The sequence below is a fragment of the Paenibacillus sp. 2TAB26 genome (genome assembly GCF_052115145.1).
Classification (GTDB): Bacteria; Bacillota; Bacilli; order Paenibacillales; family Paenibacillaceae; genus Pristimantibacillus.
Map to the genome: position 1 here is coordinate 1 of NZ_JBFRGC010000012.1, position 230,686 is coordinate 230,686.

Annotated in this window: 164 protein-coding genes and 1 pseudogene (1 of these 165 cut by a window edge); 129 read left to right on the top strand and 36 right to left on the bottom strand. The window is 46.0% G+C overall.

Annotated features, from left to right (window positions below; translation table 11 throughout):
• Nucleotides 1-277 precede the first annotated feature (277 nt).
• The 10 genes from AB4Z50_RS15125 to AB4Z50_RS15170 all read left to right on the top strand — a co-directional run bounded on the left by AB4Z50_RS15125 (nucleotide 278) and on the right by AB4Z50_RS15170 (nucleotide 10,867).
• Nucleotides 278-814: an RNA polymerase sigma factor gene (locus tag AB4Z50_RS15125; protein WP_441880243.1), complete on the top strand. Its 537-nt coding sequence runs from the start codon at nucleotides 278-280 to the stop codon at nucleotides 812-814.
• Entirely contained in the window at nucleotides 811-1,773 is a 963-nt protein-coding gene (locus tag AB4Z50_RS15130) for a hypothetical protein (RefSeq protein WP_441880245.1), read from the top strand. Before AB4Z50_RS15125 ends, AB4Z50_RS15130 begins: the two co-directional genes overlap by 4 nt.
• A 413-nt stretch (nucleotides 1,774-2,186) precedes the next feature.
• Nucleotides 2,187-3,362: a family 16 glycosylhydrolase gene (locus AB4Z50_RS15135; protein WP_441880247.1), complete on the top strand. Its 1,176-nt coding sequence runs from the start codon at nucleotides 2,187-2,189 to the stop codon at nucleotides 3,360-3,362.
• Nucleotides 3,363-3,419: 57 nt separating this feature from the next.
• Nucleotides 3,420-4,310, top strand: coding sequence for a beta-glucanase (gene bglS, locus AB4Z50_RS15140; RefSeq protein ID WP_441880249.1), 891 nt, complete (start codon nucleotides 3,420-3,422; stop codon nucleotides 4,308-4,310).
• An 8-nt stretch (nucleotides 4,311-4,318) separates the two neighbouring features.
• Nucleotides 4,319-4,636, top strand: a complete 318-nt coding sequence (locus tag AB4Z50_RS15145) for a PA14 domain-containing protein (protein ID WP_441880251.1) — start codon at nucleotides 4,319-4,321, stop codon at nucleotides 4,634-4,636.
• An 81-nt stretch (nucleotides 4,637-4,717) separates the two neighbouring features.
• Nucleotides 4,718-6,049, top strand: coding sequence for an ABC transporter substrate-binding protein (locus AB4Z50_RS15150; protein ID WP_441880253.1), 1,332 nt, complete (start codon nucleotides 4,718-4,720; stop codon nucleotides 6,047-6,049).
• A gap of 42 nt (nucleotides 6,050-6,091) precedes the next feature.
• Nucleotides 6,092-6,985 (top strand): carbohydrate ABC transporter permease, encoded by an 894-nt coding sequence (locus AB4Z50_RS15155; RefSeq protein WP_441880255.1) that lies wholly within the window; start codon nucleotides 6,092-6,094, stop codon nucleotides 6,983-6,985.
• A gap of 13 nt (nucleotides 6,986-6,998) precedes the next feature.
• Entirely contained in the window at nucleotides 6,999-7,844 is an 846-nt protein-coding gene (locus tag AB4Z50_RS15160) for a carbohydrate ABC transporter permease (RefSeq protein WP_441880257.1), read from the top strand.
• 250 nt (nucleotides 7,845-8,094) lie between these two features.
• Complete coding sequence (locus AB4Z50_RS15165) at nucleotides 8,095-9,129, top strand: ABC transporter substrate-binding protein (RefSeq protein ID WP_441880258.1); 1,035 nt, start codon at nucleotides 8,095-8,097, stop codon at nucleotides 9,127-9,129.
• A gap of 124 nt (nucleotides 9,130-9,253) precedes the next feature.
• Nucleotides 9,254-10,867, top strand: coding sequence for a helix-turn-helix domain-containing protein (locus AB4Z50_RS15170; RefSeq protein ID WP_441880260.1), 1,614 nt, complete (start codon nucleotides 9,254-9,256; stop codon nucleotides 10,865-10,867).
• Between the two features lie 222 nt (nucleotides 10,868-11,089).
• Here the strand turns inward: AB4Z50_RS15170 and AB4Z50_RS15175 are convergent, their stop codons facing one another.
• The 4 genes from AB4Z50_RS15175 to AB4Z50_RS15190 form a co-directional block, all read right to left on the bottom strand.
• Nucleotides 11,090-14,239 carry an ATP-binding protein gene (locus AB4Z50_RS15175; protein ID WP_441880598.1) on the bottom strand — a complete coding sequence of 1,050 codons (3,150 nt, stop codon included), beginning with the start codon at nucleotides 14,237-14,239 and terminating at the stop codon, nucleotides 11,090-11,092.
• Nucleotides 14,240-14,523: 284 nt separating this feature from the next.
• On the bottom strand, nucleotides 14,524-15,528 hold the full coding sequence (locus AB4Z50_RS15180) for a FecCD family ABC transporter permease (RefSeq protein WP_441880262.1): 1,005 nt from the start codon (nucleotides 15,526-15,528) through the stop codon (nucleotides 14,524-14,526).
• Nucleotides 15,525-16,562, bottom strand: coding sequence for a FecCD family ABC transporter permease (locus AB4Z50_RS15185; RefSeq protein ID WP_441880264.1), 1,038 nt, complete (start codon nucleotides 16,560-16,562; stop codon nucleotides 15,525-15,527). Before AB4Z50_RS15185 ends, AB4Z50_RS15180 begins: the two co-directional genes overlap by 4 nt.
• Before the next feature lie 6 nt (nucleotides 16,563-16,568).
• The gene (locus AB4Z50_RS15190) at nucleotides 16,569-18,548 is read right to left on the bottom strand and encodes an AraC family transcriptional regulator (RefSeq protein ID WP_441880266.1); all 1,980 of its coding nucleotides are present in this window, start codon (nucleotides 18,546-18,548) and stop codon (nucleotides 16,569-16,571) included.
• Nucleotides 18,549-19,295: 747 nt separating this feature from the next.
• On the opposite strand from AB4Z50_RS15190, the gene AB4Z50_RS15195 reads away from it, so the two are divergent.
• On the top strand, nucleotides 19,296-23,933 hold the full coding sequence (locus AB4Z50_RS15195; RefSeq protein WP_441880268.1) for a glycoside hydrolase family 3 C-terminal domain-containing protein: 4,638 nt from the start codon (nucleotides 19,296-19,298) through the stop codon (nucleotides 23,931-23,933).
• A 60-nt stretch (nucleotides 23,934-23,993) separates the two neighbouring features.
• Here the strand turns inward: AB4Z50_RS15195 and AB4Z50_RS15200 are convergent, their stop codons facing one another.
• Entirely contained in the window at nucleotides 23,994-25,541 is a 1,548-nt protein-coding gene (locus AB4Z50_RS15200) for a response regulator transcription factor (RefSeq protein ID WP_441880270.1), read from the bottom strand.
• Nucleotides 25,542-25,548: 7 nt separating this feature from the next.
• Nucleotides 25,549-27,348 carry a cache domain-containing sensor histidine kinase gene (locus AB4Z50_RS15205; RefSeq protein WP_441880272.1) on the bottom strand — a complete coding sequence of 600 codons (1,800 nt, stop codon included), beginning with the start codon at nucleotides 27,346-27,348 and terminating at the stop codon, nucleotides 25,549-25,551.
• Between the two features lie 171 nt (nucleotides 27,349-27,519).
• Between AB4Z50_RS15205 and AB4Z50_RS15210 the strand changes: the two genes are divergently transcribed.
• From AB4Z50_RS15210 to AB4Z50_RS15225, 4 genes are all read left to right on the top strand, one after another.
• Complete coding sequence (locus tag AB4Z50_RS15210) at nucleotides 27,520-28,887, top strand: ABC transporter substrate-binding protein (RefSeq protein ID WP_441880274.1); 1,368 nt, start codon at nucleotides 27,520-27,522, stop codon at nucleotides 28,885-28,887.
• 87 nt (nucleotides 28,888-28,974) lie between these two features.
• On the top strand, nucleotides 28,975-29,856 hold the full coding sequence (locus AB4Z50_RS15215) for a carbohydrate ABC transporter permease (RefSeq protein WP_441880276.1): 882 nt from the start codon (nucleotides 28,975-28,977) through the stop codon (nucleotides 29,854-29,856).
• A complete protein-coding gene (locus AB4Z50_RS15220; RefSeq protein WP_441880278.1) occupies nucleotides 29,853-30,689 on the top strand; it encodes a carbohydrate ABC transporter permease in 837 nt (278 codons plus the stop codon). Before AB4Z50_RS15215 ends, AB4Z50_RS15220 begins: the two co-directional genes overlap by 4 nt.
• Before the next feature lie 94 nt (nucleotides 30,690-30,783).
• Nucleotides 30,784-32,349 carry an alpha-L-rhamnosidase-related protein gene (locus AB4Z50_RS15225; RefSeq protein WP_441880280.1) on the top strand — a complete coding sequence of 522 codons (1,566 nt, stop codon included), beginning with the start codon at nucleotides 30,784-30,786 and terminating at the stop codon, nucleotides 32,347-32,349.
• Nucleotides 32,350-32,550: 201 nt separating this feature from the next.
• On the opposite strand, the gene AB4Z50_RS15230 is transcribed toward AB4Z50_RS15225, so the two are convergent.
• Nucleotides 32,551-33,009, bottom strand: coding sequence for an Lrp/AsnC family transcriptional regulator (locus tag AB4Z50_RS15230; protein ID WP_441880282.1), 459 nt, complete (start codon nucleotides 33,007-33,009; stop codon nucleotides 32,551-32,553).
• Nucleotides 33,010-33,185: 176 nt separating this feature from the next.
• On the opposite strand from AB4Z50_RS15230, the gene AB4Z50_RS15235 reads away from it, so the two are divergent.
• A complete protein-coding gene (locus AB4Z50_RS15235) occupies nucleotides 33,186-34,355 on the top strand; it encodes a serine hydrolase domain-containing protein (protein WP_441880284.1) in 1,170 nt (389 codons plus the stop codon).
• Nucleotides 34,356-34,390: 35 nt separating this feature from the next.
• Entirely contained in the window at nucleotides 34,391-35,599 is a 1,209-nt protein-coding gene (locus tag AB4Z50_RS15240) for an MFS transporter (protein WP_441880286.1), read from the top strand.
• A 196-nt stretch (nucleotides 35,600-35,795) separates the two neighbouring features.
• Here the strand turns inward: AB4Z50_RS15240 and AB4Z50_RS15245 are convergent, their stop codons facing one another.
• Nucleotides 35,796-36,848, bottom strand: coding sequence for an oxidoreductase (locus tag AB4Z50_RS15245; protein WP_441880287.1), 1,053 nt, complete (start codon nucleotides 36,846-36,848; stop codon nucleotides 35,796-35,798).
• A 119-nt stretch (nucleotides 36,849-36,967) separates the two neighbouring features.
• On the opposite strand from AB4Z50_RS15245, the gene AB4Z50_RS15250 reads away from it, so the two are divergent.
• From AB4Z50_RS15250 to AB4Z50_RS15315, 14 genes are all read left to right on the top strand, one after another.
• On the top strand, nucleotides 36,968-37,447 hold the full coding sequence (locus AB4Z50_RS15250) for an Lrp/AsnC family transcriptional regulator (RefSeq protein WP_339209727.1): 480 nt from the start codon (nucleotides 36,968-36,970) through the stop codon (nucleotides 37,445-37,447).
• 281 nt (nucleotides 37,448-37,728) lie between these two features.
• Nucleotides 37,729-38,715, top strand: coding sequence for an aldo/keto reductase (locus AB4Z50_RS15255; RefSeq protein ID WP_441880289.1), 987 nt, complete (start codon nucleotides 37,729-37,731; stop codon nucleotides 38,713-38,715).
• 84 nt (nucleotides 38,716-38,799) lie between these two features.
• A complete protein-coding gene (locus tag AB4Z50_RS15260; RefSeq protein ID WP_339204343.1) occupies nucleotides 38,800-39,189 on the top strand; it encodes a MerR family transcriptional regulator in 390 nt (129 codons plus the stop codon).
• A gap of 137 nt (nucleotides 39,190-39,326) precedes the next feature.
• Nucleotides 39,327-39,842 (top strand): GNAT family N-acetyltransferase, encoded by a 516-nt coding sequence (locus tag AB4Z50_RS15265; RefSeq protein WP_441880291.1) that lies wholly within the window; start codon nucleotides 39,327-39,329, stop codon nucleotides 39,840-39,842.
• A 17-nt stretch (nucleotides 39,843-39,859) separates the two neighbouring features.
• Nucleotides 39,860-41,092: an aminopeptidase gene (locus tag AB4Z50_RS15270; RefSeq protein ID WP_441880293.1), complete on the top strand. Its 1,233-nt coding sequence runs from the start codon at nucleotides 39,860-39,862 to the stop codon at nucleotides 41,090-41,092.
• A gap of 409 nt (nucleotides 41,093-41,501) precedes the next feature.
• On the top strand, nucleotides 41,502-43,244 hold the full coding sequence (locus AB4Z50_RS15275) for a sensor histidine kinase (protein WP_441880295.1): 1,743 nt from the start codon (nucleotides 41,502-41,504) through the stop codon (nucleotides 43,242-43,244).
• Nucleotides 43,244-44,578 (top strand): response regulator transcription factor, encoded by a 1,335-nt coding sequence (locus AB4Z50_RS15280; RefSeq protein ID WP_441880297.1) that lies wholly within the window; start codon nucleotides 43,244-43,246, stop codon nucleotides 44,576-44,578. The genes AB4Z50_RS15275 and AB4Z50_RS15280 overlap by 1 nt, the downstream gene beginning before the upstream one ends.
• A gap of 116 nt (nucleotides 44,579-44,694) precedes the next feature.
• Entirely contained in the window at nucleotides 44,695-46,422 is a 1,728-nt protein-coding gene (locus AB4Z50_RS15285; protein WP_441880299.1) for an extracellular solute-binding protein, read from the top strand.
• Nucleotides 46,423-46,512: 90 nt separating this feature from the next.
• Nucleotides 46,513-47,403 (top strand): ABC transporter permease, encoded by an 891-nt coding sequence (locus AB4Z50_RS15290; protein WP_441880301.1) that lies wholly within the window; start codon nucleotides 46,513-46,515, stop codon nucleotides 47,401-47,403.
• An 18-nt stretch (nucleotides 47,404-47,421) separates the two neighbouring features.
• Nucleotides 47,422-48,309, top strand: a complete 888-nt coding sequence (locus AB4Z50_RS15295) for a carbohydrate ABC transporter permease (protein ID WP_430060443.1) — start codon at nucleotides 47,422-47,424, stop codon at nucleotides 48,307-48,309.
• Between the two features lie 31 nt (nucleotides 48,310-48,340).
• The gene (locus tag AB4Z50_RS15300) at nucleotides 48,341-49,603 is read left to right on the top strand and encodes a Gfo/Idh/MocA family protein (protein WP_441880303.1); all 1,263 of its coding nucleotides are present in this window, start codon (nucleotides 48,341-48,343) and stop codon (nucleotides 49,601-49,603) included.
• A 15-nt stretch (nucleotides 49,604-49,618) separates the two neighbouring features.
• Nucleotides 49,619-51,280 (top strand): DUF4091 domain-containing protein, encoded by a 1,662-nt coding sequence (locus AB4Z50_RS15305; protein WP_441880305.1) that lies wholly within the window; start codon nucleotides 49,619-49,621, stop codon nucleotides 51,278-51,280.
• Between the two features lie 35 nt (nucleotides 51,281-51,315).
• Nucleotides 51,316-53,067 (top strand): beta-galactosidase, encoded by a 1,752-nt coding sequence (locus AB4Z50_RS15310; protein ID WP_441880307.1) that lies wholly within the window; start codon nucleotides 51,316-51,318, stop codon nucleotides 53,065-53,067.
• Nucleotides 53,068-53,198: 131 nt separating this feature from the next.
• A complete protein-coding gene (locus AB4Z50_RS15315) occupies nucleotides 53,199-54,098 on the top strand; it encodes a polysaccharide deacetylase family protein (RefSeq protein ID WP_441880309.1) in 900 nt (299 codons plus the stop codon).
• A gap of 138 nt (nucleotides 54,099-54,236) precedes the next feature.
• Here AB4Z50_RS15315 and AB4Z50_RS15320 read toward each other — a convergent pair whose 3' ends face one another.
• A complete protein-coding gene (locus AB4Z50_RS15320; protein ID WP_441880311.1) occupies nucleotides 54,237-55,955 on the bottom strand; it encodes an alpha-keto acid decarboxylase family protein in 1,719 nt (572 codons plus the stop codon).
• Between the two features lie 297 nt (nucleotides 55,956-56,252).
• Here AB4Z50_RS15320 and AB4Z50_RS15325 point away from each other — a divergent pair, with 297 nt between their 5' ends.
• The gene (locus tag AB4Z50_RS15325; RefSeq protein ID WP_441880313.1) at nucleotides 56,253-57,125 is read left to right on the top strand and encodes a DMT family transporter; all 873 of its coding nucleotides are present in this window, start codon (nucleotides 56,253-56,255) and stop codon (nucleotides 57,123-57,125) included.
• Nucleotides 57,126-57,209: 84 nt separating this feature from the next.
• Here the strand turns inward: AB4Z50_RS15325 and AB4Z50_RS15330 are convergent, their stop codons facing one another.
• Nucleotides 57,210-57,692 carry a CcdC family protein gene (locus AB4Z50_RS15330; RefSeq protein WP_441880315.1) on the bottom strand — a complete coding sequence of 161 codons (483 nt, stop codon included), beginning with the start codon at nucleotides 57,690-57,692 and terminating at the stop codon, nucleotides 57,210-57,212.
• A gap of 691 nt (nucleotides 57,693-58,383) precedes the next feature.
• Here AB4Z50_RS15330 and AB4Z50_RS15335 point away from each other — a divergent pair.
• Nucleotides 58,384-63,759, top strand: a complete 5,376-nt coding sequence (locus AB4Z50_RS15335) for a glycosyl hydrolase family 8 (protein ID WP_441880317.1) — start codon at nucleotides 58,384-58,386, stop codon at nucleotides 63,757-63,759.
• A gap of 101 nt (nucleotides 63,760-63,860) precedes the next feature.
• On the opposite strand, the gene AB4Z50_RS15340 is transcribed toward AB4Z50_RS15335, so the two are convergent.
• The 4 genes from AB4Z50_RS15340 to AB4Z50_RS15355 are packed head-to-tail and all read right to left on the bottom strand — an operon-like array spanning nucleotide 63,861 to nucleotide 67,967.
• Complete coding sequence (locus tag AB4Z50_RS15340; RefSeq protein WP_441880319.1) at nucleotides 63,861-64,988, bottom strand: GerAB/ArcD/ProY family transporter; 1,128 nt, start codon at nucleotides 64,986-64,988, stop codon at nucleotides 63,861-63,863.
• 13 nt (nucleotides 64,989-65,001) lie between these two features.
• The gene (locus AB4Z50_RS15345) at nucleotides 65,002-65,235 is read right to left on the bottom strand and encodes a hypothetical protein (RefSeq protein WP_441880321.1); all 234 of its coding nucleotides are present in this window, start codon (nucleotides 65,233-65,235) and stop codon (nucleotides 65,002-65,004) included.
• A gap of 12 nt (nucleotides 65,236-65,247) precedes the next feature.
• Nucleotides 65,248-66,468, bottom strand: a complete 1,221-nt coding sequence (locus AB4Z50_RS15350) for a Ger(x)C family spore germination protein (protein WP_441880323.1) — start codon at nucleotides 66,466-66,468, stop codon at nucleotides 65,248-65,250.
• Nucleotides 66,465-67,967, bottom strand: coding sequence for a spore germination protein (locus AB4Z50_RS15355; protein ID WP_441880325.1), 1,503 nt, complete (start codon nucleotides 67,965-67,967; stop codon nucleotides 66,465-66,467). The genes AB4Z50_RS15350 and AB4Z50_RS15355 overlap by 4 nt, the downstream gene beginning before the upstream one ends.
• 257 nt (nucleotides 67,968-68,224) lie before the next feature.
• Here AB4Z50_RS15355 and AB4Z50_RS15360 point away from each other — a divergent pair, with 257 nt between their 5' ends.
• The 17 genes from AB4Z50_RS15360 (at nucleotide 68,225) to AB4Z50_RS15440 (ending at nucleotide 90,775) form a co-directional block, all read left to right on the top strand.
• The gene (locus AB4Z50_RS15360) at nucleotides 68,225-68,746 is read left to right on the top strand and encodes a GNAT family N-acetyltransferase (RefSeq protein ID WP_441880327.1); all 522 of its coding nucleotides are present in this window, start codon (nucleotides 68,225-68,227) and stop codon (nucleotides 68,744-68,746) included.
• 235 nt (nucleotides 68,747-68,981) lie between these two features.
• Nucleotides 68,982-69,785, top strand: a complete 804-nt coding sequence (locus AB4Z50_RS15365) for a carbonic anhydrase (RefSeq protein WP_441880329.1) — start codon at nucleotides 68,982-68,984, stop codon at nucleotides 69,783-69,785.
• A 544-nt stretch (nucleotides 69,786-70,329) separates the two neighbouring features.
• Nucleotides 70,330-71,682 (top strand): lytic polysaccharide monooxygenase, encoded by a 1,353-nt coding sequence (locus AB4Z50_RS15370; RefSeq protein WP_441880600.1) that lies wholly within the window; start codon nucleotides 70,330-70,332, stop codon nucleotides 71,680-71,682.
• Between the two features lie 442 nt (nucleotides 71,683-72,124).
• Complete coding sequence (locus AB4Z50_RS15375; RefSeq protein WP_339204325.1) at nucleotides 72,125-72,400, top strand: acyl carrier protein; 276 nt, start codon at nucleotides 72,125-72,127, stop codon at nucleotides 72,398-72,400.
• On the top strand, nucleotides 72,387-73,862 hold the full coding sequence (locus tag AB4Z50_RS15380) for a hypothetical protein (RefSeq protein ID WP_441880332.1): 1,476 nt from the start codon (nucleotides 72,387-72,389) through the stop codon (nucleotides 73,860-73,862). The genes AB4Z50_RS15375 and AB4Z50_RS15380 overlap by 14 nt, the downstream gene beginning before the upstream one ends.
• Nucleotides 73,863-73,884: 22 nt before the next feature.
• Nucleotides 73,885-74,991, top strand: a complete 1,107-nt coding sequence (locus AB4Z50_RS15385) for a hypothetical protein (protein WP_441880334.1) — start codon at nucleotides 73,885-73,887, stop codon at nucleotides 74,989-74,991.
• Entirely contained in the window at nucleotides 74,963-76,138 is a 1,176-nt protein-coding gene (locus AB4Z50_RS15390; protein WP_441880336.1) for a radical SAM protein, read from the top strand. The genes AB4Z50_RS15385 and AB4Z50_RS15390 overlap by 29 nt, the downstream gene beginning before the upstream one ends.
• A 16-nt stretch (nucleotides 76,139-76,154) precedes the next feature.
• The gene (locus AB4Z50_RS15395; RefSeq protein ID WP_441880338.1) at nucleotides 76,155-77,138 is read left to right on the top strand and encodes an ABC transporter ATP-binding protein; all 984 of its coding nucleotides are present in this window, start codon (nucleotides 76,155-76,157) and stop codon (nucleotides 77,136-77,138) included.
• The gene (locus AB4Z50_RS15400; RefSeq protein WP_441880340.1) at nucleotides 77,135-77,944 is read left to right on the top strand and encodes an ABC transporter permease; all 810 of its coding nucleotides are present in this window, start codon (nucleotides 77,135-77,137) and stop codon (nucleotides 77,942-77,944) included. Before AB4Z50_RS15395 ends, AB4Z50_RS15400 begins: the two co-directional genes overlap by 4 nt.
• A gap of 12 nt (nucleotides 77,945-77,956) precedes the next feature.
• A complete protein-coding gene (locus tag AB4Z50_RS15405; protein ID WP_441880342.1) occupies nucleotides 77,957-78,760 on the top strand; it encodes an ABC transporter permease in 804 nt (267 codons plus the stop codon).
• A 75-nt stretch (nucleotides 78,761-78,835) separates the two neighbouring features.
• Nucleotides 78,836-79,861: a zinc-binding dehydrogenase gene (locus AB4Z50_RS15410; RefSeq protein WP_441880344.1), complete on the top strand. Its 1,026-nt coding sequence runs from the start codon at nucleotides 78,836-78,838 to the stop codon at nucleotides 79,859-79,861.
• A gap of 19 nt (nucleotides 79,862-79,880) precedes the next feature.
• Entirely contained in the window at nucleotides 79,881-81,539 is a 1,659-nt protein-coding gene (locus AB4Z50_RS15415) for a glycoside hydrolase family 3 N-terminal domain-containing protein (protein WP_441880346.1), read from the top strand.
• Nucleotides 81,499-82,575 (top strand): hypothetical protein, encoded by a 1,077-nt coding sequence (locus tag AB4Z50_RS15420; RefSeq protein ID WP_441880348.1) that lies wholly within the window; start codon nucleotides 81,499-81,501, stop codon nucleotides 82,573-82,575. Before AB4Z50_RS15415 ends, AB4Z50_RS15420 begins: the two co-directional genes overlap by 41 nt.
• A gap of 173 nt (nucleotides 82,576-82,748) precedes the next feature.
• Nucleotides 82,749-83,183, top strand: coding sequence for a MarR family winged helix-turn-helix transcriptional regulator (locus AB4Z50_RS15425; RefSeq protein WP_441880350.1), 435 nt, complete (start codon nucleotides 82,749-82,751; stop codon nucleotides 83,181-83,183).
• A gap of 94 nt (nucleotides 83,184-83,277) precedes the next feature.
• On the top strand, nucleotides 83,278-85,041 hold the full coding sequence (locus AB4Z50_RS15430; protein WP_441880352.1) for an ABC transporter ATP-binding protein: 1,764 nt from the start codon (nucleotides 83,278-83,280) through the stop codon (nucleotides 85,039-85,041).
• A 43-nt stretch (nucleotides 85,042-85,084) separates the two neighbouring features.
• Complete coding sequence (locus AB4Z50_RS15435; RefSeq protein WP_441880602.1) at nucleotides 85,085-86,821, top strand: ABC transporter ATP-binding protein; 1,737 nt, start codon at nucleotides 85,085-85,087, stop codon at nucleotides 86,819-86,821.
• A 309-nt stretch (nucleotides 86,822-87,130) separates the two neighbouring features.
• Nucleotides 87,131-90,775 (top strand): S-layer homology domain-containing protein, encoded by a 3,645-nt coding sequence (locus AB4Z50_RS15440; RefSeq protein ID WP_441880354.1) that lies wholly within the window; start codon nucleotides 87,131-87,133, stop codon nucleotides 90,773-90,775.
• A gap of 154 nt (nucleotides 90,776-90,929) precedes the next feature.
• Here the strand turns inward: AB4Z50_RS15440 and AB4Z50_RS15445 are convergent, their stop codons facing one another.
• On the bottom strand, nucleotides 90,930-92,441 hold the full coding sequence (locus AB4Z50_RS15445) for an MFS transporter (protein WP_441880356.1): 1,512 nt from the start codon (nucleotides 92,439-92,441) through the stop codon (nucleotides 90,930-90,932).
• Between the two features lie 155 nt (nucleotides 92,442-92,596).
• Here AB4Z50_RS15445 and AB4Z50_RS15450 point away from each other — a divergent pair, with 155 nt between their 5' ends.
• Together AB4Z50_RS15450 and AB4Z50_RS15455 are read left to right on the top strand one after the other, a co-directional pair.
• Entirely contained in the window at nucleotides 92,597-93,415 is an 819-nt protein-coding gene (locus AB4Z50_RS15450) for a MerR family transcriptional regulator (protein ID WP_441880357.1), read from the top strand.
• 122 nt (nucleotides 93,416-93,537) lie between these two features.
• A complete protein-coding gene (locus AB4Z50_RS15455; RefSeq protein WP_076267682.1) occupies nucleotides 93,538-93,744 on the top strand; it encodes a hypothetical protein in 207 nt (68 codons plus the stop codon).
• Nucleotides 93,745-93,856: 112 nt separating this feature from the next.
• Here AB4Z50_RS15455 and AB4Z50_RS15460 read toward each other — a convergent pair whose 3' ends face one another.
• Nucleotides 93,857-94,213, bottom strand: a complete 357-nt coding sequence (locus tag AB4Z50_RS15460; protein WP_441880359.1) for a hypothetical protein — start codon at nucleotides 94,211-94,213, stop codon at nucleotides 93,857-93,859.
• A 283-nt stretch (nucleotides 94,214-94,496) separates the two neighbouring features.
• Here AB4Z50_RS15460 and AB4Z50_RS15465 point away from each other — a divergent pair, with 283 nt between their 5' ends.
• From AB4Z50_RS15465 to AB4Z50_RS15495, 7 genes are all read left to right on the top strand, one after another.
• Nucleotides 94,497-95,000, top strand: a complete 504-nt coding sequence (locus AB4Z50_RS15465) for a sigma-70 family RNA polymerase sigma factor (RefSeq protein ID WP_441880361.1) — start codon at nucleotides 94,497-94,499, stop codon at nucleotides 94,998-95,000.
• Nucleotides 94,997-96,235, top strand: a complete 1,239-nt coding sequence (locus AB4Z50_RS15470) for an anti sigma factor C-terminal domain-containing protein (RefSeq protein WP_441880363.1) — start codon at nucleotides 94,997-94,999, stop codon at nucleotides 96,233-96,235. Before AB4Z50_RS15465 ends, AB4Z50_RS15470 begins: the two co-directional genes overlap by 4 nt.
• Nucleotides 96,236-97,175: 940 nt before the next feature.
• Nucleotides 97,176-98,336: a mandelate racemase/muconate lactonizing enzyme family protein gene (locus AB4Z50_RS15475; RefSeq protein WP_441880365.1), complete on the top strand. Its 1,161-nt coding sequence runs from the start codon at nucleotides 97,176-97,178 to the stop codon at nucleotides 98,334-98,336.
• A gap of 152 nt (nucleotides 98,337-98,488) precedes the next feature.
• Complete coding sequence (locus AB4Z50_RS15480) at nucleotides 98,489-99,133, top strand: bifunctional 4-hydroxy-2-oxoglutarate aldolase/2-dehydro-3-deoxy-phosphogluconate aldolase (protein WP_441880367.1); 645 nt, start codon at nucleotides 98,489-98,491, stop codon at nucleotides 99,131-99,133.
• Between the two features lie 12 nt (nucleotides 99,134-99,145).
• On the top strand, nucleotides 99,146-99,928 hold the full coding sequence (locus tag AB4Z50_RS15485) for an SDR family NAD(P)-dependent oxidoreductase (protein WP_441880369.1): 783 nt from the start codon (nucleotides 99,146-99,148) through the stop codon (nucleotides 99,926-99,928).
• 48 nt (nucleotides 99,929-99,976) lie between these two features.
• Nucleotides 99,977-100,885 carry a dihydrodipicolinate synthase family protein gene (locus AB4Z50_RS15490; RefSeq protein ID WP_441880371.1) on the top strand — a complete coding sequence of 303 codons (909 nt, stop codon included), beginning with the start codon at nucleotides 99,977-99,979 and terminating at the stop codon, nucleotides 100,883-100,885.
• Nucleotides 100,886-100,978: 93 nt separating this feature from the next.
• Nucleotides 100,979-101,659 carry a FadR/GntR family transcriptional regulator gene (locus AB4Z50_RS15495; protein WP_441880373.1) on the top strand — a complete coding sequence of 227 codons (681 nt, stop codon included), beginning with the start codon at nucleotides 100,979-100,981 and terminating at the stop codon, nucleotides 101,657-101,659.
• Here the strand turns inward: AB4Z50_RS15495 and AB4Z50_RS15500 are convergent.
• Together AB4Z50_RS15500 and AB4Z50_RS15505 are read right to left on the bottom strand one after the other, a co-directional pair.
• On the bottom strand, nucleotides 101,656-102,444 hold the full coding sequence (locus AB4Z50_RS15500) for a response regulator transcription factor (RefSeq protein WP_441880375.1): 789 nt from the start codon (nucleotides 102,442-102,444) through the stop codon (nucleotides 101,656-101,658). The genes AB4Z50_RS15495 and AB4Z50_RS15500 overlap by 4 nt on opposite strands.
• Nucleotides 102,431-104,146 (bottom strand): histidine kinase, encoded by a 1,716-nt coding sequence (locus AB4Z50_RS15505; RefSeq protein WP_441880604.1) that lies wholly within the window; start codon nucleotides 104,144-104,146, stop codon nucleotides 102,431-102,433. Before AB4Z50_RS15505 ends, AB4Z50_RS15500 begins: the two co-directional genes overlap by 14 nt.
• A 331-nt stretch (nucleotides 104,147-104,477) precedes the next feature.
• Here AB4Z50_RS15505 and AB4Z50_RS15510 point away from each other — a divergent pair, with 331 nt between their 5' ends.
• The 6 genes from AB4Z50_RS15510 (at nucleotide 104,478) to AB4Z50_RS15535 (ending at nucleotide 115,868) form a co-directional block, all read left to right on the top strand.
• Nucleotides 104,478-105,776 carry an ABC transporter substrate-binding protein gene (locus AB4Z50_RS15510; protein ID WP_441880377.1) on the top strand — a complete coding sequence of 433 codons (1,299 nt, stop codon included), beginning with the start codon at nucleotides 104,478-104,480 and terminating at the stop codon, nucleotides 105,774-105,776.
• 67 nt (nucleotides 105,777-105,843) lie between these two features.
• Nucleotides 105,844-106,734 carry a carbohydrate ABC transporter permease gene (locus AB4Z50_RS15515; RefSeq protein WP_441880379.1) on the top strand — a complete coding sequence of 297 codons (891 nt, stop codon included), beginning with the start codon at nucleotides 105,844-105,846 and terminating at the stop codon, nucleotides 106,732-106,734.
• Nucleotides 106,735-106,746: 12 nt separating this feature from the next.
• Nucleotides 106,747-107,562 carry a carbohydrate ABC transporter permease gene (locus tag AB4Z50_RS15520; protein ID WP_441880381.1) on the top strand — a complete coding sequence of 272 codons (816 nt, stop codon included), beginning with the start codon at nucleotides 106,747-106,749 and terminating at the stop codon, nucleotides 107,560-107,562.
• Between the two features lie 399 nt (nucleotides 107,563-107,961).
• Complete coding sequence (locus tag AB4Z50_RS15525; protein ID WP_441880383.1) at nucleotides 107,962-111,810, top strand: glycoside hydrolase family 2 TIM barrel-domain containing protein; 3,849 nt, start codon at nucleotides 107,962-107,964, stop codon at nucleotides 111,808-111,810.
• Nucleotides 111,811-111,989: 179 nt separating this feature from the next.
• Nucleotides 111,990-113,006, top strand: coding sequence for an S-layer homology domain-containing protein (locus tag AB4Z50_RS15530; protein ID WP_441880385.1), 1,017 nt, complete (start codon nucleotides 111,990-111,992; stop codon nucleotides 113,004-113,006).
• A 105-nt stretch (nucleotides 113,007-113,111) separates the two neighbouring features.
• Complete coding sequence (locus tag AB4Z50_RS15535) at nucleotides 113,112-115,868, top strand: cohesin domain-containing protein (RefSeq protein ID WP_441880606.1); 2,757 nt, start codon at nucleotides 113,112-113,114, stop codon at nucleotides 115,866-115,868.
• 182 nt (nucleotides 115,869-116,050) lie between these two features.
• Here the strand turns inward: AB4Z50_RS15535 and AB4Z50_RS15540 are convergent, their stop codons facing one another.
• The 3 genes from AB4Z50_RS15540 to AB4Z50_RS15550 form a co-directional block, all read right to left on the bottom strand.
• Nucleotides 116,051-116,623 carry a TetR/AcrR family transcriptional regulator gene (locus AB4Z50_RS15540; protein WP_339204308.1) on the bottom strand — a complete coding sequence of 191 codons (573 nt, stop codon included), beginning with the start codon at nucleotides 116,621-116,623 and terminating at the stop codon, nucleotides 116,051-116,053.
• 60 nt (nucleotides 116,624-116,683) lie between these two features.
• Nucleotides 116,684-118,177, bottom strand: a complete 1,494-nt coding sequence (locus AB4Z50_RS15545) for a cellulase family glycosylhydrolase (RefSeq protein WP_441880387.1) — start codon at nucleotides 118,175-118,177, stop codon at nucleotides 116,684-116,686.
• 117 nt (nucleotides 118,178-118,294) lie between these two features.
• Nucleotides 118,295-120,223, bottom strand: a complete 1,929-nt coding sequence (locus AB4Z50_RS15550) for a DUF5696 domain-containing protein (protein ID WP_441880389.1) — start codon at nucleotides 120,221-120,223, stop codon at nucleotides 118,295-118,297.
• 262 nt (nucleotides 120,224-120,485) lie between these two features.
• On the opposite strand from AB4Z50_RS15550, the gene AB4Z50_RS15555 reads away from it, so the two are divergent.
• The 4 genes from AB4Z50_RS15555 to AB4Z50_RS15570 are packed head-to-tail and all read left to right on the top strand — an operon-like array spanning nucleotide 120,486 to nucleotide 125,401.
• Nucleotides 120,486-122,624 (top strand): hypothetical protein, encoded by a 2,139-nt coding sequence (locus AB4Z50_RS15555; RefSeq protein ID WP_441880391.1) that lies wholly within the window; start codon nucleotides 120,486-120,488, stop codon nucleotides 122,622-122,624.
• A 57-nt stretch (nucleotides 122,625-122,681) separates the two neighbouring features.
• Entirely contained in the window at nucleotides 122,682-123,536 is an 855-nt protein-coding gene (locus tag AB4Z50_RS15560) for an EamA family transporter (protein WP_441880393.1), read from the top strand.
• A 21-nt stretch (nucleotides 123,537-123,557) separates the two neighbouring features.
• Nucleotides 123,558-124,388 carry an alkaline phosphatase family protein gene (locus AB4Z50_RS15565; protein ID WP_441880395.1) on the top strand — a complete coding sequence of 277 codons (831 nt, stop codon included), beginning with the start codon at nucleotides 123,558-123,560 and terminating at the stop codon, nucleotides 124,386-124,388.
• Nucleotides 124,385-125,401: a metallophosphoesterase family protein gene (locus tag AB4Z50_RS15570; RefSeq protein WP_441880397.1), complete on the top strand. Its 1,017-nt coding sequence runs from the start codon at nucleotides 124,385-124,387 to the stop codon at nucleotides 125,399-125,401. Before AB4Z50_RS15565 ends, AB4Z50_RS15570 begins: the two co-directional genes overlap by 4 nt.
• An 82-nt stretch (nucleotides 125,402-125,483) precedes the next feature.
• On the opposite strand, the gene AB4Z50_RS15575 is transcribed toward AB4Z50_RS15570, so the two are convergent.
• Both AB4Z50_RS15575 and AB4Z50_RS15580 read right to left on the bottom strand, forming a co-directional pair.
• Entirely contained in the window at nucleotides 125,484-127,655 is a 2,172-nt protein-coding gene (locus AB4Z50_RS15575; RefSeq protein ID WP_441880399.1) for a helix-turn-helix domain-containing protein, read from the bottom strand.
• Between the two features lie 24 nt (nucleotides 127,656-127,679).
• Entirely contained in the window at nucleotides 127,680-127,817 is a 138-nt protein-coding gene (locus AB4Z50_RS15580; RefSeq protein WP_441880401.1) for a hypothetical protein, read from the bottom strand.
• A gap of 229 nt (nucleotides 127,818-128,046) precedes the next feature.
• Here AB4Z50_RS15580 and AB4Z50_RS15585 point away from each other — a divergent pair, with 229 nt between their 5' ends.
• From AB4Z50_RS15585 to AB4Z50_RS15610, 6 genes are all read left to right on the top strand, one after another.
• On the top strand, nucleotides 128,047-128,991 hold the full coding sequence (locus AB4Z50_RS15585; protein ID WP_441880403.1) for an ABC transporter permease: 945 nt from the start codon (nucleotides 128,047-128,049) through the stop codon (nucleotides 128,989-128,991).
• A gap of 13 nt (nucleotides 128,992-129,004) precedes the next feature.
• Nucleotides 129,005-129,892, top strand: a complete 888-nt coding sequence (locus tag AB4Z50_RS15590; protein WP_441880405.1) for a carbohydrate ABC transporter permease — start codon at nucleotides 129,005-129,007, stop codon at nucleotides 129,890-129,892.
• 60 nt (nucleotides 129,893-129,952) lie between these two features.
• Nucleotides 129,953-131,581 carry an extracellular solute-binding protein gene (locus AB4Z50_RS15595; RefSeq protein WP_441880407.1) on the top strand — a complete coding sequence of 543 codons (1,629 nt, stop codon included), beginning with the start codon at nucleotides 129,953-129,955 and terminating at the stop codon, nucleotides 131,579-131,581.
• Nucleotides 131,582-131,656: 75 nt separating this feature from the next.
• Nucleotides 131,657-133,072, top strand: coding sequence for an endo-alpha-N-acetylgalactosaminidase family protein (locus tag AB4Z50_RS15600; protein ID WP_441880409.1), 1,416 nt, complete (start codon nucleotides 131,657-131,659; stop codon nucleotides 133,070-133,072).
• A gap of 132 nt (nucleotides 133,073-133,204) precedes the next feature.
• Nucleotides 133,205-135,025 (top strand): alpha-1,3-galactosidase-related protein, encoded by a 1,821-nt coding sequence (locus AB4Z50_RS15605; RefSeq protein ID WP_441880411.1) that lies wholly within the window; start codon nucleotides 133,205-133,207, stop codon nucleotides 135,023-135,025.
• Nucleotides 135,015-136,208, top strand: a complete 1,194-nt coding sequence (locus AB4Z50_RS15610; protein WP_441880413.1) for a Gfo/Idh/MocA family protein — start codon at nucleotides 135,015-135,017, stop codon at nucleotides 136,206-136,208. The genes AB4Z50_RS15605 and AB4Z50_RS15610 overlap by 11 nt, the downstream gene beginning before the upstream one ends.
• 140 nt (nucleotides 136,209-136,348) lie before the next feature.
• Here AB4Z50_RS15610 and AB4Z50_RS15615 read toward each other — a convergent pair whose 3' ends face one another.
• Nucleotides 136,349-136,654, bottom strand: a complete 306-nt coding sequence (locus AB4Z50_RS15615; RefSeq protein WP_441880415.1) for a hypothetical protein — start codon at nucleotides 136,652-136,654, stop codon at nucleotides 136,349-136,351.
• A gap of 521 nt (nucleotides 136,655-137,175) precedes the next feature.
• Between AB4Z50_RS15615 and AB4Z50_RS15620 the strand changes: the two genes are divergently transcribed.
• The 12 genes from AB4Z50_RS15620 to AB4Z50_RS15675 all read left to right on the top strand — a co-directional run bounded on the left by AB4Z50_RS15620 (nucleotide 137,176) and on the right by AB4Z50_RS15675 (nucleotide 156,165).
• The gene (locus AB4Z50_RS15620) at nucleotides 137,176-139,545 is read left to right on the top strand and encodes a beta-galactosidase (RefSeq protein WP_441880417.1); all 2,370 of its coding nucleotides are present in this window, start codon (nucleotides 137,176-137,178) and stop codon (nucleotides 139,543-139,545) included.
• A gap of 505 nt (nucleotides 139,546-140,050) precedes the next feature.
• Nucleotides 140,051-142,447, top strand: coding sequence for a glycoside hydrolase family 95 protein (locus AB4Z50_RS15625; protein ID WP_441880419.1), 2,397 nt, complete (start codon nucleotides 140,051-140,053; stop codon nucleotides 142,445-142,447).
• Between the two features lie 618 nt (nucleotides 142,448-143,065).
• Nucleotides 143,066-143,776, top strand: a complete 711-nt coding sequence (locus AB4Z50_RS15630; RefSeq protein ID WP_441880421.1) for a metallophosphoesterase family protein — start codon at nucleotides 143,066-143,068, stop codon at nucleotides 143,774-143,776.
• 282 nt (nucleotides 143,777-144,058) lie between these two features.
• On the top strand, nucleotides 144,059-145,240 hold the full coding sequence (locus tag AB4Z50_RS15635; RefSeq protein ID WP_441880423.1) for a polysaccharide lyase 6 family protein: 1,182 nt from the start codon (nucleotides 144,059-144,061) through the stop codon (nucleotides 145,238-145,240).
• Between the two features lie 21 nt (nucleotides 145,241-145,261).
• A complete protein-coding gene (locus AB4Z50_RS15640) occupies nucleotides 145,262-147,616 on the top strand; it encodes an AraC family transcriptional regulator (RefSeq protein WP_441880425.1) in 2,355 nt (784 codons plus the stop codon).
• Nucleotides 147,617-147,788: 172 nt separating this feature from the next.
• Entirely contained in the window at nucleotides 147,789-149,459 is a 1,671-nt protein-coding gene (locus AB4Z50_RS15645; RefSeq protein ID WP_441880427.1) for an extracellular solute-binding protein, read from the top strand.
• A 103-nt stretch (nucleotides 149,460-149,562) separates the two neighbouring features.
• Complete coding sequence (locus AB4Z50_RS15650) at nucleotides 149,563-150,516, top strand: ABC transporter permease (RefSeq protein WP_441880429.1); 954 nt, start codon at nucleotides 149,563-149,565, stop codon at nucleotides 150,514-150,516.
• Between the two features lie 12 nt (nucleotides 150,517-150,528).
• Nucleotides 150,529-151,404, top strand: a complete 876-nt coding sequence (locus AB4Z50_RS15655) for a carbohydrate ABC transporter permease (RefSeq protein ID WP_441880431.1) — start codon at nucleotides 150,529-150,531, stop codon at nucleotides 151,402-151,404.
• A gap of 21 nt (nucleotides 151,405-151,425) precedes the next feature.
• The gene (locus AB4Z50_RS15660) at nucleotides 151,426-152,556 is read left to right on the top strand and encodes a glycoside hydrolase family 88 protein (protein WP_441880433.1); all 1,131 of its coding nucleotides are present in this window, start codon (nucleotides 151,426-151,428) and stop codon (nucleotides 152,554-152,556) included.
• Nucleotides 152,557-152,694: 138 nt separating this feature from the next.
• A complete protein-coding gene (locus AB4Z50_RS15665) occupies nucleotides 152,695-154,989 on the top strand; it encodes a chondroitinase-B domain-containing protein (protein WP_441880435.1) in 2,295 nt (764 codons plus the stop codon).
• 5 nt (nucleotides 154,990-154,994) lie between these two features.
• Entirely contained in the window at nucleotides 154,995-155,159 is a 165-nt protein-coding gene (locus AB4Z50_RS15670; RefSeq protein ID WP_441880437.1) for a hypothetical protein, read from the top strand.
• 535 nt (nucleotides 155,160-155,694) lie between these two features.
• The gene (locus tag AB4Z50_RS15675; RefSeq protein WP_441880439.1) at nucleotides 155,695-156,165 is read left to right on the top strand and encodes a hypothetical protein; all 471 of its coding nucleotides are present in this window, start codon (nucleotides 155,695-155,697) and stop codon (nucleotides 156,163-156,165) included.
• Between the two features lie 238 nt (nucleotides 156,166-156,403).
• On the opposite strand, the pseudogene AB4Z50_RS15680 reads toward AB4Z50_RS15675, so the two are convergent.
• A pseudogene (locus AB4Z50_RS15680) lies at nucleotides 156,404-156,626 on the bottom strand (stage V sporulation protein R); the annotation flags it as partial.
• A 106-nt stretch (nucleotides 156,627-156,732) separates the two neighbouring features.
• Nucleotides 156,733-158,439: an RICIN domain-containing protein gene (locus AB4Z50_RS15685; RefSeq protein ID WP_441880441.1), complete on the bottom strand. Its 1,707-nt coding sequence runs from the start codon at nucleotides 158,437-158,439 to the stop codon at nucleotides 156,733-156,735.
• A 375-nt stretch (nucleotides 158,440-158,814) separates the two neighbouring features.
• Here AB4Z50_RS15685 and AB4Z50_RS15690 point away from each other — a divergent pair, with 375 nt between their 5' ends.
• The 6 genes from AB4Z50_RS15690 (at nucleotide 158,815) to AB4Z50_RS15715 (ending at nucleotide 166,921) form a co-directional block, all read left to right on the top strand.
• On the top strand, nucleotides 158,815-159,609 hold the full coding sequence (locus tag AB4Z50_RS15690) for an alpha/beta hydrolase (RefSeq protein ID WP_441880443.1): 795 nt from the start codon (nucleotides 158,815-158,817) through the stop codon (nucleotides 159,607-159,609).
• A 366-nt stretch (nucleotides 159,610-159,975) separates the two neighbouring features.
• The gene (locus AB4Z50_RS15695) at nucleotides 159,976-160,884 is read left to right on the top strand and encodes an ABC transporter permease (RefSeq protein ID WP_238404291.1); all 909 of its coding nucleotides are present in this window, start codon (nucleotides 159,976-159,978) and stop codon (nucleotides 160,882-160,884) included.
• Nucleotides 160,885-160,898: 14 nt separating this feature from the next.
• Complete coding sequence (locus AB4Z50_RS15700) at nucleotides 160,899-161,813, top strand: carbohydrate ABC transporter permease (RefSeq protein ID WP_441880445.1); 915 nt, start codon at nucleotides 160,899-160,901, stop codon at nucleotides 161,811-161,813.
• A gap of 62 nt (nucleotides 161,814-161,875) precedes the next feature.
• Nucleotides 161,876-163,474 (top strand): ABC transporter substrate-binding protein, encoded by a 1,599-nt coding sequence (locus AB4Z50_RS15705; RefSeq protein WP_441880447.1) that lies wholly within the window; start codon nucleotides 161,876-161,878, stop codon nucleotides 163,472-163,474.
• 80 nt (nucleotides 163,475-163,554) lie between these two features.
• The gene (locus tag AB4Z50_RS15710; RefSeq protein ID WP_441880449.1) at nucleotides 163,555-165,291 is read left to right on the top strand and encodes a sensor histidine kinase; all 1,737 of its coding nucleotides are present in this window, start codon (nucleotides 163,555-163,557) and stop codon (nucleotides 165,289-165,291) included.
• 7 nt (nucleotides 165,292-165,298) lie between these two features.
• Entirely contained in the window at nucleotides 165,299-166,921 is a 1,623-nt protein-coding gene (locus tag AB4Z50_RS15715; protein ID WP_441880451.1) for a response regulator transcription factor, read from the top strand.
• A 45-nt stretch (nucleotides 166,922-166,966) separates the two neighbouring features.
• Here AB4Z50_RS15715 and AB4Z50_RS15720 read toward each other — a convergent pair whose 3' ends face one another.
• From AB4Z50_RS15720 to AB4Z50_RS15730, 3 genes are read right to left on the bottom strand one after another with little or no spacing between them, the layout of a single operon-like run.
• The gene (locus AB4Z50_RS15720; protein WP_441880453.1) at nucleotides 166,967-167,761 is read right to left on the bottom strand and encodes an ABC transporter permease; all 795 of its coding nucleotides are present in this window, start codon (nucleotides 167,759-167,761) and stop codon (nucleotides 166,967-166,969) included.
• 18 nt (nucleotides 167,762-167,779) lie between these two features.
• Entirely contained in the window at nucleotides 167,780-168,568 is a 789-nt protein-coding gene (locus tag AB4Z50_RS15725) for an ABC transporter permease (RefSeq protein WP_441880455.1), read from the bottom strand.
• Nucleotides 168,569-168,581: 13 nt separating this feature from the next.
• Nucleotides 168,582-169,592 carry an ABC transporter ATP-binding protein gene (locus tag AB4Z50_RS15730; protein WP_441880457.1) on the bottom strand — a complete coding sequence of 337 codons (1,011 nt, stop codon included), beginning with the start codon at nucleotides 169,590-169,592 and terminating at the stop codon, nucleotides 168,582-168,584.
• 198 nt (nucleotides 169,593-169,790) lie between these two features.
• Between AB4Z50_RS15730 and AB4Z50_RS15735 the strand changes: the two genes are divergently transcribed.
• The 13 genes from AB4Z50_RS15735 to AB4Z50_RS15795 all read left to right on the top strand — a co-directional run bounded on the left by AB4Z50_RS15735 (nucleotide 169,791) and on the right by AB4Z50_RS15795 (nucleotide 189,190).
• Nucleotides 169,791-171,650: an ABC transporter ATP-binding protein gene (locus AB4Z50_RS15735; protein ID WP_339204262.1), complete on the top strand. Its 1,860-nt coding sequence runs from the start codon at nucleotides 169,791-169,793 to the stop codon at nucleotides 171,648-171,650.
• Nucleotides 171,637-173,454: an ABC transporter ATP-binding protein gene (locus AB4Z50_RS15740; protein ID WP_441880460.1), complete on the top strand. Its 1,818-nt coding sequence runs from the start codon at nucleotides 171,637-171,639 to the stop codon at nucleotides 173,452-173,454. The genes AB4Z50_RS15735 and AB4Z50_RS15740 overlap by 14 nt, the downstream gene beginning before the upstream one ends.
• Before the next feature lie 29 nt (nucleotides 173,455-173,483).
• Entirely contained in the window at nucleotides 173,484-173,978 is a 495-nt protein-coding gene (locus tag AB4Z50_RS15745) for a GNAT family N-acetyltransferase (RefSeq protein ID WP_441880462.1), read from the top strand.
• A 386-nt stretch (nucleotides 173,979-174,364) separates the two neighbouring features.
• Entirely contained in the window at nucleotides 174,365-174,598 is a 234-nt protein-coding gene (locus tag AB4Z50_RS15750) for a hypothetical protein (protein ID WP_441880464.1), read from the top strand.
• Nucleotides 174,599-174,807: 209 nt separating this feature from the next.
• Nucleotides 174,808-176,124: an ABC transporter substrate-binding protein gene (locus tag AB4Z50_RS15755; protein ID WP_441880466.1), complete on the top strand. Its 1,317-nt coding sequence runs from the start codon at nucleotides 174,808-174,810 to the stop codon at nucleotides 176,122-176,124.
• A 382-nt stretch (nucleotides 176,125-176,506) separates the two neighbouring features.
• Nucleotides 176,507-177,025: a MauE/DoxX family redox-associated membrane protein gene (locus AB4Z50_RS15760; RefSeq protein WP_441880608.1), complete on the top strand. Its 519-nt coding sequence runs from the start codon at nucleotides 176,507-176,509 to the stop codon at nucleotides 177,023-177,025.
• 16 nt (nucleotides 177,026-177,041) lie between these two features.
• The gene (locus AB4Z50_RS15765; protein WP_441880467.1) at nucleotides 177,042-177,638 is read left to right on the top strand and encodes a hypothetical protein; all 597 of its coding nucleotides are present in this window, start codon (nucleotides 177,042-177,044) and stop codon (nucleotides 177,636-177,638) included.
• 43 nt (nucleotides 177,639-177,681) lie between these two features.
• Nucleotides 177,682-178,995, top strand: a complete 1,314-nt coding sequence (locus tag AB4Z50_RS15770) for an ABC transporter substrate-binding protein (RefSeq protein WP_441880469.1) — start codon at nucleotides 177,682-177,684, stop codon at nucleotides 178,993-178,995.
• A 205-nt stretch (nucleotides 178,996-179,200) separates the two neighbouring features.
• Entirely contained in the window at nucleotides 179,201-180,943 is a 1,743-nt protein-coding gene (locus tag AB4Z50_RS15775; protein ID WP_441880471.1) for an ABC transporter ATP-binding protein, read from the top strand.
• A gap of 55 nt (nucleotides 180,944-180,998) precedes the next feature.
• Nucleotides 180,999-183,851, top strand: a complete 2,853-nt coding sequence (locus AB4Z50_RS15780) for an FtsX-like permease family protein (RefSeq protein WP_441880473.1) — start codon at nucleotides 180,999-181,001, stop codon at nucleotides 183,849-183,851.
• Between the two features lie 165 nt (nucleotides 183,852-184,016).
• Entirely contained in the window at nucleotides 184,017-185,732 is a 1,716-nt protein-coding gene (locus AB4Z50_RS15785) for an extracellular solute-binding protein (protein WP_441880475.1), read from the top strand.
• Between the two features lie 85 nt (nucleotides 185,733-185,817).
• Nucleotides 185,818-187,587, top strand: a complete 1,770-nt coding sequence (locus AB4Z50_RS15790) for a sensor histidine kinase (protein WP_441880477.1) — start codon at nucleotides 185,818-185,820, stop codon at nucleotides 187,585-187,587.
• Nucleotides 187,562-189,190: a response regulator transcription factor gene (locus AB4Z50_RS15795; protein WP_441880479.1), complete on the top strand. Its 1,629-nt coding sequence runs from the start codon at nucleotides 187,562-187,564 to the stop codon at nucleotides 189,188-189,190. The genes AB4Z50_RS15790 and AB4Z50_RS15795 overlap by 26 nt, the downstream gene beginning before the upstream one ends.
• Nucleotides 189,191-189,462: 272 nt before the next feature.
• On the opposite strand, the gene AB4Z50_RS15800 is transcribed toward AB4Z50_RS15795, so the two are convergent.
• Complete coding sequence (locus tag AB4Z50_RS15800; protein WP_441880481.1) at nucleotides 189,463-190,605, bottom strand: glycosyl hydrolase family 8; 1,143 nt, start codon at nucleotides 190,603-190,605, stop codon at nucleotides 189,463-189,465.
• 122 nt (nucleotides 190,606-190,727) lie between these two features.
• On the opposite strand from AB4Z50_RS15800, the gene AB4Z50_RS15805 reads away from it, so the two are divergent.
• The 6 genes from AB4Z50_RS15805 to AB4Z50_RS15830 all read left to right on the top strand — a co-directional run bounded on the left by AB4Z50_RS15805 (nucleotide 190,728) and on the right by AB4Z50_RS15830 (nucleotide 200,519).
• A complete protein-coding gene (locus AB4Z50_RS15805; protein WP_441880483.1) occupies nucleotides 190,728-192,299 on the top strand; it encodes a response regulator transcription factor in 1,572 nt (523 codons plus the stop codon).
• Between the two features lie 624 nt (nucleotides 192,300-192,923).
• Nucleotides 192,924-194,462: a glycoside hydrolase family 43 protein gene (locus tag AB4Z50_RS15810; RefSeq protein WP_441880610.1), complete on the top strand. Its 1,539-nt coding sequence runs from the start codon at nucleotides 192,924-192,926 to the stop codon at nucleotides 194,460-194,462.
• Between the two features lie 538 nt (nucleotides 194,463-195,000).
• Nucleotides 195,001-195,684 carry an ABC transporter ATP-binding protein gene (locus tag AB4Z50_RS15815; protein ID WP_441880612.1) on the top strand — a complete coding sequence of 228 codons (684 nt, stop codon included), beginning with the start codon at nucleotides 195,001-195,003 and terminating at the stop codon, nucleotides 195,682-195,684.
• Nucleotides 195,632-196,717, top strand: coding sequence for an efflux RND transporter periplasmic adaptor subunit (locus tag AB4Z50_RS15820; protein WP_441880485.1), 1,086 nt, complete (start codon nucleotides 195,632-195,634; stop codon nucleotides 196,715-196,717). Before AB4Z50_RS15815 ends, AB4Z50_RS15820 begins: the two co-directional genes overlap by 53 nt.
• 70 nt (nucleotides 196,718-196,787) lie before the next feature.
• Nucleotides 196,788-199,640 carry an FtsX-like permease family protein gene (locus AB4Z50_RS15825; RefSeq protein WP_441880487.1) on the top strand — a complete coding sequence of 951 codons (2,853 nt, stop codon included), beginning with the start codon at nucleotides 196,788-196,790 and terminating at the stop codon, nucleotides 199,638-199,640.
• A gap of 3 nt (nucleotides 199,641-199,643) precedes the next feature.
• Nucleotides 199,644-200,519, top strand: a complete 876-nt coding sequence (locus AB4Z50_RS15830; protein WP_441880489.1) for an ABC transporter ATP-binding protein — start codon at nucleotides 199,644-199,646, stop codon at nucleotides 200,517-200,519.
• A 160-nt stretch (nucleotides 200,520-200,679) separates the two neighbouring features.
• On the opposite strand, the gene AB4Z50_RS15835 is transcribed toward AB4Z50_RS15830, so the two are convergent.
• On the bottom strand, nucleotides 200,680-201,441 hold the full coding sequence (locus tag AB4Z50_RS15835; RefSeq protein ID WP_441880491.1) for a response regulator transcription factor: 762 nt from the start codon (nucleotides 201,439-201,441) through the stop codon (nucleotides 200,680-200,682).
• A 381-nt stretch (nucleotides 201,442-201,822) separates the two neighbouring features.
• Between AB4Z50_RS15835 and AB4Z50_RS15840 the strand changes: the two genes are divergently transcribed.
• The 13 genes from AB4Z50_RS15840 to AB4Z50_RS15900 all read left to right on the top strand — a co-directional run bounded on the left by AB4Z50_RS15840 (nucleotide 201,823) and on the right by AB4Z50_RS15900 (nucleotide 220,336).
• Nucleotides 201,823-203,205 carry an ABC transporter substrate-binding protein gene (locus AB4Z50_RS15840; RefSeq protein WP_339204240.1) on the top strand — a complete coding sequence of 461 codons (1,383 nt, stop codon included), beginning with the start codon at nucleotides 201,823-201,825 and terminating at the stop codon, nucleotides 203,203-203,205.
• Nucleotides 203,206-203,300: 95 nt separating this feature from the next.
• Nucleotides 203,301-206,195 (top strand): extracellular solute-binding protein, encoded by a 2,895-nt coding sequence (locus AB4Z50_RS15845; protein ID WP_441880493.1) that lies wholly within the window; start codon nucleotides 203,301-203,303, stop codon nucleotides 206,193-206,195.
• A 20-nt stretch (nucleotides 206,196-206,215) separates the two neighbouring features.
• Nucleotides 206,216-207,172, top strand: coding sequence for a carbohydrate ABC transporter permease (locus tag AB4Z50_RS15850; protein WP_339204238.1), 957 nt, complete (start codon nucleotides 206,216-206,218; stop codon nucleotides 207,170-207,172).
• Between the two features lie 14 nt (nucleotides 207,173-207,186).
• Nucleotides 207,187-208,050 carry a carbohydrate ABC transporter permease gene (locus AB4Z50_RS15855; protein ID WP_441880614.1) on the top strand — a complete coding sequence of 288 codons (864 nt, stop codon included), beginning with the start codon at nucleotides 207,187-207,189 and terminating at the stop codon, nucleotides 208,048-208,050.
• Between the two features lie 16 nt (nucleotides 208,051-208,066).
• Nucleotides 208,067-209,524: a hypothetical protein gene (locus tag AB4Z50_RS15860; protein ID WP_441880495.1), complete on the top strand. Its 1,458-nt coding sequence runs from the start codon at nucleotides 208,067-208,069 to the stop codon at nucleotides 209,522-209,524.
• Nucleotides 209,517-210,143, top strand: coding sequence for a Yip1 family protein (locus AB4Z50_RS15865; RefSeq protein WP_339204235.1), 627 nt, complete (start codon nucleotides 209,517-209,519; stop codon nucleotides 210,141-210,143). Before AB4Z50_RS15860 ends, AB4Z50_RS15865 begins: the two co-directional genes overlap by 8 nt.
• 17 nt (nucleotides 210,144-210,160) lie before the next feature.
• A complete protein-coding gene (locus tag AB4Z50_RS15870; protein WP_441880497.1) occupies nucleotides 210,161-212,713 on the top strand; it encodes a DUF5696 domain-containing protein in 2,553 nt (850 codons plus the stop codon).
• Complete coding sequence (locus tag AB4Z50_RS15875; RefSeq protein ID WP_441880499.1) at nucleotides 212,710-213,618, top strand: carbohydrate ABC transporter permease; 909 nt, start codon at nucleotides 212,710-212,712, stop codon at nucleotides 213,616-213,618. Before AB4Z50_RS15870 ends, AB4Z50_RS15875 begins: the two co-directional genes overlap by 4 nt.
• 16 nt (nucleotides 213,619-213,634) lie before the next feature.
• On the top strand, nucleotides 213,635-214,585 hold the full coding sequence (locus AB4Z50_RS15880) for a carbohydrate ABC transporter permease (RefSeq protein ID WP_339209718.1): 951 nt from the start codon (nucleotides 213,635-213,637) through the stop codon (nucleotides 214,583-214,585).
• Between the two features lie 130 nt (nucleotides 214,586-214,715).
• Nucleotides 214,716-215,999 (top strand): endo-1,4-beta-xylanase, encoded by a 1,284-nt coding sequence (locus AB4Z50_RS15885; RefSeq protein WP_441880501.1) that lies wholly within the window; start codon nucleotides 214,716-214,718, stop codon nucleotides 215,997-215,999.
• A gap of 127 nt (nucleotides 216,000-216,126) precedes the next feature.
• On the top strand, nucleotides 216,127-217,656 hold the full coding sequence (locus AB4Z50_RS15890; protein ID WP_441880503.1) for a glycoside hydrolase family 43 protein: 1,530 nt from the start codon (nucleotides 216,127-216,129) through the stop codon (nucleotides 217,654-217,656).
• A 33-nt stretch (nucleotides 217,657-217,689) separates the two neighbouring features.
• Entirely contained in the window at nucleotides 217,690-219,204 is a 1,515-nt protein-coding gene (locus AB4Z50_RS15895) for a glycoside hydrolase family 43 protein (protein WP_441880505.1), read from the top strand.
• 124 nt (nucleotides 219,205-219,328) lie between these two features.
• A complete protein-coding gene (locus AB4Z50_RS15900; RefSeq protein ID WP_441880507.1) occupies nucleotides 219,329-220,336 on the top strand; it encodes an endo-1,4-beta-xylanase in 1,008 nt (335 codons plus the stop codon).
• Nucleotides 220,337-220,585: 249 nt separating this feature from the next.
• On the opposite strand, the gene AB4Z50_RS15905 is transcribed toward AB4Z50_RS15900, so the two are convergent.
• Entirely contained in the window at nucleotides 220,586-221,809 is a 1,224-nt protein-coding gene (locus AB4Z50_RS15905) for an SGNH/GDSL hydrolase family protein (RefSeq protein ID WP_441880509.1), read from the bottom strand.
• Nucleotides 221,810-222,323: 514 nt separating this feature from the next.
• On the opposite strand from AB4Z50_RS15905, the gene AB4Z50_RS15910 reads away from it, so the two are divergent.
• The 4 genes from AB4Z50_RS15910 (at nucleotide 222,324) to AB4Z50_RS15925 (ending at nucleotide 227,642) form a co-directional block, all read left to right on the top strand.
• On the top strand, nucleotides 222,324-223,247 hold the full coding sequence (locus tag AB4Z50_RS15910; protein WP_441880511.1) for an ABC transporter permease subunit: 924 nt from the start codon (nucleotides 222,324-222,326) through the stop codon (nucleotides 223,245-223,247).
• Complete coding sequence (locus AB4Z50_RS15915) at nucleotides 223,244-224,194, top strand: carbohydrate ABC transporter permease (RefSeq protein ID WP_441880513.1); 951 nt, start codon at nucleotides 223,244-223,246, stop codon at nucleotides 224,192-224,194. Before AB4Z50_RS15910 ends, AB4Z50_RS15915 begins: the two co-directional genes overlap by 4 nt.
• A 43-nt stretch (nucleotides 224,195-224,237) precedes the next feature.
• Nucleotides 224,238-225,995 carry a hypothetical protein gene (locus tag AB4Z50_RS15920; RefSeq protein WP_441880515.1) on the top strand — a complete coding sequence of 586 codons (1,758 nt, stop codon included), beginning with the start codon at nucleotides 224,238-224,240 and terminating at the stop codon, nucleotides 225,993-225,995.
• A 96-nt stretch (nucleotides 225,996-226,091) separates the two neighbouring features.
• A complete protein-coding gene (locus AB4Z50_RS15925) occupies nucleotides 226,092-227,642 on the top strand; it encodes a carboxylesterase/lipase family protein (protein ID WP_441880517.1) in 1,551 nt (516 codons plus the stop codon).
• A gap of 32 nt (nucleotides 227,643-227,674) precedes the next feature.
• On the opposite strand, the gene AB4Z50_RS15930 is transcribed toward AB4Z50_RS15925, so the two are convergent.
• The 4 genes from AB4Z50_RS15930 to AB4Z50_RS15945 form a co-directional block, all read right to left on the bottom strand.
• On the bottom strand, nucleotides 227,675-228,439 hold the full coding sequence (locus AB4Z50_RS15930; protein ID WP_441880519.1) for a helix-turn-helix transcriptional regulator: 765 nt from the start codon (nucleotides 228,437-228,439) through the stop codon (nucleotides 227,675-227,677).
• A gap of 198 nt (nucleotides 228,440-228,637) precedes the next feature.
• Nucleotides 228,638-229,558, bottom strand: coding sequence for a carbohydrate ABC transporter permease (locus AB4Z50_RS15935; protein WP_339204221.1), 921 nt, complete (start codon nucleotides 229,556-229,558; stop codon nucleotides 228,638-228,640).
• Nucleotides 229,559-229,577: 19 nt separating this feature from the next.
• A complete protein-coding gene (locus AB4Z50_RS15940; RefSeq protein WP_430060463.1) occupies nucleotides 229,578-230,486 on the bottom strand; it encodes an ABC transporter permease in 909 nt (302 codons plus the stop codon).
• A gap of 161 nt (nucleotides 230,487-230,647) precedes the next feature.
• A protein-coding gene (locus tag AB4Z50_RS15945) for an ABC transporter substrate-binding protein (protein ID WP_441880521.1) crosses the window boundary here: on the bottom strand, nucleotides 230,648-230,686 show its 3' end. 1,641 nt of this gene lie beyond the right edge of the window; 39 of the gene's 1,680 nt are visible here — the last part of the coding sequence; its start codon lies off the right edge, out of view; the stop codon is at nucleotides 230,648-230,650.

The window sequence follows — 230,686 nt, forward strand, 5'->3', positions numbered from 1 at the left end:
TTGATACGACCATCCCTCTTCAACATGTAAGCGGATTGCCTCCACTTTCGTTGTATCTTCATAATGCTTAAACTTTTGCCCTTTAACCGCCACAAAAATGCACCCCCTAGAATTTCATCGGAATAACCTAGGGGTTTTTCCAATGTCTACTCTAAGGGGTGCACTTCAGCGCAGGATGGGTGCTTTCTTATTTTGCTCGCAAGAGCAAATAAGTATTTTCCAAGCATTAGGGAACTTTACCCTAGTTATCGTTGTCTAATAGGTTGGAGGTGATGAAATGGAAACCGATTATTTGAAGCATATCGATGTTATCGACGCTACTGAAATGTATAATCTGATGACTCTATACGGAGATGATGTGTTTGGCTTTGCTTACGCGATAACCAAAAATCGAGAGCAAGCAAAAGATATCGCACAGGAAACATTTATTAAGGCGTATTATAAAATGCACACATTTCGAGGTCAGTCCTCGTTTAAAACATGGTTGTTAGCCATTGCAAGAAATCTTGCGCTGAATGAGTTAAAATCCAGTTATTTTCGCAAAATCCTTTTGTTTGAGAGTGTCAACCATTCGGAAGTTGCCCCTTCTGCAGAAGCAGCATTTTTACGCAATCAAAATTCAGTGGAAGTGTGGGAAATTATTTTAAGACTATCCGTTAAGCTCCGTGAGGTTCTGATACTAGATTTGGAGCATGAATTATCTATAAATGAAATGTCCAGCTTACTTGGACTGTCGGAAGGCACGGTAAAGTCTCGATTATTTCGAGCACGCAAAGCGGTTGAGAAAGAGTGGAGAGGGAGGAACCTTGAATGAGCAAAATGATCGAGGACAGGCCAGCTTGGTATGCAACAGCAAAAGGCGGCTTTAAAGGTAATTTCACGGCAGACATGAAGGAAAAGGTCATACAGAACGTTCAGCGGAAAGGGGAAGCCAGAAGTATGCAAGCTTATTTTAAAAGGTTCCTGGCCACTGCGGCTGGCATTTGTTTTCTGGCGGCATGCTTTATTTTCTTTGATGGAAGCTCCTTTTCTATGAGGTCTCTCCTTCACGCAGGCGGCAGCCCTGTTCAAAATAATGAGGGGATTGAATCAACATTTCCTTTAGAAGAGAAAAGCTTACATTACACGAGTGAACCTGTATACATATCAGGGACTAATATTCCATTAATGGATAGCAGCGACTACCAGTTTCCGATCGTAACAAAATCGTCGGTAAAGCTGAACACTGTCATTGATTTGGGCGGTGGTAACCATTATTTGACCTACACCAAGCCAAACGAGGCAGAGACTAACATCTATCAGGGGATTGAATTAAACGGATATTCCAAGGAAGGTGAAATATTTGAATGGGGTTATGGGTCCATATCTGAAGTGAAGTTAGGATTAAGCAAAGCTTTTGGTGGGGATTTTAACCGATTAAGCGGTAGATGTGGTCCGAACCTATTTTGCACATTATGGTTAACCGTCGACGAAAACAACGTCATCTTGAGCCATTTGCTCAGCTCAGACGGCTATGAAGTCGATTTGGATGGGGATGGAGCAGCGGAGATCATTGCCACAACGGGCAAAGAATTTAACAATCGGGTTTATATTATTAGAAAAAGAGATGGGATAACGGAGTGGGTTGACGTCGACGCTGCGCTGAACGCAGGAGGTGGAGGCTCGGTGTCTTACGATCCGAATAATCAAGTTTTTATACTCAGCTCCGAATCGGGCTTGCAATATTATCGTTATGCGCAGGGTGAGGATAAGCTCGTTGTTATAAAAGAATAAGTCATAATCGGTATAATCAATGATCTTTGGATAAACTTCCGATATATGGTAACCCCGGTAAATTCGCAATAAAGTCTATATGCATATTAAACCGTCGAGCTCAGCGCTCGAACGGTTTTTTTTATGCCTAAAAACTACGCTTCATCTGGTCGTATGCCAAATAACAGTTGGATAGTGCCATTTTATAATCGTTAAAGAGGAGAAAAGCATATTTTTTATTTGTAAAATTTAACCGTAAAGAACTTATTATTGCAAAATGCTAACTGTGGGAATGACACGAATGTAAAGAATGTTTTTCATCTACTTAACGAAGTATAACTAAGCTTTTACGTTGGGAGGTGGGGCCTCAGGTAACGGCAATTAAGATGGGTTAAAAATGGAGAAAAGCACAATTTATTATGGGAGGCTCATTTGTGAAACAAAATCTTAAATCCTTGCTGCTAACATTCATAATCGCTGTTATGCTCTGCGCAATGCCAGTTGCTGCTATGGCAGAGGAAGCTGAAGCACCAGAAGCTTTAGGTAAAACATTTATAGATTTGCTGGACCAGAAGGATTCTGATCGCTGGTATGCTTCCAACGGATGGTCCAATGGCGGAACCTTTCTGAGCGGCTGGAGAGATGATCATGTCATCTTTGAAGACGGGAAATTGAAATTGTTGATTGACGACAAGCCGTGTGCACAGGATAAAGCGCAATGCTCCGATAAACCGTATGCTTCAGGGGAATATTCTACAACACAGCGTTACGGATACGGTAAGTTTGAGGTTCGAATGAAAGCGGTTAAAGGCGATGGAGTCGTAACCGGTTTTTTCACCTATGGCGCTGATTCAGACGGTAAGGCTGACGAGATCGATATTGAGATTTTAGGTAAAAACACGACGCAGTTCGAAACGAATTATTTTACAAAAGGTGTTGGCATGCATTCGACGATCATTCCTCTAGGGTTTGATGCAGCGGATGATTTCCATGATTACGCCTTTGAATGGGCGCCGGATTCAATCAAGTGGTATGTAGACGGCAAGCTCGTTCATACGGAAACCGGCTCGCGAGGAGAGCTCCCTTCAGCACCTGGCTATATAATTGCGAACATGTGGCCGGCTACCAAAACCAATGGCTGGGCGAACGAGTATGTGTATCCAGGTAAAACCCAGATCGCTGAGGTGGATCGAATCGCTTATACGCTGCCAAAGCAGCAGCCTGAAACTAATGTAGATCCTTCAACACCTGTAAAACAAGGGAAATCAGTAGATCTGCTAGTTGAAGATGCACGAGAACTAAAAGTATTCAAAATCGGACAAACAGAAATGGCACCGCTTCGTTTTGTTATGGAAAGCTTATATGCAACGGTGAAATGGAATGCAGCTAAACAAGAAATCATCGTCAATGACAAATTGTCCAAATCCGAAATGATCTTTAAGGTGAATTCGAACGTTGCTTTTATTAATGGGATAAAAACGATGATGAAAAATCCAGTCATTCTGAATAATGGCCATGCTTACGTACCGCTGCTTGTTTTAACGGATGCGATTGGTGCTGACGTCATTCGGAAGGATGGAAAAGTAAGCATTAGCAGAGGAAACGAGTAAATTGAAAGCCTATTTACCACTTTTTTTCGCAATACCAATCTGAGAAAGAGGTGTGTAATGATGAACAAGGCAAGCAATAGCAAAAAAAGAATGATGGTATGGCTCTTATCCTGTATGCTGCTTCTCTCTTTAATGATGCCGACTGTTACATCTGCTGCTGATATTGCGTTTGATGAACCGTTGAATGGGATTAACAATAATTTGTTCTATACGTCGGATGGCTGGGGCAACGGAGTGGACTTTGGCGTTGGCTGGCGGGCAGCGAATCAAGAGTTTAGTAATGGAATAATGGCGCTTCGTTTGGACAATACGGGTTGCCCTACCAATTGCGCAGGCAAAAATTATGCTTCCGGCGAATATGCAACGAATGTGAAATATGGATACGGTCGTGTTGAAGCGCGCATTAAAGCGGCTAAGGGTACAGGGCTTGTGACAGCACTCTTTACGTATTCGGGCCAAGCGACAAACACGTCAAACGATGAAATTGACATTGAAATATTAGGCAAGGATACGACTAAGCTGGAAGCGAACTACTTCACAAACGGCGTAGGCCAGCATAGCACGATTATCGATCTTGGATTCGACTCTTCCTTGGCCTTCCATAACTATGCCTTCGAATGGTCTCCTACGTATATAAAGTGGTTCGTTGATGGTAATTTGGTGCATACGGAGAACGGCTCGCGTGGTACGCTTCCTACAAGTCCAGGTCATATTATGGCCAATTTATGGTCAGGCGCAGGGCCTGCTGAAGTCTGGACAGGGCCGTTCGTCTATCCAGGCACGCCGATTCGGGCGTATTACGATTGGGTCAAATTTACGCCAGCAAGCGATCTTCCTCCGGGAGAAGCAGAAGGCACGGGGCTTACTGCCAATTACTTCAACAACATGGATTTCACCTCGTTAAAAGCGACTAGAACCGATGCAACCGTAACTTCGATTGGGGTTTAGGGGCTCCTATGACCAGTATGGATGCAGATACCTTCTCCGTAAGATGGACGGGCAAAGTGAAGCCTCAATACACAGGAACCTATACTTTTTATACGAGTAGCGATGATGGGGTTCGGCTCTGGGTGAACAATCAGCTCATCATTAATAAGTGGGTGGATCAGGCTACGACGGAATGGTCTGGAACGATTCAATTAACAGCGGGGCAGAAGTACGATATTAAGCTTGAATATTACGACAATACGGAAGACGCCATCGCTAAGTTGTCTTGGTCGAGTCCGCTTCAAGCGAAACAAATCATCCCGCAAAATAGATTGTATTTGAATTAATGGCAGTATGATCCTCCGTGACGAAATCTGTTGCGGAGGATCATTTTCAAAAGGGAGTAATGACAAAAGGAGAGATGTATTATGAACATGAAAAGGCCGGTATTTGTAACACTGCTCATCATGATATTATTTATCGTTGCTGCTTGCGGTTCAAATAATGGGAGTGCTGAGGCGGAAAAGCCAGCAGCTTCTGACACGCCATCCGCTGTGGCTAATGGACTTAAGGGAGAGTTTGAAATCCAATATTTTGTCGGGGGTTATGGGGATGCTTGGTGGATTGATGTTATTGATCAATTCCAGAAGCTAAATCCTAATCTGAAAATCAAGCAATCGGCTGGCCCCAAAATTAACGATCAAATGAAACCAAGATGGATTCAAGGCAATCCCCCAGATCTTATTTACATAGATGGAGCTGGATCAAATCCGAGGCAGATGGTAGAAGACGACCAGCTTCTGGATCTATCGGATTGGATTCATGAAGCGAGCAACGTAGACGAAGAGAAAATTACTGATGTTATGATCGCAAGTCCTGAGCAATACGGCGGCAAAACCTATAATATTCCGCTTGTATTCGGCTCATATGGCACATTCTACGATGCAGCGTTGTTTGAGAAAAATGGATGGGCTGTTCCTACAGACTTTGATAGTTTCTTGGAGGTAAGTGAGAAAATAAAAGCTGCTGGTATTAGTCCCTATATTCATACAGGCGTATATCCGGATTACATTCTTGGCGGCTTCGTATATCCAGCGATTATATCGGCGAACGGTGATAATGGGCAAATTCTGAAAGACATGGGTGACATGAAAGAAGGTATTTTCAAAAGCGAGCCAGTTCTTAAAGCGCTTCGTCAATTAAGCGAGATTTCCGCTAAGGGTCTAATTGATAAAGGTGCTCCTGCGCTTAACCATACAGATTCGCAGATGCAATTTCTACAGCACAAGGCTGCTATGATTCCGAATGGGCTATGGCTGGAAAGCGAAATGAAAAATGATGCGCCGACAGATTTTAAGTATGGGTTCGTTCCTTCAATAACCCAAGCGAAGGGCGGGAAATTCATAGCGTTGCCGTACACAAGTACGATGGCGATTGCCAAAAAAGCGAAAAATCCTGAAGCTGCCAAAGCGTTCATCGAATTTATTTTCACCAAAAAAGCGTCGTTGAACTGGGCGGAGAAAACCGGTGCTCTCATGAACGTGAAAGTAGATTTGGAATCTTCCAATGCTGGGGATACGGCCAAAAATGCTATGAAATATTACAATAGCGACAATACGATTGTCGCACCTGTAGTTGTGTTTAATGCTGATGTATTCAAGGTGATGAGTGATGCAACGATAGCTTTGACGATCAACAAAATCACACCGGAAGAGTGGACGGAGCGGGTTGAGGCAGCAGCAGCCAAGGCTAGAAAGTAAGCCACTTGCAATCTAGTTATTTCAGGTAAAGGATGAGCGTCAATGTCGCGTCAAGCACAAAGAAAGCTATTCATTATTACATTCCTTATTCCAACGTTTCTCTTCTTCTGCCTTTTTACACTGTTTCCCATTTCCAAAGGCATATACATCTCTTTGTTTGACTGGTCTGGCAGCTCTGAGCACATGACTTATATTGGTTTGGACAACTTTAAGGCTCTGATTCAGGATCCGATCGTATGGAGAGCGATTGGCAACGATTATTTTCTAGTCATTGGGAAAGTAATTGGAATCATTCTGTTAGCTACTTTCTTCGCAGTTGCAGTTACTAGGCTCAGAGTGCGGGGGCAGCAGTTTTTTAGATTAGTCTTTTTTCTTCCGAATTTGATCTCAATTGTGGTTATAGGTGTGTTATGGCGATTTGTTTATAATCCGAGCATCGGCTTTCTGAATTCGTTTCTTGGGATATTCACGAATGCCCATAACAATAGGCCTTGGCTAGGGGAAGAAGGAACGGCATTGTGGTCGATCTTATGGCCCTCGATTTGGGCTGGGGTAGGATTTTATTTTCTCCTGCTCGTTGCCAGCATTCTTAGCATACCTGCTTCTTTGTACGAGGCGGCTGAAATGGATGGAGCCTCGCCTAATCGACAGTTTTGGAGGATTACGCTTCCCTTGATCTGGGAGCAGGTTAAGGTCAGCATTCTTCATATTGTGATGACGACTTTAAACGGCTCCTTCGTGATGGTTTTATTGATGACGGAAGGAGGACCAGATAATTCAACGCAAGTGCTAGGTTCCTATTTGTACCAAATGGGATTCCGTCAATTTCATATGGGTTACGCTGCAGCACTTGGTGTATTGATCTTGATCTTATCTCTAGCAACAACGCTAGTCTTGCAGCGAGTGCTTCGACGCGATAGCATTGAATTTTCATAGAGGAGATGCATGTATGAGCTTCAGTCAGCCTTCACGAATATTTAGGACAGCAGCCATCCTCGTTCTTCTTCTGTGGACCTCGGCTGTGCTTTATCCGCTGCTTTGGACATTGCTAAGCGCTTTAAAAAATAATACGCAATTTTTAACGAACAAACCTTGGTCACTGCCTGAATTTCCGCTTTACTGGAGCAACTTTTCTTATGTGTGGAAAACCTATCATTTTGGCGACTATTTTTTGAATTCCGTATACATTACTTTAATGAGCTCATGTTTATCCATTTTGTTATCGGCTACAACTGCCTATGTTATAGCACGTTTCAAGTTCAGCGGCAGCCAGTTGATGTATATGATCTATTTGTCCTCAATGATGATCCCTCTTATTTTGGGGCTGGTACCGTTGTTCTTTCTCCTAAACGATTTGTACTTAATTAATAAACTAAACGGATTAGTACTTGTATATACAGCGTGGTCATTGCCGTTTGGCGTTTTTGTGTTGGTCAGTTTTTTCAAATCGCTGCCGAAGGAATTGGAGGAAGCCTCCTATATTGACGGGGCGGGGTATTTTAGAACCTTTTTTCAAATTATGCTGCCGATGGCTCGATCCGGTATGATTCCCATTTTGATTATGAACGCTTTGAACAATTGGAATGAGTACATTATGGGGACGATCTTCGTGAATGAGCCTTCCAAGTACACACTGCCTGTTGGAATTGCGATCATGCAGGGGGAGATGCAGTACCGAACCGAATGGGGGCCATTGTTCGCTGGACTGTTAATTTCAATGGTGCCTGTTGTACTCGTCTATGCTTTTTTTCAAAGATATATTGTAGCTGGAATAACTGCTGGTGCGGTAAAATAATGATTATTTGCGACAAACAATCGGCTTTGGGCGAAACATTTTGCCTAGAGGCGGTTGTTTTTTTATATAAAGATGACATGTTTTTTAGGATTGAATCGTGTTCGTTATCTCATGTTTGGATAAAAAACTCGCATGAGAATGGACATTGTATCCCAAAACCATAATGATATAATTGCTCATGAACGAAATGAGAATGATAATCAATGAAAACATTTCGTTACGACAATACATATACAGGAGTGGGTAAAATATGTTTCGGCATACAGGTTCACGCAGCATTATCGTAAGGGGTCTCATTTCTCTACTGATTGTTTTCATCGCACTCACAGGATGCAGCACACCGCAAGAAGAGAAGGAAGAAGCAGCGAACAAAGGAAATGCTGTGAATACGCAAACAGACAAAGCCGCAGAGAATGATAAAGAAGTGAAAACGAATGAGAATGAAACACGCGTAGTGAAGGATTTTTTTGGTGACGTTGAAATTCCGGTTAAACCAAAGCGAATAGCTGCTATTTATTTGGAGGATTATTTAGTCACTCTTGGCGTGGAGCCTGTTGTACAGTGGTACCATCCGATGTGGGGCAAACAGGAATATTTGAATTTAGACGTTCCTCCATTTGATATAACAGGAAGCATTGAAGCACTGCTGGATGCGGAACCAGATCTTATTATTACAGATGGTTTTGTAGATGAAGCGATCTATGAAAAATACTCTAAGGTAGCACCAACCTTTCGGATGCCTGACGACATTTTGATGAGCAGCTCCTCCGATATTCTTCTTAAGATTGCTGATCTAATTGGTGAACAAGAGAAAGCCGAGAAGCTGGTGAAGGACTACGAGCAGCAAATCGCGGATACAAAAAGCAAGCTGAAAGCAGCAATTGGAGAAGAATCTGTTGCTGTGTTGCGACTTAATATCGGCGAGACTGACCTCAATCTTCTTGGAATTAAGAACAAATTTATTGGTTCTATCCTTTACAAAGAATTAGGCTTAACTCCGCCAAAGATGGTTGCGGATATGGAAGCCTTTATTGAAACGATCTCCATGGAGAAGCTTCCTGATCTTAATGCAGACCATATCATTATTTTAACTTCAAATGGATCTTGGTCATCGGCCGAAAATCAAGAATCCATTAAAAATCTATTCGATAGTCCGATTTGGCAAAGCGTCCCTGCTATAAAGAAAGGAAATGTTTATCAAGTGGATCGGACCTATTGGCAGACGGGTGCTTTCACGGCTAACCAACTCAAAATTAAAGATTTGGAAAAAGTGCTGCTGAAGTAACATTCGCGCTGCGATTACAATTTTATCGGAAGAGCATTTCAACGAACAGTTGAAGTGCTCTTCTTTATCGTTTATAGTGATTTTATTGATAATCATTCTCACGGAAAGGAGGGCTTATGAATCTATGCAAGAGACAAACGCCAATACGAATACATCTCCAAGCAAAATCTATCGCTTAACCGGAGTGAAATATAAGGAATCTGAACCTCATGAACAACAAAAAGCGAGAAAAAATGATTGCTATCGATTGTTTGTCATTATGGACGGAGGAGGGCGCCTCGTTCTTGATGGATGTGGTTATCAGCTCGAGCGCGGCAAATGTTTTATTTCCGAGCCAGGGGCAACCATTACAAATGAAGTTGGCAGCAGCGGACTCATTCATTATGAACTAAGCTTTGAGATTCTTTACATTGGAAAAGATGCTCGGGCCGCATCGGATAGCGATTGGAGTACTTCATTTCCATGTACAGGAGAAGTGGTGTGCCACCCATTTTCCCAATGCTTGGAGTGGGTTGAGAGGCTACATAGCTTTAGCTTATCAGACACTAGTGATGAGCTGGACGATTTGGATCAACAAATATGTTTTCAACAATTGCTCCGACATATTCTCAAGCACAATCTGACCATTTCTCATGCCCAGAGTAGTCGGAAAGCGGTTGAAGCTACAATTGATCGGCTATACCATGACTATCGCAACGAATGGTCGGTGGGCCAGCTGGCGAATTTGACCGATGTTGGCCGCACACACTATTCGCGTTTGTTCAAAGAGATAACGGGTCAGGTGCCGCTGCAGTACTTATCCGGCATTCGAATTAATCAAGCGAAGCACCTGCTGCAAGCAACCGATGATCGTTTGTCCGATATTGCACAGAACGCCGGATTTGGCGATGAGTTTTATTTTAACCGCCGCTTCAAGAAGACGGTCGGCATATCGCCAGGGCAATACCGAAGACATTACCGAGAGGAGATTCGTGTATTCGCACCGTTTCTTGAAGATTTTCTGGTAACGCTTGGCGTTACGCCTATCCTGCAGTGCTCCATAACGAATTGGGGAAAACAGTCGTACTTGGGGCTTGAGCATATTCCCGCAATTGAGATTTCTGATAAATATGCTGCTCAGCTGCCGATAAAGCCGGACTTTATTTTGGTAGACAATGGCTTTCCAGATAAATGGGACCATCATCTCTTGGAGGAACAGGCTCCGCTCTACAAAATGTCCAATGAGGGGGAAGATTGGCAGGAAACTTTGCGAATCATGGCAGATCTAATTGGGAGAGGAAAAAACGTAAAAGTCGTTGATATTATAGCGAAGTATGAAAAAAAAGCAGAAGCTGCTCGGAAAAAGCTTCGCCCGATTCATCATCAAACGACCGTTTTTCTACGAATTCAAGCTAATGGAATATTGCTGTATGGCGGTCCGGATAAGGGATACACGGGGCCCGTTCTCTATAGTGACCTGGGAATGACGCCTCATCCGCTTGTAAAGCAATTGACAAAGAGCACAAGGACAGCCATGCTAACACCAGAATTGCTCGCGCAGATTGATGCCGATAATGTGTTCGTCACTTTTGAAATTTCAGAACAAGAGAAAAGGAAGCTTTACGCGACGCCCCATTGGCAATCGCTTCCCGCAGTACGTCATAACCGTGTTTTCGAGGTTGATTTTTTGAGTTGGATGAATTACGGCGTCCTCGCCCATAGCTTGAAAATCGATGATGTCCTTCGTGCGCTTGGCTAGATAAGGAAGAGCGTGAAGGAGCCCCTCCTCTCCGATATCTTCAAGCTGCAACTTCAGTGCTTTCATGGCTAGCCTACCCCTACTTTTAACCGTTCCGAGCGGAATGTCGCAGTTCACGGACACTTCTTTCGAGTTTTTTTTCGAATAACAAAAAGACGGACAAATGAGAAACCATTTGTCCGTCTTTTTGTTATCGATGAAGTTGTTTAGCAGCTGCTAAAATCAATCGTTATCCATAGCCTGCTGATTGCTGTTGTTTGGAATGACAAACGACACGGTGGTTCCTTCCTTGGGCTTACTGATTATAGATAAGCCTTGACCATACATTTGAGTTAATCGTCGATTCGTATTGGCAATCCCTATTCCGCCTTTTCCTTTCATCGTTGGACTGAGCAGTTGAATGACCTGTTCTTCATTCATGCCTGTGCCATTATCAATGACTTCAACTCGTATGAAGCTGTCTTGGCGATTGATTCGAATATGCAGCGTGCCGCCATTGTTCTGACTAAGAAGCCCATGTTTGATCGCATTTTCAACCAGCGGCTGTATAGAAAGAGGCGGGATAAGCAAGCTGATGTTGGCATCAACTTCCCATAGGACAGTCAACCTGTCCTCAAAACGTTCTTTTTCAATATACAAATAGGCTTCGACAAGCTCCAGCTCGTGAGAAAGCTCAACAAGCTCCCCTGTATTTAAGAAGTCAAAGCTAATCCGTAAAAAGGATACAAAAGAATCGCCCAGATTACGCATCTTGTCTGTATCAATATCGCTTAGCGCCATTAAGGAGTTAAGTGTATTGAACAGAAAATGCGGATGGATTTGTGCCTGAAGATAGGCGGCTTCTAAACGCAAACGTTCATTAATAGACTGCTTCAGCATGGTCAACGCCCTGATTCGGTATTTGAGTTCCAGAGCATCTACAGGCTTGGTAACATAATCATTGGCTCCAGACGAGAATCCGGTATAGATGTCAGCAGGCTGACTACGTGCAGTCAACAGCAAAATGGGGAGCTCCGATACAGAGTATTGCTCCCGTACCTTCTTCGTTAACTCGTAGCCGGACATCTGTGGCATCATAACATCGGCAACTAATAGATCCCACTGCCCACTGCTGAGCAACACTAACGCTTCACGTGCTGAATTGGCTGTTGTAATGTTATACGGCTCGGAAGATAAAATGCCAACAAGCACATTCAGATTAACCGGGTCGTCATCCACTGCAAGAATATTCATTTTTCCATCATTCAGAAATGGCGGGTTGGTTGTAGAGGCTGCTATTTCGTCGATTGTGATGTCAGGAAAAATTAATCCACCATGGCTTTCTTCTGTTCCTTCCGTTGTATGGTGTATAGGAAGCAAGGGCTGTGCTGAAGGTAGGCTGTACATATTGGCAAGCGGTAATTGAAAGCTGAAAACAGAACCTTTGCCGAGTGTAGAGCGAACAGTTAGTGCTCCGCCATGCAATTCGACCAACTGCTTGCAAATGCTTAAACCAAGCCCGATTCCTCTTCCATCATTGATTCCGTAAATGCCTTGTTCGTAAGGGAGAAAGATGCGCGCCTGCGTTTCTTTATTCATGCCGACTCCGGTATCGGAGACATGAATGACGGCATTCCCATGCTGAATTTCGGTAGAGATGGAAATTGTTCCTTCTTCCGTGTATTTTAGAGCGTTGTGCAATAAGTTGTACAAAATTTGTACAAGCCTTTTCTCATCTGCCATGACCCAAGGCATCGATTCAGCTATATTCACATGCAGTTGAATAGGTTTGCCTTCGATCATAAATTTCAGCATGCTAACGATGCCAGGCACGACTGATTGAATTTGTAAAGGCTCCTGCTGCAGCACGATTCGGTGTTCCTTCAGCCTTGCTACATCTAGAAGATCACCGAGCATATGCGACATACGGCGGCTTATTCTTATAAGCAGCTCCATATCGTTAACGCTTTTTGTATTCATTTGCCCTTTCTCTTTCGTTACAACGGTTTGAGCAATATTCATAATACCGTGCAGCGGCGTTCGCAGTTCATGTGAAGTATTGGCAAGAAATTGGTCTTTCAGCTTGTCAGCCTTTTTTAACTGTTCGTTCAGCTCTTTGTTTTCCTTCGAGTTACGGAAAAATTGCTTTAACCAGTACGTAGAAAAACCAATGATAGCTGCTATGATATCTATTGGATAATATACAACCGAAACCTGGCTATTTGAGTTGATTAAGCTCCACAGAAAGCTGGACATAACGCCTGCAGCAGATAACAACAGGAAGACGACGTCGTTGTTGTCTGTTTGCTTCCTTAAGACCATCGTTCCTGTTATATAAACGAACCAAGCAAAGGGCAATAGATAAAAAAAAGAAAATATTTTTAATGCTACCGATTCATTTACAAGCGGTGCGTTTGCGACAATTAGAAACACAGAATAAAAAATGAGCGCTGCAGTGAATGCTCCCAGCCAGCGGTTCTTCGGAGGAGCCGAAGACAATCTTCTAAATAGTAGAAAAATAAAAAAGGAATGCCAAAGCAGAGAGAGCAGCCTGAGCTTCAGCGCCCATGTATAGTTGAGTGGCAGCCATAACAAGAGCAGGTTGTCATGGCCGACGACGATCGTAATACCGGTAGCGAGCGTTAATAAACCAACGATAAGCAAACTTTTTTCTTTAGGATTGAATAAGAAAAGGATAGTAGCATACAAGCCGTGAAGCAGCAAAACAACAAATATGACGAGCTGAAAGCCGATAGAGTACCATCGCACATAATCAATCGCTGCTTGTGAACCAAATTGAATGGAGTGTAAAATTCCCCCGTTGTAAGCATCGTCATAGTTAGCAACACGAATGAGCAGTTCAAGCTCTTTGGTGCCTTTTACAGAGTAAGAAGCGGTGTAGGAGATTTTCTTGGGCTTGTACTCCTCAGCATTTTCGGCAGGTTTTCCGAAGTCGTTCTCAACAAGTCCATTTAATTCTACGCCTGATGAGGCTTGTATTTTTTGCAGCCAAAATGCAACAGGCTGCTCTAGCGGATCGATCAGAATACGCAAACGGTACGTTCCGTACCCGATAGAGGTGTCTGCCTCTTTGGTCAGCACACTGCCCCAGTCACCTGGAACCTGAATATAGCGGAACTGGTTTTGCAGCGGCTGAACATCCTGTTGATGGATTAATTTTGCAGGGTAAAACTCCCATTGGCCATCCAAGGGAATGGTAGCTGAGTTGTTAAAGTCCCAGCCGCGCATGTCGAGTACGCCATTTACAGCACGAGGGTGCTCCGCTGYAGAAAATAGTTCAGACCATGTCCATCGCAGGGCAAGAAGAATGCTAAGAAACAATAGAATAATAGCTACATATTTGAAGGTGATTTTATTTTTCAGCTGTATCATCATACATTGAAATTCGACATAATACGCGTTTTTCCTTTAACATATTTTGGATATTTTATGATTGAAGCGAGTAATATATACGATTGGCAGCTTGGGAAAATATCAAAAAAACAGCGGCAAAGGTGCTTCTAGTTATGTTCATTAAGCTAATTAGTAGAATATGTTCTCATAGGTAGTTAGTTTTGATATACTGTATGAGTAAATGAGAATCATTATCGATTATTTTATCTTTCTTTACATCAGGGGGAAATGTATCTGATTACATTCAATTTTCTTTACCATGTTTATCGCATCAATAAATATAGGAAATAAGGGACACTTAGGATCGTAACGATAATACCTGCTGGAATATCAGCTCCAAAACTAACGGTGCGGGCAATCGTATCGGCCGCAACCATAATAATGCCGCCAATGAGCGCTGAAGCAGGAAGCAATAGCTTATGGTCTGGACCAACAAGTTTGCGTGCAATATGAGGACTGATCAGCCCGAGGAAGACGATTGAGCCTCCGAGTGCGACGCATCCCGATGCAATGGCGACCGCGGCTAGGACGAGCCCTAGAAATTCTTTTTTAACGTGAGCGCCTACGCCAGTAGCAATCTCAGTGCCAAGATTCAATGTATTGAGCACTAATGATTTGTACCAGATATACGACACAAGTATCAGCACCCATGGGGCAAGAAGCGCAATATATTGCCATTCCGTCCCCCATAAATAACCAGCCTGCCATTTCTGAGCGAAGACATACTGCTCATCATCGAGCTTGAGAGTTAGAAACAGGGTTAAGGCGCTGAGGCCGACATTTATTGCTGCTCCTGTCAGTACGAGACGAGTGGAGGAAGGAGCGCTTCGTGACCTATAGGCAAGAATATAAATCAACAGTGCAGCCAGCAATCCCCCAACAAACGCCATGACGGGAAGCAGGAAGGCAGATGATAATCCAGAAAGGCCGAATAGCGTAATGAACAGTAGAACCATGAGCCCTGAACCGGCGTTGATGCCGAGCATTCCTGGATCAGCGAGATCGTTGCGCAGAAGTCCTTGGAGGACAGCTCCAGAGATCGCCATCCCAATGCCTACAAGCGCAGCCAATACGATGCGCGGCAGCCGAAACTTGAACACGACAAGATTTTGTCTCTCCGTGCCTTGTCCAAATAAAGTGTTCAACACCTCTCCGGGGTGAAGCGCCATCTTCCCTGTATTCATGCTGATAAGAATACCAGCAATTAGCATCACCAGCAGCCCTGCTAGCAGCAGACTTCTTCTTCCGTGTAATAGTTGCTGCCTCATTCAAACGCTCTCCTTTCCCTGCGAGAAATCAACAAGAAGAAAGGAACGCCGACAATGGCGAAAATAATGCCAAGCGCCATTTCGTTCGGACGGTTGACCAAACGGCCGATTAGATCGGCGATTAGCATAAACAGTCCGCCATATACAGCCGAGGCAGGAATGATATACCGATAATCTACCCCAACCATGAACCGCATCATATGCGGAACAATAAGTCCTACGAATCCGACCGGGCCTACCAGCACAACAGAAACACCGGCCAATAGAAGAACAGCAAGGGAAGAGAGGAGCTTGACGACTACGGTTCGCTGACCCACGCCCCTTGCAATTTCCTCGCCTAAATTCAGGATGGTAATTGAGCGGGCGAGTCCCATCGATAGGGCTAACCCTAGCACAAACCAAGGGGCAGTCAGTGCGAGCTCCGCCCAAGTAGCCCCAGCAACGCTACCTGACGTCCAGTAGGAAAGAGCTTGGCCGATATTAAAATTAATAGAGATAAATGTACCAATTGCTCCAAAAAGCAGTGTGATTGACATTCCCGCAAGCACTAGCCGCTGCGGTGACATGCCCTTGCGGCTCAGAGAAGCGGTTAAATACGTTAACCCTGCGCCAAGACCGGCTCCGATAAAGCATACCAATAGCAGCACGCTGTACTGGCTCCCTGGCATAAATGCTAATGCAATCGCCATAGCTAAGGCGGCTCCTGCGTTTATTCCCATCAACCCTGAATCAGCCAGCGGATTGCGTGTGCTTCCTTGCATAATCGCTCCTGCGACCGCAAGGCTGGAACCAACGATGATATCTGCAATGGTTCGGGGGAACCGCAGGAAACGAATAATTTGGTGTTCAGTTAGCTTTTGATCAAAAGAAAAGACAGCGCTCCATGCCGTTGATAGGTTCATTCGAGCAGCTCCGAAGGAAATGGACGCTGTAGCAGTTAACAGCACTAACAGGCATCCAACGAGCATAATGGTAGCAAAATAAGTGTTTGTAGGCTGGCTTTTTGAAGCCAGCTGCTCTTTTACGTAGACCATGCCGGTTTAGTTTTTTGTTGCTGTGGCCAGCAATTGTTCGACGATAAAGTCAAGCTGTTCATCAAGGGAATAGATATCACTGTAATATGAGAGGTTAAAGCTGAGCTCGATCATTCTGCCTTCTTTGACAGCTGGAATGCTATTCCAAATAGGATTGCCAGTCAAATCATCCATTCCTTCATAGGAAGAACGGACAACATAATCGCCAATATACTCTGGAAGGACTTCCATAGAAACGGTATCACCTTCTTCATTCGTTGATCCATCAATTTTTTTCTGAATGATCTCTGGCGCTTTCATGCCTAAATATTCATAAATAATTTGGGAGCCGCGTCCAAATTGCTTGCCGGTTACGACCGACATTTCCTTTTTTCCGCCTTCAATAATGGTTACCGTTTTGTCCAGTACGTCAGCTGCTGCGAGCTTCTCTTTGCTTTCTTTTACCTTCGTATTAAAGTTGTCAAGGAGGGTTTGCGTTTCCTGCTCCTTACCGAAGGTTTTGCCCAGCAAAGCAAGTCTTTCATCCGTAGTCATTTTTTCATTTGGAACAAGAATGGTTGGTGCAATTTGGCTTAATTTCTTATACGTATCCTCAGAAGGGACAATAATGAGATCTGGCTCAAGCGCCATAATGGCTTCGGGGCTTGGCTCAAACCAACTGCCCAGCATTTTCACCCCTGCAAGATCCTTTTCAAAAGCAGCCCCTTCGAATACATCGGACACACCAACTGGCTTAATTCCCATAGCAACGACGTCACCTAGCAAATAAAGCACGACTACACGTTTAGGTTCAGCTGGAACCTCAACATCACCCATTACAGTAGACACGATACGTGTTGATTTACTTGCTTGATTGTTATCGCCAGCGGTACCATTCGTATTTTGAGCGGCATTGGATGCAGCTGCGGTATTTGTAGTAGTCGAAGAAGAATTGCCGGTATTCGTTCCGCCTGCTGAGCAAGCTCCTAGCAGTAGCATTAAACTGAGCAATATGCTCACAGCTAATCCAGGTTTTGTGTGTCTTTTCATTTGTATAGACCCTCCACGTTTATATTGATAATGATTATCATCATCGTTACCAATATAACGCCTCATCCCGCCTGATCCAATGGATAATCTGGTTAAATTAAATGGATAATCATCTATTTTTCGTCGCTGCCGCTCTGATGTCCGAAAGTGAAGCGGTGACAATCCCGTATATTTTTTGAAAATTCGGCTGAAATAATAGACATCTGAATAGCCGATTTCCCTTGCGATTTCCTGCATATCAGCATCTGTACCAAGCAGTAATTCGATGGCGTGAGCTACCCGAACCTGAATTAAATAATGGATCGGACCGGCCCCTTTTTCTTCCTTAAACCGCATGGATAGATGACGTGGGCTGTAATTCAGCGTATCAGCAATTGATTCCAGTGTTAGGCTCTTTTGATAATGTTCATCTATGTACCTTATGGCTTGTGATACAAGATCCGGTTTGCGCGCATCAATCCCTTGAGTATCCATTTGACGAAGAAGCTCATGCAGAAACTGATAAAAGAGTCCCTTAATATGAAGCTGATCCAAACTATGCGCACCTTGCCATATATTTCTCATAAGGGTGAGGCAGCGGAGCAGAGCGAGCGGCTCCTCTGGCCGAAAGGCATATTGGAGCGAAAAAGGATTATAGCGCTCCATTAATTGTGTAAGCTCTTTCCGGCCCGTGAATGCATACCCGGTTTTGTAAAACAGTTGATAATATTCAAATTCTTCCTTTGCCTCTATATCTAGGCGCATCCCTTTACCGCCATGCAGCATATGAAAGCGCCTTGCTTCATGCTTATTGCCGTCGAGCTGTAGAGTTGCTGAACCTCGAACACCATAAATAAAGCTGCTTGCCGGCAGCAGATAAGACTCAAGCAGCTCGCCTGGTTCCATAATAACGTGACGTATGTCCAATATTTTTACAGCTGCATGATTCCATAACAAAATATGTTCTTCCAGTTTCATAATGCTTTCATCTCCAATCCTTCTCCCTGTAAGATTGGATTCGTATAAACGGGGAGAAGTACGTTAGAGCTATACGATCTCACCATTATAATTGATAACCATTATCACTTACAATTTAAATATGCTGATTTGCTGTCGAATTGGCATTTAAGTGATGACTGTGTGCTTGCGATTCTAACGAACAGTATGACGCTTATTATGAAGAAAACTAATATTCTTACGTTTTAGCGAATCGTATTAGCGTTATTGCATGCTGTTTGGGGTGTTTTGCGTTGTTTTTCAACAAATAATGATTCTGGAGTTCGTTAAACTTCTAATCGTTAATAAATTGGCGAAATAAGAGCTGCTAGGTTCGTAAGCGAGGTACCTGGCACATAGAAAAACACAATGCACAACGAAAAGTGCAGAACATGCCTAGGACTAACTTTTCCACGAGACATTATGTTAATTGTAGAACACTGACAATGAGCTTTTTGCATAGTCGTATTATCATCAAATTTCATATCTTGTTTTCGAGTATTCGAATGAAAAAGCAACTTTTTCAGCATGTTGTAGAAAGATATGGTTATGAAACCCGGATGGAAGAGGTGGGGAGTGCCTCGGGGGTTGGTGGTTCTACTGAACTGAAAATCTAAAATTACTGCACCAAAAGGTAGAAACAAAGTGTACTCTTGGCAATTGTATAATGAGCTTGGGTCACTATTGAAAGCGATTGCAAAAAAATGAGAGAAGAGAGGGAGCGAAAAAATGAACTACAAAACCCAGCATAGAAGGGGTAAGAAAATGCTGTCTTTGGTGCTTGCAGGGGTTCTTGCCACAAGCATAACTGCAAACGCCGTCCAGCCAGTTCAAGCAGCAGCAAATGTTGTATTTAAAACGCAGAACGGAGGAGTCTTTGACGGGATGCCGTTATTTGATGGCAATCCGGAGCATTTGGATGCGTATGTGGATACGTATTTTGATTATACGGGGCTCGAGGGACCCGCTGTTTATGTAACAGGCTCACGCAATCATTATACGCTGACACAAGGGCGAAATGCCGGGAAAATCATTCCTGGCGCACTTGCGGCCGCGGATAATGTGCAAGGGGTGTCAACGGATTTCCCAGCGCTGGTAGGCATGGGACAATCCTGGAACAAGGAGCTGCTCTCCAATATAGGGAAGGTAGTGGGCAGTGAAAAAATCAGTTTACTTAAAGTAAAACAAGGAGAGTCCAATATTCATGGCGGTACGAATGCATCGGCTACTGTTGCTTTTACAGTGGTCAGCGACATGCGTATCAACCCTTTAAGCGGAAGATTCGACGAGGGCTATTCTGAAGATCCTTACATGGCAGGGACATTAATAGATAAGATGGCTTCGGGACTTAGCGGCATAGACCAAGCGGCAAGCGATGACGGATTCTGGATGCGTGCAGCTGTCGGTACCAAGCATTATTCTGTTTATAACGCGCAATGGTTCCGTGAGACTTCAAACAATAGCGCCGGGGCAAGAGCGATGTTCGAGTACCAGACACGCAGCCCACTTAAGGGTCTGGAATCGGGCTCAATTGCAGGTGTTATGACTTCATATGGCCGTACGAATGGGATACCGAATATTTTATCTCCCCTGCAGCTGCATGCGAATGATTTCTCGAAGTACGGCGTTTACAGCTCGCCAGACTTTAACGCGGATGCCCATGTATCGAGTTCAGGCAATTTAAGCAACGGCTATGATACTAATTATGCTGTCGACCGTACGCATGCAACGGTACTGATGGCGCTGGCTGAAGCGAATGCCGGAAGGCCGTCAGGTACGACGCCTGCCGATGTGCCGGATTTGGTTGCACTGGTAAATAAAGGGGAGTATGGCATTACCGCAGAGGATTTAATTAAGGCAGCAAGGCCTCATGTGAATCAAATGGTACGCGTTGGCATTTTTAATGAAGTCAATGAAAACGGAATACCGAAATTTTATCCGTTTGCACAGGATGCTAAGGATGTGCGTACGGCAGCGGCAGCAACTTACAGCTTGCCGGAGCATCAGCTAATTGCACTTCAAGCAGCGCAAGAGAGCATTGTTTTATTGAAAAATGACGGTATTCTGCCGCTGGCCAAAAATAAAAATGCAGCGGTATCCGGTATCTACGCAGATGCGAGATTTAAAACGACTTATTCAGTAGGAACAACTCCTGCGCTTCCTGAATCGGGCGTATCTCCGCTGCTCGCGATTATTAATGCGAATGGATCTAACCATGTTACTTACGATTCAGCGAGCAAGGTTATCGCACTTACTGCAATGAATAATAATCAGACCGTTACCGCTAATGTGTATGATCCTGCAGCTAATACGGGAGGAGCTCAGCTAGTAACGACAGCGGACCAGCTTAATGTTTCCGATCCTGCCCAGCTATTCCGGGTCTTCGATTGGGGACAAGAAGGGTACAGCTTGCTATCGCTCAAAAACAACCGCTGGGTGACATCTCCGGCCAGTAATAATGCAGCGGTAGGCAATACGGATGGAACAACGCTCAATTTAACCAACAATGATTGGGATCTTGCAGCGATGCTTGGGAATACGAGTGCGATCACGCCAAGAATTCGCATCGAGCAAAACGCTGACCAAACCATATCGCTTGTAGCGAATGGCTATAGAAGCGGCTTCTCCGGTGATTTTACAAATTGGTATTATTCAAATGGACGTTTTATTACAGCAGGTGCAGATGCCAAGCTGAAAACAGCAGCTGCGGTACTCGGAAATGAATCGAATGCAGCTATTCGCAGTGCAGATGTGAAATTTAAAGAAACGGTTGTGAAGGAAGTCGGACAGGATGCTGTTGCTAGGGCGGCGACTGCTGATTATGCCGTAGTATTCGTGGGAGCAGTCCCGCGCCATAGCGCAGGGGAAGGCAATGACCGCTCCAGCCTGTACATGGGCGATGCCGATTACGAGCTTGTAGACAAGGTGTCTGCTGCTTTCGCGGCGAAAGGCAAGAAGACGATCGTTGTTGTCAAAAGTAGCTTTCCAGTTGGGCTTGAGGAAATTCAGAACAATCCGAATGTCTCTGCTATCGTGTATCAGCCATATGGGGGGCAATACGATTCACGGGCACTGGCTCAGGTGCTTTATGGCGATTATGCGCCAACGGGCCGCCTGACGTCCACTTGGTATTCAGATATGTCCGCTTTCCCGGCAATAAATAAATATGTTATTCCAGAGGGTAACAAGACTGCATCAATGGCTACCATTGATCCGCGTTTTACATTGGACATGACGAATGCCGATCCTATGGAGTCAAAGCTTACTTATATGTACACGGATGCACCAATTACGTATCCGTTCGGATACGGCCTCTCTTACAGCAGCTTTATATACAGCGATTTGGCAGTGCCAATGAGTGCTAGCGGGAATGAGCCGTTTACCGTTTCTGTAAAAGTGAAAAATGCTGGCGTTGTCGATACTTCAGAAGTCGTTCAGCTTTATATTAAAAACAATCAATCAGGCTATGGCGGCTCTGCTCCGAAGAAGCAGCTCGTCGCGTTTGAGAAAATCGCTTTGGCAGCAGGCGAGAGTAAAGTGGTTACTCTGTCTGTTGACCCTGGTGACTTCGGCATCTGGGACGTGAATAAAAATAGCTTCATTGTAGAAAATGGTGCATACACGTTAATGGTTGGCGCATCCTCCAAGGACATTCGCGGTGAGAAGGTCCTTGCAATTAATGGAGATGCGATTGCACCGCTGCAGGTCTATAAACCGTTTAATGTGTTCGACCATGCTTATGCCTCCCATGAAGTCATCTATCATGAGGTTTCTAAAGAACGCACTGCGCAAAATCTGAAAGCGAAAAAGGTAGTCGGAGGTTATTATGCCGTCCGCTCAAAACAAAACGGTTCCTACGTAGCGCTGCCGAATGTGGATCTGACAAATGCAAAAAGCGTTAAAGCCTCGGTAGCTTCTGACGCAGCGGGAGGAATAATTACATTACACGCGGATTCCCCAAGCAGCGCCCCGCTCGCGATGATTGAGGTTCCGGCAACAAAGCCTAGATCCTATACGATTGCGAATGCATCTGTTCCGGTAACGGAGCTGGCTTATGTCGACGTAAAAGCAGAATTGAGCAACACGAGCTTGAAGGGCAAGCACAATCTCTACGTTGTGTTCAAAGCCGCCGATCTTCGTATTGACAGCTTGGCGTTTGAGAGTGAACCCGTAATCAGCAGCTCTAGTCAGCTTACTGCTGCCCAAATAAACCCTGCCGTTGTTGTGAAGAGCGACGGTGCTCCTTTTGGTGCAGATGCCTCCAATTTGGACAATTGGAATATTGTTTCTGCTGCCAGCGGCTTAACGTTAGCTTCGGTCACTCCAGCGGCATCTGGCTTAGAAGCCACGCTGCAGTTCAGCGGAACTGCGAAAGCTGCAACAATCGCCATCCAATCGAAGGCAGCTTCCTTCGACGGCAATTTGACAAACAGCAATACGTTGACACTAACGATTGCAAATTCTTCATCAGGAGGCGGTAACACATCTGGCACTGGTACGCCTAGCATAGAGCAGACGGTTACGATTACAGCAGCAACCGCGTCCGATACTGCTAAGGTGAAGAATATCAAGGCTGAGGGCGTTACTGTAGTTGGGGCGCCAGTAGGCATTAAAGTAAAGGATTTGAAAGGCTCTTATGTAACAGCAACGATTTCGATTCAGTCTGAAGCAGGCAAAAAGGTGACCGCACTGGCGATGGTTGCCGATGACGGCACGTTAACACCGGTGCCGAGCCGAATTACAACAGATACGAGCGGTAAGTCGATCATCAAAGCGCTTGTATCCTTAAGCGGCACTTATGTGACTGTATCATCGGAGCGTGTGTTTACTGACGTTCCAGTTAAAGCGTGGTACGCAGCAGAGATTGCCAAAGCAAGCAGTCAGCTTTTAATCAATGGTGTGACATCATCTACGATGCAACCGGGAGCTTCAACAACCAAGGCACAGACGCTGATGGCAGCACTTAACGTGCTTGGCATAACGCCGGTAAAAAACGCAGCGGATGTGAAATGGTATGATGAAGTGGTCAGAACTGCAAGTCAGCATAGATTAGTTAGCTACACAACACTAGCGATAGATACGCCAATGTCTCGTGAAGGCATGGCTGACGTACTCGTCAATGCCCTTCGGTATGCTGGTCTCGACATCACGCTGAGCGAAGGGGAAGTGAGCAAGCTGCTGCAAGGCTTCTCGGATACTGCGAGCATATCCAAGGAAAACCGAACAGCAATGGCGGTCGCTGTTAAATACGGTATTTTCAAAGGGAATTCGGCGCAGCAACTGCTGCCTTCAAGCACGATTACGCGTGCTGAGTTGGCTGCTGTCGCGATCCGTACCTACAGCGTAATTATCGATCTCATTTCCTAATATTAAGAGATAGGAGAATAGCCTGCACCTCGTGAGAGGRCAGGCTATTCTTACTTAGCTTTAGCTTTTGCGAAATTCTTCTGGCGTGTGGCCTGTCATTTTTTTAAATACCCGAAAAAAGTATTTGGGATTATCATAACCTAGCTGCTTCGCAACCTTGTATATTTTGTCATCGGTGCTTTTTAATAGTGTTTTGGCTTGCTCAATGCGCAGCTGGTTAATATAGTCGGTAAAATTTTGCGCAGTTTTTTCTTTGAACAGGAAACTTAAATAGCTTGGATTAAGATAAAAAAGAGATGATATTTTTTCCAGTGTTAAATCCTTGGTGTAATTTTTGTGTATATACGTTTTAATATTATCGATCATGTTTTCGGAGGAGTAAGCTGAGTTTTCCTTCAATAAATCGGCGGTACTCATTAAGACAGTGAGCAGGTACTCCTGAATGGAAATCAGATCAAAAGAAATATTAAGCACGGACTCCAGGCTTGAGGACGGCGAGCCGTCTTCATGCGTTTGGAGGTAGGCCGAAAGTATTTTTTTGACCTCTTGAATCATATCTCTGCTTTGCTCCTTTAGCTGAGCAAGGGAGACGGCAGGCTGTCGTATATAAAAGGCGAAAAAATCAAGTACCAGCTCTTTCACCTTCGCGGTTTGACCTGATTCAATCAGGAACAGCAGCTCATGAGTCCGTTCCCACAGCATAACATCCGGTAAAAGTCTTTGTTTGTTGTAAAGATAGCAGCGCCCAAAATCGGTAATCGACCGCTGATCCAATGCGGCAATCGTTTCATGGTGTGCTTGGCGCAGCATACTTAAATGGTGGACAACAGTACTTATGCCTACGCAGCCTTCGCTGCCCTTCCTTACACTAACGGTGTGGATAAGCTCCGCTGCCGTTCTTTCGGCATGCTTAAGCATCGTCGTGACTGATCGCTCCTCCGTAAACGATAGAAGGATGAATGCGAGCTTATCGCTTTGGGAATGCGGGATATAAATATAATCCTGCTGAAGCCCGATCATAGGCTGTTGAATCGAAGCTGGCGCATAGAGCGTCAGTAAAATATGTGCCGAAGCAGCAGACACTTCCTTTAGCCGCGCCGATTGGAAGATGGGCAGCTTATCTTTCTGCTGAATCCCAATTAGGAGATGCAGCAGCGATTGGATATCGGAATGATAACTGATGTGCTCCTTTTCAGCTGCTTTTAGTACTACCTCCTGCTTGACGTTCCGCTCCTTCTCAATAGCATCGATCGCTTGCTCCAGCGTGCGATGAATCTCTTCCCTGCTAAATGGTTTCAGCAAATAACTAACAACTTTAGCGGATATCGCTTCTTTCATATATTCAAAGTCCGAATGTCCGCTAATAACGATCATTTTTTTGTCGGGATATTGCTGATGCACGATTTTCATTAATGATTTTCCATCCATTTCAGGCATGCGCATATCCGTAAAGATAATATCCGGGTCTAGGTGCTGAATTAATTCCAGCCCATCGGCACCATTGTCGGCCTCTCCGGCGAATGTGAGCTTATGCTCGAAGGATTGAATTTTTTTGAGTAGTCCCTTTCGTATTAAGGGCTCATCATCTACGATAATGAATGAATACATCTGGCGTTCACCTCTTCTCCCAATTCGAAGGAATTTTGATTTGAATGGTTGTGCCTATGTTTTTTTCGCTTTCAATGGTAACGCCATCTTCGATTCCGTAATAAAGAGTGAGCCGAGAATGGACGTTCTTTATACCAATACTTTGCTTGGTACGCTGCCCAATAGACGAAAACTCAGGCGGCTGGGCGAGCAGATTGCGTAGCTCCGTGACCTGCTCTTGCGACATGCCTGCACCGTCATCGCAAATTTCGAAGATTATGAGTTCATTGTGCTGATAACCCTTGATCGTGATTCGACCTTTGCCACGCTTGTTCTCAAGGCCGTGATAAATCGCGTTTTCCACGAGTGGCTGCAGAATCAGCTTCAACATCTTGGTTTGCAGTACTTGTTCTTCAATTTCTTTTGTAAATGCAATTTTTTCGCTATAACGGATTTGCTGAATTGCCATATAATTGTCCACGTGCTGGATTTCCTCGGCAGCGGCAACCAGCTCGCTATCGGTTTTAATGCTGTACCTGAACATATCACCTAAAGCTTTGGTCATAACAACGATGCTTTCGACTTCTTCGATTTCTGCAATGCTATTGATTGATTCAAGCGTGTTGTACAAGAAATGTGAGTTGATTTGAGCTTCCAGCGCCTTCATTTGCGAATCCATGGTCAAAATGCGATTTTGGTAGCTCTCGCGAATATGGGTATCAATATCCTTCATCATCTTGCCGTACTCATAATACAGAATCCCAATTTCATCGACTCTTTTTTTGTCGGCTTCAATCATGACGAAGCGCTGCGATTTGTTTTTGCGCATCATCTTTGTTAATTGAATGATCGGCTTTGTAATTAAATTAGAGAGGAAGAAGGAAAGAAGTAGAAAGATAATGGCGCAGGAGGCCGATACATAAATGATCAGCTTTTGCGATATGCCGTATTGTTCATACACTTTGGCGACCGAAATATTGGCAATGACCTTCCAATTATTGCTCGGTACAGCTTGAATGACTGTTAAGCTTTTGGAATCTGTGAATTGCTGCTTAGAGCCCGTCATCGCCATAGACTTGCGGAGCAGTCCATCCGGCAAATATTGACCAATGTCACGATTAGTGCCGTCATATAATATTTTCCCCTGCTCATTTGCTAAATAAATATTTGATATGCTTGGGGCTGGATTCCTGTTTAAGCCTGCAAAAATGTCCATGCTGCAATCCAGCATAAAAACGCCTAAAAATTCATTGGAATTGGGATCAAAAAGCGACCTTGAAAAACCGATTGAAGATTTGGCATTAATGATATAGGGCTTTACACTAACATCGCCGATGTAAAGCTCTCCTTTGCTTGCAACGGTCTGCTTGTACCATTCGTCGTTGAAGGGAATGTAATCGACCATTAAGTCTGTTCCATTCCCGTAGCTGATGAATTTTCCGTCAGGCATGAAAAGGTAAATTCCATTAATGTAATTATAACCCAGTAAAATATTTTCGAAAATCAGCTTCAGCTTGGCTCTCGTAATGAAAATCTCGTATTGGTTGTTCGTATTTTGCAGCTTTCTCAGCTCATCGCTGACTGTGCTGTAAGCGGTTGCAGTGGATGACTGCTGCTGCACAGTAATTGAGATCCGGTCAATATTTTTCAAGATTTCCTCAATGCTTTTTAYCGAGTTGTTGATCGTTGTGGATGCGACAAGGGAGGTCTGTTCATTGACAAGCCGGGTATAGCTGCGATAAGAACTGACAGTAACGACAATAATAGGCACGATGGATACGAGAACAAGAACAAGAAACAGCTTAGTTTTAATATTAAAAAAGAGCATACACGTATCCTCCTTGTTTGTCTAATCTAAAAATAGTGCACCAAATGAGCTAAAGCATTTATACTGTTTCTCACATTATTATAAAAGTGTGCTTAAGGCAATAGCGTCTCATGAAATGGCAGGAGAGAGTAAGTCATTAACACAAACAATAAAAACAGGGGGAAATGCAAAATGAAATCAGTAAAAACAATGGGGCTCGCTATTTTAGTATTTTGCTTCGTTCTGCTCAGTGCTTGCAGCTCCAACAATGGTGCTTCGAACGCGACGAATACGCCGGCAACTAATGCAGGCACCAACGACGCAGGTGGTAAAAATGCAGGAACTGATTCTTCAGAGCCGATTACGTTGACGATGATGATGTCTGGCAACAAAGCGTCGGAAGGGGAAGATTTTGAGCTGGAGACGCTGCCGCGTCTCGTGAAGGAGAAATTCCCGAACATCACGCTTGAAGTACAGAAGCTTCCCGATGATCAATACAATACTTCGGTGCGTACAAAGCTTGCAGCGGGACAAGGGCCGGATATTTTCTGGATCTTCCCTAAAAATGCAGCAGGCGGAGTCATCGATTTCGCTAAAGCGGGTTTTGCTGCTGATCTGTCCGATTTAAAATTCTGGGACAATATCGGTGCTGGCGCTAAGGAGGATATGTCCTATGACGGCAAGCCTTACGGCGTCGCTGAAGGTCTTGATTACCTAGGCGTTTACTACAACAAGGAAATGCTGGAGCAAGTGGGTGTGACCGAATTCCCGAAAGACTGGACATCCTTCCTTGAAGCTTGCCAAAAGCTGAAGGATGCAGGCATTACGCCAATCGTGCTTGGCGATAAAGACCCTTGGGTCATTCAATTCGGTATGTACCCGATTGCAGCAAACGTGGTTTACCCGGATGAAATGGATTTTGATGTAAAAGTGCAAAATGGTGAAAAATCGCTGAACGACCCTAAATGGGTGAAAACTATTTCGATGTACAAAGAGCTGTATGACAAAGGTTATGTCGTGAAAAATTCACTTGGAGTAGGCAGCGCGCAGGCTTCCCAGTTGTTCATCGATGGCAAAGCGGCTATGACGTTTACAGGCACATGGGACTACGCTTCTATGACGTCGAAGGGCGCGGCGGAGTTTAATCGCGGATTTGCTTCTCTTCCAGGCAATGACGCTGGCAAACCAACGTTTGTATCAGCGGCAACCGCTGCTGGCTATGGGTTAAATGCAAAGTCCAAAAATCTTGATGCAGCTAAAGAAATTCTTAATTATCTGTTCGACGGTGAATCGGAATTGTTTAAAGCTTATGTTGCTTCCAACAGCTCCATCAGTGTATACAAGGATGTTCCTTTGACAAACGAGTTGTTCAAGGACGTCAACGATAACTATCAAACAAACGGCAATTCGGTATACTTTAGCAACCAAATGTGGCCTGCAGGTGTTTCTGATGTGATGCAAGCCAAATTCGCAGAAATCATTGGCGGACAAAAAACGACGCCGGAGGATGTTGCGAAGGCGATGGATGAGAAGTTCCAGGAGCTATGGAAAAATAAATAATCTTTAGAGTGAATGGGTAAGTAGTAGCGGAGGGAAGACGACTGTCTTCCCTGCCGTTATGAGGTTAGCTGGAGAGGATGGAGCAACATGAATTCGACCGTAATGAAAAAAACAATGTACTTTTTTGCAATACCGGCCCTCATTTTTTATTTAATTTTTTGGATATTTCCGATATTGAGATTGTTTCAATATAGTATCACTGATTACAACGGTTTCGCTCAAGCGTACAATTACATCGGACTAGATAACTACAAAGCACTATTTAAAGGAGATACACTAGGTATTTCCGTCAAGAATACGTTGATTTATACGCTAGTTACAGTGGTGCTCGGCAATATCATTGGTCTTGCACTTGCACTTCTCTTAAACATGAAAATTAGAGGGAAAGGGATTTATCGCTCCTTGTCTTACATTCCGACGTTATTCAGCGCAATCGTTGTCGGATTCATTTGGAGCTACGTATACATGCCGGATTACGGTATGATCTCAACCTTCCTGGATAAATTTGGCGTAAATGACGACAATCTAAATTTCCTAGGCAGCTACTCCTCAGCACTATATGCCATCATTTTTGTTGAGATATGGAAAAATATTGGAACGACAATGATTATTTTCCTTGCTGGCTTGCAAACCGTCCCTAATGATTTGCTCGAAGCAGGGAAAATGGACGGTTGTGGCCCTTGGCGGCTGTTGCAGCATGTGAAGCTGCCGCTGCTTGCGACTGCGATAACGATTAATGTAACGCTTAGTCTAATCAATGGATTGAAGGCCTTCGACTTCCCGTTTATTATGACAAACGGTGGTCCGGGCACTTCTACCAATACGTTGATTTATTCCATCTACAAGATGGCTTTTACGGAGCAGCTGTTCGGTAAGGCATCAGCGCTTGGCGTTATTTCCTTTGCCCTGATTATTGTGCTTACTGCAGCATTTGTTATCCGCATGAACAAACGGGAGGTGTCGGCATGACTATCGGTTCTTTGACGAAAAAGACACTGGTTCAACTGGGCGTCATCGTTGTGATGGCTGTTAATTTGATCCCGCTCATTATTGCATTGTCGACTTCGCTTCGTGATCCAAAAAATAATGCCAATCCGCTAAACTTGTTTAGTGAAATTTCTTTTGCAAGCTATCGTACTGCCTTTGAACGGATGCATTTTCCGCAAGCACTTATGAACAGCATTATACTTACAGGAATTTCTGTTATCTTCGTCGTACTGCTGGCAGCGATGGCGGCTTACCCAATGGCGAGGCTTAAAACCAAATGGAGCAAATTTTTATATTTGTTTTTTCTCTCGGGACTGGTTGTGCCCTCACAGATGGTGCTCATCCCGATCGTGCAGATGATCAATTCGCTTCATATACCGACTTCACAGTATACACCGATACTGATGTTTATTACATGCAGTCTTCCTTTTTCCACATTTTTGTATACAGGCTTCATTAGAAGCGGCGTACCGGAAGAGGTGGAGGAAGCGGCTCATATCGATGGAGCGGGGTTGTTCCGCAGGTTTTGGCTGGTGGTATTCCCTCTGCTTATCCCGGTTACGGTGTCGGTCATTATTACACAGGGTGTATGGATATGGAATGACTACTTCTTTAATATGATCTTCATCTCCCGAGCGGCTGAATCCCCATTGCCCCTAGCTATGCTGGGCTTTCTCGGTGATCAGCAAAACCCTACGCAGTGGAATGTGCTGTTTGCTGCCTGTTTCCTGTGCGCGCTGCCGCTCCTAGTTGCTTTTCTGTTTTTGCAAAAATACTTTGTGGGCGGGATGACGGTTGGAGCAGTCAAAGGCTGAGTAGCAAACCAAGTGGAGAGAAAAACTCCCCCCGATCTATTTTGACCGCAGGCCTTACGATTATTAGCCTTCAGGCAGAAGTGGAGATAAGGCAATGAAAACGAAACAAACGAACCAACCATTCGTGGACTTGGCGGAGACGCTGATTCCACATTTATATGAAGAAAAGGTTTTTCCTACAAGCCTGATTGACATTGTGAAAGACACAGACGCCTTTCAGGGCTGGCGGACAGTGCGTATCGATTCGATTGATGAGCTAGCCAATCGAGTATTATCCAAAGGAGACAGCGTAACGCTCGATTTTGGGGTTCATCAGGTTGGGTACCTTACGCTCTCAATTAACAATGTACACAGTAATGCGGATGCGCCGCTTCGGTTAAAGCTCATATTCGGTGAGATGCCTTGTGAGATCGGAGAGGACTTCGACAATTATGAAGGCTGGCTCAGCCGGTCTTGGCTGCAGGATGAGACGATCAATATCGACGTGCTGCCAGGGATGGTAACGCTGCCAAGGCGCTATACTTTCCGGTATTTGAAAATAATCGTACTGGCCACATCACAGCGGTACAGCGTTTCATTTTCTGAGATTTATTGCAAGACCGTAACCTCAGGTGATGTCTCGCAGGTCAAGCCGCTTCCGGACGGTATATCCAATGAGCTAAAGGTGATGGATCACATCGGTATTAAGACACTTCAGGACTGTATGCATACTGTCTTTGAGGACGGTCCGAAGCGGGATCGAAGGCTTTGGATCGGCGATCTGCGACTTCAAGCGCTAGTAAACTATGAAACGTTTAACAGCAATGACCTTGTCAAAAGATGTTTGTATCTCTTTGGCGGAATGCTGCTTGAGGACGGACAGGTAGGTGCTTGTTTATATGAGAAGCCTGCACCTTTTGTAGATGACATCTATTTATATGATTACTCGCTCTTTTTCGTTGCCACTTTATATGATTATTATGAAGCAACCAAGGATCGTATTACGCTAAATGAGCTGTGGCCGATTGCAGTGGAGCAGCTTCGAATTGGGTTGAAGCGACTGGATGAACGGGGAATCGTAACGGATGATGATACATGGTACTGCTTTCTTGATTGGCATGATGAGCTGAACAAGCAGGCAGGCGCGCAGGCCGTTCTAATTTATTGTCTTAAAAGAGGACTTGCACTAGCTGAGAAGCTGGGTGAAGGTGAAGCGCATGCTTTTATTTCGTCGGCAATCCAGCAAGCGACGGACGCGGCTATGACGTTTCTTTGGGATCAAGATCAAGGGTATTTCACAAGCGGGCCTGGTAGTCAGATATCTTGGGCCTCACAAATTTGGATGGTGCTGGCAGAGGTGATGGATGCGGAACAAAATGGCATGCTGCTTGATCGTTTATTCGATCGGCCTCCGGCAATTGCGATGTCGACGCCATACCTTTATCATCATCTGATTGAGGCACTGCTGTTGAGTGGAAGAAAAGAGAAGGCAATGTCCGAAATGCGCGCCTATTGGGGCGAGATGATCAAGGATGGAGCGGATACCTTCTGGGAGCTGTATAATCCTAGCGATAAGAAGCTGTCGCCGTACGGCAGCAATTTAATCAACAGCTACTGTCATGCATGGAGCTGTACTCCGACTTATTTTATACGGAAATACTTTGTAAATGACTACAGCTAGAAAGCTATTCTCTAGGAGGAGAGCCTCTCAACTCGATTATAAAAAAGAGAGGATATTGGAACTAATTTAAAGTGCATCCCTAAAAATGGACATTGAAACAAACCTCAGGTTTATTCGATGGAATTTTAGGGACGCATTTTTTTGTGCTGCTATCAAAGGGGCAAAAGCTAAGGACATATCTTCTATTTCGAAAGGGACGGATTAACTCAGCATATTGGAGTTGGCATCTTTAAGCGCGGGGATAAGAAATTTATGATCGATAGGCGATGACATGACAATTAGAATTGTATAGGTTCCGTATTTGTCACATTGATTTCCGAACTCTTCAAGAGCTTGTGTGGAGTCGGTTATTACTTTCAATAAGTAATTGTGTTCTCCGCTGATGCGGTAACATTCTACGACTTCAGGAGCAGAGCGGCAGAACGCAAGGAATGCATGACAATCTCTTGAATGAAACAACATGTAGGCTGATGCATGCTTACCAATTTTATCAGGAGAAATAACGGTGCGATACTCACTAATAATTCCTTTTTCCTCCATGCGCTTAACTCTTTCTGTTACTGCTGGCTGCGATAAACCGACACTTTTTCCAAGTTCAGTCATAGAAATTCTCGCTTGGCTTTGGAGATGATAAAGTATTTGCTTATCTACATGGTCCATACAAATCTACTCCTTTAAATTTAAGGTATCCGTTATAAACTAGCTTGGCTTTAACCGTAAAAAGGCGAATCTAACTTCGTTCCCTTATGTAAGCTCGATAACTTATTTTATATAATATACTTACAATAGTAAAGTGTATAAGGCTTTAACTATTTCGAAAGGATGAGCATCTAAGTATGTTGCATACAAACAAGTTTAGTACAGAACGATTAGCAGGTAGGATCGATGAGGTCATCGATCGAACGCTTGCTGATAAGCGGTTGGTCGGTGCTGTCATTAAAGTGGCGATAGACGGGGATGTGGTTTATAGCCGCGCTGCGGGTTATGCCGATCGTGAAATGAATCGGCTCATGCGTGAAGATGCATTATTCCGGCTAGCTTCTGTTACCAAACCTATCGTTACAACAGCTGCCTTAGCATTAGTTGGGCAAGGCCTACTCAAGCTGAATGACCGTGTTGATCACTGGCTGCCAAACTTTCAGCCACGTCTCCAAAATGGTGAGCTTGCCCTATTAACGGTTCGTCATTTGATGACGCACACTGCTGGGCTGACCTATCGGTTCTTTCAAGAAGAAAATGGTTCTTATCATCAAGCTGGTGTATCGGATGGTATGGATCAGCCTGGCATCAGTTTGGAAGAGAACCTGATTCGTTTAGCTTCTGTACCGCTCCTTTATACGCCAGGCACCAAGTGGAAATATTCGATCGCGACAGATGTGCTGGGCGCAGTAATTGAGAAGGTTACAGGAACACCGTTAAGCGAAGCAGTGCATTCACTTGTGACAAAGCCAATTGGTATGAGCGATACTAGCTTTATTGCAATCGACCCAGAACGTCTTACTACTGCTTATACTAATGAAGTTCCAGAACCACGGCCTTTGCTTGAGCACGATAGCATTCCCTTCTTAGAAGGAACAGCGGGCTTCCGTCTTTCCCCGCGCCGGGCACTTGATGATACGGCTTATCCTTCTGGGGGTGCTGGCATGATTGGAAGTGCAGACGATTTTTTGGTGCTGCTGGAAACATTACGGAATGGCGGAGCTCCTCTGCTGCCACAGTCTCTTGTTCATGAGATGTCCACAAACCAGATTGGTGATCTGCCAATGGATTTCTGGCCGGGGAGAGGCTTTGGCCTAGGCATTACGGTGCTTAAGGATCCAGTGTTAGCAAACACTTCTGAATCAACTGGTACATGGCGCATGGGTGGCACCTATGGTCATTCGTGGTTCGTTGATCCTGATCAGCGTCTAAGTGTGGTGGCGTTCACCAATACTGCACTCGAAGGCATGTCAGGTCAGTTTACCGTTGACCTTTGCGATGCTGTTTATGACGGGCTTAATAAATAGAGATCGAACATAAATAAAAGAGAGGTACTTTTATAATGAATTCAAACCCAGCTTCTGTTACACAGAGTGCTTCCAGCGCAGTTCCTTCAGAACGTCTCCCGTGGGCTGGATTACTCGCCCTTGCGATGACGGGGTTTATTTGTATCCTAACTGAAACGATTCCAGCAGGCTTGCTGCTGCAAATAGGTCATGGACTTGGAGTATCGGAAGCCTTTGCTGGTCAGCTTGTAACCTTGTACGCCCTTGGTTCACTGCTGGCTGCGATTCCCCTAACGACCATGACGCGCGGCTGGCGGAGAAGGCCGTTGCTGCTTATGTGCATTCTTGGTTTTCTCGTCTTTAACACAGTTACCACTTTTTCTTCCAACTATACACTGACGCTGATCGCTCGGTTTTTCGCGGGCGTTTCTGCGGGTGTCTTATGGGGCATGATAGCAGGTTATGCCCGCCGTATGGTGCCGGAATCACTCAAGGGAAGAGCTATGGCAGTGGCCATGGTGGGTACACCTCTAGCGCTGGCGCTTGGTGTCCCCGCAGGAACTTGGCTTGGTTCGCTCGTAGGCTGGCGCTTTGTCTTTGGGATTATGTCACTTATGGCTCTGATATTAGTCGTCTGGGTGGTTTGGAAATTACCGGACTATCCAGGAGAATCGCCAGGTAAAAGACTCTCGTTATATAAGGTATTTGGTATGTCAGGAGTACGTCCGGTACTGTTTGTTGTTCTTGCTTGGGTGCTTGCACATAACATCTTGTATACCTATATTGCACCGTATCTTGCTCATGCTCGACTCTCTCATCGTGTAGACTTGGTACTGCTTATTTTCGGCATAACAGCGCTTGTTGGAATTTGGATCATCGGTGTTTTGATCGACCGGAAACTGCGGCCACTCGTTTTGATTAGCCTGCTTGCTTTCGCCATCGCATCCATCGTATTAACCTTTAGTAATAACCAACCGATCGTGATCTACCTAGTGGTTGCTGTATGGGGGCTGACGTTCGGAGGCGCGGCGACATTGCTGCAGACAACCATGGCTGAAGCTGCTGGCGAGAGCGCAGATGTGGCCCAGTCTATGCTGGTGACGGCATGGAACCTAGCCATCGGCGTTGGTGGCGTGTTGGGCGCTATTCTTATAGAAACTGTAGGTGTCGGTTCTCTCCCGCTGTCATTGCTTATTCTTATCGTTCTTGCACTACTAGTCGCGTGGCGTGCTAAAGAATACGGATTCCCTTCAAAGAGGCATTAGGTGTTTATTATGAATTTAATCAGCTGAATGATTTATGCGAGTTTAAGTTGTTACTTGCTTCAGAGAAGAAAGCCGTCAGACATGAGCTGGCGGCTTCTGTTTTTTTATGGTGATTAAGGATGGGGGGATTGCTGTTTATCGCAAACGCATATTCTAGTCTGTATTTTTTAAGCTATCGTGATTTCTTAGTAACGTATTAAAGCAGATATTTTAGATGAAGTGCAGCATCATACGGTGTTAAGCTGGTTCCGGCCTTCAGACGTTGAACAAAATCAGGATTGGCAAGGAGCGGGCGCCCGAAAGCCGCTAGATCAATGGTTCCGGCTTTTATAGCAGATGCAGCAGATTCATAATCTAAATTTCCTACTCCGATTATTGTACCATTCCAATGTTCGCGCACAGCTTGATGAAATGTCATTCCTTTGGTGAATATCTTAGTAAACTGGTTGGTTGAGGGGTGAAGAATCTTAAGGCCTAATGCCTTGAAAATTTGTATATAAGCAGCCATTGTTTGTTCGGGATTATCCCAACTATAATTCGGAATATCATCTTTTATTTCTGAAAAACGAACGATAGTCCTTAGCGCCCCTATTTCTGTCACTACGGAAGTTAGCAGCTCTTTCATGAATGTTAAACGCTGTGATAAGTCCCCGCCATAGGTGTCCGTCCGAGTGTTTGTAACCTCTGAATTAAACTGATCGATTAAATACCCATGGGCTGCATGGATTTCAACCCCGTCAAAACCGGCAATTATCGCATTTCTCGCAGCAGCAGCATGCTGTTCAATCACTTCGGAAATTTCGTCCTGAGACATCGCCTCAGGCATCTCATAAGGTTTGCGTAACCGATGCACGAGTCCATTTGCTGCAATGCTAGATGGAGCTTGAGGAGGAAGGCCTCCCGTTAATTCATGATGGGTCAGCCTGCCAACATGCCAAAGCTGCGCCACGATCGTTCCACCTTCCAAATGAACAGCATCAGTCACCTTTTTCCATGCTTGGATCTGCTCGTTGGTGTATAGCCCTGATATACCATAGGTTCCTTTGGCTCTTGGGCTTGGATTTATCCCCTCCGTAATGATCAGACCAATACCATCAGCAGCCCGTTTACGGTAATATTCTACGACATCTGGACCAACCACACCTGACTTATTGTCGGCAAAGGAACGAGTCATAGGCGCCATGACTACACGTGATTGAAGCGTCCAATTTTCAATCGTAACTTGTTCAAGCAATTTATTAGATTCCATCTTTATGCCTCCTCAGTGCTTAACAGTTGATTATGCATTAATGTTATAATGGAATCGTTCTATTTTACATAATAAATTAAAGGTGTTGTATCATGATATCCTTTAAAATTATTTTATTAATGTTATTTGACATTGAAATTAAAGGAGTGACTAGTTTGGTCGATGAACTGGATAAAAACATTATTATGATTCTTCAAGATCAGGCAAGAATTTCAATGACGGAGTTAGGAAAAGCCGTTGCATTGTCGCAGCCAGCAGTAACAGAAAGAGTGCGGAGGTTGGAGGAAAAAGGCATTATTGATCATTACCGTGCTGTTGTTTCTCTTGAAAAATTGAACAAATCGATTGTTGCCTACTTATTATTTCATACGAAGAGCTGCGAAAGTTTTGTTGATCATTGCAAAAATTCGCTTGATGTACTTGAGATGCATCGTATAAGTGGTCAGTACAATTTTTTGGTTAAGGTGATTAGCGAATCATTGCATTCCATGGAAAATGTTATTAATGAAATGGGAAAGTTTGGAGACTCGACAACTTTAATCGTCCTCTCCTCACCTATTGAGCATAGTAAGGTTGTTCCTAATATTCAGGATAAATAGATAGAAACCCATATATTCATTTTGAATATATTCCTGACACTAGCTTTAAATATGCCAATATAAATTTGCGTTCACACTAAACATCAGATACGATTTTATTATTCATTACGGTTGCCAAACACAGTGAATTTAAGCTTTATAGGCTCCCGAAACTGCAGTATCTACTGATGTAGCCTGTCATATGGGCATTATTGTGCACAATCGCTTGACTTGGAGTTAACTCCAAGGAGTACACTACAACTGAAGGAAACAATATCTATTTGAAAGTGAGGAACGATTAAATGGAATATGTGAAACTCGGTAATACAGGCTTGGATGTGTCTCGGCTTTGTCTTGGCTGTATGAGCTTTGGTGTAGCGGAGCGGTGGGTGCATCCTTGGGTACTTGATGAAGCGAGCAGCCGTCCAATCATAAAAAAAGCATTGGATTTAGGCATCAACTTTTTTGATACTGCGAACGTATATTCAGATGGAACAAGCGAAGAAATTGTGGGTCAAGCGTTAAAGGATTATGCCAATCGAGATGAAATTGTTCTGGCGACAAAGGTTCATTTTCGGATGCAACAAGGCCCAAACGGTGCTGGTCTTTCTCGAAAGGCAATCATGAGTGAAATAGATAAGAGCCTTAAGCGACTCGGAACGGATTATGTAGACCTTTATCAAATTCATCGCTGGGATTACCATACACCCATTGAAGAAACGATGGAAGCATTACATGATGTTGTGAAGGCTGGAAAGGCAAGATACATTGGCGCTTCAGCCATGTACGCATGGCAGTTCCTAAAGGCATTGCATGTAGCTGAAAAAAATGGATGGACTCGGTTTGTATCGATGCAAAATCATTTAAACCTCATCTACCGTGAAGAAGAGAGAGAAATGCTGCCGCTTTGTAAGGAAGAAAAAATTGGCGTCATTCCTTACAGCCCGCTCGCATCAGGAAGATTGACACGTGATTGGTCAGAAACAACGCATCGTTTCGAAACCGATCAAGTTCAAAAATCTAAATACGATGCGACTGCAAATACTGACCGATTAATTGTAGAGCGGGTTGCAGCCATTGCCGAAAAACATGGCGTTCCCCGTGCTCAGATCGCGTTAGCCTGGGTACTACATAAAGAACCAGTAACCGCACCAATTATTGGCGCTACAAAAATGTCGCATCTCGAAGATGCAGCAGCTGCAGTTTCCATTAAGCTATCACCAGAAGAAATTGCATCGCTGGAAGAGCCGTATGTTCCACATCCAGTCGTTGGGCCTATTACGATGTAATGAGTGTTTAATATAAGGAACAACAAGAACGCCCGATTGATTTTTTCGGGCGTTCTTGATCTTAAATTAGGGAGTGAAATCTGCATGTTGATAGCTGAGGCAAGTGCGAAATTTGATTTATCACCGGACACGCTCCGCTATTATGAACGGGTCGGGCTTATTCCACGGGTGAATCGCAATAAAAGCGGAATCAGGGATTATACGGAGGAAGACTGCAGATGGGTTGAATATATCAAATGCATGCGTGGTGTAGGTCTTCCTATTGAGATTTTGATTGAATATGTTGCGTTGTATCAACAGGGTGATGAAACCATCGGGGCTAGGAAAGAGCTTTTAATCGAGCAGCATAAACTGCTAGCCAAAAAAATGGAAGAGATGAAAAAAGGATTAGAACGCATGGATGATAAAATTGCAAGATATGAACAGACAATATTAAAAAAAGAAAAAATGCTAAGTAGATCTAAGACGCAATAGTCCATCGAATCCCCCTCGTTTTATTGACATTGATTCATGTAGGGCTTCACATAAATATTCGGTTAATAGAAAAATTCAGATGAATGTGATAATTTATTAATTATGACTTGCATTTGAAAAGGTGGTTTGTAAACGTTATGGAGCTCGATTTTCCAAAAGTAGAGACAGTGGAAGAAGTCTCGGCTTTAGCGCAATTGGCATCGGAAATTTGGAATGAATATTTTGTAAGCATTATAACAAAAGAACAAATTGATTATATGGTGGATAAATTCCAATCGGATCATGCGATTACGAATCAAATTGAAAATCAAGGTTATGAATATTTTTTCATGAATATACATGGCCATAATATCGGCTACTTGGGGATAAAACAAGAAGAAGACAAGTTGTTTTTAAGCAAGTTTTATATACGCAAAGAGCATCGCGGAAAAGGTTATGCAAGTCAGGCTATGGCGTTCTTGGAAGAGATATGTAAAGATCGAGGGTTAGGTATGATATGGCTCACGGTAAATCGTTACAATGATACAACGATTGCTGTGTATGAGAAAAAAGGGTTTAAATCAGTTCGTACTCAGGTGGCTGATATAGGAAATGGTTTTGTAATGGATGATTTTATAATGGAAAAAGAAATTGGATTGGAAAAAGTCGAGTAACAAGGGGGTACTGATGAATGGAGAAGTTTGAGTTAATGTTGAACAAATATGCTGAATTAGTCGTTAAGGTTGGTGTGAACGTCCAAGTGGGGCAAGTGCTTATTGTACATGCCCCGATTGAAACGGCTGAACTAACGCGATTAATTGTAGCAAAAGCTTATGAGGCAGGAGCCAAATACGTCATTGTAGAGTGGGATGACGATGCCATTACTCGCGTTCGGTATGAGAAGGCATCAGATGATTCCTTCGATTATTATCCACAGTGGCTTGCTGACAGTATGGTGCATTTTGCTGAAGAAGGCGGAGCTATACTGCATATTAAAGTGCCTAATCCAGAGCTGTTTCGCGGCATCGATTCTGCAAAAGTATCGGCTGCGGTCAAGTCCGCGGCTGTCGCGCGAGAAGAATATTCAAAGTATACGCGCAACAGCAAAATTAGCTGGTCGCTGATCAAGGCGCCAACTCGCGCATGGGCGGATAAAGTGTATGCCGATCTTCCGGAGGAGCAGCGCGTGGATGCGATGTGGGAAGCAATTTTCCACATGGTGCGAGTAAATACAGATGATCCTATTGCCGCTTGGCGTGAGCATATTAATCATTTGAAAACAAGCCAGGATCTTCTTAATGCGAAACGCTATAAGAGTCTGCATTATCGCGCGCCGGGAACGGACCTGCGAGTACAACTGCCTGAAGGACATATTTGGCGTGGCGGCGGCGGGGAAAATGAGAAATGTGTTTATTTTGTTGCGAATATGCCAACTGAAGAAGTGTACACCATGCCTCATCGTACCGGTGTGAACGGCACGGTAAAAAGCACATTGCCTCTCAATTTGAACGGCAGGTTAGTTGAAGGAATCACGTTTACGTTCAAAGACGGCAAAGTGGTTGCTTATGATGCCGAATCGGGACTTGAACATTTAACTTCATTGCTCGAAACGGATGAAGGTGCATCCTATCTCGGAGAGATGGCATTAGTGCCACATGATTCCCCAATATCGAACTTGAATAGAGTATTTTATAATACAGGCATTGACGAGAATGCTTCCTGTCATTTTGCACTGGGAAGTGCTTATCCTGTCAACCTGGAAGGTGGAACGAAGCTCTCCAAAGAGGAACTACTGGAGCGAGGCGCTAACGTAAGTCTTACACATGTTGACTTCATGATTGGTTGCGCCGATCTCGATATTGATGGAGAACTGCCTGACGGCACAATCGAGCCTGTCTTTCGTCAAGGGAATTGGGCTTATTAAATGTAAATTATGGAAAAGTTACTGAGTCGTGTGCTCTTGAAGCGCTATAGAGAAAGGTTAGCATATCAATTGATGTGCTAACCTTTTTTTGTTAATTAGAGTGTTAATTTAGAATAAGGAGAACCAGCAGCCCGCGCCTCTACCATAGAAAAACCCGACCATAAGAGGTCGGGTTTTTATTTGTTGTACGCCAAAATTGGCGTGAACTCTAGGATTTAAATTCAAAGGTGACTGGCATGGTTGAACTATCTATTGCGTCTAAATAAAATCTTGGTATGATTCCTTTATGAATGTTAACGGCAAAAGCCCTCCGTTAAGAAGTTGAACAATCTGATCCGAGTCTCTGTTATTCTGGTTATATTAATTAGCATCGAGAAGTTTTCCTAGATGGTGAAGAAGGGGATATCCTATGAAATTGCAGGCTGCCGGCAAAGCGAAGTGGTTCGTCTATCAGAAAATTGTCATCGTATTTATCGTGTTTCTTGTTCCCCTCATTTCGATGAATATTTGGGTCAATTACAAGGGCATGTCGTTTTCGAAAAATACAATGCTGGATTCCGCCGAAGCGGGAGCTTCTTTTTATGCGAAGCAGCTGGACAAGGAAATGTATTTTATTCGCAATCAGCAATTAGGCTTTATTAACGGTGAAGATTTGCAAAAGCTAAGCTTCAGGGGAGGAAGCCTCGGGAAATATGATGAGGTTAGACTCATTGAGCAGGTGAAGGATCGATTGAGCTTTCTAATGAATTCGAGTGAATACGTACTTAATGCAGGCGTTTATATTGCTTCAGAGGGGAAAACCATCTCGATTTCGAATGGGGTTACCAACACGCCAAATGATGAATACGAGCTTATTTCTAAGCTTATAGGCGTTGCAATCAAGCCCTCTTTTTACCTGGATGGTGATCGGATCTTCTTTATTGAGACGGCAAATAATGATGGCATATGGTCGTATATCGAAATTTCTAAAGTGAAGCTGCTCGAAGAGCTGCATACCATTACTACCCTCTATCAGGAGTCAGAGGTTTTGCTTGGGAGCGAGGGTTTGGGGAGTGTGTTTGCGACTACGCAAGATGCGCAAGCTATTATTGTACAGCAACAGCTGGTTAAATTACCTAATGAGCAAGATGACAATATGTCCAAAATGGAGAAGGTAAACGGCATCCGTTATTTTGTTATCCATAATTTTGTAAGCTCTTTAAATCTGTCATTAATTATGTATGTGAATCAGAACGAGATCACTAGATCATTAAGCCAGTTTTATACGCTGTATTATCTGCTGTTCAGCATTACCATTATCATTCTTTTGCTTTATTCATTCTCTGTAAACGTCATGATCCATCGCCCATTGTCCAATCTAGGCAAGGCGTTTCGTATGATAGAAACAGATAATCTGAACTTAGTGATCGAATCCAAGACAAAGGATGAATTTCATTATTTATTTCAAAGCTTTAATCGGATGGCACATCGCTTGAAGGTTTCCATAAAGGAAAACTATGAACAAAAGATAGCGCTGCAGCACTCGGAATTAAAGCAGCTGCAATCTCAAATTAACCCTCATTTTTTATACAACAGCTTTTTTAACATTTATATGATGTGTAAGGTAGGCGATTCGGATAGTGCGGCGGAGCTCTCCCAAAAGCTGGGAAGCTATTATCAATACATTACAAGAAGCGGTTCTGATGAAGTGCTGCTTAACAAAGAATTTCAGCATGCGCTCGATTATTGTGAGATTCAATGTATTCGCTTTTCCAACCGCATTTCTTATGAATACACGGAGATTTCAGATCAATTGCATACCGTTTACGTTCCAAGACTTATCATTCAGCCGATCGTAGAGAATGTATTTGATCATGCCTTTGAAGATGGTACGATGAACGGAGTTGTCTATATTGGAGCCAGCTATCAGGATGATATCGTACGCATCACCGTAGAGGACAACGGCAGTTTATTAACAGATGATAAAATTGAGCAGTTGCAGGAGCAGCTTGCAGTCAAAACGAAACAGATTGAGAAAACGGGATTAATTAACGTCAGCAATCGGCTAAAATTAATTTATGGAGCGGACAGCGGCTTATTTGTCTCCCGAAGCCAATACGGCGGATTAAAAGTGGAGCTTATCATACATCTTGAGAATAAGGGGGCACAATAATGTACCGATTGTTAATCGTAGATGACGAGCCTGTCATTGTGAATGGGCTAGTGCAGCTTTTTCAGGGAAACAAAGACTTTGAGCTAGATATATGCAAAGCCTATTCCTCTGGTGAAGCGCTTGAAATAGCAAAAAAAACGAAACTGGATATTTTGATCAGCGACATTCGTATGCCTCAGAAGAATGGCCTGCAATTGGTGGATGAGATGGTATATTATTGGCCCGCATGCCGAGTCATTTTTCTTACAGGGTATAGCGAATTTGATTACGTATACGAAGCGTTAAAGAAAAACGTAGAAAACTATATTTTGAAAACAGAAGGCATTGAGCCTATTTTCCAAGCGGTAAAAGAGGTAATAGGTAAGCTGGAAGAAGAGAAAAGCGTTAAGCTGCAGCAGGAGAAGGCGCAAAGACATATTCAAATCGCCGAGCCTTATCTCAAAAAAGAAATGATGGACGCCATGCTTGGCGGAGAGCCGCTTCCTTCTCTATTGACCGAGTCCATTTATGCAGAAGTGGAATTTGGCATTGCTGCTGAGCGCCCCGCATTCTTCCTGGTAGGGCAAGTGGATCGGCTTGAGGTTGAAAATTTAAAGGTGCTGGAATCGGTGCAACGGATTTTTGACAATCATTTGCCGGCTTCCATAGCTAGAGAGAAAGCTATCTACAATGGCAGCTCACTTCTATGGATTCTTCAAGCGGATGAGGAATTATTGGGACGTTTTCGAGGGAATCAGCCAGATGAGAATACGAAGGAGCAAGGCATCGCATCCTATATGAAAGGCATTCTTGAGCTTGTACAAAATGAATGTGTTGAGGTTCTCTCGGCTTCGGTTTCATTTGGCATTTCTGGGAATTTGTTAGGAAAGTGGGATACGCTCCATCTCCAAGTGGAAGCTGTTCGTGCAATGATTCAGAAAAGAGCGGCATTTGGCCAAAAAATGGTTATTGTTGATTACGAGAAATCGAATGCTTGTGAATCCGATATGAGCGGAGAGATGAAGCAAGAAGAATTTAAACAATTGCTTATCGAACAAATTCATCAATATGTTCATAACAATCTGTCCAAGGATGTGTCTCTAACGGCTATTGCGGACGAGGTTCATTTTAATCCATCCTATTTGTCTCGCTATTACAAGCAGATCACAGGGCATAATCTATTAGAGTACATTCAATCTACAAAAATGACCGTTGCCATCGATCTGATGATGAATACTTCCTTGAAATTAAATGAAATTGCGAGTAAGGCGGGTTTTGACTCGGCTTCGTATTTTACGACTTTTTTCAAAAAAATGACGGGTCTTTCACCTCAAGAGTATCGAAATTCGCAATAAGTAAAAAATTCAAAAGCGATGTAAAAAAAGTGAAATTGAAACCGCTTTCCCTCTCGAAATATAATAAACACAGGGATCAGGGCTACTAACATTATCAAAAGGGGGAAGTGTTCCATATGAAAAATTATAAGACAATGAAGATGATTTTGTTGTTATCGCTGTCTGCTTCAGCCATTACAGCATGCTCCAGCCAAGGAAATGACAAAGGAAACACATCCACATCTAAACCGTCAACAGAGAACAACCAGACTGAAGCCACTCCGCCAGATCCATTCGGTAAATACGCTGAACCGGTTACGGTTACAGAAGTGCTTGGATTTAATCCACCTGAGGATTCAAGAACGCCAAAAGGAATTACTCCAGATCAAAATGCTTACTTTAAAGATTTAAAAGAGATGATGAACATCGAAGTGAAATATAAATGGACCGTGCCTTCCAGCCAATTTGAACAAAAGTTCTCACTTGCGATGGCATCGGGCGACCTGCCTGATATTTTGGAGCTGGACCCGAAAAACTTCGAAAAGCTGAAAAAGCAAGATATGCTCGCTGATCTGACAGAAGCATATGAGCAATATGCATCTCCTACACTTAAGAAATATATGGAGTCTGATGGCGGCTTTGCAATGAAGACTTATAACGCAGACGGCAAACAGCTGGCCATTCCAGCTTTTGAAGATCCATTCCTATCCACGCAGCTGCTTTGGATTCGGAAGGATTGGCTGGATAATTTGAACTTGCAAGCGCCTACGACAATCGATGAGCTGGAGAAGGTTGCAGAAGCATTTGTGAAAAACGATCCAGATCAAAACAAGCAAAATGATACTTATGGTATTTCATTGCAAAAAACATTGTTTTTCTGGGGCTTTGATGTAAGAGGATTGTTTAACGGATTCGGAGCTTACCCATCCATTGGTGATGCTCAGACGGCTTGGATCAAAAATGGTGAAGATAAACTAATACCGGGCCTTATTCAACCTGAGGTGAAGACGGCACTTAGCAAGCTGCAGTCTTGGTACCAAAATGGCATTCTCAATAAGGAGTTTGCGCTGAAGGATGAGAACAAAGCAGTAGAAGATCTTACTTCGGGCAAGGTAGGTATTTCCTACGGAGAATGGTGGTACCCGAACTGGCCGCTTAATTTAAATATTGACAAAGATCCGAAGGCTGAATGGATTGCTGTTCAAATTCCAGGGCTGGACGGTCCAGCAAAATCACTCGTTCCGAAAATTCGCGCTGGCAAGGTTTTCGCTGTAAACAAAAAAGCGAAAAATCCAGAAGCTGCTATTAAAATGATCAACTTCTATATCGAAATGGGTAACAAACAATATTTAGAGAAAAACAAAGCCGAGAATGGTTATGTATACAACTGGTTTAATCCACGTATCTACAACCCGGCTCAAATTGAAACCATCTATACAGAAGTAAACAAAGCACTCGACGCTAAACAAACTGAAATTACGCTGGATGATGAGAACTACAAGAACGTGGCGGACGTATTCAAAGCAGGAACCGATTTCCTCGCAGGCAATACAAAAGATGCTTCCAAAGGCGTCAATTGGGGTCAATATTACAGCCGTGCAGCAAAAGATGGCGGCTGGGGAACGACGCGTAAAATTAAAGAAAGCGGAGCGTTTGTAAACAATGAATTCTATGGCCTTCCTACAAAAACACAAGTAGAAAAAGGTGCTCAGCTTGATAAGCTTATGCAGGAATCCTTTACAAAGATCATTATGGGCRCTTCCATTGATGAATTTGATAAGTTCGTTGCAAGCTGGAAATCGCTAGGCGGCGATGATATTACAGCAGAAGTTAATGCATGGTACGGCGAGCAAGCGGAAAATTAAATCTTAAATCAATCAAAAGCGGGAGAGACGAGTCGAGGAGTCGACAACTCCTCCCGCTTTAAAATTAGCAGCTGGTTAGGAGGGTCATCTATGAGAACGCTGAAAAAAGAATATGTACTACATTTGATGTTACTGCCCGGTGTTATCGCTACTTTGATCTATGCATACGGTCCTATGGCTGGCCTTGTGATGGCTTTTCAACAATTTGAACCATTATCCGGTTTTTTTAAATCTGAATTCGTAGGCTTTGACAATTTCCGTTACGTATTTGCGCTGCCGGATTTTGGTCAAGTGCTTTGGAATACGATCATTATTGCGATTTTCAAAATGATCTTGTTTTTGCTTGTTCCTCTTATTCTTGCGTTATTGCTAAATGAAGTGACAAGAAAATGGTTCTCAGGTTTCATTCAATCTGCCATCTTCCTTCCGTTCTTTCTGTCATGGACCGTGCTTGGCGGAGTCGTCATTGAATTGTTCTCGCTGAGCGGACCTGTTAATGGCTTGTTATCCGAAATGGGATTTCAGCCGATTATGTTTATGCTCGACAATGACTGGTTCAGAGGCATTGTCATTGGATCAGATGTGTGGAAAGGCATGGGCTACAATATGATTGTTATGCTCGCTGCAATTGTAGGCATCAATGCAACGCTATATGAAGCAGCAGAGGTTGATGGAGCAGGCAAGTGGAAGCAAGTGATGTACATTACGCTTCCAGGCATTTCCCCCATACTCATTTTGCTAGGCGTATTAAGCTTAGGCGGAATTCTAAATGCTGGCTTCGAACAAATTCTAATTATGTATAACCCGACCGTTTATGAAGGTGCAGATATCATTGATACATTCGTTTATCGACTAGGGATGTTCAGCCAGCAATTCGGACCGGCAGCGGCAATCGGCCTCTTTAAATCGGTCATTTCATTAGGGTTAGTATCCATTACCTACTATGCGGCTTATAAACTTAACAACTACAGAATATTCTAGAACGGAGGTAATACAGTGATACACAAACCATCAATCAGTAGAAAGCTTTTTGTCGTCTTCAATACGTTGTTGTTAACAGCTATCACGCTGCTTGGTATTATCCCGTTTATTCATTTACTCTCCATCTCACTTAGCTCGAATACGGCTGCGATGGCAGGAGAAGTTAAGCTTTGGCCTGTCGGCTTCTCCTTGGATGCCTATCAATACTTGGGAGAGAAGGTTGAGTTCTTCCGATCATTATGGGTATCCGTACAGCGGGTCGTGCTTGGGACGGCTGTTAATATGCTGCTTGTATTTATTACGGCTTTTCCGCTTGCGAAATCTAATCATCAGTTTAAATTTAGAACCCCTTATGTATGGTTCTTTGCGATAACGATGTTTTTCGGCGGCGGATTGATTCCTACGTATATCATTGTCAAAGATACAGGCATCATCGATTCGATTTGGGCGCTCGTTTTGCCGGGTGCTTTGAATGTATGGAATATGGTGCTCATGTTGAATTTCTTCAGATCCATTCCGAGAGAACTGGATGAGGCAGCGACAATTGACGGTGCGGGACACTGGCGTGTGCTTTGGCAAATTTATTTGCCTGTATCGCTTCCATCGATCGCAACGATTGGCTTGTTCACGATTGTTGGGCATTGGAACTCTTGGTTTGATGGCATTCTTTACTTGAATTCACCAGAAAAGTATCCATTGCAAACGTATCTGTCTACATTAATTATGTCGATTAATGCCCAAATGTCTTCCATGTCTATTGAGCAGCTTAAAGTGATGGACAACTTAAGCGAGAAGACACTTCGAAATGCGCAAATCTTTATGGGTGCTTTGCCCATTATGCTCGTATATCCGTTTTTGCAAAAGTATTTTGTTAAAGGCATGACCGTAGGAAGCGTCAAGGAATAGATAGACTTACAACATCGAGGAGAGATTAATTATGAAAAAAGTAACGGTTGCCATAATTGGAGCGGGCTTGCGGGGTGTCAACTATTTGGAGTATGCTCTTGCTCATCCCAATGAGCTGCAAGTTGTAGCTGTTGCAGAGCCGGTTGCAGAGCGCAGGGAGAGCTTCCAAGCTAGACATAACATTGCAGATAATATGTGTTTTGAGAACTGGGATGATTTTTTCGCTATGCCAAAACTAGCCGATGCCGTACTCATCTGCACGCAAGATAAACAGCATTTTGATCCGACAATGAAAGCACTTGAGGCAGGTTATCATGTGCTGCTTGAGAAGCCGATGTCTCCCGATGCCAAAGAATGTTTGCTTATGGGAGAAAAGGCGTCTCAGTTAAATCGAGTGTTTTCGATATGTCATGTGCTTCGTTATACGAATTTCTTCTCTACCATTAAAGAATTATTAGAAAAAGAAACAATTGGTAAATTAATGTCTATCACGCATAATGAAAATGTAGGGTTCTGGCATCAAGCGCATAGCTTCGTAAGAGGAAATTGGAGCCGGAAAGAGGATTCTAGTCCAATGATTCTAGCGAAGTCCTGTCATGATCTGGACATTTTGCTCTGGTTGGCTGGTTCGGAATGTGTTCGTGTATCCTCCTTCGGATCACTCTCACATTTTACAGCCGATCAAGCGCCGGCAGGAGCGCCGTTACGCTGCTTAGACGGGTGTCCAGTGGCAGACGAATGTCTCTACTACGCGCCTAATTACTATTTAACAGAGGATACGAATTGGCCAACTTCGGCAATTAGTAATGATCTGAGCTATAGTGCGCGTTATAAGGCGCTTGAGGAAGGACCTTACGGCAGATGCGTCTATCATTGTGACAACGATGTTGTTGACCACCAGGTTGTGAATTTGGAGTTTGCGAATTCCGTCACAGCAGCATTTACGATGAGCGCATTTACTAGAGATGTTAGCCGCACAATCAAGCTTATGGGAACCAAAGGTGAAATCCGCGGCGCCATGGAGAAAAATGAAATTGAAGTGATCCATTTTGGCAGCGGCAAGATTGAGCGAATCTCATTTGAAGATATGGGAGGTCATGTTGGCCACGGCGGCGGTGATATGGGTTTACTCAAGGATTTCTTAAAGCTGGTAAGAGAAGATGGCAAGAGTGAGGGGATTACCTCGGCAAGTCAATCCGTTCAAAGCCATTTAATGGCCTTCGCGGCGGAGCAATCAAGAGTGGATGGAAACAGCATCAATCTCAAAGATTTTGCAGAAAGCATTCTAATTTAAAGAGGTGCAAGATGTATGAATAATCCAGTTCAATTTGAGTCGAAACTACTAAGCTCGTTGGCAAAAGTATTCGCAGATGAGACGCCAACCGAACAAGCCTTTCAAAGCGCTTCTGCGCTTTTCGGCGAAACCTATTCCTTCCAAGTCGCATACACCTCAGATACTCTCTTAAAAAATATAAATGTAAACATCGAATCCGACCTTGCAGACCGTATTTTAATTAGGTCTGTTGGGCTGGCTCCTTCGGAGATGCCTTGTTTCACAAATCCTGATGATAACGTCCTGCGCACGACACCGGGACTATATCCAGATCCATTATATGAGCTGAATCAACAATCCATTAATGCGGTACCTGAGCAGTGGCGTTCCATTTGGGTGAGCGTGGAGCTTGATGAATCTGTCGCTGCGGGTGTTCATTCCATTCAATTCTCCTTCCAATCAGAGGAAGGGGAGTCCTTAGCGGTATCCGATACATTTCAATTGACAGTCATCCCTGCTGCATTGCCCGCGCAGCAGTTAATTCACACGGAATGGTTTCATGTGGATTGTATTGCAACGCAGTACGGTGTCGAAGTCTTTAGTGAAGCGCATTGGACGCTTCTGGAACGTTATGTGGACGCGATGGTCAAGCACGGCATGAACATGGTATTGACGCCACTCTTTACGCCGCCGCTCGATACCCTTGTTGGAGGAGAACGTCCAACTGTCCAACTGGTGAAAGTTGATGTGGAGGGAGATACTTATACATTTGGCTTTGATCAGCTTACGCGGTGGGTAACGATGTGCAAGAAGCTGGACGTGAAGTACTTTGAGTTTTCACACTTGTTTACGCAATGGGGAGCAAAATGCGCTCCGAAAATTATGGGAACGGTACAAGGAGAAGAGAGAAAACTATTCGGCTGGGAGACGGATGCATCCTCTGAAGCTTATCGCAGCTTCTTGGATCAATTCCTGCCGAGTCTTGATCGCTACTTGAAAGAAAATGGACTGGATCAGCAAAGCTGGTTCCATATTTCGGATGAGCCGGACCTCAGTCAATTGGAATCCTATCAGGCTGCAAGCCAGATCGTGCGTAAGCATTTGTCTGATTATCCTATTATGGACGCGCTGTCTGATTTGGATATGTATGAGCGGGGTCTAGTGCAAAGACCGATTCCGGGGAACAATCATATCGAACCGTTTCTGGAGCATGGCGTTCCGGATTTATGGACCTATTATTGCTGTGCGCAGCATCAAGAAGTGTCCAATCGTTTTTTTAACATGCCTTCCTCTAGAAACCGGGTTATTGGGCTTCAGTTGTATAAGTTTGGATTGAAGGGCTTTCTGCATTGGGGTTTTAATTTCTGGTATTCGCAGTACTCCATCGATCAGAAGCTGGATCCCTATCGGTCAACGGATGCAAAGCTTGCGTTTCCTTCGGGAGATTCCTTCTTGGTTTATCCTGGCGAAGAGGGGCCAATCGAGTCTATTCGCTTGGAAGTTCTCTATGAGGCGATGCAAGACTTGCGCGCACTCGAGCTGCTAGAGCAGAAGATTGGCAAAGAACAGACGATAAAGCTGTTGGAAGAGGGTTTGCAAGAACCATTGACGTTCTCTGTTTATCCAAAGGGCAGTGGGGAATGGCTGTTAGCGACAAGAGAGAGAATCAATCAGGCTATAGCGAGTCATTATGCTTAATTAATGATTTAACTATTTTATAAGGCGGGAAATAAATGACTACATTTAATTATTCAGGATCTTCATTTTATTATAATGATCAGCCGATACGTCTTCTCTCAGGAGCTTTTCATTATTTCCGAACTGTACCTGAGCATTGGCAAGATCGACTTGCAAAATTAAAAGCCTGCGGGCTCAATACCGTGGAAACGTATGTCCCATGGAATCTTCATGAGCCGAAGAAAGGCCAATTTTATTTTGAAGGCATGGCGGATATCGTTCGTTTTATTGAGCTGGCTGGAGAAATCGGGCTGCATGTTATTGTTCGACCAGCGCCTTATATTTGTGCGGAATGGGAATTTGGCGGATTGCCATCTTGGCTGCTGGCGGACCCTGATATGCGCCTGCGCTGCTACCATAAGCCGTTTCTAGATCATGTAGATGCTTATTATGATGTGCTGCTTCCGAAATTAAAACCGCTTCTATGCACCAATGGCGGGCCGATCATCGCGATGCAGGTCGAGAATGAATATGGAAGCTATAGCAATGACAAACGCTACTTGATTCATCAAAAAGAAAGCATGATTGCACGTGGAATAGACGTTCTGCTATTCACCTCCGATGGACCTGAAGATGCAATGCTGCAAGGCGGTATGATCGATGGTGTTCTGGCAACGGTGAATTTTGGTTCTCGGCCAGCAGAAGCGTTCGAGAAGCTTAAACAATATCAACCGGATGCGCCATTTATGTGTATGGAATATTGGAACGGTTGGTTTGATCATTGGGGGGAGGAGCATCATACCCGTCCCGCTGAGGATGTCGCGAGTGTGCTTGATGAAATGCTTAGTCTGAACGGGTCCGTTAATTTCTATATGTTCCATGGCGGAACAAACTTTGGTTTCTACAACGGAGCGAACGGCCATACGGCGGATAGCTATGAACCTACGGTGACTAGCTATGATTATGATGCCTTGCTAAATGAATCCGGTGAACCGACCGCTAAATATTATGCGGTGCGCGATGTTATCTCCAAATATGTGGATGTACCTGCATGTGAATTGCCAGCTCCGATCGCTAGGAAAGCGTATGGACAAGTGAAAATGACCGAGCAAGCTTCATTAGCGGCTAATTTGGACAACATCTCTGCACCTATTTATACGGCATACCCTGAGACAATGGAAAAACTGGGGCAGGATTACGGATTTATTCATTATCGTACGTTTATTAGCGGACCACGTCCTAAAGATCAGTTTTTCTTGCAAGACGTGCATGACCGCGCACAAATTTTCATTAACGGACAGCCGGCTGGTGTTCTGGACCGCGTTCATACCGATGTGAAGATAGAATTTGAAGTGCCTGCTGAAGGAGTAGAGGTCTCTATCCTTGTTGAGAATTTAGGCCGAGTTAATTACGGACCTTATATGAAAGACCGGAAAGGGATTACCGAAGGGGTACGTTTTGGGCGCCAGTTCTTGTCGGATTGGACGACGTACAAGTTACCGCTAACGGACTTATCGGGTTTGCAATTCGGGAACATCACGGAACAAACAGGTCCGAGCTTCTTCCGAGGAACGTTAATTGTGGATGAGCCATGTGATACTTTCCTTAGTTTGGAAGGGTGGACCAAAGGTGTCGTGTTTATCAATGGTTTCAATCTGGGTCGTTATTGGGATATTGGACCGCAGAAGAGATTGTATGTGCCAGGTCCATTATTGAAGCAAGGTGATAATGAGATTATTATCTTTGAATTGCATGGAACGACGGATAACACAGTTAGCTTCTTGGACCAACCTGATTTAGGCTCTTAAAATAAGACAACTATAAATTGAATTGAATAACCAGTATATATTGAACGGAAATAAATGACTTGGGCAAGGGCGTAGGCACAAATGTGCTTACGCCCTTATTCATGTTTCAACTTGTATTAGGGAGAGAGTAAATGAATTCTAAATTTGGATATAAAGAATCAGATCGATTATTAATTATTAATGCGGATGATTATGGAATAACATGGGGAACCAATGAGGCTATTCATACATTATTTCAACAGGCTGCCATTACCTCAACTTCAATAATGATTCCCTGCCGAGCAGCCAAAGAAGCTTTAAGCAAGGGTGATATTCAGACTATCGAGCAGGCCGGAATTCATTTGACATTATCAAGTTCAGAGCATCAAGGATATAAGCCTGTGTATCATGAGAATCCGCTCTACAGCCTTGTTAATTCAGTTAATGAATTCTTTACAGATATCGCATTTTTAGAGTCCAATGCTGATCTGGATGAGGTTAGGCTTGAAATGCGAGCTCAAATTACATATGCGATTTCTCAAGGGATTGATCCCACTCATCTTGACAGTCATGCAGGGAGTATCTTTGGTCTAAACACAGGACGTGATTTTTTGGATATAGCATTAGATTTATGCCAAGAGTATCAACTGCCCTTTAATTTCCCTAGAAGAATTCTAATGCAGCCGTTTATAAACGAAGAGCAAAAGGAGAGGTTTTCCGAACGAATTTCTTCAGCGGACAGGCGCGGTATTTTCCTCATTGATGATATCATTTCTCTTCCCTATTGCCTTAGCACGAATGAAGAGCACGAGACGGTGAAGGCGCAGTTTGTATCCATGATCAAAAACCTAAAGTCTGGTATCACCCAGTTAACTGTTCATCCGTCTATCATTACTGATGAACTGAAGCAATTAACAAACTGTTATATGGAAAGGGAAATTGAATTCCGCTTACTCTGTGATTTGGATATAAAGCAGCTCTTCCTAAAGGAAAACATCAAGCTCATTTCGTGGAAGGACATTCGTGACCTACAACGTTCAATTAATGGGTAACAGCGTATTGTTTAACTCTGATCATTCCATAAATAAAGTTGAAGCCCGATAGCTTGGTTCTAGAGTTTATCGGGCCTCATAATCAGAATATTTACAGTGTTTATGAAGGAAGAAGAAGCAAACTAGATGCTGCTTTTTCTAGTTTTGGCTGCGTTGTTTCTCCTGCATTTCCAAATAATTGCGCATCCGGCGCATATTTTCTGGTGCGTCCATAGGGTCAGCGGCTATCATTTCGATGATACAGAGTCTTCCTGTACATTCCCTCTCCGCTTGAATTATAGCCTGATCAAGCTCTCCATAGGTTCGTACTGTCACGGCAAACGCATCGCCTCCAAACACTTCGGCAAGCTTAGTGTATGACCAGCGCGGAATTTTGTTATATTGCTGATTCTCTGTTTTGACATTTAAATATTTCTCGATTGTGTAGCCATCGTTGTTCAAGATGAAGATAATAGGCTTGCATTCATAATAGAGCATGGTGCTAATCTCTTGGGCTGTCAACTGCAAGGAGCCGTCACCTGTAAATAACAACACCCGCCGATCAGGTGCAGCGACGTTGGCACCGTATGCGGAAGGTGTGGCATAACCGATCGCCTCCCAGCCACCTTGCGCAATATATGTTGCATTGCGCGGCAGTCTCACCTGCGCCATCCCGTTGTAAAACGTGCCGGTCTCGGCGACCACAATATCCCCTTCCTTCAGCAACTTCTGAAAACGCGGGTAATAATTGGCCGCAGTTAGTGGGTCACCGGCACTGCCAGTTATTTGGTCGTATGGGAATGTCGTTTTTCCCGCTAAACCTTGGCCTATGTATCCAATATTCTGCACCGCAAGCAGCATGTCGGCTGCTAATACATTCGGATATTCCGCTTCTGCGACCTTGACCATGCCCGGTTGAATATTGATAGTCACGAGCGGGTTTAGCTTCGCAGTGAAGTTCGCGGTATTATTGTCCGCCCATACCATGCCTACTGCAATGACACAGTCTGCATTTTCTACTGCGGTTTGGACTTCAGAACTTCCGAATGAACCTTCGTACATCCCAATATAATTCGGATGGGTTTCGTCAAATGCCCCTTTGCCGAACATCATTGTTGCAACAGGTACGTTCATCGCATCGGCTAGATGCCGAACTGCGGTTACGAGGTCGAAACGCATGGTTTTGACATCAACCAAAATGATCGGCCGATGGGCACGCTCCAGCAGTTGGCGGGCATGTTCCGTTGCTGCCTGAAGAGTTTTCAGATTGGACATTGGACGCGGGGGTACCGGCTCACTTCGTGTCATGATCGGCATGGTCACTAGATCATCAGCCACAACGAGGTACACTGGCTTTTTCTTTTCCTTCGCAATACGAATGGCGGCAGGGATTTCAATCTCAGCGTTTTCCGGTGTCAGTACTTCAGTATAAGCCGTAATCTGCTCGTACACTTTGTGGAAGACGTCAAAGTTTCCATCCATTAGAGTGTGATGCATCAGCTTATGTTCCTTTTGATCCTTATCGGGAGGCGCACCTACTATATGAATTAGCGGCACATGCTCGCTGTTAGCTCCTGCTATCGCATTACAAGCACTAAGCTCTCCGACTCCAAAAGTCGTAATAAGAGCGGATATGCCTTTAACTCTTGCATAACCATCCGCCGCATAACCTGAGTTTAATTCGTTCCGTCCACTCATAAACCGGATGCCGTTATAGCGCTCCAGCGTATCCAATAGTGTAAAGTTGTAGTCTCCAGCAACGCCAAAAATTTCGGTAATGCCCTCCAGCTGTAGACAATCGAACAAGTACTGGCCTACTGTTTTTTGAGTCGTGCGAGTTTGCAGGTTAGCACTGCCAGCCGCTGTCATCGTTTTCATTTTCCGCTCACTCCCAATCCTTATCAGTCTGATCCTGTATAAGATTCCCATTTCATTGGACTGGTTATTCACTAAGGGTTTTTCTCATACGCTGGTACATCGTTATAATTAAAATAGGTAATAGCCTTATCAAAAAAAATCATATAAAATAAAATTACTCTTTTGAAAGTGAGCTGAAGACAGATGATGTGGTCACCACTCTTTGAAAACGATGTACCTGTAGTTATTCTTCCTTAACGGTAGAAAACTACAACTCCGTTAAGGACAGGAACTGTCTAGGAAAACGGAGGGTACAAAATGAAAAACACTTTATTAGGTTCTTTATATTTATCACTCGCAGCTAGCATTTGGGGCGGGATGTATGTTGTTGTAAAACATGTGGTAGACTTTGTTCCACCACTTGAATTAGTGTGGATTCGTTATGTAATTGCGATTTTATCATTGCTATTTATTGGCGTTGTAACGAAACAATCATGGCGGATTGAAAAGCGTGATTTATTATTAATTTTCTTCATTGGACTTATTGGAAATACAATTTCTATCATTACCCAAGAAGTAGGTACGATGCTTTCTACAGCACAAATGGGTGCTATTATTACTTCAACGACACCAGCATTCATAGTGCTATTTGCACGTATCATTTTAAAAGAAAAGATCACGTTTAAAAAAGCAATTTCAATTATTTTAGCAACAATAGGGGTAAGCATTATTGTCGGAAATGCCAATATCGATTCATCCCTACAGCTTGGTGGTGTATCACTGCTTATTGCCGCCCTTACTTGGGCGCTTATGTCTGTTCTTATTAAGCGGGTACCCAGGAACTATTCACAAATTGTTGTAACTTTTTATACAACCCTTGTAGCCATTGTTTTACTTACACCTTTCACCGTTACTCGATTGCCGGAGCTTGATTTTCAAGCCTTGATGCATCCATCTATATGGGGCGGACTATTGTACTTGGGAGTTATTTCGACAGCCTGTGCCTTTTTACTGTGGAATCGTGGGCTGCAAATGCTTAATGCTTCGAGTGGCGGATTATTTTTCTTTTTCCAACCTATAGTTGGTGCTTTTTTAGGCTGGCTATTGCTAGGTGAACAAATTGGCTTATCATTTTGGATAGGTACTATACTCATTTTTATTGGTGTGTTATTAGTCATTCGCGAAGAATGAATCGAAAAAGCTGATCAGCGCTATTGCCGATCAGCTTTTTTTTACTGTGAGAATTCCTTTTTTTTATCCGCAGGCAACCAAACTTTAGTTTATTTTAGACAATTGCAATTGGTTGGCCACACGCCGAAATTTGATAAACGAAAAAACTCTCCACGGAATGATATAACCGAAAGCTACTAGCATGAATAAAGCTGTTTTACCTTGAGGATCCAAGTCGGACAATTCTTGACGCAGAGCAAACCGTATGAACACAATACCTATGAAAGCTGCGATAAATCCCCAGTTTTTCTTAGAATAAATCAAATTGTCATCTCTCACTTCGTAATTAGTCGTCCAAATCAATGGGATGGAAAATATAACGCCAAGCCCGAAGGCTATTCCAAAAGCCCAAGCCGGTTCATTCACGTTAGGGTTAATAATTAAAGACAGGCCAGGGATTATGAATAACAGAGGAATCAGCAATCGAATCCCGTTCCCCCGTATTGGACGGTACATGCTTCTCGTCCTTCTCCACAAAACTAAAACGGCTATAAAAGCGATCATCATATAAAAAGTGTTTCCGTTCATTTTCTCGCTCACCTCATCGATTTGATACTTTTATCTTAATTGTTTTGGCATGCCTTATTTAGTGATAAAGGTAATTTTCTTAATATGACGATAGTCATTTTATGGGGTACTGGGAATCCTTGTGCTTGATCGCTCTTTCATAAAACTAAATAAACCTCTTACTCTTCTTATTTTCATCACAGCTAAACGCACCTTTTCTCGAAAACTCGAATACTAATTAATGTATATTTTAAGCATTTTAGGAAGTCTATGCATCTGAAAAGTCAACGCTATTCAAATTTACAAATAATTTAAGCGCTTATACTTAAAATAATTAATGAATTCGTTTTTCTTATAGGAACGGGGAGAAAAAGTGCGAAATAAGGAGAAAAATTTGAATTGGACAGGTAAATAGCTCTGAAATTCGTAGAAAAATCCTTGGAAGTGATTGACAGGGCTTTCCTTACAGGATAAACTCTTTTTTGAAGATTAAAGCGTTTAAACTTTTAGGTAATTTAAAATCGACCTGAAAGAGGGGGTGGAGCCAAGAGTGATTGTGAAAACCAAATATTTATGACAGCGCATTCAAAGAATTGGACTTTTTGATCATTCGTTTTCATTATGGAAAAGAAAAGAGGTTAAGTATATGCATAGTAGAAACAAACGGAAAAAATCATTTCAAGTAATGACTTGTATATTATTAACGTTCATCATGTTGACAACCACTTTCTCCAACTTTGTTGCTGCCGCGGATGAACCAGCTGCTGTGAGTAACGGAGCAGAGAAGGTTGCGGAATGGATATTTCCGAATGAAGGGGATAATGGCATCTCCATAGCAACAGGCGGTGCTTACGGAGCGGCTTCCTTGTTCCAAAATGTCGGTGGAACGTTTGAATACTATAGCGGGAGCAACAAGGATCTTAGTTATCAAGGCTGGAGCGGTGATTTTAGCCAAAAATATTGGCTTGCTACGATCTCGACTAAAGGCTATAAAAATTTAACCTTGTCATCGGAGCAAACTTCTTCCGGCTCCGGACCACGTGATTTTAAACTGCAGATGAGTACGGATCGGGCAACATGGACGGATGTGCCGAACGGTGCGGTTAAAATGACTAAAGGAGTATACAGTTGTCCGCCTAACGATGAATGCAAACTGAAGAACGTTGCGATTCCAAGTGAAGCGAATGATCAGGAGCTTCTGTATCTTCGCTGGGTCGTTAGCTCGGGACAGAACACAAATGGCAATAGTGATGGAATTGGAGGCGGAGGCTCCAGCAAAATCAGAAACATTCTGGTTCAAGGGGAGCGTATAGATAACTCGGCCATTCGTGTACCGACTATTGATCTGGTTAAGCTTCCAAAGGACAAGGCTGAAAATGTATCGGTGGATGCGCCGTTGACCGTGAAGTTTAATAAGGCTATTTCTTTAGACACCGCATCTGCTGTAAGCATTGTCGACAATGAGAATAAACCATTAGCCGGTGTTTCACTGGAAGTTGTAGGTGGAAACACGCTTAATATTAATCATCCTGAGTTTAGTTATGGCAAAACGTATACGATCTCAGTTCCGAAATCATTAATCAAAGGTACAGACGAAGTAACTCAGATTCGTGATTTGGTATGGAGCTTTAGCATACAACAATCGCCTTTCTTGCCGAAAATGATCAATATGACATTTAACGGTGATCCCAAGACGAGTATCGCTCTAGCATGGTATACCGATACGATGACAGACTCTGTCGTTCAAGTCGTTGAGGCTTCGAAAATGTCAGGGAATGTCTTCCCGGCAGATGGAGTAGTCAGCTATAAAGGAACGGCTGAGGAAATTCAAACCTTTATGACAGAAGCTGATCGTGATTCCAACACATTCACGAAATTCATTAGTCATAAAGCAATCGCAAGAGAGCTGAAACCAGGTACAGATTATAAATTCCGAGTTGGCAATGGAGAAGAAGGCAGCTGGAGCATTATTGGTTCATTTACAACGGATACAGCAGCTAACCAACCTTTCCGCTTTATTGCAGGATCGGATTCGCAGGCTTCTAATAAGTCTGATTTTGAACCGTGGGCAGATACGTTTAGGAAAGCAGTCGATTATACTCTCGATCCTAAATTTCTGATCAGTGCAGGCGATTTGGTCGACAATGGAGATTTGGAGGAGCAATGGCAGTGGATGCTGGGTTTAGCACAGGATTCTCTCACGAATGTTCCTTATGTGCCTGTACTTGGCGGTCATGAAGTGAATGATTATGACGGTGATGTAACGACGCCTAATAATAATTTCTATAATCACTTCAACTTGCCTAAGCAAACGGTAGCCGGTACGGATGAAGGTTCTGTTTATTCCTTCGAGTATGGCGACGCGCTCTTCATGGTATTCAATTCCCAATATGAAGGCGGACTTGCTGCGAATGGGAAAGATGTAGAATGGGCGGATAAAGAGTTCTGGGATCAAGTAAAATGGATGCAAAACACAGTAGCAAAAAGCGATAAGAAATGGAAGTTCGTCACTTTCCATAAAGGGCCTTACGGAGCTGGCGACAATTCAGCGCAATGGGAAGATGAGCGGGTTCAATTTTACAAAAAGTATCTCATTCCTGAATTTGACGAAATGGGAATCGATATGGTGTTCGAAGCCCATGATCATATGTATATGAGATCATTCCAAATGTTAAATGATGAGATCATTAAAGATTTTAAAATCGACGAAGAAGGCAATGCCATCGATCCTAAAGGGACAGTCTACCTGATGTCTAATGCGTTCGGAAATAAATTTTACGAAAAAAATAATCAGCATTATATTGATGAAAATGGGGATGCGCAAGAAGTAAAGGATGAGAACGGCAACCCCATTCCTTATGATGATTACTTTGCTGAGATTGACACTCAACCATTCAAGAAAATGTTTACGGATGTGTCTATTTCGGATAAAGTACTTGCTTTTACCGCATTCACAGCAGCTGTTGCAGACGAAAAAGCTGAAAATACAGTTGGCAAGGGATTGAAAGCTTATGATGACTACGGAATCAGAAGAACGGATACGAAGCCGGAGAAGGTAGAGAACGTCAAGGTGAAGGTGGAAGGGGATAAAGCGATTTTATCTTGGAAGAAGCCTTCCACAGGAACAGAGCCGGTTAGAGGATTTAGAATTTACGAGAAGAACGACAAAGTAGCAGCACACTGGAGCGAATATATTTCAGCAACTGGCAATCAAACAGATTACAGCTTAGAAATTAAAGACATCAATCCTAATAAGAAATATGATTTTATCGTTAAGGCCGTTGGAACGAGAGACAACTCCGCTCCGGTGGAAGTCACAACGATTGAAAATGGTGCCGAGAATGAGCCGCCTTCAGCACCAACAAACTTAACTGGAAAAGCCGTATCCCCGTATCAGAACGAATTGACTTGGGCGGCATCTTCAGGAAACATCATCGTGGCAGGTTATAATGTGTACCGTGATGGCGTGAAAGTTGGCGCAACATCAAGCTCGAAGCTATCCTATTCCGATACAGGTTTAGCTGCAAACAGCACTTATACGTATGAAGTGAAAGCAATTAATCAAGAGGGACTAGAATCGCTTGCAAGCCATTCGATAAGTTTGAAGACGAAGCCGGCTGCTGCGGGTGAAGGTCCATTTAAAGCTTTCCCTCAGCATACCGCTTATGCGGACGGCACAATTAAGCCAAATCATATTACGCAAGCTGATATGGATAATACCGTGTCAAGATTATATGACGAGTGGAAAACGAAATATTTGAAAGAGAATCCATATACCTCAGGCCAATATTATGTGTGGTATGCGGATGGAGACTGGTTTGAAGAGAATGAGATTACCGTTTCTGAAGCTCATGGCTACGGAATGCTGATCACCGCTCTAATGGCAGGCCATGATAAAGATGCGAAGAAGTATTTTGACGGCATGTATCGTTATTTCAGAGCACATCCAAGCGAAATTAATCCAGACCTCATGGCTTGGCAGCAAGCTGATAATGGTAAAGCGATTATTGATATTAACGGTGTGGATTCAGCTACAGATGGAGATATGGATATTGCCTATGCACTTCTTCTTGCGAGTGAGCAATGGGGAAATGATGGGGAAATTGATTATTTGGCTCAGGCTCGTAAAGTAATAAAAGCCATTATGGATAGTGAAGTCAACCAAAAGGATTGGGTATTAAGAATTGCCGATTGGGCAACTAGCGGCGAGTATGAAAATGCTACCCGTCCTTCGGATTTCATGCTGCAGCATATGAAGGATTTTGCTGTTGTTTCCGGCGATGACCGTTGGAATCAGGTAGTCGACAAAACCTATAACGTGATGGAAAGCCTTTATAAAAATTTCAGTCCGAACGCTGGTCTGCTCCCAGACTTTGTCGTGAAGGATACTGACAGCGGAAGCTTTGTACCTGCACCGCCTTCCTTCTTAGAATCAGATACGGACGGCGATTATAGCTACAACTCATCCCGCACACCATGGCGCATAGGCACAGACTATCTCATTACAGGGGAAAAACGTGCAAAAGATCAGTTAAGTACATTAAATGAGTGGATTCGTAAAAAGACGGATAACGATCCACAAAATATTTTGGCGGGCTATAAATTGGATGGCTCGGAAGCGATAGCTGATTATCAAGATATCACTTTCTCAGCTCCGCTAATGGTTAGTGCAATGATCGATTCATCCAATCAAGAATGGCTAAATAAGCTATGGGATCATAATACGGCTGTTAAAACGGAAGATGATTTATATTTTGGCAATAACCTCCGTTTGCTCAGCATGATCGTCGTATCCGGCAACTGGTGGACACCAACTATCGTTGATACGGATGCGCCTACTGATCCATCGAATTTGAAAGCAGAAGCGGGTTCCAGCACTCAAATTAATTTGACGTGGTCTGCTTCTACTGACAATTTGGGAGTAGCAGGCTACAAGGTTTTCCGCAATGGTATTGAGCTGGCAACAACAACAAGTACATCTTATAGTGATACAGGGTTAAGCTCGGAAACAGCTTACCAGTATTATGTCATCGCATTCGATCATGCGAATAATTTCTCCAAGGCAAGCAATGCGAGAAATATTACGACACCTAAAGCGCCAACCGGCGGTAATTCAGGCGGCGGCACTGGTATAACAGAGATTGTATCTACGAATGGAAAAGCAACAATACCGGCTGGTTACTCAGCAAAGGTGAGTTTAGGTGAGAAAATTAAAGTCACGATCCCAGCTGGAGCAACAGCTCAGGAAATTATTCTGACCATTGAAGAACTGCTGGATACGGCTAAGCTTTTCTCGAAAGACGATATTCCTCTAAGCTCAGTCTTTGAAGTGTTGAAAAATAGTTCGGGTAAATTCAGCAAAAATGTAACACTCGTCTTTGAATTTAATTCATCGCTGCTTAAAGAGAATCAAACGGCAGCTGTATTCTACTTCGATGAGACGAGCAAAAAATGGGTATCTATTGGAGGCAAGATAAACGGTAATAAAATTGAAGTTGAAGTGGATCACTTTACGAAATTTGCTGTCATGGCAATAAATAAAAATCAACTGAACTTCAAGGATATTGATGGTCACTGGGCACAGCTGAATATCCAAAAGGCAGTGGCAGAAGGCTTTGTAAATGGTTATTCAGACGGCACATTTAAGCCGAATATTTCGGTAACACGTGCGGAGTTTGCAGTGATGATGATGCAAATGCTGAAGCCGCAAACAAGCGGAAGCGAGCTGCAATTTAAAGATAAGTCTGCTATTGGCGCGTGGGCGGTTAAGGCAGTAGCTCAGGCTGTTGAGGCTGGTATTCTTACAGGTTATGAGGATGGCAGCTTCCGTCCAAATGCAAGCATATCAAGAGCCGAGATGGTTGCTATGATTGCAAAAGTTACTGGCCTTGATGCAGATGCAAGCGGTAAAACAGGCTTTGCTGATGACAGTGCTATACCTGCATGGGCTAAGAAGGCTGCAGAAACGGCGAAGAAGCAAGGAATTGTACAAGGACGCAGCGGTAATAAATTTGAGCCAACTGGCGTTGCTACCCGTGCTGAAGCGGTTACTGTGCTGCTGAAATTGAAAGAAGTTATAGGGAAATAATGTCTGAGCTTTACCGTCATTTATGCTTTGCAACGGAGCCGCCTTTTGAGGCGGCTCCGTTTTATTAAACAAACCTCCGATTTGTCTTCTCCCCATCACAGCTATACTTGCTCATTCTCAGTTGTATTTTCCTGCTTACTTTTACTCTCGCCCGGTGCACGAATCAGTAATATACCTAGAATGAACAAGGGTATAAATATCGTGAAAATCGTAGCAAAGGGTGTCCAGTTTTTGGTGAGGAAATCATTGACGGAAATCGTATTTGTGTAACATAACAGCGCYAGAGCGATCAAGCCAAATCCCATGGGTATGACATATGGTTTCGGATCCTTCAATTTGAATAGCTGGCAGAGCCCAATCAACGATGCATCAAACGTCAGCACAATCTTCATCACGATAGATAAAATCCAAATGAACATCATAATCCCTTCAATACGTTCAAGAAAATGGCCGATGTTAATATTTTTCGCCAGTACGTAGGCCGGAAATAATTGATTAGCGGTGACGGCAGCTCCCATTACGCCTATACATCCCACAGTAATGATGATCAGTACAATTCCACCGATTACAGTTCCCCATACAAAACCTCGTCCTCTTTTTGCTGATTTCGCTACGTAAGGATAAATCATGAGCAGCACAATCATTTCCTGAAAACCGGAAAAGGAGAAGCCTGCTTTTACAATGGGCTTAAAGCCATACTCCAGTATGGGTTCAAAGTCTAGAAATTCTATTTGAGGGAAGATAGGTATGATTAGAAAGCAGAGCATAAAAAATAGGATCGGAAAAAATATTTGTACCGCACGGGAATAAACGACCATGCCTGCTCGTACGGCAAATATAACGATAATGACAAAAATAATTAATAATATTTCAATCGGAGTTTCCGGCAAGGTTTGTGTGGTTAGAAAAAAACCGAGATCCCCAATCATTAGAGAGGTGAGCAAATAGAAAAAAGCGATAAAGCAAAGACCGAATACATTGCCGATCCACTTTCCAAAAGCAAGATGGCACATCTCGATAAGTGTTTTGTCCCCATAACGGTTACCGAGACTGACATAAATGAGGACGCTTAGAGAGTTGAGACCGATTCCTACTATGGCTGCGATCCAAGCATCCTGTTTCGCTACCAAAGTAAGTCCTGCAGGCGTAATGAGGATGGAGGTACCAATCATGAAAAAAATGACTAATATCGTGAAACTGCGAACACTTAAAGTATCTGGCTTCATCATCGGTCTTTTCCTTTCAGGACATCAAGGAGTAGATTGCACGAGCGTAAGGAGATATTATTTTTTCTGTCCATTCCAGAGGGTTAGGCGGTATGTTCATATACATGAAAGCCAGACTGCCAGAGGTTGCTGTTATCATAATGAATACAACCAGTAGAAGCTCTTTCATCCTGCGCTTGCCGAATAGGGGTGGGATTTCAACAATGGAAACCCACGTCCATGCACCGATTACACCTATCCATAACCACATAGCTGCCGCCACCTATTTTTTAATTGTGCTTCTAATAGACTGTACCGTAGTCCCAATTCGCCGAATAGTGCACTGAGATTGAACGGTGATATTCACATTTTCGAATATTTTATCCCAATCGTTAATGCCATGCCACATTTTCGGGTTGGAACGATGAAGTGCTGAACCAAATCCAAATATATCTGCTTTAACTTGCTTTTGAAATTTGTGAATCGTGCGGCTCAGTATATCTTCCAGTGTCTTATCGGCCAGCTTGTTTAATTTGGCTAACGTTTCCGGCTGAGTGATATCAAGCTCGCAGCTAATGTCTGTTATATCCTGCTCCGTTTTTAAAATGACTTCGAATGCAGGAGTTTCATTTTTCGTATTTACGCGTATATCCGTATGAGAGTGGACGACTTGAAGACTTACGTTCCCTTTGCTTTCCGGACATGCAATCGTGCCAGTTGTTTTGACAATATTATTTTGAATATAATTGAGCGCCTTTGTGTCGTTTTCATTCAGCCAGCCTACCATACGATCCCGTTTGAAAGCGGCCATACCGGTGTATTTGAGGATGACCTTTGGTTCAACATTTACAGCATCAGTTATTTTATCGCCTTTTGAAGGATTGCCTTCGATTTCGATAGCGGTTAAAGTCGCACCTTTTCCTTGCTGGGATAAATCTTGAATCAGCTTGTCCAATGTGATTTTTCCGGTTGCAGCCCATATTCGGTCAGAGGTCTCCAGCTTGGTGTACAAGTTATTCGCAGGAATCGGATCTATAGGGCTGTACATGTTTAAAATTTCACTAGCTGTTGTTTTTTTAGCTACAATGAGATAAAAATCTGTTCTCATCTCACGGTTTCTTGCGATAAAATCAAGCGGCTTGCTGATTCCGCTGCGTGCCACTTCCTCACCTATAATCAATATCCGCAGGTGTGGGTAATAGAGCTGTCGTGCTGCTTTAACTGTCATTCTGCTGAGGGCATCCGGTATTGAAACGCCTATTGCTTCATAGGCGACTACTGGACTGTAGTGGTTTGATCCTGCTTGTTTATTGCTTACCTGGCCTGGATTAACAATCTGTACGGTTACATTGTATTTATCGCCTTTCTTATCGATAGCAAGCCCTACCACGATGCTAAGCTCGTTTAACTCATGTCTGCTCCAGCAAGCAGTCATGAGAATGGCGGAGATTAGAAGAACGATGACGACGAGCGCCAGCCTGAAAAATGAAGTAGAACGTATCATGATTTTTTCTGCCTCATTAGATTTTTTGGTTTAAGGCTTTTGGGGCGTGTAATCATGGAGCGCAATGGCATACGAAAAAGAGTATCTTTCTGATCTGTTCGGTTGAAGGGAGCTAGCGGCGCCATATAAGGAACGCCAAATGACGTGAGGCTGCATAGATGAAAAATGATCCCAATGATACAGATAAATACGCCGTACAATCCAAAGGATGCTGCCATGATCATCAGCAAAAACCGGATAATCCGAGCCGCAATGCCTAGATTAAAAGCAGGGAGTACGAAATTCGAAATGGCCGTTATGGAAACCACAATCACCATGGCAGCGCTGACGAGGCCAGCTTCTACAGCGGCTTGTCCGACAACCAGTGTTCCTACGATGGAGATCGATTGTCCAATCGTTTTTGGCATTCGTACACTGGCCTCACGGAGAATCTCAAAGGTAATCTCCATGACCAGCGCTTCTATAAAGGCTGGGAAAGGAACGCCTTCTCGCTGGCTGGCTAGGTTATAGAGCAATGTCGTTGGAAGCAGCTCTTGGTGAAACGTTGTAATCGCAATATAGAAAGAGGGTGTAATGGTAGCTATAAGAAAACACAAAAAGCGGAGCAAACGAATCAGTGTGCTGAAATCCGTCCGTTCGTAATAATCCTCGCTTGATTGAAAAAACTGCGTAAACAGTGCAGGAACGAGCAGTGCAAATGGAGTTCCATCCACCATAATCGCGACTCTTCCCTCCAGCAAACCAGCAGCAACCACATCAGGTCTCTCCGAATTAAATATGGTTGGAAAAGGTGAATATTTCTTATCTTGAATATGTTCTTCTATATAGTTGCTTTCAAGAATGCCGTCGATATCGATTTTCTGCAATCGTTCTCTAACCATTTCAAGCACACTATCCGAAACAAGATTTTCGATAAAAATGATCGAAACGTCAGTCTGAGTGACACTTCCTATTTTATAGGTCTCAAACCATAGGTGCCGACTGTTGATTTTTCTGCGAATCATAGCGGTGTTCCAACTCAACACTTCAGTAAAACCTTCACGGGGACCGCGCACCACAGATTGAACATTAGGTTCTTCCACCGCGCGTGCTTTCAAATCTTTTGTGTCAACAGAAAGAGCTTGCGCACAATTATCTAGAAGAAGGATGCTGTTTCCAGCAAGCAGCATTTCAAATACTTCATTAAATAAAGTCAGATTAAATACGGCACCTTCAGGAATGACACGATCTCTATAGTAGTCCATCAATTCTGTAGGGGTAGAATACTGATTGCTCTCATGGTTTCCCATATAGACGGATTGAAGCATAGAGCTTGAGCTTGATAACCCATCAATATATACAATAGCTCCATGGATAGGCATATTATTTGCTAAATTCACTTGGAAATGGCGTGAAACCAGGTCAGGGCTATGACCGAGATTATCCTGCAGCATTTTTAAATTAGTGTTTAAATCTGTTTGCAACGGCTGGTCATCAATGTTGTCTGTTGGATTAATCATCTGAGTACCTCTGATCTGATGGTTAATATGGTATGGTTTAGTTAGGATATCCTCATTTTCCATATAGATACATATTTGTTGTGGCAACATCACGACATTGGAGTTTATAATTGCAGTAACTGCTAAAATGAATGACGGCACAGTTCAAACATTTGATTCTATGACTAGCTTTAGTGATAATGAGAAGGTCAAAGCGAAATTCATATTAACTTTGCCGCTATGGTGGGGGCATAATCTACTAAAAGAGGGTTGAACCAATGAATATTATAATTAGACAAGAAAACAATGAAGACGTTAACGAAATCTACCATGTCGTACAAAAAGCATTTGAAAATGCTGACTATTCAGATCATGATGAGCATAACTTGGTGAACAGGCTTAGGCTTTCAGCGAACTATATTCCGGAGTTATCTCTTGTAGCTGAATACGAGGACAAGATCGTGGGTCATATTCTTTTTACAGAAATAAAAGTAGGCAATCAGACGCTGATTGCTCTTGCACCTGTTGCTGTATTGCCAGAAATGCAAAGCAAGAGCATAGGGAAACAGCTGATAATAGAAGGCCACAAAATCGCTGCACGGCTTGGTTATAAAGGTTCCATTGTTTTGGGTCATGATAAGTATTATCCGAAGTATGGTTATAAAAAAGCCAGTCAATATGGTATCGAAGCACCATTCGAGGTTTCTGACGATAACTTTATGGCATTGGAGCTTATAGATGCTGGACTTTCAGATGTCCATGGGGTTGTAGAATATGCTAAAGAGTTTTTTGAAAAGTAGATGATAAACGGGAGAGTGGAGCAACTGCTGCGGCAGTTGCTCCATTATTTATGTTTGCCAGTAATCATCATGATGAAAATATGAGTTTTATGTTCAAAATATTCAATATGCGCAAAATATTTCTAATTATTTACAGTTAGCCAAGTTGTTGGTACTATACTGTAGGAGGTGTTCGAAGCAGCGTACCGCTTTTTGTATTATTCAATCATAACTTATTAAGGAGATGAATTAATTTATGAGCACACGTTTGACTAAATTTCTCACAAGCGCAGCTATGCTAGTTCTACTAGCTTCAACTGTCGCTTATGCAGCACCAGCATCAAAATCCGAGAGCGAAGCACCGCATTGGAGCTATGATGGCAGCACTGGACCAGAGCACTGGGCCCATCTTAATGCGGAATATGCTGCTTGCAGTGCTGGAGTGGAGCAATCACCAATCGATATACACAGCGACGAAGCAAATAAAAGTGGCAACAAAACGAAGGTGACCGTCCATTACAAACCAACCACCTTTACCTTTGGCAATAGCGGACATACCATTCAAGCCAATACATCTTCAGCTGCCAATCAGTTGACAATAGGCGATACTAAGTACACATTGGCTCAATTCCATTTCCATACACCGAGTGAGCATTTAATAGACGGAAAAGCATCCCCCTTGGAGCTGCACTTTGTACATAAGAGCAAGACTGGAAATCTAGCTGTGCTAGGCGTACTTATTAAGGAGGGTAAAGGAAACCCGGCCTTGACTGAAATTTGGTCCAAGCTGCCCAAAACAAAGACAGCTGCTGATTTTATTTTGAAAAACAAAATTGATCTCAGCAAGCTTCTTCCTAGTGATCTGGACGCTTATCGCTACCAAGGATCACTGACGACTCCACCTTGTTCCGAGGGAGTGAAGTGGACTGTTCTAGAGAAGCCTATCGAAATGTCGAAAGCTCAAATAAAAGCATTTCAAGTGATATTCCCTGATAATCATCGTCCTGTTCAACCCCAAAATAAACGTACCATTGCTGAAATAGAAGTAAAAGCAATTTAACATAGGAGAACAATGTAAGTATCCTAATATGCTGCAATGACGAAAACAAATTTAGGTCTTTAAACACAAAAAATGGTAATAAATACATCCTTGTATCATAAGCTTAGGTCGTTGGGGTTGGGTGCAAGACCTATTTTGAGTGTAAAAAATATTAGTTCTAAAATAGCAGTGCAAAATAATAACGTTTACATTATGATTGATTCATAGAACATTCCTCAGCTACAATCCGATTTTAGGGCCATTCATCTCCACCACACTTCGGTACAAACATCCGGAAAGTTTTGGCTTTTTACCAAACCTCACACCTTCCCATGAACCCAAACCATACCCATTTTGCTTTTACTGCTCATTTTTTAATGCGTGTATAAGCTCTTAGGAGTTTATATAAATTCGGATTTTAAAGGAGTTGGTTGCTTAAAAGTGAACCTATCTTTATAGACGTCGCAGCTATGATGAGAGGGGGGAAATGATACTGATATCCGCATGCTGTTAGGAAATGGATGGATTCTAAAACCAGACCAAAAACCTAGGAGGTAATGTGATGATGAATCAGATTCATAGGAGTTCGAGTTTGAAAAAGCGTGTGTTGGTAGCTTGTCTCGGTCTGCTGCTCCTATTAACCAGTATGATTGCTTTTGTTAAGCCTGTTTCTGCTCATGGTTATATCGATAATCCTGCAAGTCGGGCGATACAATGTAAAAATGGACTGAATACGAACTGTGGAGCAATTATTTATGAGCCGCAAAGCCTCGAAGGATTAAAAGGTTTTCCAGCAGCTGGACCTGCAGATGGTAAAATCGCGAGTGCCGGACTTGCTGCCTTCGCAAATCTTGACCAACAAACAGCTACTCGCTGGAATAAGGTCAATATTAGCAGCGGTACCAATACATTTACTTGGAAGTTCACAGCGCGTCATGCGACGACAAGTTATCGCTATTTTATTACCAAGCAAGATTGGAATCCGAATGCTCCGCTTTCACGTGCACAGCTTGATCTGACTCCGTTCTGTACGGTACAGGGGAACGGTCAACAGCCTCCTGCAACGTTGTCCCATACCTGTAGTGTACCAGAGAGAACTGGTTATCAAATCATCCTTGCCGTATGGGATATTTATGATACACCAAACGCTTGGTATAACGTAATTGATGTTCAGTTTGGCGCTTCAGACAACGTTGCCCCAACTACTCCAACGAACCTTACAGCAGGTACAGTCGGTACAACAACAGCTTCACTATCATGGGGAGCTTCAACGGACAATAATGGTGTCTCAGGTTATGAGATTTATTCCGGCTCTAACACCTCGCCAATAGCTACCGTTCCGGGAAATCAATTAAATGTCAACCTGACGAATTTGATTGCCGGAACCACCTATAACTTAACCGTCAAAGCATTTGATTCCTCCGGTAATCGATCTCCAGCCAGCAATAGCGTACAAATAACGACGGTTCAGATCCCGAACGACACGACTCCGCCAACTAACCCGTCTGGGCTTCATGTCATGGGAGCGGCTGGCTCAAACTCACTTACGCTGATGTGGAACGCCTCAACGGATGCTTCTGGCATCGCTGGTTACCGCATTTATGTCGGTTCAAATGTCGTTGCAACAGTAACGGGCACAGCTACCGAGAAGCTCGTTACGGGTCTTGCTCCAAATACTTCCTATACGTTCACGGTTCGTGCTATTGATCCATCTCAAAACGAATCCGGCAACAGCAACGCAGTTACCGCTACGACTGCTCAAGGACCAAGCGCTACACCATGGGCTGCTAACACGGCATATGCAGCGAATGCTCTAGTCTCATACAATGGTGCGACGTATAAATGTATCCAACCGCACACTTCGTTAGCAGGCTGGGAGCCTAGCAACGTTCCCGCGTTGTGGCAGCTGCAGCCATAAACTAATTAAGCCCTCGGAGTTGAATGGGAGCTCCGGGGGGCTTTTTTGTTTTAGATGAAAATAGTACAAAAAACTAAAACTAGTTGCAACAAAATAATGGTTAGATTAGTTTTTTGAATTTTAGGTTAAAAAGTCCTAAATAAGTGGTCAATTTTGAATGGAATCAATCAATGTTGATGTATGAATTTGTCGTATTCCAATGCCAAGGTTTGAAATTAGATGATTCTTGCTACCTATTCGAAGGGTGTTCACGAAATTATATAGAAAAATAGTGTAAATGATCTACTCTATTTTCGTTGACAGATTCTTGCTAGAGCATGATAATAATTGTAATTTATAGGAATTGGAGGGATAAACAAGAATTTACTTTTGTTTGGTTGGAATTTGTGAAAGTGAGGATTCGGATGCTCCTCATACATTAAACCTTTAAAGGAGTGTAGTAATGTTCGATAAAATCGCTGATATTTTGTGCATGATCAAAGAAGACCAGCCGGAACTCCGCCATTCCCTCTCCCCTGAAACGAATCTGAACAATGATATTGGCCTTGATTCTTTGCAAATGATCCAGTTTATGCTCCAAGTCGAGGATCAGTTGAATGTGGCCATTGACTATGACGAATTCGATTATGAGCATCTCCAGTCGATCGGAGCTTTTATTCAGTTTGTGAAAAGCTGCCAGCCGCAAGGCCAGCCGTTGTACGAAGATGCAAAGTCGTAAAGCCAACGTGATGGCGAAAATGGTTATGGGTACCTTCGACCCCGAAACGAGGTGGAGAGATCCTGATCTGGCCCGGCTGCCCGCTATGCCGGACAAGGATAGTGAGTCCATTGTCCTGTGCATGGATGAGCTGCTCTTTCCGTTTTGCGGGCCTAATGATATCCTCTACAGCCGTTGCAAAATCAACCCGGCACTGCATGAGTATCTAAATGGGCTAGGTTTTTCGTTTGGAACTCGTTATCACTATGATTTGTATGATGAGAAGGATCCCTTGCCCGAACCGGACATATTTAAATCTTGCATGTTCAGGCTTGCGGCCGATCAAGCAAGGCTCACCAAATCGGCAAACAAAGTGCTTCAGACGACCGGTTCCGGTTTCCCCGAGGGTGTGGTTTTGCAGCAGATGAAATCACAAGGCGAAGAGATGTTCTCCAGTGCTGCCAAAATGGTGTCCCCGTATGCCATAACATCGGATACGGAAGCGTACCTATACGCCGCCGAACCTAGCGGTTCCTTGCCAGATCTAGAGACGGTTGTACGTGTTAATTCAAAGCTGTATTCCAACAGGCTTTTGGTTAGAATAGGCGAGAAGTGCTGCGGCATGGAGGCGAACAGCGCAGCAGAAATAGAGACGGTCGGCAGTGCTCTATTGAAGCAAGGACATTATTTATTGAAAGATCCCTTCGGCGTTGCTGGCAAAGGCAATATGCTCATTGACAGCGAATCCATGCAGCGAAGAATAACGGATCACTTGCAGAAACAGGAGGAAAGAGGTTTGCGCTCTCAATTCCTGCTTGAACCGCTGCTAAAGAAAAAGACCGACTTCAGCTCTCACTGGTTCATCAAGGAGAGTGGCGAGGCGGAGTTCATTTCAGTTCAGCGGATGATTAATCACCAGCAAAACTACAGCGGGTCTATCAAAGCGGATGAAGTTTTTATCAGCATGTTGGAGAACGCTGGCTATTTCAACGTGATGGAGAAGGCGCTCCGGCTGCTGGCGGGAGACGGCTACCACGGCTTTGTCTGCTTTGACTCCATGATATTGGAGGACGGAAAAGTCGTATCGATTGTAGAGATTAACGCCCGCAAGTCCATGGGACTTATTAACGCGTATCTCGATAAATGTTGGGAAACGTACGGACATAGCGGCTGGCTTACGTTTTTATCCCTCGGATTACCGGAAGGCTTCGAGTTTGGCACTCTACTGCACGCACTGCACACATCTGAACTTCTGTTGACAACCCCCTCAGGGTACGGGGTTGTTCCTCTATCATCCAATACCGTAATGATAAACGAGATTCTGACTCGCCGCCGAATGGCGGAGGGAACGCAAAACAAACGAGGCATGCCGAAGGGACGGCTTTATGTCTCGGTCGTAGGCCGAGATGATGAACACCGCAGCGAACTGATTAACAGCTTGCGACAGGTGCTCGCCGACTTATCGGTTAAAGTGTACAACTAAATTTGGAACGCGGGAGCTGAGCATGAATTCATCTTCAGTTGTTTTGCTGGCGTCGGGTAATTCGCTCGGCGCGTACATTCCGGCTATGCATCTGCATACGTACCTGCAATGCATAGGAGTCGAAACGGATATTTACGTTCTGGAGAGCTTGTATGACGAGAAAGTGCGAAGCAAGATCAGATCCACCAAAAAAGCATTTCATGCGGATTTCGCCGTTGCTCTTATGGGGCATAAGCTGGCCAAACCCGTTGAAAATTCCTTGGACGAGGTAGAGGTTCAAAGGCTGCTGAACGCTTGGAAACAGGCCGATGTCACCCGTTTTGCGGTGTTTACGGGTTTCTGGCTGCCTATACTGGAGCGTTACAAGGCAGATTCTATCAAGCAATTGGACATTCGGCTGATCCGACTGGATGCGTGGGATACCCCGTCGTTTAAGGCACATAAGCAGTTGTACCCCATCTATAAGAACGTTTGGTTTTACGAGCTTCAAAAAAAGTCTCCGGGCAGTTACATCGCTTCAGACGAAGCGGAGCCTTTGCCTTTCTGGCAGCGCGCCGGACGCATTCTGATCCATGGCGGTGGCTGGGGAATCGGCACCTATGCCATGACGATCTCAGAACTTCGAATGCTCGGACATCGTCTGGATGTCATTGTTTACGATCCTTCAGAGGTGGAGGAGGACGACGGGATCACGCGATATTTTGGGACGGAGGTCTCCTGGGATCCGTGGAGCAGGGATAAACAAGGGAGACATTCTTTCCCGCCTATGATTCAGTATATCCGTGAAGACGGAATTCTCAGGGAGTATCCCCTCAAGGATTACTCAGCTTACACCGAGCTGATGCGCAATTGCTGGGCGATCATCAGTAAGCCGGGGGGAGCGACTTTGAACGATTCGTTGTCGCTTGGAATCCCTTTTGTCATGTTGGAGCCGTTCGGCGACCATGAGCTTCATAATTCAACCTATTGGGAATCTTGTGGACTCGGAATCCGCTTTACGGAGTGGAAAAACCAACGTTTTTCGGAGCATTTGCTCGAGGAGACTTGCAGACGATTGTTAGAGCAGCGGTCAAAAATTAACCATTTCGGGAGGATCACCTATGCAGCCGAAAACAGCAGTTACGTTTGACCAAATCACGTTTCGTAATATGAAAAGAACGCTGGTTCCGCTCGCGGAAACCGGAAGGAAGCGCAGAGATGATCCAACTTATGCAGCACCCGTGCCTTATGAGATAGGAATCAAGCTTAATAATGGCTGCAACCTACGCTGCACACATTGCTTTGAGTGGAATCCGGATGGCTTCCATCACGGTTTTGCCAAAGAAGTGAAGAAAGATGAAATCGATATTCCCGTCGTGGAGAAGATTTTGGCTGAAACAAGAGCACGCAAATCACGTGTTTTCCTGTGGGGCGGCGAACCGTTATTTTACTCCAAATTCGATGAGCTGGCAGAGCTGCTATCCAAAGAAGAGCGTTACACGACGATTTGCACGAATGCGATTCTCATTGAGCAGAAGCTGGATTCCATTCTGAAAATGTCAGAAAATCTGGTCATGCTGGTCAGCCTTGAAGGCTTCGAGAAGGAAAATGACGCGATCCGAGGTAAAGGCACGTTTAAAAAAGTAATCCATGCGATTCAGCTGCTGCTAGATCTGAAAAAGCAGGGTATATATAAAGGCAAGGTTTCTGTGGCCTTGACGGTTAACGACCAGATGGTCGGCAAGCTTTACAGCTTTATGGAATTTTTTGAAGAGATGGGCGTAGATTCTGTCTATTTCTGCTTCCCCTGGTATATCCCTTCTGATACGGCGGATAGAATGGACACCTACTTCGATGCTCATTTCCCGCACCTTGCCTCTCGCTTTGCAGACGATCACAAGAATAGTTGGCACTCCTTCACGTTTCACATCTCGCCAGACAATTTTGATATTTTGCTCGAAGAGCTTAAACGCGTGAATTCCCGAATTTGGAATGTGCGTGTCCGTTATCAGCCTGCGCTGGAGCCCGAAGAGGTGGAAGGATTTATTCGGGGCAGCGAGAAACCGGCTATGAATCGTACGAAGTGCTTTTCGATCTCGAATCGGATGGATGTGATGCCGGACGGCAAAGTGAATCCGTGCAAATTTTTCCCGGAATTCAGTGTTGGCAATTTGTACGAGGAAAGCGTAGCCGATGTTTTTCACGGTGAAGATCTTCGGAAACAGCGCGAAATTGTTGCTTGCGGTTTAATGCCGATATGCTCTAAGTGTGTGTTGCTGTACAACAATGGAGCTTAAGCCAGGAGGAACGGGGATGGACTATATCCGTGTGCGGGAGCTGCACAAATCGTTCATGTACTACCGAAAAGCAGCGGGGCTTAAAAATTCGCTGAAAAATTTATTTGCTCGCAAGTCGCTGGTGAAGGAAGCGGTCAAATCGCTTTCTTTTGACATAGGCCCCGGCGAATGCGTCGGATTTCTCGGACCTAACGGGGCGGGTAAAACAACAACGCTCAAAATGCTGTCTGGCATTCTTTATCCGACAGGCGGAGAAGCCGATGTATTTGGCTATGTGCCATGGGAGCGGAAGAATGAGTTCAAACGGCTTTTTTCCATTGTGATGGGGCAGAAAAATCAGCTCTGGTGGGACCTTCCAGCTAGTGAATCGATTTATTTGAACAAATGCATTTATGACGTCGAGGATGCTCTCTACCATCGGAGTCTTGCTGAGCTATCGGAAATGCTAGATGTGCAGGATCTTCTGAACGTGCAGGTGCGCAGGCTGTCGCTGGGCGAACGGATGAAAATGGAGCTGATCGCCGCGCTTATCCACCGCCCTAGGCTGCTTTATCTCGATGAACCGACGATCGGGCTTGATTTCCCCTCCCAGAAGAAGGTTAGAGAGTTTCTGAAATACTACAATGAGCAGTTTGGTGCGACGATTTTGCTTACGAGCCACTACATGAAGGATGTGGAGGACCTCTGCAAGCGGACGATCATTATTAATGAAGGAAGTCTTCTATATGATGGCGATCTTCACAAGATCAACGATCTGTTTGGCGAGCAGAAAATTATAAGGCTGCACTTCTCCGAACCTGTTGCCCAGCAGCGGCTGGCCAAATTCGGGAAAATTGTAAGCGGAGACGAATACAACGTTGTTCTAGAGCTGCCCAAGCATCGCTTGAAGGAAGTGTCGCGCGCCGTGCTCGATTCGTTTCCAATCATCGACTGGACGATAGAAGACGTACCGATCGAGGAGAGCATTTCCATGCTCTATCGCAAGGAAGCCGTAGGATGAACAGAAGCAGATTGTACATGGCCGTTTTTAGGGTGGGCGTCCAGCATTCAATGGAGTACCGATTTCACTTCTTTCTTGGTCTTCTTGGGGCTGCTTTTCCGATTCTTGTTCAATATTTTATTTGGACGGCGGTGTACGAACATTCCGGCAAGGCGGCGTTGTTCTCGTATTCGTATGGTCAAATTATTTTGTATACGATCTTGGCAGGGCTGGTATCCAAGCTGATTGCTACCCAGTTTGAGCATCAGATTGCTGACGATATTAAGAATGGCGGCCTTAACAAATATTTGATTAAGCCAGTCAGCTACTTCGGATACCGGCTGATATCTTTTATCGGTCAAAAGGCGATCTATTACGGTATTACTGCACTTTTTCTTATTTGTATTATCTGGATTTCAGCTGCTAGGGATGTGCTAGATATCCAGGTCGTTCGTATAATCTTGTTCGCTGTGACGCTGTGGGGTGCGCTTCTGCTCAACTTTTTGATCGCCTACTGCATTTGCGCCAGCGCGTTTTATTTGCATGAAATCTCATACTTTTTTGTGATTACAAGTTTGCTAGTCAATATTTTGAGCGGTGGCATGTTCCCCTTGGAAATTTTCGGGGAATCGGTTGTAAAGGCGCTTCAATATACTCCTTTTCCGTATACCATTTATTTTCCGGTGAATGTTCTGAGCGGTAAAACAGGGACGATGGCTATGTATCAGGGGCTGTTTATTCAAGGTGGATGGATATTGCTCTTCTTGCTCATTTCCCGTCTAACGTGGCGCGTATCCATAAAGAAATATTCGGCGGTCGGGGGGTAGCAGACGTTCCATATGTTTAAAATTGCGAGAAAATACTTGCGCCTGTACGGTATGTTTATCAAAAATTGTCTCATCGCTCAGATGGAGTTTCGGGGCAATTTTGTGATGAGCCTGCTTGTCGAATCTGTCTATCTGCTTGCCAAGCTTTTGTATGTGCTCGTCGTGTTCCGCACTGATCTACATGTAGAAGGCATACCGCCCGAAGGGCTGCTCCTATTTATAGGCATGCACACCGTCGTAACGGGAATTTATGTCGGGTTATTTTTTACAAATTTCATGAAAATTCCTGAGTATATTAAAGACGGCTCGCTTGATTTGATGATTACGAAGCCCGTTTCCCTGCAGTTCATGGCATCATTGCGATACGTCGATCTGGCGCTGCCAATTCCTGATATTTTGGTCGGTTTCACTATGGTCGGTATCGGCTGGCATGCGATGGATATTCCGTTGTCGTTCCTTCAACTTGCGGGATTTGCCTTAATGCTGTTGGTCTCCGTTGTCATCACGTATTGCCTAATGATTATCCCAGCGCTGCTTTCATTCTGGGTCGTCCAGACGGGGGCTATGTCGGATATCGCCCATTCCGCCTGGGATGCCAACAATTTCCCTATGGCTATTTATCCTGTTTGGGTTCGCAGAATCGGAACCTTCGTTATTCCGCTGTTTCTTATTACTAATTTCGGACCGATGTTCCTGCTTGGACAGCTCAGCTGGTTATATGCAGGAATGGCGCTGATCGGATCGCTTCTGCTCTTCGCAGCTGTACGGCTGCTTTGGAATCAGGCTGTGAAGGGATATAGCAGCGCGAGCAGTTAAGATGGTTTTGCGATCATAAGGAAACTACAAATATCAGCATCTATATCCCATGCCTAGAAAAGGAAGTGTCATCGCATGCCGGACATGGCGACAACGCAAGGCCGTACCTCGATAAATTGCGTTTTTCAGGAGCCAGATCGAATTGAGCTTATAGAGGAACAGGTGCCGAAGCCAGGACGAGGACAAATTTTATGTGCAGCCAAAAAATCACTAATAAGTACAGGAACGGAGCTGGCTTGTCTAAAGGGGCGTTTCGATGAAGGAACGGTCTGGTCATCTTGGGTTCGGTATCCATTCTATCCCGGTTACTCGATGGCGGCGCAAGTGCTGGAGACAGGCATTGGAGTGGAGGGAATAAAGCCCGGCGATCGGCTCATCTGCCCGGCTGGTCACCGACAATATTTCCTCGCAGACTATAAGGAAGCGGCAATTATACCAGATTCAATCCGTGACGAAGAGGCGGTTTTTACACAGATCGCGAAGGTTGCTCTTCTAGGGATTCTGCGCGCAGAACCCGCCTTTGGTGAAAGAGTGGGAGTTGTTGGACTCGGTCTTATCGGCCAGCTTGTCATTCAGTATCTGAATTCCAGTGGTGCAAGGCAGATTATTGCGATTGCTCCGGAAAGCACCCGCCTGAACCAAGCCCTTAGAAGCGGTGCGACCGATCTGCTGAATCTTACGGTAGCCGAAGCATTCGGAGCGGTAGAACAACTTACTGATGGCAAAATGCTGGACACGATATATGATGTGACGGGTTCTTATGCGGTACTGTCCTACTGTACGCAGTTAACACGAGACCTCGGAAAAGTCATTCTGCTAGGTGACTCGACAGAGCCTTCAAAACAGACGATCGGTCCCAAAGTCGTTTTCAATTCGGTCAGCATATTAGGCATTCACGGCCGAATGATGGAAGGTTTTAATGGCTGGACGGAGGAGGATATGAACATGTTCATATTTGAATCTATCCGTCGTGGGAAATTGGACGTCGCAAGTCTCATAACGGAAGAAGCAAGCCCGCTCGAAGCTGTATCGGTTTATTCCCGGCTCTCCGGGAGTAAGCCTGATTTGTTAGGCGTTTTATTCGATTGGACGCAATTGTAATGTCAGAGGAGGAATGCAGATGAGAGCTTGTAGCCAGCTTACGATGAAAGAGAAAATTGGGCAGCTGCTTATGGTAGGCTTCGAGGGACTTACGCCGGATGCGAATATTGGCGACCTCTTGCAAAACCATTTCATTGGGGGAGTCGTGTTCTTTTCCCGTAATTTGGACAACCCTGAGCAGGCATTTGCTTTAACGAAGAAACTCCAACAAATGGCTGCGGGTGCAACAGGCATACCGCTCTGGATCGGAACAGATCAGGAAGGTGGCATGGTCGTCCGATTAAGACAGGGACTTGCACAGCTGCCAGCGGCGATGGCTTTGGGAGCGGCACGTGATCCTTTGCTGCTCTATGAAGCTGCAAAGGGAACGGCAAAGGAGCTGAAGTTGCTAGGCATCAATATGAATTTCGCGCCGGTGGTCGATATTAACGTCAATCCGCGAAATCCGATTATTGATGTCCGGGCATACGGCGATGATGCTGAACTTGTTGCTGAGCTTGGGATCGCCGCAATGCTGGGCTTTCAGGATGGAGGCATCGTCTCTGTTATTAAGCATTTTCCTGGGCATGGCGATACGGAGGTAGATTCGCACGCAGAGCTGCCGGTCGTGAGGCATTCTCTTGAGCGTCTGCGGTCTGTCGAGCTCGTACCGTTTCGGCGCTGTGCGCGGGCAGGGGCCGAAGCCGTAATGACTGCCCATGTCGGGATTCCATTGCTAAGCGGCGGTTTGTCTGTTCCAGCCACACATTCTCATGAAGTATTGACGGGTCTGCTACGGGAAGAGCTGGATTTCAAGGGGCTTATCGTGACGGATTGCATGGAAATGAACGCTGTAACGCAAGGCATTGGCGTCGGGGAGGCAGTCGTAAGAGCCGTACTTGCTGGAGCAGATCTTCTTCTCGTCAGCCATACGTACGAAAGCCAGCTGGAGGCGGCAGCTGCACTGGAACATGCGGTAGCAGATGGGCGTCTGCCTGAAGATCGGATTGATGCATCCGTGGAGCGTATTCTTCTCCTTAAGGAGCTCCGCATCGGAAAGCTGCGAGAGCGCAGCTGGGAAGAAACGCAGACCTATCTCGATCATTCGCAAACACATCGGACGATTAAGCTGCTTCGCGAGAAAAGCATTACCTCGGTGAACCGTGAACCAAATTTTTGCCTGTTGTCTTCTGAAGTCGACACGCTAGTGCTTTGGCCGCAGATGGCGGCTGCTTGCAAGTCTGAGGATGAGCCGATATACGATGATACCCTCGGCAGCTTTCTAAATCCTTTAATGAAGGCAAAGTTCACGGAGCGTTTGTATAGGACTAGTCCGAGTACGGATGAGATTACGGATTTGGTCTCCGGAGCAGAAGGATATGGGCAGATCGTCGTGGGAATATTCCATACGGCTTCTAATCACGGGCAGACCGTTTTGGTTCGTAAGCTTCTGGTAGGAGGGAACAAAGTCATTCCGATCTCCCTTCGCAACCCCGTTGATCTCGCGGCATTTCCAGAAGCTAAAGGTTTCCTAGCCTGTTATGAGCATCATCCGCTAACATTGCAGGCCCTTTCTAGCGTTTTACTAGGCAGGCTTAAGCCTGAAGGAACTTTACCGGTTACGATTCCCGAATACTCATTAGAAGGAGGTGAATCATATGAACGCGGTACAGCTTCCCGTGTTGAATCCGCCACTTAAAGGATTTTTACGATGGGCCTACACCCTTTCAATCACCAGCGTCCACGAAGAAACGATTCCTTGGTATTACAGCAACTTTATCCAGTTATCCTGTACCACTAAATTTCTGGAGGACGGCAGGCAATATTTTATCGATTTTTTTCGGGGCAAGCCAAACGAGTTGAATTTCAATAACCCGTTTCTTCTAACATGCTCTGTGAATTATACGATTCTAGACAATTTGGCATTGGATGACTGGCCGAAATTTTTCACGGATCAGATCCGCAGCGGCTATTACTGCATTGTGTTTGTGGACGAAGCCAAGCTGTCACCGGCAGCTTCTTATCAGAAAGAGCCGTTCCCTCATCATCTTTTTCTGTACGGTTTTGACTGGGAGGAAAATATGTTCGATGCTTCCATGTTCGATCATACAGGGGTGTACCGTAATGTGAAGATCCCATTCCAAGAGTTTCAGGATGCTGCAGGTTCTATGCGAAAGCTTTTGAAGGAGAAACTCACGTCTGATCATCATACGTATTTTTACAAATACGCACCGCATTCTGCTTATCCTTTTGATAAAACGGCCGCGATCGACCAGCTGCTCGATTATGTTAATGGAGAGACTCATTTAAACCGAATTAATTATAATCCAGACGAGGAAGCTTTCGGAATCAAGGTGTATGACTATCTGCAAATGTACTTTGATGCTGTAGAGCAAAACGATTCTAGGCTGGGTGACCGCAACGATGCGAGACATCTTCACATTCTCTGGGAGCATAAAAAAATGATGAGCGAGCGAATCGGATATCTTGTAGAAGAGGGGATAATCCTTTATGACGAAGAGCTTGTGGAAGGCTACAAGGATATAACAAAACGGGCGATGAAGCTGAGAGATCAATACATTCGCCATGTTATTCGCGAAGATAAGGAAGTATTTAAACGGTTGAGGGTCCGCTTTGACCAATTCCGAGAAGAAGAGCCTGTTCTTTTGCTTAAATTAATTAAACTTCTAGAAGTGCCATCGAAATCGAATAAGACTTATGTAGAAAGTAGATAGCTATCTAAAATGTTATAAGGATGAGCTAGTAGGAGGGAGCTGCCGCGAGGTCAGCTCCTCTTTGATGTTCATTGTGGTAAAAAGCTTCTAATGTATAATTAATGTTAGTTGACTAACAATAATTGTGATAAAATGAGGAAAGAGCTGGAGATGATAGGTAAAGGGGGGCGAAAATGAACAAAGATCGATCAGTTGCGCTCGAACTTAGAACGCTAAGAAATATGCTGCATAGACAGGTTAGCGGGTTTATGAGTCAAAAATATGGCGATCAATTGACTGGCATGCATGGATGGGTGCTGAGGTACTTTGTTGAGAACCAGCACAAGGAGATTTTTCAACGCGATTTCGAGAGCCAGTTCACGATTCGGCGTTCGACCGCGAGTAAGATTTTGCAATTGATGGAGAAAAATAATCTTATAACGAGAGAGTCTGTTCCTTATGATGCAAGACTAAAGAGGATTATTCTTACGCCAAAAGCTATTGAATACCATGAAGCCATTATTTTAAAATACGTTGAATTGGAGCGTGAAATTAAGAAAGGTCTATCACAAGAGGAGATGGATATTTTTTTTAATGTGCTCGATAAAATCAAAAAGAATTTGGAGTAGTCGTCGAAGTTGTTAGAGCGGCTTTCATTATTGTAATATAGTTAGTAGGCTTACAGTTCTATGGCTAACAACATGGAGAAGGAGCGTTTGATAAATGCTTAAGATTTTGAAGTATTTCAATCCAAAAAATGTTTGGTTTATCGTCATCAGTACTGCATTTATCGTGTTCCAGGTATGGCTCGATCTCAAGCTTCCCGATTATTTGGCAGAAATCACAAAGCTGGTGCAGACGGAAGGCAGCTCCTTAAGCGAGGTATGGGAGCCAGGCGCCTACATGATGCTGTGTGCCATTGGAAGCTTAATTGCATCCTTCATCGTTGTTTATTTGGTCGCGAAGAGCGCTGCATCGCTCGCTAAGAGGCTTAGAAGCCTGCTCTTCGACAAGGTTGAATCATTCTCAATGGCCGAGATGAATCAATTTTCAACAGCAAGCCTCATTACGCGTTCCACGAACGATATTACGCAAGTACAAACGATTGTGGCGATGGGGCTGCAGGTCATGATTAAAGCGCCTATTCTGGCGGGCTGGGCAATTGTGAAAATCTCAAGCAAGAGCTGGCAATGGACGCTCTCGTCCGGTATTTCGGTTGCACTGCTTCTTCTCATGATCGCGATCGTTATTTTGTTCGCCATGCCGAAGTTCAGAATGATTCAAGGACTAACGGATCAACTGAACCGAGTAACGAGAGAAGGGCTTCATGGTCTGCGTGTTATTCGTGCTTATAATGCTGGACCGAGCCAAGAAGCGAAGTTCGAGTACGCAAATCGGGAGTTAACCGATGCGAATCTATTCACCAGCCGATTAATGGCATTAATGATGCCGGTCATGAGCCTAATCATGAGCGGATTAAGCTTGGCGATTTATTGGATCGGTGCGTATCTGATTAATGGAGCGGATACAGCAGCTAGATTAGGCTTGTTCAGCGACATGGTCATTTTCTCGTCCTATGCCATGCAGATCGTCATGGCCTTTATGATGCTGTCGATGGTTTTCTTCATGCTGCCGCGGGCTTCGGTTGCTGCCAAGCGTGTCATGGAAGTATTAAATACAGAACCTAGCATCAAGGATGGTAGTTCGAAATCGACTAATGCCGCGAAAGCAGGAGAAATTGAATTTCGGAATGTCAGCTTCAAGTATGCGGATTCGGATGAATATGTGCTTAGAGATATCAGCTTCGTTGCACGTAGGGGCGAGACGGTTGCGTTTATCGGCTCCACGGGCAGCGGTAAGAGTACAATGATGAACTTAATTCCGAGGTTTTACGATGTAACGGACGGCGAAGTGCTTGTTGCGGGAATGAACGTGAAGGATTACTCACTGAAAGATCTGCATAACAAGCTTGGTTATGTTCCTCAGAAAGCTGTATTGTTCAGCGGAACAGTGACGTCCAACGTCGCCTATGGCGATAATGGGCAAGTGGCTGGATCGGCGGACGATGTGAAGAAAGCGGTAGCGATCGCTAAGGGACAAGAGTTTGTCGAGAAGCTGGAAGGCGGGTATGAGGGAAGCATCTCGCAAGGCGGCTCGAATTTGTCCGGCGGACAGAAGCAGCGCTTATCCATCGCTAGGGCTATCTATCGTAAGCCGGACATTTACATTTTTGACGACTCCTTCTCTGCACTTGATTACAAGACCGACCGCGAGCTGCGTTCCATGCTGAATCAAGAAACAGCTGGAGCTACTAATCTAATTGTGGGGCAGAGAATCGGAACGATTAAGGAAGCCGATCTCATACTCGTTCTTGACGAAGGCAAGATAGTAGGAAGAGGCACACATCAAGAACTGCTTCAGACCTGCGAGGTATATCGTCAGATCGCGAACTCTCAGTTATCGAAGGAGGAGCTTGAAATTGGCTAAAGAACAGGTCGCAACTAAGCAAAACATCGATTTCAAAGGCACAATGGGCAAGCTCGTCGCGTATTGCAAGCCGTATCTTCCTCTTATTATCATGGCACTGCTGCTGTCCGTTGTGGGCACGATATTTACGATTGTTGGGCCAGGGAAGCTGAAAGACATGACGGATCACATTACTGAGGGGTTAATGGGTGAAATTGACATGGATGCGGTTAGCAGCATTGGTATACTGCTTGCCGTTCTATATGGATTAAGCGTCATCTTCTCGTTCTTCCAAGGTTATATTATGGCTACGGTAACGCAGAAGGTGTCGAGAAGCTTGCGTACCCGCATCTCCAAGAAGATTAACAAGCTTCCACTAAAGTATTTCGATTCCACCAGCAATGGCGACGTGCTGAGCCGCGTCACGAACGATATCGATACGATTGGACAAACGATGAATCAGAGCGTCGGGATGCTTGTCACTTCCGTCACCATGCTGGTCGGTTCATTGGTCATGATGTTCTATACCAACGTGTGGATGACGTTGACGGCGATCATTTCGACATTTCTAGGATTTGGCTTCATGACCGTGATGATCAAAAAGTCCCAAACGCATTTCGTTCACCAGCAGGCAAACCTTGGCGCGATGAATGGCCATGTCGAGGAAATATTCTCAGGCTACGATGTTGTTAAGGTCTATAATGGCGAGAGGAAAGCGAAGGAAACCTTTAATGAAATCAACGCTAAATTATATGAAAGCTCATGGAAGTCGCAATTTTTATCCGGCTTGACGATGCCGCTCATGATGTTTGTCGGAAACTTCGGTTATGTGTCGGTCTGTATTGTCGGCGGAGCATTAGCGATGAATGGTCAAATTTCGTTTGGTGTCATCGTTGCTTTCATGCTTTATGTTCGTTTGTTCACGCAGCCCTTGGGGCAAATTGCACAGGTCGCGACAAGTCTGCAATCGACTGCAGCCGCAGCCGCGCGCGTTTTTGAGTTTTTGGAAGAGAAAGAGCTCGAGGACGAGAACCATAAATCGAAAGTGCTTAAGGATGTTAAGGGGCAGGTAGAGTTCAGGAATGTTTCCTTCGGATATGATCCGAATAAGCTCATCATTAATGATTTCTCAGCCCGTGCATTGCCTGGTCAGAAGATCGCCATCGTAGGACCGACGGGTGCCGGGAAGACGACAATCGTCAATTTGTTGATGCGGTTCTATGAGCTGAATGGCGGGGAAATCGCCATCGATGGCGTTCCGATCCATGAGCTTCCTCGGGAAAATGTTCATGAACAGTTCTGTATGGTGCTTCAGGATACATGGCTGTTCGAGGGGACGATCAAAGAAAATATCGTCTTCAACAAGCAAGGGGTTACCGATGCCGACGTGAAGGAAGTTTGCAAGGCCGTCGGCATTGATCATTTTGTTCGAACCTTGACGCATGGCTACGACACGGTATTGAACGAGCAGGTGAATCTTTCTGCAGGCCAGAAACAGCTCATCACGATTGCAAGAGCGCTCATTGCGAACGCCCCGCTGCTCATCCTCGACGAGGCAACAAGTTCCGTCGATACGAGAACGGAGCTTCTCATTCAGGAAGCGATGGACCGGTTGATGGCAGGACGAACTTCTTTTGTTATCGCGCACAGGTTGTCTACGATCAAGAATGCCGATATTATTCTCGTCATGAAGGACGGCGATATTATCGAAAGCGGCAATCATTACGAGCTGCTTGCGGCAAACGGCTTCTATGCTGAATTGTACAATAGCCAGTTTGAGACTGCGGAAGCGGCTTTGTAAAGGGGCATGTACTTCAAAAAAACTAAAAATCGTGGAATAGTCGTCAATCCATAGTGTAGAAATTAGAGAGGYGCTGGGGCAAGTACGATGAATTAATTCCGCGGAAATAGAAAACCCGATCGAATGAGATCGGTTTTTTTTGTATTTCCTACTCGCTTTTTTCCCATCACAGCTAAACTCGAAAGGACGCTTAATTACAATTTTTGTGAATAAAAATAAAATTTCTTAATAGTTAAGGAGGTTTAATTTTACAATGCACTGTTATAGTTCTCATTGACTAACCATTTTATTAAGGGAGAAGGAAACGTAATGAGAGCAAAAGTATTACGCAAGACAATAGTAATTGCATCCATTATAACGCTGCTAGGAGGGGGACTACATAGCGGTTTTGGTCAAAAAAACCATGTCTTTGCAGTAGATGAAGCATCGCCAAATGTTATCGTTGAAGATTTTGAAGATGGAATCTCAGATGTGAAATTTAATCCTAAACGCATGTATGATGCTACGCTGCACTTGGAGAACAACAAAAAGCATGTAAGAAATGGACAATATTCAGCTAGAATTGATTACGATATGATTGGCATCGTAGATAACCCTTCTCAAATTGAAGTCGGGTATAAAACAGGAAATATTCCAGTAACAGGCTACCCTACTAAAGTAGGGATGTGGGTTTATGGGAACAATGAAGGACATTTGCTAACGACAAAATTTAGAGATAAAGGCGGATCTTCATTCCAGGCAGAATTTTATGATGAAAATCAAATGGGTGTAGACTGGTCTGGATGGAAATATATTGAGGCGGATGTGCCGCAGGGAAAACCAGGTCCGATCGTCCTTGAATTGTTTTTCCAATTGAAACAATCGAATATGAGCAAGAAAAATAAAGGCTCGATTTGGGTAGACGATATTACCTTTATCTATAAGGAACTTGATGAGGATAAAGAAGTTCCAACCATTAAACCTATAGCCCCTGTCCCAAATGAAGTATTAAACGCTCCGCTTGATACATTGAAGGTTGAACTGGACGATAACGGATCAGGCTTGGATTTGAATACATTATCTGTTCTTTTGGATGGTACGAATATAACGGATAAAGTGGACTATTCTGAAAATACAAAGGTATTAACCTATCCAGGAAAATATGTGGATGGCGGTTATCATGAGCTTGTGATTGAAGTGAAGGATAAGGTAGGTAACCCGGCAGGGAAAACATTCACCTTCACAGTGAATGCAGGAGAACGATTGTTCATGGCTGCTAACAAAGAAGCAATAAGCAACGAAATCTACTCTGTGCAGGTAGGTATCAAAGATTATTTGAATGCAGATCGTGCGGAATTTGCTTTAAATTATGATAAAGGTATCCTTCAAGTTGAAAGCATTACTCAGGCGACTGGAGTTGCCCTAACCTCAGAAATTGATAATGAGCACGGGATGGTTAAAGTAGCACTTAATAACGTAGCAGCAGCCCATAATTCCGTTACGGTTAATTTTAGAGTGAGCTCTCATGCCGCGCTGGAGCGTGGTGAAGCTTACAAGACCATAACCATGAGCAATACAAATCTTTCAGCTGGCGAAGTTCAGACTAGCTCACCACTCGCTGCTCCTATTCACTATACCATCGCATTTCCATATCAGCTGGAAATGACGGGAGTTGGTTTAGGCACACCTTCTACATTTACAGTATTAGACCATGTGGGCAAGCCGTATGAAGGTGCGGACATTGTTTTCATTGGATTATTAAAGCAAAGCTCAGTAGTTACCGTTAACACCGTAACGTCTAATGTATATGAGGATGACGATACGTCTTCTGAGGTATTAATGGTTGCAAAAGCTGGTGAACGTTACTATGCTTCTGCAAAAGCTGAAGATGGCTTATTCGAAATTATTTTCGCAGATGGCCAAACAACAGGTTATATTTCTGAATCGGATGTTAGCAGTCAGTTATTGAACAGCAGCCTTGGTAAAACAGATGCTAAAGGACAATTAACGACAGACCTAACTACATTGGCACTTGGAACCTATCAGGTTCAAGCGGTCAATGGTGATAAAAACAGCAAGGTTGTCAATTATGAAGTCGTGGAGCAATATGGTACAGATACACCTCAATATGTTCAAACCTATGTGGCAGAAGATATGTCTTCTGAGCTGAGCGCTGCTTGGCAAACAAAGCCAGACCAAACCGTTACTTATCTTGAATACATTGAAGCTAATGAATGGGGAACAGGAGAAAGTCCTGATATCAAACGTGTAAAACAACATCAAGCTGAGAGTGAGCTTCAAGTGCTTAGTATGAAGGAAAATGGAACGAAGGGTGAAATCCGGTTTCATAATGCTCTGATTGAAGGTTTGAAAGCAGATACCGCCTATAAATATCGTGTAGGTTATGAGGGCAATTGGTCGGCGTGGTATGAATATTCGACAGTTGATCAGAATAAATCAACACCGACCTCATTTTTGTTTATTACAGATTCTCATACGAATCAATCACAAGGCATACAAGCCTATCAAGAACTAATGACTAACGCTTTGAAACAACATCCATCAACACAGTTTATTATGCATGGTGGAGATATGGTTGATGTAGGCGGCGCATTTGAAGAATGGCAGAAATTCTGGCAAGCATCTGCAGTCTACGCAACAAAAATTCCAACTGCTCTAACATTGGGTAATCATGATGTGAAGAGTGAAGGGAAAGAAGTATTCACGAAAGGGGCGAATTTCCCAACGAACGGACCAGAATCTCAGCTTCAATATGCTTACTCTTATGAGGTTGATGATACTCATTTTGTCGTATTGAACTCAGAGGGTACAGAGGAACAAATGATAGATCAAGCAGCTTGGCTCGAAGAAGATTTAAATAAAAATGATAAAAAATGGACTATCGTGATGTTCCATCGTCCTGCTTACCATACAGAAAATGGTCGAGAAACTCTTGTTGAGTATACACAAACGTATTTTGCACCTATTTTAGAAGAGAAAAAAGTTGATTTGGTTCTAGTAGGTCATGATCATGTGTATGCGCGTACCTATCCAATGCAAGATGGTAAGCCCAATAAGGATACAAATGAAGGTACCGTTTATCTTGATGGTGGTGCATCGGGCTGGAAATTTTATGATGGTACGCAATATAATTATTTGAAACATATCTTTGATGAGGACGTGCCAGTATATTCCGCTATTGAAATTACTGAGGACGGGATTCATGTGGAAGCACGTACAAGTGCGGGGAATAAGATCGATGAGTTTACTGTCGTGAAAACAACGGGAGTTGAGCCGACTCCAACACCAACGCCAACACCAACACCAACACCAACACCAACACCAACACCAACACCAACACCAACACCAACACCAACACCAACACCAACACCAACACCAACACCAACACCAACACCAACACCAACACCAACACAGAAATCTGCTCCTGCTTTAAAATTTACGGACGTCCCAGCATCTTCGTGGAGTGCTTTAGCAGTGGAGCGTGCTGCTAAGATGGGGATTGTAAAAGGCTATAGTGATGGTTCTTACCATCCCAATGAAAATGTAACTCGCGCTGAGTTCGCCACGATGCTTGCAAAAGCTTTTGGTTTAACGAGTTCAAACGGTGCTTCTTTCTCTGACACCAAGGGGCATTGGGCCTCAGAAGCGATTGCAGCATTGCAGGCTAATGGGATAATTACAGGTTATAGTGATGGTTCTTTCCATCCTAATCAAAAAATTTCCCGTGCTGAAATCGTTGCAATGCTTGCTCGATTGACGAACTATGTTCCTAGCACAACCAATCCGTTCTCGGATGTAGTCACGAACTGGGCTTCTGAACCAATTAATGCTTTTGCTAATGCAGGTATCGTAAGCGGTAAAGGCAACGGATTGTTCAAACCAAATGAATCTGCTTCCCGTGCCGAGTCAGTTGCGATGATTATTCGCTTGTTGGATAAATTACTTGAACAATAAGTAAAGTTAAAATAATTGTAGTGTTGTATAACCAAGGCTCGCCATCAGCATGTGAAACCCCGACCTTAAGAGGTCGGGGTTTTTGCTTGTAGGAATGTAATGTATCTTGATTGCTCCGCATTATAATCTCTTCAAACTTCTTAATTCTGTACTTTTATGATTGTTCTGAACGTTGTTCTGAACTGCTTTGTTTTGATCTACTTCCTATCCATAATATAACTAAAGAGGTTATTGCAAAAAATACGGATAACCCCAGCAGTATGACGAAAAAAGATTGATCAAAAGCTAAGCGCCCAGCCGCTTTCAACGCTTCGGATGCCTGAACAGGCAACCCATCGGCAACCAACAGCGCTTCGTCCAGGCTGTCTTTTACATTGGCAGGAACCTGAAGTCCCTCGGGGATATTCATAGCGAGCGTATACACTAGACCAGAAATGCTTCCGATGATTGCAATCCCGGACGCCCCGCCGACTTCATAGGCCACTTCCTCAATTGAAGCCGCCATCCCCGCTTTTTCAGGTGGTGCATAACTCATGATCGAGTGAGAAGCTGCCGTCATTCCTGCTCCCAAGCCTGCTCCGAGGAGTGCTAGTCCAATCATTTGTCCAGCAAGGCCGGAATTAAATTGAAAGACATAAATCATCGTTCCCAAAGCGGCAGTCAGAAGTGCGAGGCCTTTGATATATATCACATTATAGCGATGCAATATCTTACCGATCAGCGGACCTGCAATAAGAGCCGTCGCCGGTACGCTTAGCGTGATCAGACCCGCTTGCAGCGGACTCATTTCTACCACTAGTTGAAGTCGCTGAGTCACAATATACTGAACTCCGAGCTGTCCAAATAGACCGACTAAAGCTGTAATACAGCCTGTCATAAAGGGAGATATTTTAAAGAGTGACAGGTCGAGCATCGGGTTTGGGCTTTTGAGCTGACGACGAATAAAAATAATCATTGCCACGATCCCGATAACGGCGGCAATAGCAGCAAGCATGGGAGACCCTTCGCGCTTTGCAAATTCTTTAATAGCAAAAACAATCGCCACCATGGAAATCATGATCTGAATGGAGCCGGTAAGATCCCACTTCGTATTCTTATTGCCTTCATGCTTCGGAACATATACCAGCGTCAAAACAAACGCTAAGATCGCGATTGGAACATTGATCAAAAAGGCGGCACCCCACCAAAAATGCTCCATAAGCAGTCCGCCTACAAGGGGACCAATTCCTGCCCCTCCAGAAGCAATGGAACCCCAAATGCCGATCGCAAGTCCGAGCTCACGCGGGTCGGTAAATGTGACTCTAATGATGGATAATGTAGCAGGCATCATCATGGATGCCCCAACAGCAAGGAGTACCCGTCCTACGACCAACACAGACGGAGTTGGAGCAAAAGCCGCTAAGAGAGAAGTTGCCGTAAAAACGAGCAATCCAAGGGCGAATATTTTTTTATGGCCGTAACGATCTCCCAGAGCACCCATCGCCGGGAGCAGACCTGCCATAACAAGCGAATAACCGTTCAGAATCCATAATTTTTCCGATGCCGAAGCACCCAGATCGTAAGTTAAGCTTGGCATAGCTGTATAAAGAATCGTCGCATCCATAACTATGAGCAAAAGAGCGCTTGAGACAACTGCCAGAACGATCCAACGATTGAAACGATACATCTTTCTTTCCCCTCCACGTCAAACTAATCTAACAACCTTCTGAATTAACTCTAAACTACAGGGTTACCCTATTGTCAAAGCCAATTTCATTAGGTAAAATTTAGCGGTAGTCCATGTATCGGTTTATGGGATTTTCAGACTCGGAGGAATACACAATGTCGGATATTAACGGTCGCTACCTCACGATCAGCAAACTGGCCAGCATAAGCGGGGTTACAAAGCATACCCTTCTTCACTATGACGAGATCGGGCTCTTAAAGCCTGAATTTATTCATGTAAATGGATATCGCTATTATTCTCATCGCCAATCCTATATTTTGGATATTATTAATGTGCTTAAGAAGGCTGGGAGCTCTCTTCAGGAAATCAAAGGTTTTATTCAGAACCGTAACGCTTCCAATCTCATTGAGCTGTTTAATCAAAAGCATCATGAATTGGAAGCAGAGCTGCTTCGAATTAAACGGATGCAAAATATTTTGCAAAATGCCATTCAAATGACGGAGACATCGATGGAGACGTTGCGGGACAATCCTTCTATAGAAGAATGTGAAATGGAGTATTTAATTGCGACGCCGCTCGAACAAGGGGACGAAGAGGAATTTGCTGTTAAGTTAAGTGAACATCGCAATTATTGTGAAAAACTTTTTATCAATCACGAATTTCCAATCTGGGCACTTATAAGCAAAGCAAGTTATGAATCCAGCACCTTTTCTTGGAGCCATGTAGGAAATAGGATTAAAGCGCCGATTTTGGGAGACAGAATGCTTATCAAGCCCAAGGGTTTTTATGTTGTTATGGACCATCAAGGCTCTTACGAGAGTATTTCAGAGGCTTGCTCCATTATTAAAAAATACATTGAGCGCAAAGGGTTGAAAGTATGCGGGAATGTGTACGTAATGGATTTGCTCAACTACTTCTCAGAGATGGATTCGGATAGTTATGTTGTTCGGGTCTCCGTTGAGGTTACTGATTAGAACATGCTTGCGAATTATGCGCCTAATGACTTCGGGATGATATATAGTAGAAAAATAAGCAACAATCTTTGAAGGATAGTATTTGATCTTGTCGAACTGCTTAAAATAAGGAGGGCGGCTTAATGCGGATCGATGATTTTATTGGACATGTAGTCGTTGTAGAGTTAGACTCAACAGTTACCTATGAGGGTGTTCTTCTTGATGTTAAAGATCCTGAATTCACAGATTATGTAAAAGTGATTAATGCACAAAGTACGGATTGGTTGCCGAGGCAAGAAATTTATAAAATTGTTCCGGTTTATCCCAAACGCTTTATATCTGAGGAATGAAATTAGAATGCAAATAATAAGCCATTTTAGCAATGTTAACAGGGCTAAGATGGCTTTTTTATATCCAGATTCATTAAAGTTTGAATAGTCGTTTGATTCCATAGTATTTGGACTATAGCTCGTCAATCGCTTGAACAACTAGTCTCAACGCCTTAAGTCTTCTTTCTAAGAGCGTTTTTTGTGGACTACCAGGCTTCGACTTCATGTAACTATTCTCAACGGAAGGGGTTAAACCCAAAAGAACATCGCGAGCTTCTACTAAATCTTTTTGTGTGTATAGATGAGGTTTTTGATTCCAAACATTCTCTAAAATAGCTAAGCCAATGTAAACAGCATTAAGTCGTTTCTTTACTAATGTAGTATTTGCGCCGCTTTGAGTCATCTGGGATAAGGCGTTCTCGAGTTTATTGATTGTAGATTGCAAAGATTTTAATGATTCGAACTTATCAGCTTCAGATATATTTTCCATAGTTACCGTCCCTTCCTCGCTTCTGAATTGATATATTTGGTCCTGTCTCTAATAGCTCCTCTAGTAACATACTCAACATTAATGCAATTTCTAAATTATGTCTATCCTAGCTCTTGATTGGAGGTATTCATGGGGAAAACGGAGTGCAACAACGGAATCAATCAGGACAATTTCTTAACATTTGATGATTGCACAAATATATTCTTCTGGACGACTTCCGTTTTTTTGACTGTAAACTGTAACTTTAGTTCGTCTGATTCGTGATTAGGGCAGGGGGGAGAAAATGAAGGGAAACCATCTGGATGATATTTACCAGCTTTATGTGCAGGATGTCTATCGCTACTTGCGCTCCCTCTGCTACGACCATCATACGGCAGAAGATTTGATGCAGGAGACCTTTTACCGGGCATATCTTTATTTGGAAAATTGTCAAGACGAGAAGATCAAGCCATGGTTATTCCGGGTTGCCTATAATGCTTATGTGGATTACAAGCGCAAGGAGAGCCGCACAACACTGCAGACCCCTGATTATTTTCAGCGTCTTGCAGATCACCATACCCCGGAGGATGAACTGTTGCGTCAGGAGCGTTGGAACGAAATCGGGCGGTCTGTATCCGGATTGCCGGAAAATCAGCAGCAGGCGATGCTGCTCATTGATTTTAACCAGCTTACGTATCAGGAGGCTGCAGACATTATGGATATCCGATTATCACATGTGAAGATTTTGCTGTTTCGAGCACGGCAAGCATTACGGGGACAGGGTAGAAAGGGGGAGGGATCAGAATGAGTGAGGATTTCAAACGGAAGTTACAGGATTATGCTGAAGGCAAGCTCACTGATGAAGAGCGTGAGGAAGTAGAGCGTGAAATGGAGAAGATGGAGGTTTATCAAGCTTATTTGGAGGAAGTTGTCACACAGTCAGACCAGAAGCATTCCCGTGAGGGGGAGGATAGACAGACGACGCGTAATCGCATACCTCCATTAAAAGAAGCCGTTATTATCCGACGTGGCAAATGGAAGGCTCGGGTGATGAATGTCTTTACGGTACTATCAGTCCTACTAGTGCTGACTGTGATTAGTATGATTATTACTGGTGTATTTTACGGGAGCGGCACGCCGGACCGGATGAAGGCTTACCGGGATGTTGTGGAGTCAGCGGTCGCTGTTTCCCATCCCAATCTGAAGGTCAATATGAATGGAACAGGCAATGCTTTTTTTACAATGGATTTTACAGGGAAGCTGAATAAGAGAGTTGGTGACGAAGAAATTGGTGTAGCAGATTTTTCGATGCGGTTTCTGTTGAATCTAGCCTCGGCTCCGCAGATTACTTGGCAGGGAAACATTATAGGGGGCAATAGTATTTTCTATCATCCCGATTATAAACCAGCAAATCAAAGCGAACAGCAGGAGACTAACCGCCGGGAAGAAGAGCGCTTTAACCATAATGAGTGGATAAAGCTCGAGAAGCTCCCAGAGGGAACTGTGGCAGAAGCTTATCTATCATTGGACCGGTTATTCTCGACAGATGAGCTATTAAAGCAATTCGAGCATAAGAACATGGATCCAGTCTGGTTCGCGGTGGATACCGGTCTTGATCCGAAGCAAGTTGATAGCGGCGGAGCGATTACAAATCCAGTGGGTTTTCCATATTTTCCGATCTGGCAATCTGATGATATGACGGTGGACTTTTACTCAGAAGAAAAGACAGGGTGGTTCGGAAAAGTGGTGTCCAGTGGAGGATCTTATCCATCACTCGAATCCTATGGAGACGGGGAAAAGAGGAATGGTTACTTCAAGAAAACCTTATACATGCTACAGAAAAATAAAGGTATTTCAACCAAAGTAGCTCCTTTTCTACAGTTAGATCACACAATCGATTATGTGGAAAAAAATGGTGTAAGGCTGTATGGAGCTGTTATTACCGGTCCGGTCAAAGAGCTGCTAAAGCTGCGTGAGGAGCCGTGGGTCAGAGATATAAGGGTTGGTGAAGTACAGCTATGGAACTGGCAATCGCGCGAGTAGTGTAGAAGATGTAAAAAAAGCAAGCAAGAAGAAGAACAATGAACATCATCCATTATCGTGAAGAAGATCACTACGGGCTTATTCAGACAGGACGATCTAGGCTGGTCGGCTCACTTTCACTAACATATGGGTGATATGAAGCCATAGGAATCTAACAAAAAGATTGAAGGCTCTGCCGGGAGTAATTACCTGTGGCAGAGCCTTTATGTATTATAAGCTTAGTTGACAGCTGTTAACGTTGTCTCATTGGCATAAAGAAGAGCGGCAAGCATTGGCTGAAGCTGGGCAAATCAAGATCGAAATCCTTTGGATAAACGAGGTGGCCGCTGGTTCAGCGGACGGGCAAATGAGGCTGTTCTGACTAACATTCGCTGAATATTGAATCAATTCTTCTTCTTTTTGAAAAAACCAAATAACACTGCAAAAATAATGACAACGATTAAGAAACCACTCAATGATATCACCCCTTTTTGGAATTATAGCACGATCTGCACGATGGATAGGAGTGAATAAAAGCCAGGATTGAATATTGAATGACTTGGGAGGAAGGGCTGCCTAATGGGAGGGCTGAGAATATTGCACTGTCCCGGCAGCAAGTGGAGCATGGAGTTATCCGTCCAGAACAGAAACTGGATAGCGGCTTCTTAGGGGCTTTGTGTTGTCATTTATTTGTTATCCATGAACATAGCAATGGTTAGAGTTGCATCTTTAACTAAATCGAAGAGGCTGTAAGGCAGTTTGAAACACTGCTTTATGGCCTCTTTGTGTATGCGGCTTTCTTAACTCATGTTTTAGCACTAATGCTAACAGAAGAACATTATAGGATATCGATAGGATCGATGATTTTATTGTGTAAAAAACAAGGATTGACACCAAGAAAAATACATCATATCATATCAACATAAAGATATGATCATTAAAAAAATTGGAGGTTTTCAAGGTGAAAATTACGGACGTAAAAGTATGGTTGGTTGAAGGCATCAAATACAATTGGACGATGATTAAAGTGTATACCGACGAAGGCCACACGGGGGTCGGGGAAGCGACGAACTGGCCGGGAAGCCCGATTGTCGAAGCTGCCGCTAGGCATGTAGGCGAACGAATCATCGGTCTTGATCCGATGAAAACCGATTTTATTTGGACGAAATTGTATCGCGATTTGAACTGGGTAGGACCATACGGAGCAAGCCTATGCGCGATTAGCGGAATTGACATGGCGCTGCTTGATTTAAAAGGAAAAGTACTTGGCGTTCCATGTTACGAACTGCTCGGCGGAGCGTTCCGCACGGAGATTCCGCTTTATGCAAATTACTGGTTTACGGGCGGCGGCCATAATGCGGATGATTATGCGGCACAAGCTCTCAAAGTGAAAGAAGCTGGCTTCGGAGGGCTGAAGTTCGATCCTTTCGCTCACACCAACTATTTATACGGAGAGGACTTGTCCAGCAATCTTTCTTTGACACCAGAGCTTCAGCAGAGAGCATATGAAGTCACGAAAGCCGTTCGCGAAGCGGTAGGATACGAAATGGATATGATGATCGAAACACATGCCATGTTGAACTTCAAAACGGCAATCACGATGGCAGACAAGCTTGCGGAATTGGATATTACGTGGTATGAAGAGCCTGTAGGACCCGAAAGCGCCGAAACATTAAAGGCCGTGCGTGAAAGGCTAAATCCTCGGGTTTCGATTTGCGTAGGGGAACGCCACTATACCAGATACGGAATACGTCCGATTCTCGAGAAGCAATTGGTCGATATTATAATGCCGGACATTACGCGATGCGGCGGCCCATCCGAGATGAAACGAATGGCGACGATGGCGGAAGCTTACAATGTGCAATTGGCACCGCATAACCCTAACGGTCCACTCTCTACGCTGGCGAGCGCTCATGTCTGCGCTTCGGTTCCGAACTTCTTCAGGCAGGAATTTATGTTCAATGATGTTCCATGGAGAGACGAAGTGATCGATCATCCGATTGAAGTAAGGCAAGGACATCTTGTGCTATCGCGCCGTCCGGGACTTGGCGTTGATTTGGTCGAAGAAGCTATGGAAGCGCATCCGGGTGTTCGGGAAGCAAGACAAGGGTTCTATGTTTAAACGGAAATTCGGCTTATGAAATCTATGGACCTCATTACGTTCAGCGTTCATGGAGATAACGAAGGATCGCCAATGAATGAGGAAGTTGTGCGTTATATGGATAGAAGCCTGTCCGAGCGAGATGTAAATAGGTAGAAAGCGAAGGTACCGCAATGATAAAATCGGTTCAATTGCAGAAGCTCAAAGAATCGGGGATTGTCGCCGTTATTCGCCGTCCTAAGCCCCAAGATGCTCTGCATATCGCAAATGCATTGGTTGAAGGCGGCGTAGGCGCTTTGGAAATTACGGTAGACACGCCGGGCGTTTTCGATTTGATTGCCCTTTTGAAGGGAAAATTAGGAGAGCGCGCATTGGTGGGGGCCGGCACTGTTTTAGACGCGGATACAGCGAAACAGGCTATTCTTGCCGGCTCCGATTTCATATTCTCTCCCATCTTGGATATTGACACTATCCGGTTAACGAACAAATATGGTAAGATCTCGATCCCGGGAGTGATGACCCCAACCGAAATCGTAATGGCCCATAAAGYGGGGGCTGACTTGATCAAAGTATTTCCTGGCAATGCGCTTGGGGTCGATTATATCAAAGAGCTTCAAGGGCCTTTGGGACATATCCCGATGATGCCGACTGGAGGGGTGACGATGGATAATGTGGCGCAGTTCATACGAAACGGGGCCGTTGCCGTCGGGGTTGGTGGCCATTTAGTGAAAAAAGATGCTATTAAAGCCGGGCGGTTCGAGGAGTTGAGAGATACGGCAAGAACGTTCGCGCAGCTTATTCAAGAAGCTAGAAGATAAGGAGATTACCAAATGACACTTAACATTGATTTGAGCGGCCAAGTCGCTATCATGACGGGCGTATCCGGAGGTATCGGGTTAGGGGCGGCACGCATGCTAGCCAAGGCAGGGGCTACAATCGCAGGCTGCGCACGCAAGAGCAGCCCGGCATGGGAGCACTTCCAAAAGGAGCAGCATGAATCGGGGAAGCCAAGCCTGTTTTTGGAGGTAGACATCACCGACGACGAGGCGGTTCGCCATTTCGTGAGGCAGACGGCTGAGGTGCTTGGAGGAATTGATATTCTCGTTTCGAATGCCGGGGCTAACGTGTTTGCTAATGCGACGGACTGCAATGCGGATTTATGGCAGCATAATATGGATCTCAATCTGAGATCCCATTGGTTTATTAGCCAATGCTGCAAATCAAATCTGGAGCAAAGCAAAAACGGTGTGATCATCATTATGACGTCGAATCATGCCATTTCGACAATAGCTGGCTGCTTCCCTTACAATGTAGCCAAAACTGCGCTCACGGGACTCGTTCGCAGCCTTGCGATCGAGTGGGGACCTTCTGTTCGGACGGTTGGCCTCGCTCCCGGATTTATTGACACGCCTGGCAATGATTCATGGTTCCAATCCTTTCCCGACCCGCAAGCGGAACGGGCGGAGACGAAACGACGGCATCCCGTCGGGCGCCTCGGAACGACTGAGGAGATCGGTGCTTTCTGTGCGTTTCTTGCCAGTTCTTATGCGGCGTTTGCCTCGGGTACCACTTATGTAGTGGATGGCGGCCGTACGGCGCTGTTGCAAGATTAAGCTCATTAGCGGGGCTGCTCCACACACATTGAAGGAGGAAAATGAGCAATGGGGAAATCGATTTCGGGCATTGTACCGATCGCAGCCGCGACCTTTACGCACAACGGTCTTCTAGATGAAGACAGCTTTCAGCATTTAGTGCGGCATTTGCTTGGCACTGGTATTTCTGGATTGACTTTGTTCGGCTTGGCAACGGAATTTTATAAGCTAACCGATGAAGAGAAAAAAACGATGCAACGGATTCTGCTAGCAGAAACGTCAGCGCATCCGACTGTGGCTAGCATGATCTCCGTGACAGATCACTCCGCTGAAGTTGCGGAATACAGGGCGAAGCTAGCAGAGCAGCAGGGGGCGGATGCGCTTATGCTGCTGCCGCCATTTTTCCTCCAACCATCGGAGCATGCAATCATGGAACATATTCGTAGAGTCGTTAGCGCCGTCTCGATTCCGGTTATCGTTCAATACGCGCCGAGTCAGACAGGTGTAAGGCTGTCGCCTGATGTGTTCGTTCGGCTAAAGGAGCAGCACGATAATTTGCAGGCAATCAAAGTCGAAACGCAACCTCCGGGCCGTTACGTAGGGCAATTGCTGGAAAGCTCGAATGGAAGGCTTGGTGCTTTGGTCGGGTACGCCGGCGTACAAATGCCTGATGTGCTTATGCGGGGGGCAAGCGGCATTCAACCCGGATGTTCGTTCTCTGAGGTGCATGTGGAGCTGCTGCAACTCTATCAAGTGGATCATAAGGCGTTTTTGAGCTTGTTTCATCGATTGCTACCGTACATTTCTTACTGGATGCAAGGGGTAGAATTAATTATTAAAGCTGAGAAAATCATTTTGTACAGACGAGGGTTAATTGCCTCCGACTACTGCAGAACACCGGCATATGGAATGGATAAACAGGAGCTAGAACAAATCGATAGTTTTATGAATGAGTTCGGAGCCTACTGGAAGGCTTAGAATAGATAAGGACTCTTGGATGCATTGATCTTTCCACTGCCCGTACGGTATGATGGGGACAAAGTCAAGATGAATGAGGAGAAGAGTGCCACTTTGAAGAAACTTGCACATGAATCGATTCTCGAGCAGATGAAAGCACATATCGAATCGGGAGTCTGGAAACCGGGGACTCGTTTGCCTACACTGAAGGAGCTCGCTGAAGAATTTTCGCTTAGTGTGACGGCCGTGAGGGAAGCGCTTCGCATTCTTGAGAGCCAGAGAATTATTAGCATCGAACATGGAAGAGGCATATTCGTCAGCAACGAACCGGGGCTGCTTGGGGATGCTGGGCATAAGCTGCGCGAGATGGGGAACAGCTCGTTGCTCCAACTGCTTGAAGCAAGATTAGTGTTGGAGCCCGAGCTCGCTTACTTCTGCGCGCATCGGGCGACTCCTTCGCAGGTGAAGCAGCTAAAGGAGCTTGCCGAGACAATGGAAGCGCAAATGATCGGAGGAGGAGACTTCTTTACAACCGATCTGCGATTTCATCAATTGATTGCAGAGGGTGCGGACAACCCGGTTCTTGCCCAAATGCTGGCAGCTGTCACCGATTTGTCTGCCGCCGGAAGGCGGGAGACGAACAAGCTTCCGAATATGAGAGGCAAGGCGGCGAGTTATCATAATCTAATTGCCATAGCCATGTTGGAACGTCAAGCTGAGCAGGCAAGAGAGATCATGAAGGCGCATATTGTGGATATGATGACGTCGGTGAAGGAACACGTGAAGATTCGTTAAATCGTGGAATGAGCCCCAAGTGTGCGCCGGTATTCGGATGGCGTCTGTCCGACCATGGTCTTGAAAATCTCGTTAAAGTGGCGAAACGTCTTGTAGCCTACTAGCTCAGCTACCTCATAACTTTTGTAGTGTAGTTCGGCGAGCAATCCCTTACTTCGTTCGATCCGAACTATGTGGATTAAATGACTTAGGCTGTGACCTGTTTCCTCCTTAAATAATGTGCTGAAATAAGAAGAACTCAAATGAACGCGGCTAGCGATGTCGCGGACGGTGAGTTCTTTTTCGTAGTTGGCTTCAACAAATTGCACCGCCGACATGACCCAGGGGTTCGTGGACTGGATGCCGTATTTGGCACTATGCACTTCGCCGCCTGCACCAACTTCGGCGGAACTACCAGCTGCGGATACATTGTCGATGGCCTTCGAAGCGCGAGTCAGCGTTTCAATAATAATCACGGGGTCGCATGGCTTTAAAATATAATCCATAACGCCTGCTTTGATCGCCGAATAGGCATAATCGAATTCCGCGTGTCCAGTAAGCAGAATGACCTTTACGTGCGGCCACTTGCTTGTTATTTCACCGCATACCGCAATGCCATCCATTCCCGGCATCCGTATGTCGGAGAGAACGATGTCCGTGCTATTGGCATTCAGCCATTCCAGTGCTTCGCTCCCGTCGGGAAAGTCGGCCACAATCCGGAACAACGGCGATCGGTCGATGATGCGGCGCAAGCCTTGGCGGATATTGATTTCGTCGTCAATGAGGACAACTCTAGCAACGTTCATTGGCATTGGCTCCTTTCAAAATCGTGCAAGGGAACGTAATTGTTATTTTTGTGCCAACACCGAGCTCGCTTTTGATTTCTGCTCCATACGCTTCGCCATAGTGAAGCCGGAGCCGGTCATGTACGTTAAGCAATCCAAGCCCCTTTTCTGTCTGACGATCGTGCGTAATCCGCTTCTTTTTGAGCAACGATCTCAGCTTCTCCTCCGGAATGCCCGCACCGTCATCGGAAATGACGATCGTCACGTTGTCCTGGCTTAGAAGGGCATCGATGCGAAGCTCCTTTGCCGATTTCTTCGGCTCAATGCCGTAAGTGATTGCATTCTCGATGAGAGGCTGAATGAGCAGCCGCGGAATAGTGCAGTCAAGCAACTCCTTCGGGACGTTGAAATAGGTATGGAAACGCCCGGGGTATCGGTATTGAATGATCGAAATATACCGCTTAATATGGCTTAATTCCTCATCCAGCGTGGTCATAGAGGTGTTGGGATTAAGCGCATACCGTAGCATCTGTGATAAATCCAAAATGACCTGCGAGGTTTTCGATTTGCCCTCCGATTCCAATCCCCAAAAAATGTTGTCGAGCGTGTTATAGAGAAAGTGGGGATTGACTTGTGCCTGCAGCGCCCGCAGCGTTGCTTTGCGCTCCAAGTCCTGCTTCTCGTACACCTCCTGCACTAAATATCGAAAGTTTTCAACCATGTATGTAAAGTTCTGGGCAAGCTGCTCGCTCTCTTGATTGAAAAAGCGTTGTTGCTCTACCTTTACTTTAAAATTACCGAATGCAACTAGCTTCATCTTGCTGATGATGTTTCTTATAGGACGCGTAAGAAACGAAGCAAACAGAGTCGAAAAGACGATTGTAGCCAAGATGAGCAAGGCCCCCACCCAAAGGCTCGTATAATAAACCTTGCCCAAGCCTCGCGTCAATTCACTTTGCGGGGTAATTGCGACAAGAAGCCAACGTGTATTCGGAACTTCATAAGACGTGAACAAGTAGCCGTGATCCAAGTATCCGCTATGCTGTCGGAGGATATCTGGAAGGGTAGGCTGGCTTGCGAACAATGTTTTTATTTGTTCGCGATTTTTTTCGTGTAAATGATTTATGATAGCTTCGCCGCTGTCGCTAACCAATATCATCGACGTCAACTGCGATTCATTACCGCTTTGCAATATATCTATAATATCTTTCGAATCGATCGTGTAGGTTAGGTAGCCTAATACTTCGTTAGGCCTTTGCAGGTTCATCACTTCACGCGTTCCGCTAAGCGTAAACGGTGTACTGGCTTGACAAAGCGGTGTTTCGGTGACTGACCAATACGAGGCGCCGTCTAACGCTTCCGCGCCGAGTTTCAAGGTATCCGTAGTAATGGTTTGAAAACAAATGCCGGAGGCTACGGTTTCGTTCTGCAAGGAATGAAGCTCCATATACGAGATGACATTTGTATCCACGAACGCTACGTTAAGCGAATCTCGTATTGAGCTGAATTTAAGAGGATTGACTGAACCGGTACGCTTGGCATCAATTAATGCTTTCTGCAGCAGCTTATTTCCGACGGCGTTGTTCGTCGTATCATGGGCAAGCTGAAGGAACCGATTGAGATTTGAGCCGGTTTGATCAAGCGCAAGATTAATGTATTTATAGGAGTTGTGTTGAATCGTGCGGGTCGATTGCTGAATGGTTGCGTAGGTTAGGACAACCATGGACACGATTACGAGCGCGATGCCTCCCAACGATAGTTGGTGCTTCAATTGTTTCCATGGCAGACCTGATGATAACGACCTGGCTATGATACATCACCTGCTCTGCATTCGGATTGTGAAAGCGCCCTCATTATACCACTATCAACAAAATACGAGCAATACCTATACGCAAGAGCGTAAATTCAAGGATTTTTTCGAATATTTACGTCTCTTGTAGGAAATATACATCCATATTACGATGATAATAGACTTGACAACCTACCTGATTAAGTAACAAATGCTATTTTCAGGTTATTGTAGGGGTCGACCAAAATAGGGGAGTGAACAAGGAATGAGAACTAGAAAATGGGTGAAAGCAAACATTGTCTTCCTTCTTAGTTTAATGATCTTAGCAGGCTGCAGCAGCAACTCCAACCTTGTTACGGAATCAGAGGGTAATAAAGGAGCAAGCAAAGGGAATCCGGTCGTCATCAAAGCTTGGTATCACCAATACGGAGAGAAGGAGGCCGTCGATTTTCTCAACAGCTGGACGGAGGAATTTAATCAGAGCCAAAGCGGGATCAAGCTAGAGACGACGATCGTTGCGGGCGGCGTACAGGATTACTATTCCAAGCTGAGCACCGCGTTCGCGAGCGGAGACGGCCCGGATCTCTTCGAAATGGATGCCGCAGACTTTACCAAATACGTAACCTCGGGTATCGCCGCTCCGCTGGATGACCTGATCTCAGGAGAGGTACGCAAAGATTTCAACGAAAAGGCTTTGGCCGGTAATACCATCGACGGAAAACTGTACGGGGTGCCATTTGTCATCGATGCAATAGGATTGTATTACGATAAAGACGTATTGTCTGAGGCGAATATTCAGCCGCCAACGACATGGGCCGAACTTCGCGACGCTGCCCAAAAATTGACGACGCCGGAACGAAAAGGCTTAACAATCAGCCCGGTTCGCGGCGGTTATCAAAATTACGAGTTCTGGCCGTTCTTGTGGGCGGCAGGTGGCGATGTTCTTGATGAAAGCGGAACCAAGTCAGCTTATGACAGCGATGCTACCCGCAAAGCACTTCAATTATATCGTGATTTGGCGACTGACGGTTCCATCTATACAACGCTTCAAACCGATAGCTGGGATATCAACTATTTGCTCAGCGGCAAAACGGCTATGCAGCTTTGCGGCATTTGGGCGACTCCATCGATTGAAAAGTCGGGTAAAAACATTGGCTTGCTGCCATACCCCGCAGTAGACGCGCAAGGAAAACAGACGGCTACGTTAGGGGGTTGGAACATGATGGTCAATTCCAAAGGAAAGCTGGCAGAGGCTAAGGAAGTTATTAGCTGGTTCTGGCTCGAGGGGACGGACCGTATGGGTCAATTCAATACGGTTGGAGGCTTTCATCTTGCACCGCGCACAACGGTGCTGGAAGCGAAAAAGGACATTTACGAAAAACCGCTATACAAGGATTGGGTAGATTCGGTTGTACCGCTTGGACGAAAGGATCTGTCTTTACCGCCTGAAGTGGTGACAGCAACGAATGACGCTGTGCAGGAAGCGTTATTCTCTATGGACCGTGATATCGATTCGATCGTGAAAGACGCAAATAAAAAAGTTGAAGAAGCACTTGTCAAATAAATTTACAAAAAGGGCAAGCAAGCGCGGCAGCATGCCGCCGCGCTTGCACACAGAATAGAGGGATAGCATGAACAAACTCAAGAGATTCGGCAAGGAGCAATGGACGGCTTATTTATTTTTATTCCCTGCGATGCTTCTGCTGCTTGCGTTCGTCTTTTTACCGTCCATGTATGCATTTTTTGTTAGCTTGCACGATTGGAATCTGCTTGGCGGCAAGAAGTTTATCGGTCTCGGCAACTACATTCGGCTAGCGGAAGATGATTATTTCTGGAACTCGCTGAGGCGCTCGGTTTTTTATGCTTCCATCGCCGTGCCGCTCGTCTTTGTTTTTTCGTTCTGTCTCGCGCTGATCGTTCGCCATCTAGGCAGATGGAGCAACTTTTTCCGTACAGTGTTTTTTTTTCCGAACCTAATCTCGACGGTTATTAGCGTGCTTCTGTTCCGTTTCATTCTCGAATCGGCTCCGTCAGGGCTGATGAATTATGTTATTGGCTTCTTCGGCTTTGACCCCGTATCTTGGCTGGGGACGACGGAAGGTTCGTGGTTCGGTCTCATCAATGTTTTTTTCTGGACGTCGGTCGGTTTCTACATGCTTATTATGCTGTCTGGGCTGCTTGATATACCGGTCGATTACTACGAGGCGGCGTATATAGACGGGGCCAACCGCTGGCATTCGTTCTGGCGGATTACCGTGCCACAGATGAAAAATGCAATGGTTTTCGTTTTTATCGTCAATATCATTAATGCGTTCCAATTTTTTGACCTGTTCCTTCTGATGACGAAGGGCGGACCGGCAAGGTCGACCGAAATCACGGTGCTGTACATCTACAATCTTGGCTTTGGCGAATTGAGACTCGGATACGCTTCGGCAATATCGTTCCTACTGTTCCTGCTTGTTTTCTTGCTCACGATCTTGCAAGTCAAACTATTTCGGGTTAATCAATCAGTCAATCAATAGGAGAAGATAGATATGAGAACTAAACGACCTTTCTTGCTTCTGATAGCAATTGTATTTTCGATAGTTTCGCTTGTGCCTACTCTATGGATGGTGTCAGGATCGCTCAAGTCGCTTGACGACTTTAATCAGTATCCGCCTAGTATTCTTCCACAACAGCTCCACTTTGATAATTTCGCGAGGTTGTTCAACTCTTTTAACTTCGACGTGTACTTGGTCAATACTTTATATGTAACTGTCGCTATTGTTTTCTTGTCCGTGCTCGTTAACGCGATGGCCGCCTACGCACTGGCAAGGCTGTACTTTCCGGGACGCAATATGATTTTTTTATTCGTCTTAGGTTCCATGATGATTCCGTTCGCGACGTTCATGATACCGTTGTTCATGATTATTCGGGAGCTTGGGCTCATTAACAATCTTTGGGGCATCATCGTCATCGCGATTGCCCATCCGTTTTCGATTTTCCTGCTGCGTCAATTTTATATGAATTTTCCGAAAGAGCTGGAAGAAGCCGGGAGAATCGACGGGCTTGGTTTAATCGGCATATTTTTCAGACTGATTGTGCCTACTTCGAAGCCGATTTTTACTACGGTTGGAATTCTCGTTTTTATCTGGAACTGGAACAATTACGTGTGGCCGCTTATCGTAACGAACGATAAATCGCTTTGGGTGCTGCAGCTCGGCATTACGAGTTTTATGAGCGAGCATTCTGCTGAATTCCAAATGGTAATGGCCGGTTCCGTCGTGGCGATCATGCCGGTTGTTATTTTGTTCTTTGCTTTGCAGCGTTACATCATCGAGGGGATATTATCATCGGGTATCAAAGGTTGATAAGCGAGCGATACTTGATTCGCATTGGAGGTAGGTGGAGACTTCAATTGCAAAGAGCTGAATCATTATAAACGGCCGACAGGGTGGTGGTTACCCCTTAAGGGGAGCTTAACCGCTTATCATGGATGAATATGTAATCGGCCTGTGATCTGTTTTGTTCCATAGAAGAACAAAACAGATCACAGGCCGAACTTTTTTGAAAAATGAATCTATTAAATCCCATTTTTGTACCGTATATTCAAGAACTTATTTCAATAATTACGGGATGCCTTTCATCATGGAGAGAGGTATTTTGATTCGTTCGGAAGGGAGGTGAAAGCTCGCATTTGAAGTTTACATCAAGGGGAGAATCAAAATGAAGCTATTCTGAGGTCATTCAATAACCAAAGGAGAATCGTCATGAAAATAAAAAAAAGATTGAGTATTTCATTAATCGCTATCATGCTCTCTACATTCATCTTGCAACTTGCTCCTCAATCCGCAGAAGCCAACACAGTATGGCCGAGGTCGCAGATCGTTCCGATTCCGTCTTCGGTGACCGGTACCCAGAATCCAGTCATTAGTTTGAACGGAACCTGGAAATTCACTATGTCGAAACCGGCTAATTTTTGGGAAAAATCGGTTGATTCATCCTCGTGGGATGACATTCAGGTACCAGGCGAAGCTTATATGCAAAACTTTGATGTTGAACTGAATCATGAATACCCTTACAAAAAGGTGATTGACGTTCCTGCAGATTACGAAGGCAAAACGGTCATCCTTCGATTCGAAGGGGTATACAGCTATGCGAGAGTATGGGTTAATGGGGAACTTGTCAGAGAACATACCGGCGGCTTTACAGCCTGGGATGCGGATATTACCAAGTATGTGAAGGCGGGGGAAGCGAACACGATTACGGTGGGCGTCACGAGCAAGTCGGATGATATCTCCAATGAAAATCAATATGCCAAACATAATGTTTTGGGCATATTGCGAAATGTTAAGCTTATCGCTTTGCCTCAAAACTATGCAACCCGTCTTCATGCATCTACGGATTTTGATGCGACCTATACAGACGCGACGCTGAAGGTTACGGGGGCGGTGAACTTTGGCGGCGCAAGCAGCGCCAAGCTCAATCTTAGCTTGAAGGATCCTCAAGGGAATGCCGTTGCGCTAAGCCCTAGTACAATCGACCTTACAACTTCTAATGCCGAGGGTACCGTAGAAATTCCCGTGGCCGCCCCTAAGAAATGGGATGCGGAGCATCCCAATCTTTATATCCTGACGGCTGAGCTGGAGGTTGAGGGATCTACCGTTCAGACCATGACGAAAAATATTGGATTCAGGGAAGTAGTTAAGAACGGAAATCAGGTATTCGTAAACGGCAAGGAGATCAAGCTGAGAGGCGTCAATGCGCATGATGTGCATCCATTATTGGGACGCGCTACAAACGATGAAATTGATGAAGCAACGGTAGCCAAATTTGCTGAAGCCAACATTAATCACATCAGAACCTCTCATTATCCAAAATCGGATGCTTTCCTTGATGCAACCGACAAGTATGGCATTTACGTGGAATCGGAAACCGCCGTCGTATGGCAGGGCGGAGAATGGGACGTGAATCCGAATTCAGTATCCGATCCGAACTACACGGATGAATATATGAACCAATTTTCCGAGATGATTGAAAAGGATAAGTCCCATCCGTCCATTATCATTTGGTCATTGGGCAATGAAACGAGTTGGGGAATCAATTTTTCAAAAGAACTTGAATATGTGAAAGCGGAAGATCCTACAAGACTGACCATCGTAAGCTGGGCGAACGGGGCTACTGATATTAGCAGCTTGCATTATCCTGCTTATAATGGCAATTTGGGGCCATCGACCACGCAACCTACATTGCACGACGAATTTGCCCATGTAAATAACTATAATACGGGTACCCAGCAACGAGATCCGAATGTCAGAAACTTCTGGGGAGAAAGCATCAAGCTATTCTGGGAAAACATGTTCACGAAGAAGGGGGCACTTGGAGGAGCGATATGGGCGTCTCCCGACGAAGTATTTATGTCGCCGGTTAAAAACTGGAGCGGTGGTTACGGAGGATGGGGAATCATTGACGGCTGGAGAAGGGAAAAGCCTGAATTCTGGCTGACCAAAAAAGCATACTCTCCAATACGCATAACGGATGCGGCTGTAGACAATCCGGGCAGCGGTCAAATGCTCAATATCCCAATAAAAAACTGGTTTGACCATACCAACTTGAATGAAGTTGCCTTTCATTGGCGTGTAGGCGAGGATTCAGGCAAAATTGCCGACCTAAACATAGAGCCGCATGGAAACGGTACGCTCGTCATACCGGCGCGCAACTGGAAAGTCGGCGAAATTTTGAATATTCAAGTCTATAATCAGTCATCGAAATTGATAGATGAATACAATTTGCCAATCGGGGGGTTGGATAAAACCTTCTCTACCGCTCAGGGCGCTGCTCCATCCGTATCCGAAGACGATTCAAACATTACTGTAATCGGCTCCAACTTCAGCATCGTATTCAACAAAACAACGGGTCAAATAAACAGCGGCTCTTACAACGAAGAAACCGTCATCGTAGGCGGACCAAGAATCAACCTGGCTCCAGTAGCTCTACCGAATTGGACTCTTTCGGACATCACCCATGCGGTACAAGGAAATGAGGCGGTTATCGGGATTTCCGGAGCATACGGCTCCATGGGCGTTACATTTTCGATCAAGATAGATGGTGCGGGACTTGTGACGACCGGGTACAAAATTACAAATCCGATTGCGGGGGCCAAAGAAACTGGTGTTATCTATGACGTATCGAGTTCAGTCGATCGATTGAGCTGGGATCGGAAGGGCTTATGGTCCGCTTATCCGTCCGACCATATCGGAAGAGCGACGGGAATCGCGAACAAAGTAAGCGGGAACGACGACACTTACAGGGTCAAGCCAACCTGGTCCTGGTCGCAGGATATGAAGGACTTCTTCCTCTACGGAAGCGACGATTTAGGCGATCGCGGAACAAATGATTTCAGAAGCCAGAAGGAATATATTTATTACGCTTCCGCTATTCTATCTGACTCTACTAGCCGAATAAGGGCAGAATCTGACGGTACGGCTGCCGTGAGGATGGAAATCAACAAAAAAATGGTTGACGATAGGGATACTTCCATCACATATAGCGGAACATGGTCAAATTATGATGATGGTGGAGATTACGGAGGAACGGAAACATTCAGCAATTCGGCAGGCGCATACGCTGAATACAAGTTTACAGGAACGGGCATAAGCTTCATTGGACCTAAGAACAAAAATTTGGGTACGATCGATATCTATCTTGACGGAGATTTGGTTGAAGAAAATTTGAACCTGAATACGGCAAGCAAAAATTACCAGCAACTGCTGTATACAAAAACAGGGCTTTCAAACGGCGAGCATACGATCAAAGTCGTTGTGAAAAGCGATTATGTAGTCGTGGATGCGTTTATGCCTATTAGTGATGATACAAAAAGTATCGCGATGATGATTAATAACCAGTGGGCCTACGATGACGTGGATTGGGGCAATTATGAAACCTATATTACCGTTCCTTCGGGTTACAGCAATACAGTTAAGATGAGACTTACCGACAACGACAGCTACAAGGAGGATATCGTTGTCGAGGGTGAAAGAGCAGTGCTGAACGGACCGGAAAAAGTGGAAAAAGGTCAATCATTTAAGATAGGGCTTGGCATGGAGAACATAGAGAAAGCAACTTACGCGCAAGACATCGTTATTGAATTCGACGCCGACGCGTTCGAGTTTGTGAAGGCTGAATCGCTTCTCTCTGGCTTAAACATTGTGAAAACAGTCAGCGACGTTCCGGGACAGGTACGTATTTTGGCGGCTGCTGAAGGGGCTCAGCATGGCATTCAAGGCGATGCAACCGTAATTGAACTTCAATTCGTCGCTAAGGATGTGGAGAAGAGCGGCAAGATTGGGGTCAAATCGTTTACGTTCGCTGACGCCGAAGGGACAGAGTATGCCGCAGAGACGGATTCCTTAGAGGTTAAAGTAGAAGCGGGTATAGTCGTTACACATGGCGACTTGAACGGAGATGGCAAAGTTAGCATCGGCGACTTGTCTATCGTAGCGGCGAATTACGGTAAAGTCTCGACTGATCCAAATTGGAACGAGAAAGCGGATGTTAATAAGGACGGCAAAATCGATGTTGAAGATCTTGCAGAAATCGCACGACTTATTACAGGTTAAGTTCGGATTATGTTGTAGATAGGAAGTCTGTTTTTTGAGAGGATCGTTCTCCCCTTTGATATCTAAAAGCGGGGAACGATCTTATCAAGTTTGGAGCAGCCCCTTTAATATTGTGTTACAAATTGTATCTTTTTGTATGGAGAAAGGGCCATGGCAATTGGACTAACTCGAAAAGGACGATGACGATGATACGAAAATTTATGATGTATGGATTTGCGGTTTCCATCTGCTCGATGATCTGGTTAACTCCTGCCTCCGCGCAAAATGCCTTGGATTTTAAGCTGAAGGCATCGATGGTGGAGTCGGCAAATAGTCAGTTTACGATCACATTGTCCGGAGAGCAAATCGAAGATTTGTACGCGTACGAGGCAAAGTTGGCCTTTGACCCTGAGAGATTGGAGCTGGTCAAAGCGGAGACCGACATCGAAGGATTCTCTGTGTCACCAATCGTGAAAAATGGGGAAATAACGTTCGCGCATACCAAAATTGGTAAGGTCAAAGGGGAAAAAGGGAAGCTGGATATTACGACGATGACTTTCAAGGCCAAAAAGGCCGGCACTTCCCAGGTGAAGTGGACGGCCATGAAAATCGTCGATCAGAATTTAAAGAGTCAGACGCTCTCCCCAAATATCGCGACAAGGTTTATGAAGCTGTTCGCAGATATTTCTGGACATTGGGCGAAGGCCGACATCATGGAGATGGTGGATCGTGGCGTCGTTTCCGGCATGAGCATGGATAGGTTCGCGCCGAACGACAAGGTGACTAGAGCGCAATTCGCGATGATGCTAGCGGGTGCGCTTAAACTCAAGGAGGGCTCTGGCAATCCATTCAAGGATGTGAAAAAAGGAGCATGGTACGAGGATTCGGTAAAAAAAGCTTACGCAGCCGGTATCGTTAAGGGAGCTTCCGCCGAATCATTTGAACCGGAGAAGGAAATCACCCGTGAGGAGATGGCGGTTATGCTTGTCCGTGCAAAAGCTTACGCTCTTGGCGTGAAGCCGGAAACGTTGAAAGAAGGAAAGCTGCCTTCATACTCCGATGACGGTTCCATCAGTGGATGGGCGAGGTCGTCCTTATCCGTAGCCGTGCAAGCGAAGTTAATGAAAGGCAGATCGGCTTCCTTGCTTGCGCCCAAGGGACATACGACACGCGCCGAATCGGCTGTCGTGCTCAAGCGGCTGCTTGCAAGTTTGTAATATAGCCGAGCAGGGTCTGGAGGAAAAGAACGTTTTCTTCATAACGGTGGCGGATGGAAATGTATTCTATGAACGACACACGAGGAGGAAATAAATGTGTTAAGGATGAAAGTGATGATGCTTGGCTTCGTTTTGCTTTTGCTGCTGTCTGGCATTCCGATTGTAGCGGCAGATGCCGAGAATAGTGAGACTGCCTATTACATCGATGACCTAAAGGGCTCAGATGAAAATGACGGCCGGAGTGAAAGCCAAGCGTGGCAGTCACTGGGCAAAGTGAATGCGACGACCTTTAAACCGGGCGACCGGATCTTGTTCAAAGCTGGAGGCAAATGGACGGGATCGCTAAGTCCCAAAGGATCGGGATTGGAAGGGAAATATATCGTCATCGGCAAATACGGCGTAGGCGACAGGCCATTAATCGAAGGCAAAGGCTTAGTAGAGAATGCTGTTTTCTTATATAACCAGCAGTATTGGGAAATCGGTCATTTGGAAATTACGAATAAAGGAGCCGCGCCTGCCGCTTCATCTCGGCGAGGCGTGCTCGTGTCGGGAGAAGACTTCGAGAAAGGCAGCGTAACGAATATCGCAGAAACGAAAACGCTGCGTGGCATCTTTATCCATGATCTGTACGTCCATGACGTGAACGGCGAGGATAAGAAAGACGTAAACGGTAGCTCCGGCATTCAAGTAAGCGTTAAAATTTCCGGTTTGGTGAATGGCGTTCCTGCAGCGGGTTCGGTTCATCAGCGCACTACGTTCGACGATGTCCGAATTATTAACAATGAGGTAAGAGATGTCTCGCGCTCTGGCATTATGATCTGGAACGACTGGAAGAACAGGCCGTTGCTTGGGGACGGCTTGGATTATGGGGAAAGCTCGCTGACGCCTTGGACACCGGTCACGAATGTCGTCATTCAAGGCAACAAGCTTTACAACATCGGTGGCGACGGCATCGTGCCGCATATGACCGATGGCGCTTTAGTCGAATACAACTTCCTGGATGGGTATAACCGTACTTCGACAGGTTACAACGCCGGCATGTGGACATGGGACGGCGATAATACGCTGTACCAGTTCAACGAAGTGACTGGCGGTTATTCGACGAGAGATGGACAGCCATTCGACTTCGATCATGCCACCCAAGGCATTATTTATCAATACAACTATACGTACAACAACGACGGCGGCACGTTGCTCGTCTGCGCGGACGGCAGGGGTGGCGGAGTGAAGGGCGGAATTTACCGTTACAACATCAGCCAGAACGATAAGTACCAAACCTTCACGATTTGCGGCGGCAGCAATGTTGAGAATGTCCAAGTTTACAACAACGTGTTCTATGTGAAAGAAGGCATGAATACGAACATGCTCGTCGGCCAAGGCGGAGGGGTCGACGTGTCCCTATTCAACAATATTTTCATTAATCACGGAACGGGTAGATATACGGCCAAGCCGACCTGGACCTATCACAATAACGCGTTCATTGGCAATAATGTGCCGTCGAAGGAGCAAATTCCCGATCCGTTTATGTTGACGGGAGATCCTAAGCTGGCTGATCCGGGCAAAGCCGGCACGGTACTGAACAAAATCGGTCCGATCATTCCCGAGCAAGTCAGCTGGGCCGAGCTGAACGGCTATAAGCTGTCCGACGGCTCCCCGATGATTAACGCGGGACGATTCATCGGCGTTATGCATAATCCGGGAACTCGTGATTACTATAACAACCTGATTTATAACGGCATGCCCGACGTAGGCGTACATGAATTCGAAGCAGTAAAGTATCCTCATGTTGATCCGTACGAGCCAGTCATTCCCAAACCGCAAGCCGTCGTTAAAAATGGGGATTTCGAGAATACGGCCGAGCATGGAAATTCGAATCCGTGGCAGTGGCAATGGAATGCAGGCATTCTCAATGATGGCAACGCGCATGGAGGCAGCTATGCCGGATATTTAAAGGAAGTGGCAGGCGGCGCTTCGATTGAGCAGCAAATTGCCGTATCGCCAGATACGAAGTACCGCATCGGCGCATATGCCAAATCGGGAGGCACGGACCAAAAGCTATATTTGGGAGTGAAATGGACAGATTCGGCGACCGGCGATAAAAGCGTGCAAATTCCGGTAGAGTCGGCCGAATATGCCTTATACGAACTGGAGTTTACGACGGGAAGTCAAACGTCGGGCGTAACGATGTACTTCTGGAAGGAATCCGGTTCCGCGAAGAAAAGCTACATCGATGACGTGAGCATTGCAGAGGCCATGCTAGAAGAGTCGCCGTACACTTCGCTTAGCGGTCCAGCCACTGTTGAGGCGGGAAAACCGTTTACGGTTAAGCTCGGATTAAAGAACATCTCGGTGGAGGCATACGCACAAGATATTAGGATGAGCTACGATGCGAATGCAATGGAATTTTTGTCGGCTCAATCTGTGCAGGATGGGCTGAGCATCGTCGAGGCAAAGAATAGCGATGGTACGCTGCGTCTCATTATCGCCAGCGAAGGCGCAGCTCATGGCATAAAGGGAACGTTGGATGTTGCCGAACTGATCTTCAAGGCCAAATCCGTTTCGCAAGAAACTGTAGGCAAGATTACGGTAACGGATGCGACGCTTGGAGATGTCGCAGGTAATGAAACGAAAGCGGAAGCTTCGTCTATCAGCATTAAAATAACGGCTTCTCCGGTAGGCATCCCAGGCGACGCCAATAACGACGGCAAGATCAGTGTCGGCGATTTGGCGATTGCGGCGGTGAACTACGGAAAAACGTCGCAAAGCTCCGATTGGGACCAAATCAAAATCGTGGATATGGATGCCAACGGCATTATCGACATTTCCGACCTTGCCTCAATCGCGAATAAAATAGTGAGCTAAGTAAGGAAGGGAAAGAGGCGCAGGCTTCTTTCCCTATACTAAGTTAGAGGTTACTTCTGGGCAAAGAGCAGTAGCATATAAGATAGGGGAAATTGGACTCATTTAACCTGCATACAAATAGTGGACGAGGAAGGTGTAACAACCTATTGCTTCTCCTCGAGACCAGCAAAAATAAGCGAAGCTTAATATTTTCTCAATAGCGCCGGAAGCACGAAAGCATTGATCGTCTCATGCAAATGCTCGCTTGTGACAGCTTCCGAGTGCTTGACCACATAGATACTCGCACTTTCTAGCATACCGAGTAAGCAGGCAGCTGCGAGCTCGAAGTTCAGTTTGTTTAATTCCCCGTCATTATGCCCCTGGCGGAGGACTTCAGATAAGAAGACGATATAATTCTGCTTAATTACACCGATCCGCTCTAATATATCTGGCTCGATTCCGTTCGTAATCTCGTTAGAGATAATATGAATGAGCTCACCGTATTGTAAGAACAACTCGATATGCTTGCTAACGATTTTTCGGATTTGCTTATCGGCGGTCTCGTCTTCCTGCAGCACGTCCTCGATTTTCTCCATAAGCATTTGAAGTCCGTCAGTCACGATTCTCTCGAACAGCTCACCTTTGCCCGAGAAATGATAGTAAAGCGTGCCCTTAGCTACGTTGGCTTCTTTGGCGATATCGTCCATGCTCGTCTTGTGATAACCGAATTCGGAAAAAAGTTTGATTGCGGCATCGATAATTTTATTTCTGCTCACCTTACTATCGGTCCCTTCCTAGGTATTGATTTTCCCTAGAGTATACCATATGTCGGGGAATTAACCGATTCTCAGCGTCCTTCTTCCTCCACCTGAATGCTGCAAGCAAAGATAACCTGCTGACGATCCTTCTAAGCCAGACCATTCATATCCACTCTCAGCGGAGGTTAGCATCAAGTCTGCGGACTGCATGGCTTTGATATCCGGAAAATAGATTCTCGTCGGTACGTCGACGCCGGCATCCTCATCCCACTCCATCTCGAAACGGTTGTGATTGCGATCATAGGAGTAGCTCAAGATTTTCCCTGCGACGGCTGCAGGAAAGCCGCGGCACACGCCGTTAAAGGAGCTGAACTGATCCATCTCGGGGTACAAATAACACCAGTAAATATCACCGCATATCATTCGTTCAAAGTTTTTCTGAACATCAAGACACGCTTGTTCCGCCTGGTGGGATTCGCCATAAGCTCCCCATTCCCCGATGACCATCGGCATGTTCAGCCTGTTCTGGGTTTGTGCGTGATTGTCGAAAATAAAGTCTATACGACGGCTATTAGCAACGTGCACGTAATCGGAATCTGTAACCAAATCGTAGCCATGCGGCGCATACGCCTGCTGATCATCTGGTTGGCCGTTTGGCCCGACGACTGGTTGGATCGAACTGGTCACTCCCAGATTAGAAAAGTAATTCGTTTCAAGAAACAGAATTCGGTCAGGATCGGCTTCGCGAATGGCTTGGCCCGTCTTCTGGAAAAAGGGAGAGAGCACATCCCGTTCGAAAACGACCTGCGCGGGTGCTGTCGCATGCATGACTTGGCGGTAAACATCGATGGAATCCAGCAAACTTAGTGCCTGCAGCTTCTTCTCGGGATCGAGCCATACGCTCAGTAGCTCTTCCATGTTAGGAGGGAGCTGTCCCGTTAGTTTTGCTGCTTGTTCACCGTATGCAGCAAACATGCCTTGAACCATTTCCCCGACTTTGGAGCCGATGAAGGGTTCGTTCATCATATCGTATCCGATGAGATTAGGCTCGTCGCGAAGCCTTTCGACGACGAAACGCCAAGAAGATACGTAGTGGTCCTGTAAGCCGACGCCATCGGAAGCTGGGGTGTTGTTCCAGAAGTGGTCGAATGCGGTTTGAACCGCCCGGTCGAACAGATAGGCATCGCTCCAGAGATCGGTTCGGGCATACTTATGGCTGTCGGTCAATGTAGCCCATGCAGGGGCGCCGTCCGCGTATAGCGAGCTATACAAATCTTGGTGCATATCGAGAATGACGTACAGGCCGTATTGATCGGCGAGCTGTATCATCTCCCTGACGTTATCTACGTATTGGCCATTGAATTGTCCAGGCGACGGTTCGATTCCGTCCCAAATAATTCCCAGCCGGATGACGTTGAATCCCCATTGCTTTAATTTTAGAAAATCCGTCTGTGTCCAATCATCGATATATCCTTTTTCTTTTTCCTTACAAACCATGCTTATGCCGTGAAGAATGACTTGGCGTCCTTGAGCATCAATGAAACGAGAGCCTTTTGTTGTCATGCTTTTCATATGAATTCCTCCCTTATTAAGAATTGTACTGACTAGTCAGTTTAATCTTAAAGGGTGGATACCGGGAATGTCAATCTGAAATTCAAAGAGAGGTTATTAGCTAGGCTTGGCTTGGCGTTAATCGGCCGATTGAAGTTCTACTGATGAGAACGGCTCCTCGTTAGCCGGAATGATCGTATAGCAGTCATTGTCTAGATCAATCTCGACGATTGTACCGTCTGCGTACGTGCTGCGTTGTTTGCGCCAATTACTTCCTTCAATAAATTCGTGACTCATCATCTCAAGAACCCCTACAAGCTGATGAAGCCGAGCTAGCGTCCGAACGATCGGAATCTCTTTGTCTGAAGGTTGGATCGACAGATAAGGGACGCCGGCATTCAACAAACCATGAAGTGATCCGAGATCGGTCTCTGGGATTCCCCAGTCTCCTCTATTCAAAGACCAAGGCACAATGATCGCATCATGATAGACAAGGGAAAATAAAGGGGTTGAAACGCCGATGCTTTTACCGCCTCCAGGGTCCGGATCAAGCGCATAGGGAGCATGATGGACGAGATCCAGCGCAGGCATTGCCCAATCTGCGGGCTCCTCCGAGCTGACCAGCATCCCTCTAGAGCGGATTTCCTCAAAACAGGAGGCACGGTAAGCCAAGCATTCTGTTCTGGTCATCCGATGCCCCGGATCATAGCATTCATCCCCAGGCACTACGGCGAAGACATCGATGTAAACGCCATCCGGGTGGATACCGTTTTCTTGCAGCAGATCGTGATTGCGCTCAACATAGCCTTTGGACAAACTTGTACAAAGCCAGCTGTGGGCGCCTCCTGCCCAGTAGTCGGAAAATTCCTGCTTTCCTTTCCTATCCTTAATCGTCAGATTAGGGTCGTAGGAAGCGGCATCGTGATAGAAGTCGCGGTAATTGTCGTGCAGCGCAAGTAGAATCTGTTCCGCTCGGCAAACCTCTTGAAGCTTACGGAATCCTTCCCATCCACCACCTTTAGGGGTTGGCGGGAGGACGTCAGGATGAAGATTGTCGTAGCCATTAAGCCCCCACCCATCCACGTGAACATAGAGCTTGCCGGCATATTTTTCTTTGAGCGCTGTGAGCTGTCGAGCCCGCTCTTCGAAGGATACGGCATAGTCGTTCAGCTCGGGATTTTCCTTATCGAAATAATAAGAGTTTGGTGCAATGCGAGTATGCACGCTCGTGTGTACGATGGCAGAGCCGATTAAAGCAGATAGTTGCGGATTCTGCACTTGCTTCTCTGTCAATGTGTGTAATTTTCCTAGGCTGCGTACATATTGGCGATACATCTTAGCCATAACGACATAGCTCATATCTTTCGCGAAGCGGATGCGCAGTCTCCGCGCAGCGCTGAAGCGCTCAAGCGAATGAAGCCATACGACTTCTGCATGCGTGTGCACAAGTGGAATATGCTCGATGGACAATCGGGCGTCTGCCGGCGTATCGATGATGGATAGATAGCCACTCCCATCTTTAACCTGCCCCCACCACGGCATATAGGCATCCCTACTGAACATCATTCCTTGATGATATCTACGGATAGGCTGCGGCCAATTTCCCGGAATTAAGTAGCCTTGCATGGCCGGCACGACCGTATAATCACTCTCGCGAGCACTGGCGTAATGGAAAGTACCGGGCCAGACGACTTCGCATACGTCTTTACCTTCGCTAACTTCAAGCACTTCAAACACGAGTTCGCCGTGATGTGTGTTCATCAGAACGGTAACAACCGTTTGAATCCCGCTGGCAATCCCGTCCTCGGAAGAATGATTAAGCTGAATGCGGACGCCTTGGAAGTAGCCCGACACGATCGGTGTGAAGCTTTTGTTCTCAGCCTGACTAAGAGGGATTTGAACTCGACCAGTATCCTCGAATCCTAATGCCATACTCGCGGCTTCGGGAACGGTTTCCCACGTGGTGTCTCCCGTATCCACGCGCACAATTAGACTTCTCTTGTCTAGTGAAACCTTCATGCCGTTGTTTTCCATCATGAATAACTGCTCCGTATTTTGGATGGTCATATCACTGTTCCTTTCTAAAATAGATGGTGATGTCCCTTAATCTATCACTTAAAGGGGGAATCAACTATATCGCTTTATTAAGATCATTACGAAAAAATGGTGCTATAGGGTTGTTCGGTTAAAAATTTGAAAGGAATATGAATAATTGAATATCGTGCTTATGCATTTTCGAGTGCCAGATTAAATTATGAATGTTGTGTCTGAATATGCTCTTGATTAGCATGACAGTATGGGGAAATCAATCGTATATGGAGGTCGTTGGATGAGCGTGATATCAGGCAAGGAACCCCCCGTTTCACATGCATCGCAAAGCTGGGATGCCAGCACTCGGTCACTGAATTACGATTATAACGGCAGTCGCTTACTGTCGATGAGCATTCCAGAGGGGATAAAGCCTTATTATCGGGAAGTATCAAACGGCAATATCCAAAGCAGCCCATTGATCCAGCAGCTCTACTTGGCATTGGATAAACCAGCTGCGGTCAAAGTCATCGTTTATTTGAGTAAAGAAGCGATAAACATGAGGCCGAATCGTGCTGTAAGAGGGCAAGCCATACTTGGACAGGTCGGCAAACCGCTGCTCTCTGGGGTTAATGGCTTGTACGATGTTCTACAGGATTTGTTGATCGATTGGCACGGAGCAGGATGGAGGTGGACAAAATCGCGCTTAGAGCAGAACGAAGATGGGAACTGGCAAGCTGAACTCGAAATAGAAGGGGGCTTACGGCCTTGGATCGTCAATTTACGAATGCATTATTATCGGATGCATCTTCACTACGAGTACCATAAGCCTTGGCAATGGCGTCCGCAATTGCAGCCGATTACCGGCTGGAGTTCATGGGAGGCATTCGCACAACAGGTAACCGGGGAGGATATTGAACGTACGGCTTCATTTTTGGAAACGCACTTCAAGCCTTATGGTCTGACTCACATGCAGATTGATGACGGGTTTCAGCGTGAGGCTATTCCGCCAGAGAGAGATGGCATCGTTGCTGACGCTTGGCTATCGACGAACGCACGCTTTCCTGATGGACACAAGGGTATAATTTCCAGCATCGTGGGGAGAGATTTTCAGGCGGGCATATGGACGAGCGCGATGGTCACGAATCCTGAGTTCGTCGCTGCACATCGCGACCGTTTCGAGCGGGATATCAACGGCGATCCGCTATATGGACAATGGATTGAATACGTGATCAAGGCAGTGCCAGAAACGCTTGCAGAGCAGGTTGCGCCACTCTACAAGGGATTGAAGGAAATAGGCTACAGCTATTTCAAAACAGATCAAATTCGTCACTATCTATACGAAGGTTTGCACAAGGCTGTCCATGAAGGATGTATTACGAGCGAAGAGGCATCTCGCAGCTTGCGAGCTTATCTCCAATGTGCGCGAGAGCAGCTCGGGGAGGATGCATATTTTCTAGCATGCTGGGGCGTGTTAACAGAAGCGGTCGGAATCGTCGATGCTTGTAGAATTGCAGGGGATTCCAATGCGAGCTGGACAGCGATTTGCAAGCAAATGGTGGAGACAGCAAGGTGGTATCACACGCAGCGAATTTTGTTCTTGAACGATCCTGATTACGTTTGCGTGCGAACAGAGAAAGACTGGGGGCAAACGCTTCTATCGCTCGTATCGCTAACAGGCGGCTTGATGATTATTAGCGATGATACAGACCTGTACGATAGCGAAAGGATTCGCTCCATTCAGCGCTGCATCCCTTCGCTGCCGACGATGACAGGTGAAACCGGCCCACTTGATATGACTTTTCCATTGGACTTAACTTTTCCGCAGCAAAATGCTAGTCAGACGAGGGAAGAGTATGCGTATGCGATATTGGGTTTGAACGACGAGATGCGGGAATCGTATGTGACGGCATCGCTCTGGGCCATTCATTTCGACCTTCCATTTCGCCGCTGGTGCGTAGCTGGCCGATTCGCGATTGTTCCGCTAACTGAGGTTAAACTGGAGCTTGAAGCATTGGCCTTGGATCCGAGTGACGCATATCATGCATTCGATTTCTGGAAGCAAAGCTATATGGGCAAGTTTTCTGTAGCGATCGCGTTAGATCCATTAGAGCTTGGGGCTTGCCAAATTGTCGGGTTATGTAAAGCCGAAAACCGACCACAATTAATCGGTTCTTCCCGCCACGTTAGCATGGATGCGGTTAGCGTGCTCGACGAATGCTGGGACAATAACTGCTTGCGGCTCGAGCTGTGCGGAGCGAGAGGCATGACAGAGCACTACTGGATAAAGGTACCGGCTTCGTACACGCTTGAGGAGCATTCCGGGATCGGACTCGCGATTGCGATAGATGACAGCGCTTGCGAAGAAGGCTGGTTGTTGACATTGTGCATCCGTTTCGAGGCAGAGAGTGGAAAAGTTTTTCTTAGCTTCAAAACATGATGCGGATTAGACCATCGTTGTCCTGTTAAGGCAATCAATTGCAAAGAAGGTTTGGGTATGTTGTGGATCGCTGTATCGTTGGTTCTCGTGTCAGGCACAATGAATGCTCTATGGAATCTATTCACTAAGAAAAGTAAGCATAAGCAAGCTTATCTCTCCCTCATTGTCATTGCGGCGAACGTGCTGCTTATTCCCTTATTACTGACACAATTGGTGAGCAGGAGCTATCCGCCGGAGGTTTATGTTTTATTGTTGCTGTCCATGACAGCACAAGCGACCTATGCATGGATGTTATCCAAAGTGTACGCGTTAGGTGATTTGTCGCAGGTTTATCCGATTCAGCGTGGTACGGGAGTGCTGCTTATTCCTTTGATTAGCGTCATATTTATGGGCGAGCGATTATCTTTATGGGGATGGATTGGAGTCAGTATTATATTTATCGGCATATTGGGACTAAGTGAATGGAAGAGGGTCCCCTCAGCAGGTCAGGCTTTCCAGATGAAGCCTATATTGACCGCTGTGGGAGTAGGGTTATGTATTACTTCTTATGTGCTCATTGATAAAATGACTTTGCAATACGTATCTCCTTTGATTCTGATTTCGGTTTCCAACTTTGGTTTTATGCTAGGAAATAGTCGAACGATGCTGAACGTACAAGTGTTAACGGGCGAGTGGCGAAGAAATAAACGAATGATCCTGCTCGGATCAATCCTGATGCCGGGCTCATATTTCTTGTTTCTCGTTGCGATGGAATTAGCACCGGTGTCCCACCTGGCTCCGATTAGGGAAGTGGGTACGGTCATGGCTACTTTGCTGGGAATATGGATACTAAAAGAAAAAAGCGGGTTCAGAAGACTTGTGACAGCTTCTGCGATAACAGCCGGTATTATTGTAGTTGGAATGAGCGGATAACAAATAAAGGAGATGATTAACGTGAAGGAATTAACGAAGAGAGTAATTGTTATCGGCTTGGATGGCGCCGGAAATATGATCGATCAAGCACGTACTCCGAATATCGATCAAGCATTGGACGGCGGATTTATTACTTACGCTGCCCAAACAGTGATTCCGACCATTAGCGGGGAGTGTTGGGGATCTATGTTTCATGGGGTAAAGCCTGAGCTGCATGGCTTGACGAACGAAAGAGCCGAGAAGAGCAAGTATCCAGCCGATTCGCCTTATCCTTCTTTTATGAGACTCGTCAAGGAAGCCGATCCGTCTGCTGTAATCGCCTCGTTCAGCGCATGGAAGCCGATTAATGACGGAATTATTGAAGAGGGGGTTGCTACGTATATTGCAAACGTCCATGCTGATAAGCATCTGGTTCGAGAAGTAGCCGGCTTTACCGAAAAGCATTCGGACTTCAAGGTCATGTTCATCCAATTCGACGGAATCGATGGGGCGGGACATAACTTCGGTTATGGGTCGCCGCTATACTTGGAAGTCATTGAAGAGACGGACGAATTGGTGGGTAACATTCTTTATCTTCTTCGGAATAAGGACTTGTTGGAGGAATGCCTAATTATATTTCTCGCGGATCATGGCGGGGGCGGCGAGGATCCGTTGAATCACGGCAGCGATCATCCGAAGGATGTGACAATTTTCTGGGGCTGCGCAGGCCCGAACGTATCCACCCCTACCGAGGCGAGGCCGATTCGCATAGAAGATACTGCTGCTGTCGTCGTTAAAGCGCTCGGTTTAGAGGCACCGAACACCTGGTCAGGCCAAGTTCCCGCAGGCTTGTTCAAGGAGGCAGTCGAGTGAACCGCCTTAATCAGGACATAGAAATTCCAGTGTATTTCCGTTCAGAGCTTTCGGCAGTGGCCCAAAAGGCAACAAAAGATCAGGGAGATGCGATCGTACGATTGCTCTTCTATACGGATCCGCATCATATGTCGGGAGGCAATCAGCTTCAAGCGGCCGCGGCCATCAGGGGATTGGCGCAATTGCTTCCACTGGATGCGATCGTGTGCGGCGGAGATTTCAGTGAGAACGGCCCGAAAGAGGAGGTCGTGCAATCGCAAAGAGAAATTCTTAATACGCTTCGTGTACCGGAGTGTCCCACGTTACCGGTCAAAGGCAACCATGACGATAATTCCATACATGATTTCTATCGAAAAACCGGAAGTGTAGAGCATGTGATCTGTCCTATTGAATCTTACGAGAATTGGCTTAAACCGTTGGAAGGCACGGTAACATTCGATAAAGGGAACGAATGCGGCCTCTATTACTACTATGATATCCCGGACAAAAAAACGAGGATCGCAATGTTGAACAGCATCGATATTGTCTACAAAATAAAAGCGGACGGGATGCTGCAGCAAAACGGGCAATGGGAATACGCCTTCTCGGACAGGCAGGTCGATTGGTTCGAACATAGGGTGTTCGATTTTACCAGTGTACCGGAAAGCGAAAACTGGAAAGTTGTCATTTTCTCGCATCTGCCTATTATTCAACGTGGGGTTAAAGGGTACGTCGACGGAGAAGTTGAGAACGGTGAGAAGATTTGGAAAATCATCAAAACAAACCGTAAACACGTCGTCGCTTGCCTGTTCGGACACGTTCATATCGATCAGGTGCTGTATCATGACGGTATCCCGATGATATCTACGCTTAACGCGGTCAGCTACAGAAATTATGACGAAAGCCCCGAAAGGACGGTCGGTACGGTGACTGAGACGGCGTTCGATCTCATCAGCATTGATTACGCGAAGGGCGAATTGCGCCTTACCCGGTTCGGAGCGGGAGTAGACAGGATCATAACCTTCGAAACATAAAAGCTCGGCAGTGCCGGAGCAAAGCAGCAGGGAGGCCGTTCAAAGCAGCGGCCTCCTTACTAGTATCGTGTTCTGTTTATTTCTATTCCTGCTGTAACCTGACATGCTGCGTGGGCGTCGTCCCGGATATTTTCTTGAAATGCCGGATGAACGTTCCAGCATTCGAGTATCCGACTTGTTCCGCGATATCCTTCATGGTCATATTCGGATGAGATTGGATAAGCCGGATTGCAGCTTGGATGCGAACAAGGTGCATGTAGTAGTTTAAGTTATAGCCGGAGTGCTTCTTAAAGTATGTCGATAAATACACGTGAGTGATAGCCAGATGATCGGCAATTAGCGTTAACGATAAGTCCGGATTAGCATAATGCTTGTCAATATATTGGTTGATCTGCTCCAGAAGAGGCGTAATCGGCAGGGCGGATCGCTTAGCCACGAGAAAATATCCCTCTTGGATCTGCCGGAATAAATACTGGAGATGGTACGTATGCGAAAATGCCGGCGGAACGTCCCACACCTCTTCGACGCTGATCTTCTTACTGTTCATGATGACAAGCAGCAGGTCGTGGAGGTAACGAAGCATGTTCCGGAACTGTTCAAATGTTAAATTTTTGAACGTCTTTTGTATCGTTTTATCGAAAAATTGCTGTAGCGTTTCTGTATTTCCTTTGAGGGTATAGTTGACAAGTTCTTGCTCCTTATCGATGGACAAGTGGATGACCGCCGCTTGATCGCTGTTCCGATCTTGATAGAGAATGACGCTCTTTAAATGGGCTAGATTGGGGACATGCTTGTCAATTGCGTCAGTCGATTCACGAAGCGCTTTGCCGATGTCCTCTAGTCGCGTATGAACGGAGCTGATACCGCAAAATACAAGCATATTGTCTACCGGATCAGGACAGCTATCAAAGACGCGGGAAACAAGAGCTTCCAATGCGTTCGTGTCGGAGCAGCTTGTGATAAATATAGATTTATCGCTATGGGCATGCAGTCGAATGTACGGTCGGGATTGACTTAACGCCGCTTCCAGTAAGGGAGCATACAAGGTAACGGATTGGCCTTGGCTGTTTTCTTCAATGACGGTGAGTATGGCGTAGGAATCATACTTCACGGACAGCATTCGGTTTATGTGAGGCTTCATCGTATAATTCTCGTCCGTTGACAGCCGAAGCAGCGCGTTATGCTCCAAGATGTCGGCTTGCTCCGTGATCTCCTGTTTCATGGAGACTGTGGCGGAATTTAGTTCCTTGAACGTATCCGAGAGAATCGCAAATTCATTTYTCGTAGCAGGGCCCGTCGTCCATTGATTGAATGTTCTCGCCATGAGCCTTAGCGGCCTGAACATGGACCAGTTGACGAACAGAAATCCCAAATTAACGGCGAAGAAAAGGGCAAACAAGACGAAGGTGTACCCGTTGGCCTTTTTAAGCTTTTCCTGCATCTGGCTTTCCGAGAACAAAACGGTGTAAGTGAATAATGGATCTGTTTGAGAAATAGGCGTATATTTATTTCCATTAATGATAAGCGGACCTTTTAGCACAGGAAGCCGTTGCTCGGCGATTGCTGGATCAAGTGTCGCTGTACTTACAAAAAGTTGATTTTCCCTATCGCTTATCACGATAACATTATCAAGCAACATAGTCTGATTGTTCAGATAAGCGAGCAGCTCGGCTTTGGCGATTTGTACGAATATATAGCCTTCCGGGAATAGCCGATATGAGAACACGATAGTATTGCGGAAATTATACAGTTGCTCCAATTCGTTTTGCAGCAGACAACGGCAGGTTTCACCACCGTTTTTAACATCCAGATTCTTATAGAAGACGCTCAAACTACGGGTTCCGTCACTGCTGATCACCAAGTCCTGATTCGGGAAGTAAGTGGAGATTTGCGCCCGGAACGGAAGCTGCAGATTCGATTGCGTTATTTTGTTTTTGTATGCCATTAACGTGGGGTAATAAGACCGTGAATTTTTGGGATTGTTGGACAGGAGCTTCGTATCCAAGCTAACGCTGAAATTATAAATCATGTTGCGAATCTCCAACCATTCACCAGACAAGTCCCCGGACAATTGCTTCAGGAAGCCTTCATTCGTTCGCACAACTTGTTCCTTGACGTTTGTTTTCAAATACGAGTAGTTGAACCCAAGCAGCGTTGTGAGCAGAATGATAAAAATCATGTTGACGATGAGCAGCTTAAACAGAACGCTGCTTCTGTGATATCGAGTGGAAACAGTTCGGAATAATCTGTTCAAGTTGTAAACCTCCCTTTTTTCTGTCTATAAGGTAGATCGGTTTCTAATCTTTATTTTGTAACCGCTTGCATAAAGCGGGTTGCGCTTTCCATCATTATAAGGGGATAATTCTTGGCTGTCATGCGCAGCTGAAATATTGAACAGCACATTAATAAATGACATTCCCATATTTCGTATGCAGGAGCGATTTTCGTTCTTTCACATACAATCGATTTTCGATCGAAATGAAATTATTCAAACGATATTAATAGTTGATAATTGCTTAAAATTCATCATCTCCCGTATGCTGAGGTCACCAAGAACGATGTGGGCTTGGTGAGATGATCAGCTGCATTTCGAAAGGGCTTACATTTTATTGACATTATGTATATGTGTACTGGAGGGGTGAAATTTGCAGAATCAACAGCTTGCGCATAATCTGCAACTCAGAAAAAAACAAAGCTTTCTGCGAAAATGTTGGAAGCAGCGCTACTTGATCCTAATGGTGCTGCCTGGATTTCTGGTTATTCTAGTTTTCAAGTATTTACCCATGTATGGAATTACAATCGCCTTCAAAAGTTATGACGCATCGTTGGGCTTTTTGAGAAGTCCTTGGGTCGGCTTCGACCATTTTAAGGCGTTTTTTGATAGTCCAATGAGTTGGAGGATTACTAAAAACTCGCTATTGCTTGCTTTTTATTCTTTGATTTTCGGTTTTCCGGCTCCAATCCTATTCGCTTTATTATTGAATGAACTTCGCAATAAATTTTTTAAGCGGGCTGTGCAAACGATTACTTATTTCCCGCATTTTCTATCCGCGGTAATCGTTGTCGGCTTCGTTCATGAATTTACTTCAGTAGAGGGGATCGTCAATAAAATTCTGTTTTGGTTTGGGGCGGAACCAAAGACGCTGCTGTATATATCGGAAGCTTTCCGGCCGATTTACATTAGTGCGGGTATATGGCAGGAATTGGGTTATGGAGCCATCATCTATTTGGCAGCGCTTACTGGTGTCGATCCGGCGCAACACGAAGCAGCGGTCATAGACGGCGCGAATCGTTGGCAGAGACTGAGATACGTCACATGGCCGGCAATTATTCCCGCGACAGCGGTCATGCTCATTCTGAAGCTAGGAAGTATTCTAAGCACGGATTTTCAAAAAGTGCTTCTCATGTACAATCCGAAAATTTACGAAACGGCGGACGTTATCGAAACTTACGTCTATCGGGTAGGCGTGCAAGGCGGACAGTTTGAATATGGCACCGCGGTCGGTTTGATGCTCTCCGTGATYAGTCTTGTTTTAATTGTATTTGCGAATTACTTTTCCAAGAAAGTATCTGAAAACAGTTTATGGTAAGGGGGGGGATACATTGAAAGTATATAATGAAGGGCTTGGGTCTAAAGCTTTCGATATTATTAATTACACGATTATGATCGTGCTATGTATTGTTATGCTTTATCCGCTATTAAATACGTTTGCTGTTTCGATTAGCGATCCCACCTTAGTTGCTCAGGGCAAGATTACTTGGTATCCGCGAGGATTTGACTTTAACAGCTACAAATTCATTTTACAGGATAAAAACATCTTGAATGCTTATATGAATACGATTGAGTTCTTAGTCATCGGCACTTTTCTTCAATTGCTGCTGACCTCCTTATTCGCCTACCCGTTAGCAATCAACGAATTCGTATTTCGTAAACCGTTGGTCTTTTACGTGATCATAACGATGGTATTTAGTGGGGGACTTATTCCGCACTTCCTTCTTATCAGGGATTTACATTTGTTCAATACGATATGGGCGATCGTGCTGCCAGTTGCAATGAGCGCATTCAATATCATCATTTTCCGTACTTTCTTCCAAGATATCCCCAAGGAGTTGCGGGAATCCGCTTACCTTGATGGAGCGAATGATCTCGGCATTCTGTTTCGCATATATATGCCATTATCCAAGCCGCTGCTGGCGACATTTGCGCTATTCGGTGCAGTCATGTTCTGGAACATGTGGTTTGAACCAATGATCTTTCTCAATGACGAAAGCAGTCATCCCATCCAGTTGCTCTTGCGCAGGATGGTAATCGAACTGAAGGATGATACGAGTTCAGGCGGGTTGCAACGATTCCTCGAGACGTACAATCTGAATACCAAAAACATTAGGATGGCGTCTATCATCGTCACGATATTACCGATTCTGTTCGTCTACCCGCTATTGCAGAAGCATTTTGTGTCCGGAATGATGATCGGTTCGGTGAAAGGCTAACAGCGGTTGATCTGAAATTAAACATAGATTAACAAATACTATTCATGGAGGGGTTATGCTTTGAAGAAAAAAATGGTTCTAGTGCTTAGTTTTCTGCTCGTTGCGACACTCGTGTTTGCTGGCTGCAGCAAAGGAGACAACAAACCGTCAGAGCAAACAAACAACAGCAATTCCGGTGAGACATCCAAGCCATCCGAACCGGCTGAGGAAACGATCAAGATTAACGCTTACATGTCCAGCTTCGGGGACGATCCGAAGGATACCGAGCTCTATAAGCTCTGGAAGGAAAAGATGGAAGCACATATCGGCAAAAAGCTTGATATTAAATGGATCTATGTGAACAGTGACGACTATCCGGAGAAAATAAAATTGACGCTGGCCAGCGGCGATACACCGGACATTATGTCGGGTGTGAAGGATGCCGAGGTCATGTTCCAATTCGGCAACCAAGGGTCCCTCTTGGACATTGCGCCTTACCTGGACGAGTACGCTCCAAACTATAAAGCTTATTTGGAGTCTACAAAGTTCTCGGACAAGAGTATGTATACACCGGAAGGCAAAATGTTTTTCTTCGGGGATGGATTCCGGAACGATACGGGGTTAGCGGGTTCCGCATACCCAGCGTTATACCGGTTCGATGTTTTCCAAAAACATAATATCAAAGTTCCGGAAAACTGGGATGAATTCTACGATGCGGCCGTTAAGCTAAAAGAGCTGTATCCGGATTCCTATCCGGTCAATTCGCAGGAATGGCCAAAATTCATAGACGCGTTAGCTCTCTCGAACCATACGAAAAGCGATATTTACTGGAACGGCGAGAAATACGTATACGGACCGACTGAGGAGTCTTTCAAAGAAGGTTTAATGTATATTCGCAAATTGTACGACGAGAAGCTGCTCGATCCCGAGTTCCTGAGCCAGTCTCAAGATCAATTGAAGGCGAAAGTAACGACCGGCAAGTCCTTCATGCTTCCGTTGGCGTGGGCAGGTTGGTGGGAGCAATATTCCGTTCCGGACCAAGGCGTCTCATGGGGAGCAGCGGTCAATCCGAAAAACGAAAAGTACGGCGATCAGTGGGTGTTGGGGCCGGCCCTCTTGGGTCATACCATCTATGCCAACTACGGCGTCATGGTCTCCAAAAACACGAAATATCCGGAACTTATCGTCAAGATGCTCGATTATCAGTATTCGGATGAAATGATTGATTTGATGCATTGGGGCGTTGAAGGGAAAACCTACCAAGTGGTCGAAGGTAAAAAGGAATTCATCAACAAAAACGGAGACTGGCAAGAGAAGAAAGACTTAAATGGTGATGGTACAACGCGTCAAGGTTTCGTCTTCGCCCCGCAAAATTATTCTACTGACTATATCGCTTATAAAAAAGTGCAATTTTTCGCCAAGGGTCAGTTCGAGGAGATGCGTCCTCAAGAGGGAATGGGCAAATTCACAAGTTCGGAAACGGCCATTGCTCCGTATGAACAAGCACCGGTCGTTCGTCTGAGCAAAGATGACGAAGCGAAGAAAGCACAAATCATGACCGCGGTACAAACGTATTTGGACGAAAATATTTATAAATTCCTGCTTGGCGAGAGAAATCTCTCCGAATGGGATGCATTTAAGAAGGAGCTTTCGGATATTGGCGATTATCAATCGATCGTGGATATGATGAACGCTCAAGTATCCAAGTAAAAAGAAATGCGAAGCCTGACAGCGTCGATGTGTGGCGCTGTCAGGTTTCTTCATTACAGAAAGGAAGAGGCCAGGATGACTAACTCAATAGATACTAATGAAGCGTGGAGAACCATTCCGGGGGATTATTACGATTGGCAAGCAACGATGCAGCCGGAGAGCCCTTACAATTTCGATTATAGTCAGACGCTGACGATGAAGCTGGGCATGGCGATTCCGGACGGTAAAGGCGGGTCGAAGGTGTTTTGTACGTTTGAACAGGCACTTCGATATATTGTGGACATCGATCGACTTACCAGAGGCATTCCGAAAATCATTTATTTGGTCGGATGGCAGTATAATGGTCACGATGACAGATACCCTGCCTGGGATGAGGTGAATGTCCATTTGAAGAGGCCGCAGGATTCGACTGCAAGGGACAGCTATTTGTGGTTGGCGGAAGCAGCCAAACGTTATAACACAACAGTTAGCGTTCATGTCAATATGACGGACGCCTACGATAATAGCCCGCATTGGGATCTTTACATGGAGCATGATCTGATTTCGCGTAACGAAGATGGTTCTTTGCTGCAAATCGGTAACTATAATAATATGGCTGCCTATCAAATTTTTTATAAGAAGGAATGGGAGAGCGGGATAATCGTCCAGCGAATCGAGAAGTTGATCTCGCTGTTGGAGCTTGATAAGGCCGGCACGGTACACCTGGACGCTTATTTTCCGAGAGCGAATGTTTTCCGAGGCGTCTCCCAGGAGGAGGAGTCCTCCTACATGCGCCGGACGATCCGCTATTTCCGAAGTCGCGGGATTGATGTGACAAGCGAAAACTTCGCCCATCATCGCAACGATCCGTTCATCGGATTGCAACCGTGGTGCTGGTGGTTTGATCAGAACCAGGAGAAGCATTTTCTGGAGAGACCCGCCAAGCTGCTGAGCGGAGCTGCTATTCGAGATTACTCTATACCGGGCATTCCGCGCAGACATGATCTGGAGTTCTTGTTCGGCGCGGGCGTGCATGGCGAGGATATATTCTGGGATCAAGGCAACGAAGTTTCACGCGAGGATTGGCACGATATCTTCATGGAGCAGATCTGTACAAGAATGCTTCAATACCAGTATTTGAACTCGCTTGATCGCATTCGGATAGAGGGCGAGGGCGATAACAGGGTCGTTCATTATTCGGAAGGGCATTCCGTTCATCTAGCGGATCACTCCGTTCGTCGAGACAGCAAGCCGCTGCGTGTAGGAGATGACGTGCTGTTCCCTGCTTTATGGCAAGGGGGGCCGGAGTTAATCGCATTCAGCAAGAGTGGTTACTCGAAGAAGGCTTGGTCGCTTCCGCCTGATTGGAACGAAGTAGCTGCCGTTGATATCTACCGAATTACGGCTGAAGGATTATCGGAAGCGCAACTTGGTCAACGAATTGTGGGAGGATTGCTGGAGCTTTCTCTAGCGCCGGGAATGGCGATATCAATCATTCCATCGCAGCAATAAATAGAGAATGAGCGGACGAAGGAGACGAGGGGGCGCTCATTGCAGCTTCGACAATTGATTCGTTGGCGTTCAAGCGCTGTTTGTCGTAGGAAATCGGTGTAGTGAAAAGTCGATCATACTGGGAGATGAAGCATGCGAGGACAAGCAAATAAGATAGAAAACGATCCAGCGCCCCGTCTGTTTCGGGCAACTGATTATGGAGCGATACCGGATTCTGGCGAGGATGCGACTAGGGACATACAAGCTATGATCGATGCCGCTTCGGCCGAGGATGGGCCGACAGTGATCGAATTTCCGCCAGGACGATATGATTTGTATGCTAATAACGCTAGCAAAGAACCTTACTACGTCTCAAATACGGCTAGCGAAAAGGAGCATCCAAATCCCATCAAAACGATAGGCCTCTGGTTCAAAGGGGCAAAACGAATTCATGTGGAAGGGAACGGCTCGCGACTGCTGTTTCACGGGAAGATGACGCCGATCGTCATGGACGGCTGCGTCGACGTGGAAATACGGAACCTGACGATCGATTTCGCCCGGCCGACTATATCTGAAATGCGAATCGTCGCGATCTTCGAAAACTATTGGGAGGTGGAGGTTCATCCGGATTCTTATTATTTGTTGATGGATGATAAGCTTTATTGGACTGATGAAGATTGGTCTTACCGCGGGGGCCCTGCCCAGGAATTTGACCCGGTGAGCAACCGGACCTGGAGAGTTTCCAACCCGATCACGTTGGCTAGCCATGTCGAACAGATGGAGCTCGGCAAGCTTCGGATTTGGTTTGTATCGCCTGCTCCAATCACGAAGGTTGGTCATGTATTTCAAATGCGCGACGGCATTCGGGATCAGGTTGGTGCTCTGATCGTTGGCTGCCGGAATATTACCTGGCGTCATGTCTGGATGCAATATATGCATGGGCTTGGGATCGTCGGGCAATTCAGCGAAAACTTGACTTTGGAGGGCTTGCGATTGGCGCCGGATCCTTCCCATGGACGAACAGCGGCGGCGTTCGCCGATTTTGTTCATCTTTCCGGGATGAAAGGAAAAATATCGATCAACGATTGCTTATTCGAGGGTGCGCACGATGATGCCATCAATATTCACGGTACCCATCTAAGAATCATTGGCGCAGAGGACGAGAGACGCATTCGCGTGCGGTTTATGCATCCGCAAAGCTACGGTTTCCGTGCGTTCCATCCGGGCGATGAGATTGATATTATTTCCGCTAGCACGTTGATACCTTATGCTACCCGTCATGTCGTCGACATCAAGCAGCATAGTCTGCGTGAAGCCGAACTGACGCTGGATGCACCGGTACCGAGAATGATCGGGGACGAGGATGTCATCGAGAATGTCACATGGACGCCCGAAGTATCCATATGCGGAAATGTCTTCAAGAGAATACCGACTCGTGGAATTCTAGTGACAACGCGCCGTAAAGTGACCATCGAGAATAATTTGTTCGAGAAGCTGCATATGAGCGCGATTCTCATCGCCGACGATGCGATAAGCTGGTATGAGTCGGGGATGGTTCACGATGTCCAGATAAGGGGAAATCAGTTTGTCGCTTGTGGTAACGGTAATCAGCCGGTCATTCTGATACAACCGGAGAATACGGTTGTATCAGTGGATGCACCCGTGCACAGCAACGTTGTGATTAGTAATAACCGCTTTGAATTGGACGGTTCCCCATTATTGGATGCGAAGAGCACAAACGACTTAATTGTTGCGGATAACCAGATCTCAAGGAACGGCGATATGGGCGGAGAATACGCTGATTCGCAAGAAATCATCCGCTTAAGGGCATGCAGCGGAGTTGAAATTCGCGGGAATACAATAGCAGACAAGGCAGTCGCAATCGTAAAGACGATATCAATGAAGGCAGAGCACCTTGCGATCGATGAGGGGCAAGCAGCTATTATTCGGAGGGATCACGAGGATGAAATCTAAAGTGAAAATCGGCTTAATCGGGCTTAGTGGACGGGGAACGGGGCTTTTGGAAATCATATTGCTGAAAATGGAGGACGTGGAAGTCGTCGCCGTCTGTGACTTGCACGAGGATCGTAGCGAACAGGCAGCTGATCTTATTGAAAAGGCAGGCTGCAGTCGACCTTTTGAAACTGCTGACTATAAGGAAGTTCTGAATAAAGAGGCAGTTGACGTCATCATGATCTGCACACCTTGGTCCACCCATATCCCTATCGCAATTGAAGCGATGGAGAAAGGGAAGTATGTCGCTTGCGAGGTCGGAGGAGCTTATTCCATGCAGGAATGCTGGAAGCTGGTAGAAGCTTATGAGCGAACGAGAGTTCCATGCATGATGCTGGAGAATTGCTGCTATGGCCGCGATGAGCTCATGGTATTAAATATGGTAAAGCGAGGCATTCTCGGAGAAATCGTCCATTGCTCAGGAGGTTATCTTCACGACCTGCGTTATGAAATCGCTAATGGCAAAGAAAACCGTCATTATCGACTGAACGAATATATTCATAGAAACTGCGATAATTATCCCACTCACGAGCTAGGTCCCATCGCCAGAATACTAGATATCAATAGAGGAAATCGTATGGTATCGCTTGTGTCTCTCGCCTCAAAGGCGGAAGGCATGCAGGAATACATCACAAGCAAGAGGAAGGATAGCGAGCTTGCTCGTACCCGGTTTAAGCAAGGCGATATCGTAACGACTATCATCCAGTGCGCTCGCGGAGAAACGATTACACTCACATTGGATACTACATTGCCTAGATATTATTCAAGAGGTTTTACGGTAAGGGGAACAAAAGGAATGTATATGGAGGAGAACCATTCTTTATTCATAGATGGACAGCATAACCAATATGAATCGAATTGGAAGACGCAATGGGGGAACGTCGAGCACCTTCGCGAGCAATATGAACATCCGCTGTGGGAGAGTTATTTGCAGGAAGGAGTTAAAGGAGGCCATGACGGTATGGATTGGCTTGTCTTCCGGGATTTCATCGAGAGTTTCAGGAACAAGGCGCAAACGCCGATTGATGTATATGATATGGCTTCGTGGATGAGTATATCCTCATTAACCGAGGATTCGATTGCCATGGGCGGGCAGCCGGTAGCGATCCCAGACTTCACGAACGGGAAATGGATCGGCAAGTGACAAGTTCTCGATAGACTATCGCTTTGATGACAACGCGTCGCTGGATGAAGAGATTAACCGAAGAGGACAAAAGGTAGATTAGGAGGAACAACCGACGGCAGACATTCGAGCTGCCGTCGGTTTCATGTGAAAGGGAATTTTTAGCTGGTAACAGTGAAGATAACCGTTTGCTTAGGTCCCTTGTTTCCTATCTTGTCTATCGCATACACTTCGATCTCGTAGGTTTGGATCGGTGCCTCATACGGAATTGGATAAGACCATGTGAACGATCCATCTTCTTCGCGTTTCATTGCATCGTAAATCCCGTAATCGGAAATTCTTACGATCGATTTGTCGATCTTGACGCTATCCCCGAGATTGCCGTACTCCACTTTAAGTTTTGCCCAATCTCCGCGTTTTCCTTCATTCGGCGTAAAGATAGCTTTCAATTCGTACATTTCATGCATGAATATCAACTCCTTTTAATTTGTGCTGACTAGTCAGTATTATCATATTCCCAACAATAGGCTTTGTCAAACGATTATATCCATCATTGCTTCGAATATTAAGAAATGAGAACGACCTAAAAATCTAACTATATCTCTCCATATTGAACTGGAATCTAAAGAATCGGAGGAGGAGCGTGACGCTTGTCTCGAACGTCGATCAGACAGTCGATTTTGAGTAAGAGGCGGAGAAGTGAGTAAGTTGAAGTTGCTTGCAGGTGAACGCTGGAAGATGGACAACAAGCCATGTTCGGAACTCTATTGGCCTTCTGGTCAGCAACCGGTTTCGATTTCTAAATATCTGACTACGAGATTAATATTTGAATAAGGCAGTTCGACGGATTTGGACAATGATCTTAAAAAATGCCCGTTGTTCAGGTAGGATTCCAAAATTATGATGGAAGTGAAAATTAATTCAAGCGCTCGAATCCAGTGCAACAGCTCGGATGGGTTGGAAAGACGCATACTCGGGGAGTGAAACAATGAAATACTTACTAGATGTCGGCAATCAACGAAAGCCAGTATTGATCGAAGGTCATCTAAAAATGGGAGGCACCAATCCGGCGGGAGAGGAAATCAACGTGAATAGCTTGCATCTCACCCGCGGAGGAAAGCCGTGGCTGCCGGTTATGGGGGAGTTTCATTTCTCCAGGTTTCCTCATGGACAGTGGGAGGAAGAGCTGCTTAAGATGAAAGCGGGTGGCATCCAGATCGTCGCTACTTATATATTCTGGATCTATCATGAAGAAACAGAAGGTCGCTTCGATTGGTCGGGAGACAAGGATCTTAGGACATTCGTGCAGCTCTGTCAGAAGAACGAATTGGAGGTTCTTGTTCGCATAGGCCCATGGGCGCATGGCGAATGCCGTAATGGAGGCTTTCCGGATTGGATCTATGGAAGATGCGCGTTACGGACAAACGATGATGACTATTTGTGGTATGTTAGAAGGTTTTACGGGGAAATTGCTAAGCAGATCGAAGGGCTGTCCTTCCAAGATGGCGGCTCGATCGTCGGTATGCAATTCGACAACGAGTTGACGGATAACCCCGAGCATTTGCGAACCTTAAAGAGTATCGCGCGAGAATTGGGCATGAAAGCTCCTTTATATACGGTTACAGGTTGGGGAGGCCCAGGTGGAGCACGGATTCCGAAGGACGAAATGCTGCCGCTATTCGGAGGTTATCCGGATCATCCTTGGGAAAAGCATACAAACCAACTGCCTCCAGGACCGCATTATTTCTTCCATTCAGTACGCAACGATCCGAGCATCGGCAGCGATCTGTTCGGCGAGAAAGCCGTTGATATTAAAGATTTGGAAGACATCGAACGTTATCCCGATGGCTCTTGCGAGCTTGGGGGCGGCGTGCAAATTACCTATCATCGGCGTCCTATCATACAGGCGGACGACGTTGGCGCGATGGCGATGATTAAGATAGCTAACGGGTGCAATCTGCTGGGCTATTATATGTATCATGGAGGAACCCAGCCGCTCGGAGAACTTTCAACGATGCAAGAATCCAATTCACAAGGCAATCAGTTGCCCGTACGGAGCTACGATTTCCAGGCGCCGCTCGGAGAGTTTGGCGGAATCAGGGATTCTTATAGAAAACTAAAGCGGCTTCATTTATTTCTACACGATTTCGGAGATAGGCTTGCGCCCATGGCTGTGGTTTTTCCGCAAGTTCGGCCTTCGTCCTTGGAGGATAACGAGACGGTACGCGTCGTAGCGCGAGCGCAAGGAGATAGCGGCTTCCTGTTCTTCAACAACTACCAGAGACTGACGGAGATGAAAGACAAGGATGACGTACAGGTTGAATTGCGGTTGCCCGGAGGTGAGCTGAACGTTCCTGCAAATGGATTTACGCTTAAGAAGGACGGTTACTTCTTCTGGCCATTCCATATGGATATGGACGGTGTACGTTTGAAATATGCGACCGCACAGTTGTTATGTAGGCTTCGCGGAGATGGGGAGACGCTGTATGTATTCTTCGAGGTTTCTGGCGTGCGCCCCGAATTCGCCTTCGAATCGGATACCGTTTCCGATGTCGAATTGAAAGAGGGAACTTTGGTTCGGCAGGATGGTACGCTCGCCATTTCCGATCTGAAACCGGGATCTGGCTGCGAATTCGCTGTTCGCTCTGTTGCCAGTCATGTCGTTAAGGTGCTGACAATAACCGAAGAGCAGTCGCTGCATTTGTGGAAGGGCCGGGCATTTGGAGGTGAACGGTTAATTCTATGCGAAGGAAACGTCGTGTTTAAGGAGAAAGGATTGCGCATTAGCGGTACTGAAGCCGACCGGATGGCATTTGCTGTTTATCCTCCTGTTAAACATAGCATCACTTGTCAGGGCGTACCGTTGGAGTCCTCACAAGACAAAGAGGGGATATTCCAGGTGTTCAAGCCGATCCTGCAAACTCGTGAAGTCGAATTCTCATGGAAGCGGATCCGTGATTCTTCGCTAAACGGAGATTTCTTCAAATATTTATTCGAAGATAAGGGGCAAGAAGGAACAGCTCCTGAATGGGAGATTCGTATAGATGCTTCGGCATTCAATGAAGCGAGCGAAATCACGTTGATCGTCGATTTCGTAGGAGACGTAGCACAAGCCTATATTGCCGGACAATGCGTCGCAGATCAGTTCTATAACGGCGTCCCTTGGAAAATAGGCTTAAAGAGATTTCGTGATCAATTGGCGAGCCATTCGATTGTTCTGAAAATTTCTCCTCTATTAAAGGAGAGAGACATCTACATGCCATCCAGACAACTGGAAGATCGCCAGCCAGAGATTTTGGCGCTTTCTGCGGAAGCGGAGTATGCAATTAGCTTAGACAATGACAATCGGAGGGTTTAAAGGATCTGAATGATACGAATGTGGGTCAGCTTATAAAGAATGTGCAGATAACTTAGCTCCATACGTTTCGGTAAGTCAAGCAAGCGCAGGCTAATAAGGGAAGCTTTGAACATGGGATGCTGCTTGTCCGATACGGCGAACCAAACGAATAGCCCAACTGAAGCAAATTCCAAATCCCCTAATAACTTAGGGGTTTGGGATTTTTATGTTGTATTTACAGCACCTTAATATCGGATACCTAAGTGCTTATAAATGATCCGTATTCATTTAATGAAAACGTTTTATAATTAAGACTATAGAAAGGAGGCAAACATGAAAACGAGTTCACATGCTGTTACATGAACCTCTCTGACCAGTCCTTTACCAGACATACTCAGCAGACGTTTCAGAAAGCAGATCAGGTTTCAAATGTTTGTGTGGCTAGGGCATTTTATAAAGTATTTAAACAATATGTTGGCGTAACCCCCGGCAGTTATCGGGAAACAACGAAGAGGAGTGAACGTGAATGAACATGTATTTTGACAAGCCGGCAGATGTATGGACAGAGGCGCTGCCTGTTGGGAATGGGCATCTAGGGGCGATGATTTTCGGCGGTGTGGAAAGAGAACGATTACAACTAAATGAGGACACGCTTTGGTCAGGTCCTCCTAAGGGAGATAATAATCCGAATTCATTAGCGGTGTTGCCCGAAGTTAGGAAGCTGCTGCAAGAAGAGCGATATGAAGAAGCAGACGAGTTAGCGAAGTCTATGTTGGGCCCCTATACACAATCCTACTTGCCATTAGGAGATCTCATACTCGATTTTTATCATGGAGATCTAGCCACCGAATACAAACGAAGCCTTGATTTGGCGACTGCTATTGCCCGTGTTGAGTTTAAGGTGGGAAATAACCGTATCATTCGTGAGACGTTCTGTTCTTACCCAGATAAAATACTTGTAATGAGATTAACTGCCAGCGAAGCTTCGTCGCTTAACTTCTCTGCTAGGATGCAGAGTCCGCTAAAATATCGAATTTCTGTGCGTGATGATAGTCTCGTCATGAATGGCCGCTGTCCGAATCATGTGGATCCAAGCTATTATTGTACCGATAACCCAATCGTATATAAAGAAGAAGCGGAAAGTGAGGCTATTCGCTTTGAGGCGGGGTTAACCGCAACAGCGGATGGAGGATTAATAGAGCTGGATGATAGCGGTCTGCATGTCAGTAAAGCTTCTTCGGTTATGCTTATATGGACTGCTGCATCTAGCTTTAACGGTTATGATAAGTCGCCTACTCATGAGGGGAAGAATCCGTCCGAGGAGGTAACAAGACGATTATCGCTAGCGGCAGATCAGTCCTACGATGTGCTGAAGGATAAACATCTTGCCGACTACAAGCCTTTGTTTGATCGTGTCCAATTGCAATTAGCTCCGGCTTCATCGGCACATGAATCAGAGATACCAATAAATGATCGGATTAGGATGCACGGGGCTGATGATCATGGACTCATAGAGCTATTGTTCCAATATGGACGATATTTGCTTATTGCCAGCTCTCGGAAAGGAAGTCAGCCGGCTAATCTTCAAGGTATATGGAACCGAGAAACGAGGGCGCCGTGGAGCAGCAATTGGACGCTGAATATTAATGCGCAAATGAATTATTGGCTTGCAGAGTCCTGCGGATTGCCCGATTGTCACGACCCATTATTCGATTTGATTGACAGTTTGAAAATTAAAGGAAGTGAGACAGCCAAGGTGCATTACGGCATAAGAGGCTGGACAGCTCATCAAAATACTGATATTTGGGCACAAACAGCTCCTGTAGGCGACTATGGGCATGGCGATCCAGTCTGGGCACTATGGCCGATGGCGGGAGCATGGCTATGCAGTCATTTATGGGAGCATTATTTATTTGGCGGTAGTCTCCTATTTCTTAAAGAGCGTGCATATCCGATTATGAAGCAGGCGGCTCTGTTCATAAGTGATTATTTAACGGAGGATCATCAAGGCTCGTTAGTTACATCTCCTTCCACTTCTCCCGAGCATAAATTCAAAAATCCTGCGAATGGCAGCTTGGTTGGTGTGTCGACGGCAAGCGCTATGGATATGGAACTTATTTGGGAGCTGTTTACAAACTGCGTTGAAGCTGCAGAAGTGCTGCAGGTGGATGAGGAGTGGCAGAAGGAGCTGCTCAGCAAGAGAGATAAGTTAGCTCCGCTTCGAATCGGAAGAGGAGGCAGACTCCAAGAATGGTCTGTTGATTTCGATGAAGAGGATCCCCATCACCGCCATGTTTCACATTTATATGGCGTTTATCCGGGCAGTCAATTTACGAAAGATCACGATAGTGACTTGTTCAAGGCAGCTCGCCGCTCTTTAGAAATTCGGGGTGATGAAGGAACAGGTTGGAGTCTCGCATGGAAAGTTGGACTATGGGCACGCTTTGGCGAAGGCAACCGTTCTCGTAAATTAATTAGTCATTTGCTGCGAATTGTTGATGAGAGGGACCCAGATAGAGGGCATGCTGGAGGAGTTTACCCGAATCTTTTTGATGCTCACCCTCCATTTCAGATTGATGGAAACTTTGGGGTAACGGCTGGCATTGCTGAAATGCTGCTGCAGTCACATGCAGGGAAGCTGCAACTGCTGCCGGCTTTGCCGGATACTTGGCAGACGGGAAGCGTAACAGGCTTGCGTGCGCGCGGCGGATTCGAGATAGGGATCGAATGGGCAAGCGGTAGGCTTTCGCAGGCCAAGCTTGTTTCAAAGCTAGGACGCAATTGTACGATAGATGCTGAAGTAGAAGTTGAAGCTATCAATAATGGAGTAGTTATAGCTAAGTCGGATCAGCATATTAAGGAAATTTCTTTTCCTACAGTTGCAGGTGAGCAGTATATAATTAGACCAATTTCTGCTTTGTGATATCAAGCTTAATGATCAGACAATTTCCGGACTTTTTATGTAAAAGGATTTCGCAAGAAAATGGATAGGAATAGCAAGTTAATCATTTAATCTTCTAAATAGGATGAAAAACATCCCGCCCCCTTGCATTTGAGGGTTGCCGAGCACAAACGAGTCACGATTTGAATAAAAAACATTGATGAGCAGGTGCTACGGTAACCTGCTCTATTTATTGAGATAATGGAAGCTAATATGAGGCAGCGTACGTGCCTTTTTCACGAAAATGTACGATCTCATGAGTGACTTTTTTAACATTTGATGCCCATTCCAGAAATTGCAGATAGGAAGTAGAAATATACGAGGGCGGTTTTAGCTTTTGACGATTTATTAAAGTTCCATTTTTTTATATAAAGGAGGGAGAGTGTGCTCGGCAAATGGGAGAACACTTAGATCTGAATGCTGGAGTGGGTTCGTGCCGGGTGACGAGGGGGAGTAAAGCTGGTTTCGCCGAGATGAATGATACGCTACTAAGGGATTATCTGCTGGAGCGCAACCGTTTCATGCCAGGGGATACATTGCGCGGACGGAAGCGGTGACGGTACTGCTGGGAATATTGAACTTTTGGGAGTTGAACTGAATATGAAAGCTTTAATTATTTCGGATATTCACAGCAACGTCTATGCATTGGAATCGATCCGCAAAGCAGAACCCGACTGTGACTTAATCTATTGCGCGGGAGATCTCGTAGACTACGGTCCTTTCCCGCGGGAAGTTATCGAATGGGTGCATAAGAACGATGCAATTTGCGTTCGCGGCAACCACGACGACATTATTATTGACCTATACCGAAACGGCAATAGAGGTCATGATGTGGCGGAGGATAGTATCAAGTGGGCACATTGCAATGCAAGGCTGCTCGGTGAAGCGGAAATTTCCTTCCTAGAAAGCATACCAGTCTACCGCACATTCGAAATGGATGGCTATCGTTATACGATGCAGCATCTGTACGACAACTATTTGACGATTGACAGCTTGCCCAAGTACGACGCTTTCTGGGAGGAACGCAGTGGCGAGACAACAGAGGACACAGGAGATCGCCGCATTATTTTCGGACATACACATCGCAGATGCATTCATTATTTGAGCGACGCCAGATTGTGGCTGAATCCGGGAAGCGTGTCCTACCGCCGTCGCGACGATCCGTCGAAAGAAGCGCACTATTTCACGATTACCGATGGCAATATTGCAATGAGAAGTCTTGTCTATGACCGCACGCCTCTGCTTGAAGCAGCACAAAAGTTGCTGTTGAAGGAAGAAGAGATGAAGGTTGCCTACTTTTTTTTCGGTTAAGCGGGCTGGTAAACAGGCAACTGCAAAGGGGACGTATCCACGATTTGATATCGGGATACGTCCTTTCTCATGTTTTGTCCACCGGCAGGTTGCGATTTACAGGTTGCAAGGCGATTATTTTCGCTATTTTTGAGCCTCAGTTTACTTTTTTATGATTGTTTCATTTTTTTACACTATGGCATGGGAAACGTATCTTTCATAATAGAAGTTGTGAAGTTGCTGATATGATCCTGCAGAGGCTGCGGATCATATCAGCCTATTTAATAGGAAGCAGGTGGGAAGATGACTACTATTTATTGGGTATCGAGCAGCGACGAGTTGGCGGCAGCCATGGGCCGGGCAGAACCTGGTTCCACGATCTTGTTGGCAGACGGCGTTTATGAGCGGAATGAAGACTATATCATTGAAGGCAAAGTGGGATCGGACACCGCCATATTAAGCATTCGCGCTGTCAATAAAGGAAAAGCGACGATAGCTGGCGAATCAAGTATACGCATCTTGAACTCTGCTTATGTAGAGGTATGGGGGCTGCTATTCCAGGTCGAGCAGCGCGAATCTATCATTTTGGACGGTTCGCGGCATGTGAGGATTGCGCGGAATAGATTTGAGCCGCGACAGGTTGGGGCGGAGTATAGCCTGTTGTCTGTGGTGGGAAGCGGCAGTGGCTGGAACCGGATCGAACGCAACGAGTTCGGGCCAAAGGCCGACCTTGGACCGCTCGTCATTTTTGATGGCGACGGGGAACAAATTTCACAGCATGATGTTATCGAATATAATTATTTTCATCATATAGGCCCACGAGTCGTCAACGGGCTTGAAGCGATCCGGCTCGGCTTGTCCGGAATCTCTCTCTCGAACGGTTATATTACGATTCAACACAATCTGTTTGAAAATTGCGACGGAGAGCCCGAGATCATTTCGGTCAAAAGCTGCTATAATACAATTCGGTACAACACATTCCAAAGCTCCGCCGGCCAAGTGACTGCGCGGCACGGACATGGAAACCGTTTTCATCACAATGTGTTTATCGGTGATGGCATGAAGGAAGAGATGGGCGGGTTTCGCATTTACGGCAACGACCATCACATTTTTGATAATTATATGGAAAACTTAACGTTGGATGCGCTGCTCATTGACGGCGGTAACTACGATGGGGGTCCGGATGGCTATCCGGAGGCGCTGACGCAGCAGGAACTGAGGAAACATTGGCGAGTTTATCGCGCGCATGTCGTGAATAATACGATTGTTAATTGTCGTCATGGCATTACGCTGGGCAAGCGGATTCCTTATGCGCCTGAGAATTGTGTAATCGCTTACAACCGTGTATGCGGCAAGGAGCAACCGACCATATATGAATACCGGCCGTCTCCGGCGGTATGTATCAACAATCAGAAAGCGGAAGTCGAGGATATTCGTTGTCCGGCCATTCTAACAAGAATTGACGTCGGTCCCGACTCCGACTAAAGCTAACATGGAGGAGAACCTATGGCCCAAACTCGAAACCGGTGGACGATCTATCTAAAGCAGCTCCGGCACAAAAATCGCAGCGTATTTCTGACCTGGATGCTTTCATACATTTCGGTGCTGCTCGTGCCCATTCTGATCAGCGGCGTTATATACGGCGCGACGCTGAACGTTGTAAAGGCCGAAATTAACCGTGCCAACCAATCCATTCTTGTTCAGATGGAGCAAGCCATAGATAGCCAGTTCAAAGGAATCGAGAGCCTAAGCCTCGAGGTGAGCCTCAACAGGCGAATCGCATCATTTATTTCTGCCGATCCCATTTTGTCTGATTCAGATCACTACGAAATATACCAAATCGCCAATGATTTGCGGGTATATGAAATTGCTAACGATTTTCTTGAAGGCATTTATATTTATTACAAAAATAGCGATACGGTCATCGCCCGTAACAACCGTATGAACATCGAAGCGTTATACGACCATATCCGCCTTGAAGAGCAGATGCCGTTCCAGTCGTTTCAAGATTATTTTGACCAATGGTACATTAAAGGCTACCACTCGGTTGTTGTATCTGAAGAGAATGAGTGGAGGCCTACGGTCATGTATGCCCAAAATGCGACATCAACGATCATGAATCAGCCGGGAGCTGTCTTGCTATTTATGATTGACCGCAGCAAGCTGCTGGAGCAAGCGTCGGTGCCGGAGGAAGGCACAATCTTTATTTTGGATGAAGACAATCGGTTCATTGCGTCTACGGGCGAGTCGCTGGCGGAACCTGCTCTAAACTACAGCGATATGCCGGAAGAATCAGGGCAACTGGAGATCGAGGCTTCCGGTCGCAGGCTTGTTGCATCCTATACAACCTCCTCCATTACGGGATGGAAATATGTGATGACGCTTCCGGCGGGCGTATACCACCAGAAGATGAACGTAGTAGAGCAATTGACGATCGCAAGCATCTTGCTTTGCCTTATTATTGGCGGTGGCGTGACGTATTGGTTGCTCAAGCGGAACTACCTGCCGATTCATGCGCTCATTCAGAGCTTGTCGTTCAAGGCTGGTGTTACATTCGATCGCGGCTCTAATGAATACTCCTTTCTGGAGCAGGCGCTGAGCAGCACCTTCCATGAGAAGGAGGAGCTTCATAACAAGCTGAATCAGCATAACAATACACTCAGATCGCATTTCCTGCAGCGGTTGCTGAAGGGGCAGCTCGACAGCCATATCCCGCTGCACGAATCGTTCTCAGCCTATGATCTGCGCTTCCCGCTGGGCGGATTTTCTGTTATCTTGCTGCGCATCGAGCATTTCGGCAAGTTCCATCGGAAGGATGAGGATCAGGTACATAACAAGCGGTTGCTGCACTTCCTGATCGCCAATGTGGTCGAGGAGGTTGCGCGAAAGTCCGTCAACGCCTATGCGGTAGAGCTGGACCAGGAGCTGCTCGCCTGCATTGTCAACCATCAGCTTGTTTCGCCGGAGGAGCAGCGGGGGGAGCTGGAGCACATCGCGGAAGAAACGATGTCGTTCATCGCAAGTCATGCCGATGTCCAGTTGACCGCAGCCATCAGTGCACAGCAGGAGGGCGAATATGGCATCTTCCAGGCGTTTCAGGAAGCGGTCGAGGCGATGGAATACCGTATCATTGCAGGCAGCGGGGGCATTATTCATTATGCTGACCTGAGTGGCAACGACAACCAGGGGGCTGCTCCGGGTGGTTATTTTTATCCTCTCAAGGCCGAGCAGCAATTGATCGTTATGGTTCGCGAAGGCCAGCTCGATAAGGCGAAAACGTTCGTCGGGGAGATTATTCAGAAAAATGTTACGACAGAGCCGTATCCTTTCCATACAGCGAAATGTCTCATGTTCGATCTGATGGCAACGCTGCAAAAAGTAATCGGAGAAATCCGCATCGCGGGCAAGCCGGATATGCCTGACGGAGTGCGCGCCATCGAACGCCTGATGCAATGCCAGACGGTTGGGGAGATGCGCAGCCAGCTATACGATATGCTGGAGCTTTTGTGCGGCTACGTTAATAATAACCGCGAATACTGCAGCAATCCGCTAATCGATAAGGTCATGAAATATGTTAACGAGTATTACCAAGACGAGAACCTGAACATTTCGATGATCGGGGAAGCCTTTTCCATGACGCCGTCGTATGTTTCCAAACTGTTTAAGGATCTTGCGGGCGAATCTCTGCTCGACTACATTAACAAGACGCGGCTGGCGCAGGCCAAATTGCTGCTTACCAGTGAGAAATATAATGTCAGCGAAATATCGCTGATGGTCGGTTACAACGATGTGAATACCTTCCACCGCATATTTAAAAAATTCGAAGGCATTACGCCCGGGCGCTACAGGGAAGTCAAGTAGCTCTCGGGCTTTTTTTCAAGAAAAAGCGGTTAACTTACAGTTTTGCTACCCTCATTTTTGAGAAATTGCAGTATATTTGAGGTTTTGACAATGGTTTGTGGCACTGAATTAGCGTTACGATGAAAGCGTATTCACATCAACATATTCGATACGAAAAGAACGGAGGGGCACAATGGCGAAAAATCGTAACGGCAAGATGCACAAAGGGCTGCAGCTTACACTGGGGATCACAATGGTACTCTCATTGTTGTTAACCGCATGCACTAGTAATGGGGGCTCCGGCAACAAGGACAAGACAGAGCCAACTCAAAGCGCCGTCAGCAATACGGGCGGCAATGACGAAAGCAAAGGCAACGAGGGAGCGAATAAGCCGGTTTATCCGCTGGATGCCAAAGATACGTTCTCGTACTGGGCTCCAATCAACGGAAACCTGATTACATTTACAACGAATCTGGCGGAAGCGCCAATCGGGAAGGCGATTGCAGAAGCTACCGGCGTGAAAGTAACCTACATCCACCCGACCGACGGTCAAGCGGAAGAGCAGTTTAATTTGTTGCTGGCTTCCAGCAAGCTGCCGGATGTGCTGGAGTACGACTGGAGCATCTATCCAGGTGGACCAGAAAAGGCGATTGCAGACGGGGTTATCGTACCGCTCAACGATTTGATCGATAAATATGCGCCTAATCTAAAGAAGATGCTGGAAGCTGATCCGGATCTGGATAAAATGGTGAAAACCGACAGCGGCCAATATTACGCCTTCCCGATGGTACGCAACTCGGAAGGCGTAGTCTTCCGCGGACCAATGCTGCGCAAAGACTGGCTGGATGAGCTGGGGCTGCAATTGCCTGTAACGATAGATGATTGGCATAAGGTCCTGACAGCGTTCAAAGAGAAAAAAGGCGCCGCAGCACCGCTGACGGCACTATACGCGAACAAAATGAATTTACAGGATGCGTTTTTCGGCGCATACAAAACGTCGCACGGCTTCTATATTGACGATCAGGGCAAAGTGAAATACGGTCCGTTAGATCCGCAATACAAAGATGTTTTGACGTTGTTCCGCCAGTGGTATTCCGAAGGACTGATTGATAAAGACTTCCCAATTGTCGAGCGCAACACGCTGGATAAGCGGTTTCTGAACGGCGAGTCCGGCGCAACTGTTTACCTGCTGGGCGGCGGGATGGGCAAATGGCTGGAGTCCGGCAAAGCACAAAATCCGGATTTTAATCTCGCAGCGGCTCCTTATCCGGTATTGAAAGCAGGCGAAAAACCATTCACCGGACAGCGCGATTTCAAATATAACCCGAAAGCAAGCGCGGCCGTGACGACATCAGCGAAAGACCTGGAAACGATAGTAAAATGGCTGGATTTCGCATTTAGCGAGCAAGGAACCATAATGTACAACTTCGGCGTTGAAGGCGAAAGCTACACGATGGACAACGGCGTCCCGAAATTTACCGATATGATCGTGAAAAACGAAAAGTACACTTCGCAGCAGATGCTGGCGCAATATACAGTTCCGAATGGCCCGTTCCCGATGCATGAGCAAAAAACGACCAACACGTTTCCGCAACAGGATGAGGCGGTCAAGGTTTGGTCGGAGACCGATGCGGAGAAACATATCTTGCCCGCGTTCATTACGCCTACTGTAGATGAGAGCAAGAAGGTAGCGCAGACGATGACGGCAATCAACACGTATTTGGAAGAAATGTTCATCAAATTTTTAATGGGCAACGAACCGCTCGACAAGTTCGACAGCTTCGTGAAGCAGCTGGAAGATATGGGCATTCGCGATGTAATCGACATCTATCAAGGTGCCTTGGAACGCTACAACAAAAGATAACTCCATGTATCGTCTTGCGGTAGGCTGCAGGCCGCCGTGGGGACAGGGGGTGGTGCAACCATCCCCTGCCGATGATGCTGCATGTGGACAGGAGGAGTAGGAGATGGCTCAGTTGAAGCTGGGACGCAGCAAAGTCGCGCATGCCGGGCGTCTGCCGCTTAATCTCGCGAAAGACATAGTTAAGAACAAGTATTTGTACATCATGCTTACTCCTGTTTTGGCATATTTCATTATTTTTCAATATTTTCCGATGTACGGTGCGATTATTGCGTTCAAGGATTTTAATCCCAGGCTTGGAATTGGGGGCAGCGCGTGGGCAGGGCTGGAGCATTTCAGAGACTTTTTTGGCGGAATGTATTTTTGGCGGGTGTTTAAAAACACTCTGATGATAAGCTTGTACGATCTCGTTTTCGGTTTTCCCGCTCCGCTTATTCTCGCCTTGCTGCTTAATGAGGTGAAAAATGCGCTGTTCAAGCGTTCGGTTCAGACGATCACTTATTTGCCGCATTTTATTTCGCTTGTCATTATTTGCGGCATGATCAAGGATTTTACGAGCAGTGACGGCGTCATTAACGATATTATCGCATTTTTCGGCGGCGAGCGGATCACGATGCTGCTGGAGCCGTCTTTTTTCCGGACGATCTTCGTTTCCTCGAATATTTGGCAGCATGTAGGCTGGGGTACAATTATTTATTTGGCCGCGCTGTCTGCGATCGATCCCGAGCAATATGAAGCTTGCAAGATCGACGGCGGTGGACGCTGGAAGCAGATGCTTAATGTTACTCTACCGGGGCTGCTGCCCGTCTTCGTTATATTGCTCATCCTGGACATTGGCCGAATTATGAGCGTTGGCTTCGAGAAAGTTATTCTGCTGTACAACCCGACCACTTATGTGACAGCGGATGTCATTTCCTCGTATGTGTACCGAGTCGGGCTTCAAGATTTTCAATTCAGTTTCAGCTCAGCAGTCGGATTGTTCAACTCCGTGATTAACTTCGCGCTCGTTATCGGCTCCAACTGGATAAGCCGGAAGTTGAACAATACGGGCTTGTGGTAGAGGAGGGTTCGCATGCGAGTAAGCTTGGGTGAACATATATTCCGGGTTTGCAATACGCTGTTTTTGTCCGTGCTCATGATTGCAACAATGTACCCAATTCTGTACGTGGCATTTGCTTCATTCAGCGAACCGGCGCTGATGATGGCGCATAAGGGTATTCTTTGGAAGCCGCTGGGCTTCTCGCTTGAAACATACGAGGCGGTATTCAGCAACCCGATGATCCTGCTCGGCTATCGCAACACGTTATTTATTGTCATTGTAGGCGTGGCTCTCAATTTGCTGCTCACTTCCTTCGCCGCATACGCCTTGTCCAGAAAAACGTTGCAATATCGCAAGCAGCTTACGCTCTTTATCGTGTTTACGATGTTTTTCAGTGGTGGATTAATTCCGTTCTACTTGCTGGTTAGAGGGCTGGGCATTACGGACTCACTGTGGGCGCTAATCCTGCCTACAGCAATAAGCGCGTTTAACCTCATTATTATGCGGACTTCGTTCGAGGCGGTGCCGGATGCGCTGGAAGAGTCGGCCAAGATCGATGGCGCCAACGACTTTGTCATTCTGTTCCGCATCTTCCTGCCGTTATGCAAGCCCGTGCTTGCAGTGGTAGGCCTGTATTACGGAGTAAGCCACTGGAACTCGTGGTTTAATGCCATGATCTTCCTTCAGGATCGGTCGATGTATCCGTTGCAGTTGATCCTGCGAGAAATATTGATTATCGGCGAGGCGAGCTCCATGGCGGAGGGAGCATCCCAGGATGAGATCATCATACTCGGCGAGACATTGAAATACGCCACGATTATGGTAGCTACCCTTCCGATTTTTTTGGTATACCCGTTATTGCAAAAATATTTCGTGAAAGGCGCCTTGATCGGTGCCATCAAAGGTTAGGATAAGGAGTGGAATTTTGAGATGAGCCATGAAAATGTGAAGCTGAAACCATCCGAGCTGTCGGATTGGTGGGATAAAGTGAAGATTAAAGTTGATCATATGATCGAAGCGGGCTGGACAGAAGCGCCGCATGTTTCGGCAGCAGGCAAATATGACCAGATCAAAGTGGATCAGTGGATTTCGGGCTTTTGGCCGGGCATTCTGTGGATTCTGTACGATATGACCGGAGAGCGGCGTTATCGGGAGGAGGCAGAGCCTTGGGATGTACGCATGGAGCAATGTTACTTGCGAGACAACCATTTCCACCACGATGTTGGCTTTCAGTTTCTGCCGACATCGGTTATTCGCTACAAGCTGACCGGCGACGAGGACGCACGGCGGCGCGGGCTGTTTGCCGCCAACTATTTGGCAGGCAGGTACAACCCGGTCGGACAGTTCATTAGAGCGTGGCCCCGCAACCAGACGGGATGGTCGATCATCGATTCGATGATGAATTTGCCACTGCTGTTCTGGGCGAGCGAAGAAAGCGATGATCCGCGCTTCAAGCATATTGCGGTTGCTCATGCAGATATGGTGCTCCGCTCGTTTATAAGAGACGACGGCTCGGTGCATCATATCGTAATCTTCGATCCGGAGACGGGCGAAGTGGAGCGTTATGACGGTGGACAGGGCTTCGCGCCGCAATCGTCCTGGTCGCGTGGCCAAGCTTGGGCGCTCTACGGGATGAGCTGCGCTTACCGTTATACGGGGGAAGCGCGTTACTTGAATGCGGCGAAGCGGGTGGCGCATTATTTCATTAGCGCGTTGGCGGAAGACGATGTGCCGCATTGGGATTTCCGTGCGGCGGCCGACTTGACAGACGAGCCGCGCGACACCTCGGCGGCAAGCTGCGCGGCATCCGGACTGATCGATATCGCGTCGCAGGTGCCTCCTGAGGAAGCCGCTTTATATCAGCTCGCGGCCACGCGCATTCTGCGCTCGTTGTCGAACAACTACAGTACGTTCGATCAGCCGAAGTATGAAGGCATTCTGCTCGGAGCAACCGGGCATAAGCCAGTCAATAGCAACATCAACGTATCGCTGATTTACGGCGATTACTATTATATTGAAGCTTTGGCGAAGAGCAAAGGCTGGAGCCAGCATATTTTTTGAGCGGGATCATGGGCCGTATTAACGAAGCCGGGAGGACTGGAAGCACCTCCCGGCTTCCGTATTCTTGAGAGGAGGTGCGGACGGAACGAAGGGAATGATTCAATAACCATCAATTCATAACGGAAAGGATGAAGAATTATGGGAACCAAAAGTATGACATGCATGATTTTGCTCTGTATGCTAGTTGCGTTAATGCCAGGAGCGGCGCGGGCGGCCGATACGAAGTTCACAATTGGCAGCTCCAGCGTGACGGCGAGTGGACATGACGGCAATGTTCCGGCCAACACGGTGGACGGCGATTTCGCCACACGTTGGTCAGCGAATGGCGACGGGCAATGGATTCAGTACGATTTGGGCGTAAACCGCAAAGTGTCTTCCATTAAAATTGCTTTTTTGAATGGGGCAAGCCGCACTTCTACTTTTGATATTTTGACGTCTACGGACGGTTCCGCCTTCACGACCGTCAGCAGCGGAATTGTGAGCAGCCTTGTGGAAGGCCTGCAAACGTTCGATTTTCCGGATGTCGATTCTGCCCGCTATGTGCGGGTCGTTGGGCACGGCAATTCCTCCAACCTGTGGAACAGCTATACCGAAGTTGAACTGTACGGCACCGCGAGCGGCCCTTCGCCGGGTGTAAGCAAGCTGGCGGTTACTGTACCGCAGCTAATGGCTAGTGGAGATGACGGCAACATCGTCGCGAATACGATCGACGGCGATCTCGGCACGCGCTGGGCGGCGAGTGGCGACGGGGAGTGGGTCCAATACGGCCTTGGATCGAGCAAACGAGTGGAATATGTGAAGATCGCCTTCACCAACGGGGCGGAGCGAACTTTCAGCTTTGATATCCAGACTTCCTATGATGGCTACAACTTCAGCACAGCACTTTCGGGAGCGGTCAGCAGTCTGAGCAACAGCTTGCAGACATTTGATTTTGCCGATGTGGCCCCTGTACGCTACGTTCGTATTGTTGGCCACGGCAACTCGGTGAACGCATGGAACAGCTTCGCAGAGGTCGAAATTTATGGCAGCGATTCAAGCGGCAGCGGTAGCGAAGGGACGGTTGTCGAAGTTAGCACTTCCACGCAGCTCACTGCCGAGCTTGCAACCGCTGCGGCGGGTAAAACGATTGTGCTGGCAAACGGCACGTATTCGCGTACAAGCCCGTTTGCTGTTCAGAACAAAAACGGCACCGCCAACGCTCCAATCGTCATTAAGGCGAAAAACCGCGGCCAAGCTATCATCTCGGGAGCATCGGGCTTCCGCGTCGAGAACTCCTCGCATGTGGTGTTGGACGGATTAAAGTTTACGAACACAAGCAATGGCGCGGTGGTGCTCGAAGGCTCGCACCATGTGCGACTGACCCGTAATACATTTGCGCTGCCAAGCTCAGGCGGCGGCCTGATGTGGTTGCAAGTGCGGGGCACGAACAGTCATCATAACCGCATCGACCGGAACGACTTCGGAATGAAGAGCGACACCGAACCGCTGATCGCTTACGAAGGACAGGATGGCTCAGGGCAAATTTCGCAATACGATATTATTGAATACAACTATTTCCATGATGTAGGCCCATGGGTAGCCAACGGCAAAGAGACGATCCGTCTCGGCTTGTCCGGTCTAACGCTCTCCCACGGCTATAATACGATACAATATAATGTATTTCAGAATTGCGACGGCGAGCCGGAAATTGTTTCGGTCAAGAGCAGCAGCAATTCAGTGCGCTTCAATACATTCCTCACGTCCAAGGGCAGCCTAACGCTGCGGCACGGCCATAACAACAGCGTATACGGCAACTTCTTCCTCGGGGACGGTGTCGAGTCGGATCAGGAAGGCATCCGGATGTTCGGCAATGACCATAAGATTTATAACAACTACTTCGAGAATTTGACAGGCGAAGCAATCTACTTGCCAAACGGCGATTTCGACGGAGGTACTGGAGGCTCTCCTCCAAGCCCGACGGTCGAACAATTACGCAAACAGTGGAAAGTTTACCGGGCGCTTATCGTCAACAATACGATTGTAAACAGCACAACCGGCATCGTCATTGGATCGGGCAAAGCGTATGCTCCGCAGGATTCCGTCGTGGCGAACAATATCGTGCGCAACAGCACCGGCACGCTTTATTACGAGGCGGCGACAACGAATACGCTGTTTCAGGGCAACATCGGGTATGGCAGCACCATTAGCAACATATCGCGCAGCTCGGGGCAGATCCGAAATATCAATCCGCTGCTCACTACGGTGAGCGGCATCCAGAAGTTGTCCGCAAGCAGCCAAGCGATTGACGCCGCTGTAGGGACATACGCGTTCGTGCAGGCGGATATGGACGGCCAAATGCGGGCGACAACGGATGTGGGGGCGGATGAATATTCCGGAGCGCCTCTGCTGAATCGCCCGCTTGCGGCAGGCGATGTGGGGCTGAATACGCCTTAGGGTAATTGATGATCAAGCATGCCGGCGGTCGGTCCGACGGCATGGCTATGTCGTTCCATAGCTGTGCGGAGCATGCCGGTTATTTACTTTATTTGAAAGGATGGGAGACCATGGTTCGCAGAAGCTATGGAGCAGAGGGAAAAGGCGAGGTGACGTTACATGCATACTAACACGATGCTGCCGGCTCCGCGTGGCGGCGGCTTCCGAATGGAAGGTTATTGGATATGGTGTGGTTCCGTCGTGCAGGGCGAGGACGGCAAATTCCATATGTTTGCCTCGCGCTGGCCGAAGACTCTGCCGATGCACCCCGGCTGGATGACGGCTTCAGAGATTGTCAGGGCGGACTCGGATACGCCCGAGGGACCGTACGAATTCCGCGAGGTGGCGCTTCCGGCGAGGGGAGCGCAATATTGGGACGGACGCTGCACGCACAACCCCCATATCGTTAAGCACAACAACAAATATCTACTTTATTATACGGGCTCGACCCATCCGTTGGGCGATCCGGAGCCACCCGAAAATTTCGGGTTAACCGATCCGCAATGCATCGTGGCGCGGGCGAACAAACGGGTAGGCCTGGCTGTCGCGGACAGCGTATTCGGCCCTTGGCGCAGAGCAGATGAGCCGATATTGCCAACACGTCCCGGCCGATTCGATAGCTTTCTGACCTCCAATCCGGCTCCGTGTGTCCGGGAGGACGGTTCCGTGCTGCTGATCTACAAGGCACGAAGCTACGAAAGCAACCTGCATGGCGGCATGACTATTGGCGTCGCGTATGCGGATCACTACGAGGGACCATACCGGGCGCTGAGCGGCGAGCCAGTGTTTCCCCCGGAGTCGTTCCATATCGAAGATCCGTTCATCTGGCAAACAGCGAAAGGATACCATTTGATCGCCAAAGATATGGAAGGGCGTCTATGTGGTGAAAAATACGGCGGCATCTACGCGGAGTCTCCAGACGGGTTGAAATGGAGCTTGCATGGACAGCCGCAAAGCTACTCCCGGACGGTACGCTATGATGATGGCACGGTGCAGACGCTGGGAAATCTAGAGCGGCCATTCCTACTTTTCCAGAACGGAAAGCCGACACATTTGTTCGCTGCCGTCTCGGACGGCATCGACGGTTTTATGGATGCTTCCGATACATGGAACATGGTTATACCTTTAAAGCAATGATACATGGGGGAGTTTGCGATGAGCAGCTGCGTGGCGTCAAGCGAGCGCTATGCGGCTATGACGTATAACTGCTGCACTGAATTGATCGAAATGTAGTATGCTATCCATATTTGTATATGACAAAATTGCATAAAAGAGTGTTACAGAAAACCCGATCCAATGAGATCGGGTTTTCTGTAACATCTTTAAATATGATAGCGCTCTTCAAAACAGAATTATGAATCACTATCCACTTGTCTCAAACAAACCTCGGACTCGTTTTCATCCCATCACAGCGAAACACAATCTTTTTATCCTCAATAAACGTCTCTAGATGAACGTTCTTCCCCCAAAGCTAAACGACATGGAGAAGCGTGCGCTCCACATACTTCAGATCCTTAACCATCAATCTAGGGAAACCCGCCGTTTACTTTTGAATAAACAAGTTGATCGCGAATTTTCTCCCACGATTTATCGGATATAAGCGAGCACATGGGCGGCGATAAGTACATATTGAATTAGAGATTCATAACCGGGGGTCATTCCCGTCACTCCTCCTTTAGGTCACCTTTTTTGTACTTCTTCCTATTAGTTGATTTGTACCAGCTGCCATTGCTGATTGAGATTGCCGCTGTATAAGTTTTGCTGAATATTCGCGCCATCAGCCGTGGAGGAGCCGGCGACTTCTACCGCTTTGTTGCTATTCACATTCAAGATGCTCCAGTAACCGTTGCTGAGCTTAATCAATCTGAACTGCTGCGCGGTATTGGAGAGATCCTGCATAAGCTGAATCGCTTCCCCGTTGTTTTTTGTCCCGTTACGAACATCCATGACTTTGTTGTCAGTTGAGCTTACGCTTCGCAATTCGTAATAGTTATTGTAGGTGCCTTGATCCGTGACGATCCAGCGCTGAGCTGTCGTATTATTGTCTGCTCGCTGTTGAAGCTGCAACGCGTTAGTATTCTGGCCGCCTGGAACCTCGAGTATTTTACCCGAAGCACGGTTGACGAGCTTGTAAGTTGCGCCATTCGTGACTCCATTCCATATACCATTCCAAGGATTGAACTGCGCACGTTCATAGTACCATTCGAATATAAATCGAGCCATGCCGTCCCGGGCAGTGTTGCCATCATACATCAATCCGCCTGTTGGGTCTGCAAATGAGCTTCTCGTGCCGGGATTCAACAAAAATCCATTCATATGGACAGCGATGCTCACATTGCCCGCTGCCGTGAAGATCGCTTTGGTATTTTTGCCGAAGCCCGCGTTCGAGCCGTTGAACAGATCCCAGTAGGAAGAGTCTCCCGGTTGGGTCTTGAACCAGGTTGTCTCCGTAATATTAATTGGATAATTATCAGCGCAAGGCTTAATATTGGTATCCCATTGCTGTTGCAAAGGAGTGTAGTCATCATAAGCGCCATAGCCCGGATACCAATGTACGGAATAACCTATATTGTTCAGTGAATCCGTCAATGGATAGGCTGCGCATAGCTGATAGTATTGATCCCAACCAAGTCCCGATGCCCAGATGACGTTATCCGCGCCTTTGCTGCGAATTGTGGAGATCATGGAATTTTGGAAATTTTTGAGCGAGTTCCAGTACGCAATGAAATTGGATTGGGAAGGATGACCGCCCCAGACGCCATTGACATCAGACAGCACGGGCTCGTTAATGAGCTCGAACATAACATTGTCAGCGCTCTTGATTCCTGGCTGATCAGCGAGGTAACCCCAAATCTGATTAAACTTTGCGAGATTGGCAGGGGTTGTTGCTTGGTTGTTGCTTAAAGTGAAATCTAGGCCGAGGGTGACATATAGGCCCTTGGTCTTGGCATAGTTGATATAAGGAATGATGACGTTCTGAGTAACGGCTTGCAGGCCGGCAAAATTGTACGTGCCCGCCGCTACGTCGCCCATGTCTTCCCGGTCAATGAATAGACGTACCTGATTCATATACCATCCATGGTTGTTGCCGTATTTGGCCGAGGTGCTTGTAAAGGTGTCGGTGATATCTTTCAAATACGCTAAGATCGCTGCATGTCGATTCCCGCCATTCTGATTCAGGTAGTAATTGCTGTTCTGGTACGTCCAGTAAGCGCCCGAAGGCTGATGCCACCCGCTTAGCAAAACAGGCTGTCCACTGCTGTTCACCAATTGGTTGCCGCTTACATGGAGCTTGGACATCGGCATGCCAACCCACGCATCTGCCTTCTTGCCGCTCAGCAATAATGGCGACATCACTAGCGCCACAAGCAGCAGAAGCTTCATTGCCAAACTGACTTTCTTTTTAATCATTAATACTCATCTCCTTTTTTTGTTTTACATATGTTAATTCATGGTAGTACAAGGGTGTGGTGAAGCATACGGTGGATGAGGTACCCAGAGCTGATTCAGAAGTGAAGAATAACGATTCATAACCATTTAGACTTCAGGAGAGGAGAAGATGAAAGAGGTGAATTATTTGTAAAATTAATATGTATGCGCTTACAAAATTGAGTTTACTATTCGTTTGACACTATCAACAACCTGTCTAATTATGGTTCTGAAACCCTTCTAACTCTATCTTTAACGTACAAGTGATAGTAACAATTGACAGGTTGTTTGTTCATTATGGAAAGTTTATACTTTTCGCAGTTAAGTAGGTGTAAACAGGAAGGGGAAGGAAAAAGGATGAGTTCAATTAACTATGATTTGCTAAGACGTGCCGTTCCGACGAGTTATGACCAGTACAGGGAAGATATTTCCCACGGCAAAATTGAAACGGTTGAATATTTCTCTAAGACAATAGGATGCAAGCGTAGAGCGATGATTTACATCCCTCCAGGTTACCCGGATGGTCAAGGGGAATATAACGTTCTTTATTTATTGCATGGTATCGGCGGAGACGAAGAGGAATGGTACAATCATGCGGGTCCGCAAGTGATTCTTGATAATTTGTATGCAGACAATAAACTTGCGCGCATGATTGTGGTTCTACCTAACGGCCGTGCCATGCAGAACGACCGAGCGGAGGGCAATTTATTCGACGCGGACAAATTAAAGGCGTTTGAGGATTTCGAATTCGATTTGCTTTATGATCTCATTCCTTATGTGGAATCGAACTATACGGTTCTGACGAGGAGAGAGAACCGTGCTCTAGCCGGTTTATCGATGGGAGGAGGACAATCGCTCAATATCGGATTAGGCAATCTAGATCATTTTGCTTGGATTGGAGGTTTTTCCTCTGCGCCAAACACAAAGGAACCCGAGTTGCTTGTCCCGAATCCGGAAGATGCGGCGGCTAAGCTGAGTTTGCTCTGGTTGTCATGCGGACTTCTGGACAATCTTAAGCATGTCAGCGACCGGACACATGCCTATTTGGAGAGGAACGATGTACCCCATATTTGGTACGAGGAGAGCGGCGGCCACGATTGGCCGGTTTGGAAAAACGATTTATACCATTTTTCCCAACTCATTTTTAGATAGCCTGTCTAGCGTCTGATCCCTTAGAGGTACACGAGTGAAATAATAACCATGGTATCATGACAATTTGGATTCTCAACAATCGGAGCATCACCTTATTAAGGTGATGCTTTTGTGATGTTTTGTTCCACTTTTGATTGTAAGACGAAACACGAAGAATAGACAACGAGGATGATATTTGGAAATCAGGTTAAGAGGTAACTTTCTAATAAATGAGATCACCTGAGATAGAGAATTCCAATTTCCAACTTCATTATAATAAATCTATCCTATTGAAATAGAGTGAGGTTAAATGCTATGTCAATTCCTTCATCTGTAAATTTTTCTGCTAAGCAAGCTCATTCACTGCGACAGAGGGGCTATGCCCGTTTGCTGCGAAACATTGTGAAATACCGCGTGCTGCTGCTTATGCTGCTGCCAACAAGCATCGTTTTTTTCATTAATTGTTATATCCCCATGTTTGGCGTTTTCATTGCTTTCAAGAACATTAACTACGTCGACGGAATTTTGGGCAGTCCGTGGGCGGGGCTCGACAATTTCCGTTTTCTCTTCGCTACTTCCGATGCGTGGCGAGTAACAATTAATACGGTTGCCTACAATGTTGTCTTTATTGTGACCGGTCTTCTTCTCTCCGTTGCGATTGCCATTGCCGTAAACGAGGTTCGTGCCAAGCTGGCATCGCGACTCTATCAGACGGTGATGATCATGCCGAATTTTTTGTCCATGGTTGTCGTCAGCTATATCGTATACGCCTTTTTACACCCTGAATACGGTTTTCTGGTCAAATACGTGTTGCCGTTGTTCGGACACTCTTCGGTTAATGCTTATATGCACCCGGAGGCTTGGCCTTATATTCTGTGGTTGACGAAAATGTGGCACTCCGTTGGCATTGGCAGCGTCATTTACTTGGCGGCAATAACTGGAATCAGCGAAGAGCTGTACGAAGCAGCGGTCATGGACGGAGCCAGCAAATGGCAGCAGATCATCCGAATTACGATTCCGCTCCTGACTCCTGTGATGGTCATTCTGACGATATTAAATTTGGGGGGCTTATTCCGCTCTGACTTCGGGTTATTTTATCATGTTACGCTCGATTCCGGCGCGTTGCGCTCTACGACGGATGTCATCGATACGTATGTTTATAGAGGCCTGATTCAGCTCAATGACTTGGGAATGGCCTCCGCAGCGAATTTCTACCAATCGGTAGTTGGATTTTTCCTTGTCATTGGAGCAAATAGTCTGGCTCGCAAGCTTAATCGCGACACGGCACTTTTCTAGAATGGAGAATCAATATGAACAAAGCAACGAACGTTAAACCGTATCAGAAGGTATCTAAGCTGGCCGCACTATTGCTTCATACTATTTTTATCGCTTTCAGTCTCGCCTGCATTTTGCCGATCTTGCTGATCGTCGCCATCTCATTTTCAAATGAAAAGCTCCTAACGCTAAAAGGCTACAAGTTCTGGCCTGACGAAATCGATGGATCTGCATACCACCATCTATTTGCCAATTCGTCGACTCTTATGAAAGCCTATGGGGTTAGCTTATCTGTAACCTTTATTGGGACCTTGCTGGCGGTATTGTTAATTGCGTTATATGCGTACCCGATCTTTCGCAAGGATTTTCCGTTTAAGAAAATATTTAATATCTATCTTCTGATTACGATGCTGTTCTCTGGAGGGCTGGTCCCTTTCTATCTGTTGTACGTCAACTATTTGGATCTGAAGGACACTTATGTCGCGCTTATCCTTCCAGGCCTTTCGAACGCGTTTTATATCTTCATTGCCCGTACATTCTTCCAGCAAACCATACCGGAAGAGATGATTGAATCGGGTAAGCTCGACGGAGCATCGGAGTGGCGAATTTTTTTTCAGCTCGTTCTTCCTATTTCGCTTCCGGTACTGGCAACAATCGGATTGTTTACGACGCTAATGTATTGGAACGATTGGTTCAATTCCTTGTTGTTCATTAATGACAGCGAAAAGTTCTCGTTGCAGTACGTCATGATTCAAATGATTCGCCAAGCGGAGTTTTTCAAAAATCAATTAGCGGGCAGCGGAGTAGCTCTGCTAGTGCAGCAATCAGTACCGACAGAAAGCTTACGGATGGCGATGGTAGTCGTCTCCATTGGTCCCATTCTGTTTGTCTATCCTTTCTTTCAGAAGTACTTTACCAAGGGACTTACCATTGGAGCCATCAAAGGTTAATTCGTCTAGCTCTGGCTTAACGGCCGGTTAGAATATATGAAAATTTATAGGGGGTTAAAGAAATGAAGGTAACGAAAGGTTTGGGCAAAACGCTTGTTGGGCTAACGGCGGCCATGCTTGTCATGTCAGGCTGCAGCACAAATTCAGGATCATCCGGTTCACCTAATGCAGAACCGCTGTCAACAAGCAAGCCATCCGAGGAAATCGGATCAAGCACAAGCAATCCCGATACATCGACCTACCGCAAGCTCAAAGTCTATACGGTAGGGAATTTTCCACAAAACGACTCCAAGGCAGTTGTTGCAGAAATCAATAAATACTTGAAAGAGAAAATTAATGCGGAGATCGACTTCCAAGGACTGCCCTGGTCCTCCTGGTCTGAGAAGATGGCGCTGGCCTATCAGTCCGGAGAGCAAGTAGACTTGACTTTTGCTCCGAACTGGGCAGATTTTTCCAACAATGTAACCAAAGGGGCGTTTCTCCCGCTAGATGATTTGTTAACCGAATACGGGCAAGGAATAATGGAGACTTTAGATCCTCGTTTTCTCGATGGGGGCAGAGTAAATGGGAAAATTTACGCGATCCCAACTAACAAAGAAATCGGCGAGAGCCACACGATTATGTTCAGGAAAGATCTTATTGATAAATACGGATYTGATATCAACTCTATCCAAACACTGGAAGACCTAGAGCCGTGGCTTCAAACCATTAAGGATAAGGAACCCGGCCTTGCACCTATCTGGCTCTCAGGCAGTGGTTCTGATACGCTGAGCTACTTCGACAAAACAAAGCCGAGCATGGAAGAAAACTTCCGTTACGAGCTGGTGGCCGGAGCGCCTGCCGGTATTGTATTGGATACTAAGACAGATAAGATGATCATCAGCACGTTGGAATCCGATGCGACTATTTATAGGTTGAGGCTCTACAGCGAATGGTTCAAAAAGGGATTCATCAATCAGGATGCCGCGACGACCAAAACGAGCGCCGAAGATGCATTTAAGGCCGGCAAAACGTGGATGAAATTCGGTTCCGATAAACCGGATTCTGACAAGGAAGATTCCAGCGCGACGGGTATCGAACTAGTCAAGCTGAAGGGGAATGATCCTGAAATCAGTACAGCAAGCGTCAGCAACTCCATGATGGCAATCGGCCGCACATCTGTCGATCCGGAGCGCACAATGATGCTTCTAAACCTTCTTCATACCGACAAAAATCTGGTCAACCTGATCGATTTCGGTGTGGAAGGACGGCAATATGTCAAGGTAGAGGGCAAGGATAATTTCATTAAGCTGCAAGATGGCGTCTCTACCCGTGCGGATACGGGGTGGGCTCCGGGTATTGAGTGGATGTTTGGGAATCAGACGCTCACTTATTTGTGGGAAGGCGAAAGCCCTGACAAATGGGAGAAGTTCAAAGCCTATAACGAAAAAGCTCATAAAGTAAAATCGTTTGGCTTCAGCTTCAACACGGACGCTGTCAAAACAGAGGTGTCCGTCGTCAGCAATATTATTAAGGAGTATCGTCCGCTGCTTGAAACGGGAAGTTTGGATGCCGACAAGGTACTGGCAGAATACAATGAAAAGCTAAAGGCCAACGGTATTGAGAAGATCCGAACCGAAGCTCAGAAACAGTACGATGATTGGAAGGCGAAGCAGTCATAAGCAGGCAGGGGAAAGACCGAAATGGTCTTTCCCCTTTCGTGCCGCATGGGCGTTCATATACTAGACAAAGGAGTGGAACTGTGGGACTTTCATTGCAATTTAAAGTAAGCGCACTCGTCCTGCTATTAGTGGCGCCACTTTTTTTCTTTCTTTACTACACCAATATCTACTCCACAAATATTGTTCGTGAGAAAGTAGCGAAATCCGCATCGGACACGTTGACCCTTCATTTAGGCGCTCTTGATGAGCTGCTGGAGCAGACCAGTACTTATTTGCTGCGAACGGCAAATGAAAGCATGCTGCTCGAGCTATACTCGGAGAGCGACCCAGACAGTGTAAACTATTATTTATCTATCAGAAAATTAATGGATCAATGGTATAGCGATGTTAGCTACTACTCTATTATTCGCAGTGTATTCGTGTATCATCTTGACCGGGAGGAGCTATTCCTCAGCAGTCAAAAGGAGTATTACGAGGAGAAGAAGGCTATCCGTGCCGGTCTGTCCGCTCGGCTGAAGAAGTTCAAGCTTCCGACGTCCTTGAAGTGGGAAATCATTAACGTCGGCGGCGAGCCGGTCTTATTTAAGGCACTTCCGGATAAAAGTGGAAGGCTGCTCATCGGTGTACTTGTCAGCATTGATTCCTTAGCTCAGCCTCTAATCCGGTTGGAGTCCGTAGAGAGCGATGAGAAAATCGGCATTATATCCAAAGAGGGGCATCTGTTGTGGGGGCAGTTCGGCAATGAGGATCTTGTCCGCATCCGTAGCCATCTGAACGATCAATCGAATCGCTCTAGCGCTTCTATTCGACTTAGTGACGGCAGCAGCTATTTGTTCGTAGGCAAACCGTCTCTTTTTTCGGATCTCAACGTTTTCATTTTATTGGACGAAGAATTGCTGCTGGACGAGCTGCCTCTGTTCCAACGCGTAATTAAGGTCATTCCCATAGCGGTAGTTGTCATTCTAGTTGTATTGTTCTTTCTATTAAGCCGGCTTGTATTTAAACCCATTCAGCAGTTGGCAAGCGGGATGCGCATACTTGGCAAGGGACAGCTGGATTACCGTTTAAAGGAAGAGAAATCCAAGGAGTTCCAACTGATTACACAACAGTTCAATCGGATGGCTGAACAAATTGGGAATTTAAAAATCTTCGTATATGAAGAGCAAATGAAAGTGCAGCAAGCCGAACTTAAGCATCTTCAGGCCCAGATCAATCCCCATTTTTTCATGAATTCCTTAAATATCGTCTTCCATCTTGTAGAGCTTCAGAAGTATTCACTGATTAAAAAGATGATCAGCCACCTCGTCTCCTATTTCCGGTTCATCATGAGCACCAACGATGCGTGGATTACGCTTGTTAGCGAATTTAATCATATCCGAAACTACCTTGAAATCCAAATGGTTATGTACCCGAACAAGCTGAGTTTTCACGAACGGGTGCCCAAGGAACTTGAGAACGTCCTTGTGCCGCCATTGCTTGTACAACCGTTCGTGGAGAATGCTATGAAGCATGGATTTATTAATAATGCCAAGCATTTTGAAGTCAACGTCACGGTAAGTAAAGAAACTAGTAAAGAAGGGGATTCATGCATGGCCATCGAAATCCGCGACTCTGGACCTGGATTCTCCGAGCAGCAATTGGTCATGCTTAACCTTGGCTTATATGAAAAGGAGCCCACAGACCGTCAACTGGGGATATGGAATGTGCGCAGACGCTTGATTATGTTCTATGATGGACGCGCGAATATAGCCTTCAGCAATGATCCACAGGGCGGCGGAATAGTGAATATCAAATTGCCTATGCAAAGGAGGCTTTGATCATCGTATGTATAGAATCTTAATTGTTGATGACCAATATTTTGCCTTGCTCGGTTTGCAGCAAGGCGTGAACTGGAGCGTGCTGGGCGTTACGCACATTAGTTTGGCGGAGAACGTGGATCAAGCGTTGAAGATACTAAGGAACACTACTATTGACTTGCTAATTTGCGATATCGAAATGCCGGGGAGCAGCGGTTTGGATTTGTTGGCCTGGGTGGAGCAGCATTCGCCGTACACTTTGACGATTATGCTTACTTGTCATGCGGACTTTGAGTACGCGCAGCGCGCCATCCATCATGGAGCGTTCCATTATTTGCTGAAGCCCGTCGATTATGAGCAATTGAAGAAAGTGGCCAGCGATGCTTTTGCAGAGGTCGGTAGGCAAAAAGAACAAAAAAAGTTTGAAGCTCTGATGCAGGACTATCGAAGAAAATGGGAACATCAGCTGCCTATATTGGTGGAACGCTTCTGGCAGGACATCCTTAGTCAGCGGGCATCTCTGCTCCCGGACTCGCTACAAAGATCCGCACAAACTTGTGGCTTGTCGATCAAGCCTGATGATCGTTATATCCTGGTTCTGTTTGGACTTGAGCAATGGAAAGATAATCTGAGCGCGCGGGATGAAGCCATTATGGAATACGCGCTTCGCAATTTGGCTGGAGAACTGCTTCTGCTAGAGCTGGAAGGTGTTGTATTTCAGGATCATACAGGGCTTAATCTGGCGATCGTATATGTGAGAAGTGAAGAAACCTCTATTAGCAGCGTGCTTAATCACAATTGCCGTCAGTTTCTGAACGAATGCGAACGGCTTCTTCATTGCTCCTTATCTATTTATATTAGCCCGACGGTAGTATTACCGGAAATCGTTAGCGCCTACACGTATGTGACAGAGAGAGAGCAGCACAATTTAACTCGATCCCGGCAAGTATTCATGCCTGCCTCTACTCCTATGGAAAAAAGCATGAAACAATTGCAGGCTGTAGCTCCACTAAGCTTATTTGCGGAGTGGTCCACTATTATGGAGCTTGGTGAGTTAGAAGAGCTGGATCGCCGCGTGAAGCAATGGTTCTGGAGCAGTGAAGGAAATACATGGACAAAGGAATCTCATCATCAGTTTATCCACGGTATTCTCTTCATTATTCACACCATATTGGCCCAAAAAGGTTTATCTATTCACAAGTCGGCCGAATTAAAGAGCTTGACAGATAAGGAAAGCTATCCCAAGCACTCGGATGCCCTGCAACAATGGACGAGATGCTGCCTGAAGGCAACCGTACGACTTCTCACGGTAAGCAACAAAGTATCTTCTGCTGTGGTTACCAAGATTAGACATTACATTCGTTCACGATTGAACCAGGAGATTACCCGGGAGGAAATGGCTGCCCATGTCTATCTGAACCCGGCGTATTTATCCAGATTGTTCAAGAAGGAGACCGGGTTATCTTTGTCGGATGCCATCATTCAGGAACGAATCCAAGAGGCCAAACGATTGCTGGAAGAAACCGAATACAAGATTACAGACATTGCAGAGCGTATAGGTTATACCAGCTTAGGAAGCTTTTCGAACTTGTTCAAAAGAATTGTCAGCGTAACGCCACAGCAATATCGAGCACGGAAAAAACGGGATTAATTAATCATTTTACACAACGATACGGACTTTAAGAACGGCAAATATTTATCCGCCTGCTCCCTGATACTTGTTTGCGCCGTACATCCAAAAGCGGTAGCCTAGTCCATAAATCAGCGGACCCGCGAGCGGGACCAGCCACTTGGCCCAATGCGGTATTAGCGATGTCTCGTACGACAAAAGAAAGGCTGCAGGATAGAAATTGACAAAAGCGAGTGGAATGCCAACGGTCAAGAGCAGCTGAACCACTGTTCCGAATATGGGAAGAGGATAGGATATGAACTCCTTCAAATGGAAAAACAATGAAAACAAATATCCCGTCCTCACCCACACGAAGGTTGTAGCGCCAATAGCAGTGAGCAATCCAGCATGAATCATTGCACCGCTGATTAAAGCAAGCAGTAAATAGACATACTCTGTCCACGCCCACTGTAAATTTAATTGAGCGATGGCCCAAATCAATACTGTTCCGGAAATACTGATATGAGCGACGTATGCCAGGTTAAAACCGCGACTAATCAGGTATAAGTAGGGGTTGACAGGTTTAATGAGCAGCGTATCGAATGTGCCTTCCCGAACTTGACCTTCTAGACCCGACATTTGCACGAAAGAAAAGGATGCGCCAAGTGCATATGTAAATAATCCGATGCTATAAAGCAAAGCAATTTCAGGCCAGTTCCAGCCAGCAATCGAGTTGAATTGCTTCATAAACAGCCAAATGACAATATAGTCTCCTGCATAGGAAATGATTTGCGCGCAGGCAGAAAGTACAAAATCAGCTCGGTATTCCATTTTCTCTTTCAACAATAATCGAACCAGCTTACTGAAGAGTAATAAAGTCATAGTACGCCTCCTTTCTTATTAGCCTCCTTGAACGATTAATCGCCGTACGGCTTTGCCCCAAAGCCAATAGGCAACAACAAGCAACAAGATGATCCATACACATCCCAACGCGACGGTTCTCCATAATTCTGCCTCGTTCAGATTACCGAGATAAATCGCCGCAGGTACATAGCCTAGATATTGGAATGGCAACAACTTGGCGACCGCTGCCCAAGAAGGGGAATAGAACCACAAGGGCAGAAACGAACCGCTGAAAATGGTAGTTAGGCCGCCAAGCGTCCAACTGAGCGCAAAATGGCTTAAGAACCAAAAGGCCAGAAGAGAAACAAGATAACCAAGAAGAAAAGAAAGTATTAAAGCCATTAGCAGAGCCACTAGGAAAGCAATGAAATGTATCGTGGAAGCAGGAGGAAGCATCCCGAACAAAATCCATGCAAGAATCAGAGAGGGGATAACTGTGAAAATGAACTGATAAAGCGATTGTCCAAGCCCGTCAAAAAGCAGATATAAAGGATAGGAGAGCGGCTTGACGAGCTCTGATGCGATACTGCCGGACTTAAGACTGCCGTCAACTTTACTGCTGACCCGGTTTAGCAAAAGAGCAAAAAGGAGGGTGTTTAGTATACTATATGTAATCATTTGTTCGACTGTCGTACTGGCTGAACCGCCATTTCCGATAACGGCCCTCCAAATCTCCACTTGGATGAGTATTGCAAAATAGTTGCCCAGCAGACGAAGCCATACTTCGGAACGATATGCTAACTGGTTAACAAAGGCCTTTAACGTAAACATAAAATAGGTCGACATTGTCTGCTCCTTCTCATCCGATTTTGCTGATCGTTTGTTCCTCGCTAGCTAGTTGAAGATACAACTTGCGTATTACAGATTCGATATCCAGGCTTTCAATAGAGGCGTCTTCTACAGGATATTGGGAGGCAATCCGGCTGACGTGTTCAAATACGGTTGATTCACCTCGCGGTACTAGAAATGTTTTGCGTATTCCCTCGTCCTGAAGCATCGTAATGCCAGGGATATCGATCAGCCCGGGATCGACTCGGAAATCGATGATAACTTTCCTTTCACTTCCTAGCTTAGCTCGCAAATCTTCAACAGAGCCATCGTAGACCAGGCTTCCTTTGTTAACGACAAGCATACGTGGGCAAATTTCTTCAATATCTTTCATGTCATGGGTAGTTAATACGATCGTTACTTTACGGTCCCGATTTACAGTGCGAAGAAAGCGCCGAATTTGATCCTTGGCCATGACATCTAGACCGATCGTTGGTTCATCGAGAAATAGAATTTTGGGCTCATGAAGCAGCGCCATGGCGATCTCAACTCGCATACGTTGCCCTAGGCTGAGCTGTCTTACAGGCTTCTGCACAAATTCATGGATGGAGAGCAGACTCATGCAAAGCTCCAGATTTTTACGAAAAGCAGAATCCGGTATTTTATAGATGTATTTGTGAAGATCAAAGGAATCAGTGACGGGAAGGTCCCACCATAATTGACTTCGTTGTCCGAAAACGACCCCGATTTGCTGTGCATTCGCTTTTCTTGCTTCATGCGGTACTGCGCCGAGTACTTTAATGTCTCCGTGCGTTGGGACCAGGATGCCTGTCATCATTTTAATCATTGTAGATTTACCCGCACCATTTGGTCCCAGATAACCAATGGCTTCTCCTTCATTGATCGTAAAGGACATATTGTTAACAGCATCTTCTTCCGTATATTGCCTTGTAAATAGACTTCTAACGGACCCAATCAGTCCAGGAAATCTTCGATATTGCCGATACGTCTTAGTAATTCGGTTAACAGCTATTATACTCACATCGTCACCTGCCTTTAGAATTTATCGCTACTTCGATTATTTACAGCTTAACAATCTTAAGGGATATTGGCGGTAAATTCAATAAAATGTAAAATAAACTATGATTTGACGGGTGAATGATCAGCTAATTGACAGGTTGTTTCCAATTCCACTATGTAGTAAATTTTGAATTACTAATTATTGGAGGAAGAAACGGCCTTGGAGAAAATTAAACTTACAATTCAACATATTAAAGTGATTATTGCCAATAACTTATTTGTGTTCAGATTAGCTTGGAGTATGCATCCACAGAGAGTGCTGGCGGATTTTGCAGTTCAAGCCGGTAGAATGATTGGCAATGTGTTTTTTTCTGTATATTTCATGAAGTACCTCATTGAGTCTATTTCAATCGAAAGGGACTTTCAGCAAATTATCCATTTCATAATTATGACGTTAGTGTTGATACTTGCTTTAATTTTACTGGATAATTGGTATGAAATTCGCTTCAAACCCTTAAGTGATCTCAAGTTATATGAGAAGCTGTATCTCATTCTCTTTCGGAAGGCAGCATCCGTAGAATTGAAATGTTTTGAGGATTATGAGTTTTATAACAAGTATACAAAAGCCATTCAAGAAGCCGATCAAAGAGTCAGCGCTGTTCTTGAAAATCTCTCAAGGGTGATATTCGTATCGCTCGCAACGATTAGCATATTTGCCGTGATGTACGCCATTGACCCATGGGTGGTATGGTTTGCTTTATTGCCTATTTTCGGAAATTTTTATTTTGGAAAAAAGCTTAACCGAATTCAGTTTCAGCAAAATAATGAACGGGTACCCTACCAACGAAAAATGGATTATGTCAACCGTGTCATCTATTTATCCCACTTTGCCAAGGAAATCCGTCTGTCCCGCATATTTTCAGTTCTGAGAAACACCTATATAGAAGGGTATGACGGTGCCATTTCGGTCGTTCATAAGTATCGAGTCAAAGCAGGAGTTGTTTCCTTTTTCAAGATATTTACAACCTTTACACTAATATTCCAAGGGGTTCTGTTGTATGGAGCTTATTTGGCTATTGTCAAGCAGTCGATTTCTATCAGTTCCTTTATCGTTCTGGGAAGCGCAATGGTCGGCGGTGCGTGGTCGCTCATCCGATTGTCTGATAGTTTTGTAGAAATTAATAAAAACGGCATTTACATTGAAAATTTAAAAACCTTTTTAAGCTACGTTTCCGAAATCGAGGAGCATGCCGGTCCAGTTAAAGCAATTGCGCCGCCAATTCAGAAATTAACATTTAGGCATATTAACTTTACTTATGATGGGGCAGCTGAGGCTGCTATTCGCGATATTACGATAGAAGTTAATAAGAACGAGAAAATTGCTTTAGTCGGCCATAATGGCGCCGGCAAATCAACGCTAATCAAGCTCATGATGCGATTGTACGATCCTACTGACGGCGAAATATTATGGAATGGCCAAAATATTAAAGAGTTTGATCTCCTGTCATACCGCTCAATGTATGGAACCATATTTCAGGATTTCAAGATTTTTTCGATGACGATTGCAGAGAATGTGCTTATGCGTGATTTGGTTTCCGAAGCAGACCGCAAGCTCGTCATAGATGCACTCAAGAAAAGCAGAGTTTATGATAAGGTAGCCTCGTTGCCGGAGGGAATAAATACGATGCTCACGAAGGAGTTTGATGAACACGGGGTTGTTTTATCAGGCGGCGAGTTTCAAAAGATTGCGATAGCTAGAATCTTTGCGCAACAGGCTGAAATCCTCGTGCTTGATGAGCCTACGAGCGCGTTGGATCCGATTGCGGAATATGAAATTTTTGAAAGTATGATGGAAGCCTGCAAGGATAAAGCTGTTGTTATTATTTCTCATCGTATGTCATCAGCTATGCTTGCGGATCGTATTTATTTCATGGAGGATGGCGAAATCAGAGAGTCTGGTTCACATATGGAATTGATGCAGCTGCAGGGGAAATATGCGGAGCTATTCTTAAAGCAAGCGGAAAAGTATGTTGATCAAGAAGAGTTGGCAGGGGTGGTGAATCTGCATGAAGCCCAATAAGCATAGCTTTACTAGGGTCCTTAAAAATAATTGGTTTATTATGAAATACGGGCTGCGCCATTCCCGCAACTATATCATCTTTAYATGCTTGTATGCATGCTTGCAGGAAATCGAAATTTTTATTGAGCATGTCATTTTGATTAAGTTTGTATTCGACAGCGTTCAATATGGAACTTCCTTCTCTACCGTTGCTTTATATATCGGACTTACAATTTTGTTTATCGCAATTTGTTTTGTGCTGGACAGCATCTATTTTCAAAGCGTTGAACCGAAAGGAAAAGAATTGCTGTATCAAAAAATAAGGATGGATCTCTACGAAAAAGCGATTAGCACCGATTTGGCCAACTATGATGATCCTGTTTATTATAATGATTATGTGTGGAGCGCCAATGATGCCCATAATCGAATTGATGCTACGATAAACAACATTAGAAAATTGTGCCGATCCGTCACGGTTATTATAACCTCTATAAGCTTTTTCTTGTTTGTTGACAAGCTTGGTTTGCTATTTGTGCTCGCGTCCTTCATTCTAACTCTGATTGTCAGCATGATCTCCAATAAAATCAGGTACAAAATGAGAATGGAGCTTAACGAAAAGGATCGTAAACGAATCTATCTGAAACGATTGTTTTACTTGGCTGATTACGCGAAGGAATTAAGACTTTATTCCATCAAGGAGAAATTTTTTAGAGATTTCTCCGATACGCATAAAGAAATGCACGGGATTGTTAAAAAACGTTCAAAAAAGCAGTTTTGGTTAAACTTCACCTCAGAGTATTTCTTCAATGAGTTGATTTTGAGCGGCCTGTACGTGACTTATGTTGTCTTTATGACGTTAGTGAAAGGAACGTTAAGCTTTGGCAGCGCGGTTACACTGTTGAATTCATCATGGCGTCTAAAAGGCAACATGCAATATATGACGACGCTCATCAGTGAAATGCAAGAAAACAGCTTGTACATCGAGAAGTTAAGAAGTTTCCTGGAGCAAAAGAACGCTCTGAAGGAAGTTGAAGATCCACTGCCTGTGCCGGATAAGTTTACTGGATTAATGCTAAAAGAGTTATCGTTCCAATATGGTCCATCCGGGCCGCGTATTCTTCATAATGTTAATTTCAGCATTAGGCCAGGTGAGAAAATTGCAATCGTTGGTTACAATGGTGCCGGAAAAACGACATTGACGAAGCTGATCATGCGTCTATACGATCCAAGCTCGGGAGAAATTCGTTTAAATGGGATACAAATCGATCAGTTCAAGCTGGATGATTACCGTATGAAGATTAGCTCAGTGTTTCAGGATCATCAATTGTTCGCTGCTACGCTTTCCCAAAATGTCGTCATGAATCAGTTTTCATCCGGCGATTCATTTCTGGTAAGAGAAGCGCTGGAGAAAAGTGATTTTGGCAATAAGCTGCAGACCTTGCGATTGGGGACCGATACCTCCATTACCAAGGAGTTTGACGACGCCGGGATAGAGCTATCTGGTGGAGAGGCGCAGAAGGTAGCGATTGCAAGAGTGTTCGCCAAGCCGACTCTTCTCATCCTATTAGACGAGCCTTCCAGCGCCTTGGATCCAATGAGCGAATATCATTTGAATCAAGTGATGCTGGAGAAGGCAGAAGATCGACCCATCATTTTTATTTCACACCGCTTATCGACGACCAGAATGGCGGATCGCATACTCATGATGGAAAATGGTCAAATCATTGAGCAAGGCTCACACGAAGAACTTATGAGAATGGACGGGAAGTATGCTCAAATGTTTAACCTTCAGGCTTCACGTTACCGCGTGGTTGTAGGAGCTTGAAAAATAATGATTGTGGGGTGGCTTGGATAGTGGAATTTAAAGAAATAACGTGGGACAACTTTATTGAATGTATTGAGCTGAAAGTTGCAGAGGAACAGAAACGCTTTATCTCCTCTAATCAACATGCACTCGCAGAAGCATATATCGCATCAAAAGAGGGGCAGGTCATTATTACATTTGCTATTTATAAAGATGAGACTATGGTCGGCTTTATCATGATGTATTATGACGATGGAAATGGGAATTTCGAATACAGCAGCTATGGCGTTTTTAAAATCATGATTGATGGGCGATATCAAGGCAAAGGGTATGGGAAGGAAGCCATGGAAAAAGCTGTAGAATTGTCTAAGACATCTCCTCATGGTGAAGCGAGGGTCGTTGAAGTTACCTATAACCCCGAAAACATAATTGCGAAAAATTTATATGCCTCATTAGGATTTGTTGAAACAGGAAATACCCACCCTTCTGGTGAGGTATATGCTGAGTTTGTTCTACCTAAAACACCATATTTACGGAGTTTTTAATGCAAGAATGTTATCTGAAGGAACCTGAAATAATTGAAAATACGAGGAGGAGAGATGGATGACCCATAAGGAGCAGGTCTTGAACAAAGTGGGTTCGCTACGTGGGAGAATCAATTTGCAGAACGCACGATTAGAAAGTCATATTCGTAACCGAATAGTGGCAATGTATAGACCAAACAAGCAGTCGACCATGTCGGCTGCTTGTTTGTTTTTTAGTGCGATGAAATGAGTATCTGACCCATGCTCTTGTGTGGAAAATCCCATCATCTAACAGGTATAGAAACCATTGAACAAAAGGTTGTTTACAAAAGATGTAAACGTTACACTTTTTTATGAAGAAAATATTTCGTATACATTGACGAACAAGCAAAAGGAGGATGAGCGTCATGAAATTCAAAAGGTTATTTGCAATCTTACTGCTAAAAACGGTCTTCATATCCGGCTGTACGACAATTGTAACAGAAGAGGCAGTGCCAGTTGAGATTGAGAAAAGTCAATCATTGATCATACAGCTTGTTTCCTGGGCCCCGATGGCTTCGTCAAACGAGGATAATCCGTTGAAGCAAAAAATCGACCGTTTCCGCGAAAAGTATCCGAATGTACAAATTACGATCAATTAGATGAACCCGTGAATGTTGGAGGAAAGTCGAATATTGAGCAAGAAATATGGTTTAGCAGCACCTAGTCTCTTCAAGTGATTGTGAATGGATAGAATGGGAGAGAGGCGTTAGCAATATGCGAAAGAATTAGATATTGAATTTGGCTCTCGAGATTAGCATCTGGCATTACATTGTCATGTGAAGTAAAGGCGTAGAGGAGAAATATGTTCATGTCAAACATCAGAAAACTGGGGATACTGCTAATGTTCGTTATGATGTTATCGAGTTGTATGTCGTCATCGCATACACTCAAGAATAACGATACGTCTGCTCGAGTCGGGGAGAAACAGCAGCTAACAATTAAGCTGGTTGGTCGTTATAGCGGGGATTCGCTCCCTCAGAAGATCCAGCGTTTTGCCGATATGCATTCGAATGTGGAAATTAAGATCGAGTGGGTTCAGTCTTATAATAATCCGTATAGCAAATCTCCAGTTTTGTTTGCACCTTGGACTCCAATTGAGGTACCTTCTGAGCTGTATGAGGACTCTAATAACGTTCCGGATATCGTTGAACTGGTGCCCTACCAGATGCGAGAATTGTATCGGATGGGAGTTATCGAGCCATTAAATTTGAACGAATCGGATCTAGACGATTATGCGATTGCGACTAATGACGGATATGTTCTGGGTATGAAAAGCAAGATTAACCCGATGATTCTTTACTACAATAAAGATATTTTTTCTACCTTGGGGATTGAAGTTCCTTCGGAAAAATGGGATATCGATATGTTGAACGATGCGATCGTCAAGCTGAAGGCTGCGGGAGAGACGCTCTATATTCCTTTATCGCCATTTACACTGGAGTGGGCAACGGGACTGTACGGTGGACGTGTTGTCGGAGTAGACGGCAGGTCATTCACCGGTTATATCGATAGTGATAATGCAATTAAAGCTGCCAAGTGGATTAGGACTATCGGAACGAAAATGGAATATGCCTCGATGTCCTTAACTGATTTACGTCCCCCTATGCCTTACGATTTGGTCGATGGTAAAATCGCGCTAGCGATAGAATATGCGTATGGGTTTAATATATCTATGAAAAACAGMTATGAGGAGATTGCTCAAGAGAATAACCAAATCGGAGTGGCAGCGTTACCTGTGGGAACGAACGGTCATAATCCGGCTTTAATATCGGGATTATCCCTAACCTCGAAATCTGAACATAAAGAATTGGCTATGCAGTTAATTCGGTATCTATCAGAAGACCGAGATTCATTGTATACGGACATTGCTTCGCAAACACTTCAGACCGCTACAAGAACCTTGAAGGAGCCAGTGGACGCTGCACGGAAATTGATAATTATAAAGGCTATGAAAAGGTCCGTTCCAGCAATACTTAATACGCATGAGGTAGCCGAAATCGGTTTTTATGACGCGATACAATTATTTTTGCCAAAACCACTGCTTGCGATCAGGGACGGGCAGTCAATTAGAGATATGCTAAAACAGTATGCGGATCAACTGGATAGCGATGCGAGAGACAAATAATGTTTTTAAGTAAAAAACCAATAATTAGACATGTATTATAAATTATTCCATAAATGTTAAAATGATTGTGAGTCCGAGAGTTTTGTCGATTCTGTAGTCTGTACTCTCCAAGGACTGGTCTTGGTAAAAAAATAGAAACGGAGGTGATTATATGTGTGGATATCAATCAGGGGGCTGTCTGGCGAGTTCCTGCGGAGGTTCTTCTAAACTGGGGGTTCAACTGGTGAATTACGTATGTGATGGTGTCATTCTATCCCAGACTTCGTCGGGTTGCTGCAACCTTTAAAATCAGTGGACTACATGCTTACAATAATGAGAAAACACGGCTTTATGCCGTGTTTTCTCATTATATTTCATGTTGGAATAGGAGGATCATAAAGTGATGGGTCCCTTTTTGCAGTTCCTGTTATTGATTACCTTTTTGTTGTCTGGATTCGGAAAACTAATCAGTTTCGCAGATTTTAAGAAGACGATTGAACAATTAGAAATCAGCCGTCGACTTGTTTTACCGAGTGCAGCTGTTGTTGTACTGCTAGAATTATCTGTTTCGATCCTTCTTATATTTTCAGGGACTCAGTATCTCGCGTATTTAATAATCTTGTTTTTACTAGGCTGCTTTGTGTGGTCTATCTACCGGGCATATAAACGCCAGCTGAAAGTGGCCTGTAATTGCTTCGGCAATATTAATCCAGAGTCGTTCGGTTGGAATACGGTACTACGGGTTGTCCTGTTACTTGTCATTACCCTATATCTCTTATCAACCGGAACAACAACTGTATGGGCCGAGTATCCAATCGAAGATATCTATTATGCTGGAGTTGGTTCGATCGGTGTGCTTCTGGTTTACAGCTTAATGCCGTACGCGGCATTCGGTACTTTAGCAAGTGACGGTTCCAAGTAAGGGGGAGTTGGATAACATGCAATCCATTGCGAATGCTGTTCTATGGTTATTAGTCATAATGTTAGCGGTCAGTGTGCTGCGGTTGCGCAATAAGGTCTATATGCCTTTCAAGCTAAAAGAACTGTTGTACTCCGATTTCGGTGCGCCGCTAGGGGAGAAATTTCCAGTAACACACTTTCAGACGATCACTGGCGGACAAGCTGCGGTTCATAATGATTCAGGAAAAAAGAAAATTATATTGGTCACCTCTCCGACCTGCAGCACATGCACGACGTTATATCCACTGATCAATCCTTTCATGCAGAACAAAAACGATCAATATGAGTTTATCTCAATGATGTATGGTGATTTGCAAGAGGTTAAGGCAATCGGTCATAACTACAGCCTGATGGTGCCGATTGTTCAATTGGAGAACGAGGAAAGTTTGAAAGCAATTAACACCGATCGTTTCCCATTCGGCTATTTGCTATCTCCGGATGGTAAAGTCACATCCAAAGGATTGATTACGAATGAAGAGCAATTTGACCTTCTCCTTACGTGGGCTCCAAAGCAGTCGAAGAAAAGCAGACTAGCCTTCTATCGGCAAAGATCTAATGCAGAGCAGCAAGTCTAATCGGTTATCTGACAGATTACTTTTACATCGTGGGAGCCCTGTCGTGAAATACACAATGATGATAAATGTAGCATTGCTCTTCATCACTTTATTATCCAGCTGCGTGTCGACAACAACAGCTGAAGAAGCAGCACGGAACAGTGAGGAACCCAAGTCGAAAGACACGCTGACCATCCAGCTTGTCTCCATTAACGGCTCGTTTTACGGAGTGGAGCACCATCGGCTAGCGCGGAAAATCGAACGATTTGGAGATCTCAATCCCAATACGAACATTACGATACGTTGGATAAATGATTATAATTTGACACAAGGCTCTAATTCTGTGCCGATTTGGATAAAAACTACAAAGCCAGCCGACTTGTATACAGTAACGCAGAGGGCACAGGATGTACCGGATATCTTCGAACTTGCGCCTAATCAGATGCTAGAGTTGTATCGGCGCGGCGCAATTGAACCGCTGAATATGAATGAAACAGGCGTTAGCGAATATGTGATCTCCTCCAATGACGGCTACGTGCTGGGCATTAAGAGCAAGATCAATCCAATGGTTGTCTACTATAATAAGCAAGCTTTTGAATCGCTTGGATTGGATCCGCCTTCGAATCAATGGGACTGGGAAAAGCTGAACGATACGATTGTCAAACTGAGAGCACCAGGAGAGAACGTTTATATTCCACTTAACCCGTATACGCTGGAGTGGGCGACAAGTTTGAACGGCGGGCGTATCGCAGCGGCAGATGGTGTCACATACCGTGGATTTCTCGATAGTGAAGAGGCGATCAAAGGTGCCGAGTGGCTCGTCGGCATCGGAACAAAGTATAGAGAGAAAGTTGTCAATGGCACTATTCCGCCGGCAATGCCCTTTGATTTATTAGACGGCGAGATTGCGCTTGCAGTCGAATATGCGACTGTTGGCGACCCGAATAATTACGAGGCAATATCCCAGCGCAATGATCTGATTGGCATTGCTGGGCTTCCTACGGGAGATGGGGGCATTAATCCCGCTCATGTATCGGGCCTATCTCTTGCCTCACGGTCGAAGAATAAGGAGCTGGCATTAAAGCTGCTGCGTTATTTAATGGAGGATAAAGACACCATTTATTCGGACATATCGGATTATACGCTGCAAGCGAATATGAGGCCCTTAGCAGTAACAGCCAGCGCTGAGAGGAAAACGTTAATTATACATGAAATGAAACGTTCCGTTCCGGCAGCGCTCTTCATGCATGAGGCATTTTCCACGCCATACTTTGAGCAATGGAGCAGTCCTAATCGGTTAGCTGCCATTCATAATGGCCTGCCGATTCGTGAATCCCTGCACCATTATGCTTTAGAGTTAGAGCTGGAGTTGAAATGAAATTGCATACGCGAAACAACTTTTCGAAGTGTTATGAAACTGTGAAAGATAAAAAGGAGGCGTCTCATGCTTGAACTGACTTTATGGCATCACCTTGAGCAGCCGGAATCCTATGCGTGCAATGGAGAAGATGAATATGACAAATCAAACTCAGAGACCGAACATCGGGATTCGTAGCATAATAGCCATACTGGGGCGTTCATTGATGCTCGTGTGGCGTTTATCGGCGCCACTCGTGCTGCTGCTTCTCGTTATGCGAGTTGTGAGCGCATTCATTCCGGCTATGCAGGTATTGGTCGTGAAGGAATTAACAGATGCGGTCGCCGGACTGCTCACGCGTGATGGCGAGATGTCGGAGCCCGTCAAGTGGCTGGCGGCAAGCGGCGGTCTGCTGCTGATTGGCGCGCTTTTGGATGCCGCAGCCCAATACATGACGATGCTGATGAAACAGAAGACGCAATTCAAAATGGAAACGATGCTGGCGGGGAAATCAATGAGTATTCCGCTGTCTCGATTCGAGCAGCCACAATACTATGATCAACTGCAAAGGGCTAAGATGAACGTCTCTTTTCGAGGTTTTCAACTGATAGAGCAGTTTTTTTCCATTGGCCAATCGCTGCTCACGGTCGCTTCATTCTTCGCCCTGCTGTGGCATTTCAGCTTTGTATTGTCGCTGGGAATGGTGCTTGTTGTCGTTCCGACGCTTGTTGTACATATGAGAATCGGTGAATGGAAGTATTGGCTGATGCGTGTGCAGACGCCGTTCTCGCGGCGCCTGTTCTACTTCTTCGATCTGATGACCAACCGTCAGTCCGCTAAGGAGGTCAGATTGTATCGACACGCTAATAAGCTGCTACACTATTGGGGCGGATATTTCTGGAAAAATGCTGGCGAGCAGAAGAAGGTCGAGCTTCGATCGCAAAAGATGCGAATAGGAATTGAAGGTCTGAACGGAGTGCTTGCCTTTTTATTCTCCTGTTATGCGGTCTGGGTATGTTATTCACAGCAGCTATCGCTTGGGGCTTATGTCGCAATCGCGCAAGTGCTGGCCACGACTCAAGCTTCAATGCGCATGATTGCTCAGAACTTGTCGTCCATCTACGAGGAAACGCTCGTCATGAACGAGTATTACGACTTTTTGGATTCGGAGGAGGAAGAGAACGGGCAGGGACGGCATGTGCTAAACAGCCCCATTGCGGAAGGCATTACCGTTGATCATTTGACTTTTGCCTATCCAACCAGCCTGAAGCCCGTGCTTAACGATATTTCGTTCCGAATCAAACCGAATCAGACAGTAGCGATTGTAGGGGAGAATGGCGCAGGCAAGAGCACGCTCGTTAATTGTCTGATTGGACTTTACCCTGAATATTCGGGCTCTATAAAATACGACGGCGTTGACTTGATGGAGCTGGACGTTAACACATTTCGCGACCGTACTGGAGCGGTATTCCAGGATTTTCTAAGGTACCAAGTATCCGTGAAGGAGAATATTGGGTTCGGCGATGTAGGCCGGATGGAAGACTTGGCCGCAATTGAGGCGGCTGCCGCGCGGTCCGGTGCCGCGGACGTTGTACGAGGGCTTCCGGACGGTATGGATACGTTGCTCGGCCCGATTTTTGATGGGGGGCACGAGCTGTCCGTCGGCCAGTGGCAGAAGCTTGCCCTCGCAAGGTCGTTTATGCGAGATTCTGCAATTATGGTACTTGACGAGCCTACAGCATCCATGGACCCGATGGCTGAAGCGGAGTTGTTCAAGCGATTCACGGAGCTGGCCGAAGGCCGCATTACGCTGCTCATCTCTCATCGACTCGGAAGCTGCCGAATGGCGGATCATATTCTAGTAATGAAGAATGGCACACTAGTCGAGCAAGGCTCACATGAACAATTGCTAAGCTTACAAGGGGAATATTGCCGAATGTTCGAATTGCAGTCATTGGCTTACCGATAATCTAGGTTTCAAACCAACCTGCTATGAACTTCATATCAAGGACGGGGGTGTATATATGGCATTATGGACGATGATTCTCCGCAAGATGGTGAATAATAAGTGGCTGCAGCTGAACTTGTGGTTCGGTCTGACTGTATGTGTGGCTCTATTCTGCTCGATGCCCCTTTATTCTGATGCCATCCTGCAGCGGACGTTGCTGAGGGAGCTCCAGCAGCTTCAAGAGAGGGAAGCTGTATTTCCTGGATATGTAGGAATTAGTACGACCGTCTCCTCCAAGACGACGGACGAGAAGACGAGAAGCCAGATCGCTGAGGCCGATCAATTCGTACAATCGATACCCGAGCGATTGGGAATGGAAGCAAGAGCGTTCTACCAACAAAGATTTACATCAAAAATGAAAATATACGGGGCGGACGCGTCGGAGCAAGAGAAGAAAGTGCTGAATGCGACAGGCGGCTTTAGGACGCTGACGGACATGGAACATCGGGTTCTTCTTATTGAGGGACGGATGCCCGTCGATCGAACGGACGGCGTCTACGAGGCGCTCGTTACAGAACGCTTCTTGCTGTCGACGAAGAGGGAGCTCGGAGAAGAACTGATCGCCGAAGTGATGACAGGGGATCATGCACGCTTCCGTGTAATCCCTGTTGGACTTATTGTAACCGATCCGAATGCGGAGCCATATTTGCCTTTTGTTGCAGAAGAGGTCGTTGACGGATTCATGATTCCATTCGAGACGTTCGAGCGCGAGTTTGTACAAGGAGGTAAAGCGGCAATCGCTTTCCTTGAATGGCGTTATGCTATGGAATATGAGCAGTTGAACGTTGAGTTTATCGATCAGCTCGTTAAGGCGGATACCGAGATTCGACGTTTTTTCCAAGGTTATATCGGCATTGCCGAGGTCGAAATTCCGGCAACGCCGACAGCGGCATCATATCATGCGACGGAGAGTCAACTGACCGTTATGATGTTGGCGTTGTATACGCCCGTCATGCTAATGCTCTCCTTCTATTTATATATGGTTGCAAACCTGATTATTAATCAGCAGAAGACGGAGATATCCGTGCTGCGCAGCCGAGGAGCAAGCCGTACGCAGCTGATGACGGCTTATACCGTAGAAGGCTTGCTTCTTGGCCTCAGTGCACTTGCGATCGGACCGTTTCTTGGCGTGAAATTTACACAATTGCTGGGCGCTTCCAGCGGCTTTCTGGAGTTCGTCCAGCGTTCGGCGCTTGAGATCAGCTTGAGCAGCAAGTCTTACAAGATTGGAGCGGTTGCCGTTGGTGCGGCGCTTGTGCTGATCCTGATTCCGGCATTTATGGCTACTCGCGTCAGCATCGTTAGCCACAAGCAGGAGATGGCTCGAGGAGCTAAGCTCTCGTTCTGGTACAAGAGCGGAATTGATATTATTTTGGTCGGATTGGCCATCTATTTACTGATTAACTTCAATAAACGAATGGACGATTTGCAGCGGCTTGCGCTCGATGCCAATGCCTTGCAGGTTGATCCTCTGCTGTTCTTCATGCCCGCAATGTTCGCGCTTGGCGGGGGGCTATTGGCGCTTCGCGTCTATCCATGGTTCATTCGGTTCTTATATTGGGCTGGTCGCAGATGGTGGCCGCCGTCGCTTTACCATTCGCTTGTGCAGATCAGTCGCTCATCCGGCCAATATTTGACGATCAAGGTGTTTCTAATTATGACTGTATCGACAGGGTTGTTCAGTGCCAATGCAGCGCGGACAATTAACGATAATATGGAAAGTAAAATCCAATATGCTATCGGCGCGGATATCACGGTGAAGGCCAAGTGGGAAACCTACGAGTCCGATTCCGGAGGTCAAGCAAGTCTGGCACCGAATTCGAAGCAAATGAAGTACATTGAGCCGCCCATCCAGCCGATGAGAGAGCTGGATGGCGTGGAATCGGAAGCCAAAGTGTTCAGGAAGGAAGACGCGTTTTTCGTAGAAACGAAAAACAAGAGCTCAGGCGTTATGACGATAATCGGCATCGACACGTTGGATTACGGCAAGACGGTCTGGATGAAAGACGGATTGCTTGATTCTCACATTAACAACTATCTTAATCTTATTGCGCCAGACCCGATGGCGGTGCTCGTCTCTCGTTCCATTGCCGAGGAGCACGGCGTAAAGCCGGGCGATAATATTCGGGTTTATTGGCAGGGACAAACCCAAGCCCTGTTCACTGTATATGGCATTATCGACTACTGGCCGACATGGAATCCTCTGCCTTCCGAAAGGTCGTTCGGAGACAAGGAGACGGAGAAACCTCATCTGATCGTTGGACATCTGGGTACAATTCAGAATCGGATTGGATTCGAGCCATACGAGGTATGGTATAAGCTGAAGGCCGGCATTTCCAGCTCGCATATCTACGATCAGCTTGCGGAGAAAGGAATTCCGCTTGAGAGTGTCCGTGACGCAAAGCAGGAATTGATACAGTCCGCGAACGCTCCGCTGCGGATGGCAATGAACGGCGTTATGACGCTTGGTTTTGCCGTTGCGATGCTCATCTGCTTCTTCGGCTTCTTGATCTTCTGGGTACTGACCTTATCCGGACGCACGCTTCAATACGGAGTGCTGCAGGCAATGGGCATTCCGTTCTACCAGGTATTCGGCATGCTTGTCAGCGAGCAGGCGCTCACCTCGGGAGCCGCAATCATTATCGGCGTCTATATCGGCAACTTGACGAGTGATCTATACGTTCCGCTGTTCGAAATGTCTTTCGCAACAACGGAGCAAGTGCCGCCGTTCCAAATCGTGCGCAAGCTTGGAGATTATGTGCAGCTCTATGGCATCGTTGGGCTTACGATTGGTATAGGCTTGTCGATTCTCGTCTACCGGTTGTCGCGTACGCGAATTAGCCAAGCGCTTAAGCTGGGAGAGGAATAATAGGCCTACATGAAAACACGCCAGAACCGGCGTGTTTTTTGCATGCTATCGGCAATCGGGTTCCGATTTGTGCCTCGTTTTTTTCATCAAGTAAAGATTGGGTAACATTATAAAGGATTGGCTCTTGATTTTTTGGTGATCAATCATGGAGAATAATAAACATGCATGATTAATTCGTTGTCGAGAAATGGGGTTGTCATCTTGCGGAAGCGAATATGGAATAAGGCTGCGCTCATGCTCGCCGTATTCATGTTTATGCAGACGCTTACGGCGTGCGAAGAAAATAAGGATGCAGCAGAGAAGCCTGATACCGAAGTTACGGAACAATCGATGTATTCGGATTTAGGCTTAACCAAATATAATCCTCCGATCGAAATTTCGCTCGTACGGGAAATAGACGAAGACTTTACGGATTTGATAGCCAATTTTCCGGGGGAGACACTCGATAACAATCGGTGGAGCCAGCTATACGAGGATGTGCTTGGCATTCGGGTTAAGTACGAATGGACTGCCAAAAGGGATCTCTATCAACAAAAATTAGGATCTGCGTTAGCATCGGGCAACATACCCGATATCGTCAGAGTGAATGCGCAGCAGTTGCGGCAATTGGCAAACGAAGGACTCATGCAGGATTTAACCAGCGTGTACGAGCAGTATGCAGCGCCGTTCACCAAGGATGTGCTGAACCAGGAAGGGACGGGGCCGTTTGAGGCGGCAACGATTGACGGGAAGCTGATGGCGATACCAGAAACGTCGGCATCGATCGAAGGAGCCCAATACTTATGGATACGGACCGATTGGCTGAAGCGGCTCGATTTAAAGCCGCCAGAGACGTTGAATGATTTGCTCGCAATTTCGAAAGCGTTTACAGAAAACGATCCCGACGGAAACGGCAAAAACGACACGTACGGGCTGGCGCTCACGCAATATTTGTGGGATCCCGTTATGGGGGCTTTGGATTTTATGGCCGGTTACGGCGCTTACCCAAACATTTGGCTGGAGGATGATACGGGCAAGCTTATGAATGGAGCCGTTCAGCCGGAAGTGAAAAAGGCGCTAGCCGTTCTTCAGCAGATGTACCGCGATGGACAAATTGATCCGGAATTTGCGTTAAAGGACGGCCGTAAAGAGAAGGCGATGATCTCGGAAGGGAAAATCGGCATGATGTTCGGAGAGCAATGGGGTTCATTCTTGGTTCAAGCAAGCTACGAGAAGGATGCCGATGCGGACTGGCAGCCATTCCCTATTGTGTCGGATAGCGGCCAGAAGCCCAAAGTACCGCTTCGCTTTGCGACTACGCAGTTTCTAGCCGTCAAAAAAGGGGTAGAGCACCCCGAAGCGATCGTGAAAATGATCAATTTGCATCTAGAGAAAAATTGGGGCGTTACAGCGGAATACGAAACCTACTACAGCACTCCGTATCCAGCATGGCAGCTCTCGCCCTTTACTCCCGCCCCATTGCTCAAAAATTACGAGGCTTTTCTGCAGCTGGATGAATTCCGGACCACGGGAGACGAAGCGGTGCTGCATGATGAGGCTAAAGCGATCAAAAAAAATATCGATGCGTATTTGACTAAAAACAACGTAACCGGCTGGGGGTGGGAACGTACTTACGGGCCCAAGGGGGCGTTCTCCATCTTCAGGGATTATGAAAAAAACAATCAGCTGCTCTACGAGAAGTTCGTCGGCGTTCCGACGCAAGCGATTATCGAGAAGCAATCCATATTGGACGATTTGAAGCATAAAACATATATGAACATTATTCTCGGACGGCCTATCGAGGAATTTGACCGCTTCGTCGAAGAATGGCATCGATTAGGCGGATCGCAGATGACGGCTGAGGTAAACGAGTGGTATACCAAGAAAGACGGTACATCCTAGATAAGAAGTAGGTTCTCTCATGGCGTTCCTTTAGTATTACTTGTTCCCTCCATAGATAAAGCTGCTTGCGAGGAGTTGTGTAAGATTGCTTAAGATACCCGTCAATTCCATGCGCCATGCTTTGTTTTTAAGGCTTGTTATCATGCATCTCGTCGTTATTTTGCCTATTATCTTACTTGGCGTTTATTTATATAACTGGAGCTACACCAACGCGAGCCAGGACATTTCCAGAAACACCTTGGCGCAGCTGTCATCGTATCTTGAGGACATGAACCGCGAGGTGGAATGGCTGGAGGTTCAGCAATTCGATATGCTGCAGGAAGGAGAGCTTACGAAAGTCGCGGTAACGTGGGATATGATGGACAGCGTCGAGAAGAAGGAGAGCATGGACTACTTGGTTCATCGGCTGACCTCCATTAAGAACAGCAGCGCTTATATGAAGGATATATATGTTCATATCCCCTCCATCGGCAAAACGCTCTCATTCGGCAATGCCGTTCACGATCTCGAGCAAGGAAGGTATGATCAAATCCGTGCCGTGTCGGAACGAAACGGGGCGAAGCGTCTCATCAGGCAGGGAGATTCACTTCACCTAAGCGCCTCCAAGTTCGGGGGAAGGAAGGGGGAAGAGCCGCTTTATATCGTGCAGATCGAGCTCGATACGGCGAAGCTGAAGGAATCGTTAAATCAACTGAGCGTTTATGCTGAGAGCGGTTCTTTTTTGATCGCCGATGAGGTGGATTTTACGCTGCTTGGCAACGACAATTCTAGCGTTATTTTGGACAAATATTTGCAAACAACTCGTCTTTCGAAAGAAAGTTCCCTGCTATTGAAAGTAAATGGACAAACGTATCATGTCGACAAAGCCAATTCACCGGAATTAGGGCTTTCGGTCGTCACGTATTTGCCGGAGGAGACGGTCAAAAGGCCGCTTAATAAGTTTAATCTATGGGCTTGGCTGTTCACGGGCACGTCGATTCTCGCTATAGTTGTTTATTCCCTCTCGACATACAGGCTCGTTCATCGGCCGCTGCTGCTGCTTGTTCAGAGCTTCCGCAGAATGGAAGGCGGCACGCTGGATATTCAGATCGATCACGAGAAGAAGGACGAGTTCGGTTATTTATATGATCGTTTTAATCACATGCTGAACAAATTGCAGACGCTGATCGATCAGGATTTTAAGCAGAAGCTGATGATGCAGAAGGCTGAGCTGAAGCAGCTGCAGTCACAGATTAACCCGCATTTCCTGTACAATAGCTTCTTTATCCTTAATTCGCTTGCCAAAACGGGCGATACGGATCGTATCGAGCTTTTTACAAATATGCTGGGCGAATATTTCAGATTCATTACGCGCAACGGGGAGGATAATGTTTACCTTTCGGAGGAAATCAAGCATGCAAGGATGTATACCGAGATCCAGAAGCTTAGGTTTTCTAGACGCATAAGCGTACAGTTCGACGAGCTGCCGAAGGAAATGGAGCGCATACGTGTACCAAGGCTTATCGTTCAGCCGATTATCGAGAACGCGTATGAACATAGTCTTGAGAAAATGTCGGAGGAGGGCTTTCTGCGCATCTTCTTTGTACGGAATGAGCAGGAGTCCATGATTGTCGTCGAAGACAACGGAAGCCGGATCGACGACGCTCTAGTCGACGCTTTGAACGGTCAAATGGCAAATAACGGGGAAGCGCATGAAATGACAGGGATCATTAATATCCACCGTCGGATTATACTGACCTATGGCGAAGGCAGCGGCTTGTTTCTATCAAGAAGTGAGTTAGGTGGCTTGCGAGTCGAAATACGCATAAATTCAAAGGAGGCGGATGGGGATGCACCGGCTGCTAATCGTCGATGACGAGGAAATTATAACCGACGGACTTTATGAGGTGTTGAGCAAGCTCATTCCGGATCAATTGGACGTTTGCAAGGCGTATTCGGCTAAGGAAGCTTTGGAATGGATGTCGCGAACGCGCATCGATATTGTAATGACTGATATCGCCATGCCGGGCAAGAACGGACTGGAGTTGTCGGAAGAAATATTGACGTATTGGCCGAGATGCAAGGTCATTTTTCTTACGGGACATAGCGAATTCGGTTTTGCTTACCGGGCATTTCAAATGCCGGATGTCCGTTATTTGCTGAAGACAGAAGGGTATGCGAAAGTGACGGAAGCCGTCCGGGGCGCCTTGCTCGATATTCAGCGAAGCACGGTCGAGAACATGTTGCTTGAGCAATCACGTGAGCAGAAGTATGCATACGAGTTCATGGCGCAAGGCGATTATATGAGGCAACTGCTGCATGAGAGCGATTCGCTCTGTTCGGAGCAGAAGGAGCTCATGGAGGAATTCGGCCATTTGAATATCGGACTGGACCCAACGAAAACTGTCATGCTCGTGCTTGCTAGGTTGTCGTACCCGTCCGGCATGACGTATACGGAGAGGAGCAAGCTGCTTGCTTCGGCCAGGACGATATGGGATTCCTTGCTGAAGGACCATGTGAAGAGCATCGGAATTGTCGATCGGCATGGTGACCTTATGTGGTTCATACAGTCTGGAAGTGAAAGCGGTGGGAAACCAGCCGTCGACTTCGCATGTTATATCGAGGGGGTACTCGAGCTTATCCAAGAAGCCTGCCTCTCCTCTCTTAAACTGGAAATCACGTTGACAATAAGCGGAACAAGCTGCGATTGGACGGCCGTCACCCAGCAATATGAGAGACTGCGCCGACTGCAGCAGCTTAGGATCGGAACTGGCATTTGCATGATTCTAAGGGATCATGACGAGAATATGGACGGATTTTCGGGGAAAGAAGCATTCGTACCGAGCCGTAAAGTAGAGATTATGGCTGCACATTTGGAGGCTGGCCGCGCGGAAGAGTTTTATTCTGATTGGGAGCAATTGTCGAGAGTGGCGCTGCTTCACAACGAGCAAGCACAGCGATCCATCGAAGCTTATTATTCGGTTGCTCTGATACTCTACTCGTGCTTGAACAAGCTGGGGCTGCAAAGCCGCCTTGATGATCACGGGAAGCTGATGCGACTGGACTGCCATGCCTCGATGAAGGAGGGGTTCGAGTATTTGAAGCAAACCGCGGAAGCGATTTTCCGATATAAGCAGAGCGATGAGCGGGACAGAACCTCGCAAGTTATTGACCGAATCTGYCAGTACATCGACGACCATCTGAGGGAGGACCTTTCTTTGGTAAGGCTTGCGGAAATCCACTACTTCAATCCATCCTATCTGTCGCGTTTCTTCAAGCAGGAACGAGGCATTAATCTATCTGAATATATCGATACCTGCAGAGCAAGAAAAGCGAAGGAACTGCTGCATGACAACGATTTGAAGGTAAGAGAGGTTGCCGTATCAGTCGGGTATGAAGCCGCTCATTCGTTCACGCGTTTCTTCAAGAAGGTGACGGGTATGACGCCCCAAGAGTATCGCGATTCACTCAACGTATAGATGAATTCCAATGAACAAGGCGAAAGGATAAGGTTTCTCTTATCCTTTCGCCTTGTTCATTGTTTCTGCGCGTAGCCCGTTGTTGCAGTACTACAATTTGAAGGGTAAAAACATATGATTCGTCAGGTTGTGGATGTATCTTGAAGACGATAAATTGATGTAACGAGAGGCCGAGCGATGCCGCGGATCGCAATCGAAGTCTTATATGACTCGGAATAAATCGAGCCACGCCGCCAAATGACGGCGACAGCCGTTTCACCTTGTGAAATTGTTTAATAAATACGGTAGTTGCCGCTTAATGCCAGCAGACTGAAGAAATACAGGCAATTATCGTAATAGCGTCGATCGCCGGTACGGAGGGGCGTGTCCCAGAACAAGCGGACAAAATAGGCGGCATCGGGTCCGTCCGCAGCGAGAGAAGCCATTGCATTCGTGGCGAGAAGGCCAATCGGATGCAGCGCCGGTTCCTCAAATGGTTTGCCTTCGATTGTATAGCGACGATAGTCGGAAACATCGATGTTGCGGAAGAACGCCTGGATGCGATTACTCTGATCGATTTGCCATGGGTCCTTGCGGAACCATTCATAGTCAAGTCCGATATTCGCCGCTACGCGGTAAGCGTCACTGAAGAAATGCCGAAAGTCGCCGTGCCGCTGAGGTACCGCAGGCGTTCCGTCATAGTTCGCGTATTCGGGGGAGAGTCCCGTTTCCGGATGGCAGGCAGCATGCAGGTAAGCGCGACTCGCTTCTGCGGCATCTCTCCAGAACGGCCTGTCCTGTTCATCGGCATGAATCGCGAACAATTCATAGAAGTGCGGGAGATGATAGGAGGGATCGCTAAACGGCGATTCAGGAATGAATTTAATCAGCTTAGTTGCTGGATCCCACATCGGGTCGCCTTCGCCGTTCTCTCCCTGATGGATGCATGCGCGCAGAATTGTTTTGGCTTGCTCGGAATAATCAAACGGCACTGGCCCGTTACCCCAGCGGTTGGAGGCGAAAATTAAGGCCATGGCGAAAAACTCTTCCCCGTCGGGTGCTGGACCTTGCGAAATACGAGAGCCGTCCGGCTTGCAATGCCACGCGAAGTAATGCTTGTAACGCCCGTCCTTATGCTGCATGAACGTCTTCGCATAGTTCCATAGTCTGTCGAATTCATCTTTTTTGTTCATTTGCACCGCCATCATCATGCCGTAAGACATGCCTTCTGAGCGTACATCCAGATTGCCAGTATCTAGAAGATACCCTTTGTCGTCGCCCAAAGGGTAATAGATGCGCATTTCAGGGTTGCCATAGAACAGCTCGTTCCAAGCCTGCTCGAGCTTGCTTTCGATTTCCTGAAAGGAATACCCAAGTTCCTTGAATAGATTTCTGTAGCTGCCTGTATGGAAAGCACCTTGGTTTGAGTCTGACATTGTCGCAACCTCCACAGTACATTTTTTTGAACATATCATAACATGGTCGATGCTTAAGGAATTATAGCGTTTACTTTAAAAAATATAGCACTTTTCAATTTTCGAAGAGAGAGGGCTGCCTCATGCATAGCGTTATTATTGTCGACGACGAACTATTTTTCCGCAAAGACTTTATAGGAATGATAGATTGGGAGGGCAACGGTTATCAAGTGATCGGTGAAGCGGCTGATGGCAAGGACGCGCTTGCCATGATTAGAGACAAAAAACCCGATCTTGTCATCACTGATATCCGAATGCCCGTACTCGACGGTCTTGCCTTAATCCAAGCTGCGGAGGAGGAGAAGCTCGATACCGAGTTCGTTATTATAAGCAGGCATACCGATTTCTGTTATGCGCAGCAGGCCGTTCGTTTGGGCGTATTGGATTATGTGCTTAAGCCTATCGACGAAGATGACTTTGTTTATGCACTTGTGAAGCTGCACGACAAGCTGGAGAGGAAAAAACAGCTTCAAGTGCGTAAACGCATGCTGAAGAACCAGAAGCAGATCGAAACTTTGATCAGGGGAGAATCGACGGGGAAGGCGAAAGAGGAAAGCATAGTGCTGGAAATGGCGATCGGATCAGAGGCGTTTACATACACGCTAATTGAGCTGAATAACGTTCATCCTTGGAGCGGAAGGAAGTTTCCGTTAAAGGAGAAAATTCGGGCAGACATTCGGGATGCGATACAGCAAATCGTCCCAAGAGCGTCAGAGCCGTTTATATCCGAGCACGGAAGAACCTATGGGTTGATCGTTCCCTCAATGTATCTTGCTGGCGTTGGAGGAAGCATAAAGACGTTTATGGAGCTTTTATTAATGCGGCTCGAAGATCGCTGTGGGCTTCCGTATCGCGCCTACGCGGGAACAACGGTCAAGCAATTGGATAAGATCAAGGAATCGTATGCAAGCGCCAAGAAAGCAGTAACTAGCAAGTATTACAGAAGCGCCGATTGTTTCATTGCATATAGCGAAGTGAAAGAAACAACATTGGTTTACGGACAATTAGACGGCGACCTATGTCGGAAGTTGGTAGAGGCAGTCGAGGAGAATGATTCATATGAAATCAGACTGGTCGTTAATCGGATATTTTCTGAATTTCGCGAGAAACGTTTCTCGCCCGAGGCGATTCAAACAAGCATCGTACACTGCGTGTTATTGATTTGTATATCGATTAGAAGCATGGAAGGTGATGAAACCGAGCTGACGTCCTTTGAAGCAATTATTAATTGGTATGATTACAATGTCACGTTAGACGAGATCAAACGGCTGCTTAACGCTTTCGTTTTCGAAGCAAGCGATTTGATCAACATGCTATACAGAACCTACGGGAAGGGGAGAATTCACAAAATCAAAACGTACATCGACCAAAATTACAGCAAAAATATTAGTTTGAAAATCATTGCTGGTCAATTTTATTTGAATCCGGCTTATTTAGGACAGCTTTTCAAAAAAAAATACGGTGTGTACTTTAATGAATACCTGCAGCAGCTTAGAATCACAGAGGCGAAAAAATTGTTGAGGATTAAGGACTTTCGCATATACGAGGTGGCAGAGCGTGTCGGATTTAACAATTCCGATTATTTCATCACTCAATTCGAGAAGCTGGAGCAAATGTCACCTTCCGAATATCGAAATAAATGGAACCTGCAATAAGACCGAAGGCTGTTAGTTGGCGGTGCTGCTCGAATTGCTATTTCGCTTCGTGATCGGATTCATCTGCATAACAACTAGAAATAGACGGGTAATGACTGAGAATTTGGCGGGTTGTTCCTTGCCGAGGTTAACCTTACTATGTTCAATAATAGGGAAAGAGGTGAAAGCTTTTTGACAAGCAAGAAGCGCTTTGGAATCATTGCCGCCCTTGCAGTGACCGCCACAGCGATATTCCTTCTCAGCCAATTGCAGGCTAACCGGAATGAATCGGAGCAGATGCCTGATGTGAAGCTGTCGGCTTATCTGAAGGAAGAGACGGTAGAGCTTAGCAAGAAGAGGGATAGCACATATGAAGTGGATTTACTCATGGATGATTTCCCGATCGGGGCTGAGGTTGTACAAATTCGCGCCTTGCTTCACATTCCGGTTGCATTCGAAGTCGGTTCGATCGTTCTGAACCTCAATAATGTTTTGGCGGCAAATGTCGCCTTAAAGCCTTCCGATGAAGGGCTGGAGCTTTGGATCAGCAATGACGACGGTTCCAAGGTTTCATTCACGAATCTTGACGGCAGCAAAGCGCTGGCTACGATTACATTAAAACAAAAGCGGGAGTTGATTGTGAAAATGAAAGATGAATTGAAGGTAAGCAGTCTGGAAATCTTGGAGTCCAATCATAATAACACGGCATATGACGTTAACCAGGCAACCTCGAAGCTGAGCTATGAGCCGCCTGCCAGCGCGGTTGGGAAGCTTCCGCAGAACGGCAATCCGATCGTATCCCATAAATTCGGCGCAGATCCTTATGCTCTCGTATATAATGGCCGTGTTTATATTTACAATACCTACGACGTACTAGAATACGACTCCGCTGGAGAGGTGAAGGATAACTCTTACGGATCAATCAAGCGGCTGTCGATCGTTTCCTCCTCGGACTTAATGAACTGGACGGATCATGGTTTCGTAGTTGCCGCTGGTCCCGAAGGGGAGGCGAAGTGGGCGACGCAATCCTGGGCGCCGGCAGCGGCGCATAAGGTGATTGACGGCAAGGATAAGTTCTTCCTTTACTTTGCGAATAACGCCAGTGGCATTGGCGTGCTCACGAGCGACAGCCCGACGGGACCTTGGATCGATCCGATCGGCAAGCCGTTAATTGCGAGATCGGCGCCGGCCGCAGAAGGCGTGACATGGCTGTTCGATCCGGCGGTGCTGGTCGATGATGACGGCAAGGCGTACATCTACTTTGGCGGGGGTATCCCAGAGGGCAAAGAGGAGAAGCCGGATACGGCTCGCGTTATGCAGCTAGGGGACGACATGATCAGCGTCGTCGGCGAAGCCGCTGTCATTCCTGCGCCATTCATGTTCGAGGATGCCGGCATCAATAAAGCAGGCGGTACTTATTATTACACATACTGCTCGAATTTTTACGGCGGCACTCGTTCAGAAGGAAGCCCGCCTGCAGGGGAAATCGCTTACATGACAAGCGATCATCCTATGGGGCCGTGGACATACCAAGGCACCATTCTGAAAAATCCCGGCCACTTCTTCGGCGTGGGCGGCAATAATCACCATGCGATGTTCCAATTCCAGGACGAATGGTACATTGCGTATCACGCGCAGACATTATCAAAGGCGATGGGTGTACCGAAAGGCTATCGATCGACGCATTTGAACAAAGTGAGCTTCGGCGCGGACGGCTCGATTCTAGAAATTGAAGCGGATTTGAAAGGTGTACCGCAGCTCGATAAGCTTAACCCGTTCGTGCGAGTGGAGGCGGGAACGCTTGCTTGGAGCGCAGGCATTGATGCGTTGCCGCATAAGATGGACGTTAACGGATCGACGGTAGAAGAGGTTGCAATCGGAGCTATTCACAACGGCGATTGGACAGCTGTGTCAGGCGTGGACTTCGGCGCCGGCGCCTCTACGTTTTCGGCGTTCATAGCAGGCGGAAGCGAGGCTGCCGTCATAGAGCTTCGTTTGGACAGTCCGGATGGCGATTTGATAGGTTCGCTTGCTGTTCCACAGGCTGATGACGGATCGACAGGCTGGACAGAAGTAAATACGGTGGTTGAAGGCGCCGTAGGCATTCACGATCTGTATTTTGTGTTCAAAGGCAAGGCCGATACGGATTTGTTCACCTTTCGTGCATGGCAGTTTTCTAAATAATTGAAAAGGTTACCCTTAATGAAATCGATTCATCTTACTTGAACAGAAAAAGACTTGCAGCCTCTTCGCTGCGAGTCTTTTCTTTGATGTAAAGCAGAGGTTTTGTTGTTAGTGGAGTTCCTATATTGGTTGAACTAAAGAAATACAGTTTAAGAGAAGCGAGAAGATCGTTCTGGAGAAACGGAGTGTTCGCCTTTGTAGCCGGATTTTTACCTTTAAATGTCTTAGTCAATCAAAAAATTTGGTTACAACCGCGATCGTAAGAATGATCTTCTCGTGCAGCGACCAAAACGAGAAACTTTAGTTCAACTTATATAGTTCAATTGAAAAGAGGCCTTAGCTTGCGATTTAGGGTTCAATTTGTTGTTTTTTAGTTGTTAATCGAGACCAAAGCTATCGTTTATAGGGTAAACGAACAAGAAATGAACAGGTACTTCTACAGAAATGAAAGCGTTAAAATAAATAGTAATAACGGGGAAAAATGAGGAGGTTAGCGGTATTGGCGAAGTTAGAATTGCCGGGAGAAGCAATCGGCGGGATGATTCTGAAGGCGGTCGGCCTTAAGCGTGTATTCGGTAGAGGCAGTGGCGCCGTCACCGCGTTATCGGATGTTCATTTGGCTATACCAGCCGGATCAATGGTTGCGCTTAAGGGCAGGTCCGGTTCAGGCAAGACGACTTTGCTGAATATGCTCAGCGCGCTTGACGAGCCAACGGAAGGGCAAGTGTTTTTCCGAGACAGAGAAATTACGCGTATGCCCGGAAAAGAGAGAAGTGCTCTGAGGCGCAAAGAAATCGGCCTCGTCTTCCAGTCATTTGGACTTATTCCGCTCATGAATGCATACGAGAACGTGGAATTCGGCCTGCGCGTTGCGGGCACGCCGTTTAAGGGCAATCGGGAGGCGGCGGAACGGGCATTGGAGCAGGTTGGGATGAAGGAAAGAATGAAGCACCGGCCGGCCGAGCTCTCAGGAGGAGAGCAGCAGCGCGTGGCGATCGCAAGGGCAATTGCCCACGAGCCTGTGCTGCTCATCGCGGACGAGCCGACGGCGGAGCTCGATAGCCGAATGGGCTTTCAAGTGATGAGAGTATTCCGGGAGCTCGTTAATCGTTCTGGTATGACGGTCGTTCTGACCACGCATGACCCGGGCATTATGGAGCTTGTCGATCATGTCATTTCATTGGAGGATGGAAGAATTGTATCGCAAACGAACATCGAATAAGGGAGGCGGACTGCTGCTTTCAGGCGTGCGCCGATCGGCAGTGGCGTTGGCATTGATGCTAGCGCTGTCCGGATGCGGCCTTCTCCCTGCAGAGCAGTCTGCTTTGCAGCCGCCGCTTGTTCAGCCGGCGCAGGAGCAATTGGATATCGTAGAAGCAAGCCGCGGATCGATTCAGACATATCTGAAAGGAACGGCTCATTTCGTTTCCTCGAGCGCGGAGAACTTGTCATTCAAGGAATCGGGAGGCCGGCTCAAAGCAATCAAGGTAAGCGCCGGGCAGGAAGTTCACGCTGGCGATCTGCTCGTGGAGCAGGAAACCGGTGATCTTGAGCTTCAGGCTAGCCTTCAACAGCTTAACGTGGAACGGGCAGAGCTGCTGTTCAAGCAAGCATATCTTGACGGCGCGTCGACCACTGACTTGCGTTTGCGCGAAATCGATCTCGAACGCGAGAGAATATCGCTTCAGTCGATGGAGAAGCGTCTTGCAAAATCACGTCTTTATGCGACCCTATCGGGAACGGTGACGTTCGTGGAGACGTTGAACGCGGGCGACTTTGTGAACGCCTACCAGGCTATCGTATCGATCGCGGATACGTCCCGCATTCAGCTTACGTATGTTGCCGCAGACATGAAGGAGGTACAGCCGGTCGAAGCAGGAATGCCGGTCAATTTGAAATACAAGGGAAAGGCGTATACAGGCAAAGTGCTGCAATCGCCTTCCACTGTGCCTATCGGAACGGACGGATCCAAAGCAGAGCGCAATGCTGTAACGCTCTACATGAGCATGGATAAGGCCCCGGCAGGCATCCAAATCGGAGATAGCGCCGAGCTGACGATCGAGCTTCAGAAGCGCGAGAACGTCATCATCCTGCCTCGCTCGGCCATTCGTTCTTACATGGGGCGCTATTACGTACAGGTGGCGGAAGGCGAGCGACGCAAGGAGGTTGACGTAGAGGTGGGGCTGATAACGCCGACGGAGGCCGAAATCATTAAGGGACTCGAGGAAGGCCAGAAGGTCATCTTGAACAACTAACTAACAATGAAGACCGGATACAGCAATGTATCCGGCGCTGGGATGGGGTGTACGTATGGCCTTATGGACGATGATCCTTCGAAAGATGGCAAACAACAAGTGGCTGCAGTTGAACCTTTGGATCGGCCTTACTGTGTGCGTGGCTTTGTTCAGCTCCATGCCGCTTTACTCCGAAGCCATATTGCAGCAGACGCTGCAGAAGGAGCTTCAATCGGTGCAGCTTCAAGAAGGCGTGTATCCGGGATATATCCGCATCGGAACGACAGTATCCTCGTCGACCGTGGACGAGAAGACAGTAGAGGCCATCAGGCGGGCTGACCGATTCGTGCAAACGATACCGGGAAGAGCGGGACTCGAAGCTTTATCCGCTTATCAACAACGCTTCACGCAGCGAATGAAGGTGTACGGAGCTGATGCTACGGATCAGGAGAAGCAGTCGCAAAAGGCGGCGGGCAGCATCAAGTCGCTATCCGGTCTTGAGAAGCGCGTTCGCCTGATCGACGGCGTGATGCCAGCCGTACGCACGGACGGCATTTACGAGGCTCTCGTTACGCAGAAGTTCCTTATTGCGACGAAGCGTGATCTCGGGGATGAATTGATCGCGGAAGCGCCGGACAAAATGAAGTTCCGCTTTATCGCGGTAGGGATCATGGAGACGGATCCGACTGCTGATCCTTATTTGCCTTATCTCGCTTCAGAGGACAGCGATGGTTTTATTATTCCATTCGATCAATTCGAGAGCGATTTTATCATTGGAGGCAAGACGAAGCTCGCGAGCCTCGATTGGCGCGTGGCGCTTGATTACGAGAAGTTAACGATCGATTCGATTGATGCATTCGTACAGGCCGACAAGGACATCAGGCGATATTTCCGTGGTCGCATCGGTGTCGACGAGGTCAACATTCCTGCCATTTCGACAGTGGATGCTTATCAAGGCAAACAAGAGAAGCTTGATGTCATGATGCTGTCTCTTTATTCGCCGGTCATGCTGATGCTCGCCTTCTATCTCTATATGGCGGCCAATCTCATTATTGAACGGCAGAAGACGGAGATTTCCGTTCTGCGCAGCAGAGGGGCAAGTCGTCTGCAGATTATGACGGCCTATACGTTCGAGAGCCTATTTCTTGGCGTTAGCGCACTTGCGGTTGGTCCTTTTCTCGGCATTCTGTTCACTAAAGTATTAGGAGCCTCGAATGGTTTCCTAGAGTTCGTCGATCGTTCGGCCCTTGAGGTCAGTCTGACCAGCAGCGCTTACTTGATGTCGGGTGCAGCGGTAGCTGCCGCATTGGTTTTGACTCTCATACCGGCTTTCATGGCAACCAGAGTCAGTATCGTCAGTCATAAGCAGCAGAATGCCCGCCATAACAAGCTGACGTTTTGGCATAAGACCGGACTTGATTTTATCCTCGTCGGCGTTGCTATGTATTTGCTCTATAATTTCAACAAACGGCAGGAGGATTTGCAGCGGTTAGGGCTTGATTCGGATGCTTTCCAGCTCGATCCGATGCTGTTTCTGATGCCTTCGCTTTTTGCTCTCGGGGGCGGCTTGCTGCTGCTGCGGGTTTATCCGTGGTTCATACGTCTAATCTATTGGGCAGGCCGCAGATGGTGGTCGCCAGCGCTGTACAACACGCTAATACAGATTAGCCGATCGTCCGGTCAATATCAGACGATCAAGCTGTTTCTGATCATGACCGTTGCGACAGGACTCTTTAGCGCGAATGCGGCCCGAACCATAAACGACAACATGGAGAGCAAGATTCAGTACGCCATCGGAGCGGATATGTCGATTATGACCCGCTGGGAAAGCGATGCGCGTCCCTCAACCTATATGTCGTCGGCCTCTCAAACACTGACCGAACCGACACCGTCCAGCTCGAGCCGGGTAAATTACATCGAGCCGCCGTTTCAGCCGTTCGAAGAGCTGGAAGGCATTGAGGCGAGCGCTAAAGTATTTATGAAAGAGAATGCGCGCTTCGTCACGCCTGCCAGCGGGGCAAGCGGAGCGACGACGCTCTTTGGCATCGACACGATGAACTTCGGCCAGACGACATGGATGAAGGATGGGCTGCTTGACTATCCCATTAACGGCTACCTTAATCTCCTCGCGCCTAATACGAAGGCGGTACTGATCTCTCGTTCAATCGCGAAGAAGGCAAAAGTAAAGCCAGGCGACACCATCAGCTTGTCCTGGGACGGGCTTGATCAGGCGCAATTCATCGTCTATGGCATTATCGACTACTGGCCAAGCTGGAATCCGCTTCCTACGGGCAGCAAGGATAATGAAAAAGCGGTTCAGCCCAACTTGATCGTAGGCCATCTCGGAACAATTCAGAAGAGACTTGCTGTAGAGCCATACGAAGTATGGCTGAAACTGAAGGATGGCGTTACAAGCCAATTCGTCTACGACCAACTGGCAGAGAAGAAGCTGCGAATCATCCAGCTTCAGGATGCCACGCAAGAGCTGATCGAATCGAAAAACGATCCGTTCAGACTCGCAATCAATGGCGTTATGACACTCGGATTCGTTATCTCCATGCTCATCAGCTTTTTCGGCTTCTTGCTGTTCTGGGTGCTCACGCTGTCAGGCAGAACACTTCAATACGGCGTGCTCGGGGCAATGGGTATTCGGTTCGGACAAATTATCGGCATGCTCGTCAGCGAGCAATTGCTGACTTCGGGAGCGGCAGTTGTTCTGGGTGTTTTCATCGGCAATTCGATAAGCGAGCTATTCGTACCGCTCTTCGAGATGTCCTTCGCAACGAAGGATCAAGTGCCGCCTTTTGAAATGATTCAGCAGCTCAGTGATTATTTGCAGCTGTACAGCATCGTCGGCATTACGCTGACCCTGGGTTTGCTTATTCTCGGTTACCGCTTGTCGAGAATCCGGATTGCACAAGCACTCAAGCTTGGAGAGGAGTAAAGGATGATTAGAAGTGAAGGACTCGTCAAAATTTACAAAATGGCGGATCTTGAGGTGTTCGCTCTGCAAGGTCTGGATCTACAGGTCGAGGCCGGCGAGCTAATGGCGATTATCGGCAATTCAGGCAGCGGCAAGTCGACGCTCCTGAACATGCTGGGGGGACTTGACAAGCCGTCGGCCGGCAAGCTTTATGTGGACGGCAAAGACCTGCTGAAGTTCGGAGAAAAGGAACTGGTAGCCTATAAGCGGGATACAGTCGGTTTTGTATGGCAGAACAATGCGCGTAATCTTATTCCTTATTTAACGGCGCTGGCTAATGTGGAGCTTCCGATGCTGCTTCGCGGCAAGCGCCGGCGGGCACGGGCTATGGAACTGCTGGAGGCGGTTGGGCTTGGCCACCGGATGAAGAACAGGCTGAATGAGCTGTCTGGCGGTGAGCAGCAGCGGGTGGCGATCGCGATCGCGCTTGCCAACGATCCGAAGCTGCTGCTCGCCGATGAGCCAACAGGATCCCTCGATACGAACACATCGAATCAAGTACTCGATTTGTTCCGAGCGCTTAATCGATCGATCGGAATTACGATTGTAATTGTAACGCATGATCCGGAACTGGCTCGCAAGGTGGACCGGGTCGTCCAGATTCGGGATGGCAAAACGTCGGCAGAGATGATCCGCAAAGTCTCGTACGCTGATGAGCTGGCCATGTTGGATGCCGAAAGCGCTGTGCTGGAGGCGGAGAGCCACACGGAATATGCGGTGCTGGATAAAGCGGGTCGCCTGCAAATTCCTTCCGGTTTCCTAGACACGGAAGGATTCAAAGAAATCAACAAGGTGCGGGTAGAAATGGAGGATGGCCGCATTGTCCTCTATCCGCGTTAGGAACGCACGGAAAGTTAACGTAGCAGCAATCTTGAATATTATGACATGATTGGGAAACCAGCTATGCAAAAAGCAAAAACCTCATTTCCCGCTATTAGGCGAGGATGAGGTTTTTTTGCTAGAAATGTCAGACGAATCCGCCACGCAAAAATGTAAGCGGTTACGCGATAATGGAAAACATCTTACGATATTCGTTAGCACTTACACCGGTATACGCTTTGAACTTCTTATAGAACCAATCCATCTCCGAATATCCGATCTCATTCGCGATTTCGTACACCTTCATGTCCGTATTCTCAAGCAGCAGCTTTGCTTTCTCCATGCGCTGTTGCAGCAAATATTCATTGAAGGTCATATTTTCCTGATACTTGAATTTTTGACCTAAATACGAGCAATTGAAATGCAGACTGTTGGAAATTTGCTTCAAGGTAATATTTTGATGCAGCGATTCATCGACATATTCCTTGACCCTCTCGATGATATTAGGCTGAAGCTGGGCATCATTTTCCACAGGCGTCCATAATAGCGCTTTATTTTTATCGTTTACACAATCAAGCTCGCCTTTGACGGTCAGAAGACATGAAGTCAGCTCGACAGAAGAAACAGGGTCTGGCAAATAATCATTTACTTGGTAATAGAGAGCCTTTCGGGCAAGCTGGAAGTCGTTGCTTCCGCCTATCAAGACGAGCGGTACGCGGCTCTTCCGGCGAATGTAATCACAAAGAAACAAGGCGTCATGGTGAGAGCCGTTCATGCCGACCAGGATGAGCGAAAAATAGTTTCGATCGAGAAATTCGATAGCGTCCGCAGAGCTGTTCGCATAAGCGTCCAATTCAAATCCAATTCCATTCCACTCTGGCATATGTTGCAACATCTCCATCGACGATGTGGAGTCATAGTCGACAAGCAGCACTTTATACACGATGGTTACCTCCCAATTGCATTTGCTTGAGCGTAAACGTCTACCGCCGTCTTTGGCTGTAAAAGCTAACGTTTCGCAGTGAAATATAAGCACAGTAAATCAACAGATGCTTTACATTCTTATACTTGTACTTAGGGGTTTCCCTGACGGGAGATAAGTCTACGCTTTAATTATGTAAATTGGGGGCAGTGGATACAACGTGCTTTTCTTTGCATTGCCCACAGGTTTTTACTTATTGAAAAAAAAACGGCTTTTGGCGAAAGTAAATGATTTCCAATCTAGAATATGACGGGTAATAAACCTGATATTCAACAGGTTGTTGCTTGCCTTATGAAAGCGCTACACTTTCGATGTAGTTCAATATGTTAAGGGGGATTCGCAATGAAGATTCGTAAATTAATGGTTTTGTTATGCGCGCTCGTTCTCGTTCTTTCTGCATGCAGCAGCGGTTCGGGCAACAGCAAGAACAACGGAACAAACGGCGGCTCGAACAATGGCTCGGGCAATGCAGGCACGGAGACGACCGTTCCTGAGGGCGACGGAGAAGAAGAGTTATACAGCTCGCCCGAGATGGACTTCGACATGGGTGGAAGAACGATCAAAGTCGTTTCCTGGTGGGATATGGCGATTCAAGAAGACAATCCGGATAACATACAACGCAAGAAAAACCTCGATGAACTGATGAAGAAGCATAACTTCAAAATGGAATACGTAGCGGTCGACTTCGGCGAATATCAACAAAAAGTAACAGCATCCTTGCTTGCTGGAGAACCGCTTGGCGATATCGTCCGTTTGGGAAGAAACTATACGATTCCGACATTAGTCAAGCAAGATTTGCTATGGCCGGTCGACGAGTATACGAAAAACACGAAAGTGTTCAATCAAAAGGCTACAAGCGAATTCTTTACTTATGAGGGCAAAGGCTATGCGTTCACAGAAGACCAGGGCAACCTGATTCAAGGCATTTTCTACAATCGGACGCTCTTGAATCAGCTTGGCATCAAGGCGCTTCAAGATTATGTAAAAGAAGACAACTGGAATTGGGATACATTCGTTCAAGCAGCGAAAGAAGCCAATAAAGATACAAACAACGACGGCAAGCTGGATACTTGGGGGCTTGCAAATTCTCAAGTTGTCGAACATGCGATGTATTCGAACGGTGCTCACCTGACGAAAGGCGACAAGCAAAACCTAGATGATCCAGCAACGCAGGAAACATTGAATTTCTTGTCGAAACTCGCAACCGAACAAGTGTACAGACCTACTGAGGGTGGAGATTGGACCGAGCCTGGACAATTTTTCCGTCAAGGAAATACGCTCATGTATGCCGGTGCCATTTATGAACTGAATGGCTTCAAAACGGATATGCCGGATGCGGATATCGGCTTCGTACCGTTCCCTAAAGGACCAAGCGCAACGGAATATCATTCCGGCGAAGGCTCATACCAAGCACTAACAATTCCAAAGGCAGTGGAGCATCCAGAGCAGCTGCTTTACATTTGGGAAAAAATCAACGATATCGACTCCGAATATGACTATCCGGGTCAAGCGTCCCTTGAAAGCAATTTTGCGAACGAGGATGACATTAACAACGCTAAGCAAGTAGGATCTGGCATGATCGTATTCGACCATGGTACGTACGGCGATGCTTTGAAGTTCTGGGACTTTGTCGGAGAGATCAACAGCGGGGTATCGGTATCTACAGTTGTCGAGAAGTATAAACCGGTATTCCAAGCGGCGATTGATGCGGTGTATGGTTCTTAACATGTAATAACGTGTGAGAGACAGTCCCCATTTTAGAAATATTTCTAATGGGGACTGTTGTTGAATTTAACTTCTTACTGCAGGAGGGAGAAAAGTTGAACTTCAGAAAGAAGAACTACATCGCAATTATACTCGTTCTCACTATAGTGGCAACTTCTATATGGGCTTTCTACCCTTCAGATTCGAAGGATAGCAGACGCGTAATGGCCATGGGAGATTTCGACGCTGTTACGGCATCAGCAGGAGAAGACAGTTATGATGCGTATTTGACTAGCCACATAAATGCTGGGCGGCCGGAAGAAGTCATCCGAATAGAGGGCGAGAAGTTCTCGGGAACGACTGGAGAAGGGTTCGACATAGCGGACGATTTAGAAGGACTGTCCGGCAAGGCGGTTGTCACTCCGGATAACGGCTCCATTGTGTGGGATGTACTGGTAAAACAAGCGGGTCTGTACAACATAAGGATTCATTATTTGCCGATCGAGGGAAAAAGCTCTGCGATCGAAAGGCAGTTTGCCATTAACGAAAAAGTCCCTTTTAAGGGAGCGGATATATTATTATTCGATCGAGTTTGGGGAAATCGACAGGACGAAATCGAGCGTGACGATCGCGGCAATGAAATCAGGCCAAGGCAGGTAGAAAAACCGGCATGGCAAATCGGAATTTTCACGGATCGAAATGGATATTATGACGAGCCTTACTCCTTTTACTTTGAGAGCGGGCAGCAATCGTTTTCCTTGACGGCCTTAAGGGAACCGATGGCGATTGATTATATTGAGCTGTATCAGGAACCAGTTTTGTATTCGTATGAGGATATGAAGAAAGAGTATGAGACCAAAGGAATCAAGGCAGTATCGGATCAATACCTTGAAATACAAGCGGAGGACGCGGTCGCCAAATCATCTCCTACGTTATATCCGCTGGCGGACCGATCGAGTCCGACGGTCATCCCTTACAATGTGTCGAAGCTTCGAATCAATACGATCGGCGGAACGAACTGGAAGCTTCCTGGACAGTGGATCGAGTGGAAGTTTGAGGCCCCAGAAGACGGCTTATATCAGATCGCGTTAAAGCAAAAGCAGGATACACTGCGCGGCATATACGCCACTCGAAGCCTGACGATCGACGGAGAGACTCCTTTCCTGGAAATGAAGCGCTTACGCTTTAATTTCAACATGGATTGGGAGATGAACGTACTGGGCGATGAAGAACAGCCGTATTTGTTCCATTTGTCCAAGGGAACGCATCGTATTCGAATGGAAGTTTCACTCGGCGATATCGCACCGCTCATTCGAACGATTGAATCCAGCGTGCTGCAGCTTAATGAGATGTATCGGAAAATATTGATGATCACGTCAAATACGCCCGATCCGTTCCGTGATTACCAATTAGGGAAGCGGATACCGGACATGGTTAAGACATTCGAAGAGCAAGCCGTAATCATACAGAACGTAGCCGATTATTTAGAGAAATCGACTGGAGAGCGGAGCGACAAAGTAGCCGTTCTTCATACCATGGTTGGTCAATTAAAGGAAATGATCAAAAATCCGGAAACGGTTGGCAATCGCTTAACTGCATTTAAAACGAATGTCGGGGGATTAGGCACGTGGATTCTCACGGTTCGCGAGCAACCGATTAAGCTGGACTATCTCATTGTGTCCTCTCCAGACAAGAAGCTTCCGAGAGCGGGAGCGACTTTTTTTCAAGAGATCAAGCATGAGCTTGGTGCGTACTTTGCTTCTTATACCGAGGACTATGACAGCATCGGCAATACGGGAGGAGAGCAGGAACGTAAAATAACGGTGTGGATTACAACGGGGCGGGATCAAGCACAGGTGCTTAAAAGCTTAATCGACGATTCCTTCACGCCGGAGTCGAATATCGCGATAGATTTAAGGCTTGTACCGGGGAACATCTTGCTTCCGGCAACACTGGCAGACGAGGGACCTGACGTTGCCATGCAAATCGGTGAGGACATTCCCGTGAACTATGCGATGCGGGATGCTGCGACAGACTTGACCCAGTTTAGTGATTTCGATGAAGTAGCCTCGCGTTTCCATGACAGTGGACTTACGCCTTACAAGTACGATCAAGGCGTTTATGCACTGCCTGAGCAGCAGTCGTTCCCGATGCTGTTCTATCGGAAGGATATTCTTGAGGAGCTAGGGCTTGCGCCGCCAAAGACATGGCAGGATATTTACAACATGATTTCCGTCCTCCAGAAGCACAACATGGAGTTCTGGCTGCCAATCGAGGCTACGAACGCAAGTCTCGTACCGAATGCGACCTTCTCAATGCTGCTTTATCAGAATGGCGGCGAATTCTATCGTGATGACGATAAGAAGAGTGCGCTTGATACGGATTTATCTATGGAAATGTTTAAGAAGTGGACGCAATTTTATACGAACTACAAATTCCCGGTATTGGCAGACTTCCCGAACCGATTCCGTACGGGCGAGATGCCAATCGGCATTGCGGACTATACAACATATAACATGCTGACGGTGCTCGCGCCTGAGATTAAAGGGCTGTGGGAGTTCACGCTCGTTCCTGGTACGGAGCAAGATAACGGAACCGTTAATCATGCGGTAGCCAGTCATACGACTGGCGTTATGATGATGGAGAATGCCGATAATAAGGAAGCGTCCTGGGAATTTATGAAATGGTGGACCAGCAAGGATACGCAAATTGCTTACGGAAGAGAGATGGAAGGTTTAATGGGCGAAGCTGCACGTTATCCAACTGCTAACGTAGAAGCACTTGCAGAATTGCCTTGGCCAATCAAGGATTACAACAATCTATCCAGTCAGTGGGAGTGGGTTGAAGGCATACCTCAAGTGCCTGGCGGTTATTTCACCGGCCGACATCTGGACAACGCCTTCCGCAGAGTCGTCAACGCGAACGAGAATTCTAGGGAAGCGCTTAACGATTATGTGCTCTACATTAACGATGAAATCGAGATTAAGCGGAAAGAATTTAATTTACCGTAATTGTTTGGGGGTGGAGTTCATTGCAAGCCGAAACAACCAGTCAAGCCGTATCTAATCTTATCCATCCGAAGAAAAAATCGAAGTTGTCCCATGTATGGACGGAACTGAAAAAAAATAAGCATTATTACCTTCTGATGAGCCCATACATGCTTATTTTCTTTACCTTTACGGTCATTCCGGTCGTATTCTCGCTCATACTTAGCTTTTTTTACTTCAACATGCTCGAATTTCCGCGGTTTGTCGGATGGCAGAACTACTCTAGATTATTTCTGAATGACGACATCTTCATGATTGCATTGAAGAACACATTCATCTTCGCAATCATTACCGGTCCGGTCAGCTATATCGCCTGCTTTTTCTTTGCGTGGGTTATTAACGAGCTGTCGCCTAAGATACGGGCGGTTATGACTTTGATCTTCTATGCGCCGGCGATTTCTGGAAACGTGTTTTTTATCTGGCTGATTGTATTTTCGGGCGACCGCTATGGTTATTTGAACGGATTCCTGATTAAATTCGGATTTATTCTGGAGCCCATCCAATGGCTGACTAACGAAAAATACATTCTTATGATTGTCATGATCGTGCAGCTATGGCTCAGCTTAGGCACAAGCTTCCTTGCCTTTATAGCAGGACTGCAAACGATTGATCGGACGCTGATAGAAGCGGGTGTCGTGGACGGAATAAAAAACCGCTGGCAGGAGCTATGGTTCATTACGCTGCCTTCGATGAGGCCGCAGTTGCTGTTCGGCGCCGTTTTGCAAATTACGGGGTCTCTCGCGGTGGCCGATATTACGATCGCGCTCGCGGGTTTCCCGAGCGTCAACTATGCGGCGCACACGATTGTAACCCACCTGATGGATTACGGCACGATTCGATTCGAGATGGGTTATGCCTCGGCGATTGCGACCGTTTTGTTCGGTATTATGATCGGGACTAACAAATTGACGCAAAAACTGCTCAGAAAGGTAGGTGAGTAACGTTGGTCGTTAAAATGATGACCGTATTTCGGACGACGAAGCGTCTGAACCGTTCGTTTACGGTTAGCTTCATCTTGTTCGCGTTTCTCGCCGTGTTCGGAGCTTTTATGGTGCTGCCTCTGCTTTATGCAGTGAACAACGCCTTCAAGCCGCTGGACGAATTATTTATATTCCCACCGCGATTCTTTGTCAATAATCCAACATTGGATAACTTCTATGACCTGATTGCCTTGATGGGCAATTCATGGGTACCGTTATCGCGTTACATTGCCAATACAGTGCTTATCACTCTCATCGGGACGGTAGGACATATTTTGCTGGCTTCCGCTGCGGCGTATCCGCTGGCTAAATATCAGTTCCTCGGTTCGAAGACGCTCTTCTCGATCGTCGTTCTGTCGCTGATGTTCTCGGGTCATGTCACAGCGATTCCAAACTATATGGTAATGTCTTGGCTCGGCTGGATCAATACGCATGCATCAATTATCGTTCCATCGCTCGCTTTTCCATTAGGCCTATTTCTAATGAAGCAATTCATGGAGCAGCTTCCGACGGCTTTGCTGGAAGCCGCCAAGATTGATGGAGCGAGCGAGTACCGGATCTATTGGAGCATTGTGATGCCGAACGTGAAGCCAGCGTGGCTCACGCTTATGATTTTGCAGTTTCCTATGCTATGGGGAACAGACGGAGGCAGCTTCATCTACAGTGAGAACCTGAAGACGCTTCATTACGCACTGGGACAGATTACGCTAGGTGGAATCGCGCGCGCGGGCGTCGGAGCGGCCGTCGCGCTCATCTTGATGGTTGTTCCGATCACGCTCTTTGTTATCTCCCAGAGCAGCGTCATTCAGACGATGGCGACTTCCGGGATGAAAGAGTAGAAGGGAGACTTGCACGATGTTGAAGAGTAAAAACAAACGAAGAGCTTATCTCCTTGCGGCCATATGCTGCTTAATTGGCATAAGCACGGGAGGAACGCTTGCTTCTGCTGCGAGTGGCGATTCTTACAACTATTCCGTCTGGGGAGAGTCTGTCGTATCTCCTTCCGCTTATGAAGCGACGACTCTAATGACCGGCACTTCGCTTGGTGTAGGTGCGTTTAAAGATCCAAGTGATCTGCACGTGACGGCGGACAATGAAATATATGTACTCGATTCCGGCAATAATCGGATTGTCGTTTTGGACATCAATTATCATCAGAAGGCCATCATCGATACCTTCGATAACGCCGGAGCAACCGATACATTTCTGAATCCTCAAGGTATCTTCGTAACCGAGCAGAAGCATGTGCTGATCGCCGATACAGGAAACAAACGGGTCGTTCATTTGGATGAGAAAGGCCGTTTGGCGCAAATCGTAGAGAAGCCTGAATCCGATCTGCTGCCGGTCAACTTCAATTTTCAACCGGTGCGGGTCGTCATGGATAAAGCGCAGCGCATCTATGTCATGGCGATAGGTGTGTTCGACGGGCTGATGGAATTTAGCGCGGAGGGTGCGTTCACTTCTTACATCGGCGCGAACCGTGTCTGGGTAGATCCAGTGGAGCTATTCTGGAAGCGGCTATCGACGAAGGCGCAGCGCAGCCAAATGGTGATGTTCACGCCAACGGAGTTTACCAATATGGACATTAATGACGAAGGCTTCATTTACGCGACCAGCGGTGATTCGGGTGACACCATTCGTAAGCTGAACGCCCAAGGCAATGATATTTTGCGAAGAACCGGTTTTTACAAACCGCAGGGTGATATAAACTTTACGAGCGATCTTGGTCCTTCCAGACTTATAGACGTCGATATTACGGACAGTGAAATCTACTCGGTTCTTGATTCGAAGAGAGGTCGGATTTTCACTTATAACGGAGACGGGCAATTCATGTACGTGTTCGGAGGCATGGGCAATCGGATCGGCGAGTTCAACACGCCGGTTGCCATTGAACGGGTTGGGGACGATTTCCTCGTTCTGGACAAGGCGTTCGGTGAAATGACGTTGTTCCAGACGACGGAGTACGGCCGGACGTTGAATGAAGCCGTCAGAAGCTATTACCGGGGCGAGGAAGACAAGGCGCTTCAGCTCTATGAGCAGACTATTAATATGAACACGAATTTGGATTTCGCTTATTCCGGCATCGGCAAGGCGATTCTGAGGCAGGGCGACTACAACGATGCGATGCGTTACTTCAAGCAAAGCCTTGATCAACCCAACTATTCCAAGGCGTTTCTCCTTTACCGCAAGGAAGTGCTAAGAGCAAACTTCAGCACCGTTATGACGGTTGTCATCGGATTAGCCGCCGTTACCCTGACCGTAAGGATCTACCGGAAAAAGCAGGCTAGAAAGAGGGGCGTTTCGTTTGAATAAAGAGTACATTACATTTCCATTTTATGTTATCATGCATCCCTTTAACGGTTATTGGGAGCTGAAATACGAACAAAACAAGAAGCTGAACTTGATCTTGTCGTTCGGGATTCTGCTGATGCTTATCTTGACTAACGTACTAAGCAGTCAGTACAGCGGGTTTCTAGTTAACATCTACAATCCTGAATACATGAACAGCTTAATGGAGATCACTTATGTTCTCGTACCGGTCTTATTTTGGTGTGTAGCGAATTGGTCGCTTACGACTCTAATGGATGGTGAAGGTAAATTCGTGGATATCTTCACATCCACCTGCTTCGCACTACTGCCTTTGGTTATTGTCAACTTCCCGTGGATTTGGCTAAGCAATGTCATTTCCATGCAAGAGACAACGTTTTATTATTTTTGCAACAGCTTTGCCGTTCTATGGTCGGTATATCTTCTGTTCGTTGGAAATATGACCGTTCATCAATTCACACCAAGCAAAACAATCGTAACGATTATGCTCTCGCTGATTGCCATTGGGTTCATGGCGTTTCTCTGCTTATTGTTTTTTAGCTTGATTCAACAAATTATTACCTTCATCACGATCTTATATCAAGAAATCACCTTGAGGAATTAGGAAAGGAGGAACGTTAGATGCGTATGGCCAGAAATGCCATCTTGTCCGCGTTTCTCGCAACCGGACTGCTGGTCGCCGGCTGTTCCAGCTCGGGTACCGCAAACCAAGCGGAAGACGCGCAGCAGCTAGAGGCGGCATTCGTGCAAGGAAAGGCGCTTAACGCTTCGTTCACGGATGCGCGTCTCGCCGATATGAAGGGAATCGCCGAGAATGAGCGGCTTAGGCTGTTCATCAACGAGGAGACGGGCGCTATTGCCGTGCTTAACAAAAGCGGAGGCGAAGTATGGCATAGCAATCCCCTCGAAGCGGAGGCTGATCCTGTCGCAACCGGGGTGAATAAGGGTTTGCTGTCCTCGCAATTGAAAATAGATTACTATAACAGCTTCGGACAGGTCAATTCGATTAATACGTTCCTGGACAGCGCCTTGTACGAACAGGTTAAATATGAAACGATTGATAGCGGAGTCAAAGTAACCTATAAATTCGGTAAAGCCGAGAGATCTGCCATGGATCTGCCTCTCATGTTAAGTATGACTCGTTTTGATGAGTTGTCGGGCAAGCTGGATAAGGCAGGTCAACGTGCTTTGCGTATTGGTTATACAAAAAATGAGGATAAAGGGGTCTATGCTCGGAATGACCAAGCGCTGAACGGTCTTCAGCTTGATCGCGCGTTCAAAGCATTCGAGGATGCCGGCTATACGCAAGAGGATCTGGAGAAGGATATGGCTGAACTGAATTTTTCGCAAGATTCGCCTGCACCGAGAATTTTCCTCGCTTCCATCGAGTATAAGCTCGATGCGGACTGCCTTGTTGTTAGGGTGCCATCAAAGGAAATTCAGTCTCCTAGCGAGTATCCGGTCAGCAACGTCTCAATGCTAAGCTTCTTTGGCGCAGCGGGGAGTAAGGAGAAAGGCTCGATCTTCGTTCCGGACGGCTCCGGCGCTCTCATCTCGTTCAATAACGGCAAGACGAAGTACCCTGCGTACCAGCAGGCGGTATACGGTAATGACCAGGCAATGGAGAGGGTCGAGAACGCTGTTAACGAACAAACCGTTAGGCTGCCGGTTTTCGGCATGATCAGGGACGGCAACGCATTTCTTGGCATTATCGAAGAAGGCGCGCCTGTTGCGACGATCAATGCGGATATCAGCGGCAAATTGAACAGTTACAATTATGTTTATCCGACCTTCAACGTTACGAACAAAGGGGAGCTTACGCTCCAGGCGAACGGATCGGAGCGAACATTGCCGAAATTCCAGGAACAACCGATGAAAAGTGATTTTACGGTGCGTTATGCCTTCCTTACGGGCGAGTCAGCATCGTATCAGGGCATGGCCGAGTATTATCGTCAATATTTGGAGCGCCAGGACGGATTACCGGCTCCGAAGAAGGGGAGCGGGGATAGTGAGCTTCCGTTCTACGTTCAGGTCGTGGGAAGCATTGCGAAACAGAAGCATTTCGTCGGCGTCCCGTACATGACGCTCGAGCCGCTTACCACTTTCAAGCAGACGCAGGAAATGATTAGCGAAATGAAGAAGCTCGGCATCGCCAATATTAAGATTCGATATGCCGGTTGGTTCAACGGCGGACTCGATCATAAAGTACCCGATGACCTGTCGGTAGACAATGCGATTGGCGGTGCAAAAGGCTTGCGCAGCTTGGCGATGTTCGCGAAGGAGCAGGGCGTAGACCTCTATCCGGACGTAGCCATTCTAACCGCGCATACGGGGAAGGGATTCGACGAGAAGGAGGAAGCGTCGCGTTCTCTGCGTGGCGTGCCTTCGTCATTCTATCCTCTTGACCTTGCGCTAGGGCGACGAGACCGCTCGAAGTCCCCATCCTATGTCGTATCGCCGAGGCGTGTCGGTACTTACGTGGATGCTATTCTAAAGGACATGGAAGGTTTCGATACGGACGGGATTTCGCTTCGTGATATGGGCGACAAGTTGAATAGCGATTTCCGCAAAAACAAACAAATCGACCGTACAGAGTCGGAAGATATTTCTACTCAGGCGTTGAACAAAATTCGTGAAGCAAACTTGAATATTTTGGCCGAGGGCGGCAATGCTTACACACTGCCTTACTTATCAGATATTACAAACGCACCCTTAACGAATAGCCGCTATAAGCTTGAGGATCAAGAAATTCCATTTTTCCAAATGGTGATTCGCGGAAATATCGATTACACGGGATCGCCATTTAATTTGACCAGCTACACGAACGTAAGGCAATACATTCTGAAATGTCTCGAGTATGGCTCCGGCGTATACTTCGAATGGATCCACGCGCCGAATTATAAGGTTAAGGATACGGAATTCAGCAATCTATATGCCGTCAATTACGAGCAGTGGCTGGAGCAGGCTGCATCCATATATGCTGAAGTGAACGGCGTATTGGGTAAAGTTCACAATGAGCGTATCGTAGCGCACGAGAAGCTAGCCGAAGGCCTGTTCAAAACCGTCTATGAAAGCGGGACGTACGTCATCGTTAACTACAATGCGACGAATGCAACAGTAAACGGGATGACGATAGAGGCCGAGGGCTATGTGACGGGTGGTGAGCAATCTTGAAAACGATAACGAAGCTGGTATTCAGATCAAGAACGTACAACGAGCAGAAGGCTTTGTGGGGCTTTCTCTACGTGCTGCCCTGGCTGCTTGGATTTCTATTTTTCTTTTTTATTCCTTTATTGACTTCACTGCAATACAGCTTAAGCTCGATTAAGGCCAATGCGAACGGAATGACTATGAAGTATATCGGATTCGCGAACTATATTGAAGCGCTCACGGTCAATACGAGCTTTAATCGAATATTGACGGAATCGGTCGTTAATATGGTCGTAAACGTTCCGCTTATCGTTATTTTCAGCTTGTTTCTGGCTGTGCTGCTGAATCAAAAGTTCGTCGGGAGAGCACTGGCAAGATCGATCTTTTTCCTTCCAGTTATACTTGCTTCCGGCGTCATTGCGACTTTGGAGGCATCAAGTCTGGTGCAAGCGATCAATGAACAAAATGCGAACGGGGGCGTATTTTCGAGCGGTACGATAGAGTTGGCGAACATCATGTTGCGATCCGGAGTCAATGAAGATATTGTTTTGTACCTGATGGATGCTGTCCAAAGGATTTATCAAATCGTCAGTCAATCCGGCGTGCAAATTCTTATTTTCCTAGCTGGGATTCAGACCATCTCGCCGCAGCTGTATGAGGCCTCCAAAATCGAAGGGGCAACGGGGTATGAGGCATTCTGGAAAATTACGTTTCCGATGGTCAGTCCGCTCATACTCGTAAACGTCATTTATACGATTATCGACTCTTTCTCCAGGAACAACATGACGATGCTAATCAAAGAAACCGGCTTTACCACCTTTAATTTCGGGCTTAGCTCGGCGATGGCGTGGATCTACTTCCTGGTCATCATGATCATTCTATTAGTTAGTGCATACTTCATATCCAAGCGGGTCTTCTACCAGGAATAGAAGGAGAGTGAAAACGTTGATATTGGCCCGATTGTTATCGTTGGAAAGCTGGAAGCGAGGGCTGTGGACGATCGTTCGGCTCGTGCTGATCATCGGATTGTCGTTCGTTATCTTGTATCCCATTATTCAAAAAATTTCGACGGCGATCAAAGACAAGGCGGATCTGTATTCGCCGATCGTCGTGTTTATTCCAGAGCACTTTACGCTCGACAATTTCAAGCAAGCGATCTCCATTATGGATTATTGGGAAACGCTGGCAAATACATTTGTGCTATCTAGCATGACGACGATCATGACCGCCGCATCTTGCGCGTTCGCAGGTTATGCGTTCGCCAGGTTGAAGTTCAAAGGAAGCAATCTGCTGTTCGCTGGCGTTATATTAACCATCTTGGTTCCGCCTACGACCATCCTAATTCCGATCTATATGAACTTAAAGGACTTTACGCTTCTAGGCGTGATCCCGCTGCTAACCGGCGGAAAGTCCTTGAATTTGCTTAATTCTTACTGGCCGTTTATTCTAACTTCCCTTACGGCGAATTCGTTGAAGGCGGGGCTGTACATCTTCATCTTCCGGCAGTTTTTCCGTGGTATTCCGAAGGAGGTGGAGGAAGCGGCATACATCGACGGGGCGGGCGTTGGCTCGACGTTCCTTCGCATCATGCTGCCGAATGCGATTCCGTCCATTGTTACCGTATTGCTCTTCTCCTTTGTGTGGCAGTGGAATGATAGTTTCTTCACGACAACCTATCTGACGTCGAGCAAAGTGATGTCCACGCAGTTGTCGTCCCTTCCTTACAACTTGCAAATTTTGCTAGAAGGCGGCGCAACGACCAACAAAGACCCGTTCTTCATGAGCATGGTGCAGGATACCGGTATTTTGCTTGCGATTCTGCCGCTCGTTATTCTTTATTTGTTCGTTCAAAGATACTTCGTCGAAAGTATCGAGCGTACTGGAATCGTCGGTTAAGAAAAGTACTGACGCATGTATAGCGCCTTGGGGGGGCCAGCTACTTCGGTCAGCTGCCCGCAGGGCGCTTATTGCTGCTTAGAGGTTTGGTATGCAAAACAAGATTACGAATGAAAGGCGGGCAAACGAATTGAGTCAAAAAAGAAACAAGCTAATATACAGCATTATAGCTGCTGTCACCTTAATTGCGGTTGTTGCTGTGCTTATTCTCAATAAGCATCAAGCGGAAACAGTGAATGAAACGGCTGCGCTTCAGACGGAAGCACCTGCTGGCAGCGTCAATCCTGAAGATGGCCAGCCTACAAGCACGATTGAAGCGACTCCGGCTCCAACCTTGAAGCCAACTCCGACGCCGGAACCATCGGTCGAGCAGGATATTCCATCGCTTGCGGAGACATTCGCTGATTACTTCAAGGTCGGAGCTGCCATCGAGCCGGCCCAGATGGAGGGCCTAAAGGCAGAGATGCTCAAGAAGCACGTGAATTGGCTTGTTGCGGAGAACGTGATGAAGCCCGATGCGATTCAACCTACGGAAGGTAAATTCAATTGGGGGAATGCGGATCGAATCGTAGCGTTCGCGAAAGAAAACAACATGAAGGTGCGCTTCCATACCTTGCTTTGGCATAGTCAGGTCGGCGCTTGGTTCTTTAAGGATGCGGAGGGCAAGCCGATGGTTGAGGAGACAGACGCGGCTAAGCGCGAAGCGAACAAAAAGCTGCTGCTGCAGCGAGTCGATACGCATGTCCGCACAATTGTCGAACGATACAAGGACGATATCCAATCATGGGACGTTGTCAATGAAGTAATAGAGCCAGCCGATCCGGACGGGATGCGAGCTAGCGAATGGTATAAGATAACGGGTACAGACTTTATCGAGACGGCATTCCGAGCGGCACGCGAAGCGGGCGGAGCCGAGGCAAAGCTGTACATTAATGATTACGGAACGGACAATCCGGCGAAGCGAGACCGATTGTATGAGCTTGTGAAGGAAATGCTGGATAAAGGCGTACCGATCGATGGTGTCGGTCATCAGACCCATATCGACCTATTCGGGCCGACGGTGAATTCTATTATCGAATCGATGAAGAAGTTTGCTGAGCTAGGTCTTGATAATCTCGTTACCGAGCTGGATATGAGTCTCTACGCATGGAACGATCGCAGCGATGTTGGCAGCGATATACCGGTTGATCTGCTGCAGAAGCAGGCGGATAGATATCGCGAGCTGTTTGAGGCTTTCAGAAACAATAAGGACATTCTTAGCGGCGTCGTATTCTGGGGCATCGCGGACGACCATACGTGGTTGAACAGCTTCCCGGTGACGCGTACCAACGCGCCATTCCTGTTCGACAAGCAGCTCCACGCGAAGCCGGCATTCTGGGCAGTCGTCGATCCATCTGGGCAAGTACGACCATAAAAGTATAAAAAGTACCGCCTATAATTTGTGTGGGAAAACCTATAGATAGACGGGTTGTTGCCGAGGCGCATACAGGCTAGACTGGTTGGATGATGGACTAATCCAGCCCTACTAGGAGGAGCTAGCGATGAACAAAACGACAATAACGAACCCGGTCATCTGGGCGGACGTTCCGGATCCGAGCGTGATCCGTGTAGGATCGACCTTCTATATGGTCAGCACAAGCATGCATTCGATGCCAGGTTGTCCGATTATGAAGTCCGAAAACCTGCAGAATTGGGAGCTTGTTAATTACGTATACGAGACGTTCGAGGATAATGACGCGCACAATTTGCTTGACGGTAAAGGCATTTACGGCAAGGGATCATGGGCTGCCAGCTTACGCTATCGCGACGGTATCTTTTATGTGTGTTTCTCGAGTCTGGATATGAATCAGTTCTATGTGTATACGACTGAGGATATCGAGAACGGGAAATGGGAACGAAGCGTTATTCAAGGACTTCACCATGATCCGAGCATGCTGTTCGACGACGATGGCCGTGTGTTCGTCTTCCACGGCAATGGCGATATTCGGATTACAGAGCTGTCTGAGAAAGCAACTGCTCTGAAGCCGGACGGCATCAATCAATTGCTGCTCGAGACGGAACGAGACGGAATTATGCTTCGTGCCGAGGGCTGCCATGCCTACAAAATCAATGGTTATTATTATTTATTCTTCATCGATTGGCCAAATGCAGGTAACAAGCGCCGCAGACAGCTATGCTATCGTTCACGTGATCTGCTCGGTCCATACGAGCACAAGCTAGTACTCGATGATCAAATGGATTATCGGAACAATGGCATCGCACAAGGTGGCATTTTTGATACGTCAGAAGGGGATTGGTATGCGGTACTGTTCCAGGATCACGGGGCCGTTGGCCGTATTCCATGCGTTCTGCCGGTCGTTTGGGATAATGACTGGCCAGTTCTGGGGCAAGAGGGCAAAGCGCCAAAGACGTTCGAAGTGAAGCTGCCCAGCTCGGAGACAAAGCCGCTTGTCATCAGTGATGAGTTTGATTACGGGGAGAATCGTCTAGCGCTTCATTGGCAATGGAATCATAATCCCGACAATGGTAAATGGTCGGTAACGGAGCGACCGGGCTGCTTGCGCCTAACGACGGGACATATCACGAATAGCGTAGAATTTGCCCGCAATACGTTAACACAGCGTACAGAAGGTCCGGCATGTGTCGGTACAACGGTTATGGACATCAAGGCTATGAAACCGGGCGACCGTGCAGGGTTAGTGTCGCTGCAATATGCTTTCGGCTCGGTCGGTATTCAGGTCGATGACAACGGCGATTTTTACGTAGCAATGTGCGTCAATGGCAGAGTGGACGACGGTCAAGGGGAAATCACGGTTGAACGCGTAAAGTATGAGGGCGACCAAATCTATTTGCAAATAGAGTGCCAGTTCGATAATGGCGATCGCGAGGATATTGCCTGCTTCCGCTATTCCACGGACGGAGTGAATTGGGTTGTGATCGGAGATCCGTTTCATATGCAATACAGGCTAGAGCACTTTATGGGCTACCGATTCGGGCTGTACAATTACGCCACGAAGCAAGCTGGCGGTTTCGTTGATTTCGATTACTTCCGCTATGTGAGTCTAATTTAACTATTTTCGCAACGATAAGGAGAGTGCGCTTGCATGAATTATAACAATCCGGTTATAAGCGGTTTTCATCCGGACCCAAGCGTCTGTCGCTTTGGCGATGATTATTATCTCGTAACGAGTTCCTTCGAGTATTTTCCAGGTGTTCCGCTGTTCCACAGCAAGGATCTTGTGAATTGGACGCAGCTCGGCCACGTTCTGACAAGGCCCGAGCAGCTCGATCTAAGCCGTGCACCAAGCTCCGGCGGCATATTCGCGCCTACGATCCGTGAGCATAACGGAACGTTCTATATGGTGACGACGAACGTTACCGCCGGCGGTAACTTCTTCGTACATACGAATGATCCGCGCGGGGAATGGTCGAATCCGATATTCGTCGACCATCCCGGCATAGACCCAGACTTGTTCTTCGATGAGGATGGAACATTGTATTTCACTTCCTCTGCTCATGGGGATCAGGGGCCTGGCATCTATCAAAGCAAGATTGATCCGAAAACCGGCAAAAGGCTGACTGATCCTGCTTTCCTCTGGACGGGAACAGGAGGCCAGTACCCGGAAGCACCGCATATTTATCGTGTCGGCAGTTGGTACTATTTAATGATTGCCGAAGGCGGCACCGAATACGGCCATATGGAAACGATCGCTAGAAGCGAACGTCCGAATGGCCCTTTCGCAAGCTGTCCTCACAATCCAATCTTAACCCATCGCAGCCAGTCGAAAACGATTCATGCAACGGGACACGCAGACCTCGTTCAAACGCCGGACGGAGACTGGTGGGCTGTATTTCTTGGTATCAGGCCGCATGGCTATCCGAATAAACACCATCTCGGCAGAGAGACGTTTCTTTCTCCCGTCACATGGACGGAAGAGGGTTGGCCGATCATTGGCGATAACGGAACGGTCAGCGAGACGATGCCGGCAGGCAATCTTCCGCTGCTGCCTGTAGCCGCTGCGCCAGTTCGGGACAACTTCGATGCGGCGGCGCTTGCACCGTATTGGAATTTTATGCGTTCACCCAACCCGGATAACTGGTCACTTAACGAGAAGGATAGTTGTCTAACGCTGCAGGGCAACGAGACGACGTTGAATGAAATCGGAGCGCCTGCATTTCTAGCGAGAAGACAACAGCATTTTGATTGCAGCGTGTCTACACATATGGAATTTGCACCTCAGCGTGATGGAGAGGAAGCGGGCATTACCGTTTATATGAACGATCGCTTCCATTATGAGATTGCTGTGACTCGTATTGCTGGCGTGTGCAAAGTAATTTTCCGTAGAAAGCTTGGCAGCTTGTGGAAGATCGAGAACGAGGCGCCGTGGCCGTTTGATTCTATCGTGCTTCATGTGAGCGCAAATCGCGACCTGTATGCTTTCGGATTTTCTGATGGCAACGGAGAACCATTCTGGTTCGGCCATGGAGAGACCTCTCTTCTTGCAACGGAAGTGGCTGGCGGATTTACTGGCGTGCTCTTCGCCTTGTATGCGACCGGAAATGGCGCCAAATCGGAGTCGCTTGCCCATTTTGACTGGTTCGATTATGAATCAAAGTAACAAATTATCCATACGAACAATAAAAGCTTTTCCCATATTACCTGGAAAACGCTATATTCTTCTAAATCGGCAATCAAATTAAGTTTAAAGTCAACCTATACATGAAGAGGAGGCGATCGGAGAAATGGACAATTCCCGATATGAAGGATCTTTAAAACTTCATAAATCGTTTAGTCAGCAGTTTTTAATTGGTGCAGCTGTAAATATGAAGACGCTGGTCACACAACGCGAGTTGTTGGCTTATCATTTCAATAGTGTAACGGCTGAAAATGAGATGAAGTTCGAGCGTTTGCATCCTGCAGAACACCAATATATTTTCGAGGATGCGGATCGAATAATGAATTTCGCGAAAGTAAACGGAATGCAAGTTAGAGGGCATACGCTCGTCTGGCATAATCAAACGCCTGCTTGGGTGTTCGAGAATGAAACTGGAGGTCTAGTTGATCGCGATACGCTGTTGGAGCGAATGAAAGCTCACATCAATACAGTGGTAGGGCGTTATAAGGGTCAAATTTATGCATGGGATGTCGTGAATGAAGCCGTATCTGATAGTAGCGAAGAACAACTTCGTTCGTCCAAATGGCTCGACATCGTCGGTGAGGAATTCATTTCCAAGGCGTTCGAATATGCGCATGAAGCCGATCCCGAAGCGCTGTTGTTCTATAACGATTATAACGAGTCCGTACCTGAGAAGAGGGAAAAAATTTATAGACTGGTAAAATCTCTGAAGGAGAAGGGCGTGCCAATTCATGGTATCGGACTGCAAGCGCATTGGAATCTATCCCATCCGTCACTGCACGATATCCGAACTGCAATTGAACGTTATGCTTCGCTGGGGCTCAAACTGCATATCACGGAGATGGACGTGTCGGTGTTCGAGTTCGAAGATAAACGAACCGATCTGATATCGCCTACTTCCGAGATGATGAGTCTTCAGGAGGATAGGTATTCCGAGTTATTCCAGCTGTTCTGCGAATATAGCAATGTGCTGACGAGCGTGACGTTCTGGGGGGCCGCGGACGATTATACTTGGTTGGACAACTTCCCAGTCAGAGGGCGCAAAAATTGGCCATTGCTGTTCGACAAGGAACAACTGCCGAAAGGATCGTACCACAAGTTGGTCAGCAGATAGCAGAAACGTTTAAAAGGAAGAATTTCGTAAAGCTTTCTTTGCTTAGGTGATCATGCGATTCGATACAACATGAAAGCCCTTCTGCCCCGTTATACCAGGGCTAGAAGGGCTTTCATGTTGTATGGTCATTTATTATATATAGAAATGTCGCTTATATGATGTAGGCGATTCCCTAAATATGCTTTTTTGAATATGCAGGTGAAAAGATCAGTAATAAGAAATTCTCAATACAAAATGAGCTGCGAGTGACTATTGTGTGAAGCCGAAACCAAGAATTGTAAATCGCTTGCTCTCATGCTCTGACGCCATTCTGATTTCTACTGTATGCTCTTTCGATTGCTGCTCCCGAAATAAAATGAGGGCGTGGCAACGCGTCCACTTGACGGTTTGGGACTCCGCCACCTTCACAAGCTTGCCGTCAACCCAAATATCGGCGTTTCCGAAGTCGTTGCTTCCGGAATTTTTATAAATGAGAAGCAGGCTTTTGCAGTGAATCGTCATCGTGAAGCTGTCGCTGCCGGATTCAGATGTATGCATCCAGTTGTCGGGGAATTGGGCTGTGCCGTATGGATGATCATCCATCTCCGCGAATTGGAGTTCGGTATCGGATGCGTAGAAACTGCCTTCCGTAATCTTTGCTACACTAGAACCATTGTCTCTATCCAGCAAACGAACTTCGGCGAAATCGTTGCCGAACATCGGTGGTTTGTCGAGGACGATTTCCTCTTGATTAGGTGCGCAACGATCGGTCTCCATGAATAGCGAGCGCAAGCAGTCGGCCATGATGAGATGTCCCATATTTGTCGGATGATAGATGTCGCTAAAAAATTGCGACTTGGAAATGATGTTGCCCTCGTCCTTCGACTTTTGAAATTGTTTTGTAACTGCATCCTTCACGCTTACCATGGGAAGATCATAATGATAGCCTACAGGAGAAAGTTGTTCCTGCAGATTCCAATCGTTTTCGAACACGCTGAACAGCAGAATGACGGCAGGCGAATTGGCGGCGGTCAGGATTTTCAGTACGAGACTCTCGTAGCAAATCCCTTTCGTCTCGTCGTCAGCGTCATTGACGGCAAACTCCACGACGACGATGTCCGGTTGAACCGTTCCGTTTCTCAGGACATCTCGCTCATAGCGAATCATGCCCAGTTCAGAAGGCGTACCGCCTAAGCCAGCTTTAATAAAGCGAATCTGATTACCTCCGTCCTTACCGAACATCTCTTTAAAAGCGGTATATGTTTGGTGAGCATAGCAGGACGTATGGATCGGGTCTGCTCCAGCTCCATGAGTAATGGAGCCGCCAATGAAAGCAATCGTAACGTTATCGCCTCTCTTAGCCTTTTCAATGGCGGCTTTCAATCGCTTATTGTTGCCTTTGTCAAGCAGCGATTGGGCGATCATCTCATGATAAGCCTCCGAGTTAACATCAACGAGCTTCTCAGTTGCGTTCAAGGATAGACCATCTGTCATTGTGATTCCCCTTTCTTAGCTTCAATTAGTCTATCTTAGTACAAACCAACCGAACAGCAAACCCGTCAAAGTATAGTTAAAGGTTCAGAAATTCGAGCCATGATAACGAAATAGATTGGCTAGCAGTATTCGCATCCATTTATACGAAAAGGAGTACTGTACTTGTTTTACATAACAACTAATATGATAGATCCTAAATGTTGAAAAGTAGGTTTTATTGCACATTAAGAATTTCTTGGAAGTGTTGGCTAGTAAATTTACAATCACTCCATCGCAGAATATATCAATTATACGTGAGTATAGATCATTGTTTTTAGGCTGCTGATAATTTACTATTTATTAGAAAGTTGGTAATTAATTGAAGAATAAACAATGCATTTACGGAGGTGTTTGGGCTGGAAAGGAAATGGAAGCACGGATAGGGGAGTGTTAACCGGTTGCCTGGACATCGCGAAATATTTCTTTTCTACAATGTTGGAAGCGCTTCCAAACATCTTATTTATAGGGGGATTACATGGTGCGTATAAAAGAATACAGGATGAGAAGTGAATCTATTAAAAAATTTCTCTACATACTGCCTTTCATGGGTTTACTTGCTACCTTTGCATACTACCCGCTATATGGTTGGGTTTATGCCTTCTTTGACTATACGCCGCCGACACCTTTGTCTCAATCCACTTATGTTGGTTTCAAGTGGTTTCGTTCCTTAGTTGAAAACCAAGTAAAGATAGACCAATTGCTTCAGGTTATCAAAAATACGTTTGGGATGAGCGGCTTGGGTCTGCTCTTCTCATGGCTACCAATGATATTTGCTATATTTTTGAATGAAATAAAAGCTTTGCGTTTCCGGAAGTTTGTGCAGACGGTAACGACCTTGCCAAACTTTATCAGCTGGGTACTGGTCTATTCACTGGCCTTTTCTATGTTATCGAGTGAAGGCATCATTAACGGCCTATTGAATCAACTGGGACTCATCGATTCTCCGATCCTATTCCTTCAAGACTCTGAACATGTATGGATCACCATGTGGGGGTGGTCAATATGGAAAACATTGGGCTGGTCAGCCATCCTGTATATAGCAGCCATTATGAGTATAGATGAATCCCTTTATGAAGCGGCGCGTGTAGACGGTGCGACAAGGATGCAGGTCATATGGCATGTGATTTTACCAAGTCTGATGTCAACTTATTTTGTTTTGTTAATGCTGCAAATTGCGAGCTTCCTGAATAACGGCTTGGAGCAATATTTTGTTTTTCAAAATGCATTTAACAAAGAAAACATACAGGTTCTGGATTTATATGTGTACAACTTAGCCATGGGGGGCGGTAGCTATTCCGTTTCTGTTGCGATCAGCATGCTGAAGAGCTTGGTCAGTGTTGTGCTTCTCTTTTCAGTGAATGGATTATCAAAAATGATAAGAGGAGAGAGCGTGGTATGAGCGATAAAGCAGCAGGCCTGGCAGCGAACACTGTTAACAACAACAACAAAAAGCATTCCAGCATAACCGACATCTTGATCTCATCATTGATTTATACCTTGTATACGCTGTTTGCTCTAATTTGTATTTTTCCATTTTACTCTATCATTATCAATACAATAAGTGCCAATGATCTTAGCGCCAGAGGTGATATTGTATTCTACCCGCAGCAAATCCATTTCCAGAACTACTTGGATGTATTTAAGATTCCGGGACTATGGAACGCTGCCGTTGTATCTTTGGGAAGAACGCTGATCGGGACTTCTTTGACCGTCGGGGCTTCAGCCTTTTTGGGATTCATGTTTTCTCAGGAGGATATGTGGGGTAGAAAGTTCTGGTACCGCTTCACAATAATTACGATGTTTTTTAATGCAGGAATTATTCCGTGGTATCTCACCATGCGCTCCTTGCATCTGACAAACCATTTTTTGGCCTACATTTTGCCGACAATAGTAGCCCCGTTTTTTATCATTCTTGTAAAAACCTTTGTGGAATCAACGCCTAAGGAATTGCAGCAGGCTGCAAGTATCGATGGGGCTGGGGTTATGACCATTTTCTTCAAAGTGATATTGCCTATAAGCAAGCCGATATTGGCTACAGTTGCCATATTTGCAGCGGTGGATCAATGGAACTCTTTTCAGGATACGCTGCTGCTCGTCACTGACAGCAAATTGTATAGCCTGCAGTTCATTTTATATAACTATATCAATCAAGCAAGCTCATTATCTACCATGGTCAATCTTCAAAATGCCGGTTCTACAGCCATGGCAACTCTGGCAACCAAGCAAACGACAACATCAATCCGTATGACGGTTACCATTATTGTTGTTGCGCCTATATTGCTGGTTTATCCGATCTTCCAGAGGTTTTTTGTAAAAGGGATTATGATAGGGGCAGTGAAAGGCTAACCTGCACCATTATAATAAAAAAATGAATTGAGGGGGTTTACCATTGAGTAATCGTCATAAAGCGGTGAAAAAATCGATGGTGGTGTTGTTTACTTGCCTATTCATGGTGACAACAGCATTGGCCGGCTGCAGCAAATCAGAGCCCAGCACTAATGAATCGGGACCACAAAACCACACCACGATTGATCACAGCAAGCCGCTAACCCTTACCGTATTCAGCAACGCGGCAAACTACCAAGGAGAGCAGACCGGGTGGTATGGGAAGCTTCTCAAAGACAAGTTTAATATTACGTTGAACATTCTTGCACCTCAGGTAGCCGGCGATCAGTTATACAAGACAAGATCGGCAGCAGGTGATCTGGGAGATATTCTGATCATCGAGAATAGTCAGTTGGAAGAGTTGATTCCGGTAGGTCTTGTTATGGATATCACCGATCGGGTTGCGAATACGAAGTACCTGTCACAATATGTGGACAATCACTTCAAGCCTTTTAATGGAGGATTTGATAAAGTAAATCCGGAAGGCAAGATTTATGGTTTGCCGACTTTTGTAGCGGATACTTCACCAACGACATTTTCAGAAGAACTGCCTTACTCCAGTCCAATCCTGCCTTGGGATTATTATAAGGGAGTAGGAGCTCCTAAGCTGAACAATCTGACCGATCTACTGAATGTACTGAAGCAGATGCAGGCAGAATACCCTAAGACGCCAGACGGCAAACCGATCGTTCCGATCACGCTGTGGAAGGATTGGGACGGCGGGGGGATGGAAAATGTACGCTGGTTGAGCAACTGGTACGGTTATGAACAGCCAAATGGTACCTCTACGATACAGTTGAATGCAAAAGGCGACATCGTTCCGCTCATCGATGACAACAGTATGTACAAAAAAATTGTGCAATTCTATTTTACTGCAAATCAAATGGGACTGATCGATCCGGATTCGGCATCCCAGGACTGGAACAAGGTTGCTGAGAAGCTTACCAACAAGCAGGTGCTTCTTTTGTGGTACTCATGGCAAAGAGGGTTTTACAACTCGATTGAAAGAGGGATGAACGGAGATGGGAATGTCGCAGTTCCGATCGCTGACACCCGAATCATTCAAAGCAGCGATGCTTATTACGGCAGCGGGAGAGTATTTGCAGTCGGTTCAAAAGCCAAGGAACCCGACAGAATTATGGAATTCTTGGATTGGTTCGTGTCTCCTGAAGGCCTGCGCTACACGACGAATGGTTTTGAAGGCTTCAACTACGAAAAGACAACAGACGGCAAGTTTAAGCTGACCCAAGTCGGTCAAACGGCATTTCAGGAGAATACACCTGTTCCGGAGGAATACGGGGGCGGCGGGTACCAGGATGGCCAAAGCAAGATCAATAGTATGATCATGAGCGATTTTGTGAAGGACCCCGATTCAGGAGAGTTTTATAACAATAATTACTGGAGCTCTACAAAAGAAGCTAACAAGACAACTTTAACGACAGATTGGCAGAGTACATTTAATGCAACGAACGCAACAGAATACTACCTGAAAAATAATATGATCGATATTGTACCTAACATTAATACAAGTTTCGGTGTTGATTCATCAGATATCAAAAACAAGCGAAGCCAAATATCGGATTATGTAAAAAACACATCATGGAAAATGGTATTCGCAAAAAATCAAGGGGATTTCGACCAGCTGTGGGCAAAGATGAAGACAGATGTGGTGGGTCTGGGTTGGAATGATGTCGTTGCCTCGGATACGGAAAAAGCTAAAAAAATCGTTCAAATGCGTGCTGAAGCGTTAGCAAGCAAATAAATAAAATCTTTCATAATTTCAAACAAGAGGGGTATGAATGAATAATCATACTCCTCTCTTTTACTAGATTACTTAGATTGAAGGGAGTCGTTATCATTGCTTAGAGTCATAAAGGTTAACAATGGAATGGTCCAGGGTCTTCCAGCAGCGGACCCGCGAATTACAAGCTTCAAAGGAATCCCATTCGCCGCTCCACCTGTAGGCGAAAACCGCTGGCGTGCACCTCAGCCCGCGCAAGATTGGGAAGGCATATTCAAAGCATTCGAATTCGCGCCGATATCGATGCAGGTGAGACAAGAGATCGATGAAAACAATATCTATACCCGGGAGTGGGCCGTGGAACCTGACCTTGCGATGGACGAGGATTGCCTTTACCTAAACGTATGGACACCAGCCAATCGTGCAGATGAAAAACTACCAGTCTATGTATGGTATTTTGGTGGAGGACTGCAAGTTGGCCATCCTTCCGAAATGGAGTTTGACGGCGAACGCATGGCTAGACGGGGCATCGTGGTGGTTACGATCAACTATCGTCTGAATGTCTTTGGGTTCTTGTCCCATCCCGACATTACGGCGGAAGCCCCAGAAGCTCCCGCTAACTTCGGCAATCTCGACCAGCAGGCGGCTACTAGGTGGGTCAAGAGCAATATTGAAGCTTTCGGCGGCGATCCTGACAATATCACCATCGGCGGGCAGTCCGCCGGCGGTGGAAGCGTCATGAGCCAGCTTACTTCACCTCAGAATGAAGGGCTCTTTCAAAGGGCAATTATACAAAGCGGAATCTTTACTCCGTTATACCCGGGAAATCTTATGCCGCTTCTTCGGAGCAGCTTGGCAGAAGCGGAACAGGACGGTGTGAGGTTTTTTGAGTATCTCGGTATATCCTCGCTTGCAGAAGCCAGGAATCTGGATGCGGTGTATCTCCGCGACAAGGCGGTGGAGTACCATGGATTCTGGGGCACCGTCGCAGATCAAGTGTTTAGCTTGGGTAACCCGTTTGAATTGTTTCTTCAAAACAAGCGCTGGATGGTACCGGTAATGTTCGGTCATACGTCCACCGAGTTTTTCAGCGTTCCGCAAGTCGACACCATTGACGACTTCAAGCAAATGGCCATCGCTTTGTTTGGCAATGATGCCGATACCTTTATGGAGCTTTGCAGCGTTCAGCCTGATCATCTCGAAGAGAGCAAGAAGAAGGCCTCGGTGAGCGGTATTGAATATGCCATCCGAATTGCTACGCAAGGGAGCGCCGATGCTGGTGCCGATACCCCGCTGTATTACTATAATTTTGATGCTGAAATACCGGGTTGGGATAACCCTGGCACTTTTCACTCGGTGGACCTCTGGTTTTTTTTCGAGACGCTCGCTAAATGCTGGAGACCATTTGTAGGCAAACATTATGATTTGGCGCGCCAGATGTGCAATTACTGGGTGAATTTCATCCAGTCGGGAGACCCGAACGGACTCGATGCTACAGGAGAGGAATTGCCGCAATGGGAGCCCTATACACCCGAAGCCCCGTATGGGATGCTGTTCGCAGATCGGGCCGAGTTTTCTAAGGAGCAGCCTAGCGAAATTATGAAGTTTCTAGTGGAACAATATTTCAAGAACAACAGGCTGAACCGCAGCGCCCTTTCATTCGGATGAACCGATTTTGACATAGCTGTCCGGGATGGAAATTATTCATTTGCATGCTTTTGAAATTTTCTTGGCGAATACCCCGTTATTTGTTTGAATTGCCTGCAGAAGTGTTCCACATTATGATAACCGCTAAGAGAGGCTATTTCAGCAATGCTCTGATTGCTGTGAATTAAGTATTCTTTGGCCATTCGAATGCGGCTGTTGATGACATCATCCATGCAAGAGGTACCAAATGTCTTTTTGTAAATATTCTGAAGATAGCCCGGACTGATACAGAGATAATCCGCCATTTTCGACACCGTCCAATAATCGCCAGGATGGTTTTGAATGGCGATGCGAAGCTTCAATAAAGGATAATGCTGAGGCAAAATGTCAACTTGAAAGTAAGATTCTAATAGCTTGTTGAACAGCGTACGGAGCAAACAGTCAATGGAGGATTTTTTGTAATCTCGATTAAAGCTGTGTTCAATGACGAGCAGTTCAAATAACTTGTAGCAGTAGTCCGGATCATTTAGAAAAAAGGGAACGCCTAACGGAAGCGAAGATTCCGTAAAGTAAGGTTCATTGGTTTCGAAGCGAATCCAGTCATTGACGAATTGATCCGCACAGGCCTGGTAATATACTTTTTGTTGCGGGCAATAGAGAATGGCGTTATGGGCGGGATATTCCTTTAATTCGCCATTGACCCAGAATTGTGCGGGAGTTTTGTTGATGACAAGGAGCCAGTGATTGCCAATGGGGACATCGATAACAAAATTTTTTTCGTGCGTAGTATTGCATTCTACATAATGAATATGGGTCATGAGCCCCTCCTTGTAATTAGATCTACTATATTAAGTAGAAGAAATTTATGGATTAATATTCAAATGCGTTACAACAACCAATAATATAAACTAATGGTAAAAGGTTGAATTGAAATTATGCCCTTTCGGCTTTCCGAGCGGAAGCGAAAGGGCTAAAAAGTTATATTCTCGTTAGTTGAAGCTTTGTTATAGTTGTCATTAACCTTTCACACCACCGACGACCATCCCTTTGACAAAATACTTCTGTAGAAACGGATAGACCATAATAATAGGCAAGCTGGCTACAATCGTCATCGTTGCGCGAACCGATGTTGGCGTAACCGTCGTTACATTGCCCTGGGCATTAGCAAAGGCATCGGCAGCCGAGCCGCCTGAGCTCGTTGTAGCGCTTGATGTAGACAATACCTTCATCAGTTCATACTGCAAGGTGCTTAGTTCTGGCCGGGAAGAGTTGTACAAAAATACATCAAACCAGGAGTTCCACTGGGATACAGCTACGAATAGAGACACCGTAGCAAGAGCCGGTATAGTAAGCGGGAGCACAATGCGCGTAAATGTGATAAAGTCTCCAGCACCATCCATTTTGGCCGACTCCATAATGCCCTCCGGCAATCCTTCAATGAAGGAACGGATAACAATCATATTAAACACGCCGATAATGCCGGGGATAATGTATACCCAGAAGCTGTTCAACATCCCAAGCTCTTTGGTCAGCAGGTAGGTCGGAATCAAGCCTCCGCTGAAATACATCGTGAAAATAAAAATCATAGATACCATTTTTTTCAATGCATATTCAGGACGGCTAATGGTATAGGCCAGCATCGCCGTACAAAAGACAGAGATAATTGTCCCGATAATCGTCCGCGCCGCGGAGATAAAGGTCGCATAAAACACATTGGATTCGTTGAACACATATTCAAAGTTTCTCAGCGTCCATTCGCGTGGCCAAATATAAATGCTGCCTCGAATCGAATCATTCGCATCGTTAAATGACAAGGCAAACATGTTCAAGAAGGGATAAAGGGTCAAAATAACCAGAATAATCATAAAAATAATATTACACACATCGAATATTTTATCGCCTATCGATGAATTTCGAGCTGATTTGGCTTGTTCCATAGCCTTTGCCTCCTTTCAATTAGTACAATCTGCTTTCGCCCATTCGTTTGGCGAGGTTGTTGGCTGCGATGAGGAAGATGAAGCTGACCACGGTTTTAAACATCCCGGCGGCGGTCGCCAAGCCAAAGTTATTCATTTGCATCCCGTATTTCAAGACGAAGATGTCCAGATTTTCCGAAAATTCAACATTGATACCGTTCCCCAGCAAGTACTGTGCTTCGAACCCGGACTCCAGAATATGGCCCAAATTCATAATGAGCAGGATGACAATGACCGGCTTCATGCCCGGAAGCGTAACATGCCACATCCGTTGAAGGCGCGAAGCGCCATCCATTTCAGCTGCTTCATATTGAGTCGGATCAATCGTTGTAATAGCGGCCAAATAAATGATGGTATTCCAGCCGACATTTTTCCATACTTCCGTTACTCCGAGAATTCCCCAGAAATATTCGCCAACTCCCAACCACAAAATAGGATGATCGATGAGCTGCAATCGGAGCAGCAATACATTGACGATACCCTCTGGCGCGAGTGCGGTTTGCACAATATTTGCAGCGACTACCCATGAAATAAAATGCGGCAAGTAGCTAATCGTCTGCACCGTTCGCTTGAAATAAACCTTACGCAATTCATTTAGCAGCAGCGCCAGCACAATGGCCGTTGCAAATCCCAGTACCAGATTAATAGAGCTCATAACGAGCGTATTGCGCAGGACGAGATAAAACTGCTGTTCCTGAAACAAAGATTTGAAGTTATCTAAACCGATCCAGGTCTGGTCAAAAAGATCCTTTGCCAATTTGAATTTCTGAAAGGCAATCGTCCATCCCCAGAGCGGAATATATTTAAATAGGATAACCCAGAGGAGAAAAGGCAATGACATCAGCATTAGCATTTTCTGTTTGGATAATGTTTTGAATAAGGTTCTCAGGCGCGAATCTTCCGAAGTCGATCCTGCCAGCTGTACTGCATGTTTCTTCACCCGATCCGTCTCCCTTCCGGCTAAAACTGTCTCTCTTGAGCAAGCTTAGAAGGGAAAAGTGAAGTGGCTTCACTTTTCCCGGTTCATTATTATCATTCAGATGCTGCTGTCTACCAATTTCCTTCGATACGATCCTTTACTTTGGCGGT

What these genes read in the sequence shown, in the direction of transcription:
- AB4Z50_RS15650 (WP_441880429.1), top strand. Translation starts at nt 149,563, where the DNA reads ATGGCTCAGTTGAAGCTGGGACGCAGCAAAGTCGCGCATGCCGGGCGT.
- AB4Z50_RS15615 (WP_441880415.1), bottom strand. Translation starts at nt 136,654, where the DNA reads ATGCATGAAATGTACGAATTGAAAGCTATCTTTACGCCGAATGAAGGA.
- AB4Z50_RS15260 (WP_339204343.1), top strand. Translation starts at nt 38,800, where the DNA reads ATGTTGATAGCTGAGGCAAGTGCGAAATTTGATTTATCACCGGACACG.
- AB4Z50_RS15185 (WP_441880264.1), bottom strand. Translation starts at nt 16,562, where the DNA reads ATGGTCTACGTAAAAGAGCAGCTGGCTTCAAAAAGCCAGCCTACAAAC.
- AB4Z50_RS15265 (WP_441880291.1), top strand. Translation starts at nt 39,327, where the DNA reads ATGGAGCTCGATTTTCCAAAAGTAGAGACAGTGGAAGAAGTCTCGGCT.
- AB4Z50_RS15405 (WP_441880342.1), top strand. Translation starts at nt 77,957, where the DNA reads ATGTTTAAAATTGCGAGAAAATACTTGCGCCTGTACGGTATGTTTATC.
- AB4Z50_RS15545 (WP_441880387.1), bottom strand. Translation starts at nt 118,177, where the DNA reads ATGAAAAGCATGACAACAAAAGGCTCTCGTTTCATTGATGCTCAAGGA.
- AB4Z50_RS15855 (WP_441880614.1), top strand. Translation starts at nt 207,187, where the DNA reads ATGATGACCGTATTTCGGACGACGAAGCGTCTGAACCGTTCGTTTACG.
- AB4Z50_RS15440 (WP_441880354.1), top strand. Translation starts at nt 87,131, where the DNA reads ATGAGAGCAAAAGTATTACGCAAGACAATAGTAATTGCATCCATTATA.
- AB4Z50_RS15870 (WP_441880497.1), top strand. Translation starts at nt 210,161, where the DNA reads ATGCGTATGGCCAGAAATGCCATCTTGTCCGCGTTTCTCGCAACCGGA.
- AB4Z50_RS15560 (WP_441880393.1), top strand. Translation starts at nt 122,682, where the DNA reads ATGTTGTGGATCGCTGTATCGTTGGTTCTCGTGTCAGGCACAATGAAT.
- AB4Z50_RS15625 (WP_441880419.1), top strand. Translation starts at nt 140,051, where the DNA reads ATGAACATGTATTTTGACAAGCCGGCAGATGTATGGACAGAGGCGCTG.
- AB4Z50_RS15895 (WP_441880505.1), top strand. Translation starts at nt 217,690, where the DNA reads ATGAATTATAACAATCCGGTTATAAGCGGTTTTCATCCGGACCCAAGC.
- AB4Z50_RS15450 (WP_441880357.1), top strand. Translation starts at nt 92,597, where the DNA reads ATGTCGGATATTAACGGTCGCTACCTCACGATCAGCAAACTGGCCAGC.
- AB4Z50_RS15700 (WP_441880445.1), top strand. Translation starts at nt 160,899, where the DNA reads ATGAACAAAGCAACGAACGTTAAACCGTATCAGAAGGTATCTAAGCTG.
- AB4Z50_RS15535 (WP_441880606.1), top strand. Translation starts at nt 113,112, where the DNA reads ATGAAAGTGATGATGCTTGGCTTCGTTTTGCTTTTGCTGCTGTCTGGC.
- AB4Z50_RS15125 (WP_441880243.1), top strand. Translation starts at nt 278, where the DNA reads ATGGAAACCGATTATTTGAAGCATATCGATGTTATCGACGCTACTGAA.
- AB4Z50_RS15435 (WP_441880602.1), top strand. Translation starts at nt 85,085, where the DNA reads ATGGGCAAGCTCGTCGCGTATTGCAAGCCGTATCTTCCTCTTATTATC.
- AB4Z50_RS15660 (WP_441880433.1), top strand. Translation starts at nt 151,426, where the DNA reads ATGAGCCATGAAAATGTGAAGCTGAAACCATCCGAGCTGTCGGATTGG.
- AB4Z50_RS15890 (WP_441880503.1), top strand. Translation starts at nt 216,127, where the DNA reads ATGAACAAAACGACAATAACGAACCCGGTCATCTGGGCGGACGTTCCG.
- AB4Z50_RS15150 (WP_441880253.1), top strand. Translation starts at nt 4,718, where the DNA reads ATGAACATGAAAAGGCCGGTATTTGTAACACTGCTCATCATGATATTA.
- AB4Z50_RS15520 (WP_441880381.1), top strand. Translation starts at nt 106,747, where the DNA reads ATGAGAACTAAACGACCTTTCTTGCTTCTGATAGCAATTGTATTTTCG.
- AB4Z50_RS15500 (WP_441880375.1), bottom strand. Translation starts at nt 102,444, where the DNA reads ATGAACGTTGCTAGAGTTGTCCTCATTGACGACGAAATCAATATCCGC.
- AB4Z50_RS15460 (WP_441880359.1), bottom strand. Translation starts at nt 94,213, where the DNA reads ATGGAAAATATATCTGAAGCTGATAAGTTCGAATCATTAAAATCTTTG.
- AB4Z50_RS15345 (WP_441880321.1), bottom strand. Translation starts at nt 65,235, where the DNA reads ATGTGGTTATGGATAGGTGTAATCGGTGCATGGACGTGGGTTTCCATT.
- AB4Z50_RS15510 (WP_441880377.1), top strand. Translation starts at nt 104,478, where the DNA reads ATGAGAACTAGAAAATGGGTGAAAGCAAACATTGTCTTCCTTCTTAGT.
- AB4Z50_RS15645 (WP_441880427.1), top strand. Translation starts at nt 147,789, where the DNA reads ATGGCGAAAAATCGTAACGGCAAGATGCACAAAGGGCTGCAGCTTACA.
- AB4Z50_RS15805 (WP_441880483.1), top strand. Translation starts at nt 190,728, where the DNA reads ATGCATAGCGTTATTATTGTCGACGACGAACTATTTTTCCGCAAAGAC.
- AB4Z50_RS15525 (WP_441880383.1), top strand. Translation starts at nt 107,962, where the DNA reads ATGAAAATAAAAAAAAGATTGAGTATTTCATTAATCGCTATCATGCTC.
- AB4Z50_RS15215 (WP_441880276.1), top strand. Translation starts at nt 28,975, where the DNA reads ATGAATTCGACCGTAATGAAAAAAACAATGTACTTTTTTGCAATACCG.
- AB4Z50_RS15235 (WP_441880284.1), top strand. Translation starts at nt 33,186, where the DNA reads ATGTTGCATACAAACAAGTTTAGTACAGAACGATTAGCAGGTAGGATC.
- AB4Z50_RS15410 (WP_441880344.1), top strand. Translation starts at nt 78,836, where the DNA reads ATGCCGGACATGGCGACAACGCAAGGCCGTACCTCGATAAATTGCGTT.
- AB4Z50_RS15635 (WP_441880423.1), top strand. Translation starts at nt 144,059, where the DNA reads ATGACTACTATTTATTGGGTATCGAGCAGCGACGAGTTGGCGGCAGCC.
- AB4Z50_RS15820 (WP_441880485.1), top strand. Translation starts at nt 195,632, where the DNA reads ATGTCATTTCATTGGAGGATGGAAGAATTGTATCGCAAACGAACATCG.
- AB4Z50_RS15550 (WP_441880389.1), bottom strand. Translation starts at nt 120,223, where the DNA reads ATGACCATCCAAAATACGGAGCAGTTATTCATGATGGAAAACAACGGC.
- AB4Z50_RS15385 (WP_441880334.1), top strand. Translation starts at nt 73,885, where the DNA reads ATGAATTCATCTTCAGTTGTTTTGCTGGCGTCGGGTAATTCGCTCGGC.
- AB4Z50_RS15165 (WP_441880258.1), top strand. Translation starts at nt 8,095, where the DNA reads ATGTTTCGGCATACAGGTTCACGCAGCATTATCGTAAGGGGTCTCATT.
- AB4Z50_RS15720 (WP_441880453.1), bottom strand. Translation starts at nt 167,761, where the DNA reads ATGACTTTATTACTCTTCAGTAAGCTGGTTCGATTATTGTTGAAAGAG.
- AB4Z50_RS15315 (WP_441880309.1), top strand. Translation starts at nt 53,199, where the DNA reads ATGAATTCTAAATTTGGATATAAAGAATCAGATCGATTATTAATTATT.
- AB4Z50_RS15600 (WP_441880409.1), top strand. Translation starts at nt 131,657, where the DNA reads ATGACTAACTCAATAGATACTAATGAAGCGTGGAGAACCATTCCGGGG.
- AB4Z50_RS15415 (WP_441880346.1), top strand. Translation starts at nt 79,881, where the DNA reads ATGAGAGCTTGTAGCCAGCTTACGATGAAAGAGAAAATTGGGCAGCTG.
- AB4Z50_RS15130 (WP_441880245.1), top strand. Translation starts at nt 811, where the DNA reads ATGAGCAAAATGATCGAGGACAGGCCAGCTTGGTATGCAACAGCAAAA.
- AB4Z50_RS15255 (WP_441880289.1), top strand. Translation starts at nt 37,729, where the DNA reads ATGGAATATGTGAAACTCGGTAATACAGGCTTGGATGTGTCTCGGCTT.
- AB4Z50_RS15630 (WP_441880421.1), top strand. Translation starts at nt 143,066, where the DNA reads ATGAAAGCTTTAATTATTTCGGATATTCACAGCAACGTCTATGCATTG.
- AB4Z50_RS15485 (WP_441880369.1), top strand. Translation starts at nt 99,146, where the DNA reads ATGACACTTAACATTGATTTGAGCGGCCAAGTCGCTATCATGACGGGC.
- AB4Z50_RS15180 (WP_441880262.1), bottom strand. Translation starts at nt 15,528, where the DNA reads ATGAGGCAGCAACTATTACACGGAAGAAGAAGTCTGCTGCTAGCAGGG.
- AB4Z50_RS15620 (WP_441880417.1), top strand. Translation starts at nt 137,176, where the DNA reads ATGAAATACTTACTAGATGTCGGCAATCAACGAAAGCCAGTATTGATC.
- AB4Z50_RS15325 (WP_441880313.1), top strand. Translation starts at nt 56,253, where the DNA reads ATGAAAAACACTTTATTAGGTTCTTTATATTTATCACTCGCAGCTAGC.
- AB4Z50_RS15360 (WP_441880327.1), top strand. Translation starts at nt 68,225, where the DNA reads ATGAATATTATAATTAGACAAGAAAACAATGAAGACGTTAACGAAATC.
- AB4Z50_RS15690 (WP_441880443.1), top strand. Translation starts at nt 158,815, where the DNA reads ATGAGTTCAATTAACTATGATTTGCTAAGACGTGCCGTTCCGACGAGT.
- AB4Z50_RS15915 (WP_441880513.1), top strand. Translation starts at nt 223,244, where the DNA reads ATGAGCGATAAAGCAGCAGGCCTGGCAGCGAACACTGTTAACAACAAC.
- AB4Z50_RS15530 (WP_441880385.1), top strand. Translation starts at nt 111,990, where the DNA reads ATGACGATGATACGAAAATTTATGATGTATGGATTTGCGGTTTCCATC.
- AB4Z50_RS15760 (WP_441880608.1), top strand. Translation starts at nt 176,507, where the DNA reads ATGGGTCCCTTTTTGCAGTTCCTGTTATTGATTACCTTTTTGTTGTCT.
- AB4Z50_RS15375 (WP_339204325.1), top strand. Translation starts at nt 72,125, where the DNA reads ATGTTCGATAAAATCGCTGATATTTTGTGCATGATCAAAGAAGACCAG.
- AB4Z50_RS15685 (WP_441880441.1), bottom strand. Translation starts at nt 158,439, where the DNA reads ATGATTAAAAAGAAAGTCAGTTTGGCAATGAAGCTTCTGCTGCTTGTG.
- AB4Z50_RS15505 (WP_441880604.1), bottom strand. Translation starts at nt 104,146, where the DNA reads ATGGTTGTCCTAACCTACGCAACCATTCAGCAATCGACCCGCACGATT.
- AB4Z50_RS15310 (WP_441880307.1), top strand. Translation starts at nt 51,316, where the DNA reads ATGACTACATTTAATTATTCAGGATCTTCATTTTATTATAATGATCAG.
- AB4Z50_RS15280 (WP_441880297.1), top strand. Translation starts at nt 43,244, where the DNA reads ATGTACCGATTGTTAATCGTAGATGACGAGCCTGTCATTGTGAATGGG.
- AB4Z50_RS15250 (WP_339209727.1), top strand. Translation starts at nt 36,968, where the DNA reads ATGTTATTTGACATTGAAATTAAAGGAGTGACTAGTTTGGTCGATGAA.
- AB4Z50_RS15935 (WP_339204221.1), bottom strand. Translation starts at nt 229,558, where the DNA reads ATGGAACAAGCCAAATCAGCTCGAAATTCATCGATAGGCGATAAAATA.
- AB4Z50_RS15370 (WP_441880600.1), top strand. Translation starts at nt 70,330, where the DNA reads ATGAATCAGATTCATAGGAGTTCGAGTTTGAAAAAGCGTGTGTTGGTA.
- AB4Z50_RS15430 (WP_441880352.1), top strand. Translation starts at nt 83,278, where the DNA reads ATGCTTAAGATTTTGAAGTATTTCAATCCAAAAAATGTTTGGTTTATC.
- AB4Z50_RS15610 (WP_441880413.1), top strand. Translation starts at nt 135,015, where the DNA reads ATGAAATCTAAAGTGAAAATCGGCTTAATCGGGCTTAGTGGACGGGGA.
- AB4Z50_RS15665 (WP_441880435.1), top strand. Translation starts at nt 152,695, where the DNA reads ATGGGAACCAAAAGTATGACATGCATGATTTTGCTCTGTATGCTAGTT.
- AB4Z50_RS15330 (WP_441880315.1), bottom strand. Translation starts at nt 57,692, where the DNA reads ATGAACGGAAACACTTTTTATATGATGATCGCTTTTATAGCCGTTTTA.
- AB4Z50_RS15240 (WP_441880286.1), top strand. Translation starts at nt 34,391, where the DNA reads ATGAATTCAAACCCAGCTTCTGTTACACAGAGTGCTTCCAGCGCAGTT.
- AB4Z50_RS15655 (WP_441880431.1), top strand. Translation starts at nt 150,529, where the DNA reads ATGCGAGTAAGCTTGGGTGAACATATATTCCGGGTTTGCAATACGCTG.
- AB4Z50_RS15810 (WP_441880610.1), top strand. Translation starts at nt 192,924, where the DNA reads ATGAAAGATGAATTGAAGGTAAGCAGTCTGGAAATCTTGGAGTCCAAT.
- AB4Z50_RS15200 (WP_441880270.1), bottom strand. Translation starts at nt 25,541, where the DNA reads ATGTATTCATTCATTATCGTAGATGATGAGCCCTTAATACGAAAGGGA.
- AB4Z50_RS15365 (WP_441880329.1), top strand. Translation starts at nt 68,982, where the DNA reads ATGAGCACACGTTTGACTAAATTTCTCACAAGCGCAGCTATGCTAGTT.
- AB4Z50_RS15400 (WP_441880340.1), top strand. Translation starts at nt 77,135, where the DNA reads ATGAACAGAAGCAGATTGTACATGGCCGTTTTTAGGGTGGGCGTCCAG.
- AB4Z50_RS15160 (WP_441880257.1), top strand. Translation starts at nt 6,999, where the DNA reads ATGAGCTTCAGTCAGCCTTCACGAATATTTAGGACAGCAGCCATCCTC.
- AB4Z50_RS15830 (WP_441880489.1), top strand. Translation starts at nt 199,644, where the DNA reads ATGATTAGAAGTGAAGGACTCGTCAAAATTTACAAAATGGCGGATCTT.
- AB4Z50_RS15290 (WP_441880301.1), top strand. Translation starts at nt 46,513, where the DNA reads ATGAGAACGCTGAAAAAAGAATATGTACTACATTTGATGTTACTGCCC.
- AB4Z50_RS15860 (WP_441880495.1), top strand. Translation starts at nt 208,067, where the DNA reads ATGTTGAAGAGTAAAAACAAACGAAGAGCTTATCTCCTTGCGGCCATA.
- AB4Z50_RS15275 (WP_441880295.1), top strand. Translation starts at nt 41,502, where the DNA reads ATGAAATTGCAGGCTGCCGGCAAAGCGAAGTGGTTCGTCTATCAGAAA.
- AB4Z50_RS15840 (WP_339204240.1), top strand. Translation starts at nt 201,823, where the DNA reads ATGAAGATTCGTAAATTAATGGTTTTGTTATGCGCGCTCGTTCTCGTT.
- AB4Z50_RS15355 (WP_441880325.1), bottom strand. Translation starts at nt 67,967, where the DNA reads ATGATTAATCCAACAGACAACATTGATGACCAGCCGTTGCAAACAGAT.
- AB4Z50_RS15785 (WP_441880475.1), top strand. Translation starts at nt 184,017, where the DNA reads ATGATTAATTCGTTGTCGAGAAATGGGGTTGTCATCTTGCGGAAGCGA.
- AB4Z50_RS15220 (WP_441880278.1), top strand. Translation starts at nt 29,853, where the DNA reads ATGACTATCGGTTCTTTGACGAAAAAGACACTGGTTCAACTGGGCGTC.
- AB4Z50_RS15155 (WP_441880255.1), top strand. Translation starts at nt 6,092, where the DNA reads ATGTCGCGTCAAGCACAAAGAAAGCTATTCATTATTACATTCCTTATT.
- AB4Z50_RS15515 (WP_441880379.1), top strand. Translation starts at nt 105,844, where the DNA reads ATGAACAAACTCAAGAGATTCGGCAAGGAGCAATGGACGGCTTATTTA.
- AB4Z50_RS15465 (WP_441880361.1), top strand. Translation starts at nt 94,497, where the DNA reads ATGAAGGGAAACCATCTGGATGATATTTACCAGCTTTATGTGCAGGAT.
- AB4Z50_RS15380 (WP_441880332.1), top strand. Translation starts at nt 72,387, where the DNA reads ATGCAAAGTCGTAAAGCCAACGTGATGGCGAAAATGGTTATGGGTACC.
- AB4Z50_RS15395 (WP_441880338.1), top strand. Translation starts at nt 76,155, where the DNA reads ATGGACTATATCCGTGTGCGGGAGCTGCACAAATCGTTCATGTACTAC.
- AB4Z50_RS15815 (WP_441880612.1), top strand. Translation starts at nt 195,001, where the DNA reads ATGATTCTGAAGGCGGTCGGCCTTAAGCGTGTATTCGGTAGAGGCAGT.
- AB4Z50_RS15725 (WP_441880455.1), bottom strand. Translation starts at nt 168,568, where the DNA reads ATGTCGACCTATTTTATGTTTACGTTAAAGGCCTTTGTTAACCAGTTA.
- AB4Z50_RS15640 (WP_441880425.1), top strand. Translation starts at nt 145,262, where the DNA reads ATGGCCCAAACTCGAAACCGGTGGACGATCTATCTAAAGCAGCTCCGG.
- AB4Z50_RS15195 (WP_441880268.1), top strand. Translation starts at nt 19,296, where the DNA reads ATGAACTACAAAACCCAGCATAGAAGGGGTAAGAAAATGCTGTCTTTG.
- AB4Z50_RS15225 (WP_441880280.1), top strand. Translation starts at nt 30,784, where the DNA reads ATGAAAACGAAACAAACGAACCAACCATTCGTGGACTTGGCGGAGACG.
- AB4Z50_RS15335 (WP_441880317.1), top strand. Translation starts at nt 58,384, where the DNA reads ATGTTGACAACCACTTTCTCCAACTTTGTTGCTGCCGCGGATGAACCA.
- AB4Z50_RS15930 (WP_441880519.1), bottom strand. Translation starts at nt 228,439, where the DNA reads ATGACCCATATTCATTATGTAGAATGCAATACTACGCACGAAAAAAAT.
- AB4Z50_RS15490 (WP_441880371.1), top strand. Translation starts at nt 99,977, where the DNA reads ATGGGGAAATCGATTTCGGGCATTGTACCGATCGCAGCCGCGACCTTT.
- AB4Z50_RS15270 (WP_441880293.1), top strand. Translation starts at nt 39,860, where the DNA reads ATGGAGAAGTTTGAGTTAATGTTGAACAAATATGCTGAATTAGTCGTT.
- AB4Z50_RS15425 (WP_441880350.1), top strand. Translation starts at nt 82,749, where the DNA reads ATGAACAAAGATCGATCAGTTGCGCTCGAACTTAGAACGCTAAGAAAT.
- AB4Z50_RS15800 (WP_441880481.1), bottom strand. Translation starts at nt 190,605, where the DNA reads ATGTCAGACTCAAACCAAGGTGCTTTCCATACAGGCAGCTACAGAAAT.
- AB4Z50_RS15605 (WP_441880411.1), top strand. Translation starts at nt 133,205, where the DNA reads ATGCGAGGACAAGCAAATAAGATAGAAAACGATCCAGCGCCCCGTCTG.
- AB4Z50_RS15445 (WP_441880356.1), bottom strand. Translation starts at nt 92,441, where the DNA reads ATGTATCGTTTCAATCGTTGGATCGTTCTGGCAGTTGTCTCAAGCGCT.
- AB4Z50_RS15420 (WP_441880348.1), top strand. Translation starts at nt 81,499, where the DNA reads ATGAACGCGGTACAGCTTCCCGTGTTGAATCCGCCACTTAAAGGATTT.
- AB4Z50_RS15470 (WP_441880363.1), top strand. Translation starts at nt 94,997, where the DNA reads ATGAGTGAGGATTTCAAACGGAAGTTACAGGATTATGCTGAAGGCAAG.
- AB4Z50_RS15715 (WP_441880451.1), top strand. Translation starts at nt 165,299, where the DNA reads ATGTATAGAATCTTAATTGTTGATGACCAATATTTTGCCTTGCTCGGT.
- bglS (WP_441880249.1), top strand. Translation starts at nt 3,420, where the DNA reads ATGATGAACAAGGCAAGCAATAGCAAAAAAAGAATGATGGTATGGCTC.
- AB4Z50_RS15580 (WP_441880401.1), bottom strand. Translation starts at nt 127,817, where the DNA reads ATGTCATTTATTAATGTGCTGTTCAATATTTCAGCTGCGCATGACAGC.
- AB4Z50_RS15765 (WP_441880467.1), top strand. Translation starts at nt 177,042, where the DNA reads ATGCAATCCATTGCGAATGCTGTTCTATGGTTATTAGTCATAATGTTA.
- AB4Z50_RS15300 (WP_441880303.1), top strand. Translation starts at nt 48,341, where the DNA reads ATGAAAAAAGTAACGGTTGCCATAATTGGAGCGGGCTTGCGGGGTGTC.
- AB4Z50_RS15245 (WP_441880287.1), bottom strand. Translation starts at nt 36,848, where the DNA reads ATGGAATCTAATAAATTGCTTGAACAAGTTACGATTGAAAATTGGACG.
- AB4Z50_RS15900 (WP_441880507.1), top strand. Translation starts at nt 219,329, where the DNA reads ATGGACAATTCCCGATATGAAGGATCTTTAAAACTTCATAAATCGTTT.
- AB4Z50_RS15190 (WP_441880266.1), bottom strand. Translation starts at nt 18,548, where the DNA reads ATGAAACTGGAAGAACATATTTTGTTATGGAATCATGCAGCTGTAAAA.
- AB4Z50_RS15750 (WP_441880464.1), top strand. Translation starts at nt 174,365, where the DNA reads ATGAAATTCAAAAGGTTATTTGCAATCTTACTGCTAAAAACGGTCTTC.
- AB4Z50_RS15350 (WP_441880323.1), bottom strand. Translation starts at nt 66,468, where the DNA reads ATGATACGTTCTACTTCATTTTTCAGGCTGGCGCTCGTCGTCATCGTT.
- AB4Z50_RS15305 (WP_441880305.1), top strand. Translation starts at nt 49,619, where the DNA reads ATGAATAATCCAGTTCAATTTGAGTCGAAACTACTAAGCTCGTTGGCA.
- AB4Z50_RS15775 (WP_441880471.1), top strand. Translation starts at nt 179,201, where the DNA reads ATGCTCGTGTGGCGTTTATCGGCGCCACTCGTGCTGCTGCTTCTCGTT.
- AB4Z50_RS15320 (WP_441880311.1), bottom strand. Translation starts at nt 55,955, where the DNA reads ATGAAAACGATGACAGCGGCTGGCAGTGCTAACCTGCAAACTCGCACG.
- AB4Z50_RS15455 (WP_076267682.1), top strand. Translation starts at nt 93,538, where the DNA reads ATGCGGATCGATGATTTTATTGGACATGTAGTCGTTGTAGAGTTAGAC.
- AB4Z50_RS15910 (WP_441880511.1), top strand. Translation starts at nt 222,324, where the DNA reads ATGGTGCGTATAAAAGAATACAGGATGAGAAGTGAATCTATTAAAAAA.
- AB4Z50_RS15145 (WP_441880251.1), top strand. Translation starts at nt 4,319, where the DNA reads ATGACCAGTATGGATGCAGATACCTTCTCCGTAAGATGGACGGGCAAA.
- AB4Z50_RS15230 (WP_441880282.1), bottom strand. Translation starts at nt 33,009, where the DNA reads ATGGACCATGTAGATAAGCAAATACTTTATCATCTCCAAAGCCAAGCG.
- AB4Z50_RS15905 (WP_441880509.1), bottom strand. Translation starts at nt 221,809, where the DNA reads ATGACAGATGGTCTATCCTTGAACGCAACTGAGAAGCTCGTTGATGTT.
- AB4Z50_RS15170 (WP_441880260.1), top strand. Translation starts at nt 9,254, where the DNA reads ATGCAAGAGACAAACGCCAATACGAATACATCTCCAAGCAAAATCTAT.
- AB4Z50_RS15390 (WP_441880336.1), top strand. Translation starts at nt 74,963, where the DNA reads ATGCAGCCGAAAACAGCAGTTACGTTTGACCAAATCACGTTTCGTAAT.
- AB4Z50_RS15825 (WP_441880487.1), top strand. Translation starts at nt 196,788, where the DNA reads ATGATCCTTCGAAAGATGGCAAACAACAAGTGGCTGCAGTTGAACCTT.
- AB4Z50_RS15780 (WP_441880473.1), top strand. Translation starts at nt 180,999, where the DNA reads ATGGCATTATGGACGATGATTCTCCGCAAGATGGTGAATAATAAGTGG.
- AB4Z50_RS15210 (WP_441880274.1), top strand. Translation starts at nt 27,520, where the DNA reads ATGAAATCAGTAAAAACAATGGGGCTCGCTATTTTAGTATTTTGCTTC.
- AB4Z50_RS15555 (WP_441880391.1), top strand. Translation starts at nt 120,486, where the DNA reads ATGAGCGTGATATCAGGCAAGGAACCCCCCGTTTCACATGCATCGCAA.